202 protein-coding genes, 9 tRNA genes and 4 pseudogenes (2 of these 215 running past the window's edge) are annotated in these 226,242 nt (G+C 72.8%); 77 read left to right on the top strand and 138 right to left on the bottom strand.

Annotated features, from left to right (window positions below):
* The 4 genes in view from ruvX to AC2RP6_RS31085 are tightly spaced (at most 7 nt apart) and all read right to left on the bottom strand, a layout consistent with a single transcriptional unit that may run on beyond the window.
* On the bottom strand, positions 1-33 hold the beginning of the coding sequence (gene ruvX, locus AC2RP6_RS31100; protein WP_030656200.1) for a Holliday junction resolvase RuvX. 438 nt of this gene lie to the left of the window's left edge; 33 of the gene's 471 nt are visible here — the first part of the coding sequence; its start codon is at positions 31-33; its stop codon lies beyond the left edge, outside the window.
* A gap of 2 nt (positions 34-35) precedes the next feature.
* Positions 36-2,705, bottom strand: coding sequence for an alanine--tRNA ligase (gene alaS, locus AC2RP6_RS31095; protein ID WP_486449176.1), 2,670 nt, complete (start codon positions 2,703-2,705; stop codon positions 36-38).
* Positions 2,705-3,049 (bottom strand): DUF6167 family protein, encoded by a 345-nt coding sequence (locus AC2RP6_RS31090; protein ID WP_385914100.1) that lies wholly within the window; start codon positions 3,047-3,049, stop codon positions 2,705-2,707. The genes alaS and AC2RP6_RS31090 overlap by 1 nt, the downstream gene beginning before the upstream one ends.
* Before the next feature lie 7 nt (positions 3,050-3,056).
* Entirely contained in the window at positions 3,057-3,497 is a 441-nt protein-coding gene (locus AC2RP6_RS31085) for a DUF948 domain-containing protein (protein WP_030656194.1), read from the bottom strand.
* 161 nt (positions 3,498-3,658) lie between these two features.
* On the opposite strand from AC2RP6_RS31085, the gene AC2RP6_RS31080 reads away from it, so the two are divergent.
* The gene (locus AC2RP6_RS31080; protein WP_486449175.1) at positions 3,659-5,848 is read left to right on the top strand and encodes an ATP-binding protein; all 2,190 of its coding nucleotides are present in this window, start codon (positions 3,659-3,661) and stop codon (positions 5,846-5,848) included.
* An 87-nt stretch (positions 5,849-5,935) separates the two neighbouring features.
* Here the strand turns inward: AC2RP6_RS31080 and rpsD are convergent, their stop codons facing one another.
* The gene (gene rpsD / locus AC2RP6_RS31075; protein ID WP_030294564.1) at positions 5,936-6,547 is read right to left on the bottom strand and encodes a 30S ribosomal protein S4; all 612 of its coding nucleotides are present in this window, start codon (positions 6,545-6,547) and stop codon (positions 5,936-5,938) included.
* Between the two features lie 55 nt (positions 6,548-6,602).
* On the opposite strand from rpsD, the gene AC2RP6_RS31070 reads away from it, so the two are divergent.
* Positions 6,603-7,514 (top strand): DUF2470 domain-containing protein, encoded by a 912-nt coding sequence (locus AC2RP6_RS31070; RefSeq protein WP_486449174.1) that lies wholly within the window; start codon positions 6,603-6,605, stop codon positions 7,512-7,514.
* A 14-nt stretch (positions 7,515-7,528) separates the two neighbouring features.
* Here the strand turns inward: AC2RP6_RS31070 and AC2RP6_RS31065 are convergent, their stop codons facing one another.
* From AC2RP6_RS31065 to AC2RP6_RS31035, 7 genes are all read right to left on the bottom strand, one after another.
* Positions 7,529-7,849, bottom strand: coding sequence for a hypothetical protein (locus tag AC2RP6_RS31065; protein WP_486449173.1), 321 nt, complete (start codon positions 7,847-7,849; stop codon positions 7,529-7,531).
* Between the two features lie 104 nt (positions 7,850-7,953).
* Positions 7,954-9,081, bottom strand: coding sequence for a DUF6183 family protein (locus tag AC2RP6_RS31060; RefSeq protein ID WP_486449172.1), 1,128 nt, complete (start codon positions 9,079-9,081; stop codon positions 7,954-7,956).
* A 172-nt stretch (positions 9,082-9,253) separates the two neighbouring features.
* Positions 9,254-10,159, bottom strand: a complete 906-nt coding sequence (locus AC2RP6_RS31055) for a DUF2199 domain-containing protein (RefSeq protein WP_486449171.1) — start codon at positions 10,157-10,159, stop codon at positions 9,254-9,256.
* Between the two features lie 43 nt (positions 10,160-10,202).
* Complete coding sequence (locus AC2RP6_RS31050) at positions 10,203-11,561, bottom strand: replication-associated recombination protein A (RefSeq protein WP_486449170.1); 1,359 nt, start codon at positions 11,559-11,561, stop codon at positions 10,203-10,205.
* Between the two features lie 43 nt (positions 11,562-11,604).
* Positions 11,605-12,222, bottom strand: a complete 618-nt coding sequence (locus AC2RP6_RS31045; protein ID WP_486449169.1) for a vitamin K epoxide reductase family protein — start codon at positions 12,220-12,222, stop codon at positions 11,605-11,607.
* Positions 12,223-12,334: 112 nt separating this feature from the next.
* Positions 12,335-13,588, bottom strand: coding sequence for a histidine--tRNA ligase (gene hisS / locus AC2RP6_RS31040; RefSeq protein ID WP_486449168.1), 1,254 nt, complete (start codon positions 13,586-13,588; stop codon positions 12,335-12,337).
* 10 nt (positions 13,589-13,598) lie between these two features.
* On the bottom strand, positions 13,599-14,312 hold the full coding sequence (locus AC2RP6_RS31035; protein ID WP_486449167.1) for an MBL fold metallo-hydrolase: 714 nt from the start codon (positions 14,310-14,312) through the stop codon (positions 13,599-13,601).
* 152 nt (positions 14,313-14,464) lie between these two features.
* Between AC2RP6_RS31035 and AC2RP6_RS31030 the strand changes: the two genes are divergently transcribed.
* Together AC2RP6_RS31030 and AC2RP6_RS31025 are read left to right on the top strand one after the other, a co-directional pair.
* Positions 14,465-15,256 (top strand): peptidylprolyl isomerase, encoded by a 792-nt coding sequence (locus AC2RP6_RS31030; RefSeq protein ID WP_486449166.1) that lies wholly within the window; start codon positions 14,465-14,467, stop codon positions 15,254-15,256.
* 188 nt (positions 15,257-15,444) lie between these two features.
* The gene (locus AC2RP6_RS31025) at positions 15,445-16,674 is read left to right on the top strand and encodes a DUF349 domain-containing protein (protein ID WP_486449165.1); all 1,230 of its coding nucleotides are present in this window, start codon (positions 15,445-15,447) and stop codon (positions 16,672-16,674) included.
* Positions 16,675-16,741: 67 nt separating this feature from the next.
* Here AC2RP6_RS31025 and AC2RP6_RS31020 read toward each other — a convergent pair whose 3' ends face one another.
* The 12 genes from AC2RP6_RS31020 to AC2RP6_RS30965 all read right to left on the bottom strand — a co-directional run bounded on the left by AC2RP6_RS31020 (position 16,742) and on the right by AC2RP6_RS30965 (position 29,121).
* A complete protein-coding gene (locus AC2RP6_RS31020) occupies positions 16,742-19,192 on the bottom strand; it encodes a RelA/SpoT family protein (protein WP_486449164.1) in 2,451 nt (816 codons plus the stop codon).
* 165 nt (positions 19,193-19,357) lie between these two features.
* On the bottom strand, positions 19,358-19,912 hold the full coding sequence (locus AC2RP6_RS31015) for an adenine phosphoribosyltransferase (RefSeq protein ID WP_486449163.1): 555 nt from the start codon (positions 19,910-19,912) through the stop codon (positions 19,358-19,360).
* On the bottom strand, positions 19,909-20,967 hold the full coding sequence (gene secF / locus AC2RP6_RS31010) for a protein translocase subunit SecF (protein WP_486449162.1): 1,059 nt from the start codon (positions 20,965-20,967) through the stop codon (positions 19,909-19,911). Before secF ends, AC2RP6_RS31015 begins: the two co-directional genes overlap by 4 nt.
* Before the next feature lie 3 nt (positions 20,968-20,970).
* Positions 20,971-22,752, bottom strand: coding sequence for a protein translocase subunit SecD (gene secD / locus AC2RP6_RS31005; RefSeq protein WP_486449161.1), 1,782 nt, complete (start codon positions 22,750-22,752; stop codon positions 20,971-20,973).
* Positions 22,753-22,905: 153 nt separating this feature from the next.
* A complete protein-coding gene (gene yajC / locus AC2RP6_RS31000) occupies positions 22,906-23,373 on the bottom strand; it encodes a preprotein translocase subunit YajC (protein ID WP_486449160.1) in 468 nt (155 codons plus the stop codon).
* A gap of 165 nt (positions 23,374-23,538) precedes the next feature.
* Entirely contained in the window at positions 23,539-24,600 is a 1,062-nt protein-coding gene (gene ruvB, locus AC2RP6_RS30995; RefSeq protein ID WP_486449159.1) for a Holliday junction branch migration DNA helicase RuvB, read from the bottom strand.
* A gap of 91 nt (positions 24,601-24,691) precedes the next feature.
* Positions 24,692-25,315 carry a Holliday junction branch migration protein RuvA gene (gene ruvA, locus AC2RP6_RS30990; RefSeq protein WP_486449158.1) on the bottom strand — a complete coding sequence of 208 codons (624 nt, stop codon included), beginning with the start codon at positions 25,313-25,315 and terminating at the stop codon, positions 24,692-24,694.
* The gene (gene ruvC / locus AC2RP6_RS30985; RefSeq protein ID WP_486449157.1) at positions 25,312-25,842 is read right to left on the bottom strand and encodes a crossover junction endodeoxyribonuclease RuvC; all 531 of its coding nucleotides are present in this window, start codon (positions 25,840-25,842) and stop codon (positions 25,312-25,314) included. The genes ruvA and ruvC overlap by 4 nt, the downstream gene beginning before the upstream one ends.
* A gap of 232 nt (positions 25,843-26,074) precedes the next feature.
* Entirely contained in the window at positions 26,075-26,827 is a 753-nt protein-coding gene (locus AC2RP6_RS30980; RefSeq protein WP_030656159.1) for a YebC/PmpR family DNA-binding transcriptional regulator, read from the bottom strand.
* A gap of 56 nt (positions 26,828-26,883) precedes the next feature.
* Complete coding sequence (pdxT, locus tag AC2RP6_RS30975; RefSeq protein ID WP_356813155.1) at positions 26,884-27,477, bottom strand: pyridoxal 5'-phosphate synthase glutaminase subunit PdxT; 594 nt, start codon at positions 27,475-27,477, stop codon at positions 26,884-26,886.
* Between the two features lie 7 nt (positions 27,478-27,484).
* Complete coding sequence (gene pdxS, locus AC2RP6_RS30970; protein WP_030656154.1) at positions 27,485-28,402, bottom strand: pyridoxal 5'-phosphate synthase lyase subunit PdxS; 918 nt, start codon at positions 28,400-28,402, stop codon at positions 27,485-27,487.
* Positions 28,403-28,578: 176 nt separating this feature from the next.
* Positions 28,579-29,121 carry a LemA family protein gene (locus AC2RP6_RS30965; protein ID WP_486449156.1) on the bottom strand — a complete coding sequence of 181 codons (543 nt, stop codon included), beginning with the start codon at positions 29,119-29,121 and terminating at the stop codon, positions 28,579-28,581.
* A gap of 223 nt (positions 29,122-29,344) precedes the next feature.
* Between AC2RP6_RS30965 and AC2RP6_RS30960 the strand changes: the two genes are divergently transcribed.
* Positions 29,345-29,662, top strand: coding sequence for a hypothetical protein (locus AC2RP6_RS30960; RefSeq protein WP_486449155.1), 318 nt, complete (start codon positions 29,345-29,347; stop codon positions 29,660-29,662).
* A gap of 734 nt (positions 29,663-30,396) precedes the next feature.
* On the opposite strand, the gene AC2RP6_RS30955 is transcribed toward AC2RP6_RS30960, so the two are convergent.
* The 3 genes from AC2RP6_RS30955 to pgsA are packed head-to-tail and all read right to left on the bottom strand — an operon-like array spanning position 30,397 to position 33,145.
* Complete coding sequence (locus AC2RP6_RS30955; protein ID WP_486449154.1) at positions 30,397-31,569, bottom strand: glycosyltransferase family 4 protein; 1,173 nt, start codon at positions 31,567-31,569, stop codon at positions 30,397-30,399.
* The gene (locus AC2RP6_RS30950; RefSeq protein ID WP_486449153.1) at positions 31,566-32,480 is read right to left on the bottom strand and encodes a phosphatidylinositol mannoside acyltransferase; all 915 of its coding nucleotides are present in this window, start codon (positions 32,478-32,480) and stop codon (positions 31,566-31,568) included. Before AC2RP6_RS30950 ends, AC2RP6_RS30955 begins: the two co-directional genes overlap by 4 nt.
* Complete coding sequence (gene pgsA / locus AC2RP6_RS30945) at positions 32,480-33,145, bottom strand: phosphatidylinositol phosphate synthase (protein WP_486449152.1); 666 nt, start codon at positions 33,143-33,145, stop codon at positions 32,480-32,482. Before pgsA ends, AC2RP6_RS30950 begins: the two co-directional genes overlap by 1 nt.
* A gap of 301 nt (positions 33,146-33,446) precedes the next feature.
* Between pgsA and AC2RP6_RS30940 the strand changes: the two genes are divergently transcribed.
* The 3 genes from AC2RP6_RS30940 (at position 33,447) to AC2RP6_RS30930 (ending at position 37,964) form a co-directional block, all read left to right on the top strand.
* Complete coding sequence (locus AC2RP6_RS30940) at positions 33,447-35,651, top strand: elongation factor G-like protein EF-G2 (RefSeq protein ID WP_486449151.1); 2,205 nt, start codon at positions 33,447-33,449, stop codon at positions 35,649-35,651.
* A 147-nt stretch (positions 35,652-35,798) separates the two neighbouring features.
* Complete coding sequence (locus AC2RP6_RS30935) at positions 35,799-37,463, top strand: hypothetical protein (RefSeq protein ID WP_486449150.1); 1,665 nt, start codon at positions 35,799-35,801, stop codon at positions 37,461-37,463.
* A gap of 81 nt (positions 37,464-37,544) precedes the next feature.
* Positions 37,545-37,964, top strand: coding sequence for a DnaJ family domain-containing protein (locus tag AC2RP6_RS30930; RefSeq protein WP_486449149.1), 420 nt, complete (start codon positions 37,545-37,547; stop codon positions 37,962-37,964).
* Between the two features lie 18 nt (positions 37,965-37,982).
* Here the strand turns inward: AC2RP6_RS30930 and AC2RP6_RS30925 are convergent, their stop codons facing one another.
* Positions 37,983-38,543, bottom strand: coding sequence for an HIT family protein (locus tag AC2RP6_RS30925; RefSeq protein WP_486449148.1), 561 nt, complete (start codon positions 38,541-38,543; stop codon positions 37,983-37,985).
* Positions 38,544-38,612: 69 nt separating this feature from the next.
* Positions 38,613-40,589, bottom strand: a complete 1,977-nt coding sequence (thrS, locus tag AC2RP6_RS30920; protein WP_486449147.1) for a threonine--tRNA ligase — start codon at positions 40,587-40,589, stop codon at positions 38,613-38,615.
* A gap of 927 nt (positions 40,590-41,516) precedes the next feature.
* On the opposite strand from thrS, the gene AC2RP6_RS30915 reads away from it, so the two are divergent.
* Positions 41,517-42,020 (top strand): GNAT family N-acetyltransferase, encoded by a 504-nt coding sequence (locus AC2RP6_RS30915; RefSeq protein WP_486449146.1) that lies wholly within the window; start codon positions 41,517-41,519, stop codon positions 42,018-42,020.
* Here AC2RP6_RS30915 and AC2RP6_RS30910 read toward each other — a convergent pair.
* Together AC2RP6_RS30910 and AC2RP6_RS30905 are read right to left on the bottom strand one after the other, a co-directional pair.
* Positions 41,962-43,197: a hypothetical protein gene (locus tag AC2RP6_RS30910; RefSeq protein WP_486449145.1), complete on the bottom strand. Its 1,236-nt coding sequence runs from the start codon at positions 43,195-43,197 to the stop codon at positions 41,962-41,964. The two genes, AC2RP6_RS30915 and AC2RP6_RS30910, sit on opposite strands and share 59 nt — an antisense overlap.
* Entirely contained in the window at positions 43,197-43,814 is a 618-nt protein-coding gene (locus AC2RP6_RS30905; RefSeq protein WP_486449144.1) for a DUF4365 domain-containing protein, read from the bottom strand. Before AC2RP6_RS30905 ends, AC2RP6_RS30910 begins: the two co-directional genes overlap by 1 nt.
* A 220-nt stretch (positions 43,815-44,034) precedes the next feature.
* Between AC2RP6_RS30905 and AC2RP6_RS30900 the strand changes: the two genes are divergently transcribed.
* Positions 44,035-44,760, top strand: coding sequence for an exonuclease domain-containing protein (locus AC2RP6_RS30900; RefSeq protein ID WP_486449143.1), 726 nt, complete (start codon positions 44,035-44,037; stop codon positions 44,758-44,760).
* A gap of 62 nt (positions 44,761-44,822) precedes the next feature.
* Here AC2RP6_RS30900 and AC2RP6_RS30895 read toward each other — a convergent pair.
* Positions 44,823-44,894, bottom strand: a tRNA-Val gene (locus tag AC2RP6_RS30895).
* Positions 44,895-45,033: 139 nt separating this feature from the next.
* On the opposite strand from AC2RP6_RS30895, the gene AC2RP6_RS30890 reads away from it, so the two are divergent.
* The gene (locus AC2RP6_RS30890) at positions 45,034-47,385 is read left to right on the top strand and encodes an SCO7613 C-terminal domain-containing membrane protein (RefSeq protein WP_486449142.1); all 2,352 of its coding nucleotides are present in this window, start codon (positions 45,034-45,036) and stop codon (positions 47,383-47,385) included.
* A gap of 79 nt (positions 47,386-47,464) precedes the next feature.
* Here the strand turns inward: AC2RP6_RS30890 and AC2RP6_RS30885 are convergent.
* A tRNA-Val gene (locus AC2RP6_RS30885) sits at positions 47,465-47,536 on the bottom strand.
* Positions 47,537-47,582: 46 nt separating this feature from the next.
* Positions 47,583-48,065, bottom strand: coding sequence for a TIGR02611 family protein (locus tag AC2RP6_RS30880; RefSeq protein WP_486449141.1), 483 nt, complete (start codon positions 48,063-48,065; stop codon positions 47,583-47,585).
* Positions 48,066-48,241: 176 nt separating this feature from the next.
* On the opposite strand from AC2RP6_RS30880, the gene AC2RP6_RS30875 reads away from it, so the two are divergent.
* Positions 48,242-48,655, top strand: coding sequence for an SsgA family sporulation/cell division regulator (locus tag AC2RP6_RS30875; protein WP_030011909.1), 414 nt, complete (start codon positions 48,242-48,244; stop codon positions 48,653-48,655).
* 199 nt (positions 48,656-48,854) lie between these two features.
* A complete protein-coding gene (locus AC2RP6_RS30870) occupies positions 48,855-49,475 on the top strand; it encodes a CGNR zinc finger domain-containing protein (RefSeq protein ID WP_486449140.1) in 621 nt (206 codons plus the stop codon).
* Positions 49,476-49,754: 279 nt separating this feature from the next.
* Here the strand turns inward: AC2RP6_RS30870 and AC2RP6_RS30865 are convergent, their stop codons facing one another.
* Positions 49,755-50,171, bottom strand: coding sequence for a hypothetical protein (locus AC2RP6_RS30865; RefSeq protein ID WP_486449139.1), 417 nt, complete (start codon positions 50,169-50,171; stop codon positions 49,755-49,757).
* Between the two features lie 179 nt (positions 50,172-50,350).
* Between AC2RP6_RS30865 and AC2RP6_RS30860 the strand changes: the two genes are divergently transcribed.
* On the top strand, positions 50,351-50,845 hold the full coding sequence (locus tag AC2RP6_RS30860; RefSeq protein ID WP_486449138.1) for a DsbA family protein: 495 nt from the start codon (positions 50,351-50,353) through the stop codon (positions 50,843-50,845).
* A gap of 176 nt (positions 50,846-51,021) precedes the next feature.
* On the opposite strand, the gene AC2RP6_RS30855 is transcribed toward AC2RP6_RS30860, so the two are convergent.
* The 3 genes from AC2RP6_RS30855 to AC2RP6_RS30845 form a co-directional block, all read right to left on the bottom strand.
* A complete protein-coding gene (locus tag AC2RP6_RS30855; protein ID WP_486449137.1) occupies positions 51,022-51,864 on the bottom strand; it encodes a GNAT family N-acetyltransferase in 843 nt (280 codons plus the stop codon).
* A gap of 118 nt (positions 51,865-51,982) precedes the next feature.
* Complete coding sequence (locus AC2RP6_RS30850) at positions 51,983-52,810, bottom strand: aminotransferase class IV (RefSeq protein WP_486449136.1); 828 nt, start codon at positions 52,808-52,810, stop codon at positions 51,983-51,985.
* Positions 52,807-53,889, bottom strand: a complete 1,083-nt coding sequence (locus tag AC2RP6_RS30845; RefSeq protein ID WP_486449135.1) for a chorismate-binding protein — start codon at positions 53,887-53,889, stop codon at positions 52,807-52,809. The genes AC2RP6_RS30850 and AC2RP6_RS30845 overlap by 4 nt, the downstream gene beginning before the upstream one ends.
* Positions 53,890-54,069: 180 nt before the next feature.
* Between AC2RP6_RS30845 and AC2RP6_RS30840 the strand changes: the two genes are divergently transcribed.
* The 5 genes from AC2RP6_RS30840 to AC2RP6_RS30820 all read left to right on the top strand — a co-directional run bounded on the left by AC2RP6_RS30840 (position 54,070) and on the right by AC2RP6_RS30820 (position 54,534).
* A tRNA-Gly gene (locus AC2RP6_RS30840) sits at positions 54,070-54,142 on the top strand.
* Positions 54,143-54,181: 39 nt separating this feature from the next.
* Positions 54,182-54,255, top strand: a tRNA-Cys gene (locus tag AC2RP6_RS30835).
* Between the two features lies 1 nt (position 54,256).
* Positions 54,257-54,328, top strand: a tRNA-Val gene (locus AC2RP6_RS30830).
* 19 nt (positions 54,329-54,347) lie between these two features.
* Positions 54,348-54,419: transfer RNA gene (locus AC2RP6_RS30825), tRNA-Val, on the top strand.
* A 40-nt stretch (positions 54,420-54,459) separates the two neighbouring features.
* Positions 54,460-54,534: transfer RNA gene (locus AC2RP6_RS30820), tRNA-Val, on the top strand.
* Between the two features lie 212 nt (positions 54,535-54,746).
* Here the strand turns inward: AC2RP6_RS30820 and AC2RP6_RS30815 are convergent.
* On the bottom strand, positions 54,747-54,932 hold the full coding sequence (locus AC2RP6_RS30815) for a hypothetical protein (protein WP_486449134.1): 186 nt from the start codon (positions 54,930-54,932) through the stop codon (positions 54,747-54,749).
* A gap of 550 nt (positions 54,933-55,482) precedes the next feature.
* On the opposite strand from AC2RP6_RS30815, the gene AC2RP6_RS30810 reads away from it, so the two are divergent.
* The gene (locus AC2RP6_RS30810) at positions 55,483-56,682 is read left to right on the top strand and encodes a serine/threonine-protein kinase (RefSeq protein WP_486450516.1); all 1,200 of its coding nucleotides are present in this window, start codon (positions 55,483-55,485) and stop codon (positions 56,680-56,682) included.
* 5 nt (positions 56,683-56,687) lie between these two features.
* Here the strand turns inward: AC2RP6_RS30810 and AC2RP6_RS30805 are convergent, their stop codons facing one another.
* The 8 genes from AC2RP6_RS30805 to AC2RP6_RS30770 all read right to left on the bottom strand — a co-directional run bounded on the left by AC2RP6_RS30805 (position 56,688) and on the right by AC2RP6_RS30770 (position 68,330).
* Complete coding sequence (locus AC2RP6_RS30805; RefSeq protein ID WP_486449133.1) at positions 56,688-57,500, bottom strand: TrmH family RNA methyltransferase; 813 nt, start codon at positions 57,498-57,500, stop codon at positions 56,688-56,690.
* 42 nt (positions 57,501-57,542) lie between these two features.
* A complete protein-coding gene (gene cobA, locus AC2RP6_RS30800) occupies positions 57,543-58,775 on the bottom strand; it encodes a uroporphyrinogen-III C-methyltransferase (RefSeq protein ID WP_486449132.1) in 1,233 nt (410 codons plus the stop codon).
* A gap of 1,004 nt (positions 58,776-59,779) precedes the next feature.
* Positions 59,780-62,998: a nicotinate-nucleotide--dimethylbenzimidazole phosphoribosyltransferase gene (gene cobT / locus AC2RP6_RS30795; protein ID WP_486449131.1), complete on the bottom strand. Its 3,219-nt coding sequence runs from the start codon at positions 62,996-62,998 to the stop codon at positions 59,780-59,782.
* Between the two features lie 274 nt (positions 62,999-63,272).
* Positions 63,273-64,481, bottom strand: a complete 1,209-nt coding sequence (cbiE, locus tag AC2RP6_RS30790) for a precorrin-6y C5,15-methyltransferase (decarboxylating) subunit CbiE (protein ID WP_486449130.1) — start codon at positions 64,479-64,481, stop codon at positions 63,273-63,275.
* 69 nt (positions 64,482-64,550) lie between these two features.
* Entirely contained in the window at positions 64,551-65,303 is a 753-nt protein-coding gene (locus tag AC2RP6_RS30785) for a GNAT family N-acetyltransferase (protein ID WP_486449129.1), read from the bottom strand.
* 256 nt (positions 65,304-65,559) lie between these two features.
* Complete coding sequence (locus tag AC2RP6_RS30780) at positions 65,560-66,423, bottom strand: MetQ/NlpA family ABC transporter substrate-binding protein (RefSeq protein WP_486449128.1); 864 nt, start codon at positions 66,421-66,423, stop codon at positions 65,560-65,562.
* Positions 66,424-66,573: 150 nt separating this feature from the next.
* Positions 66,574-67,242, bottom strand: a complete 669-nt coding sequence (locus AC2RP6_RS30775; RefSeq protein WP_486449127.1) for a methionine ABC transporter permease — start codon at positions 67,240-67,242, stop codon at positions 66,574-66,576.
* Positions 67,239-68,330: a methionine ABC transporter ATP-binding protein gene (locus AC2RP6_RS30770; protein WP_486450515.1), complete on the bottom strand. Its 1,092-nt coding sequence runs from the start codon at positions 68,328-68,330 to the stop codon at positions 67,239-67,241. Before AC2RP6_RS30770 ends, AC2RP6_RS30775 begins: the two co-directional genes overlap by 4 nt.
* 604 nt (positions 68,331-68,934) lie before the next feature.
* On the opposite strand from AC2RP6_RS30770, the gene AC2RP6_RS30765 reads away from it, so the two are divergent.
* Complete coding sequence (locus AC2RP6_RS30765) at positions 68,935-69,303, top strand: hypothetical protein (RefSeq protein ID WP_486449126.1); 369 nt, start codon at positions 68,935-68,937, stop codon at positions 69,301-69,303.
* Positions 69,296-69,715 (top strand): hypothetical protein, encoded by a 420-nt coding sequence (locus AC2RP6_RS30760; RefSeq protein ID WP_486449125.1) that lies wholly within the window; start codon positions 69,296-69,298, stop codon positions 69,713-69,715. The genes AC2RP6_RS30765 and AC2RP6_RS30760 overlap by 8 nt, the downstream gene beginning before the upstream one ends.
* Positions 69,716-69,727: 12 nt before the next feature.
* On the opposite strand, the gene AC2RP6_RS30755 is transcribed toward AC2RP6_RS30760, so the two are convergent.
* From AC2RP6_RS30755 to AC2RP6_RS30745, 3 genes are all read right to left on the bottom strand, one after another.
* Complete coding sequence (locus AC2RP6_RS30755) at positions 69,728-70,234, bottom strand: GNAT family N-acetyltransferase (RefSeq protein WP_486449124.1); 507 nt, start codon at positions 70,232-70,234, stop codon at positions 69,728-69,730.
* 37 nt (positions 70,235-70,271) lie between these two features.
* Positions 70,272-70,820 carry a sigma-70 family RNA polymerase sigma factor gene (locus tag AC2RP6_RS30750; protein WP_486450514.1) on the bottom strand — a complete coding sequence of 183 codons (549 nt, stop codon included), beginning with the start codon at positions 70,818-70,820 and terminating at the stop codon, positions 70,272-70,274.
* 74 nt (positions 70,821-70,894) lie between these two features.
* Positions 70,895-72,094: a glycerophosphodiester phosphodiesterase gene (locus tag AC2RP6_RS30745; RefSeq protein WP_486449123.1), complete on the bottom strand. Its 1,200-nt coding sequence runs from the start codon at positions 72,092-72,094 to the stop codon at positions 70,895-70,897.
* Between the two features lie 314 nt (positions 72,095-72,408).
* Here AC2RP6_RS30745 and AC2RP6_RS30740 point away from each other — a divergent pair, with 314 nt between their 5' ends.
* Positions 72,409-73,038, top strand: coding sequence for a lysophospholipid acyltransferase family protein (locus AC2RP6_RS30740; RefSeq protein ID WP_037696105.1), 630 nt, complete (start codon positions 72,409-72,411; stop codon positions 73,036-73,038).
* A gap of 21 nt (positions 73,039-73,059) precedes the next feature.
* On the opposite strand, the gene AC2RP6_RS30735 is transcribed toward AC2RP6_RS30740, so the two are convergent.
* The 3 genes from AC2RP6_RS30735 to AC2RP6_RS30725 all read right to left on the bottom strand — a co-directional run bounded on the left by AC2RP6_RS30735 (position 73,060) and on the right by AC2RP6_RS30725 (position 76,697).
* Positions 73,060-74,535, bottom strand: coding sequence for a membrane-associated oxidoreductase (locus tag AC2RP6_RS30735; protein WP_486449122.1), 1,476 nt, complete (start codon positions 74,533-74,535; stop codon positions 73,060-73,062).
* Between the two features lie 69 nt (positions 74,536-74,604).
* A complete protein-coding gene (locus AC2RP6_RS30730; protein WP_486449121.1) occupies positions 74,605-76,149 on the bottom strand; it encodes an MFS transporter in 1,545 nt (514 codons plus the stop codon).
* Positions 76,146-76,697, bottom strand: a complete 552-nt coding sequence (locus AC2RP6_RS30725) for a TetR/AcrR family transcriptional regulator (protein ID WP_486449120.1) — start codon at positions 76,695-76,697, stop codon at positions 76,146-76,148. Before AC2RP6_RS30725 ends, AC2RP6_RS30730 begins: the two co-directional genes overlap by 4 nt.
* 89 nt (positions 76,698-76,786) lie before the next feature.
* Between AC2RP6_RS30725 and AC2RP6_RS30720 the strand changes: the two genes are divergently transcribed.
* Both AC2RP6_RS30720 and AC2RP6_RS30715 read left to right on the top strand, forming a co-directional pair.
* A complete protein-coding gene (locus AC2RP6_RS30720) occupies positions 76,787-77,296 on the top strand; it encodes an HAD domain-containing protein (RefSeq protein ID WP_486449119.1) in 510 nt (169 codons plus the stop codon).
* Between the two features lie 68 nt (positions 77,297-77,364).
* Positions 77,365-78,471, top strand: a complete 1,107-nt coding sequence (locus AC2RP6_RS30715) for a hypothetical protein (protein ID WP_486449118.1) — start codon at positions 77,365-77,367, stop codon at positions 78,469-78,471.
* A 247-nt stretch (positions 78,472-78,718) separates the two neighbouring features.
* Here the strand turns inward: AC2RP6_RS30715 and argH are convergent, their stop codons facing one another.
* The gene (gene argH, locus AC2RP6_RS30710) at positions 78,719-80,149 is read right to left on the bottom strand and encodes an argininosuccinate lyase (RefSeq protein ID WP_486449117.1); all 1,431 of its coding nucleotides are present in this window, start codon (positions 80,147-80,149) and stop codon (positions 78,719-78,721) included.
* Between the two features lie 297 nt (positions 80,150-80,446).
* Between argH and AC2RP6_RS30705 the strand changes: the two genes are divergently transcribed.
* From AC2RP6_RS30705 to AC2RP6_RS30695, 3 genes are read left to right on the top strand one after another with little or no spacing between them, the layout of a single operon-like run.
* Complete coding sequence (locus AC2RP6_RS30705) at positions 80,447-81,913, top strand: hypothetical protein (protein WP_486449116.1); 1,467 nt, start codon at positions 80,447-80,449, stop codon at positions 81,911-81,913.
* A 50-nt stretch (positions 81,914-81,963) separates the two neighbouring features.
* Positions 81,964-82,545, top strand: a complete 582-nt coding sequence (locus AC2RP6_RS30700; RefSeq protein ID WP_486449115.1) for a pyridoxamine 5'-phosphate oxidase family protein — start codon at positions 81,964-81,966, stop codon at positions 82,543-82,545.
* Between the two features lie 6 nt (positions 82,546-82,551).
* A complete protein-coding gene (locus AC2RP6_RS30695) occupies positions 82,552-83,250 on the top strand; it encodes a L,D-transpeptidase family protein (RefSeq protein ID WP_486450513.1) in 699 nt (232 codons plus the stop codon).
* On the opposite strand, the gene AC2RP6_RS30690 is transcribed toward AC2RP6_RS30695, so the two are convergent.
* The 8 genes from AC2RP6_RS30690 to AC2RP6_RS30655 form a co-directional block, all read right to left on the bottom strand.
* Complete coding sequence (locus AC2RP6_RS30690; protein WP_486449114.1) at positions 83,244-84,188, bottom strand: hypothetical protein; 945 nt, start codon at positions 84,186-84,188, stop codon at positions 83,244-83,246. The two genes, AC2RP6_RS30695 and AC2RP6_RS30690, sit on opposite strands and share 7 nt — an antisense overlap.
* Positions 84,189-84,287: 99 nt before the next feature.
* Positions 84,288-84,824 carry an arginine repressor gene (locus AC2RP6_RS30685; protein ID WP_030963272.1) on the bottom strand — a complete coding sequence of 179 codons (537 nt, stop codon included), beginning with the start codon at positions 84,822-84,824 and terminating at the stop codon, positions 84,288-84,290.
* A gap of 7 nt (positions 84,825-84,831) precedes the next feature.
* Positions 84,832-86,037, bottom strand: a complete 1,206-nt coding sequence (locus AC2RP6_RS30680; protein ID WP_486449113.1) for an acetylornithine transaminase — start codon at positions 86,035-86,037, stop codon at positions 84,832-84,834.
* Positions 86,034-86,966, bottom strand: a complete 933-nt coding sequence (gene argB / locus AC2RP6_RS30675; RefSeq protein WP_486449112.1) for an acetylglutamate kinase — start codon at positions 86,964-86,966, stop codon at positions 86,034-86,036. The genes AC2RP6_RS30680 and argB overlap by 4 nt, the downstream gene beginning before the upstream one ends.
* A complete protein-coding gene (argJ, locus tag AC2RP6_RS30670) occupies positions 86,963-88,132 on the bottom strand; it encodes a bifunctional glutamate N-acetyltransferase/amino-acid acetyltransferase ArgJ (protein WP_486449111.1) in 1,170 nt (389 codons plus the stop codon). Before argJ ends, argB begins: the two co-directional genes overlap by 4 nt.
* A complete protein-coding gene (argC, locus tag AC2RP6_RS30665) occupies positions 88,129-89,157 on the bottom strand; it encodes an N-acetyl-gamma-glutamyl-phosphate reductase (RefSeq protein ID WP_486449110.1) in 1,029 nt (342 codons plus the stop codon). The genes argJ and argC overlap by 4 nt, the downstream gene beginning before the upstream one ends.
* Positions 89,158-89,445: 288 nt before the next feature.
* Complete coding sequence (locus AC2RP6_RS30660) at positions 89,446-90,021, bottom strand: histidine phosphatase family protein (protein ID WP_486449109.1); 576 nt, start codon at positions 90,019-90,021, stop codon at positions 89,446-89,448.
* 31 nt (positions 90,022-90,052) lie between these two features.
* Positions 90,053-91,570, bottom strand: a complete 1,518-nt coding sequence (locus AC2RP6_RS30655; RefSeq protein WP_486449108.1) for an aminotransferase-like domain-containing protein — start codon at positions 91,568-91,570, stop codon at positions 90,053-90,055.
* Here AC2RP6_RS30655 and AC2RP6_RS30650 point away from each other — a divergent pair.
* Both AC2RP6_RS30650 and AC2RP6_RS30645 read left to right on the top strand, forming a co-directional pair.
* On the top strand, positions 91,569-92,498 hold the full coding sequence (locus AC2RP6_RS30650; protein WP_486449107.1) for a DMT family transporter: 930 nt from the start codon (positions 91,569-91,571) through the stop codon (positions 92,496-92,498). The genes AC2RP6_RS30655 and AC2RP6_RS30650 overlap by 2 nt on opposite strands.
* Before the next feature lie 33 nt (positions 92,499-92,531).
* The gene (locus AC2RP6_RS30645; protein WP_486449106.1) at positions 92,532-92,729 is read left to right on the top strand and encodes a DUF1918 domain-containing protein; all 198 of its coding nucleotides are present in this window, start codon (positions 92,532-92,534) and stop codon (positions 92,727-92,729) included.
* A gap of 1 nt (position 92,730) precedes the next feature.
* On the opposite strand, the gene AC2RP6_RS30640 is transcribed toward AC2RP6_RS30645, so the two are convergent.
* Entirely contained in the window at positions 92,731-93,972 is a 1,242-nt protein-coding gene (locus AC2RP6_RS30640) for a glycoside hydrolase family 10-like protein (protein ID WP_486449105.1), read from the bottom strand.
* 139 nt (positions 93,973-94,111) lie between these two features.
* Between AC2RP6_RS30640 and AC2RP6_RS30635 the strand changes: the two genes are divergently transcribed.
* Complete coding sequence (locus tag AC2RP6_RS30635) at positions 94,112-95,005, top strand: 3-hydroxybutyryl-CoA dehydrogenase (protein ID WP_486449104.1); 894 nt, start codon at positions 94,112-94,114, stop codon at positions 95,003-95,005.
* A 111-nt stretch (positions 95,006-95,116) separates the two neighbouring features.
* Here AC2RP6_RS30635 and AC2RP6_RS30630 read toward each other — a convergent pair whose 3' ends face one another.
* The 9 genes and pseudogenes from AC2RP6_RS30630 to infC form a co-directional block, all read right to left on the bottom strand.
* Positions 95,117-95,650 carry an NUDIX hydrolase gene (locus tag AC2RP6_RS30630; RefSeq protein WP_486449103.1) on the bottom strand — a complete coding sequence of 178 codons (534 nt, stop codon included), beginning with the start codon at positions 95,648-95,650 and terminating at the stop codon, positions 95,117-95,119.
* A gap of 65 nt (positions 95,651-95,715) precedes the next feature.
* Positions 95,716-97,057 (bottom strand): annotated as a pseudogene (locus AC2RP6_RS30625) (NsdA family TPR-like regulatory protein).
* Between the two features lie 598 nt (positions 97,058-97,655).
* Positions 97,656-100,184, bottom strand: coding sequence for a phenylalanine--tRNA ligase subunit beta (gene pheT, locus AC2RP6_RS30620; protein WP_486449102.1), 2,529 nt, complete (start codon positions 100,182-100,184; stop codon positions 97,656-97,658).
* Positions 100,184-101,311 (bottom strand): phenylalanine--tRNA ligase subunit alpha, encoded by a 1,128-nt coding sequence (gene pheS, locus AC2RP6_RS30615; RefSeq protein ID WP_486449101.1) that lies wholly within the window; start codon positions 101,309-101,311, stop codon positions 100,184-100,186. Before pheS ends, pheT begins: the two co-directional genes overlap by 1 nt.
* A 153-nt stretch (positions 101,312-101,464) precedes the next feature.
* Positions 101,465-102,742: a sensor histidine kinase gene (locus AC2RP6_RS30610; protein ID WP_486449100.1), complete on the bottom strand. Its 1,278-nt coding sequence runs from the start codon at positions 102,740-102,742 to the stop codon at positions 101,465-101,467.
* 56 nt (positions 102,743-102,798) lie between these two features.
* A complete protein-coding gene (locus AC2RP6_RS30605) occupies positions 102,799-103,659 on the bottom strand; it encodes a TrmH family RNA methyltransferase (RefSeq protein WP_486450512.1) in 861 nt (286 codons plus the stop codon).
* 135 nt (positions 103,660-103,794) lie between these two features.
* Positions 103,795-104,181 (bottom strand): 50S ribosomal protein L20, encoded by a 387-nt coding sequence (rplT, locus tag AC2RP6_RS30600; protein WP_007263143.1) that lies wholly within the window; start codon positions 104,179-104,181, stop codon positions 103,795-103,797.
* Positions 104,182-104,288: 107 nt separating this feature from the next.
* Positions 104,289-104,483 (bottom strand): 50S ribosomal protein L35, encoded by a 195-nt coding sequence (gene rpmI / locus AC2RP6_RS30595; protein WP_266598480.1) that lies wholly within the window; start codon positions 104,481-104,483, stop codon positions 104,289-104,291.
* Positions 104,484-104,587: 104 nt separating this feature from the next.
* Entirely contained in the window at positions 104,588-105,301 is a 714-nt protein-coding gene (gene infC, locus AC2RP6_RS30590) for a translation initiation factor IF-3 (RefSeq protein ID WP_400960071.1), read from the bottom strand.
* Between the two features lie 326 nt (positions 105,302-105,627).
* Here infC and AC2RP6_RS30585 point away from each other — a divergent pair, with 326 nt between their 5' ends.
* Positions 105,628-106,011: a DUF1844 domain-containing protein gene (locus tag AC2RP6_RS30585; RefSeq protein ID WP_486449099.1), complete on the top strand. Its 384-nt coding sequence runs from the start codon at positions 105,628-105,630 to the stop codon at positions 106,009-106,011.
* Between the two features lie 66 nt (positions 106,012-106,077).
* Here AC2RP6_RS30585 and AC2RP6_RS30580 read toward each other — a convergent pair whose 3' ends face one another.
* Genes AC2RP6_RS30580 through AC2RP6_RS30570 form a run of 3 tightly spaced genes read right to left on the bottom strand, consistent with a single transcriptional unit; the run spans position 106,078 to position 108,938 of the window.
* Positions 106,078-106,818 (bottom strand): SseB family protein, encoded by a 741-nt coding sequence (locus AC2RP6_RS30580; RefSeq protein ID WP_486449098.1) that lies wholly within the window; start codon positions 106,816-106,818, stop codon positions 106,078-106,080.
* 21 nt (positions 106,819-106,839) lie between these two features.
* Positions 106,840-108,057, bottom strand: coding sequence for a type VII secretion-associated serine protease mycosin (mycP, locus tag AC2RP6_RS30575; RefSeq protein WP_486449097.1), 1,218 nt, complete (start codon positions 108,055-108,057; stop codon positions 106,840-106,842).
* Positions 108,054-108,938, bottom strand: coding sequence for a hypothetical protein (locus AC2RP6_RS30570; protein WP_486449096.1), 885 nt, complete (start codon positions 108,936-108,938; stop codon positions 108,054-108,056). The genes mycP and AC2RP6_RS30570 overlap by 4 nt, the downstream gene beginning before the upstream one ends.
* Positions 108,939-109,776: 838 nt before the next feature.
* Here AC2RP6_RS30570 and AC2RP6_RS30565 point away from each other — a divergent pair.
* Positions 109,777-110,979: an amino acid deaminase/aldolase gene (locus tag AC2RP6_RS30565; protein ID WP_486449095.1), complete on the top strand. Its 1,203-nt coding sequence runs from the start codon at positions 109,777-109,779 to the stop codon at positions 110,977-110,979.
* Positions 110,980-111,167: 188 nt separating this feature from the next.
* Here the strand turns inward: AC2RP6_RS30565 and AC2RP6_RS30560 are convergent, their stop codons facing one another.
* Genes AC2RP6_RS30560 through AC2RP6_RS30550 form a run of 3 tightly spaced genes read right to left on the bottom strand, consistent with a single transcriptional unit; the run spans position 111,168 to position 114,735 of the window.
* A complete protein-coding gene (locus AC2RP6_RS30560) occupies positions 111,168-111,959 on the bottom strand; it encodes a 3-oxoacyl-ACP reductase (RefSeq protein WP_486449094.1) in 792 nt (263 codons plus the stop codon).
* Positions 111,960-111,962: 3 nt separating this feature from the next.
* On the bottom strand, positions 111,963-113,327 hold the full coding sequence (locus AC2RP6_RS30555) for an aldehyde dehydrogenase family protein (protein WP_486449093.1): 1,365 nt from the start codon (positions 113,325-113,327) through the stop codon (positions 111,963-111,965).
* A 37-nt stretch (positions 113,328-113,364) separates the two neighbouring features.
* Entirely contained in the window at positions 113,365-114,735 is a 1,371-nt protein-coding gene (locus AC2RP6_RS30550) for a glutamine synthetase family protein (protein WP_486449092.1), read from the bottom strand.
* Between the two features lie 77 nt (positions 114,736-114,812).
* Here AC2RP6_RS30550 and AC2RP6_RS30545 point away from each other — a divergent pair, with 77 nt between their 5' ends.
* From AC2RP6_RS30545 to AC2RP6_RS30530, 4 genes are all read left to right on the top strand, one after another.
* Complete coding sequence (locus AC2RP6_RS30545) at positions 114,813-115,559, top strand: FadR/GntR family transcriptional regulator (protein ID WP_486449091.1); 747 nt, start codon at positions 114,813-114,815, stop codon at positions 115,557-115,559.
* A gap of 217 nt (positions 115,560-115,776) precedes the next feature.
* Positions 115,777-117,171 carry an ethanolamine permease gene (gene eat / locus AC2RP6_RS30540; RefSeq protein ID WP_486450511.1) on the top strand — a complete coding sequence of 465 codons (1,395 nt, stop codon included), beginning with the start codon at positions 115,777-115,779 and terminating at the stop codon, positions 117,169-117,171.
* A gap of 44 nt (positions 117,172-117,215) precedes the next feature.
* Positions 117,216-117,923, top strand: coding sequence for a gamma-glutamyl-gamma-aminobutyrate hydrolase family protein (locus AC2RP6_RS30535; RefSeq protein ID WP_486449090.1), 708 nt, complete (start codon positions 117,216-117,218; stop codon positions 117,921-117,923).
* A 130-nt stretch (positions 117,924-118,053) separates the two neighbouring features.
* Positions 118,054-118,866 (top strand): hypothetical protein, encoded by an 813-nt coding sequence (locus AC2RP6_RS30530; protein WP_486449089.1) that lies wholly within the window; start codon positions 118,054-118,056, stop codon positions 118,864-118,866.
* Between the two features lie 113 nt (positions 118,867-118,979).
* Here AC2RP6_RS30530 and AC2RP6_RS30525 read toward each other — a convergent pair whose 3' ends face one another.
* Complete coding sequence (locus AC2RP6_RS30525; RefSeq protein ID WP_486449088.1) at positions 118,980-119,903, bottom strand: LysR family transcriptional regulator; 924 nt, start codon at positions 119,901-119,903, stop codon at positions 118,980-118,982.
* 70 nt (positions 119,904-119,973) lie between these two features.
* Between AC2RP6_RS30525 and AC2RP6_RS30520 the strand changes: the two genes are divergently transcribed.
* Positions 119,974-121,092, top strand: a complete 1,119-nt coding sequence (locus tag AC2RP6_RS30520; RefSeq protein WP_486449087.1) for a TDT family transporter — start codon at positions 119,974-119,976, stop codon at positions 121,090-121,092.
* A gap of 595 nt (positions 121,093-121,687) precedes the next feature.
* Here AC2RP6_RS30520 and AC2RP6_RS30515 read toward each other — a convergent pair.
* Both AC2RP6_RS30515 and AC2RP6_RS30510 read right to left on the bottom strand, forming a co-directional pair.
* Positions 121,688-122,411 (bottom strand): annotated as a pseudogene (locus tag AC2RP6_RS30515) (helical backbone metal receptor).
* A 4-nt stretch (positions 122,412-122,415) separates the two neighbouring features.
* Positions 122,416-122,964 (bottom strand): helix-turn-helix domain-containing protein, encoded by a 549-nt coding sequence (locus AC2RP6_RS30510; RefSeq protein ID WP_486450510.1) that lies wholly within the window; start codon positions 122,962-122,964, stop codon positions 122,416-122,418.
* Between the two features lie 313 nt (positions 122,965-123,277).
* On the opposite strand from AC2RP6_RS30510, the gene AC2RP6_RS30505 reads away from it, so the two are divergent.
* From AC2RP6_RS30505 to AC2RP6_RS30490, 4 genes are all read left to right on the top strand, one after another.
* Positions 123,278-124,183: a 5'-3' exonuclease gene (locus AC2RP6_RS30505; protein WP_486450509.1), complete on the top strand. Its 906-nt coding sequence runs from the start codon at positions 123,278-123,280 to the stop codon at positions 124,181-124,183.
* Between the two features lie 116 nt (positions 124,184-124,299).
* Positions 124,300-125,070 carry a siderophore-interacting protein gene (locus tag AC2RP6_RS30500; RefSeq protein WP_486450508.1) on the top strand — a complete coding sequence of 257 codons (771 nt, stop codon included), beginning with the start codon at positions 124,300-124,302 and terminating at the stop codon, positions 125,068-125,070.
* A 112-nt stretch (positions 125,071-125,182) separates the two neighbouring features.
* The gene (locus AC2RP6_RS30495; protein WP_486449086.1) at positions 125,183-126,730 is read left to right on the top strand and encodes a serine hydrolase; all 1,548 of its coding nucleotides are present in this window, start codon (positions 125,183-125,185) and stop codon (positions 126,728-126,730) included.
* Positions 126,731-126,749: 19 nt separating this feature from the next.
* Positions 126,750-127,739 carry an RluA family pseudouridine synthase gene (locus tag AC2RP6_RS30490; protein ID WP_486449085.1) on the top strand — a complete coding sequence of 330 codons (990 nt, stop codon included), beginning with the start codon at positions 126,750-126,752 and terminating at the stop codon, positions 127,737-127,739.
* Positions 127,740-127,806: 67 nt separating this feature from the next.
* Here the strand turns inward: AC2RP6_RS30490 and AC2RP6_RS30485 are convergent, their stop codons facing one another.
* The 12 genes from AC2RP6_RS30485 to AC2RP6_RS30430 all read right to left on the bottom strand — a co-directional run bounded on the left by AC2RP6_RS30485 (position 127,807) and on the right by AC2RP6_RS30430 (position 139,970).
* Positions 127,807-130,647: a DEAD/DEAH box helicase gene (locus AC2RP6_RS30485; protein WP_486449084.1), complete on the bottom strand. Its 2,841-nt coding sequence runs from the start codon at positions 130,645-130,647 to the stop codon at positions 127,807-127,809.
* Positions 130,648-130,693: 46 nt separating this feature from the next.
* A complete protein-coding gene (locus tag AC2RP6_RS30480; RefSeq protein WP_486449083.1) occupies positions 130,694-131,581 on the bottom strand; it encodes a diacylglycerol kinase in 888 nt (295 codons plus the stop codon).
* A gap of 16 nt (positions 131,582-131,597) precedes the next feature.
* Positions 131,598-132,563, bottom strand: coding sequence for a twin-arginine translocase subunit TatC (gene tatC / locus AC2RP6_RS30475; protein WP_486449082.1), 966 nt, complete (start codon positions 132,561-132,563; stop codon positions 131,598-131,600).
* A 48-nt stretch (positions 132,564-132,611) separates the two neighbouring features.
* Entirely contained in the window at positions 132,612-132,902 is a 291-nt protein-coding gene (tatA, locus tag AC2RP6_RS30470; RefSeq protein WP_486449081.1) for a Sec-independent protein translocase subunit TatA, read from the bottom strand.
* Between the two features lie 194 nt (positions 132,903-133,096).
* Entirely contained in the window at positions 133,097-133,297 is a 201-nt protein-coding gene (locus AC2RP6_RS30465) for a hypothetical protein (protein ID WP_486449080.1), read from the bottom strand.
* A 26-nt stretch (positions 133,298-133,323) separates the two neighbouring features.
* Complete coding sequence (locus AC2RP6_RS30460) at positions 133,324-133,551, bottom strand: hypothetical protein (RefSeq protein ID WP_486449079.1); 228 nt, start codon at positions 133,549-133,551, stop codon at positions 133,324-133,326.
* Between the two features lie 14 nt (positions 133,552-133,565).
* On the bottom strand, positions 133,566-134,534 hold the full coding sequence (locus AC2RP6_RS30455; RefSeq protein ID WP_486449078.1) for a helix-turn-helix transcriptional regulator: 969 nt from the start codon (positions 134,532-134,534) through the stop codon (positions 133,566-133,568).
* A gap of 118 nt (positions 134,535-134,652) precedes the next feature.
* The gene (locus tag AC2RP6_RS30450) at positions 134,653-135,609 is read right to left on the bottom strand and encodes a helix-turn-helix transcriptional regulator (RefSeq protein WP_486449077.1); all 957 of its coding nucleotides are present in this window, start codon (positions 135,607-135,609) and stop codon (positions 134,653-134,655) included.
* Positions 135,610-135,733: 124 nt separating this feature from the next.
* Complete coding sequence (locus tag AC2RP6_RS30445) at positions 135,734-136,111, bottom strand: FKBP-type peptidyl-prolyl cis-trans isomerase (RefSeq protein WP_030025906.1); 378 nt, start codon at positions 136,109-136,111, stop codon at positions 135,734-135,736.
* A 38-nt stretch (positions 136,112-136,149) separates the two neighbouring features.
* Positions 136,150-137,091 carry an FKBP-type peptidyl-prolyl cis-trans isomerase gene (locus AC2RP6_RS30440; protein WP_486449076.1) on the bottom strand — a complete coding sequence of 314 codons (942 nt, stop codon included), beginning with the start codon at positions 137,089-137,091 and terminating at the stop codon, positions 136,150-136,152.
* 114 nt (positions 137,092-137,205) lie between these two features.
* Positions 137,206-138,567, bottom strand: a complete 1,362-nt coding sequence (gene pafA, locus AC2RP6_RS30435; protein ID WP_073920416.1) for a Pup--protein ligase — start codon at positions 138,565-138,567, stop codon at positions 137,206-137,208.
* A 140-nt stretch (positions 138,568-138,707) separates the two neighbouring features.
* Positions 138,708-139,970 (bottom strand): MFS transporter, encoded by a 1,263-nt coding sequence (locus tag AC2RP6_RS30430; protein WP_486449075.1) that lies wholly within the window; start codon positions 139,968-139,970, stop codon positions 138,708-138,710.
* A 135-nt stretch (positions 139,971-140,105) separates the two neighbouring features.
* Here AC2RP6_RS30430 and AC2RP6_RS30425 point away from each other — a divergent pair, with 135 nt between their 5' ends.
* Positions 140,106-141,104 carry a LacI family DNA-binding transcriptional regulator gene (locus tag AC2RP6_RS30425; RefSeq protein ID WP_486449074.1) on the top strand — a complete coding sequence of 333 codons (999 nt, stop codon included), beginning with the start codon at positions 140,106-140,108 and terminating at the stop codon, positions 141,102-141,104.
* 97 nt (positions 141,105-141,201) lie between these two features.
* Here the strand turns inward: AC2RP6_RS30425 and prcA are convergent, their stop codons facing one another.
* The 6 genes and pseudogenes from prcA to arc form a co-directional block, all read right to left on the bottom strand.
* Positions 141,202-141,966 (bottom strand): proteasome subunit alpha, encoded by a 765-nt coding sequence (prcA, locus tag AC2RP6_RS30420; protein ID WP_326479016.1) that lies wholly within the window; start codon positions 141,964-141,966, stop codon positions 141,202-141,204.
* 43 nt (positions 141,967-142,009) lie between these two features.
* Positions 142,010-142,849 carry a proteasome subunit beta gene (gene prcB / locus AC2RP6_RS30415; RefSeq protein ID WP_486449073.1) on the bottom strand — a complete coding sequence of 280 codons (840 nt, stop codon included), beginning with the start codon at positions 142,847-142,849 and terminating at the stop codon, positions 142,010-142,012.
* Entirely contained in the window at positions 142,801-143,400 is a 600-nt protein-coding gene (locus AC2RP6_RS30410; RefSeq protein ID WP_486449072.1) for an endonuclease VII domain-containing protein, read from the bottom strand. Before AC2RP6_RS30410 ends, prcB begins: the two co-directional genes overlap by 49 nt.
* Positions 143,401-143,446: 46 nt before the next feature.
* On the bottom strand, positions 143,447-143,659 hold the full coding sequence (locus AC2RP6_RS30405; RefSeq protein WP_030233608.1) for a ubiquitin-like protein Pup: 213 nt from the start codon (positions 143,657-143,659) through the stop codon (positions 143,447-143,449).
* A gap of 184 nt (positions 143,660-143,843) precedes the next feature.
* The gene (gene dop / locus AC2RP6_RS30400) at positions 143,844-145,355 is read right to left on the bottom strand and encodes a depupylase/deamidase Dop (RefSeq protein WP_486449071.1); all 1,512 of its coding nucleotides are present in this window, start codon (positions 145,353-145,355) and stop codon (positions 143,844-143,846) included.
* Between the two features lie 262 nt (positions 145,356-145,617).
* Positions 145,618-147,385 (bottom strand): annotated as a pseudogene (gene arc / locus AC2RP6_RS30395) (proteasome ATPase).
* Between the two features lie 264 nt (positions 147,386-147,649).
* On the opposite strand from arc, the gene AC2RP6_RS30390 reads away from it, so the two are divergent.
* Positions 147,650-147,970: a ferredoxin gene (locus AC2RP6_RS30390; RefSeq protein WP_486449070.1), complete on the top strand. Its 321-nt coding sequence runs from the start codon at positions 147,650-147,652 to the stop codon at positions 147,968-147,970.
* Between the two features lie 4 nt (positions 147,971-147,974).
* On the opposite strand, the gene AC2RP6_RS30385 is transcribed toward AC2RP6_RS30390, so the two are convergent.
* The 3 genes from AC2RP6_RS30385 to AC2RP6_RS30375 all read right to left on the bottom strand — a co-directional run bounded on the left by AC2RP6_RS30385 (position 147,975) and on the right by AC2RP6_RS30375 (position 150,828).
* Positions 147,975-148,592: a hypothetical protein gene (locus AC2RP6_RS30385; protein WP_486449069.1), complete on the bottom strand. Its 618-nt coding sequence runs from the start codon at positions 148,590-148,592 to the stop codon at positions 147,975-147,977.
* 187 nt (positions 148,593-148,779) lie between these two features.
* Entirely contained in the window at positions 148,780-149,676 is an 897-nt protein-coding gene (locus AC2RP6_RS30380; protein ID WP_030770348.1) for a tRNA (adenine-N1)-methyltransferase, read from the bottom strand.
* Positions 149,677-149,694: 18 nt separating this feature from the next.
* Complete coding sequence (locus tag AC2RP6_RS30375) at positions 149,695-150,828, bottom strand: site-2 protease family protein (RefSeq protein WP_486450507.1); 1,134 nt, start codon at positions 150,826-150,828, stop codon at positions 149,695-149,697.
* Positions 150,829-151,051: 223 nt separating this feature from the next.
* Here AC2RP6_RS30375 and AC2RP6_RS30370 point away from each other — a divergent pair, with 223 nt between their 5' ends.
* Both AC2RP6_RS30370 and AC2RP6_RS30365 read left to right on the top strand, forming a co-directional pair.
* Complete coding sequence (locus AC2RP6_RS30370; RefSeq protein ID WP_486449068.1) at positions 151,052-151,942, top strand: RecB family exonuclease; 891 nt, start codon at positions 151,052-151,054, stop codon at positions 151,940-151,942.
* A gap of 177 nt (positions 151,943-152,119) precedes the next feature.
* A complete protein-coding gene (locus AC2RP6_RS30365; protein ID WP_366682059.1) occupies positions 152,120-152,791 on the top strand; it encodes a response regulator in 672 nt (223 codons plus the stop codon).
* Between the two features lie 134 nt (positions 152,792-152,925).
* Here the strand turns inward: AC2RP6_RS30365 and AC2RP6_RS30360 are convergent, their stop codons facing one another.
* The 4 genes from AC2RP6_RS30360 to metH form a co-directional block, all read right to left on the bottom strand.
* Positions 152,926-154,509 carry an ABC transporter substrate-binding protein gene (locus AC2RP6_RS30360; RefSeq protein WP_486449067.1) on the bottom strand — a complete coding sequence of 528 codons (1,584 nt, stop codon included), beginning with the start codon at positions 154,507-154,509 and terminating at the stop codon, positions 152,926-152,928.
* Between the two features lie 71 nt (positions 154,510-154,580).
* Positions 154,581-156,185 (bottom strand): ABC transporter substrate-binding protein, encoded by a 1,605-nt coding sequence (locus AC2RP6_RS30355; protein WP_486449066.1) that lies wholly within the window; start codon positions 156,183-156,185, stop codon positions 154,581-154,583.
* A gap of 595 nt (positions 156,186-156,780) precedes the next feature.
* The gene (locus AC2RP6_RS30350) at positions 156,781-157,482 is read right to left on the bottom strand and encodes an HAD family hydrolase (protein WP_486449065.1); all 702 of its coding nucleotides are present in this window, start codon (positions 157,480-157,482) and stop codon (positions 156,781-156,783) included.
* Positions 157,483-157,593: 111 nt separating this feature from the next.
* Positions 157,594-161,103, bottom strand: a complete 3,510-nt coding sequence (gene metH, locus AC2RP6_RS30345; RefSeq protein WP_486449064.1) for a methionine synthase — start codon at positions 161,101-161,103, stop codon at positions 157,594-157,596.
* 274 nt (positions 161,104-161,377) lie between these two features.
* On the opposite strand from metH, the gene AC2RP6_RS30340 reads away from it, so the two are divergent.
* The 5 genes from AC2RP6_RS30340 to AC2RP6_RS30320 all read left to right on the top strand — a co-directional run bounded on the left by AC2RP6_RS30340 (position 161,378) and on the right by AC2RP6_RS30320 (position 167,613).
* A complete protein-coding gene (locus AC2RP6_RS30340; RefSeq protein ID WP_486449063.1) occupies positions 161,378-162,145 on the top strand; it encodes an IclR family transcriptional regulator in 768 nt (255 codons plus the stop codon).
* Positions 162,146-162,459: 314 nt separating this feature from the next.
* Positions 162,460-163,242, top strand: a complete 783-nt coding sequence (locus tag AC2RP6_RS30335) for an MIP/aquaporin family protein (protein ID WP_486449062.1) — start codon at positions 162,460-162,462, stop codon at positions 163,240-163,242.
* Positions 163,243-163,321: 79 nt separating this feature from the next.
* Positions 163,322-164,848 carry a glycerol kinase GlpK gene (glpK, locus tag AC2RP6_RS30330; RefSeq protein ID WP_366682063.1) on the top strand — a complete coding sequence of 509 codons (1,527 nt, stop codon included), beginning with the start codon at positions 163,322-163,324 and terminating at the stop codon, positions 164,846-164,848.
* Positions 164,849-164,889: 41 nt separating this feature from the next.
* Positions 164,890-166,497: a glycerol-3-phosphate dehydrogenase/oxidase gene (locus tag AC2RP6_RS30325; RefSeq protein WP_486449061.1), complete on the top strand. Its 1,608-nt coding sequence runs from the start codon at positions 164,890-164,892 to the stop codon at positions 166,495-166,497.
* Positions 166,498-166,623: 126 nt separating this feature from the next.
* Positions 166,624-167,613 (top strand): PAC2 family protein, encoded by a 990-nt coding sequence (locus AC2RP6_RS30320; RefSeq protein WP_486449060.1) that lies wholly within the window; start codon positions 166,624-166,626, stop codon positions 167,611-167,613.
* Between the two features lie 130 nt (positions 167,614-167,743).
* On the opposite strand, the gene mshC is transcribed toward AC2RP6_RS30320, so the two are convergent.
* The 4 genes from mshC to AC2RP6_RS30300 form a co-directional block, all read right to left on the bottom strand.
* Positions 167,744-168,973, bottom strand: coding sequence for a cysteine--1-D-myo-inosityl 2-amino-2-deoxy-alpha-D-glucopyranoside ligase (gene mshC / locus AC2RP6_RS30315; protein WP_486449059.1), 1,230 nt, complete (start codon positions 168,971-168,973; stop codon positions 167,744-167,746).
* A 110-nt stretch (positions 168,974-169,083) separates the two neighbouring features.
* Complete coding sequence (locus AC2RP6_RS30310; protein ID WP_486449058.1) at positions 169,084-169,932, bottom strand: SCO1664 family protein; 849 nt, start codon at positions 169,930-169,932, stop codon at positions 169,084-169,086.
* Positions 169,896-170,486, bottom strand: coding sequence for a DUF3090 domain-containing protein (locus AC2RP6_RS30305; RefSeq protein ID WP_486449057.1), 591 nt, complete (start codon positions 170,484-170,486; stop codon positions 169,896-169,898). The genes AC2RP6_RS30310 and AC2RP6_RS30305 overlap by 37 nt, the downstream gene beginning before the upstream one ends.
* 77 nt (positions 170,487-170,563) lie before the next feature.
* On the bottom strand, positions 170,564-171,283 hold the full coding sequence (locus AC2RP6_RS30300; protein WP_486449056.1) for a histidine phosphatase family protein: 720 nt from the start codon (positions 171,281-171,283) through the stop codon (positions 170,564-170,566).
* Positions 171,284-171,340: 57 nt separating this feature from the next.
* Here AC2RP6_RS30300 and AC2RP6_RS30295 point away from each other — a divergent pair, with 57 nt between their 5' ends.
* Complete coding sequence (locus tag AC2RP6_RS30295; protein WP_486449055.1) at positions 171,341-172,333, top strand: magnesium and cobalt transport protein CorA; 993 nt, start codon at positions 171,341-171,343, stop codon at positions 172,331-172,333.
* A 48-nt stretch (positions 172,334-172,381) separates the two neighbouring features.
* Here AC2RP6_RS30295 and AC2RP6_RS30290 read toward each other — a convergent pair whose 3' ends face one another.
* Together AC2RP6_RS30290 and AC2RP6_RS30285 are read right to left on the bottom strand one after the other, a co-directional pair.
* Positions 172,382-173,170, bottom strand: a complete 789-nt coding sequence (locus tag AC2RP6_RS30290; protein ID WP_486449054.1) for a ferritin-like domain-containing protein — start codon at positions 173,168-173,170, stop codon at positions 172,382-172,384.
* Between the two features lie 213 nt (positions 173,171-173,383).
* Positions 173,384-174,433, bottom strand: a complete 1,050-nt coding sequence (locus AC2RP6_RS30285; protein WP_486449053.1) for an LLM class F420-dependent oxidoreductase — start codon at positions 174,431-174,433, stop codon at positions 173,384-173,386.
* Between the two features lie 100 nt (positions 174,434-174,533).
* Here AC2RP6_RS30285 and AC2RP6_RS30280 point away from each other — a divergent pair, with 100 nt between their 5' ends.
* Complete coding sequence (locus tag AC2RP6_RS30280) at positions 174,534-175,517, top strand: aldo/keto reductase (protein ID WP_486449052.1); 984 nt, start codon at positions 174,534-174,536, stop codon at positions 175,515-175,517.
* On the top strand, positions 175,514-177,877 hold the full coding sequence (locus tag AC2RP6_RS30275; RefSeq protein WP_486449051.1) for a helix-hairpin-helix domain-containing protein: 2,364 nt from the start codon (positions 175,514-175,516) through the stop codon (positions 177,875-177,877). Before AC2RP6_RS30280 ends, AC2RP6_RS30275 begins: the two co-directional genes overlap by 4 nt.
* 89 nt (positions 177,878-177,966) lie before the next feature.
* Here the strand turns inward: AC2RP6_RS30275 and AC2RP6_RS30270 are convergent, their stop codons facing one another.
* Positions 177,967-178,641 carry a hypothetical protein gene (locus AC2RP6_RS30270; RefSeq protein WP_486449050.1) on the bottom strand — a complete coding sequence of 225 codons (675 nt, stop codon included), beginning with the start codon at positions 178,639-178,641 and terminating at the stop codon, positions 177,967-177,969.
* 47 nt (positions 178,642-178,688) lie between these two features.
* On the opposite strand from AC2RP6_RS30270, the gene AC2RP6_RS30265 reads away from it, so the two are divergent.
* Positions 178,689-178,877 (top strand): DUF5703 family protein, encoded by a 189-nt coding sequence (locus AC2RP6_RS30265; protein ID WP_030770280.1) that lies wholly within the window; start codon positions 178,689-178,691, stop codon positions 178,875-178,877.
* Positions 178,878-178,917: 40 nt separating this feature from the next.
* Here the strand turns inward: AC2RP6_RS30265 and AC2RP6_RS30260 are convergent, their stop codons facing one another.
* From AC2RP6_RS30260 to AC2RP6_RS30250, 3 genes are all read right to left on the bottom strand, one after another.
* Positions 178,918-179,691, bottom strand: coding sequence for a chaplin (locus AC2RP6_RS30260; RefSeq protein ID WP_486449049.1), 774 nt, complete (start codon positions 179,689-179,691; stop codon positions 178,918-178,920).
* Positions 179,692-179,889: 198 nt separating this feature from the next.
* Complete coding sequence (gene chpH, locus AC2RP6_RS30255) at positions 179,890-180,123, bottom strand: chaplin ChpH (protein ID WP_030655871.1); 234 nt, start codon at positions 180,121-180,123, stop codon at positions 179,890-179,892.
* A gap of 131 nt (positions 180,124-180,254) precedes the next feature.
* On the bottom strand, positions 180,255-181,580 hold the full coding sequence (locus tag AC2RP6_RS30250) for a M20/M25/M40 family metallo-hydrolase (protein ID WP_486449048.1): 1,326 nt from the start codon (positions 181,578-181,580) through the stop codon (positions 180,255-180,257).
* A gap of 173 nt (positions 181,581-181,753) precedes the next feature.
* Between AC2RP6_RS30250 and AC2RP6_RS30245 the strand changes: the two genes are divergently transcribed.
* Positions 181,754-181,841: transfer RNA gene (locus AC2RP6_RS30245), tRNA-Leu, on the top strand.
* 143 nt (positions 181,842-181,984) lie between these two features.
* Positions 181,985-182,072: transfer RNA gene (locus tag AC2RP6_RS30240), tRNA-Leu, on the top strand.
* A 124-nt stretch (positions 182,073-182,196) separates the two neighbouring features.
* Here AC2RP6_RS30240 and AC2RP6_RS30235 read toward each other — a convergent pair.
* The 3 genes from AC2RP6_RS30235 to AC2RP6_RS30225 all read right to left on the bottom strand — a co-directional run bounded on the left by AC2RP6_RS30235 (position 182,197) and on the right by AC2RP6_RS30225 (position 186,535).
* A complete protein-coding gene (locus tag AC2RP6_RS30235; RefSeq protein WP_486449047.1) occupies positions 182,197-183,636 on the bottom strand; it encodes an amino acid permease in 1,440 nt (479 codons plus the stop codon).
* 209 nt (positions 183,637-183,845) lie between these two features.
* On the bottom strand, positions 183,846-185,393 hold the full coding sequence (locus AC2RP6_RS30230; RefSeq protein ID WP_486449046.1) for an APC family permease: 1,548 nt from the start codon (positions 185,391-185,393) through the stop codon (positions 183,846-183,848).
* Positions 185,394-185,587: 194 nt separating this feature from the next.
* Positions 185,588-186,535 (bottom strand): hypothetical protein, encoded by a 948-nt coding sequence (locus AC2RP6_RS30225; RefSeq protein ID WP_486449045.1) that lies wholly within the window; start codon positions 186,533-186,535, stop codon positions 185,588-185,590.
* Between the two features lie 520 nt (positions 186,536-187,055).
* Between AC2RP6_RS30225 and AC2RP6_RS30220 the strand changes: the two genes are divergently transcribed.
* On the top strand, positions 187,056-187,481 hold the full coding sequence (locus AC2RP6_RS30220) for an ASCH domain-containing protein (protein ID WP_486449044.1): 426 nt from the start codon (positions 187,056-187,058) through the stop codon (positions 187,479-187,481).
* Positions 187,482-187,578: 97 nt separating this feature from the next.
* Here the strand turns inward: AC2RP6_RS30220 and AC2RP6_RS30215 are convergent, their stop codons facing one another.
* Positions 187,579-189,234 (bottom strand): FAD-binding dehydrogenase, encoded by a 1,656-nt coding sequence (locus tag AC2RP6_RS30215; protein ID WP_486449043.1) that lies wholly within the window; start codon positions 189,232-189,234, stop codon positions 187,579-187,581.
* An 84-nt stretch (positions 189,235-189,318) separates the two neighbouring features.
* Between AC2RP6_RS30215 and AC2RP6_RS30210 the strand changes: the two genes are divergently transcribed.
* The 7 genes and pseudogenes from AC2RP6_RS30210 to AC2RP6_RS30180 all read left to right on the top strand — a co-directional run bounded on the left by AC2RP6_RS30210 (position 189,319) and on the right by AC2RP6_RS30180 (position 194,519).
* Positions 189,319-189,840, top strand: coding sequence for an NUDIX hydrolase (locus AC2RP6_RS30210; RefSeq protein WP_486449042.1), 522 nt, complete (start codon positions 189,319-189,321; stop codon positions 189,838-189,840).
* Between the two features lie 9 nt (positions 189,841-189,849).
* The gene (locus AC2RP6_RS30205; RefSeq protein ID WP_486449041.1) at positions 189,850-190,248 is read left to right on the top strand and encodes a YidH family protein; all 399 of its coding nucleotides are present in this window, start codon (positions 189,850-189,852) and stop codon (positions 190,246-190,248) included.
* 2 nt (positions 190,249-190,250) lie between these two features.
* Positions 190,251-190,562: a DUF202 domain-containing protein gene (locus tag AC2RP6_RS30200; protein WP_486450506.1), complete on the top strand. Its 312-nt coding sequence runs from the start codon at positions 190,251-190,253 to the stop codon at positions 190,560-190,562.
* An 83-nt stretch (positions 190,563-190,645) separates the two neighbouring features.
* Positions 190,646-190,942, top strand: coding sequence for a hypothetical protein (locus tag AC2RP6_RS30195; RefSeq protein WP_486449040.1), 297 nt, complete (start codon positions 190,646-190,648; stop codon positions 190,940-190,942).
* Between the two features lie 217 nt (positions 190,943-191,159).
* Positions 191,160-192,071 (top strand): MBL fold metallo-hydrolase, encoded by a 912-nt coding sequence (locus tag AC2RP6_RS30190; RefSeq protein WP_486449039.1) that lies wholly within the window; start codon positions 191,160-191,162, stop codon positions 192,069-192,071.
* A 138-nt stretch (positions 192,072-192,209) separates the two neighbouring features.
* Positions 192,210-193,276, top strand: a pseudogene (locus AC2RP6_RS30185) (phosphotransferase family protein).
* A 10-nt stretch (positions 193,277-193,286) separates the two neighbouring features.
* Positions 193,287-194,519 (top strand): acyl-CoA dehydrogenase family protein, encoded by a 1,233-nt coding sequence (locus tag AC2RP6_RS30180; protein WP_486449038.1) that lies wholly within the window; start codon positions 193,287-193,289, stop codon positions 194,517-194,519.
* A 169-nt stretch (positions 194,520-194,688) separates the two neighbouring features.
* Here the strand turns inward: AC2RP6_RS30180 and AC2RP6_RS30175 are convergent, their stop codons facing one another.
* The 3 genes from AC2RP6_RS30175 to AC2RP6_RS30165 form a co-directional block, all read right to left on the bottom strand.
* Complete coding sequence (locus AC2RP6_RS30175; protein ID WP_486449037.1) at positions 194,689-195,294, bottom strand: TetR/AcrR family transcriptional regulator; 606 nt, start codon at positions 195,292-195,294, stop codon at positions 194,689-194,691.
* A 67-nt stretch (positions 195,295-195,361) separates the two neighbouring features.
* Positions 195,362-197,104: an AMP-binding protein gene (locus AC2RP6_RS30170; protein ID WP_486449036.1), complete on the bottom strand. Its 1,743-nt coding sequence runs from the start codon at positions 197,102-197,104 to the stop codon at positions 195,362-195,364.
* Positions 197,089-197,853: an SDR family oxidoreductase gene (locus AC2RP6_RS30165; RefSeq protein ID WP_486449035.1), complete on the bottom strand. Its 765-nt coding sequence runs from the start codon at positions 197,851-197,853 to the stop codon at positions 197,089-197,091. The genes AC2RP6_RS30170 and AC2RP6_RS30165 overlap by 16 nt, the downstream gene beginning before the upstream one ends.
* Before the next feature lie 93 nt (positions 197,854-197,946).
* Between AC2RP6_RS30165 and AC2RP6_RS30160 the strand changes: the two genes are divergently transcribed.
* The 5 genes from AC2RP6_RS30160 (at position 197,947) to AC2RP6_RS30140 (ending at position 203,369) form a co-directional block, all read left to right on the top strand.
* Positions 197,947-199,275, top strand: coding sequence for an exo-beta-N-acetylmuramidase NamZ family protein (locus tag AC2RP6_RS30160; RefSeq protein ID WP_486449034.1), 1,329 nt, complete (start codon positions 197,947-197,949; stop codon positions 199,273-199,275).
* 109 nt (positions 199,276-199,384) lie between these two features.
* Positions 199,385-200,347 (top strand): IS481 family transposase, encoded by a 963-nt coding sequence (locus tag AC2RP6_RS30155; protein ID WP_486449033.1) that lies wholly within the window; start codon positions 199,385-199,387, stop codon positions 200,345-200,347.
* A gap of 93 nt (positions 200,348-200,440) precedes the next feature.
* Positions 200,441-201,790, top strand: a complete 1,350-nt coding sequence (locus AC2RP6_RS30150) for a serine-threonine protein kinase (RefSeq protein ID WP_486449032.1) — start codon at positions 200,441-200,443, stop codon at positions 201,788-201,790.
* A 95-nt stretch (positions 201,791-201,885) separates the two neighbouring features.
* Positions 201,886-202,467, top strand: coding sequence for a hypothetical protein (locus AC2RP6_RS30145; RefSeq protein ID WP_486449031.1), 582 nt, complete (start codon positions 201,886-201,888; stop codon positions 202,465-202,467).
* 74 nt (positions 202,468-202,541) lie between these two features.
* Complete coding sequence (locus AC2RP6_RS30140) at positions 202,542-203,369, top strand: 3-keto-5-aminohexanoate cleavage protein (protein WP_486450505.1); 828 nt, start codon at positions 202,542-202,544, stop codon at positions 203,367-203,369.
* Here the strand turns inward: AC2RP6_RS30140 and soxR are convergent.
* Positions 203,350-203,793 carry a redox-sensitive transcriptional activator SoxR gene (gene soxR / locus AC2RP6_RS30135; RefSeq protein ID WP_486449030.1) on the bottom strand — a complete coding sequence of 148 codons (444 nt, stop codon included), beginning with the start codon at positions 203,791-203,793 and terminating at the stop codon, positions 203,350-203,352. The two genes, AC2RP6_RS30140 and soxR, sit on opposite strands and share 20 nt — an antisense overlap.
* Before the next feature lie 108 nt (positions 203,794-203,901).
* Between soxR and AC2RP6_RS30130 the strand changes: the two genes are divergently transcribed.
* Positions 203,902-204,363, top strand: a complete 462-nt coding sequence (locus tag AC2RP6_RS30130) for a MaoC family dehydratase (protein ID WP_030901938.1) — start codon at positions 203,902-203,904, stop codon at positions 204,361-204,363.
* A gap of 6 nt (positions 204,364-204,369) precedes the next feature.
* On the opposite strand, the gene AC2RP6_RS30125 is transcribed toward AC2RP6_RS30130, so the two are convergent.
* From AC2RP6_RS30125 to AC2RP6_RS30115, 3 genes are all read right to left on the bottom strand, one after another.
* Positions 204,370-205,005 (bottom strand): TetR/AcrR family transcriptional regulator, encoded by a 636-nt coding sequence (locus tag AC2RP6_RS30125; RefSeq protein ID WP_486449029.1) that lies wholly within the window; start codon positions 205,003-205,005, stop codon positions 204,370-204,372.
* A gap of 103 nt (positions 205,006-205,108) precedes the next feature.
* Complete coding sequence (locus AC2RP6_RS30120) at positions 205,109-205,396, bottom strand: YiaA/YiaB family inner membrane protein (protein ID WP_486449028.1); 288 nt, start codon at positions 205,394-205,396, stop codon at positions 205,109-205,111.
* Between the two features lie 148 nt (positions 205,397-205,544).
* Positions 205,545-206,696 carry an acyl-CoA dehydrogenase family protein gene (locus tag AC2RP6_RS30115; protein ID WP_486449027.1) on the bottom strand — a complete coding sequence of 384 codons (1,152 nt, stop codon included), beginning with the start codon at positions 206,694-206,696 and terminating at the stop codon, positions 205,545-205,547.
* Between the two features lie 90 nt (positions 206,697-206,786).
* On the opposite strand from AC2RP6_RS30115, the gene AC2RP6_RS30110 reads away from it, so the two are divergent.
* Positions 206,787-207,437 carry a TetR/AcrR family transcriptional regulator gene (locus AC2RP6_RS30110; protein ID WP_486449026.1) on the top strand — a complete coding sequence of 217 codons (651 nt, stop codon included), beginning with the start codon at positions 206,787-206,789 and terminating at the stop codon, positions 207,435-207,437.
* Between the two features lie 40 nt (positions 207,438-207,477).
* Here AC2RP6_RS30110 and AC2RP6_RS30105 read toward each other — a convergent pair whose 3' ends face one another.
* The 8 genes from AC2RP6_RS30105 to AC2RP6_RS30070 all read right to left on the bottom strand — a co-directional run bounded on the left by AC2RP6_RS30105 (position 207,478) and on the right by AC2RP6_RS30070 (position 219,763).
* Positions 207,478-208,560 carry a Zn-dependent alcohol dehydrogenase gene (locus AC2RP6_RS30105; protein ID WP_486449025.1) on the bottom strand — a complete coding sequence of 361 codons (1,083 nt, stop codon included), beginning with the start codon at positions 208,558-208,560 and terminating at the stop codon, positions 207,478-207,480.
* 90 nt (positions 208,561-208,650) lie between these two features.
* On the bottom strand, positions 208,651-210,063 hold the full coding sequence (locus tag AC2RP6_RS30100) for an aldehyde dehydrogenase family protein (protein WP_486449024.1): 1,413 nt from the start codon (positions 210,061-210,063) through the stop codon (positions 208,651-208,653).
* A gap of 97 nt (positions 210,064-210,160) precedes the next feature.
* Positions 210,161-211,666: a CitMHS family transporter gene (locus AC2RP6_RS30095; protein ID WP_486449023.1), complete on the bottom strand. Its 1,506-nt coding sequence runs from the start codon at positions 211,664-211,666 to the stop codon at positions 210,161-210,163.
* A 73-nt stretch (positions 211,667-211,739) separates the two neighbouring features.
* Positions 211,740-213,938 (bottom strand): molybdopterin-dependent oxidoreductase, encoded by a 2,199-nt coding sequence (locus tag AC2RP6_RS30090; protein WP_486449022.1) that lies wholly within the window; start codon positions 213,936-213,938, stop codon positions 211,740-211,742.
* 216 nt (positions 213,939-214,154) lie between these two features.
* Positions 214,155-214,775 carry a TetR/AcrR family transcriptional regulator gene (locus tag AC2RP6_RS30085; protein ID WP_486450504.1) on the bottom strand — a complete coding sequence of 207 codons (621 nt, stop codon included), beginning with the start codon at positions 214,773-214,775 and terminating at the stop codon, positions 214,155-214,157.
* 35 nt (positions 214,776-214,810) lie between these two features.
* Positions 214,811-216,115, bottom strand: coding sequence for a hypothetical protein (locus tag AC2RP6_RS30080; protein WP_486450503.1), 1,305 nt, complete (start codon positions 216,113-216,115; stop codon positions 214,811-214,813).
* A gap of 427 nt (positions 216,116-216,542) precedes the next feature.
* On the bottom strand, positions 216,543-217,409 hold the full coding sequence (locus AC2RP6_RS30075; RefSeq protein WP_486450502.1) for a cupredoxin domain-containing protein: 867 nt from the start codon (positions 217,407-217,409) through the stop codon (positions 216,543-216,545).
* A 68-nt stretch (positions 217,410-217,477) separates the two neighbouring features.
* Positions 217,478-219,763, bottom strand: a complete 2,286-nt coding sequence (locus AC2RP6_RS30070) for a right-handed parallel beta-helix repeat-containing protein (RefSeq protein WP_486449021.1) — start codon at positions 219,761-219,763, stop codon at positions 217,478-217,480.
* Between the two features lie 218 nt (positions 219,764-219,981).
* Between AC2RP6_RS30070 and hmgA the strand changes: the two genes are divergently transcribed.
* Both hmgA and AC2RP6_RS30060 read left to right on the top strand, forming a co-directional pair.
* Complete coding sequence (gene hmgA / locus AC2RP6_RS30065) at positions 219,982-221,325, top strand: homogentisate 1,2-dioxygenase (protein ID WP_486449020.1); 1,344 nt, start codon at positions 219,982-219,984, stop codon at positions 221,323-221,325.
* A 69-nt stretch (positions 221,326-221,394) separates the two neighbouring features.
* A complete protein-coding gene (locus AC2RP6_RS30060; RefSeq protein WP_486449019.1) occupies positions 221,395-222,144 on the top strand; it encodes a GntR family transcriptional regulator in 750 nt (249 codons plus the stop codon).
* A 49-nt stretch (positions 222,145-222,193) separates the two neighbouring features.
* Here AC2RP6_RS30060 and AC2RP6_RS30055 read toward each other — a convergent pair whose 3' ends face one another.
* Positions 222,194-222,355 (bottom strand): hypothetical protein, encoded by a 162-nt coding sequence (locus tag AC2RP6_RS30055; RefSeq protein WP_486449018.1) that lies wholly within the window; start codon positions 222,353-222,355, stop codon positions 222,194-222,196.
* 154 nt (positions 222,356-222,509) lie between these two features.
* On the opposite strand from AC2RP6_RS30055, the gene AC2RP6_RS30050 reads away from it, so the two are divergent.
* Positions 222,510-223,634: a type ISP restriction/modification enzyme gene (locus tag AC2RP6_RS30050; RefSeq protein ID WP_486450501.1), complete on the top strand. Its 1,125-nt coding sequence runs from the start codon at positions 222,510-222,512 to the stop codon at positions 223,632-223,634.
* 166 nt (positions 223,635-223,800) lie between these two features.
* On the opposite strand, the gene AC2RP6_RS30045 is transcribed toward AC2RP6_RS30050, so the two are convergent.
* Entirely contained in the window at positions 223,801-224,151 is a 351-nt protein-coding gene (locus tag AC2RP6_RS30045) for a hypothetical protein (RefSeq protein WP_486449017.1), read from the bottom strand.
* A gap of 197 nt (positions 224,152-224,348) precedes the next feature.
* Here AC2RP6_RS30045 and AC2RP6_RS30040 point away from each other — a divergent pair, with 197 nt between their 5' ends.
* Entirely contained in the window at positions 224,349-225,545 is a 1,197-nt protein-coding gene (locus AC2RP6_RS30040; RefSeq protein WP_486449016.1) for a CaiB/BaiF CoA transferase family protein, read from the top strand.
* 51 nt (positions 225,546-225,596) lie between these two features.
* Here AC2RP6_RS30040 and AC2RP6_RS30035 read toward each other — a convergent pair whose 3' ends face one another.
* On the bottom strand, positions 225,597-225,866 hold the full coding sequence (locus AC2RP6_RS30035) for a hypothetical protein (RefSeq protein ID WP_486449015.1): 270 nt from the start codon (positions 225,864-225,866) through the stop codon (positions 225,597-225,599).
* Positions 225,867-226,156: 290 nt separating this feature from the next.
* Between AC2RP6_RS30035 and AC2RP6_RS30030 the strand changes: the two genes are divergently transcribed.
* Positions 226,157-226,242, top strand: the 5' portion of a protein-coding gene (locus tag AC2RP6_RS30030) for a serine/threonine-protein kinase (protein WP_486449014.1). It continues 1,684 nt past the right edge of the window; 86 of the gene's 1,770 nt are visible here — the first part of the coding sequence; it begins with the start codon at positions 226,157-226,159; its stop codon lies beyond the right edge, outside the window.

Genomic DNA, 226,242 nt, shown 5'->3' with positions numbered 1-226,242 from the left:
GATGGCCAGTCGGCGGCCGCGGCGCAGTGTCATCGTCAGGCCGTCTCGACGACGAGGCGCTCGACGGCGCTGATGGCGTCGGGGACGGCTGCCGGGTTCTGGCCGCCGCCCTGGGCGACGTCCGGCTTGCCGCCACCGCCGCCGCCGAGGGTCTTGGCGGCGGTGCGGACCAGGTCACCGGCCTTGAAGCCGCGCTCGCGGGCGGCCTCGTTGGTGGCGATGACGGTCAGCGGGCGGTCGTTCGCCACGGTGAAGAGGGCCACGACGGCCGGCCGGTCACCGGGGATGCGGCCGCGGACGTCGAGGACCAGCTTGCGCAGGTCGTCGGCGCCGGTGCCGTCCGGGACCTGGCCCACGACGAGGGCCACGCCCTTGATGTCCTGGGCGTTCTGGGCGAGACCGGCGGCGGCCTGGAGGACCTTCTCCGCGCGGAACTTCTCGATCTCCTTCTCGGCGTCCTTCAGCTTACCGAGCATCGAGGCGATCTTCTCCGGCAGCTCCTCCGGGCGGCCCTTGACCAGCTCCTGGAGCTGGGCGACGACCGTGTGCTCCTTGGCGAGGAAGTTGTACGCGTCCACGCCCACCAGGGCCTCGACGCGGCGCACGCCGGAGCCGATGGAGGACTCGCCGAGCAGCTTCACCAGTCCCAGCTGGGCGGTGTTGCCCACGTGGGTGCCGCCGCACAGCTCCTTGGAGAAGTCGCCGATGGTCACGACGCGCACGCGCTCGCCGTACTTCTCGCCGAACTCGGCGATGGCGCCCTGCTTCTTCGCCTCGTCGATGCTCATGATCTCGGCGGTGACGTCGAGCTCGCGCGAGAGCACGTCGTTGATCTTCTGCTCGACGTCGGTGAGGACCGAGCCGGGGACGGCGTTCGGGGAACCGAAGTCGAAGCGGAAGCGGCCGGGGCTGTTCTCGGAGCCGGCCTGGGCGGCCGTGGGGCCGAGGGCGTCGCGCAGCGCCTGGTGGGTCAGGTGCGTGGCCGAGTGGGCGCGGGCGATGGCCCGGCGGCGGTTCACGTCGATGGCGGCGTACGCCGACGCGCCCACCGTCACCTCGCCGACCTGGACGGACCCCTTGTGCACGGAGACGCCCGGTACCGGCTGCTGCACGTCGCGGACGACGATGACCGCGCCCGAGTCGAGCTTGATCCGGCCCTGGTCGGCGAGCTGGCCGCCGCCCTCGGCGTAGAAGGGGGTGCGGTCGAGGACGACCTCGACGTCGTCGCCCTCGGAGGCGGCGGGCGCGGAGACGCCGTTCACCAGCAGGCCGACGATGGTGGACTCGCCCTGGTTGGTGGCGTAGCCGGTGAACTCGGTGGCGCCGGCGCCGTCGGCGATCTCCCGGTAGGCGGACATGTCCGCGTGGCCGGTCTTCTTGGCCTTGGCGTCGGCCTTGGCGCGGTCGCGCTGCTCCTGCATCAGGCGGCGGAAGCCGGGCTCGTCCACGGAGAGGCCCTGCTCGGCGGCCATCTCCAGGGTGAGGTCGATCGGGAAGCCCCAGGTGTCGTGGAGCAGGAACGCCTTGTCGCCGGACAGGACCGTGCCGCCGGCGGCCTTGGTCTCGGTCACGGCGGTGTCGAGGATGTTGGTGCCGCCCTTGACGGCCTTCAGGAAGGCGGCTTCCTCGGCGAGCGCGACGGTCTCGATGCGCTTGCGGTCGGTGACCAGCTCCGGGTACTGCTGACCCATCGTGTTGATCACGACGTCGACGAGGTCCTGGACGACCGGGCCCGTGGCGCCCATGAGGCGCATGTTGCGGATGGCGCGGCGCATGATGCGGCGCAGCACGTAGCCGCGGCCCTCGTTGCCGGGGGTGACGCCGTCGCCGATGAGCATGACGGAGGTGCGGATGTGGTCGGCGACCACGCGCATCGACACGTCGGTGTTCTGGGCGGCCCCGTAGCGCACGCCGGTGAGCTCGGTGGCCTTGTCCATGACCACGCGCAGGGTGTCGGTCTCGTACATGTTCTGCACGCCCTGCAGGATCATCGCGAGGCGTTCCAGGCCGAGGCCGGTGTCGATGTTCTTGGACGGCAGGTCGCCGAGGATCGGGAAGTCCTCCTTGCCGTCACCGGCGCCCCGCTCGTACTGCATGAAGACGAGGTTCCAGATCTCGACGTACCGCTCGTCGTTGACGGCCGGGCCGCCCTCGACGCCGAACTCGGGGCCGCGGTCGTAGTTGATCTCGGAGCAGGGGCCGCAGGGGCCGGGCACGCCCATGGACCAGAAGTTGTCCTTCTTGCCCAGGCGCTGGATGCGCTCGGCGGGGACGCCGATCACGTCGCGCCAGATCGTCTCGGCCTCGTCGTCGTCGAGGTAGACGGTGATCCAGAGCTTCTCCGGCTCCAGGCCGTAGCCGCCGTCCGCCACGGAGCTGGTGAGCAGCTCCCAGGCGTACTTGATGGCGCCTTCCTTGAAGTAGTCGCCGAAGGAGAAGTTGCCGCACATCTGGAAGAACGTGCCGTGGCGGGTGGTCTTGCCGACCTCTTCGATGTCGGGCGTACGGACGCACTTCTGCACGCTGGTGGCGCGCGGGGCCGGCGGCTTGGTCTCACCGAGGAAGTACGGCTTGAACGGCACCATGCCCGCGTTGACCAGCAGCAGAGTCGGGTCGTCCGCGATGAGCGACGCCGAAGGGACAACGGCGTGACCGCGCTCCTCGAAGAAGCTCAGCCAGCGGCGGCGGATTTCAGCCGACTCCATCAGTGGTCCTCATTCCGGTTGTACGAAAGCTTTGGTCGGTGGTCGATCTGGTCGTTCTCGATGGCCCGCAGCCGCCGCGGCCCGGGGAGGGCGGTGACGTTGTCGGGCCGGTCGGGGTCCTGGTGGAGCCCCAGTGCATCGTTCAGCTCGTCCTCGCGCTGTGTCATTCCCGCTTTGACGTCGAGGGCGAAGTCCTTGAGGCGGTGACCCGCCTCGACGGCCTTGTCGGCGGCCTGGGCCGCGAGGCTCTCCGGAGTCAGCTTCTTGAGCTGACGGTTGACCTTGGTGGTGGCCCACACGCCGGCGGCTGCGCCTGCGGTGAACCAGAAGGCTCGGCGGAACATCGGCGTCTCAGTCCTTCTGCTTCCGGCGCCGGGCGGCCGGCACCGTTCGGCCAACGATCACAGTACGGCGGGATGCCCTCGGCGGCACACCGCCCGGGGCGGCGTCCCCCTTGCCCAGCGCCTTGCGGACGCCGTAGCCGAAGGCCGCGACCTTCACGAGCGGTCCCCCGAAGGCGGTGGCCACGGTGGAGGACAGCGCGGAGGCGTTGGAGGTGACCTCCTGGACGTCGCTCGCGATGGCGTCGACCCGGTCGAGCTGGGTGCGCGCGGAGCGGACGGTGCTGGAGGCGTCGGCCAGGAGCGGTACAGCCTGGTCGGTCACTTCGGACACCAGCTTGGTGGTCGCCCTGAGCACCTGGGCCAGCCGCACCAGGGCGACGGCGAGGAAGGAGATCAGGATGGCCCAGAAGACGGCCACGATGATCCCGGCCACCTCTACACCGGACACGTCACACCGCTCTCTGTCTGTACCCGAACCGCCGGCGGCAGCGATTCCTACAAATGGTCCTCCGACCCTATCGCGCCGGGGATACCCGGCCGTACCCGAATTCGGGGTCGGGGCGACACGTCTTGGACGCAGCGCATCCGGACCAGTACGCTCCGTGTCCCATGCGACAGAGACCCCTTCGACATGCCGCCCGGGGCAATCTTCCCTCGGAGCTGAGCGGGTTCATCGGGCGGGGTGCCGAACTCGCCGAGGTGGGGCGGCTCCTGGACACCTCTCGGCTGGTGACCGTGACCGGTGTGGGCGGGGTGGGCACGTCCCGGCTGGTGCTCGCGGCGGCCCGGTCGGCCGCCGAAGGGGCGCAGGAGGCGCACGCGCCGGGGCAGGAACGCTACTGCGACGGCGTCTGGCTGGCCGAACTGGCCGGCGTCCGGGATCCGGCGCTGCTGGAGCTGACGCTCTCGGAGGCGCTCGGGCTGACGGACCACACCACCCGGCCCCCGCGGACCGTGCTGGTTGAACACCTGGCGGGCAGGCGGCTGCTGCTGGTCCTGGACGGCTTCGAGCAGCTGGTGGACGAGACGGCGGGGCTGGTACGCGAGCTGCTGCTGCGCTCCCCCGGCCTGCGGGTGCTCGCGGCGGGCCGGCGCCCGCTGGGCGTGGAGGGCGAGCGGACGTACCCCCTCGCGCCGCCCGCCCCGGAGGAGGCGCTGGCGCTGCTGGTGGCGCGGGCGTCCGCCGCGGACCCCGGGTTCGCGGTGACGGACGCCAACCGGGGCGAGCTGATGGAGGTGTGCGCGCGGCTGGACGGGATCCCGCTGGCGCTGGAGCTGGCGGCGGGCCGGCTGCGGACGCTGTCCCCGGCCCAGGTGCTCGCCCGGCTGGAGGACCCCTTCGGGCTGCTGACGGGCGGTGCGCGTGGCGGCCTGCCCCGGCACCGGGCGCTGCGGACGGCCGTCGGCTGGAGCCACGAGCTGTGCACTCCGGCGGAGCGGCTGCTGTGGGCGCGGCTGTCGGTGTTCGCCGGGCAGTTCGACCTCGATGCCGCCGAGTACGTGTGCGCCGGCCCCGACCTGCCGGTGGAGGGGGTGCTCGACCTGGTGGGCGAGCTGCTCGCCCAGTCGCTGCTGGTCCGGGAGGAGACGGCCGCGGGGGTGCGCTTCCGGATGCTGGAGACCGTACGGCTGTACGGGGCGGGCTGGCTGGAGTCGCTGGGTGACGCGGTGCGGCTGCGGCGGCGGCACCGGGACTGGTACATGGGGCTCGCGACGTGGTGCGAGCTGGACTGGTTCAGTCCGCGCCAGCACGAGGTGGCCGCGCTGGTGGAGGCGGAGCTGCCGAACCTGCGGCTCGCCCTGGAGTGCTGCCTGGAGGAGCCGGACGAGCTGCACCTGGGCCAGTACCTGGCGGGCACTCTGTGGTTCTTCTGGGCGGGCTGCGGGCGCCTGGCGGAGGGCCGGCACTGGCTGGACCGGACCCTGGACCCTCCGGGCGGGACGGGGGTGACGGAGTACGAGAGCTCGCGGCTGAAGGCCCTGTGGGTGCTGGGTTACGTGGCGGCGCTGCAGGGCGACGCGACGGCCTCGATGTGCGCGCTGTACGAGTGCCGCGACGGTGCGGCGCGCAGCGGGAACCGGGTGGCGGCGGCGTACGCGGTGCACCGGCTGGGCTGCCTCGCCCTGGTCTCGGACGACATGGGCCGGGCCCGGGAACTGCTCGGCGAGGCGCTGGAGCAGTACCGGGCGGCCGGGGAGTTGAACAGCAACGTGCTGATGTGCCAGGTGGAGCTGGGGATGGCGCTGGCCTTCCTCGGGGACCTGCCGGGCGCGCTCGCGCTGTGCGGGGAGGTCCGGGAGATCTGCGAGGAGCGCGGGGAGCGCTGGACGAAGGCGTACGCGCTCTACGTGCTGGCGTACGCGGCCCTGGACGGGGGCGCGGCGCAGGAGGCCCGGCGGCTGCTGAGCGAGTGCGTGGAGATCAACCACGCGTTCCACGACCTGGTCGGGCTGGTCCTCGCGCTGGAGCTGCTGGCGCTGGTCACCGTCGCGGAGGGCGATCCGGCCGAGGCCGCGGTGCTGCAGGGCGCGGCGGAGCCGATGTGGGGCGGGGTGGGGCTGCGGCTCTTCGGCTCGGGGTACTTCAACGCGCCGCGGCTGATGTGCCGGGAGCGGGCGGGCGAGCTGCTGGGCCCCGACCGCTACGCGGCGCACGCGGCCGAGGGCCGGGAGCTGGACCGGGAGGCGCTGGTGGTGCGGGCGCTGCGGGGCGCGGCGCGGGTGCCGCGGCCGGCCGAGCGGGGCGCGGTGCCGGGTCCGCGGGTCGCGCGCAGCACGGCGCCGGCGGACCAGCCGTAGCGGGCGGGCCGGAAACGGAAAACCCGCCGCCCCGTGGAGGGGGCGGCGGGTTTCCACCAGCCTGTGAGGGCTACGCCTGCCGGTGGATCAGCGGGCGTAGTACTCGACGACGAGCTGCTCGTCGCAGATGACCGGGATTTCCTTGCGGTTCGGGTCACGGTCCAGGCGGAAGGCCAGGGCCTTCAGGTTGACCTGCAGGTAGCGCGGGGTCTCGCCCTCGCCTGCGTAGCCACCCTCACGGGCGACCTGGAACGGAACCTTCTCGCGGCTGCGCTCGCGCACGGTGATGACGTCGTCCGGGCGGACACGGAACGACGGCTTGTCGACCTTGCCACCGTTGACCTCGATGTGGCCGTGAACGACCATCTGGCGGGCCTGGTAGATGGTGCGGGCGATGCCCGAACGCAGGACCAGGGCGTCGAGGCGACGCTCGAGCTCGACGACCAGCGCCTCGCCCGTCTTGCCCTCGGCCTTCTTGGCGCGGTCGTACGCGCGGGCCATCTGGCGCTCGGAGATGTCGTACTGAGCGCGCAGACGCTGCTTCTCCAGCAGACGGACCTTGTAGTCCGAGTTCTGCTTGCGGCCACGGCCGTGCTCGCCCGGCGGGTAGGGGCGGGCCTCGAAGTACTTGACGGCCTTCGGCGTCAGGGCGATGCCGAGGGCGCGAGACTTCTTGACCTTGGGTCGCTTCTGGTTCACGGGGAACCTACCTCCATGTAAGTTAGGTGAGGCTTACCTTAGCGAGGAGGACGTAATGTCTCGACCACATGGGATCCCCCTGCCCAGTGCGCAACGCAGTTCGGATTCCAACGAAACAGAATCCGCTTGCGCCGACGATAAGCAAGGTCAGCCGCGTCCCAGGGAAGGCGTTCGGCAGCTCACCGGAGCCGAACGCGTACGAACCCTCGTAGAGTCCAACGCCTCAGTATCCCTCACGCTGATCGGTGCTCGTGACAGTCACGGGTCCGAGGAGTTCGGGACGGGGATGCCGGCCGCGCGGACCGTCACCCCGGACGGGGACGTGATTCTCCTTGTCTCAGGGGAATCCACGGCTGCCAGGGCAGCCGCTCACGCCCAGGACGACGACCTCACCGCCGTGATCGAGATCACGGACGTGGCGCCGGTGTCCGTGCCCCATCGTATCCGAGGCCGTGCGTGGCTGGCCGGGTGGCTGACGCCGGTGCGCGGGGACGACCGCGCGGTCTGCGCCGCGCTGCTCGCGGAGCGGCACCCGGTCGGCGAGCTGCTGGGCCTGGGCGAGTCCCTCGACGCCCCCCACACGGGGCGCCCGGCCTGGATGATGCTGCGCCTGGAGGTCGGCGAGATCACCGTGGACGACCTGTGGGGCGCCGAGCACGTGGACCCCGACGACCTGGCCGCGGCGGAGCCCGACCCGGTCTCCCCGCACGAGGCGGAACTGCTCCAACACCTGCACTCCGCCCACGGCGACCGGATCGGCGAGCTGTGCGGACTGCTCGGCGAGCGCGGGGTGCGCGGCATGACCGCCGTCCCGCTCGCCCTGGACCGGGCCGGTCTGCGCGTCCGCTTCACCGGCGGCCCCTCCGGCGGCTCCTTCGACGCCCGCTTCGACTTCCCCGAGCCGGTCGCGGACATCTGCGGCCTGCGCCGGGCCATGCGCACCCTCTTCTCGGCCGCCTCCCACTGAGGACGGGCGGCCGGTCAGCGGGGACAGCCCGCCGGCATCTCCGGGAGCGCGCGCTTCTCCGGCTCGGTCACGGACAGCGCGTACCTCGCCCGACGCCGGTGCAGCGGCGCGCGTACTCGCACCAGTACGGTCTGGATCTGGGAGGCGCGCTGGTAGGTGTACGGGAGCCGCTTGCCGGTGTACGGGTCGAGCAGCACCCCGGCCAGGACGACGCACCGGTTGCGGTCCCCCTCGCGCAGCTCCGTCAGATCCCGGCGCAGGACGTCGTCACCGCCGCACGGGCCAGTCTCCGCCGTGCCGTGCGGGCCGTGCCATCCCCGTAGCGTGCTCCACACGACTGCGTCTCGTGACTGTCCGGTCGGCTCCCATGCCGTCGGCGGACAGCCCCGAGGGACGTCTCCACGGGGGCAAGCTTCACCGAAGCCATTCCGGGGCGTGCTCAGTCGGTGTCCGTCGCGGCCAACACTGCAAGCCGTCGGCGTTCTGGAGACACTGCGGCCAGGCCGATGTCCCAGGCCACGCGCTCGAACCACTTGGTGTCGGCGTCGAAGCCGTACCAGGCACACTCCCGCGCACATGCCTCGACCGTCTCTACAGGGACACCCTCCGCGACCCCGGCGAGGCTGGCCAGGGACTGCCACGCGGCCAGTCGGCCGTAGGCGCCGCGAGCACCCGAGTTGTACGCCCCTCCCGAGGAGGCGGCGGCGAAGAGCACCCGCCATGCCCGGTCCGGCGGACAGGCCACGACCGAGAAGGCGGTCTTCCTCCCCGCGTCCTTCAGGCACTCCAGCCCCAGTGCCAGCAACGCGCTCGGTACTGATTCGGCGTCCGGAGGAGCCGCCAGGTCAAAGACTCGTGCCTCGATCCGGCCGTTGGACTCCTTTGCCCAGTCCGCCACGGCCGCGCTGATGCCCTTGGCAACGGCAGGGGTCGTCGTCTCCTCGACCGGCGGCACGCGCGCTCCGCGTTCAACCGCCACGCGACCGTTCTCCGACGGGCCGTACGGCATCGAGTAGCTGCTGCCCCGGGTGCTGTAACTCGGCAGATCCGGCTGTCCCTCCACGGCCGACAGCGCCAGCGGCAGCCATCCCAGAGGATGGTGCTTCCAGTGCGGGGATGTCGCCCACCCTGCGATCCCCGGCGTCTCCGTGACGGCGACGCCCCTGAGTACGAGCTCATGGACCAGGCAGGCACGCAGTTCCTCGGAGGCGTTGCCGGTGAACGCCTCGGCGAGTTCCTCTGCCGGGTGGCTGGAGGCCAGCAACGATGCCGTGTAGTGGTCCAGCCTCTTGTGCGCGGCTTCCGTCGAGGAGACCAGCCGTAGCGCCTGCCTCACGTTCCCGGGGCCGGGTCCGGCGGCCAGCAGCCGGAGCAGGTGGTCGAAGACGCTTCCGTACTGCCAGATCGGCCTGGGCTCGGAGCCGTACGCCCCGGCGAGCGCGATGCCGAGGTCCGCGACGAAGGCGGCGTCCCCTTGCACCAGGCGACGGTCGGCCACCTTCCAGACGTCGGTGACGCTCTTCAGGCCCGGCAGTTCCGTCACGATCTTCTGTATGCGGTCAGCCACAGCGGAAAGCCTATGTGTCCCACAGTCCGAAAGCGATGGCGTTTTCCCACGTCACTGCGGCTCGATCAACCCCAGCGACGGCTGCGGGGGCGAACGGCCGGAACGGACCCGTGCGCGGAGCCTGGGCTCCCCCGCCACCGCCCCGGCGCGGCCACGCCGGGGGGCGGCCGGGCTAGCGCGCGTTCACCGCGTGGTCGAGCGAGCGCCAGACCCGCTGGGCCCAGGCCAGGTCGGCCGGGTCCTGGTAGGAGCAGTGGAGCCCGGCGGCGATGCCGGGCGCGACGGCCATCCCGTAGAACTCGTGCCGCGGCCGGCCGCTGTCCTGCGGGGTCAGCCAGAAGGCGTACCGCACTCCCCGGCCGAACGGTTCCCGCACGCGCTGGTCGGGCCGGGTGTCGGGGGCGCCGGACAGCAGCGCCGTGAGGAAGTCCGCCGGGGCGCGGCCGGGGACGTCGTCGCGCATCAGGCTCACGGATGCGCTGCGGTGCTCGGCGGTGAAGTGGTCCGCCCCGTCGGCGAAGGAGGCACTGAGTCCGGCGGTGCGCAGGACCGACCAGCGGCCGCCGAGATCGGTGCGCACGTCCACCGGCAGCGGGTACGGGAAGCGGCTGAGGACGTGGTCGCGGTCCCAGGTCCGCGTCAGGACCCGGGAGGCCACCGGGTGGCGCACCTCGACGACGCGGGGCAGCTCCTGCGGATCGGTGACCTTCGCGGTGACCGCGGCGCCGAGCAGGTCGTCGCCCCAGGGCTGGATCCGGTTGGCCACGGTGCCCTCGATGCTCAGGTCCGCGTATCCGGGCTGCTCCCACAGCTCCTGGGCGCGCCGCAGGGTGGCGTCGTCGACCTCCACCCAGGCCCCCAGGAACAGCTCGGTGTCGTGGGTCAGCCGGACGGACAGCAGGCAGCGGATGAAGCAGCCGACCCCGTCCACCCGGAGCAGGGCGCGCACCCCGAGCCGGTGCAACGCCTCCTCGGGCGCCCCGAGGGCGGCGTCGGGCAGGTTGAAGCCGAAGTCGATGCGGCGCTCGTCGGTGAGCGCGTCGCCGCAGCAGGCGCAGGTGCGGAGGTCCTTGGTCACCCGTGCAGCCTAGGGGGTGTCATGGACACCCGGGCGGGGCGCCTCAGTCGCGGTCGGTGCCGCGGAGGCGTTCGCGGACCTTCTCCACCACGTCCGCGTAGCGGGCCTCGGCGCCGTAGCGGGTCGGCTCGTAGTACCGCTTGCCGTGGATCTCGTCCGGGGCGTACTGCTGGGCGGCGATGGCACCCGGCACGTCGTGCGGGTAGACGTACCCGACGGCGTGCCCCAGCTTGGCCGCGCCCTTGTAGTGCCCGTCCCGCAGGTGCGTGGGGACGGAGCCGGCGAGGCCCGCGCGTACGTCGGCCAGCGCCGCGCCGATCGCGGTCGTGGCGGTGTTCGACTTGGGGGCGAGGGCCAGGGCGATGGTGGCGTGCGAGAGGGTCAGCGCCGCCTCCGGGAAGCCGATCATCGCCACGGCCTGGGCCGCGGCCACCGCGATCGGCAGCGCCGTGGGGTCCGCGAGGCCGATGTCCTCGCTCGCGGAGATCATCAGGCGGCGCGCGATGAACCGGGGGTCCTCCCCCGCGTCGATCATCCGCGCCAGGTAGTGCAGCGCGGCGTCCACGTCCGAGCCGCGGATCGACTTGATCAGCGCACTCGCCACGTCGTAGTGCTGGTCGCCGTCCCTGTCGTAGCGGACCGCCGCCCGGTCGACCGCCTCCTCCAGCGTCTGGAGGGTGATCTCCTCCTCGCCCTTGGCGATGGCCGAGCCCGCCCCCGCCTCCAGTGCGGTCAGCGCGCGCCGGGCGTCCCCGCCGGCGATCCGCAGCAGGTGCGCCTCGGCGTCCGGCGGCAGGGTCACCGCCCCGGCCAGCCCCCGCTCCTCCGTGAGCGCGCGCCGCAGCAGCCCGCTCAGGTCCTCGTCGGTCAGTGGTTCCAGCGTGAGCAGCAGCGAGCGCGACAGCAGCGGAGAGATAATCGAGAAGTACGGGTTCTCCGTGGTGGCCGCGATCAGCGTCACCCAGCGGTTCTCGACGGCCGGCAGCAGGGAGTCCTGCTGGGCCTTGCTGAAGCGGTGGATCTCGTCGAGGAAGAGGACGGTCTCCTTGCCGTAGCCCCCGGCGGCGCGGCGCGCGCCCTCGATGACGGCCCGCACCTCCTTGACGCCGGCCGTGATGGCGGAGAGCTCCACGAAGCGCTTCTGCGTGGCCTGGCTGACCACGTAGGCGAGGGTGGTCTTCCCGATGCCGGGCGGTCCCCAGAGGATCACCGACGAGGCACCGGCCGGGCCGCCGGCCCCTTCCCCGACCAGCCGCCGCAGCGGTGACCCGGGCTTCAGCAGGTGCTGCTGGCCGACGACCTCGTCCAGGGTGCGCGGGCGCATCCGGACGGCGAGCGGCGAACTCGCGGGGTCCTTCTCCTGGCGCTCTTCGGCGGCGGCGGTGAACAGGTCTGGTTCCACAGGGGAAGCCTAAGCGAGCCCACCGACAGGCGGCCGCCTGCCGTCAGGAGGTCCAGAAGTCCCACCAGCGGGTCAGGATCAGCATGCCGATGATGCCGATGTGCAGCACCGGCAGCACCCAGGTGAACTCCTCGAAGAAGCTCTTGAGCCAGCCCGGGGCCGGCAGCAGCCCGGCGCGGACGTTGTGCGAGGTGACGTACCAGAACATCAGGATCGTGGCGACCCAGGCGAGGGAGCACCACAGGCAGAGCGCGTTGATGTTGTAGAGCGACTGGTAGGTGAGCCAGGCGCAGAAGACGACGCCGAAGAGCGTGCCGGCGTTGAAGGTGAGCCAGTACCAGGCGCGGAACCGGGCGCCGGCCAGGATGCTCATGCCGACGCAGATCACGATGCCGTAGGCGACCAGGCCGAGCATGGGGTTCGGGAAGCCGAAGACGGCCGCCTGGTCGCTCTTCATGATGTTGCCGCAGGAGACGACCGGGTTGAGGCTGCAGCCCGGTGTGAAGTTCGGGTCCTCCAGCAGCTTGAACTTGTCGATGGTGATCACCCAGGCGGCGAGCAGGCCCGCGGCCCCCGTGATCACCAGCAGCAGGGCCAGAGCCCGGCTCGCCCCGAAGGTCGTCCCCCGGGCGGTCTCCGCGTCCGTATCCCGTGTCGTCATACCGCCCGCTCCACATCTGCCAGGTGATCAAGCCCGGGCCATTGTGCCGTACGAGCCTGTGAACGGACGGGGCCGGGGAAAGATCCCCGGCCCCGTCCGACGTGGTCCCTGCTCAGGCGAGGCGCGCCCGGACCGTGTCGATCAGCTCGCCGACGGGCACGGCCGTCTGGTCGCCGGACTCCATGTCCTTGAGCTGGACGACGCCCTCGGCGAGGTCGCGCTCGCCCGCGACGATCGCGAAGCGGGCACCGCTGCGGTTCGCGTCCTTCATGGCGCCCTTGAGGCCCTTGCCGCCGAACGAGAAGTCGGCCGCGACGCCCGCCCTGCGCAGCTGGGTCACGAGGCCGAACACGGTCGTCTTGGCCTCGCCCAGCGCCACGGCGAACACCGAGGTCGACGCGGGGATGGCGAGCTCGACGCCCTCCTTCTCCAGCGCGAGGACCGTGCGGTCCACACCGAGCGCCCAGCCCACCGAGGGCAGCGCCGGTCCGCCGATCATCTCGGACAGGCCGTCGTAACGGCCGCCTCCGCCGACCGCGATGCCCAGGCCGTCGTGGACGAACTCGAAGGTGGTGCGGGTGTAGTAGTCCAGGCCGCGCACCAGCTTGTCGTCATCCTCGAAGGCGACGCCGGCCGCGGTCACCAGGACCCGGACCTGCTCGTGGTACGCCTTGCACGCGTCGCACAGGTAGTCGCGCAGCACCGGGGCGCCGACGAGCTGCTTCTGGACGTCGGGCCGCTTGTCGTCGAGGACGCGCAGCGGGTTGATCTCGGCCCGGCGCGTGGTCTCCGCGTCGAGGTCGAGGCCGCGCAGGAAGGACTGCAGGGCCTCCCGGTACACCGGGCGACACTCCTTGTCGCCGAGCGAGTTCAGCAGGATCCGGAAGTCGCGCAGGCCGAGCGAGCGGTAGGCCTGGTCGGCGAGGATGATCAGTTCGGCGTCCAGCGCCGGGTCCTCGGCGCCGATCGCCTCGGCGCCGACCTGCGAGAAGTGCCGGTAGCGGCCCGCCTGCGGCTTCTCGTAGCGGTAGTAGGAGCCGGAGTACCAGAGCTTGACCGGCAGGTTGCCCTTCTTGTGCAGGCTCGCCTCCAGGGCGGCGCGCAGCACGGAGGCCGTGCCCTCGGGGCGCAGGGCCAGCTGGTCGCCGCCCTTGGTCTCGAAGGCGTACATCTCCTTGGAGACGATGTCGGTGGACTCGCCGACGCCGCGGGCGAACAGGCCCACGTCCTCGAAGCCGGGGGTCTCGATGTAGCCGTAGCCGGAGTTGCGCAGCGGGGCCGCGATGGCCTCGCGCACCGCCAGGTACTTGACCGAGACCGGCGGGATCAGGTCGTACGTGCCCTTGGGGGCCTTGAAAGTAGCCACGAAGCTTTCGTCACATTCCTCGTCGTGGAGCGGCCGTCGGGTCCGCTGCCAGGCCGGCGGCGACCTCCCGCAGGTACGGGTTGGTCACGCGCTCTCGGCCGATGGTGGTCTGGGGACCGTGGCCGGACAGCACCACGGTCGAGTCGTCGAGCGGCAGGCACACGCGGGCCAGCGAATCGAGCATCTCGGTGTGGGAGCCGCCCGGCAGGTCGGTTCGTCCGATGGAGCCGGCGAAGAGCAGGTCGCCCGAGAAGAAGACCGGCGGGACGTCGGCCAGCTCGGGCATCCGGAAGGTCACCGACCCCTTGGTATGGCCCGGCGCGTGCGCAACGGAGAAGTCCATTCCGGCCAATTTCAGGGCGGCGCCGTCGGCCAGCTCGCGGACGTCGTCGGGCTCCCCCACGGTCAGCTCGCCCATGAGCGGCATCCCGATGGAGCGGCCGAGGGCCTTCTCCGGGTCGCTCATCATGTAGCGGTCCTCGGGGTGGATCCAGGCCGGTACGTCGTGTGCTCCGCACACCGGGACCACCGAGGCCACATGATCGATGTGGCCGTGGGTCAGGACGACCGCGACGGGCTTGAGCCGATGCTTCCTCAGCGTCTCCTCGACACCCTGGGCGGCCTGGTGGCCCGGGTCGATGATGACGCACTCCTCGCCGGCGGCGGGGGCGACCACGTAGCAGTTGGTGCCCCAGGCGCCTGCGGGGAACCCGGCAATCAGCACGTTCGTCCTCAATCGTCGTCGGCGGGAGGTGCAGGTCGGCAATCCTGCTGCTCAGAGCCTACCGGCGCCGCTCATTACACAGCGAACCCATATACGGTACGGCCTATCCCAGCCCGGACAGCAGTATCAGACACGTACAAGGAGACGACCCGGTGGTCACGAGCGATCAGCGGCGGCGACAGCTCGCCAGGGAGAAGTACGAGCGCCAGCAGAAGCGCCGCGCGGAGGCGCGGAAGAAGAGCCGCCAGCGGGCGGCGGTGGTCGGCGCGGTGGTCGCCGTGGTGATCGCGACGCTGGTGGGCCTGATCGTGGGCGGTGTCTTCGACAAGGACAAGAAGGACCAGGCGTCGGACCCGGCGGCGGACCCGTCGGCCTCGGCGTCCGCGCCGGAGCCGAAGCAGTCCCCCTCGCCGGAGATGGCCATCGACCAGAAGGGGAAGTACACCTTCGCGCTGAAGACCAGCGCGGGTGACATCAACTTCGCGATGGACGCGGCGAAGACCCCGCAGACGGTGAACTCGTTCAAGGCGCTGGCCGACAAGGGCTACTTCGACAACACCAAGTGCCACCGGCTGACGGCCGGCGGGATCTTCGTGCTCCAGTGCGGTGACCCCGAGGGCACCGGCCGCGGCGGCCCGGGCTACAACATCCCGGACGAGAACCTCGACTCGCTGGGCAAGGCGAACGAGCAGGGCCAGGTCGTCTACCCGGCCGGCACGGTGGCGATGGCCAACACCGGCCAGCCCGGCTCGGGCGGCAGCCAGTTCTTCCTGGTCTACAAGGACAGCCCGCTGACCCCGACGTACACGCCGTTCGGCAAGATCGACGCGGCGGGCCTGAAGGTCCTGGAGGAGATCGCCAAGGCGGGCACGGTCGACGGCGGCCAGGACGGTGCGCCGAAGAACGATGTCAAGATCGAGAAGGGCACGGTCACCCAGAACTGACGGGGTGACGCGACCACCGGGCCGGCCGGCCCGCCCCCTGCGCCGATATTCCGTCGTGCGGGATGCGGACAGCCGGCCCGGCGGTCGCCTATGTTGGCGTTGTGCAGGGCGGGCGCTGCCCGCCCCAGGAAACTGTGGACGATGCCCAGGGGGTGAACCCCTCGCAGGCATCAGGTGGAGGAGGCGCTGTGAGCAGCGACCCGTGGGGCCGAGTCGACGAGACGGGCACCGTGTACGTGCGTACTTCCGATGGCGAGCAGGTCGTCGGTTCGTGGCAGGCGGGCACCCCTGAGGAGGCCCTGGCCTACTTCGAGCGCAAGTACGAGGGCCTGGTGGTCGAGATCGGCCTCCTCGAAAAGCGGGTGCGGACCACTGATCTGTCCGCCAAGGACGCCCAGACGGCGATCGACCACCTGCGGACGCAGGTCGACGAGCACCACGCCGTGGGCGACCTGGACGCCCTGCGCGTGCGGCTGGACAAGCTGGTCGAGACCGTGGAGTCCCGGCGCGAGGAGCGCAAGGTCGCCAAGGCCAAGCAGGCGGACGAGGCCCGGGCGGCCAAGGACGCGCTGGTCACCGAGGCCGAGCAGCTGGCGCAGAGCGACCAGTGGCGCAGCGCCGGCGAGCGGCTGCGCGCCCTGGTGGACATCTGGAAGGGCCTGCCCCGTCTGGACCGCAAGTCCGACGACGAGCTGTGGCACCGGTTCTCGCACGCCCGTTCCGCCTTCTCCAAGCGCCGCAAGGCGCACTTCGCCTCGCTGGACGCGCAGCGCGAGGACGCCCGCAAGGTCAAGGAGAAGCTGGTCTCGGAGGCCGAGTCGCTGTCGAAGTCGACGGACTGGGGTCCGACGGCCGCCCGCTACCGCGAGCTGATGGCGGACTGGAAGGCGGCGGGCCGGGCGCAGCGCGAGGCCGAGGACGACCTGTGGAACCGCTTCCGCGGTGCGCAGGACGTGTTCTTCGCGGCCCGCAGCGAGGTGTTCGCGGAGCGTGACGCCGAGCAGGTCGAGAACCTGAAGCTCAAGGAGGAGCTGGCCGACGAGGCCGAGAAGCTCGTCCCCGTGACGGACCTGAAGGCGGCCCGTGCGGCGTTCCGCTCCCTCAACGAGCGCTGGGAGGGCATCGGCCACGTGCCGCGCGACGCCCGGCCGAAGGTCGAGGGCCGGATGCACGCGGTGGAGCGCGCCATCCAGGAGGCCGAGGAGGGCGAGTGGCGCCGTACGAACCCGGAGGCGCGGGCCCGCGCGGCCGGTCTGACGGGTCAGCTGCAGGCGGCGGTCGACAAGCTGCGCGAGCAGATCGACGCGGCCCGCGCGGCGGGCAACAACGCCAAGGCCGACAAGCTGTCGCGTGAGCTGGAGGGCCGCCAGGCCCTGCTGGACCAGGCGCTGAAGGGCCTGGAGGAGTTCGGCGGCTGATCGCCGGCCCCGACCACGACGAGGGCTCCGGTACGGACTGTCCGTACCGGGGCCCTCTCGCTGTCGCCTACGGGCGGCGGGCCGAGGTCACGCGGTAGACGTCGTAGACCCCCTCGACGCCCCGGACGGCCTTCAGGACGTGGCCCAGGTGCTTGGGGTCGCCCATCTCGAAGGTGAACCGTGAGGTGGCCACCCGGTCGCGGGAGGTCTGGACGGCCGCCGACAGGATGTTGACGTGCTGGTCGGAGAGGACCCGCGTGACGTCCGACAGCAGCCGGGACCGGTCGAGCGCCTCGACCTGGATGGCGACGAGGAAGACCGAGGACTGGGTGGGCGCCCACTCGACCTCCAGCATCCTTTCGGGCTGCTGCGAGAGGGAGTCGACGTTGACGCAGTCCGCGCGGTGAACCGATACGCCACTGCCGCGCGTGACGAACCCGATGATCGGGTCGCCCGGCACCGGGGTGCAGCAGCGGGCCAGCTTGACCCACACGTCGTCGACGCCCTTGACGACGACGCCCGGGTCGGCGTTGCTGCGCCGCTTGCCGCGGGCCCGCGCGGGCGGGATCGATTCCTCGATGTCCTCGTTGGCGGCCTCCTCGCCGCCGAGGGCCGCGACCAGCTTCTGCACGACGCCCTGCGCGGCAACGTGGCCCTCGCCGATCGCCGCGTACAGGGAGGAGATGTCCGGGTAGCGCATCTCGTGCGCGAGGGTCACGAGCGAGTCGCCGGTCAGGATCCGCTGGATCGGCAGGTTCTGCTTGCGCATGGCCCGCGCGATGGCGTCCTTGCCGTGCTCGATGGCCTCGTCGCGGCGTTCCTTGGAGAACCAGGCGCGGATCTTGTTGCGGGCCCGCGGGGACTTGACGAAGCCCAGCCAGTCGCGGGACGGGCCGGCCCCCTCGGCCTTGGAGGTGAAGACCTCGACCAGGTCTCCGTTGTCGAGGGTGGACTCCAGCGGGACCAGGCGTCCGTTGACGCGGGCCCCTATGGTGCGGTGGCCGACCTCGGTGTGGACGGCGTACGCGAAGTCCACCGGGGTGGCGCCGGCGGGCAGCGCGATGACGTCGCCCTTGGGGGTGAAGACGAAGACCTCGTTGCGGGAGAGGTCGAAGCGCAGCGAGTCGAGGAACTCGCCCGGGTCCTCGGTCTCCTTCTGCCAGTCCAGCAGCTGGCGCAGCCACGCCATGTCGTTGACGGTGTCCTGGCCGGCGCTGCCCTTGGCGGCCTGCGGCACGTCGGTGCGGACCTTGGAGGTGCCCGCGACGGTCTGCTGCTTGTACTTCCAGTGCGCGGCGATGCCGTACTCGGCGCGGCGGTGCATGTCGAAGGTGCGGATCTGCAGCTCGACGGGCTTGCCGCTGGGCCCGATGACCGTCGTGTGGAGCGACTGGTACATGTTGAACTTGGGCATCGCGATGTAGTCCTTGAACCGGCCCGGGACCGGGTTCCACCGTGCGTGCACCGTGCCCAGGGCCGCGTAGCAGTCCCGGACGGTGTCGACGAGGACGCGAATGCCCACCAGGTCGTAGATCTCCGCGAAGTCACGGCCGCGGACGATCATCTTCTGGTAGACGCTGTAGTAGTGCTTGGGGCGGCCCGTCACGGTGGCCTTGATCCGGGCGGCTCTGAGGTCCACCTGGACCTCGTCCGTGACGAGGGCGAGGTACTCGTCGCGCTTGGGCGCGCGCTCGGCGACCAGGCGCACGATCTCGTCGTACATCTTGGGGTAGAGGATCGCGAAGGAGAGGTCCTCCAGCTCCCACTTGATCGTGTTCATGCCCAGCCGGTGCGCCAGCGGGGCGTAGATCTCAAGGGTCTCGCGGGCCTTCTTCTCCTGCTTCTCCCGCTTGAGGTAGCGCATCGTGCGCATGTTGTGCAGCCGGTCGGCGAGCTTGATGACCAGGACGCGGGGGTCCTTGGCCATCGCCACGACCATCTTGCGGACGGTCTCGGCCTGCGCGGCCTCGCCGAATTTCACCCGGTCGAGCTTGGTGACGCCGTCGACGAGCAGCGCCACGGCGTCGCCGAAGTCGCGGCGCAGGTCCTCCAGGCCGTACTCGGTGTCCTCGACCGTGTCGTGCAGCAGGCCGGCCATGAGGGTGGCGGGGTCCATGCCCAGCTCGGCGAGGATGGTCGTGACCGCGAGCGGGTGGGTGATGTACGGGTCGCCGCTCTTGCGCTTCTGGCCGCGGTGCCAGCGCTCGGCCACCTGGTAGGCCTGTTCGAGCTGGCGCAGCGTCGACGTCTCGATCTTCGGGTCGTTGCTGCGGACTATGCGGAGCAGGGGCTCCAGGACCGGGTTGTACGGGTTCGAGCGCTGCACGCCGAGCCGGGCCAGGCGGGCGCGCACCCGGTTGGAGGACGCGGCCGACTTCGCGGGCGTGGGCTTGACCGGCGCCGGCTTGGGGGCCGGCTTCACCGGCGGGGCCGGCGGGGGCGTGGCGGCGGCCGCCGTGGCCTGCTCGGCCTGCGGGTCGGGCTGCGCGGCGGAGATTGGCTGGACCTCGTCTGGCAAGAGCGCTCCTCAGCGGATCCGGTGCCCGTGTCCGGTCCGGATAACCCATCGTAGCGAGGGTTGGGTCACCCCGTTCGCCGAGCCCTTCGCAACGGCCCGGGCACGCGAACGGCGGGCACCCGGGAGATCCCGGATGCCCGCCGTCCCGTCACGGGATGGGTGCGCTCAGACCACGATCAGCGCGTCCAGCGGAGCCCCCGACAGGGCACCGGCCAGCTTGGCCCGGCCCGGCAGGAACGACAGCTCCATCAGGACCGCCACGCCGGCCACCTCGGCCCCGGCCCGCCGGATCAGCGAGAGGGAGGCCTCCGCGGTGCCGCCGGTGGCCAGCACGTCGTCGATGACCATGACGCGGTCACCGGACGTCAGGTCCTCGGCGTGGACCTCGATCTCCGCCGTGCCGTACTCCAGCTCGTACGACTGGGCGAGCGTCGCGCCGGGCAGCTTGCCGGCCTTGCGGACCGGCACGAAGCCGATCCCGGCCTGCACCGCCACCGGGGCCGCGAGGATGAACCCGCGCGCCTCCAGCCCGACGATCTTCGTCGCGCCGTACTGCCCGGCCAGCTCCACCAGCGCGCCGGTCAGCGCGCCGAAGGCGTCGGGGTCCGCCAGCAGCGGGGTGATGTCCTTGAACATCACGCCCGGCTTCGGGTAGTCCGCCACGTCCTTGATGCGGCTCAGCAGGAGGGTCCGTACGTCGTCGGACAGCGCAGCGGTCAACGTCGCCGCCCCGGCTGCTGCCGGCCCTGCGAGACGACCTGCGGCTCGCCGGAGCCCTGGGCGTCGTCCGCGGACTCGCCCTTGGCCGCGGCGGCCGCGCGCTTGGCGAGGACCCGCTTCTTCAGCGCCTTCATCGCCGGCTCGCGCTCCTTGAGGTCCACGACCAGCGGGGTCGCGATGAAGATCGAGGAGTACGCACCGGCCGCGAGGCCGACGAACAGCGACAGCGAGATGTCGTTCAGCATGCCGGCGCCCAGGAAGCCGCCACCGATGAACAGCAGGGCCGCGACCGGGAGGAGCGCCACGACCGTGGTGTTGATCGAACGGACCAGGGTGCCGTTGATGCTGCGGTTGGCGACCTCGCTGAAGGTGTAGCGGGTCTGCTTGGTGATGTCCTTCGAGCCCTCCTTCAGACCGTCGAAGACGACGACGGTGTCGTAGAGGGAGTAACCGAGGATGGTCAGCAGGCCGATGACGGTGCCCGGGGTGACCTCGAAGCCGACGAGCGCGTAGACGCCGACGGTGATGGTGAGGTCGTGGATCAGGGCGATCAGCGCGGCGACGGCCATGCGCCATTCGAAGGCGATGGCGAGGTAGATCACCACGAGGACCATGAAGACGCCGAGACCGGTCCAGGCCTTGTTCGCGATCTGCTCGCCCCAGCTGGGACCGACCAGGTCGGCGTTGATGTCGGCCTCGGTCACCTTGAGGTCGGTGGCGAGTTCCTTCTTCACGTCGGCCGCGGCGTCGGTGTCCAGACCGGAGATCTGGATGCGCATGCCGCCGGTGCCGAGCTCCTGGACGATCGCGTCGTGGCCGGAGGCCTTCTCCGCGGCCTCCGTCACCTTGGCGACGGAGACGGCCGTCTTCGGGGTGGTGAAGACCGCCCCGCCCTTGAACTCGATGCCCATGTTGAGGCCCTGCACGGCCAGGGCCACGATCGCCGTGATGGTGATCAGGATGGAAACGCCGTACCAGAGAAAGCGCTTGCCGACGAAGTCGTAGCCGACCTCACCGCGGTACAGCTTGGCGCCGAGATCTCCCAGCTTCGACATCTCTCACGCCTCCTTTGCTTCGACGGGGGCGGGGGCGCCGGCGGTACGGCGGGAGCTGCGCAGCGGGGGCTTGGCGCCCAGCCGCTTCGGGTCCAGCCCGGACCACGGGTGACCGCTGGAGAAGAACTTCGTGCGCGCCAGCAGCGTCATGATCGGCTTGGTGAAGAGGAACACCACGACCACGTCGAGCAGGGTGGTGAGACCCAGCGTGAAGGCGAAGCCCTGCACCTTGCCGACGGTGACGATGAACAGCACCGCGGCGGCGAGGAACGACACGAAGTCGGAGACCAGGATCGTGCGGCGGGCGCGCGGCCAGGCACGCTCGACCGCGGGACGCAGGGTGCGGCCCTCGCGGATCTCGTCGCGGATGCGTTCGAAGTAGACGATGAACGAGTCCGCGGTGATACCGATGGCGACGATCGCACCGCAGACGGCCGGCAGGTTCAGGGCGAAGCCGATGCCCTTGCCGAGCAGCGCCATGATCGTGTAGGTCAGGATCGCGGAGACCAGGAGACTGACGATGGCGATGAAGGCCAGGCCGCGGTAGTAGACCAGCAGGTAGACGACCACGAGGAGGAGGCCGATCGCACCGGCGATCAGGCCGGCCCGCAGCTGCTCGCCGCCGAGCGCGGCGGTGACGGTGGTGACGCTGTCCTCCTGGAAGGACAGCGGCAGGGCGCCGTACGAGAGCATGTTGCCCAGGTCCTGCGCGGACTGCTGGTTGAAGCCGCCGGAGATCTGGGCGTTGCCGCCGGTGATCGCGGAGCTGACGGACGGGTCGGAGATGACGTCGCCGTCGAGGACGATCGCGAACTGGTTCTGCGGCATCTGCTTGGCCGCAAGCTCGCCGGTGACCTTGGCGAAGGCGTCCGCGCCGTGGTCGTTGAAGTTCATCGTGACGATCCACTGACCCGACTGCGGGTCGATCTCGCCCTTGGCGCTCTTGACGTCCTTGCCCTCGACCGCGGCCGGTCCGAGGATCCACTTGCCCCACTGCTCGCCGCGCTGGCCGCAGGCGAGGGTCGGGTCGGTGGGCTTGACGCCCTTGCCGACGTTCGCGCGCTGGGCCTCGTCGGTGCAGTCGAGCGCGGCGAACTTGGCCTGGAGGTCCGCGGCGGCCGGGTCGGGCGCGGGGGCGCTCGCGGACGGCGACGGAGCCGCCTTGTCGTCTGCCTTCTTCGACTCGCTCGCCGACGGCGTGGGAGTGGGCGCGTTCGGGGCCTTGAGGCCCTCGCTGAGCGCGCGGCCCTGGGAAGTGGCGCTGGACGACGGGGTGGCGGACGGGCTGGTCTTGTTCCCGTCCTGGGCCTTGGGAGCCGGTGAGCCGCTCGCGGAGGGGCTCGGGCTCTGGGTGCCCTCGGGAGCGGCGGGGGCGCCGTCCGCGAACGCGATGACAGGGCGGAAGTAGAGCTGGGCGGTGGTGCCGACCTGCTCGCGCGCCTGCTTCTCGTTCATCCCCTTGGGGATGTTGACGATGATGTGGTCGCGGCCCTGCGTCTGGACCTCGGCCTCGGAGACGCCGAGCCCGTTGACGCGGCGCTCGATGATGCCGACCGCCGTGTTCATGTTGGTCTCGTTGACGGCGTTCTCTTTGCCGGGCTCGCTCTTGGCCTTGAGCGTGATGCTCGTGCCGCCGGCGAGGTCGATGCCCAGCCGGGGAGTCGTCTGCTTCGAGAGGAACATCCCCGCGGTGAGCGCCACCATCGCGATCAGGATGATCGCCAGGGCACGCCCCGGCCTCCCCTGAGCCCCCGTGGGCCGCCGGCCCTTCTTCGGTGCTGCCACCTTGTCGTTTCTCCCTGTCCAACCGCCCCGCGCCGGGTCAGCGCGCGGACGGCCACGAAATGTGTGGTGGGGACCCCTGCCCCCCGCAGAAGTGTCACTGACGGGGACCGCGCCGGCCGCCGGTCAGGCGCCCGCACGGTCCCCGGCCGCGCGCTACTTCGCGCCGGCCTCGCCGTCGGTCCTGCCGTCCTTGGGCTCGTCGTCGCCCGCGGGCTCGTCCTTCTTGCCCAGGTCCAGCTTCGGCGCCTCGTCCTCGCCCTTGCCGAGATCCGTCTTCGGGGCCTCGGTGAGGGAGGACGCGTCGTCGGGGACGGCGGGCGTGTCGGTCGTCACGTCGTCGATGCCGTGGACGATGCGGTTGTACTCCGCGTCCTCCAGGACGGCGCCGATGGCGTTCTTCGCGTAGATCGCGTGGACGCCGGGAGCCACCTCGAGGGTGACCGTGTCGTCGCCGATCTCCTTCACCGTGGCGTACATGCCGCCGATGGTGCGGACGCCCGTGCCGGGCGTCATCTGGTCGCGCATCTGCGCGGCCTGCTGCTGCTTCTTCTTCGCGGAGCGGGTCATCAGGAACATCGCCGCGATGATCGCGATGAACGGGAGGAGTGTCACGAGATTCACGGGACGGAAATCCTTCGCACGACCGCACGCGGACGGCGGCCTTTTCTACGGGGGTGGGCACGCCGACCCGAAGGGTCGGCATCGGCGGAGTCTAGGCGAGTCCGCACCGATGGAACAACGCCCAGCATGGCACCGCAGTTCCGGAGGGGGCGAACCTCCGCGCCGTCAGGCCCCGAACAAGCCCTGTTGCCCCGTTGATCCGCTTGCGCCGTGCTGCGGCGCGACAAGCCCCAGGTGAGCCCATGCGGCGGGGGTCGCGACCCGCCCCCTGGGGGTACGGGCGAGCAGGCCCTCGCGGACCAGGAAGGGTTCCGCGACCTCCTCCACGGTCTCCCGTTCCTCCCCCACCGCGACGGCGAGGGTGGACAGGCCGACGGGGCCGCCGCCGAAGAGCTTGAGGAGGGCCTCCAGAACGGCGCGATCCAGTCGGTCGAGCCCCCGGGCGTCGACCTCGTACACCTGCAGAGCGGTCGCGGCCACCTCGCGGTTGATCACACCGTCCGCCCGGACCTGGGCGTAGTCGCGCACGCGGCGCAGCAGCCGGTTGGCGATGCGCGGGGTGCCGCGGGAGCGGCCGGCGATCTCGGCGGCGCCGTCGGTGTCGATCTCGACGTCGAGGAGGCGGGCGGAGCGGTGGACGACGCGTTCCAGTTCCTCGGGCGCGTAGAACTCCATGTGGCCGGTGAAGCCGAAGCGGTCGCGCAGCGGCGGGGGCAGCAGTCCGGCCCGGGTGGTGGCGCCGACCAGGGTGAAGGGCGGTAGTTCCAGCGGGATCGCGGTGGCCCCGGGCCCCTTGCCGACGATCACGTCGACGCGGAAGTCCTCCATGGCCATGTAGAGCATCTCCTCGGCGGGCCGGGACATGCGGTGGATCTCGTCGAGGAAGAGGACCTCGCCCTCCTGGAGGGAGGAGAGGATGGCGGCGAGGTCACCGGCGTGCTGGATGGCGGGGCCGGAGGTGATCCGGATGGGCGCCCCCATCTCGGCCGCGATGATCATCGAGAGGGTGGTCTTGCCGAGCCCCGGCGCGCCGGAGAGCAGGACGTGGTCCGCGGTGGCCCCGCGCTGCCGGGCCGCCTTCAGGACCAGGTCCAGCTGCTGGCGGACCTTCTCCTGGCCGACGAACTCCCCGAGGTCCTTGGGGCGCAGGGCCGCCTCGACGGCGGTGTCCTCCCCGTCGGCGGCGGCCGCCACGATCCGGTCGTCGCTCTCGTCGTCCCAGTTCACGGTGTTCAGTCTGCCTTCTACGTCGTTGCGGTGGTCGTTCCGGGCCCCGCCGCGGCCTCGCCGGTCCCGGGCGGCGGCCGCGGCTGCGGCGTCAGCGGGCCCGGTTCAGGGACTGCAGGGCCGCCCGCAGCAGCTGCGGGACGGGGGCCGAGCCGCCGGCGGCGATGGCCGCCTCGGCCTGCGGGGTCACCGCGACGACCGCCTCCTCCGCGTCCCTCGACGCGTAGCCGAGGCCGATGAGGGCGGCCGAGAGCTGCTCGGTCCACGGGGCGGGCCCCGGGGCGACCGCGCGCTGGGCCCCCACCACCGGGGCCGGGGCGCCCAGCTTTCCCTTGAGCTCCAGCAGCAGCTTCTGCGCGCCCTTGGGCCCGATGCCGGGCACCGCCGTCAGCGCCTTCGCGTCGCCGGAGGCGAACGCCGTGCGCAGGGCGTCCGGGCTGTGCACGCCGAGCATCGCCTGCGCCACGCGCGGCCCGACGCCGCTCGCGGTCTGGAGGAGCTCGAAGACCTGCCGCTCGTCGTCGTCGGCGAAGCCGTACAGCGTCAGCGAGTCCTCCCGGACGACCAGGGAGGTGGCCAGCCGGGCCTGCTCGCCCAGGCGCAGGCCGGCGATGGTGTTCGGCGTGCACTGCACGGCCATGCCCACTCCCCCGACCTCGATCACGGCGAGGGTGGGGGTGAGCGCGGCGACGGCGCCGCTGACGAAGGCGATCATCGGGTACGGCCTTTCGAGGCGTGCTGGGCCACCGCCTGCTGGAGGCGGTTCTGGGCGGGGGCCCGCCAGATGTGGCAGATGGCGAGGGCGAGGGCGTCGGCGGCGTCCGCCGGCCTCGGCGGTTCGGCGAGCCGCAGCAGCCGGGTGACCATCGCGCCGACCTGGGCCTTGTCGGCCCGGCCGCTGCCGGTGACGGCGGCCTTGACCTCGCTCGGGGTGTGCAGGGCGACCGGTATGCCGCGGCGGGCTGCGCACAGCATGGCGACGGCGCTCGCCTGGGCGGTGCCCATCACGGTGCGGACGTTGTGCTGGCTGAAGACCCGCTCGACGGCGACCATCTCGGGCCGGTGCGTGTCGAGCCATTCCTCGATGCCCCGCTCGACGGCGACGAGCCGGTCGCCCAGCTCGGCGTCCGCGGGCGTCCGTACGACCCCCACTCCGAGCATGGTGAGGGGGCGGCCGGCCACGCCCTCGACGACACCGACACCGCATCGCGTCAGCCCCGGGTCCACGCCCAGTACGCGCACCGCGCCCCCTCCTGCGGCTGTACCGCCGCCGCTCCCGCGGAGGTGGCTGAGCACCGTCGTGGCTGCTCCGTTGACGGGTGCGGTCCGGGTTGCCGGGCGCGCACCTGGTTGACGCCGTCAGGCTATCCGCCCGCACCGACAATGCGACGGCGGGCCGACAGGGTGTGTCCTGTCGGCCCGCCGGTTCCGCTCGGCCCGCGGCAGCGTGAGGCGTCGGCCCCGCGCGGCGGCCTTACGCGTCGACCTTCTCCATGACCTCGTCCGAGACGTCGAAGTTGGCGAAGACGTTCTGGACGTCGTCGCTGTCCTCCAGCGCGTCGATCAGCTTGAAGATCTTGCGGGCGCCCTCTTCGTCGAGTTCGACCTGCATGGTCGGGACGAAGCTGGAGTCCGCCGAGTCGTAGTCGATGCCGGCTTCCTGGAGCGCGGTGCGGACCGCGACCAGGTCGGTGGCCTCGCTGATGATCTCGAAGGTGTCGCCGTTGTCGTTGACCTCTTCGGCACCGGCCTCCAGGACCGCGCCGAGGACGTCGTCCTCGCTCAGCTCGGCCTTGGGCAGGATGATGACGCCCTTGCGGTTGAACAGGTACGAGACCGAGCCCGGGTCGGCCATGGAGCCGCCGTTGCGGGTCATGGCGACGCGGACGTCGGAGGCGGCGCGGTTGCGGTTGTCGGTGAGGCACTCGATGAGCACCGCGACACCGTTGGGGCCGTAGCCCTCGTACATGATCGTCTCGTAGTCGGCGCCGCCGGCCTCGAGGCCGCCGCCGCGCTTGACCGCGGAGTCGATGTTCTTGTTCGGGACCGACTGCTTCTTGGCCTTCTGGACCGCGTCGAAGAGGGTCGGGTTGCCGTCGATGTCGGCACCGCCCATCCGCGCCGCGACCTCGATGTTCTTGATCAGCTTCGCGAAGAGCTTGCCGCGCTTGGCATCGATCACGGCCTTCTTGTGCTTCGTCGTAGCCCATTTAGAGTGGCCGGACATCCGCCTGTCTCCTTCGCGTAACCAACAGTGTTCGCCCCCGATCCTACCGGGAGCCGTCACAGCCCGGCGCGCACCATCTCGACGAAGTACGCGTGGACGCGGTCGTCGCCGGTCAGTTCGGGGTGGAACGAGGTCGCCAGGACGTTGCCCTGGCGCACGGCGACGGTGTGGCCGTCGTAGGTGGCGAGTACTTCGGCGGCGCCGCCGACGGACTCGACCCACGGGGCGCGGATGAAGACGCCCTCGACCGGGCCGCCCTCGATGCCCGTGAAGTCGATCTTCGCCTCGAAGGACTCGTTCTGGCGCCCGAAGGCGTTGCGGCGCACGATCATGTCGATGCCGCCCAGGGTCTCCTGGTCCTCACGGCCGTCCAGGAGCTTGTCCGCCAGCATGATCATGCCGGCGCAGGTGCCGTACACGGGCATGCCCGCGGCCACGCGCTCGCGCAGCGGCTCCAGCATGCCGAAGAGCACCGCGAGCTTCGACATCGTCGTGGACTCGCCGCCGGGGATCACCAGGGCGTCGACCTCGGCCAGCTCCTCGGGGCGCCGGACCGGCCTGGCCACGGCGTCCGCCGCGGCCAGGGCGATCAGGTGCTCCCGTACGTCGCCCTGGAGGGCCAGGACACCGATCACGGGGGTGTTCGTCATGTCGGTACTACCAGCCGCGGTTGGCGTAGCGCTCGGCCTCGGGGAGGGTGTCGCAGTTGATGCCGACCATGGCCTCGCCCAGGTTGCGGGAGGCGTCCGCGATGATCTTCGGGTCGTCGAAGAAGGTGGTGGCCTTCACGATGGCGGCGGCGCGCTTGGCCGGGTCGCCCGACTTGAAGATGCCGGAGCCGACGAAGACGCCCTCGGCGCCGAGCTGGCGCATCAGGGCGGCGTCGGCCGGGGTGGCGACGCCACCGGCGGAGAACAGCACCACGGGGAGCTTGCCGAGCTCGGCGACCTCCTTGACGAGCTCGTACGGGGCGCGCAGCTCCTTGGCGGCGGCGTACAGCTCGTTGTTGTCGAAGCCGCGCAGCTTGGCGATCTCGTTCTTGATCTGGCGCAGGTGGCGGACGGCCTCGACGACGTTGCCGGTGCCGGCCTCGCCCTTGGAGCGGATCATGGCCGCGCCCTCGGCGATGCGGCGCAGGGCCTCGCCCAGGTTGGTGGCGCCACAGACGAAGGGGGTGGTGAAGGCCCACTTGTCGGAGTGGTTGACCTCGTCGGCCGGGGTGAGGACCTCGGACTCGTCGATGTAGTCGACGCCGAGGGACTGCAGGACCTGGGCCTCGACGAAGTGACCGATGCGGGACTTGGCCATCACGGGGATGGACACGGCCTCGATGATCTCTTCGATCATGTTCGGGTCGGACATGCGCGCGACGCCGCCGTCCTTGCGGATGTCGGCCGGGACCCGCTCCAGGGCCATGACGGCCACGGCGCCGGCGTCCTCGGCGATCTTCGCCTGCTCGGCGTTGACCACGTCCATGATCACGCCGCCCTTGAGCTGCTCGGCCATGCCGCGCTTGACGCGCGAGGTGCCGATCGCCGACTCGGCGGACTGGGGGGAGGTGGGAAGCGTGCTCACGGATTGACCTCACTCGAAAGGAAGACGGGTACTGCTCCAGCCGAGGAAACCCCAGGGGACCAGTCCACTACAAGGGCCAATGTGGAGCCAGTGGCTCTTTCATTTGTCCCCCGTGGCCCTAGGCGGTGTCCTGTACGCGGCCAGTGGGTGTCCGGCGGATCGAGGCCGGACACCCCCTAAGTGGGCCGGTCGGCAAGATCCGCCGGGGGCTCGTCGTCCATTTCGAAGGCCAGCGGGAACGGCGCGTGCCCGGCCAGTCTGAACCACCGGACCTTGCGGTGGCGGCGCAGCGCGCGGGCGGCCCGTACGGCGTCGTTGTGGAAGCGCCGGGCCATCGGCACCCGGCGGACGGCGGCCGCGAGCTCCTCCGTGGCCTGCGCCCCACCGGGCGCGGCCTTCAGCGCCTCGACCTGGTCCGCGTCGGCGAACACCGCGCGCAGTGCCTGGCTCAGCTCGCTCTCGGCGACCTCGCGGTGGTCCTCCTCGGCCTGCCGGGCGGCGTGCGCGGCCTCGTACAGCACGAGCGAGGAGGCGGGGTCGAGCGCCCCCGAGGTGGCCACCTCCAGCGCTACGGAGGCCCGCCGGACGAGCTGCGCGTCGAGCGCCGCCCGCGCGGCGTCCATCCGCGAGTGCAGCCGGTCCAGCCGGCCGGCGGTCCAGCTGAGGTAGACGCCGATGACGGCCAGGGCCAGGGCGATCCAGACAAGGGTTTCGATCACGCTGCGCGACCCTACCGCTCCGCGTCCGTCCGGCCCCCATCGGGCCCGTCCGGGCCGGACCGGGGCCGGTAGGGGGGCGTGACCACCGACTACCCGGGGGGACGAAGACACGGCGCCGTATCGAAGACCACCACTGGCCCGCGTCCTGGTCGTACTGGCCGGTCGCCCTCGCGGCGGCCGTCCCGGCGGGTTCCGCTGGAGCGGCCCGGACGGCGGCCCGGTCGTGCCGGACCGGCTGGGCCGGCACTTCGCCGCCCTCGGCCGGCTGTCGCCGACCGCCCTGCACGGGGCGGTCCTGCCGGGCGTGTGGCGGCCCGTTGCGCGCGTCACGGTCGGCGAGCCGGTACCGGCCCTCGGCGCCCCGGTGATGTGCCTCGTCACCCTCCTGGCCATGCTCGACGGCCGACGGCAGCAGGCGCAGAGCCTGCCGGCCCCCGGCAGGGACGACCGGCGGCTGGTCGTCGAGACGGGCTCGGCCGTGTTCGACCCGCCGGGGTCGATGTACGGCCACCTCGGCACCGGGCCGCGCGGGCGCCGCTGAGCCGCGGCGGGTGCGTCAACGGCGACTCGACCGACAACGAGCTCCGCGAGGCCGTCTGGACGGCCCCGACCGGATCGGGCTGACCACCTCGGGCGGTGTCGTCCACGAGGTGAGCGTGGCGCCCGGCGGACGGCCGGACCGTCAGCGCGGGCTGACCGCCACCCGGCCCGCGGGCCCGTGGCGCCCGGCGGACGGCCGGACCGGACCGTCAGCGCGGCCCGACCGCCACCCGGCCCGCGGGGCGGGCCGGGTGGACGGCAGGCGTCGCCGGCAGGCGTCGCCTGCAGCCCGGCCCGCACGGCCGCGGAAGACGCGCGGCCGGTCAGCCGGGGAGGGCGGCGCGACCGCGGAGGGCGGCGCGGCCGCGGAAGCGGCCCGACCGGACCGTCAGCGCGGCCCGACCGCCACCCGGCCGCGGGGGGAGGGCGGGCAGCTGTGCCAACGGCAGGCGTCGCCGGCAGCCCGGCCCGCACGGCCGCGGAAGACGCGCGGCCGGTCAGCCGGGGAGGGCGGCGCGACCGCGGAGGGCGGCGCGGCCGCGGAAGCGGCCCGACCGGACCGTCAGCGCGGCCCGACCGCCACCCGGCCCGCGGGCCCGTGGCGCCCGGCGGACGGCCGGACCGTCAGCGCGGGCTGACCGCCACCCGGCCCGCGGGGCGGGCCGGGTGGACGGCAGGCGTCGCCGGCAGCCCCGGGCCGTGCGGCCGGTCAGCCGCGGAGGGCCGTGCGGGCGGTCAGGAGGCCGTGGTGTCCTTCGAGAAGCCCAGGCGCGCGCGCAGCGGGACGCGCTCGTCGGCGCCGACCGCCGCCGCGCCGTCCGTGACCGTCTCGTAGACCGCGAGGATGTCCGCCCCCACCGTGGACCAGTCGAAGCGCCGCACGTGAGCCGAGCCGCTCGCGCTGAGCCGCGCCCGGCGGTCCGGGTCCCGCAGCAGGGCGATCGCGCCCTCCGCGAGGGCGTCCGCGTTCTCGTTGGCGAAGAGGTCGCCGGCCCCGCCCTGGTCGAGGACCTGGGCGAAGGCGTCCAGGTCGGAGGCCAGCACCGCGGCGCCCGCCGACAGCGCCTCGACCAGGATGATGCCGAAGCTCTCGCCGCCGGTGTTGGGAGCCACGTAGACGTCGACGCTGCGCAGCAGGCGGGCCTTGTCCTCGTCCGAGACCATCCCGAGGAACTCCACCCGCGAGCGGATCTCGGCGGGCAGGGTGGCCACCGCCTCCTCCTCGTCGCCGCGCCCGGCGACCAGCAGGCGTACGTCCGGGCAGGCCTCGACGATCTTCGGGAAGGCTGCCATGAGCACGGGCAGGCCCTTGCGCGGCTCGTCGATGCGGCCGATGAAGCCGAGCGTCTGCTCGCCCCACTCCGCCTTGGGCTCGGCCTTCGCGAAGAAGTCCACGTCCACGCCGTTCGGGATCACGACCGCGTCCCCGCCCAGGTGCTCCACCAGCGTGCGCCGTGCGTACTCGCTCACGGCGATGCGCGCGCTGATCTTCTCCAGGGCCGGCTGCAGGATCGGGTACGCGGCGATCATGGCGCGGGAGCGCGGGTTCGAGGTGTGGAAGGTGGCCACGATCGGCCCCTGCGCGGCCCAGCAGGACAGCAGCCCCAGCGAGGGCGAGGCCGGCTCGTGGATGTGGATCACGTCGAAGGTGCCGTCGTGCAGCCAGCGCCGGACCCGGGCCGCCGAGAGGAAGCCGAAGTTCAGCCGGGCCACGGAGCCGTTGTACGGCACCGGTACGGCCCGCCCCGCGGAGACCACGTAGGGCGGCAGCGGGGTCTCGTCGTCGGCCGGGGCCAGCACGGACACCTGGTGGCCGAGGCCGATCAGGTGCTCGGCGAGGTCCCGGATGTGGAACTGGACGCCGCCCGGCACGTCCCACGAGTACGGGCACACGATGCCGATCTTCACTGGCCGCGCTCCCCCAGGTCTTCCAGGTCGTCCAGCCAGAGCCGCTGCAGCATGTGCCAGTCCTCCGGGTGCTCGGCGATGCCCCACGCGAAGGCGTCCGCCACCGCCTGGGTCATGACGGTGGTCTTCTCGGTCCGGGTCCCGGCCTTGGGGACCTCCACCTCGGGGTGGATCCGGCCGTACATCCTGGGCGCGTCGCCGTAGTACAGGGTGGCCGGGAGCAGCACCGCGCCCGTCTGCTGGGCGAGCAGCGCCGGCCCGGCTGGCATGCGCGCCTTCGCTCCGAAGAAGTCCACCTCGACCCCGGACGCCGACAGGTCCCGGTCGGCCACCAGGCAGACCAGGCCGCCGGAGCGCAGCCGCCGGGCGAGGGTGCCGAAGGCGGCGCCGCCGCTGTGCGGGAGGACCTCCATGCCCAGGCTCTCGCGGTAGGCGACGAAGCGGTCGTAGAGGGTCTCGGGCTTGAGCCGCTCGGCGACCGTGGTGAACGGCACGCCGAGGTGGCCGATGGCCCAGGCGCCGGCGAGGTCCCAGTTGGCGAGGTGCGGCAGGGCGACGACGACCCCGCGCCCGGAGGCGAGGGCCTCGCGCAGGATGGGCTCGTCCTTGAACTCGACGTCGGTGCCGAACCGCTGCGGGTCCATGGTCGGCAGCCGGAAGGATTCCATCCAGTACCGCATGTACGAGCGCATGCCGGCCTTGGACAGCTCGCGCAGCCGCTCCGGGCCGGCGTCGGGCACCACCCGGGCGAGGTTCGACTCCAGCCGGAGCACGCTCTTGCCGCGGCGCTTCCACGCGAAGTCCGCGATGCGCCGCCCGAGGGCGACGGCGGCGGGCTCGGGCAGCTTCTTGACGCCGGCCCAGCCGAGTCCGTACAGCCCGTCGACCAGCTTGTCCTGTGCGGTGCCCATCAGGCGGCCCCGCCTTCGGGAGCGGCGGCCGCGGCGTCGGCCTCGGCGGACTCGCGCCGTACGGTGACCACGCGCTGGATCAGGGTGACGAGCGAGCCGGCGGCGACCACCCACAGGGCGATCGGCAGCAGGACGCCGATCCAGGACGGCACCCCGAAGGTCTGCAGTCCGGACAGGCCGGCCGCGACCAGTGAGATCACCAGGCGCTCGGCGCGTTCGATGAGCCCGTTGACGGCCACGGGCAGACCGATCGACTCGCCGCGCGCCTTGGTGTACGACACCACCTGGCCGCTGGCCAGACAGAAGATCGCGACCGCGCACAGCGCGTTGTCGTTGCCGGTGCCCGCGTACCAGAGGGCGAGGCCGCCGAAGATCGCCGCGTCGGCCACCCGGTCGAGGGTGGAGTCGAGGAAGGCTCCCCACCGGCTGGAGATCCCGGCCTGGCGGGCCATGTTCCCGTCGACGAGGTCGGAGAAGACGAAGAGGGTGATGGTGATGGTGCCCCAGAAGAACTCCCCGCGGGGGAAGAAGACCAGCGCGCCCGCCACCACTCCGGCCGTGCCGATCAGGGTGACCGCGTCCGGGCTCACCCCCCGCCGGAGCAGAAATGCGGCGAATGGCGTGAGAACACGCGTGAAGAATGCACGCGCGTACTTGTTCAGCATGGCCTTCCCGGAGGGTCGCTGGGCCGCACGGCCACCACGGCCACCGGCTGGCCCATCGTAGCCAGCACGCCGCCGCCGGAGCGCCGCGCACCCACCGGTTCTCGCCCGTAAGGCCTTCTTCGTGCCGTGGACCGCCGCCCGCGGGTCAGGGGTACGGCTCCGGTACGGGCCCCGTACGTCCCCGGTACGACGTATGGACGCGATGTGACAGCAGTGCAAAGCTCGTAGAACCGCGCATTCCTCATGCGCGGGGACAAGGAACCCACCCTCCTCACCGTCACCACCGGGAGGCACGAGCACCATGGGAGCCACATCACACCAAGCCGGAGCCGCCGGCAGGGCACTGACGGCCGACCGCCCCTCGTCCCTGCGGAACGTCGTGCTGGTCGGCCACAGCGGATCCGGCAAGACCACGCTGGTCGAAGCCCTCGCCCTGACCGCCGGAGCGGTCAACCGGGCCGGTCGGGTCGAGGACGGCGCCACCGTCTCCGACTACGACGAGATCGAACACCGCCGCCAACGCTCCATCCAGCTCTCCCTCGTCCCCGTCGCATGGGACGGCATCAAGATCAACCTCTTGGACACCCCCGGATACGCCGACTTCGTCGGAGAACTCAGGGCCGGTCTGCGCGCGGCGGACGCGGCCCTTTTCGTCGTCTCGGCCTCGGACGGGATCGACGGCGCCACCCGCATGGTCTGGGACGAGTGCGAGGCCGTCGGCATGCCCCGCGCCATCGTCGTGACCCACCTGGAGGCCGCCCGCTCCGACTACACGCAGATGACCACCGTCTGCGGCGAGATCTTCGGCGCCGACGACCCCGACGCGGTGATCCCCCTCTACCTCCCCCTGCACGGCCCCGCCGGCCCGGACGGCCACGCCCCCGTCACCGGCCTGCTCGGCCTGCTCTCGCAGCGCGTGTACGAGTACGCCTCCGGGGAGCGCGTGGAGCGCGACCCGGACCCGGCCGAGCTGGCGCTCATCACGCAGGCCCGCTCGCGCCTGATCGAGGGGATCATCGCCGAGAGCGAGGACGAGACCCTCATGGACCGCTACCTCGGCGGCGAGGACATCGACCTCAAGACCCTCGTCGACGACCTGGAGCGCGCCGTCGCCCGCGGCACCTTCCACCCCGTCCTGATGGCCGCGCCCGCCGCCGACGGCGCCCGTCAGGGCCTGGGCACCGTGGAACTCCTCGAACTGATCACCGGTGGCTTCCCGACGCCCCTGGAGCGCCCCGCCGTCACGGTCACCCGCCCCGACGGCTCCGCCCGCCCCGACGTCACCTGCGATCCCGCCGGGCCCCTGGTCGCCGAGGTCGTCAAGACCTCCTCCGACCCGTACGTCGGGCGCGTCTCCCTCGTGCGCGTCTTCTCCGGCACCCTGAACCCCGAGGAGACCGTCCACGTCAGCGGGCACGGCGTGGCCGACCGCGGCCAAGAGGGCCGCGCCCTCCACGAAGCGGACGAGCGGACCGGCACCCTCACCGCCCCCTTCGGCAAGCAGCAGCGCGTCCTCGGCCGGTGCATCGCCGGAGACCTGGCCTGCGTGGCCAGACTGAGCCGTGCGGAGACCGGCGACACCCTCTCCGCCAAGGACGACCCGCTCCTCATGGCGCCCTGGACCATGCCCGACCCCCTGCTCCCCCTCGCCGTCGAGGCCCACAGCAAGGCGGACGAGGACAAACTCTCGCAGGGTCTGGCCCGGCTCGTCGCCGAGGACCCCACCATGCGGCTGGAGCAGAACCCGCACACCCACCAGGTCGTCCTGTGGAGCCTCGGCGAGGCCCACCAGGACGTCGCCCTGGAACGGCTGCGCACCCGCTACGGCGTCCAGGTCGATCCCGTCCCGCACAGGGTCAGCCTGCGCGAGACCTTCGGCGCCAAGGCGGCCGGCCGCGGCCGGCACGTCAAACAGTCCGGCGGCCACGGCCAGTTCGCCATCTGCGAGATCGAGGTGGAGCCGCTCCCGCCCGGCAGCGGCATCGAGTTCGTCGACAAGGTCGTCGGCGGCTCCGTGCCCCGCCAGTTCATCCCGTCGGTGGAGAAGGGCGTGCGCAGCCAGGCCGCCCGCGGGGTCGTGGCGGGCTATCCGCTGGTCGACGTACGCATCACCCTCCTCGACGGCAAGGCGCACTCGGTCGACTCCTCGGACGCCGCCTTCCAGACGGCCGGCGCCCTCGCCCTGCGCGAGGCCGCCGCCGAGGCCCGCATCGACCTGCTCGAACCGGTCGCCGAGCTCGACGTCCTGATCCCGGACGAGTACGTAGGGCCCGTCATGAGCGACCTCGCGGGCCGCCGCGGCCGGGTCGTGGGCACCGACCAGGCCGGGACCGGGCGCACCCGGGTACGCGCCGAGATCCCCGAGATCGAGATCGGCCGCTACGCCGTCGAGCTGCGTTCCGTCTCGCACGGCACGGGCCGATTCGCCCGCTCCTACGCCCGGCACGAGCCCATGCCGCCGCAGCTCGCGGAGAAGGTGCGCGAACAGACGGAGAAGCGAACGTAGTTGCCAGGGCACCCGGGAGTGCCGCCCATCCAACCGGCTTGCGGTGGGCGGCATTTCCCTGTCCCATGACCGTGGGGCGATATCCGCCGATAGGCTCGTCGGCGCACCGGAACAGCAGGAACGCACAGCGATGGGGTGGGGGCAGCGGTGGCGGACGACGGATTCGACTTCAGGCCCGGCGCGCAGATTCCTCTGCAGAACGGCGGGGGGCAGACGGCGGCGACCAACGCCCTCGCCTCGGCCGCGTACCGTGACGGCGGCAAGGACAGCAAGCTCGACGCGATACTCGGGGCCAACAGCGAGAACCACCCGGCCACCGTGAAGCCCCCGAAGCTCTCGCTCTTCGAACCCAGCCTCGGCGAGGCCTTCTGCCGCGCGGTCGAGGCGCGCACCCTGGGGGCCGGCCGCAAGCCGCTCATCCAGTCCTTCGGCGCCGACCCGCAGACCGTCGTCGAGCACTGCCTGGCGGCGTCCCGCATCCGCAAGGAGCGCGACCGCAGGCTCCGGCTGATCATGCTGGTCTGCGGTGTGCTGTTCCTGCCCGGGCTGCTGCTGTGGCTGGGGCTCTTCCAGCTCCGCAAGTCCATGTCGTCCAAGGGCGGCAAGCACTCCTGGCTGGGCACCGTGCTCCTGGTGGGCATCGGCGTCGTGGTGGCGATCCTGATGTTCCGGCTGCCGCTCACCGGATTCCTCGGCCTCTACGTCCGCGCCATGATCATCGCGCCGGCGCTGGGCTGGCTGCTCGCCCGCCGCACCTGCGAGTCCACCGCCCGCGACCTGCGCGAGCGCTGGGACGGCCTGCTGTCCGGCGGCGGGGTCGCCGCCAAGATCCCGGAGGCCGTACCGGGCAACCCGGACGAGAAGGCCCGCGAGGACCTGCGCCACCAGCTGGCCAAGCTCACCGCCGAGGACCGCAGCAACCAGGTCTTTTACGCCGGCCCCAAGGGCATCCTCGGCATGGGCACCCGCTGGGGCAACTGGCAGATGGCCGAGGAACTCGCCCCGAAGGACGAGGCCAAGGAGATCCACCCCTTCCGGGCCTGGGACGTCATCCGCGCGATCGACGCCCAGCTGCGCAAGCTGGAGCGCGGCCCGCTGCACACCGGGGGCTTCCCGCCCGCCGCGATCCAGCACTGGATCGTCACCCCGGTCGGCGAGGGCGCCGCCGAGGTGGCCCGCCCCACCGGTGAGAACGTCGACGCCTTCCTCGTCAAGCCGCACGAGGTCACCCGGATCTGCAACGAGCAGCAGTTCAACTCGGGGAACCGGCACTACCTGGGCATCCAGTACCCGCTCTGGGACGGCCAGCTGATCATCAACATGCTGGTCACCGTCACCGTGCTCTACAAGACCCTGCGCGTGGACGTCACCGCGCACGCCCTGGGCCCCGTGCACGGCCTGTTCACCACGAAGTCCAAGACCCCGGTGGTGGAGGTGCCCAAGAGCATCCGCTTCTGGGAGACCGTGGAGAAGCCGCTGCCGCTGGTGGACACCCAGGAGGTCGTACGCCTGGCCGTACGGGCGCCGCTGACCTGGTACCCGCCGGTCCTGGACTTCTTCGGCGGCAAGCTGGTCCTGCCCGAGCCGTTCGGGCTGCGTCACGTCTGGGCGAGCTCGATGTGGCGCCACCGGTTCATGGCGGACGACGCCCTGCGCACGGTGGCCCCGGTCCTCAGGTCGATCCACGCGGCGACCTTCAAGGTCCTGGAGGAGAACGGCGTGGACACCGACCGCTTCACCAACCGCTCGTCGATCATGAGCGGCCTCATCCAGGAGCCGTCACCGCGCAAGGCGGACGTCTACGACGCGTAGCTTGGGTGGAGGGGCCGGGAAGCACCTCCCGAGGAGGCGGCCCGGCGAAACGGCCCGGCGAAACAGCCCGAGGAGGCGATCGTGACCGAGCGCAAACCACCCGGCGTGGACTTCGAGTCCTTCGTGGACCGGCAGATCAGGCAGGCCACGGCCCGCGGCGACTTCGCGGAGCTGCCCGGCTTCGGCAAGCCGCTGGCCTCGCTCGACGCCCCCTACGACGACCTGTGGTGGGTCAAGCAGAAGATGCACCGCGAGGGCCTCGCCGTCCTGCCCCCCGCCCTCGCGCTGCGCAAGGAGGCCGAGGACGCCCTGGAGACGGCCCTCGCGGCACGGACCGAGCAGCGGGCCCGGACGGTCCTCACCGAGATCAACGAGAAGATCCGCGCGGCCCTGCGCATGCCGCCGCCCGGGCCGCCCCTGGGTCTGAGCGAGTACGACGTCGACGAGGTGCTCGGCACCTGGCGGGCGTCACACCCGGACGGCGCGTCTGATCCCGCCTGATCCCGCCCGACCGCCCGATCAGCCGACGGGCCAGGCGTCGGCGAGCATCTGGCGGGTGTCCGCCAGGAGTTGGGGCAGCACCTTGGTGTGCCCGACCACGGGCATGAAGTTCGTGTCGCCGCCCCAGCGGGGCACGATGTGCTGGTGCAGGTGCGCCGCGATGCCGGCGCCGGCCGCCGCCCCCTGGTTCATGCCGATGTTGAAGCCGTGCGCCCCCGAGGCCTTGCGGAGCGCCACCATCGCGCGCTTCGTGAGGTCGGCCAGCTCGGCCGTCTCCGGGGCGTCCAGCTCGGTGTAGTCGGCGACGTGGCGGTAGGGCACGACCATCAGGTGGCCGCCGTTGTACGGGTAGAGGTTGAGCACGGCGTAGACGTGCTGGCCCCGGGCCACCACCAGGCCGTCCTGGTCGGACATCTCCGGAATTCCGCAGAAGGGGCAGCCGTCCCCGGCCTCCGGGCCGGTCGGCTTGTTCTCCCCCTGGATGTAGGCCATCCGGTGGGGCGTCCACAGACGCTGGAACGCGTCCTGCGTGCCCACCCCGATCTGCTGCTCCGGCTCAGTCGTCATGGCATGCAGCATATGACCTTGCCCGCGCGGACGAGGAGGGCCCCCGGAAAGTGATCACTTTCCGGGGGCCCTCGTCACGGATCAGACCTGGACGCGGTCCGCGACGACCTTCGCCAGCTTGGCGAGCGCCTCGTCCTTCGGGATGCCGTTCTCCTGCGAACCGTCGCGGTAGCGGAAGGAGACCGTTCCCGCCGCCATGTCCTCGTCACCGACGATGATCATGAACGGCACCTTGAGCTTCTGGTGGTTGCGGATCTTCTTCTGCATCCGGTCGGAGGAGGCGTCCACCTCGACCCGCAGACCCTGCTTCTTCGCCTCGGCGGCGAACTCCTGCAGGTACTCGACGTGCCCGTCGCCGATCGGGATGCCGACGGCCTGGACCGGGGCCAGCCACGGCGGCATGGCACCCGCGTAGTGCTCCAGCAGCACCGCGAAGAACCGCTCGATCGAACCGAACAGCGCACGGTGGATCATGACCGGGCGCTGACGGGAGCCGTCCGGGGCGGTGTACTCCAGGTTGAAGCGCTCCGGCAGGTTGAAGTCGAGCTGCACCGTCGACATCTGCCAGGTGCGGCCGATGGCGTCGCGCGCCTGCACGGAGATCTTCGGGCCGTAGAAGGCGGCGCCGCCCGGGTCGGGGGTCAGCGGGAGGCCCTGCTTCTCGGCGACCTGCTGGAGGACCGCGGTGGCCTCCTCCCAGACCTCGTCCGAGCCGACGAACTTCTCCGGGTCCTTGGTGGACAGCTCCAGGTAGAAGTCGGTCAGGCCGTAGTCGCGCAGCAGGTTCAGCACGAAGGTGAGGGTGCGGTCGAGCTCGTCGGCCATCTGCTCACGGGTGCAGTAGATGTGCGCGTCGTCCTGGGTGAAGCCGCGGGCCCGGGTCAGGCCGTGGACCACGCCGGACTTCTCGTACCGGTACACGGTGCCGAACTCGAACAGGCGCAGCGGCAGTTCGCGGTAGGAGCGGCCGCGCGCGTCGAAGATCAGGTTGTGCATCGGGCAGTTCATGGGCTTGAGGTAGTAGTCGGTACCACCGTCGAGCTGCATGGGGGGGTACATGCCCTCCGCGTACCAGTCCAGGTGCCCGCTCTTCTCGAAGAGCGCGCCCTTGGTGGCGTGCGGGGAGTAGACGAACTCGTAGCCCTCCTCCTCGTGCCGGCGGCGCGAGTAGTCCTCCATGGTGCGGCGGATGATGCCGCCGCGGGGGTGGAAGACGGCGAGGCCGGAGCCGATCTCGTCCGGGACGGAGAAGAGGTCGAGCTCGTTGCCGAGCTTGCGGTGGTCGCGCTTCTCGGCTTCGGCGAGGAAGTCGAGGTGGGCCTTCAGCTCCTCCTTCGACGGCCACGCGGTGCCGTAGATGCGCTGGAGCATCGGGTTCTTCTCGCTGCCGCGCCAGTAGGCGGCCGCGTTGCGCATGAGCTTGAACGCCGGGATGTTGCGGGTGGTGGGCAGGTGCGGACCGCGGCAGAGGTCCTTCCAGCACAGCTCGCCGGTCTTGGCGTCCAGGTTGTCGTAGATGGTCAGCTCGCCGCCGCCCACCTCGACGTTCGCACCGTCGTCGGTGGACGCGGAGCCCTTGATGCCGATGAGCTCCAGCTTGTACGGCTCGTCAGCGAGCTCCTCGCGGGCCGCCTCGTCGGTGACGACGCGGCGCGCGAAGCGCTGGCCGCGCTTCTGGATCTCCTGCATCTTCTTCTCGACGGCCTTGAGGTCCTCCGGGGTGAAGGGCCGGGCCACGTCGAAGTCGTAGTAGAAGCCGTCGCGGACCGGCGGGCCGATACCGAGCTTGGCCTCGGGGAACAGCTCCTGCACGGCCTGCGCCATGACGTGCGCGGTCGAGTGGCGCAGGATGTCGAGGCCGTCCTGGGAGGAGATCTCCACCGGCTCGACGGTCTCGCCGTCCTGCACCGCGTAGCTGAGGTCCTTGAGCTCGCCCGCTACGCGGGCGGCGATGATGGTGCGCTCGCCGGCGAAGAGCTCCGCCGCCGTAGTGCCCGTGGCCACCACGCGCTCGTCCCGCTCGGAATCGCGTTGGATGATCACACGGACGTCTGACACCGGTCTCTCCTGACTCAGGGGGTGCGCGAGCGAACGCTGCGCGCCTGAATCGTACCGAGCGGAGTGGCTGCGCCGCTAAACGGTTCTCCCGCGCCCCGCCCCGACGGGGCCAGCGGGGCGGGGGCCCGGCGGAACGCGGCCCGGCAGGAGCCGTGGACCGGCCCGCCGAACTCTCCGACGCACAGGGACGGCCCACGAGCCGGGAAACCACCGGGCCGGGCGGGGCGGGGCAGCCGCAGGCGGGCAGGGGGCGGGGTCCCCCCGGGGTCTCTCCTCGGCTCGCGAACCCCGCACCGGACCGGCCCGCCGGACAGCGGTGGGTTCGCTCGACCTGCGGGGAGACCCCGGTGCGCCCCCCGCCCCCGGAAGACCACGGGCCCGTCCGTCCCGGGACGGACCGTGGGGTGGGGACACTGCGGGGTGTCCCCGCAGGTCGAGCGAACCCACCGCCGGGAACGGGCCGGTCCGGTGAAGGGTTCGCGAGCCGAGGAGACACCCCGGAGGGGCACCGCCCCACCCGAAGCCCCCCGGCCGCGCCCCGCGGAGCCCCCGCGGGCACACCGTTCCCGAAGCCCGCACCGCACCCCCGCACCGACGCGAAGCCCGAGCAGGGCAGGCATCACCGGCCGCGAAGCCCGCATCGCCCCTGCATAGCAGCGGCGCCCGCGCAGGGCAGGCATCACCGGCCGCGAAGCCCGCACCGCACCCCCGCATAACCGCCGAACCCCCGCAGGGCAGGCTTCACGGTCCGCGGAGCCCGCGCGCCAGGGGCTCAGGGGCCGCGAAGCCCGCGGCCCGTCGGCCGCACCCCGCGGTGCCCGCGCAGGGCGACCGCCCCGGGCCGGGCGCGCTCGGAAAATTCCGGGCCGGCCGCCGGGGGCACCGGTAGCGTGGGCCGTACCGCTCCGACCCGGAAGGATTACCGTCGTGCTGATACGAGCCCTCGACCTGCGCGACGACGCCACCGCGGCCGCCGTGCACCGGATCGGCCTGGCCGCGTACGCCGTCGAGGCCGAGATCATCGGCTTCGACGGGATCCCCGCCCTGCGCGAGGGCCTCGCCGAGATGCGCGCGCTGCCGCTGCGCTGGGTCGGGGCCGTCTCCGAGGACGGGGAGCCGGCCGGGTTCCTGGCCTGGGAGGAGGCGCCGGACGGCGCCATCGGCATCGACCGGCTCTGCGTCGCCCCCGCCTTCTTCCGCCGCGGCATCGCCTCCCGGCTGCTGCGCCACGCGCTGGCCGAGCTGTTCCCCGGCCGCGCGGTGCACGTCACCACGGGCGCCGCCAACGCGCCCGCCGTCCGCCTGTACGAAGGCCTCGGTTTCACCCGCGGCGCGGACTTCTCCCCCGCCCCGGGACTGACCATGGCCTCCTTCAGTCGTCGGACGGCAGTACGTCCGCCGGATCGAAGGACTCCTCCAGCGACTTCATGAGGCGGTCGCGCTCGACCTCGTCGAGCGGGACGGGGCTCACGTCCGTGGCGCCGGTGAGCCGCCGGAAGCCGCCCCGGCGCTGCAGCCGGCCGCTGATCCGGATCGGCAGGCCGACCAGGTGCGCGTGGCCCGCGACCCGGTACGCCTCCTCGTCGAGCTTGGCGCGTACGTAGGGGACCTCCGCCCCCGCCAGGACCCGCAGCCGCACCGTGCCCCCGCCGCCCGGGCCCGAGCGCCGCATCCGGACCACGGCTCCGGCGACGCGCACCGGCACGGCCGGTTCGTCCCGGGTGTAGCGCGCCGCCGCCTCCCGCAGCACCGGCAGGTCCCCCGGGGAGAACTCCACCGGCTCGGGCCGCGCCGCACAGCCCGCCGGCACCCCCGCCGCCGGCGCCCAGGCCAGCCCGACACGGGCCCCCTCGGAGCCGCGCACCAGCGCGATCAGCGCCTCGGCCAGCTCCCGGCTGACCCCCGCCCCGACGGCGGCGTCGAAGGCCTCCATGCCGCCGGTGGCCCGCTGGTAGTCCGCGGCCTCGCGGGCGGCGTGCAGCGCGTGGTGCAGCCGCGTCACGATGCCCCGCCCGCCGTCCACCGGCAGGTACGCGCTCAGGTGCCGCCCGCCCGGCTGCGGCCCCACCAGGACGGAGTCCAGGGCGCGTTCGGCCTGGGCCCGGTGACGGGCGCCGTAGTACCCGGCCGTGGCCCGCGCCGCGAGCGCACCCGCGAGCAGCAACTGCCGGGCGGCCGAGCGCAGCTGCTCCTGCGCGGTCCAGGCGGCCTCGCCCTCCAGCCCGTACGCCCCGGGCGGGACCTCCCGCTCCCAGCGGATCTCGTCGCTCGGCACGCTCAGCCCGTACAGGACCTCGCGGGCGGACGGCAGCGGGCTGCGCGAGAGCGCGGTCAGTGCCTCGTCCAGCAGGTCGGCGCAGTCGGGGAAGGCCCGGGTCTCGGGGACGAGCACGCTGGTGCCCGCGCACCCGGGCGGTGTCCAGCGCCCGTACCGGCCGGCGGCCCCGCCCCGGCGCAGCCAGCCGTGCCGGTGCAGCAGCGCGCCGAGCACGGCGGGGTCGACGTGCTCGGGGTCGGGCACGGCGGCGTGCGGGAAGCCGGGGTGGTGGCCGGGACGGCCGTGCTCCGGGGGCCGCAGTGGCTCGAGGTTCGACGGGTGCCAGTGCATCAGGGTGTCCCTCCCGACCCGACCCGGGTCATGATCTCGCACAGCGCCCGGTCGTCGAAGATCCGCGCGGTCGGTATCCGTACGGTCGTCCGGCGCCGGCCGGTCACGGGGTGTCCGGCGAGATTGGTCCAGTAGCAGCAGTGCCGCAGGTCGAGCCGGTCGTGTCCGGCGGCGAGCCACTGGTCGCGCTCCCGCGGGACGAGCATCACGACGAGGATCTTGTGGACGGCGACCGGGGTGCGGGCCAGCTTCACCAGGTGCTCGTTGTCGAGGGTGAAGGCGAAGGTGGGGCCGGGCGGCCGGGGCGGTACCTGGTAGGTCGCCTTCAACTGCACCTTGATGGTGACCTCGTCGTCGACGACGTGCTCGGGGGCCCCGTGACTGACGTGCCAGTCCACGCCGTTGTCGGGGAAGGGCTGGGACAGCGAGCAGCCGGCCGCGGCGACGACGGCGTGCAGGTATCCCACTTGGAGGGTTTCCATACAGGCGGTGGTGGCGAGTGTGCCGCGCAGCGGTACGGCCCGCGTCCCGTCCGGTGCGCCTGCACCGGTGGCGGTCGTCCGCGGATCGATCTGCCCCGCCAGCACCCCGCCCGGTTCGGGCTGTGCGAGCGCCATGGCCGGCTCCCCGTGCCTTCCGGGCTCTGCTTCGGTGGTGGGTGGGTGACGACCGGTCATGTGTACGGTCCCCCAAGGATGTTGTCTCCGCACCCGGGTCGCCGCAAACGGCGTACGGAACAAACAGCCCGGGTATCACCGATTCGGGCAGGGGCGGCACGTTCCGAGGCGGCGGCGCCCGGCTGCACCCCAACTGCCGACCGGGGACGAGGAGTTCGCCATGAACCGCTGGTATGAGGGCCCGCTGGCCGCATTCGACACGGAGACCACCGGGGTGGACGTGGAGCAGGACCGGATCGTGTCCGCCGCGCTCATCGTGCAGGAGTGCGCGGGCGGCCGGGTCCGCACGACGCGCTGGCTGGTCAATCCCGGCGTTCCGGTGCCCGCGGGCGCGACGGAAGTGCACGGCCTCACCGACGAGCACCTGCAGCGCCACGGGCGCTGGCCGGCGCCCGTGGTGGAGGAGATAGCGCGGGCGCTCGGGGAGCAGCAGGTGGCGGGGCGGCCGGTGGTGGTGATGAACGCGCCGTTCGACCTGACGCTGCTGGACCGGGAGTTGCGCCGGCACCGGGCGTCGTCGCTGTCGCGGTACCTGGACAACCGGCCGCTGACGGTGCTGGACCCGCGCGTGCTGGACAAGCATCTGGACCGGTACCGCAAGGGTCGTCGGACGCTGACGGACCTGTGCGCGCACTACGGGATCGAGCTGGAGGGCGCGCACGACGCGGCGGCGGACGCGCTGGCCTCGCTGGAGCTGGTGCGGGCGGTGGGCCGCCGGTTCGCCCCGCGGCTGGAGCGGCTGACGCCGGCCGAACTGCACACGCTCCAGGCGGTGTGGCACGCGGCGCAGGCGCGCGGTCTGCAGGCCTGGTTCGCGCGGCAGGGGACGCCGGAGGCGGTGGATCCGCACTGGCCGCTGCGGCCGGACCTGTCGGCTGCCGCGTAGCCGGGCGGGGTGACCGGACATGCGGAAGGCCGGTCCGTCATCGACGGACCGGCCTGACCCGGTGGGCGATACTGGGATCGAACCAGTGACCCCTTCGGTGTGAACGAAGTGCTCTCCCGCTGAGCTAATCGCCCGGGAACGCACTGAACAATACAGAAGCCCCGGGGCTGGTTCAAACCGCTTCCCCGGCCGGTCCCCGCCCGGGGGTACTCAGGTCGTACTTGAGTACCCCCGCCCATGTCCTGACCGGGTGACGGGCGCCACACTCCCCCTATGAACTCCCCTCTGCCGCCGGCCGAAGAGCTGGCGCTCGTCGACCGTGAGCTGGCCCAACTCGATGCCCGGCGCCTGTACTTGCTGGCTCGCCGGGACTGGCTGCTGCGCCTGCTCCAGCCGGCGGGTGCGGTGGCGGTCCCCTGGGGGCCGGCCGCGTCCGCCGCCCCGGTCCCGCCCGGCTGGTCCGCCGGACCGGCGAAGGAGGCCTCCGCCCCGAGCGCGCAGAACGTGCTGCTCACCCTGGGCGCGGTGCTCCTGGCCGTGGCGGCGTTGGCGTTCACTCTGGTCAGCTGGGGGTCCATGGGGATCGCCGGGCGTTCGGCGGTACTGGCCGTGGTGACGGCGGCGGCGCTGGCGGCCCCCGCGCTGCTGCTGCGCCGCGGGCTGCGGTCGACGGCGGAGTCGGTGGCCGCGGTGGGGCTGCTGCTGACGGTCCTGGACGCCTACGCGCTGTACGCGGTCGGCATGCCGGACACCGACGGTACCGGGTACGCGGCCGGGGCGGCAGCGGTGCTCGCGGCGGTGTGGGCCGGGTACGGGTCGGTGCTGCGGGAGCTGCGGATCCCGCTGCCGGCGGCGGTGGTCGCGGCGCAGCTGCCGCTGCCGCTGGCGGCCCTGGCGTGGCAGGCGGGACCGCTGGGCCTCGGCTGGGCGCTGCTGGCCACGGCCGCGCTGGACGCGGCGGCGGCCCTGCGGGTCCGGGCGGTGGCGGTCCCGGCGGCGCTGCTGGGCGTGACGGCGTTGTGCGTCGGGGCGGTCCAGTCCTGGTCGGCGGGTTCGGCGGCGCAGGCCCTGGCTCCGGCGGCGCTGCTGCTGGCGGGTGCGGCCCTGGGCGTGGCGGCCGCCTGGCGGGAGCCGCGGGTGTGGGGTGCCGCGCTGGTGGGCGGCGTGGCGGCGGTGGTGGCGGTGGCCGGGCTGGCCCGGCCGGAGCTGACACCGGGCTGGGCGGTGGTGGCGCACCTGCTGGTGGGGTTGCCGCTGCTGGCGGCGGTACGGGTGTCCGCGCTGCCGGAGGCGGTGCGGCGCGGCGCGGTCTGGGCCGGGACGGTGGTGGGCGCCCTGGGCGCGCTGGCGGCCGGCGCGGCGGTGGCGCCGGTGCCGGTGGCGCGGCTGCGGGTGCTGGAGGAGGTGTGGGCGGCGACGACCCCGGCGGCGGATCCGTACGCTCCGGGGCCGGCGGCGGCGGTGGCGCTGCTGCTGACGGCGGTGGCCGCCCAGTGGCTGTCGCGGGTGACCGCGCGGCCGGAGCCGGCGGTGCTGTCGGTGGTGTCGGCCTGGGCGGCCCTGTTCACGGCGCCGGTGCTGCTGGGGTTCCCGGTGGCGGCGGTGTTCGCGGTGCAGCTCGCCGTGACGGGCGCGGCGGGGGTGGTGGCCCTGCGCTCCGGCGCCCGGGGCGTCCGGATCGCCGCGGCCGGGTGCGCGCTGGCGGGGGCGCTGAACGTGTCTCTGGGCGCGCTGGACGGCCGCGCGGCGACCTTCGCGGTCTGGGGGCTGCTGGGAGCGTGCTGCGCCGCTGGGGCGGCGTACGGGCCCGCCGCGCGGTGGGTGCGGTCGGCGGCGGCGGTGTGCGCGGTCGGTTACGCGACCGGGCTGCTGGTGGCGGCGTGCGCGGTGACGGATCTGGCGGTGGCCCGGTGGGCGCTGCCGGTCCTCGCGGTCCCGGCGGTGGTGGCGGCGCTCGGGCCGCGGCTGGGCGCCGTCCGGTTGCCGGCCGAGATCGCGGCGGCCGTGTCGGGCGTCCTCGCCCTGGCCCTGTCCGCGGGGCGGCCCGCGCCGGCGGCGCTGGTCCTTGCGCTGGCCGGGGTGGTCTGCGCGGGTGCCGCGGTGCGGCCGGAGCGGCGGGTGCTGGGCTGGGCGGCGGGTGCGCTGTTCGTCGCGGCGACGTGGGTGCGGCTGGCGGAGTCCGGGGTGACGGCGCCGGAGGCGTACACGCTGCCGGTGACCGTGCCCGCCCTGGCGGTGGGGTTCCTGCGGCGTCGCCGGGACCCGGGGGCCTCGTCCTGGACGGCGTACGGGCCGGGCCTGGGGGCGACGCTGCTGCCGAGCCTGCCGGCGGCCTGGGCCGACACCGGCTGGGTGCGTCCGCTGGTGCTGGGGGTGGCCGCGCTGGCGGTGACCCTGGCCGGGGCGCGGTGGCGGCTGCAGGCCCCGCTCCTGCTGGGCGGTGCCGCGCTGGCGGCTGTGGGGGTGCACGAGCTGGCCCCGTACGTGGTGCAGGTGGCCGGGGCGCTGCCGCGGTGGGTGCCGCCGGCCCTGGCGGGCGTGCTGCTGCTGGCGGTGGGGGCGACGTACGAGAAGCGGCTGCGTGACGCCCGCAGGCTGCGGACCGCGATCGGGCGCCTCCGGTAGGGCCGGCGCACCCGGGGGCGGGGGCCGGGGAAACGCCGGAGGCCCGGAGACGGTGAAGTCTCCGGGCCTCTGGTCCGGGTGGGCGATACTGGGTTCGAACCAGTGACCCCTTCGGTGTGAACGAAGTGCTCTCCCACTGAGCTAATCGCCCGGACGCACCGCAAACATTACCCCATGTCAGCGGTGCTCCTTGACCATCACTGGTCCTTGAGGTCCCAGGGCAGGACGAGCCCGTACTTCCACAGGTAGAAGCCGATCAGCGCGCCCGCGATGACGAGGCCGGTGGTGGTCAGGATGATGTTGCGGCGGCGCACCTTCGGGTCGAGCGCCTTCTGGGCGGCCTCGGTGACCTTGCGCTTGGTCCAGCGCAGGACGAGGTGGGCCCAGGCGAATTCGGTGGCCCAGATCGCCAGTCCCGCGAAGATCGCGACCCAGCCGGGGCCGGGCAGGACGAGCATCGCGACGCCGGCGGCGATCACCGCGAGTCCGACGACGAAGACCCCGACCTGCCAGCTGAGGTGCAGGGTCCTGCGGGCCTTGATGAAGGCGGGCGCCTTCGAGACGTGCGGCTGTTCCTCCGCGGTCTCCGCACCGGTCCCCCCAGCGGTGTGGGCGGTGGCTTCCGTGGCGGCGTCGCCGGTGGCGGACTCGTTCGTTCCGCGGTCACTCCCCGTATTCATGGGTCGAATCTACCCGAGCGCGAAGCACACGGGAACGACCGTTTGGATCCGCCGTCCGAGGGACCCAGAGGTCCGCAAAACGGTCAGAGGGGTTTACAACGACACCGTAGGTGGCATGTCGATTTCGCCGACGTGCGAATCCCCGAGCGCACACTGAGCGAAAGGCCCTGGCGCTTATGAACACCACGGTCAGCTGCGAGCTGCACCTGCGCCTCGTTGTGTCGAGCGAGTCCTCACTGCCTGTTCCCGCGGGCCTGCGGTATGACACGGCCGACCCCTACGCCGTGCACGCCACCTTCCACACCGGCGCCGAGGAGACGGTCGAATGGGTGTTCGCCCGCGACCTCCTCGCGGAGGGCCTGCACCGGCCCACCGGTACCGGCGACGTCCGCGTCTGGCCCTCCCGCAGTCACGGTCAGGGCGTCGTCTGCATCGCCCTGAGCTCCCCGGAGGGAGAAGCGCTTCTCGAAGCACCCGCCCGAGCCCTGGAGTCGTTCCTCAAGCGGACGGACGCCGCGGTTCCACCCGGGACCGAGCACCGGCACTTCGACCTCGACAAGGAGCTCTCCCACATCCTGGCCGAAAGCTGAGCCAGGCCCACAGCCGCTCGACACCGTCCGACTCGGGGCGACGGTGCGGAGCGGACAACCACATACGCCTGCGCCCGGCGCTGTTCCCGCGGAAGCCACCCGCGAGGACGGCGCCTGTGTGCTGCGCGGGGACCGGCTATTGTCGGGCGGCATCGGCGGCGCGCCCGTCGCCGCAGGCCCGGCCCCCGAGGGAGACACCGTGCAGATCCCACACGACACCCGTCGCGCGCTCGACGTCGTCGTCGCGCTGGTGAACACCGCGGCCGAGACCGACCAGCCCGACGGGCTCTCGGACATCGGCGCGCTGCGCGGCTTCGTCCAGGAGTACTCGATCAGCGACGTCGGCGAGCTCGGGGCCCGCGACCTCGCCGGCGTGCGGACCGTGCGCTCGAAGTTCGCCCAGGTCTTCGCGGCGCCGACCGCGCGCGCCGCGTCCGTGCTGATCAACGAGCTGGTGGCGACCGCGGGCACCACCCCGCAGCTGACCGACCACGACGGCTACGACTGGCACGTGCACTACTTCGCGCCGGGCGCATCGGTGGGCGACCACCTGGCGGCCGACGGCGGCATGGCCCTGGCCTTCATCGTGGTCTCCGGGGAACAGGAGCGGCTGCGCCGCTGCGAGGCCCCCGACTGCCGGCGCGCCTTCGTCGACCTCTCGCGCAACCGCTCCAGGCGCTACTGCGACAGCCGGACCTGCGGGAACCGGCTGCACGTGGCGGCGTACCGGGCCCGCCGCAAGGAGGCCGACGCCGGCCCGTCAGAGCAGGAACAGGTCGTGCACGGCGGCGAGCAGCAGCAGGACGCCGATCACCGCTAGGAAGATCATCAGGGGCGGCTGGGAAAGCGCGAACAGGCAGCCCCGCGGCTCGTCGGCGACAGGGTCGGGTACCGCGACGGGCACGGGCGGGTCACTTTGCGATGTCTCGAACATGTCGGGGCGATGATGGCGCAGCGCCCCACCCCGCACCCCTCAACACGCCAACACTCGCGCGGCAGTTCGCTCGATCTCGTGGACGCACGGCCGTCTCCGCCCGCCGACCCCCCTCGCCGTGCTGCGCACCCCACCGCCGCTCCGCGTCGAGCCGCAGCGGGCGGGTCAGATGCCGTGCTTCTTGAGGATGGCCTCGATGTCGGAGAAGTCGTCGGCGGGGGCCTGGGGCGCGGCCGTGCCCAGGGAGGGCTTGGAGGCGGCCGGGGCGACCGTCGCCGGGGACCGGCCGGCCTTCGTCCCCTTCGCGGGCCTGTCGGCGTCGCCCAGCCGGCGCCGTTCCACGCGCCGGGTGGTGGCGAGGATCAGCCAGGCCAGCCCCAGCAGCCCGAACCCGATCCAGACGGTCGGGTTGAAGACGATGCCGGTCAGCCACTCCACGACACCCGTCAGCACGAGGCCGACCGGCACCAGCGCGTACGCGGCGATCCGCGCGGCGGCCAGGAACCGCCTGCGGTAGGCGGTCACTGCGGCGATGCCCAGGCCCGCCGCGGACACCGCGGAGCAAATGGTCTCGGCAAGCATGCGGTCCTCCGGACTCTCGGCGGCGGGGCGGTCCGTCCCCGTCCGTCCATCGTGCACCCCGCGCCGCCGCCGCGGCCAGGCGCTGGGCCTCCCCCGGCGGGATCTCCGGGGTATCTCGGGGTCCGGGTCCTCCGCAGGTGCCGGTCGGTGGGGCGGGCGGGGGCTGGGAGACTGTTCGCATGACCGATTCCGTGATCCTCGACGTCTGGTGCGAACTGCAGTGCCCCGACTGCCACCGCGCCCTGGACGACGTCCGCGCCCTGCGGGCCCGCTACGGCGACCGGCTGGACATCCGGCTGCGCCACTTCCCCCTGGAGAAGCACAAGCACGCCTTCGCCGCCGCGCAGGCGGCCGAGGAGGCGGCCGAGCAGGGGCAGGGCTGGCCCTACGCCGAGGCGCTGCTGGCCCGCACCGCGGAGCTGGCCGAGAAGGGCGAGCCCGTCCTGCTGGACGTGGCCCGCGGCCTGGGTCTGGACGTCGAGGAGTTCGACACCGCCCTGATCGACGGGCGGCACATCCTGATCGTCGACGCGGACCAGGCCGAGGGCAAGGCGATCGGCGTGACCGGCACCCCGACCTACGTGATCGGCGGCGAGCGCCTCGACGGCGGCAAGAGCCAGGAGGGCCTGCGCGCCCGCATCGAGGAGATCGCCGACCGCCTGCTCGCCGGCTGATCTCCTTCGCCCCTAGGTCCTGTCGTCAAAGTGGCGCCGGTCAGGCCCGCGGTGTCCGGTGCCGTGCATCGCAAGGCGGAGGGGCGCCCGAGTACTGGACGTACTTGGGCGCCCCGACAACGCGGCGAGGTGCGGTGCCGGGCGCCGCGGGCCAGGTGCAACTTTGACGACAGGGCCTAGATCAGCTCCTTGGAGGCGTTCACCGCGATGTCCCGGTACCCGAGCGACTCGTAGAGCCGCCGGGCCGGGGTGTTGCCCTCGACCACGTGCAGGCCCAGCCGGCTGCCTCCGGCGGCCAGGACGGTCCGTTCGGCGAGGAGCATCAGGGCGCGCCCGTGGCCCTGCCCGCGGTGTTCCGGCGCGACCTTGACGTCGTACACGTAGGGGACGGGGCCGAGGCCGGGCAGGTCGCACTCCCCGATCCACACGGTGCCCAGCGTCCGCCCCTGCGGGGTCTCCAGCAGGAGGAAGTCCGTCCCCGGGGTGTCCCGGCCGTCGGGCAGCATCCTGGCGTGTTCGGCGCGGGAGGCGGCCACGCCCTGCTCGTCGGTCATGCCGGGGGCGACCAGCCGGCGGCCGTACTCCACGATGCCCGGCTCGATCCACGCGTCGAACTCGGCCCGGGTCATCGGCCGCCCGACGCTGCCCGCCGGGAGACCCGGCGGCTGCGCCGGCAGGTCCTTGACCATGATCCGGCCGGTCTCCCGGTAGCCCAGGGCGGCGGCCATCCGCAGCGCCGGTCCGGCGTCGGCGGGCACCGACACGGCGATCCCGGTGCAGCGCCAGGAGCGCAGCACCTCCTCGGCGGCGAGGGCGGCGACCGTGCCGCGTCCCCGTCGGCGGTCGCCCTCGTCGATCCACAGCCCGCGGATCACGCCGACCGAGGGCTGGGCGGCGGACCGGGTGGCCAGTTCGAGCGTGCCGACCCGGCGGCTGTTGACCCGGACCTCGTAGGCCCGCCGCCGGGTGCCGTCACTGTTGCGCTGGAGCGGCTGCGCGGGCCGCAGGGTGGTGGTCATCACTTGGAGTTCTACCTGCCGCGCGGCTCCACGTCACCGGTGTTCACGGACCCGGTGCTCCCGGACCCGGTGTTCCCGGACCCGGTTTCGACGGGCCGGGTCTCGACGGGCCCGGTGTTCACGGGTCGAGGTCCGCGCCGGCCTTCGCCTCGAAGATCCGCATGACCTCCGCCGTGACGGGTCCGGGACCGGTTCCGGTTCCGAGTTCTCGGCCGTCGAGTCGGACGACCGCCTGGGCGTCGCGCAGCGAGGAGGTCACGATGACCTCCTCGGCCTCGGCGAGCACTTCGAAGGGCAGGTCGGTCTCCTTGGCGCCCGCCCATTCGAGGACGAGGGCCCGCGTGATGCCCGCCAGGCAACCGGTGTCCAGGGGCGGGGTGTGCAGTTCTCCGTCCAGTACGACGAACACGTTGGAGCCGGTGCCCTCGCAGAGCCGCCCGACGGTGTTGGCCAGCAGCGCCTCGGAGGCCCCGGCCCGGTGGGCGGCCGCCAGCGCGACCACGTTCTCCGCGTACGAGGTGGTCTTCAGGCCCGCCACGGCGGACCGCTCGTTGCGCACCCAGGGCACCGTCACGACGGACGTGGTGTCCGGACGGCGGGGGGACGCGGCGACGGCGACGATCAGGGTGGTGGCGGCGTCGCCCCGGTCGGATCCGAGCGGGGCCGCACCGCCGGTGTAGGTGAGGCGGAGCCGCCCGTGCTCGACCGGTTCGGCCTCCAGGACGGCGGCGCAGGCGCGGCGCACCTCGTCGAGGTCGGGGTCGGGGAGGCCGAGGCCCCGGGCCGAACGGGTCAGCCGTTCCAGGTGGCGGGTGAGCGCGAAGGGGCGGCCGCGAACGGCCTTGAGCGTCTCGAAGACGCCGTCCCCCACGGTGAGCCCGTGGTCGAGGACCGACACCGTCGCGCTGTCGACGTCCCTCAGGGCTCCGTCGAGCCAGATTCTCATGGTGCTGTCCTTCCGGTGGTGCCGTGCGCCCCCTGGGTCGCGCTGGTCTCCCGGCCCGCCGCGACCCGCAGCAGGCGGGCCGCCTTGAGCTCGGTCTCCGCCCACTCGCGGTCGGGGTCGGAACCCCAGGTGATGCCCGCCCCGGTGCCGAAGAGCAGCCGGGGGCCGCCGGGGGCCTCCCGGTCGATCCAGAAGGTACGGATGCCGACGGCGAGTTCGCCGGTGCCGCGGTCGGCGTCGACCCAGCCGACGCCCCCGCAGTAGGGGCCTCGCGGGGCGGTCTCCAGGGCCTCGATGATCCGCAGGGCGGAGGACTTGGGCGCGCCCGTGACGGATCCGGGCGGGAAGGTCGCGTCGAGGAGCTCGGGCCAGCCGGCGCCGTCGGCGAGTTCGCCGCTCACGGTGGAGACGAGGTGGACGAGGCCCGGGTGCTCCTCGACGGCGCACAGTTCGGGGACGGACACGGATCCCGTGGCGCAGACCCGGCCGAGGTCGTTGCGCACGAGGTCCACGATCATCACGTTCTCGGCGTGGTCCTTGGGGAGGAGGTCGTCGACGGTGCGGCCGGTGCCCTTGATGGGTCCGGACTCGACCCGGCGGCCGTCGCGGCGCAGGAACAGCTCGGGGGAGGCGGTGGCGATCTCGACGCCGTGCGCGGCGAGGCGAATCGTTCCTGCAAAAGGTGCGGGGTTGCCGCGGGCGAGGTGCGCGGTGAGGGCGTCGACGTCGGCGCGTTCCGGGTCCGGCAGCGGCGCGGACATCACCCTGCAGAGGTTGGCCTGGTAGACCTCGCCGGCCGCGATGTGCTCGCGGATCCGGCGTACTCCGGCGACGTACGCGGCGCGGTCCAGGGAGGAGGTCCAACGGTCGGCGGACGGCCCGCTCCAGGCCCCGGGGACGGGCGCGGGTACGGGGTCGGGTCGCACGTCCCCGAAACGCGCGCAGACGAGGCGCCCTTCGAAGTCGGCGGCCACCGCCCAGAAGCCGGTGGAGTCGAGGGCTGCGGGGTCACTGGTGACATCCCGCAGGTCGGTCGCGAGGAGGCCGCCGAAGCGGGCCATGGGGGGCAGGTCGTGCACGGCTGCGAGTCTATGACCGGCGACGCGGCGGCGCCGGTGCGGTGACGGCCGGGTGACCTGTGGTGATCGAGCGGCAGCACGCTGCGGAAACGCGTTTTTGAGCTGGCCCGGGAATCCGCTAGAGTTCAACACGTCGCCAGGGAGCGAAGGGGGAAAACCCCGGAGCGAACAAGGTGACCTGCGGACGTAGCTCAGTTGGTAGAGCACCACCTTGCCAAGGTGGATGTCGCGAGTTCGAGTCTCGTCGTCCGCTCGAAGTGGGGGATCTTCCCGAGAACCCCTGCAGCTCCATGGTGGAGTGGCCGAGAGGCGAGGCAACGGCCTGCAAAGCCGTCTACACGGGTTCAAATCCCGTCTCCACCTCCAAGGACGATTAGCTCAGCGGGAGAGCGCTTCCCTGACACGGAAGAGGTCACTGGTTCAATCCCAGTATCGTCCACTGGTCCGCAAGGATCCCCGCGCGATTAGCTCAGCGGGAGAGCGCTTCCCTGACACGGAAGAGGTCACTGGTTCAATCCCAGTATCGCGCACGCAGTACACGCACCACCTGCGGTTTCAGACCGCGGTCCCGCGCGATTAGCTCAGCGGGAGAGCGCTTCCCTGACACGGAAGAGGTCACTGGTTCAATCCCAGTATCGCGCACCACCGGAGAGCCCCGGCCGTTTCGACGGCCGGGGCTCTCGCGTTCCGCCACCCGGGTGTCCAGCAGTGCGGGGCGTCAAAAAGGGTGCTGCCCGTCCGACTCCCCAGTCGTACGGGCAGCACCCTTCACCTGCCGTCCGTCGCGCCCCCGTCCCCACGGGGTACGACAGGCCGATGTCCCGGCCCGGGCCGCTCTCCCGGGCCCGGGGCGCCGCTCAGCGCCCCGGCATCATGCCCACGGACGACGCCTGTGCCGCCAGCTGATCGAATCCTCCGAAGAGGAAGAGCAGCAGGACGGCCAGGGGGAGCACCATGGCCGCGGCCACCAGTGGGTGGCGGGTGCCGGACTCATGGCTGTTGAACGCGAATGCCTTGCGTCCCTGCCGTGCGATGTCCGCCATGGCCCTCTCCCTGTCGTCTGGCAGCGGCGGGCTCTTGACCTCGGGGGACGAGTGCATCACCCGCCGCTTGACTTCAACACTAGGCGGGCGGGGAGCCGCCGGCCTCATGCCCTCGTACCCATTTCCGGGCCTCCAGGAGGATGACGGGCACCACGCCGTGTACTCCCCTGGGTGGAGAGCGTCCCCCTCGCGTCGGGGTCTTCCCCGAGGGGATGACCGGAGGGTAGTGACTTCCCTCACTTCCGTCACTCCCCGCTCATGCGTGTCCACCGACGGGCCATCGGCAAGATCGACTCGGGGCGCGGCGGCTCCGGCGCGCGCGCCGGTGTCGTGCGGCGTGGTGCGGGGCGCCAATCCCCTTGCCCGAAGGGCCGTTTGAGCCGACCGGCCGCCACGACCCGAGCGGGGCGGGAGATCCCTGAGGCTCCCTCAAGTGTGCTGTGCCGCACTGACGATCGAATCTCCCGACGAGGGCGCGGCCTCTGAGCACGCATGCCGGATGGTCCGTAAGCTGTGCCACGTCAACAGGACGACCGTCAGCGGGGTGGACATGGCGATGATGCGGCTCCGGCGCGAGGACCCGCGTGTCGTCGGCTCGTTCAGACTGCACCGGCGGCTCGGGGCCGGCGGCATGGGCGTGGTCTACCTGGGCTCGGACCGGCGCGGACAGCGGGTCGCCCTCAAGGTCATCCGGCCGGACCTCGCCGAGGACCAGGAGTTCCGCTCGCGGTTCGCCCGCGAGGTGTCCGCGGCCCGGCGGATCCGGGGCGGGTGCACGGCGCGCCTGGTCGCCGCGGACCTGGAGGCCGAGCGGCCGTGGTTCGCCACCCAGTACGTGCCCGGGCCCTCGCTGCACGACAAGGTGGCCGAGGAGGGCCCCCTGACGGCCGCGCAGATCGCCGCCGTCGGCGCCGCCCTCTCGGAGGGGCTGGTCGCCGTCCACGAGGCGGGCGTCGTCCACCGGGACCTGAAGCCCTCGAACATCCTGCTGTCCCCCAAGGGCCCGCGGATCATCGACTTCGGCATCGCGTGGGCGACCGGGGCGAGCACCCTCACCCACGTGGGCACGGCCGTGGGCTCCCCCGGCTTCCTCGCACCCGAGCAGGTACGGGGCGCCGCCGTCACCCCCGCCACCGACGTCTTCGCGCTCGGCGCCACCCTCGCCTACGCGGCGACCGCGGACTCCCCCTTCGGACACGGCAGTTCCGAGGTCATGCTGTACCGCGTGGTGCACGAGGAACCGCACCTGCAGGGCGTCCCGGACGCGCTGGCCCCCCTCGTACGGGCCTGCCTGGCCAAGGACCCCGAGGAGCGGCCCAGCACGCTCCAGCTGTCGATGCGGCTCAAGGAGATCGCGGCCCGCGAGGCGCAGGGGCTGTCGGACGGCCGACCGCCGGCGCAGCGGGCCCGGACGGAGCGGCCGACGGGCCGGCTGCCCGAGGGGGCCCTGGACCACGCGGAGCGGCGTACGGAGCGCCGTACGGGCGGCAGCGCGCCCCGGCCGGCGCAGGGCGGCGCGCCCGGCGGCCCGCACTCGCGGCCCTCGTCGTCGCGCAACCCGCGCAACCCCGGCGGCCCGTCCTCCCGGCCGACCGCGGGGCGCACGGGCGGCCGGCCGGCTCCCCGGACGACCGGCACGGGACGGCGCCCCTCACGCCCGGACCCGAAGCTGATGCGGCAGCGCCTGATCGTGTTCATCGTGGTCACGCTGATCGTGGCGCTGGGGATCGCGGCCGCCCAGAAGCTGTAGCCCCCCTACGGGCGGCCCTGGGCCACCGCGTAGAAGGCGACCGCCGCGGCGGCGCCCACGTTCAGCGAGTCCACACCGTGGGCCATGGGGATGCGCACCCACTCGTCGGAGGCGACGAGCGCCTGCGTGGAGAGGCCGTCGCCCTCGGCGCCGAGCATGAGGGCGACCCGCTCCAGGGACTGCGGGGCGGCCACCTCGATCGGCGTCGCCTTCTCGTGCGGGGTCAGCGCGAGCAGCTTGAAACCGGCCTCGCGCACCCGGTCCAGGCTCTTGGGCCAGGCCTCGAGGCGGGCGTAGGGCACGGAGAACACGGCCCCCATGGAGACCTTCACCGAGCGCCGGTAGAGCGGGTCCGCGCAGTCGGGCGACAGCAGCACCGCGTCCATGCCGAGGGCGGCGGCGCTGCGGAAGATGGCCCCGATGTTGGTGTGGTCGTTGACGGCCTCCATGACGACCACGCGGCGGGTCGTGGCGAGGAGCTCCTCGGCCGTGGGCAGCGGCTTGCGCTGCATGGAGGCGAGGGCTCCGCGGTGCACGTGGTAGCCGGTGACGCGTTCGGCGAGGTCGGGGCTGACGGCGTAGACCGGCGCCGGGAGCTCGTCGATGACGTCGCGCATGACGTCGACCCACTTGGCGGAGAGCAGCATCGACCGCATCTCGTAACCGGCGTCCTTGGCCCGTCTGATGACCTTCTCGCCCTCGGCGATGAAGAGGCCTTCCGCGGGCTCGCGCCTGCGCCGGAGTTCGACGTCGGTCAGGCCCGTGTAGTCGCGCAGGCGCGGGTCGTCGGGGTCGGTGATGGTGATGAGATCAGCCACAGGGTGATACTGCCTTGTCCTGGGTGCGGTGCCAACGGCCTGTCAGGCGCTGGTGGGGCGAAGGTCGGTTCCGACGCGGACGACCTCGCCGATGACGATGACCGCGGGCGGCCGGACCTCCTCGGCGCGGACCCGCTCGCCGACCGTGGCGAGGGTGGCGTCCACCCGGCGCTGGGCCGCGGTGGTGCCCTCCTGGACGACCGCGACCGGGGTGTCGGCGGAGCGGCCGTGCCGCACGAGCGCCTCCGCGATCAGGCCGATCTTGTCGACGCCCATGAGGACCACCAGGGTGCCGGTGAGCCTGGCCAGCGAGGCCCAGTCCACCAGGGAGCGCGGGTCGTCGGGGCCGACGTGTCCGCTGACCACGGTGAACTCGTGGGCCACGCCGCGGTGGGTGACGGGGATGCCGACGGCCGCGGGCACCGAGATGGAGCTGGAGATTCCGGGCACGACGGTGCAGGGGATGCCGTGCTCGGCGAGGGCCTGGAGCTCCTCCATGCCGCGGCCGAAGACGTACGGGTCGCCGCCCTTGAGCCGGACCACGGCCTTGCCGGCCTTGGCGTGCTCGATCAGGGCGTTGTTGATGGCCTCCTGGGCCATGAACCGGCCGTACGGGATCTTCGCGGCGTCGATGACCTCGACGTGCGGGGGGAGTTCGTCCAGCAGGTCGCGGGGTCCGAGCCGGTCGGCGATGACCACGTCGGCCTCGGCGAGGAGGCGGCGGCCGCGCACGGTGATCAGGTCGGGGTCGCCGGGCCCGCCGCCGACGAGGGCGACGCCGGGGGTGGACTTGTGGCGGTGGCCGGGGGCGGCGAGGCTGCCGTCGCGCAGGCCCTCCACGACGGCGTCGCGCACGGCGGCGGAACGGCGCGGGTCGTTGCCCGTCAGCACGGCGACGGTGACGCCCTCGATGCGGCCCGTGGCCGGGGTCCAGGCGGTGGCGGCGGAGGCGTCGTCGGCGCGGACGCACCAGACGCGCTCGCGCTCGGCCTCGGCGGAGGCCTGCGCGTTCACCTCGCGGTGCTGCGTGGCGATGAGGGCGTACCAGGCACCGGCGAGGTCGCCGTCCTGGTAGCGGCGGCGCTCCCAGCGGATCTCGCCGGTCTCGGCCATGGCGTCCACGGAGGGGGTGGCGGAGGGCGAGACGAGCAGGACGTCGGCGCCGGCCGCGATGAGCGCCGGGAGGCGGCGCTGGGCGACCTGGCCACCGCCGATGACGACGACGCGGCGGCCGGCGAGGCGGAGTCCTACGGGGTAGGCGGGGGTGTCGGCCATGGCGGTGCGGCTCCTGATGCGGCAGTCGTTCTGTCGTGCCGCTGCGGCTCTGGAGCGGCGGGAATGCTGACGTGCGGTGATGCGGTGCGGGTCCACCATACGGCGCGGGCCGTCCCGCGGTACGGACGGGGCCGCGTCCTGCCCCGGGGCTCCGCCCCGCACCCCGCGCACCGTCGTCCCGGACCCGTGCGCGCCCGGGCCGTTCCGCGGCGCCTGGCTGCCGGTGCCACCGACCTTGGAGTGGCTCACGGGGCCGCGAGCCGGGATCGGGTGCTCAGGGCGCTCCGGTGCGCGGCCAGTCCGGGGCCCGGCGGCCGGGCCTCCGACGCCCGGGGCGGGCTGCCGGCGCCGGGCTGCCGGTGCCACCGGGGCCGCTCACGCGCCCCGGGCCCGGTTCCGGTGGCCAATACGCCGTCGGACGGCGCCCCAGCCCCACGGTGGCTCCCAGGGCCGCGAGGCGAGACCAGGCCCCGGCGCCCGGGGCGGGCTGCCGGACGCGGGGGCTGCGGGGGGGGTGGGGCGGGGCCCCTCCGGCAGGTCTCCTCGGCTCGCGAACCCCGAGCCCGGACCGGCCCGCCGGGCGGCGGTGGGTTCGCTCGGCCTGCGGGGACCTCCCGGAGTGCCCCCACCCCACGGCACTCCCGCGCGGTCCGCAGGGCAGGTACTGCCGCGCGAACCCCGGCCCGCCGGGACCCCGGCAGACACCGGCGCTGCCAGGCCCTGCGGCGGGTCAGCCGCACCTTCGGGCGGCGGTGGGTTCGCCCGGGCTGGAGGGGCCCCAGCCCTCGGCATCCCCGCGCGAACCCCGGCCCGCCGGGACCCCGGCAGACACCGGCGCTGCCAGGCCCTGCGGCGGTGGGTTCGTTCGGGCTGCGGGGGTCTTGCGGAGGGGGCCCACCTCAGGGCGCCCAGCGCGGCCCGAGCCGGTGCCTCCTGCGGGGCTGGGGGACGTGCGCCCGCGCCGGGTCAGCCGGAGCGGCGGGCGCACGGCACCCCGTTCGGGGCTACTTCTCCGTGACGCCCGCCGAGTCGAACGTGGCGACCTCGTGCATCGCGCGGGCCGCGCTCTGGACCAGCGGGAGGGCCAGGAGGGCGCCGGTGCCCTCGCCGAGGCGGAGGTCCAGGTCGACCAGGGGGCGCAGGCCCAGCTTGTTCAGGGCCGCCACGTGCCCCGGCTCCGCGCTGCGGTGGCCCGCGATGCACGCGGAGAGGGCCTCGGGCGCGATGGCACGGGCCACCAGCGCCGCCGCTCCGGCGCTGACGCCGTCCAGGATCACCGGCGTACGCAGGGACGCGCCGCCCAGCAGGAGGCCGACGATGGCGGCGTGCTCCAGGCCGCCGATGGCCGCGAGGACGCCGATGGGGTCCGCCGGATCGGGCTGGTGGAGCTCCAGGGCCCGGCGTACGACCTCGACCTTGCGGGCGTGCGTCTCGTCGTTGATGCCGGTGCCGCGACCGGTGACCTCCGACGGGTCGACGCCCGTGAAGACCGAGATCAGGGCCGCGGACACCGTGGTGTTCGCGATGCCCATCTCGCCCGTGAGGAGCGCCTTGTTGCCCGCCGCGACCAGGTCTCGGGCCGTTTCGATGCCGACCTCGATGGCCGCGACCGCTTCCTCGCGGGTCATGGCCGGGCCGGTGGACAGGTCGGCCGTGCCCGGGCGGACCTTGCGGGGCAGCAGGCCCGGGGTGGCCGGCAGGTCGCCCGCGACGCCGACGTCGATGACGCAGACCTCGGCGCCCACCTGGTTGGCGAAGGCGTTGCAGACCGCTCCGCCGCCCAGGAAGTTGGCGACCATCTGCGTGGTGACCTCCTGGGGCCACGGGGTGACTCCCTGGGCGTGCACGCCGTGGTCGCCCGCGAAGATCGCGACGGCGGCCGGTTCCGGGATCGGCGGCGGGCAGACCCGGGACAGGCCGGCCAGCTGCGCGGAGATGATCTCCAGCATGCCCAGTGCGCCCGCCGGCTTGGTCATGCGCTTCTGCCGCTCCCAGGCCTCGCCGAGCGCCTTCGCGTCGAGCGGGCGGATGCTGGCGACCGTCTCGGAGAGGAGGTCGTGCGGCTCCTCGCCGGGCAGCGCGCGACGGCCGTAGGTCTCCTCGTGGACCACCCAGGAGAGCGGGCGCCGCTGCGACCAGCCGGCCTGGGCCAGCTCGGGCTCCTCGGGGAACTCGTCGACGTAGCCGACGCACAGGTACGCGACGACCTCCAGGTGCTCCGGCAGGCCGAGCTCGCGGACCATCTCGCGCTCGTCGAAGAAGCTCACCCAGCCGACGCCGAGGCCTTCGGCGCGCGCGGCGAGCCAGAGGTTCTCGACGGCGAGGGCCGAGGAGTACGGGGCCATCTGCGGCTGGGTGTGCCGGCCGAGGGTGTGGCGGCCGCCGCGGGTGGGGTCGGCGGTCACGACGATGTTCACCGGGGTGTCGAGGATGGCCTCGATCTTGAGTTCCTTGAACTGCTTCGCCCGGCCCTTGGGCAGCGACTTCGCGTAGGCCTCGCGCTGGCGCTGGGCGAGCTCGTGCATCGTCCGGCGGGTCTCGGCGGAGCGGATGACGACGAAGTCCCAGGGCTGGGAGTGACCGACGCTGGGCGCGGTGTGGGCCGCCTCCAGGACGCGGAGCAGCACCTCGTGCGGGATCGGGTCGGTGCGGAAGCCCTTGCGGATGTCGCGGCGCTCGCGCATCACCCGCAGGACCGCCTCGCGCTCGGCGTCGGCGTAACCGGGGGCCGGCTCGCCGGGGGCGAGCTCGGCCTCGACGACCGCCTCGGGCCCGGCCTCGGGCACGACGACGGCCTCGGCCTCGGTCTCGGGCTCGGGCAGGGCCACGGCTTCGGCCGTGGCGGCCTCGACCGGCTCGGCGGCCTCTGCCGGGGCGACCGGCTCGGGCTCCGCCGGGACGGCGACCGGTTCGGCCGGGACGGGCGCGGCCCCGGTCGCCACCGGCTCCGCGGGGGCGGCCGCCACGGGCTCCGCCGGGACGGGCCCGGGCTGCACCGGCTCGGGCGTGACGGCCTCGGCCGGCTGCTCCTCGGGGGCGGCCACGGGCTCCGCCGGGGCGTGCTCCGGCAGCACCGGCTCGGGCGCCACGGGCTGGACCGGCTCGACGGCGACGGCCTCGGCCTGCTCGGCGGGCTCGACCTGGTGCGCGGGCGCGACCGGGGCGACCTCCACGGGTACGACGGCCGGCGCCTCGGCGGCGACGGGCTCGGGGGTCTCCGTCACGGGAAGGGCCTCGGCCGGTACGGCGTCGGGCTCCGCGGGGGCGTGAGCCACCGTTTCTGCGGGCTCCGGCGCGGGCTCCGGCTCCACCGCGGTCGGGACCGGCTCGGGGACCTGGACGGACTCCGCGGCCTGGGCCTCGGCGGGCGCGGACTCGGGCGCGGACTCGGGCTCGGGCTCGGGCTGCGCCACCGGCTCGGGGGCCTGGGAGGCGGGCTCGGCCGCCGGGGCCTCCGACGCGGGGACGGGGTCGGGCGTCCACGGCGTACCGGCCTGCGGCGGGACCTCGGCGAGCTGCGGGGCGGCCTGGTCCTGGCCGGCCTCGGCACGCGGGACGTCGAGGTACTCGGGCCCGATGGTCGGGGGGCCGGCCTGGTGGAGCGGGGTCGTGGGCGCCGCGGGGGCGAGCGGGGCGGCCGGCGGGGGCGTGACGGGCGCCGCGGCCGGGCCGCGGTCCGCGAGGGAGCGTACGACTCCACCGGTGGCGTCGGGCACGGGCGGGCCCATGTGCAGCGGGCGGCGGACGGGGGCCGCCGGGGCGGCGGCGGGGGCCGCGGGCGGCGGGACGAGGCCGCCGAGGTCGAGCGCGCCGGAGTCCCGGCCGCCCGTCTCGTGGGCGCCCGCGCTGTAGGAGCCCTCGGGGAAGGCGGGCTGGGGGAACTCGGCGTACGCGGCGGGCTCGGGGTACCCCGCCGGGGCGCCCGCGTAAGCGGTCCCGGCGCCGTAGGAGGCGTCGGCGTACATCTGCTGCTCGGCGTGCTGGGGCTCCACGGGGTACGCCGGGGCCTGCGGGACGACCTGGGGGTCGCTCCAGGAGCCCTGGGCGCTCGGCATCAGCAGGAGTTCCTCGTCCTCCGGCTCGGCCGGATCGTCCATGAGGTCCTGGAAGGCGTAGCCGGGCATCGGCGCCGGAACCTGGACCGGGGCGGGGATGCCCTGCTGATCCACCATGCCCGTGCTGTCCGGGAGACCCTCGCCCGGGACCTGGCCGGTGTCAGTCATGCTTACCCCTCGCCCATCGTGTTGCCTCTTCGATCACCCGGTCGCCCACGAGGCCTCCGAGCGGAGTTGCCGTGCGGTGTCGCGGGTGCGACGAGTCCGTCTCACGTGCGCCTGCGCGACAACCAGTAAGCATTGTCGCGCCCGTTGGCGATCGTGGCGGCCATAACCACCACGGTCCTCTGTGGACTGCGCCACGTCGCGCGTCCAGGCCGTGTCGCGATGCCCGAAAGGTCCGCGCAGTACGACGATCGGCCAGCCTACCCCGGGCCTCGTCTCAGCGGGTCACAGGGCGCTGAGCTGCCAGGAGGAACACCACGGAACGGTCCTGTTCCGCCCAGGTACGGGGGTCCAGGCCGATGGCCTGGAGGAGGGCGCACTCGACGTCGTAACCGTGTTCGGTGAGTACGCGCCCGATGGCCTCCGCCTCGTCGCGGGTGGACGCGTGGCTGACGATCCGTTCGGGGCGCCGGTCGGCGACGGCCGCGACGACCTCGGGACCGCCGCCGCCGACGCGGACGACGTCCGGCTCGGGCAGGCTCTCCAGGACGTGCGGTGCGCGCCCGGCGACGAACTGCAGTTGCACACCTCGGCTGCGGGCGGCGGCGGTTACGCGTTCGCGGGCACCGGGGTCGGCGTCCACGGCGATGACGGCCGCGCCGAGGGCGGCCGCGTCCACGGCCACGGCGCCGGATCCGGTGCCGATGTCCCAGACCAGGTCGCCGGTACGCGGGCCGAGCCGGGCGAGTTGGGCCGCGTGCAGCAGGGGCGACTCCCCCTCGCCCTCCCCCGCGCCCGGCTGCGGGCGGGCCCAGCCGCGGTCGGCGGAGTGGGCGGGGCTCTGGCCGAGCAGCCAGCCGGGTTCGGCGGACTGGGCCTGGCCCGCGCCGCCGATCACGATCACGACGTTCGGGTCGCGCCAGCTGTGGTCGGCGGCCTTGTCGGAGGTGAGGACGCTCACCTGCTCGCGGTCCGTGCCGAGTTCCTCGCAGACCACGAAGGTGCGGTGGACCCCGTCGAGGAGCAGGGCGAGTTCGGCGGGCCCGGCGCCGGGCGAGGTGAGGACGGCGACCTTGGGGTGGGCGCGGCAGACGTTGACGGCGCGCCGCAGGGTGCGGGGGTGGGCGACCACCACGTGGGCGTCGTCCCAGGGCATGCCGGCGCGGGCGAAGGCGGCCGCCACGGAGGAGACGGCGGGGACGACCTCGACCTCCAGACCGTGTTCCGGGGCGCGCAGGGTGCGTACGACGCCGAAGAAGCCGGGGTCGCCGTCGGCGAAGACCACGGCGGTGCCGCGGTGGCCGGCGATGCGGCGGGCGGCCAGGCCCAGGCTGCCGAGGCGGATGCGTTCGGCGGTGGGCGGGACTTCGGGGAGCGCGAGGTGGTGGGCGGCTCCGGCCACGAGGGTGGCGGCGGAGAGCGCGGACCGGGCGGCCGAGGTCAGGGGGGAACCGTCCCAGCCGATCACCGTGACCCGGTCGGCCATCGTCGTCTGTCTCCTGATGTGGGGGGTGGGCGGGAGGGGCGGGCACGGTGAGACTACCCGGTCATCGGTTCATTTCCGGTCGGCGCCGACGCGGTGGCCGTGCGCGTCGGACCGCTGTCCGGGGACCGTGTCGCCCGGGTGTGCTGCCTGGCCGCCGCGGGTGTCGTGGTCGCCGCGGGTGTCGTGGCTCTCGTAGCTCTCGTAGCCGTCGTACCCGTCGTACCCGTCGTAGTCGTCGCCCTCGTCGAGGTCCTCGGGCAGGAGGCTCCACACGATGAGGTCGGTGCGGCTGTCGGCCCAGCCGCCGTCGGCGGTCTGCGTGCGCACGGTCCAGGCGTTGCGCAGGACGCCTTCGCTGATGCAGCCGATCTTCTGGGCGACCTGCTGGGAGGCGGTGTTGTCGGCGGCGGTGCGCAGTTCGAGGCGCTCGAAGGCCTGCTCGCGGAAGAGCCATCGGGCGACGGCGAGGACGGACTCGCTGGCGTAGCCCTCGCCGCGGGCCCAGGGGGCGGTGACGTAGCCGACCTCTGTGGCGCGGGTGCGCCAGTTGGTGTTGCGGAGGTGGACGGTGCCGACGAGGCGCTGGGTGAGGAACTCGGTGACGGCGAAGACGATGCCGCGGCCCTCGGCGCGTTCGGTGTGGGAGTCGCGGGTGGCCCAGGCGTGCGCGTCGGCCCGGGTGTAGGGGTGGGGCACCGAGGTCCAGGCGGTGATGTTCTCGTCGTTCATCATCTCGACGAGCGCGGTGACGTCCTCCTCCTCGAACGGGCGCAGCACCAGCCGGTCCGTGCTGATGGTGACGTCCGGGAAGGTGGTAGTCATGCGCAGCTCCATGCCTGAGAACGTGGTGCGACCGTGGTGCGAGGCGACCGTGGGCGGGGCCGGGGGTGCGGGCCCTGGTCCACGGGTCGTAAGCCACAGCATGCAGCATCGAACGGGGGATGTGCAGGGCCGGGTTGCCCGGGAGCGGGCAGGACTCGGCCGCGGGTGCGGGCAGGACTCGGCCCCGCGCGCCGACAGGGGCGTGCGGGGCCGAGATGCATGACCGGCCGGGCCCGACGGTGCCGGGCGGCGGGGGTCAGGAGGCGGGGGTGCCGAAGGCCGGGACGACCGAGCCCTGGTACTTCTCCTCGATGAACTTCTTGACGTCGTCGGAGTTCAGGAGCTTGGCGAGCTTCTGGATCCGCGGGTCGTTCTGGTTGCCGTCCTTGACCGCGAGGAAGTTGGCGTAGGGGTTGCCCTCGGCCTTCTCCAGGACGAGCGCGTCCTTGGCGGGCGACAGGTCGGCCTCGATGGCGTAGTTGCCGTTGATCACCGCGGCGTCCACGTCGCCCAGGGCGCGCGGGACGGTGGCGGCCTCCAGCTCCTTGAACTCCAGGCCCTTCTTGTCGGTGATGTCGGACAGCTTGGCGCTGGTGCCGACGCCCTCCTTGAGGGTGATCAGGTTGTTCGCGGCGAGCAGCTGGAGCGCGCGACCCTCGTTGGTGGTGTCGTTGGGGACGGCGACGGTCTGGCCGGCCTTGATGTCGGAGAGGGCCTTGACCTTCTTCGAGTAGAGGCCGAGGGGCTCCAGGTGCACGTTCACGACCGGGACGACGTGGGTGTTGTTCTTCTTGTTGAAGTCGTCGAGGTACGGCTTGTGCTGGAAGTAGTTGCCGTCGACCTGGCCCTGCTCGGTGGCGGTGTTGGGCAGGACGTAGTCCGTGAACTCCTTGACCTCCAGCTTGAGGCCCTCCTTGGCCGCGAGCTTGTCCTTGACGAAGTTCAGGATGTCGGCGTGGGGGCTCGGGGAGGCCGCTATGACGAGCGGCTTGCTCTCGTCGGCCTTGCCGCCGTCCGTCTTGGCGGAGGACGGGTCGGAGGAGCTGCCGCATGCGGTGAGGCCGAGGGTCAGCGCGGTGGCGGTGGCGGCGAGGGCGGTGAGCTTGATGTTCTTACGCACGAAGAGTGCCTTTCTTGCGGAACAAGTACGGAGGACTTGCTGGTGGTGGCCCAAGCACGACAAGTGCGGGCTCTGTGGGGACATCAGTGGGGCCGCGGCCCGTGGTGGCCGGCGGGCCGTGGTAGCGGTGGGGCTGGTCCGTCGGTGCGGTCAGGCCGTCCGGCCGCGGCGGGCCAGGAGGCGTACGACGCCGTCGCCGATCAGCTGGACCACGGTGACGAGGACGATGAGGACCACGACGGTGGCGACCATGAAGCCGGTCTCGAAGCGCTGGAAGCCGTACGTGATGGCCTTGGAGCCCAGGCCCTCGCCGCCGACGGCGCCCGCCATGGCGGAGTAGCCGACGAGGGTGATGACGGTGGTGGTGACGCCCGCGACCAGCGAGGGCAGGGCCTGCGGGAGCAGGACCTTGCCGACCAGGGTCGGGATGCCGCCGCCCATGGACTCGACGGCCTCGATCAGGCCGTGGTCCACTTCGCGGACGGCCGTCTCGACGAGCCGGGCGAAGAAGGGGATGGCGCCGATGGCCAGCGGGACGATCATGGCGGTGGGGCCGATGAAGGTGCCGACGACCGCGGTGGTGACCGGGATCAGGAAGATCAGCAGGATGATGAACGGCAGGGAGCGGCCCATGTTCACGATCACGCCGAGGATCTTGTTGAGCGGCTGGTTCTGCAGCAGGCCGCCCTTGTCGGTGAGGACGAGCAGGATGCCGATGGGCAGTCCGCCGAGGACGGTCACCAGGGTGGACCACAGCACCATGTAGAGGGTGTCGTAGGTGCCCTGGGTGAGCAGGGGCTGCATCTCGGACCAGGTCACTTGGCACCATCCTTGGCCAGCTCGGTCAGGTCGGTCAGTTCGGCCAGCTCGCCGTCGATCCCGTCGGCCCCGTCGGCCCCGTCGGCCTCGTCGACGACGTCGACCTGGAGGCCCTGCTCGCGCAGGAAGCCCACGGGCACGACGTTGTCCTCGTAGCGGCCGGGCAGTTCGATGCGCATGCGGCCGATGAGGCGGCCGGCGACGGTGTCCATCGCGGCGCCGAGGATCGAGATGTCGATGTTGTACGTGCGCGAGAGCTGCGAGATGACCGGCTGGGCGGCGGCCTCGCCGTGGAAGGTGACGTCGACGACCGTGCGGTCGGGGCCGGAGGCGGCGCCGGTGACCGGGAACAGTTCGCCGGCGAGCTCGGAACCGGGGGTGGCGAGCAGTTCGGCGACGGTCCCGGACTCGACGATCCGGCCCTTCTTCATCAGGGCGGCCGAGTCGCAGACGGTCTTGACGACGTCCATCTCGTGCGTGATGAGCAGCACGGTGAGGCCGAGCTGTTCGTTGAGGTCGCGCAGCAGCTTCAGGATGGAGCGGGTGGTCTCGGGGTCGAGGGCGCTGGTGGCCTCGTCGGAGAGCAGCACCTTGGGGTCGCCGGCCAGGGCGCGGGCGATGCCGACGCGCTGCTTCTGACCGCCGGAGAGCTGGGTGGGGTAGGCCTTGGCCTTGTCGGCGAGGCCGACCAGGTCGAGGAGTTCCAGGGCCTTGCGGGAGCGCTCGCGGCCGGAGACGCCGAGGATCTCCAGGGGCAGCTCGATGTTGGCCTGGACGGTGCGCGAGGACAGCAGGTTGAAGTGCTGGAAGACCATGCCGATACGGCTGCGGGCCTCGCGCAGTTCCTTGCCGGCGCGGCGGCCGCGGCCGGCCAGCGCGGTCAGGTCGACCCCGTCGACGTGCACGGTGCCGGTGGTGGGGCGCTCCAGCAGGTTCACGCAGCGGATCAGGGAGGACTTGCCGGCGCCGCTCTGGCCGATGACTCCGTAGACCTCGCCCTCACGGACGTGGAGGTCGACGCCGTCCAGGGCGGTGACCTCGCGGCCACGGGACTGGTAGACCTTCGTGAGGCCCGATGTGGTGATCACAGGATTTCCGTCGCTGTCGAGTGCGCGGCGCAGCGGGGTGCCGGGCACGGGGCAAACATCTGGGACGCGATACGGGACGAACCGTCAGAAAACGATGGCTTCGACGCGTGCGCGGGGCATGAGTGGGCCGGGCTGTCCATCAGGGATGGCGTACGGGCGCGGCCGGTCTCGCTTCGGGGCGCGAGGCTCAGGAAGGGGCCCTCAGAAGGCGCACATTCGACACATACAGCGAGCACCGGGCGTCATCGTCGCCTCGGTCGCAAGGGTGCGGCTGCTCGTCGTGGTCATGGGCACCAGTAAAGCAGACGTATCCCGTCACCGATCAAAGCTGTCCGCATAGCGGACGAGATTCGGCCGCATACCGGACAACACCGGCCAGCCGGGGCCGTCCGTCCCACTCCGCCGTCCTCCACCCTGACCTGCGCGGACACGCTCCCCCGGGCGGTCGGCGGCAGGGCGTCGCAGGGGGCGCGGGCGGGGCCCCGCGAGGCGCCCCTGTGGTCAAGACCACGATCGCGCCGAGGGTGGCCGCCGCCCGAGCCGGGGCCGCGGTACGGGAAGGGGCGCGCGCATCGGGTCTTTCGGCCCGTAATACCCTCGCTGCATGCTCGACGCCCTGACGGTCGCCATCGGCGTGGCCGCACTCGCCCTCGCCGCCTGGTGCGGATACGCCGCGCTGCGGGACCAGCCGACCAAGGACTGGCACTTCATCGGCATGGCCGTCGTGACCGTGCTGGTCCTGGCGCAGCTGGTGATCGGCCTGGTGCAGCTGGCCAGGGGCGAGAAGCCCGACGAGGGCACCGTGATCTTCGTGGCCTACCTGCTCGGCGCGTTCGCCGCGGTACCGGCCGCCGGGCTGCTCTCGCTGACCGAGCGGACCAAGTGGGGGTCGGTGACGGTGGCCGCGGGCGCGGTCGTCCTCGCCGTCCTCGAAGTACGGCTCTACGACATCTGGGGAACCACCGGTGCCTGACGCTGAGACGACGACCGCCACTCCCGCCGGGCGCAAGCGGCTGGTCTCCGGGCCGGGACTGCTGCTGGTGTGGCTCTACGGGGTGATGGTGGTGGGCGCGGTCTCGCGGTCGGCCTACCAGATCTCCACCGAGTTCGACCGGGCGCCGCTGGCCTACTCGCTGTCCGCGGTGGCGGCACTGGCCTACGCGTTCATCACGTACTCGCTGGTGCGCGGCGGCGAGGCGGCGCGCAGGGCGGCGCTGGTGTGCTGCGCCGCGGAGCTGGCGGGCGTGCTGGCCGTGGGCACGTGGACCCTGGTGCGCCCGGAGGCGTTCCCGGACACGACCGTCTGGTCGCAGTTCGGGATGGGCTACCTGTTCATCCCGGTGATCCTGCCGATCACCGGGATGCTCTGGCTGCGCAGGCGCTGAACCGGCCGCGGCTCAGGCGCTGACCGCGAAGTCGGTGGGGTCCTTGGCTTCCTTCTCCAGGATCACCAGCTGCACGCCGTCGGACGCGGTGCGTCCGCCGACCTTGACGTAGCCGGCCTTGCGGTAGAGCCGCAGGTTCGACTCGCTCTTGTGGCCGGTGTGCAGGCGGAAGCGGGTGGTGGTGCCGGGGCTCGCGAGGGCCTCCTCCACGGCGCGCAGCAGGCGGGCGCCCAGCCCGTGGCCCTGCAGGCGGGGGTGGACGCAGAGCTTGGCGATCTTGGCGGTGCCCTCTTCGTCCACGCTGCCGCGCACGGTTCCGACGATCTCGTCTCCGAGCCGGGCCACCAGGACGGTGTCCGTCGCGAGTTCTCCCTTGAGGGAGTCCAGGGATTGGGTGAGCGGCTGGATGAGGTAGTTGCCGTACAGCTCGGCCTCGCGCTGGAACGCCAGGTACTGCAGTTTGAAGATCTGCTCGACGTCCTCGGCAGCCGCCGCCGAAATGGTCACGCTCATGCCCATGTGCGCATGCCTCCAGCTCACCTGGTAGCCCGTTGGTCTACCGCTCCCTTCCCCGAAGGCCAGGAGCCGCAACCTCTGCCGCGAGCATTCTGCGCAGACATCCCAGGCAACGGGAACGCACGGGCCCTAAACTTCCTTGTGAGATACCCAACTCTCCTGCGATTTCACGGTATGTGAGGTCTCTGGGCGAAAGAAGTGCCTTCATCAGCTCGGGGCAGCGCCCGGGCAACCGGGCGACGGCCGATCGGAGGGCCCGGTTCTCCTCGCCGTGCAGCAGGGCGTCTTCGGGCTCCGGTCCGGGACCGTCGGCGGCGCCCGCCCGCGGGCGGTGGTCGTACGGGACCTCGCGCCGCGTACGGCGGCGGGCGAGCCGGGCCTCGGCCCGCACCGCACGGCGCAGCCAGCGGGCCGGCTCGGCCGGGTCCGCGGGATCGGGAGCGCGCCGGCCGCTCTCCAGCAGCCTGACCCAGACGGCTTGTTCGAGGTCGGCCGCGTCCACTCCGGCGGCCGGGGCCTCCGCCGCCGCCTCCGCGGAGAGCAGCGGGGCCAGTTCGTTGACGAGGTCGGGGTCCTTCAGCAGGTCCATGCCGAGCGGGACGAGTGGGTCGTGCCCGGTGGTTTCCCCGCCGGGCACGGCCCACTCGTTCGAGAAACGGGGGCTCAGCCGTTGACGGGGCGTCGGCCCGGTCGGAAGGCCTCGGCGGCGAGCAGTCCGGTGTCCGGGTTGTCGGTGAAGATCCCGTCGATGCCCTGTTCGAAGTAGGTACGGAAGGCGCCGAGGGCGTCCCCGTAGGCGGCCGGATCGGTGCCCCTGCGGTACTCGGCGGGCAGGAAGCTGTTCTCGTTGCGCGCGGTATAGGGGTGCAGCAGCAGTCCGCGGGCGTGGGCGTCCTTCACCAGGGTGGTCGGAGCGCCGAGCCGGCCGGCCGCGTCGCGCGGGAGGATCAGGTCCATGGTGGGGCCGATGCCCTGGGCGAAGCCGGCGATCCACCGGAGTCCCTCGGGCTTGACCAGATCGGCGACCGTACGTGGGTCCCCCGCCTGTTCGAAGTCCCACGGGCGGGTGTTCGCGGCGGAGAGCAGGACCACGCGGGGCGCGGAGACCAGCCGGGAGAGCCGCTGGATGCTGGAGGGTTCGAAGGACTGGAGGAAGACGGCGGCGTCGCGGCCGTCGCGCCGGTACCGGCGCAGCAGCCGGGCGAGGGGTTCCTCCAGGCCGAGGCCCAGACCGCGGAAGTAGGTGGGGTGCTTGGTCTCGACGTGCAGCCAGATGCGCTCGGCGCGCCGCCGGCCCTCGCGGTCGGCCCAGCGGAGCACCTCCTCGAAGGTGGGGACCGCCCACTGGCCGTCGTAGAGCGTGTTGCGCTGGCGGACGGCGGGGATACGTTCCTTCGCGCGCAGGGTCTTCAGCTCGGCGAGGGTGAAGTCCTCGGTGAACCATCCGGTGACCGGTACCCCGTCGACGGTTTTGGTGGTGCGCCGCGAGGCGAACTCCGGGTGGTCGGCGACGTCGGTGGTCCCGCCGATCTCGTTCTCGTGGCGGCACACCAGATGGCCGTCCCGGGTGGGGACCAGGTCCTGCTCGATGACGTCCGCCCCCAGGTCGAGGGCGAGCTGGTAGGACCCGAGCGTGTGCTCCGGCCGGTAGCCGCTGGCGCCGCGGTGGCCGATGACCGTGGGGTACGGGAGGTCCCGGAAGCCGTCGCCGCGCCCGCGTCCGCCGCCGTCCGCGGAGGCGGGGCCGGACGCGGAGGCGGAGGCGGCGGAGGCCGGTCCCGCCGCGAGTCCGGTGATCCCGGCCCCGGCCGCCACCGCGGCCGCCCCCAGGACCGTGCGCCGCGCTGCCCCACCCTGCGTCATGAGCCACTCCTCGTCGTGAAGGCCCCGGACGACCCTGGCGGCCCCGGGGCGTGAAGGTCGTGATCGGCGTGCCGATGGTAGGCAAACGGGGGTGTCCGCAGGGGGTGCCTCGTGGGCACAACCGGGGAACTTGGCGAAAACGCGCGTCAACAATACGTATCCGACACGTGAACCCGATGTGCGCTCCGAGCTGACCCGCGAGTATCGTCCTCACCTGCGCTACTGCCGAGTGGTGGGTGCGCGAGCCGCTTTTCGATGCCGGAGGGCCCACGTTGTTCCGTACGAAGCTCATCAAAGCCACTGTCGGACCGGTCATGCGCACGATGTTCCGCACCCGCGTGGAGGGCGTCGAGAACATCCCCGGCTCCGGACCGGTGATTCTGGCGGGCAACCACCTCACCTTCATCGACTCCATGATCCTTCCGCTGGTGTGCGACCGCACGGTCCACTTCATCGGCAAGGACGAGTACGTGACCGGCAAGGGCCTCAAGGGCCGGCTCATGGCGTGGTTCTTCACCGGCTCCGGCATGATCCCCGTCGACCGTGACGGTGCGAACGGCGGCGTCGCGGCGCTGATGACCGGCCGCAGGATCCTCGAAGAGGGCAAGATCTTCGGCATCTACCCGGAGGGCACCCGCTCCCCCGACGGCCGCCTGTACCGCGGTCGCACCGGTATCGCCCGCCTCACCCTGATGACCGGCGCCCCCGTGGTGCCGTTCGCGATGATCGGCACCGACAAGCTCCAGCCCGGCGGCGCCGGCATGCCGCGACCGGGCCGGGTCACGGTCCGCTTCGGCGAGCCGATGGAGTTCTCCCGCTACGAGGGCATGGACCGCGACCGGTACGTGCTGCGGGCCGTCACGGACTCGGTGATGGCCGAGGTCATGCGGCTCTCGGGCCAGGAGTACGTCGACATGTACGCGACCAAGGCGAAGGCCGCCTGACCGGCTGCCGGCCCCCCGTCGTCACTGCCGTCTCAGTGACCGGCTGACGCCCGCCGCCGTGGTGGTGGCGAGGATCCAGCCGGTCACGATCAGCAGGTACGACAGCCACTGGTGCCAGCCGCTCGGCGCGAAGGCCTGTTCCTGGCCGAATCCGATGATCGGCAGCATCAGGTCGATGGTGTAGAAGACCGCGTTGAAGTCCGGCGCCTCGCCCTGCTTGAGCGGACGCGGCTCCTCCAGCGCGAACGCGACGGCACCGGTGAGCAGCAGCGCCGCCAGCCAGCCCGCCGCGCGCAGCGGCCGGAAGCCGTAACCGACCGTGCCGTCCTGGAGGAGTCCCCACAGGCGTGCGTGCCGGGGCAGGGTGCGGCGGTGCCGGCGCAGCTTGGCGAGTTGCACGGTCCGGGCGGCCGCCTCGTCGCCGGCGGTGCGGTAGGCCGCGGCCAGCTGCTCGTAGGCGTACGGGAGGTAGCCCGACTCCTCGCGCTCCAGCGCGGGCAGCCGTTCCTCGGCGGGCAGGTGCGGGGCCAGGGTGCGGTAGGTCAGACCGTCGATACGGATCCGGTCGGGCCAGGTCCCGGGCGGCACGTGCAGCATGTCGAAATGCGAGCGACGCAGGTTGACCACGCCCTGGACCCGGTCGCATCCGCGCAGCCACAACTCGCCGACGGCGCAGCTGGAGGCGCGCAGGGCCGTCCCTCCGGGGGCGACGAAGACCGCACGGGTGAGGTTGAGCTGGCCAGGTATCCGGGCTCCGCTGAGATTGACCGTGCCGTGGGCCTCCATCCTGTGGGCCCGCAGATCGGTGCCGACGGCCAGCGTCTCCGCATGGAGGGCGATACCGCCGGGGGCGAGCAGACGGGCGTTGTCCAGGCTGACCTGTCCGCCGACGACGGCGCCGTTGAGGCGCAGCTGGCCGTGGACGGTGAGGTCGTTGGCGATGATGTCGGTGCCGATTTCGACGTGGTTGAGCTGTAGCGGCGGTTCGTCCGCCTCCTCGCCCGTCGCGGGGCCGACCACCGCGCCCTGGAGGAAGAGGCCGCCGGATATCTTGGCGCCCTGGAGCCGGACGGGACCGCTGATCCGGCAGCAGGAGAGCCGCAGCACGACGTCGACGCGCAGCGTCGCCGCGGTGAGGCCGGGCAGGGTGGAGTAGCCGAGCACGAGGGCCTTCAGCTGGGCCCCGTACAGCAGCGGTTTGCGTTCGAACCAGCAGTCGCGCATCCGGATCGGGTGGTCGATGACCGCGTAGCGCAGGTCGAGCTTCCCGATGATCCGCGCGCCCTTGATCTTGAGCCCGGCGACCCGCCCCTCCGCCGCGGGGGCGGCGCCCAGCAGGAGGGCCCGCAGGACCTCCGCCCGCAGGGTACGTTCCGGTCCCCAGCCGGCGCCCTCCACGGAGCTGTCGTCGGGGTGCTCCCGGAAATCGACGCCGTCGCCGCGCGGGAAGGCTTCCCAGACGCGGCGCTCGGCCGGGGTCAGATCGTTGATCTCCATCGCCGGGATGGTGTCCCGGTGTTCCACGGACTGTCAACCGTGTCCGGGACACCGCCCCTTGGCGGTGGGTCAGTGCTCGACGCCGTCCTGCAGGCGCTGGCCCCGGAGCAGGAACCAGGCGGCCGCGGCGGTGGCCAGCAGTACGGCCGCGCCGACGCCGGAGGCGAGGCGCAGGCCGTCGACGAAGGCCTCCTGGGCGGCGCCGACCATGTGGGCGGCGGTGTCCGGGTCCAGGGTCTTGGCGGCCTCGACGGCTCCACCGAGGGATTCGTGCGCGGCGTCGGCCACCGGGCCTGTGACGGAGTCCGGGGCGGTGAAGCCCTGGTAGACGCCGGTGACGATGGAGCCGAGCAGGGCGATGCCGAGGGCGGCGCCGAGTTCGTACGCCGTCTCGGAGACGGCGGAGGCCGACCCGGCCTGCTCCTTCGGGACGCTGGAGAGGATCACGTCCGCGGTGACGGTGAAGGAGAAGCCGGCGCCGAGGCCGACGACGAGCAGGGCCGCGCCGAGCAGCGGGTAGCCACTCTCCTTGTGGATCACGGTCAGGACGGCGAGGGCCAGGCCTATGGCGGCCAGGCCGCCGGTCACGACGGAGCGCACCGAGTAGCGGCGGGCGTACCGGCCGGCGACCAGGCCGGTGGCCACCGCGCCGATGGCGGCGGGCAGCTCGGCCAGGCCCGCCTCCAGCGGGCCGCGGCCCTGGACGAGCTGGAGGAACTGGGAGAGGAAGAAGACCAGTCCGGAGAGTCCGAAGACGGTGAGCAGGTCGGCGAGGACCGCGCCGGAGAAGCCGCGGTGCCGGAAGAGCCGCATGTCGAGCAGCGGGGACGGCAGGGTGAACTGGCGGCGGACGAAGGCGTACAGCGCGCCGGCGCCGAGGATGGCGGCGAGCGCGACCTCCCAGGTCAGGCCGTGCGTGGCGGCTTCCTTGACGGCGTAGACCACGCCGATCACGCCGACGAGGGAAAGGGCGACGCTGACGAGGTCCCAGGGGCCCGCGACGGGGTTCTTGGACTCGGGGAGCAGCTTGATCCCGACGAGGACCAGGGCGATCATCACGGGGAGGTTGATGAGGAAGACCGAGCCCCACCAGAAGTGCTGGAGCAGGGCTCCGCCGACGACGGGGCCGACGGCCGCGCCGGCCGAGGCGGTGGCGCCCCAGATGCCGATGGCGAGGCTGCGTTCCCGGGGGTCGGTGAAGATGTTGCGGATCAGCGCGAGGGTGGACGGCATCAGGGTGGCGCCGGCCACGCCGAGCAGGGCGCGGGCGACGATCATCATCTCGGGGCTGGTGGCGTAGGCGTTCAGGACCGAGACGGCGCCGAAGGCGGTGGCTCCGACGAGGAGCAGCTTCTTGCGGCCGATGCGGTCGCCGAGCGAGCCCATGGAGACCAGGAGTCCGGCGATGACGAAGGAGTAGATGTCGCCGATCCAGAGCAGCTGGGTGCCGGACGGCTTGAGGTCTTCGCTGAGGGAGGGTGTGGCGAGGCCGAGGACCGTGGCGTCGACCGCGACCAGCAGCACGGCCAGGACGAGCACGGAGAGCGCGAGCCAGCGGCCGCGGCTCTTCTCCTCCACCCCCGTCTGACGTATCAGCTGTTCGGTACGGCTCATTTCTCCACACTCCGTCGGACGCCACCGAGCAGCAGCTCGATGATCATGTACTGGAAGTCCTTGGCGGCGACCCGGCCGTCCATGACGGCCCAGGCGCAGCTGCCGATGAGGCCGTAGAGGGCCTCGGTGAGCCAGGCGGGGCTCAGGTCGATCCGGATGTCGCCCTCCTCCTGGCCCCGCCGGAAGAGGGCGGTGACGCGGGCGTCGAGCCGGGCCCAGCCCTCGTTGACCTCGTCGCCCTCGAAGAGCTGGTTCTCGGTGACGAGGAAGGCGAGCAGTTCGGCGTTGGGCTCGGCCTCGGCGACGAGGCGCCGCAGTGCTTGCACGGCGGTGCCCTCGTCGAGACGGGCGTTGTCGAACGCCACCTCGAACTCCCGGATGCCGAGGTCTTCGAGGGCGCGTACGAGTGCGTCGCGCCCGGCGAAGTGCCGGTGGAGGGTCGCGCGCCCGATGCCGGCGGCGCGGGCGACCTCGTCCATCGTGGCGGTCGATTTGCGGGAGAGCAGGGCGGCCGCGTCGCGGAGCACCTGGTCACGATCCATGGCCATGAGACAAGCATACACCGATTGAGACATTCACGTCTCATTCCCGCGAAAAATGGGCTGCTGCCGGGCGGCCGGAAGGGAATCCTGCGCGCATGAAGCCTCTGCTGCTGATCGACGTCGACGGACCGCTGAACCCCTACGCCGCCAAGGCCCAGCGCCGCCCCGAGGGCTACTCCACGCACCGGATGCGGCCGACGGGCTGGACGCAGGAGGAGAGCGCGAAGCCGCTGCGGGTCTGGCTGAACCACGGCCACGGGGCGGAGCTGCTCGCGCTCGCGGAGGTGTACGAGCTGGTCTGGGCGACCACCTGGAAGGACGAGGCGAACGACTGGATAGGCCCGCACCTGGGCCTGCCCCGGCTGCCCTGGATCGACTGGCCGGTGATGCACGGCCGGGCGCCGCGCGGCACCTTCTGGAAGACCCAGTACGTCCTGGAGTACGCGGGCGAGCGCCCCTTCGCCTGGATCGACGACGACATCACCCCGCTGGACCGCGAGTACGTCGACCAGCGCCACCCCGCGCACACCCTGCTGCTGCGTATCGACGAGCAGATCGGCCTGGTGCGCGGGGACTTCGACGCACTGGCGGCCTGGGCGGCGTGATCCGGGGGCGCGAACGGCCGCCGCGCGCGGGGGTTTTGATCATGATCGCGCCCGGACTTAGCATGCCCATGCCCCTCGGACCGTACCGACGAAAGTTCCCCATGCGCCTCCAGCGGATCATCACCGCGACCGTCACCCTCGGCTGTCTCGTCCCCCTCGCCGCGTGCGAGGAGGGCGGCCGGTCGGCCGCACCCGCCGCGCCGTCGTCCACGGCCACGTCCGCGGCCGCCGACACGGGCCCGCTCGCCGAGGCGCAGCAGTACCTGCGGCGGTTCGGCAACTGCGACGACCTGAGCGACCGGCCCGACGACCCCCGGATCCCCGCTGGCGATTTCCCCAGGGCCGGACAGTGGTCGGTGAAGGAGCTGGGCGTGTGCAGCGACAAGGTCCGGCAGGGCGAGATCGTCATCGCCGTGCCCGGGGACATGAAGCAGTTCCAGGAGGGATACAAGAAGTACGTCCTGGCCAGGATGGACGCCGGTGACGGCGCGTACGGGCTGGAGAGCCGGGTCCTGATCGGCAAGGGCTTCGTCGCGTTCCCGACGAGCACCGCGACGGCGCTCGCGCTGGTCCGCTCCGACCTGCGGGTCCTGACGTGCAACCCGGGCGCTCCCGTCCCCCGGGGCTACAAGCGGGAGCAGCCCCTGGTCGAGCACTGCAACCTGAGCGACTTCGTCGGATCCGAGGACGGATCCGGCAGCCCGAACCTGGAGACCCCGCAGGATCCGGCCGGCGGGGCCGACACGCCGGGCCAGCCGAAGACGGGCAGCCTGGGTCTCCCCCGCGCCGGCAGCATCACCGAGCTGCGGAAGCTCGTCGGCAACAGCCTCGACTGCGAGAAGCACTTCTCGACCGACCCCGCCGCCGTCGCGGTCGAGTCGATCGACTACGCGCCCGTGGTGACGGGCAGTGCGCCGGAGTGGGGCGTGACGGGCCGAGCCCTGTGCGGGCAGCCCGCCGGGGCGCAGCGCGCCCGCGATCTGAGCTGGCTCGACACCGTCATGGACATGAAGCTGCTCCAGACCAGGGCGAAGGCCGCCCAGTTGGCCGACTACAAGGACGACGGCAAGCTCAAGCAGACCGCGAGCGGCTGCTCGTCGGCGAGAACATCGCCGTCGAGACCAACAGTCCGTCGTCCCGGCACGGCCTCTACCAGCTGCAGTTCCTCTCCCTGAACTGCGTTCCCGGCTTCTCCGCCCCGGCGGGGTACCGCCTGGAGAAGGCCCAGGTCGACGGCTGCGTCCTGACCAACTACGAGCCGGACCACCCGCTCGGCTGAGCCGTGGGCACACGCGCCGGAGGGGCGGCCGGAGCGGGTGCTCCGGCCGCCCCTCCGGGCATTCCGCCGCGTGCGGACGTACAGGGCCCGGACCTGTCCGGTCGGGCGTGCGGGCCGCAGGGCGGCGGCGGCAGTGGGGGCGTCTACTGCTTGTGGACGGCCCAGGCGTGCTGGATGACCAGGTCGGCCTTCAGCTCGGTGAGCTGGACCGCGACCGCCGACGGAGCGGTGCCGCCGCGGCCGTTGCGGGAGGCGAGCGCACCCTTGACGTTGAGGACGGTGCGGACCTCCGGCGTCAGGTGCTCGGAGATCTTCGCGAACTGTTCGTCCGTGAGCTGGTCCAGCTCGATGCCGAGCGCCTCGCACTCCTTGACGCACTCGCCGGCCACCTCGTGCGCCACCCGGAACGGCACGCCCCGCTTGACCAGCCACTCCGCGATGTCGGTGGCGAGCGAGAAGCCCGCCGGAGCCAGCTCCTCCATCCGCTCCCGGTTGACGGTGAGCGTGGCCATCATGCCGGTGAGGGCCGGCAGCAGGACTTCGAGGGTGTCGCAGGAGTCGAAGACGGGCTCCTTGTCCTCCTGCAGGTCCCGGTTGTAGGCCAGGGGCAGCGCCTTGAGGGTCGCCAGCAGGCCCGTCAGGTTGCCGATGAGCCGCCCGGACTTGCCGCGCGCCAGCTCCGCGATGTCCGGGTTCTTCTTCTGCGGCATGATCGACGAACCGGTCGAGAAGGCGTCGTGCAGCGTCACGAAGGAGAACTCCTTCGTGTTCCAGATGATGATCTCCTCCGCGATCCGGGACAGGTTGATCCCGATCATCGCGGTGACGAAGGCGAACTCGGCGACGAAGTCCCGGGAGGCCGTGCCGTCGATGGAGTTGCCGGCCGAGCCCCGCTCGAAGCCCAGCTCCGCGGCGACCGCCTCCGGGTCCAGGCCCAGCGAGGAACCGGCCAGCGCGCCGGAGCCGTACGGCGAGACGGCGGTCCGGGTGTCCCACTGACGCAGCCGCTCCGCGTCCCGCGACAGGGCCTGTACGTGGGCCAGTACGTGGTGGGCGAAGAGCACCGGCTGGGCGTGCTGGAGGTGGGTGCGGCCCGGCATCGCCACGTCGGCGTGGCTCTCCGCGAGGCCGACCAGCGCGTCCTGGAGGTCGGCGATCAGGCCGCCGATGGTCCGGGCGTGGTCGCGCAGGTACATCCGGAAGAGCGTGGCCACCTGGTCGTTGCGGGACCGGCCGGCCCGCAGTTTGCCGCCGAGGTCGGCGCCGAGGCGCTCCAGCAGGCCCCGCTCCAGCGCGGTGTGCACGTCCTCGTCGGCGACGGTGCCAGTGAAGGAGCCGTCGGCGACATCGGCTTCCAGCCGGTCCAGACCGGCGATCATGCGTTCGAGTTCGTCGGCCGTGAGCAGGCCCGCCGTGTGCAGCACGCGGGCGTGGGCGCGCGAACCGGCGATGTCGTAGGGGGCGAGGCGCCAGTCGAAGTGGACCGACGCCGACAGCTTCGCGAGCGCCTCGGCGGGACCGTCGGCGAACCGGCCGCCCCAGAGCCGGACGTCGCCAGCGTTGTTGCTGCTCACAGCTACTGCTCCTCAAGACTGCATGTGTGGATGGAGAACGGCCTCCCCGCCGCGGAGGTAACGGGGAGGCCGTCTTCGTGCCGGCCGGGCGGGCCCGGTGGTCCGGGCCGGGTCCTCGGCGATCCACGTGCGTTCATGCTGCGCACGTTCAACGACAGGCATAACTATGCACTGCTCCGTATGTTTCGTCAATCGGTGGCCGCTGCGGGGGTCTGACCAGGGCGGATATTCACAGCCGGGGACCATGACCGCCGCCTACGATCGGGGCTCGGAACGCCGCGGGGAGGGTGAGGACGGATGAGGCAGAGGGGGACCGGCCCGGGGGCCGGCACCGGTGCCGCCACGGGGCGCGCCCTGGCGGAGGAGCTGCTGGACGGGTGCGCGACCGCCGTGCCCGCGCCCGGAGCCGGGCCGGACGTCTGGCTCGCCTTCGCCGAGCAGGTCCGTGCCGGGGCCCACGGCGGGCGGCGGCTCCCGGTCCCGGCTCCCCCGGCGCTCCGGCTGTGCCACCCGCGGGGCTGGGTGCGGGAGGCGGCCCTCGCCGAGCCGGACGCCCCCGCGGAGCTGGTCGCCCTCCTCACCACCGACGCGGCGGCGCCCGTACGGGAGCGGGCCCGCGCCCGGCTGGAGCGTGCCCTCGCCGCCCGCCCTGAGGCCACCCTGCGGACGCTGACCCCGCTCGCGCTGCGGCTGGGGCGGCGCTCCCGAGGCGGATGGATCATGGAACGGTTCGAGGAGGCGCTGCGCCGGCAGGCCGCGGCCGCCCCGCCCTGGTGGCACCTGCCCGGGCCGTCCGCGGCGCCGGGCGGTGGGACGGCCGCCGTACTCGCCGACCTGCTGGACTGTCCCGACCGGCAGGCCCGGCAGTTCGCCGTCCGGCTGGCCCTCACGGGGCCCGGGCGGGCCGACGCCCTGGAGTGCGCCCGCCGGGCCGCCGCCGAGTCCGACCCGGCGGCGGCCGGGCTGTGGACCGATGCCGCCCTGGCCGCCGCCGACGACGCGGCGATCGGGGCGGTGGTCGACGTGCTGACCGGCGCGCGGACGCCCGCCGTGCGCGCCGCCGGGGTCACCGCGCTGCGCCGGGCGGGCCGGACCGCCGAGGGCGTATCCCACCTCGCCGACGCTTCCGGCTTCGTCCGGTCCTGCGCCCGCTGGCTGGTCGGCCGGGACGGTGGCGACGCCCACGCGCACTACCGCTGGCTGGTCCGCGATCCCGCCGGGCCGTCCCCGCACGCGGTGGCCGGACTCGCCGAGTGCGGCCGCGGCGAGGACACCGGCCTGCTGCGGGAGCTCGTGGCGCACCCCGCCGGCCCGGTGCGGGCCGCCGCCCTGGCCGGGCTGCGGCGCCGTGACGCCGCCGTGGAGGACGCCGTCCTGCTCGCGCTGCTGGACGACCCGACGCCGGCCGTGGCCCGCGAGGCGAGCCTGGGCCTGCTGCCCGTCGCCGGCCGCCTGGACCCCTCGTACCTCGCCGAACGGCTGGACCTCCGCGGCCCGCTGCACATCCGGCGTGCCGCCTTCCGCCTGCTGCGCGCCCGGGGCGGGATCGACGCGCTGCGGGCCGCCGTCGCACTGGTCGACGACTGGCACCCGAGGACCCGGGAGACGGCGCGGGCCGTGGTGCGCGCCTGCCCGTGGCATCCGGCGCAGTTCGCCGGGGAGGCGGACCGGGCGGAGCTGGTGACCCTGCTGAAGCGTTCCGCCAAGCTCTTCGGCGACTACGAACTGGGGCTGAGACGGACCCGGTTGGGACTCAGGGCGTGAAATCCTCCGACCCCCGGCGCGTTGCGCGCATACGGTCCGATAATCGGCTCATGGGAAAGCTCTACGAACGCATAGACGGCCGGCTGCGCACGTTCATCGAGGAGCAGCCTGTCTTCTTCACCGCGACCGCGCCCCTCTCGGGTGACGGCCACGTCAACCTGTCCCCCAAGGGCCGCGCCGGCACGCTCGTCGTCATCGACGAACAGCGGCTGGCCTACCTGGACTTCGGCGGCAGCGGCGCCGAGACCATCGCCCACGTCCGCGAGAACGGCCGGATCACCCTCATGTGGTGCGCCTTCAACGGCCCTCCGAACATCGTGCGCATCCACGGGGAGGGTGAGGCCGTCTTCCGCGACGACCCGCGTTGGCCCGAGCTGATCGCCCTGTTCGGCGCGGCCGACGGGCCCGGGGCGCGGGCGATCATCCTGGTGCGGGCCCGCCGGATCGCCGACGTGTGCGGGTACGCCGTCCCCCTCATGGACTACCGGGGCGAGCGCACCCTCCATGCGGACCACCTCGCGCGCAAGACGGACGAGGAGTTCGCCGAGTACTGCGAGAAGAAGGACCACATCGCGTCGAGCCTCGACGGCCTGCCTGCGCTGCCCCTGCCCCTTCCCGCACGTACCGTCTGACATGTGCTGCGTACCGCTCTCGTCACCGGCTCACTGATCGTCACCGCGCTGCTCCCGCACGGCGCCGCGCCCGCACCGGGGCCCCTGCCCGCCCGCCTCGCCGACACCGGCGGCGGCAGTCAGCTGATCACCGCCGTCGCACCCGCGCCCGGATCCACGACCGGCCGGGTGACCTGGTGGGACCGGTGGGCGGGGCGCTGGTACGAGGCCGGGAGCGCGCCCGCCCGCTTCGGGGCCAACGGCCTCACCGAGGGCGCGACCCGTACCCAGGGCACGAGCACCACGCCGACCGGCCTGTACGCGTTGCCGTACGCCTTCGGGATCCGGCGGGCACCGGCCGGGACGGCGTACGTCTACCGGCGGGTCACCGCGGACTCCTGGTGGTGCCAGGACAACGCGTCGTCCGCCTACAACCGCTGGGTGGAGCCGCTCCCCGCGGACTGCGCGCCGGGGGAGGCCGAGCACCTGGTCACCTACCGGGAGCAGTACGCCCACGCGATGCTGATCGCCTTCAACTACGACCGGCCGGTGCGCGGCCGGGGCGCCGGGATCTTCCTGCACGTCAACGGCAAGGGCGCGACGGCGGGTTGCGTGTCGGTGCCGGAGCGGGACATGCGGGAGATCCTGCGCTGGGCGGACCCGGAGCGGCGCCCGCACATCGCGATCGGCACGCAGGACGGACCGCTCGCCGTCACCCGCTACTGAGCGGGCGGCGCCCCGGGACCGCCGCCGCGCCGGTCCTCGTGCTCGTCCTCATGCTCGTGCTCGTGCTCGTCGGCGGCCCGGTACTCGTAGGCGTCCTCCCACCAGACCTTGTCGTCCAGCCAGTCGTCGTCCTCGTCGTCCCCGTCATCGGCCGCCTCCTGCACCACGGTGTCCGCCCCCCGCCACGTGTCGCGGTCGGCGGCGCTCCGCAGCACCAGTGCGCGCCGGTCCTCGTCCAGCGCCGCCAGGGCCGGGTGCGGCTCGGCCCGGACGAGGTCGCCCAACGGGTCGCCCGGCTCGGTCCGCCCGCGGACCTCCCGGCCGGCCTTCCCGGCCAGCACCAGCGCCGCCAGGCCGAGGCCCGCCACGACCGCCCAGGCCCATTCCCGCGGGCCCTGCGGGCGACCGGTCACCAGCAGCGCGCCCGCCAGGATCCAGAACAGCACCACCAGCGGGACGGCCAGGCACCCGCAGCAGGCCAGCAGCTGGTTCCCGGCCCCGTCGGGCATCCGCGGGAGTTCGGGCAGCGCGGAGTCGCGTTCCCTGCGGTAGGCGCTGCGCCGCTCCAGGTACTCGTCGTCGCTCCGGGCGACCCAGCCGAGCGACACGGGCTCGGGGTCGTGCCGGCGTACGGCCTCCAGCAGGGCGGCGGGCAACGGGTGGGCGGGGGTCCGGGCGGGGTCGCGGCCCCGCCCGGTCAGGAACGCGGCGCCCTCGCCGTCGATCCTGAGGTGGCCGCCGAGGACGAGCTCGGCGGCTGCCGCCTCGGTCTCCTCGTTCCGCAACAGGGCCGCGTGGTAGGGCTCCAGGGAGACGGCGGCGACGAGGCGGAGCGTCCGGCTGCGGGTCCGGGCACGGCGCCACCACAGCAGGACGACGGGGCCGTAGACGGCTGCCGTCACGGCGGACACCAGGGTGGCGAGGGCGAATTGGCGCACGCCCCGAGGCTATGTCGGCGGGCCACGGCCCGGCAGCGGGATTTCCGGCGCCCGGACCCCGCCCGGCCCGGCCCGTCCCGCCCGTCCGGCCCCTCCCGCTCAGCCCTCCTTCTGCGCCAGCCGCAGGAGGTGGTCGGCGAGGGCCTGGCCGCCCGACGGGTCCCGGCTGATCAGCATCAGGGTGTCGTCGCCGGCGATCGTGCCGAGGATCTCGCGGAGTTCGGCCTGGTCGATGGCCGAGGCGAGGAACTGTGCCGCGCCCGGCGGGGTGCGCAGGACCACGAGGTTCGCGGAGGCCTCCGCGGAGATCAGCAGCTCCCCGGAGAGGCGCCGCATGCGCTCCTCCTTCGCGGACTCGCCGAGCGGGGCCTGCGGGGTGCGGAAGCCGCCCTCGCTGGGCACCGCGTAGATCAGCTCGCCGCCGGTGTTGCGGATCTTCACCGCGCCCAGTTCGTCGAGGTCGCGGGAGAGCGTCGCCTGGGTGACGCTCAGCCCGTCGTCGGCGAGCAGCTTGGCCAGCTGGCTCTGGGAGCGCACCGGCTGCCGGTTGAGGATGTCCACGATCCGGCGGTGACGCGCGGTGCGGGTCTGCGGGACGGCCTGCCCGCCGTGCTCGTTGTCCTGCGCCTGGCTCATCGTCGTCTCATTCTCCGGATCCGTCCCCGTGGGCTGCGTCGAGGATGCCGGGCAGGGCCCGGACGAACGCGTCCGCCTCGGCCTCGGTGAGTACGTACGGGGGCATGAGCCGTACGACGTCGGGGGCGGGCGCGTTGACCAGGAAGCCGGCGTCCTGGGCCGCTTGCTGCACCTTCGGTGCGAGCGGCTCGGTCAGCACGATACCCAGGAGCAGGCCGGCGCCCCTGACGTGGGACACCAGGGGGTGCCCCGAGGCTTCGATCCCCGAGCGCAGCCGCTCGCCCCGTGCCTTGACCCGGTCGAGCAGGTCGTCGGCGGCGATGGTGTCGATGACGGCGAGACCTGCGGCGCAGGCGACCGGGTTCCCGCCGAAGGTGGTGCCGTGCTGGCCGGGCCGGAGCAGGTCGGCGGTGGGCCCGAAGGCGACGACCGCGCCGATCGGGAGGCCGCCGCCGAGCCCCTTGGCGAGGGTGACGATGTCCGGCTCGACGCCTTCGTGGGCCTGGTGCTCGAACCACTGGCCGCAGCGGCCGATGCCGGTCTGGACCTCGTCGAGGACGAGGAGGGTGCCCGTGGCCCGGGTGATCTCGCGGGCGGCCGTGAGGTATCCGGCGGGGGGCACGACCACGCCGTTCTCCCCCTGGATCGGCTCGATGACGACGAGGGCGGTCTCCTCGGTGACGGCGGCCCGCAGGGCCTCGACGTCGCCGTACGGGACGTGGGTGACGTCGCCCGGCAGCGGCAGGAAGGGCTCCTGCTTCTTCGGCTGGCCGGTGAGCGCGAGGGCGCCCATGGTCCGGCCGTGGAAGCCGCCGTCGGTGGCGACCATGTGCGTGCGCCCGGTCAGCCGGCCGATCTTGAAGGCGGCCTCGATGCTCTCGGCGCCGGAGTTGCAGAAGAAGACCTTCCCGGGGCGGCCGAAGAGTTGGAGCAGCCGCTCGCCGAGCGCGACGACCGGCTCGGAGGCGAAGAGGTTGGAGACGTGGCCGAGGGTGGAGATCTGCTCGGTCACGGCCGTCACGATCGCCGGGTGGGCGTGGCCGAGGGCGTTGACGGCGATGCCGCCGACGAAGTCGGTGTACTGCCTGCCGTCGGCGTCCCAGACCTGGGCGCCCCGGCCGCGGACGAGGGCGACGGCGGGCGTGCCGTAGTTGTCGGTCAGCGCGCCCTGCCAGCGCGCGCCGTACTCCTGGTTGCCGGTGCCCTGCGTCATGCTGCTCCCCCTGGCTGTCGGTCGGGCACGACCATCGTGCCGATGCCGGAGTCCGTGAAGATCTCCAGCAGGATCGAGTGCGGGACCCGCCCGTCGAGGACGCGGGCGGTGCCGACGCCGCTGCGCACGGCGTGCAGGCATCCCTCCATCTTGGGCACCATGCCGCTGGACAGGTCGGGCAGCAGCTTCTCCAGCTCGCCGACGGTGAGGCGGCTGATGACCTCGTCGCTGTGCGGCCAGTCGGCGTACAGGCCCTCGACGTCGGTGAGGACCATCAGGGTCTCGGCGCCGAGGGAGGCCGCGAGCGCGGCGGCCGCCGTGTCGGCGTTGACGTTGTAGACGTGGTGGTCGTCGGCGCTGCGGGCGATGGAGGAGATGACCGGGATCCGGCCGTCGGCCAGCAGCGCCTCGATGGCTCCGGTGTCCACGGCGGTGATCTCCCCGACCCGGCCGATGTCGACGACCTCGCCGTCGATCTCGGGGCTGTGCTTGGTCGCGGTGATGGTGCGGGCGTCCTCGCCGGTCATGCCGACGGCGAGCGGGCCGTGCTGGTTGAGGAGCCCGACGAGTTCGCGCTGGACCTGGCCCGCCAGGACCATCCGTACGACGTCCATGGCCTCGGGGGTCGTCACGCGCAGGCCGGCCTTGAACTCGCTGACCAGGCCCTGCTTGTCGAGCTGGGCGTTGATCTGCGGGCCGCCGCCGTGCACGACGACCGGCTTGAGGCCGGCCTGGTGCAGGAAGACGACGTCCTGGGCGAAGGCGGCCTTGAGGTCTTCGTCGATCATGGCGTTGCCGCCGAACTTGATGACGACGACCTTGCCGTTGTGGCGGCGCAGCCAGGGCAGGGCCTCGATGAGGATCTGCGCCTTGGGCAGGGCGGTGTGCTTGCGGGCGGTGCCGGGCAGGCCGGCCTTCTCGTCGCTCATGAGGAGTACGCGCTGTTCTCGTGGACGTAGTCGGCGGTCAGGTCGTTGGCCCAGATGACGGCGGACTCGCCGCCGGTGGAGAGGTCCGCGGTGATGCGGACCTCGCGGTCCTTCATCGAGACCAGGTCGCGGTCCTCGCCGACGGAGCCGTTCTTGCAGACCCACACGCCGTTGATGGCGACGTTCAGCCGGTCCGGGTCGAAGGCGGCCCCGGTGGTGCCGATCGCGGACAGCACGCGGCCCCAGTTGGGGTCCTCGCCGTGGATGGCGCACTTGAGCAGGTTGTTGCGGGCGATGGAGCGGCCGACCTCGACCGCGTCGTCCTCGCTGGCCGCTCCGATGACCTCGATGCGGATGTCCTTGCTGGCGCCCTCGGCGTCGCCGATCAGCTGGCGGGCCAGGTCGTCGCAGACCGTGCGGACGGCCTCGGCGAAGTCCGCCGGGGCGGGGGTACGGCCGGACGCCCCGGAGGCGAGCAGCAGGACGGTGTCGTTGGTGGACATGCAGCCGTCGGAGTCGACCCGGTCGAAGGTGGTCCGGGTGGCGGAGCGCAGTGCCGCGTCGAGGGCGGGGCCGTCCACGTCGGCGTCGGTGGTGAGGACGACGAGCATGGTGGCCAGGCCCGGGGCGAGCATGCCGGCGCCCTTGGCCATGCCGCCGACGGTCCAGCCGTCCTGGGTGACGGTGGCCGTCTTGTGCACGGTGTCGGTGGTCTTGATGGCGACGGCGGCGGCCTCGCCGCCGTCCTCGGAGAGGGCCGCGGCGGCGGTCTCGATGCCGGGGAGCAGCTTGTCCATGGGGAGCAGGACGCCGATCAGGCCGGTGGAGGCGACCGCGACCTCGCCGGCGTTGTGCTCGCCGAGGCCGTGCGCGGTGAGGGTGGCGGCGACCTTCTCGGCGGTGGCGTGGGTGTCCTGGAAGCCCTTGGGGCCGGTGCAGGCGTTGGCCCCGCCGGAGTTGAGGACCACGGCGCTGACGGTGCCGCCGCGCAGGACCTGTTCGGACCAGTGGACGGGCGCGGCCTTGACGCGGTTGGAGGTGAAGACGCCCGCGGCGGCGAGGCGCGGCCCGTGGTTGACCACGAGGGCCAGGTCCGGGTTGCCGTTGGCCTTGATCCCGGCGGCGATGCCGGCCGCCGTGAACCCCTGTGCAGCCGTAACCGTCACGGCGCGACTCCAATCGTCGAGAGCCCGAGCTGCTCCGGCAGCCCGAGGGCGATGTTCATGCTCTGCACCGCGCCGCCGGCGGTGCCCTTGGTGAGGTTGTCGATGGCGCTGACGGCGATGATCCGCCCGGCGGACTCGTCGTGGGCGACCTGGACGTGGACGGCGTTGGAGCCGTGGACGGACTTGGTGGACGGCATCCGGCCCTCGGGCAGCAGGTGCACGAAGGGTTCGTCGGCGTAGGCCTTCTCGTACGCGGCGCGCAGCGACTCCGCGGTGGTGCCGGGCCGGGCCTTGGCCGAGCAGGTGGCGAGGATGCCGCGGGCCATGGGCACGAGGGTCGGCGTGAAGGAGACGCTGACGCGTTCGCCCGCGAGCGGGCTGAGGTTCTGCACCATCTCGGGCGTGTGCCGGTGGCCGCCGCCCACGCCGTACGGGGTCACGGAGCCCATGACCTCGGCGCCGAGCAGGTGCGGCTTGAGGGCCTTGCCCGCGCCGGAGGTGCCGGTGGCGGCCACGATCACGGCCTCGGGCTCGGCGAGCTGGGCCTGGTAGGCCGGGTAGAGCGCGAGGGAGACGGCGGTGGGGAAGCAGCCGGGGACGGCGATCCGCTTGGCGCCTTCCAGTCCGGCGCGGCCGCCGGGGAGTTCGGGGAGCCCGTAGGGCCAGGTCCCGGCGTGCGGGGCGCCGTAGAACGCGTCCCAGTCGGCGGAGTCCTTGAGGCGGTGGTCGGCGCCCATGTCGACGACCAGGACGTCGTCGCCGAGCTGTGCGGCCACGGCGGCGGACTGGCCGTGCGGGAGGGCGAGGAAGACGACGTCGTGGCCGGCGAGCACCTCGGGCGTGGTCGCCTCCAGGGTGCGGCCCGCGAGCGGCACGAGGTGCGGCTGGAGGGAGCCGAGGAGCTGTCCGGCGTTGGAGTTGGCGGTGAGTGCGCCGATCTCCACCTCGGGGTGCGAGAGCAGCAGGCGCAGGACTTCTCCGCCCGCGTATCCGCTCGCTCCGGCCACCGCTGCACGTACCACCATCGGACCCTCCTCCTTGATGGCATGACTATACGTACGTCCGCACGTTTATGCAATGTTGTGGATCTCGGCGCGGAGGGCCCGGCCGGAGGAACGGGCGCGACGCGCCCCCTCGGACTGATGTCTAGCAGGAAAGGCGGCGGTCCGGCGGCGATTGGGCCGCTCGCGCGGGCAGCGGGTCCCGGAGTTGGACCGCACTGGACCGTCCGGTGCCGCAGCGGCGGTCCCGTCGACGAGACGGCCGCGGGCGCGCGGCCCCGGCCGGGCACCGCGCGGGACCTCGCGCGGTGTTCAGGCGGGGGCCTGGAGGCAGAGGTGCCACTGACCGGACCAACCCGTCAGGGTCATCGTCGACAGCGGCCGCACGTCCACGTTCCAGTAGGTCAACGGGGGCGCCTTCAGCGCGTACACCAGGGCGGCGCGGACCACGGACGGTTCCGCCACCGCGACGATCGCGCCGCCGTCGTCGGCGGGCCGGGTGTCGAGCCAGCCGCCGATGCGGGAGATGAAGGCGAGCAGCGACTCCCCGCCGTGGGGGGCGGCCCGCGGGTCGCTCAGCCACTGGTCGACGGCCGCGGGCTCCTGGGCGGTCACTTCGGCCAGGGTCAGCCCCCGCCAGCGGCCCATGTCGCACTCGCGCAGCGCCGGCTGGGCCAGGGGCGCGTACCCGAGGGCCTCTCCCGTGGCCCGGCTGCGCGGGGTCGGCGAACAGTAGCGCAACTCGGCCGCGCCCAGGGGCACCAGGTCCCGCGCGGCGGACTCGACGGCGCGCCAGCCGGCTCCGTCCAGCGGGCGGTCGTCGTCGAAGCGCTCGGCGAGCAGCGAGGAACTACGGGCTGCTGCGACAAGCGAAACCCGAACATGCATGCGGCGATGGTGGGCCGCGCACGGCGGCGGGTCAAGCGTCCGGAGCGGGCGGCTCCTGCCGCGGGCCCCCGCCCGGCGGTCGGCCCGGCCCCGCGGCGCCCGGCACCGCGCCCCGGTCCGGCGCGGTCGGCAGGACGCTCCCCAGCCGCTGGACGGCCTCCACCAGCTCGGCCGGGCCGGAGACGCCGGCGAAGCTGAGCCGTACGTACGGGGCGGGCGGTTCGGCGCAGAAGTAGGGGCGTCCGGGGGCCACCGCGACTCCGGCGCGCAGGGCCGCCGCCGCGAACGCCGCGTCGTCGCAGCCCCCGGCCATCCGCGCCCACAACTGGTATCCGCCCGACGGCAGATGGGGCAGGGTCAGCCCGGGCAACTCCCGCCGCAGCGCGCCCGCGAGCACGTCCCGGCGGTGGCGCAGCTCGGCGGCCACGGTCCGCAGGTGGCGCGGCCAGGCGGGGGCGCCGACCAGCTCCAGGGCGGCTTCCTGGAGCGGCCGGGGCACGAAGAAGCTGTCCACGACCTGGATGGCCCGCAGCCGGTCGACGACCGGGCCCCGGGCCGCCAGGGCGCCGACCCGCAGGCTGGGCGAGGTGGCCTTGGTCAGGGAGCGGACGTGCACGACCACCCCGTCGTGGTCCTCGGCGGCCAGCGCCGCGGGCAGCGGGCCGCAGTCGTCGTGGCCCAGGGCGCGGGCGTAGTCGTCCTCGACCACGAAGGCGCCGGCCGCCCGCGCGATGCGCAGCACCTCGGCCCGCCGCGCGGGCGCGAGGATCGCGCCGGTGGGGTTCTGGAACAGCGGCTGGCACACGAACACCCGCGCCCCGGTCGCCTCGAAGGCCGCGGCCAGCAGTTCCGGCCGGACCCCTTCGGCGTCCACGGGGACGGGCACCGGCCGGCATCCCGAGGCGCGGGCGATGGCCAGCAGTCCGGGATAGGTCGGCGACTCCACCAGGATCGGCGCCCCGGGCGGGGCCAGCGCCCGCAGGGCGGTGGTCAGCGCACTCTGCCCGCCCGCGGTGACCAGTACGTCGGCGGCCCCGACGGCTCCGCCGATCTCGCGGGCGAACCAGTCGCGGAGCTCGGGCAGCCCTTCCATGGGCGGCCGGTCCCAGGCCCCGGGGCGCCGCCCGGCCCGGGCGAGCGCCGCGGCCATGGCACGCTCGGGCTGGACGGAGGCGTGCAGGTAGCCGCTGTTGAGGCCGATCACCGACGGCGGCGGCGCGGCCAGGCAGGCCAGCACCCCGGACGCGTCCACCGAGCGCGGCACGACCTCCCCGGGGGTCTCCGCGCTGAGGGCGACCTCCTGCCAGGAGGTGTCCCCGGCCGCCGGGAGCGGCGTGCGCGGCGCGGCGCGGAAGACCCCGGCGCCGGGCCGGGTGACCACGAGGCCCTCGGCGGCCAGCTGCGCGAGCGCACGGGAGACGGTGACGGGGCTGACCCGGTAGCGCTCGACCAGAGCCCTGCTCGATGGGAGCTTTCCACCCACGGAGTAGCGGTCCAGCTCGGACTTCAAGGAAGCGGCCAGCTCCGTCACACTGCTACGCTCATACATGACAGCACAGAATAGCGCTACTCTCCCGACCACGATAGCGGTGAGGCATCCGCTGCTGCGCGGCACAGCCCTCGCCTCGCTCGGCGTCGTCGCCTTCTCGCTGACCTTCCCCGCCACCGCCTGGGGGCTGGAGAGCTTCGGCCCCTGGTCGCTGGTGGCCCTGCGCAGCGTCCTGGCGGCCGCGATCGCGGGTGTCTTCCTGCTGGCGCTCCGGGTGCGGCCGCCGGCCCGCGAGCACCGGGCGGGCCTGGCCGTCGTCGCCGGCGGGGTCGTCATCGGCTTCCCGCTGCTGACGACCCTGGCGCTGCAGACCTCCACCACCTCGCACGCCGCCGTCGTGGTCGGACTCCTGCCGCTGACCACGGCCGCGCTGTCCGCGCTGCGCACCGGCGCCCGGCCACCGCGGGCCTTCTGGGCCGCGGCGGTGGCCGGAGCCGTGGTGGTGCTCGGCTTCACCCTCGCGCAGAGCGGCGGCTCCCTCTCGGCCGGCGACGCCTACCTGTTCGCCGCCCTGCTGGTGTGCGCCGCCGGGTACACCGAGGGCGGGCGGCTCGCCCGCACGCTGCCGGGCTGGCAGGTGATCGGCTGGGCGCTGGTGCTGTGCCTGCCGCTCAGCATGGCCGGCTCCGTGCTCGGGCTCGCGTACGAGCCGGTGCACCTCACCGGCCACGGGCTGGCCGGACTCGTCTGGGCGGCGGCCGGCTCCACCTTCCTCGGGCTGTACGTCTGGTACCGGGGCATGGCGGAGATCGGAGCGCCCCGGGCCAGCCAGCTCCAGCTCGCCCAGCCGCTGCTGACCCTGGTCTGGTCCGTGGCGCTCCTCGGGGAGCGGCTCGCCCCCGCCGCACCCGCCGCCGCCTGCGCGGTTCTCGTCTGCATCGCGGTGACCCAACGGGTCAAACAGCCCCGGAACGACCTAAACTGCTAGCACCGGATCGGAGCGCCACCGAGGAGGTCAGACATGCGAGCGACCGAGGGCGACCAGCTGGTGCAGCACGGCAGGACCGTCGGACAACCCGACAAGGTGGGCGAGATCACCCAGGTGCTCGGCGAGAACGGGACGCCCCCGTACCGGGTCCGCTTCCAGGACGGACACGAAGCGCTGATGGCTCCCGGGCCCGACTGCGTGGTCCGCCACCCCGCGGAGCCCAGGCACTGATTCACCGCGGCGGCACGGCCGAACCGTAGTGGTCGGCCACCACACGCGCCATCGCGCCGTTGGGGTCCGCGGCCACCTGCTTCGCCGAGAAGTAGACGTGACCGCGGACCTCGGGGTATCCGCGGGCGAACCGCACGTGCCGGGACAGCTCCGCCGGGTCCCGCCAGGCCGCCGTCGGGCTGTCGGCCTCGCAGCGGTACAGCGCCTCCCCCACGTACAGGGCCACCCCGGTGCCCGCGACGGTCCGGGCCCACCACGGGACGAGCGCCGCGTAGTCGGCCGTCGGGTGCCCGATGTGCCAGTAGGCCTGCGGCACGACGTAGTCGATCCAGCCCTGCCGGACCCACGTGCGGGTGTCCGCGTACAGGTTGTCGTACGCGGAGAGCCCCCGGGTCGGCGAGCCGGCCGGGTCCCGGTCGGAGTTGCGCCAGATCCCGAAGGGGCTGATGCCGAACCGGACCGCGGGCCGCAGCGCGCGCAGCCGCTCGGACATCTCGCGGACCAGCGTGTCGGTGTTGTTGCGGCGCCAGGCCGCCCGGGAGGTGAAGCCGCCGCCGTACTCCTCGAAGGCCGCGTCGTCGTCGAAGTACTCGCCGTCCACCGGATAGGGGTAGAAGTAGTCGTCCCAGTGGACCGCGTCCAGCGGGTAGCGGGTGACCGCGTCGAGCATGGCGTCCTGCACGAACCGCCGCACCTCGGGCACACCGGGGTTGTAGTAGAGCTTCCCGCCGTACTCGACCGTCCAGCCGTCCTGGCGGGCCGGGTGCTCGGGCACCAGCCGGTCGAAGTCGGTGTGGTTGGCCACCCGGTACGGGTTGAACCAGGCGTGCAGCTCCAGACCGCGGGCGTGCGCCTCGGCGACGGCCGTCCCCAGGGGGTCCCAGCCCGGGTCGACCCCCTGCTCCCCCGTCAGCCACTGCGACCAGGGCTCGAACGGGGAGGGCCACAGCGCGTCGGCGGCGGGCCGGACCTGCAGCACCACGGCGTTCAGCCGGCGGCGCACGGCGGTGTCGAGGAGGGCGAGCAGCTCCTTGCGCTGGGTCGCGGCGGACAGACCGCTGCGCGAGGGCCAGTCGACGTTGGAGACCGTGGCGACCCACATCCCCCGGAACTCGGGGGTCCCGGCACCCCTCCCCGGGAGGGGGCCGGAGCCCCTCGGTCCGGCGAAGGCCGGTCCCCCCGTGGCCGCGGCGATCACCGCCGCCGCTCCCGCCAGCAGTGCCCGTCGACCGATGTGCGCCATGTGACGACTCCGTTTCGCTGAGTGACGATGCGAGGTGCCCGCCCAGCATGCCCGCCCCGGCCCGCCGCGCCGCGCAAGGTCGGGAGTAACGTCGGGGGGCGTGGCGGGCGCCGGAATCGTACGGGGGACCCGCCGACGGATGAGCTGCGAAAGGCACGAAGTGACTGACCTCCCTTCCGACATCACACGGGTCGGCGTAGTGGGCTGTGGCCAGATGGGCGCGGGTATCGCGGAGGTGTGCGCCCGGAGCGGCCTTGAGGTCAAGGTCGCCGAAACCACCGGCGAAGCCCTGGAGATCGGCCGTACCCGGCTGCACAACTCCCTGACCAAGGCCGCCGAACGCGGCAAGATCACCGAAGAGGAGCGGGACGCCACCCTGGCCCGCCTCACCTTCACCACCGACCTCGGCGAGTTCGCCGACCGCGACCTCGTCATCGAGGCCGTCGTCGAGAACGAGCAGGTCAAGACCGAGATCTTCCAGGTCCTCGACCAGGTGATCACCCGCCCGGACGCGATCCTCGCCTCCAACACCTCCTCGATCCCGCTGGTCAAGCTGGCCGTCGCGACCTCGCGGCCCGACCAGGTCATCGGCATCCACTTCTTCAACCCCGCCCCCGTGCAGAAGCTCGTCGAGCTGATCCCGGCGCTGACCACGGGCGAGGAGACGGTCAAGCGGGCCGAGGCCCTGGTGCGGGACGTGCTCGGCAAGCACGCCGTCCGCGCCCAGGACCGTTCCGGCTTCGTCGTCAACGCGCTCCTGGTCCCCTACCTGCTGTCCGCGATCCGGATGTTCGAGTCGGGCATCGCGAGCCGCGAGGACATCGACAACGGCATGGAGCTCGGCTGCGCCCACCCGATGGGTCCGCTGAAGCTGTCCGACCTGATCGGCCTGGACACCATCGCGTCGATCGCCGACTCGATGTACTCGGAGTACAAGGAGCCGCTGTACGCCGCTCCCCCGCTGCTCCAGCGCATGGTCGACGCGGGCCGCCTGGGCCGCAAGACGGGTGCGGGCTTCTACCCGTACGGCTGACCGGCTCGGCGGGGGCCGTGCGGGTGCCCGGGGCGGCCGGTGGATGCCGGTCGGATGCCGGTCGGATGCCGGTTCGATACCGGTCGGATGCCGGGCAGCCGGCGACCGACCCTACCGGCCGACCCGCAGGTGGTGCAGCAGGAGCAGCCCGGCCGCCATGTTGGCGGCCGGGATCTCCCCGTCCGCGATCATGTCGGGCACCAGCTTGAGGGGGACCCACTCCCTGCGCGAGGACTCGAAGTCGTCCTCGGGGTGGCCGGTGTAGGTGGCCCCGTCCGCCCAGTAGAGGTGGTGGCGGGCGTCGGTCAGGCCGTTGGACGGCTCGACGGTCATCAGGTGGTGGAGCGGGCCGGGCCGCCAGCCCGACTCCTCCTCCATCTCGCGGGCCGCCGCGGCGGCGATGTCCTCGCCGTCCTCGACCACCCCGGCGGGCAGTTCCCAGCCCCAGCTGTCGGTGATGAAACGGTGCCGCCAGAGCAGCAGCACCTCGTTGGCCTCGTTGACGGCCGTGGCCACGGCCACCGGGCGCAGCCGGATCACGAAGTGGTCCAGGTGCCGGCCGTCGGGAAGTTCCACATCGGCGAGATTCACGTCGAACCAGCGGTTCTTGTACACAGTCTGCTCACTCAGGTTCGTCCACTGCACGGCTGTGCCACCTTCCGTTCGAGTAGGTGGCAACATCGCAGCAGCTGCCCCGGCGCAGCGGAACGTCACAACGGCACGCACAACGCCCCGTCGATGAGCCGCACGGTCTCCCGCGCGTCCGAGCAACCACTGGTCAGCAGCTGTTCGCGGACCGCCCGCAGCCGGTCGCGCAGCCGCAGCGACTCCATCCCCCGGGCCCGCTCCGCCATCTCGGCGGCGCCCGCCGCGGCCCGGTCGGCCTCTCCCTGGCGGAGCTGGATCTCACAGAGCATCGCCAGCCGGTGCACCCGCCCCCGGTCGTGCGCCGGGGTGCCGACGGCGGCGGCCGCCTGGACCCGCGCCGCCTCCAGGTCCCCCAGACTGAGCAGCGCCTCGGCGACCTGGACGTTGACGAGCCCGGGCTGGACGTAGCCGGTCTCGTCCGGTTCGCTGCCCGGCCGGATCCGGGCGGCGGCGGTCTCGGCACCGCGGATGCACGCCAGCGCGGCCTGCGTGTCGCCGAGTTGGGCGTACGCCTTGGCCTGCATCGCGTGCAGGTCGGCGGCGAGCGCAGGGGTGGTGTGCCAGGCCGGCGGCCCGCAGCGCGGCCTCGGCGAAGGCGACCGCCTGGCGGTACTCCCTCAGGTGCAGGGACTGGTTGACGATCAGGGCGATCACGTACGCCCCGAGACCCCGGTCCCCGCTCGCCTTGGCCAGCCGCAGCGCCTGGTGGAAGTAGCGCTGCGCCAGCCCGTGCGCGTCGGAGTCGTACGCGCAGATCCCCGCCACCGCCACCAGGGACCCGCTGGCCCGGTGCAGCCGACGGCCGAGGTCGTCGGGGTAACTCCCGCGCAGCATCGGCGCGGTCTCGCTGCCGAGGAAGCGGACGATCCGGTCGCGGGTGGCCATGCCGCCGGCCCGGCGGTACATCAGCTCGTAGTGGGCGCGGGCGGCCTTGAGGATCTCCACGTGCTCGGGGCCGATCCGGTTCGGGCCGTCGCGCGAGACGTCGGCGTCCTCGGGCGGGTTCTCCCATTCCCAGACCGGGATGACCGCCGGGGTCCCGGTGACCGCCTCGGCGGTGAGCAGTTGGGGCCGCGCCTGGCCGTCGGACCGCCACAGCGCGGCGGCCCGGTCCACGAACCCGCTGAGCGGTGAGGCGTGCAGGGACACCGGATGGTCCGGCACGCCCAGGCCGATGTCGTCCAGACCGACGGTCCGCCGCAGCCGGCCCCCGAGCACCTCGCAGATCAGGTCGGGGACCTGGCCGCGCGGGCGCTGCCCCTTCAACCACCGGGTCACGGCGGTGTGTTCGTAGCGCAGGGCCAGCCCGCGGGTACGCCCCGCCTGGTTCACGTGGGCGGCGAGCCCGGCATGGGACATGCCCGCCTCGGCGAGGAGGGCGTCGAGCAGGACATTGGGCTGCATGGGCCGCTCCCGGAGCTCGTCGGTATCAGGCTAGTGGGTGCGCGGTTCACACGGGGTGTGAAGTGAGTACGCGCATAAATGCGATCCGCACTCTGCCGCACAGACCGCCGGAGGCGCTTCACTGGAATCCCTCGCCAAGAGGAGCCCGGGTCGTCGGCTCCCCCTCGTACAGTGCGACGACCCGTCACCGCGCCGCCCGTCCTGCTGTCTGCCCGACACTCCATGGCAGGCGGGCGGCGCCTTCCGGTTCCGCCGGCGCCCGGTTGGTCGCCGGGCCCCGGCAGCGGACCGGACCGGACGCGCGCCGGGCCCATCCACCGGGCCCGGCGCGCGTGGGTCCATGACCGGTCGTCGCGGAGCGCCGGCAGGGCGACGACCTCCGGCGGGCCGCCGACCAGTGTGCCGCATCACCACCGGGTGCCCGCCGCGACCGGCCGCGCGGGCCGCGGCGGTGCCTCCGCCGCCGCGAGGACGATGCGTCGACCGGACGGCGGACACCGATACGGACGGCGGACCTTCTCACCCGAATGAGTGAGGGGCGTGTCCGGTACCGGACACGCCCCTCACCAGGCCTCGAACGGGTCCGAGGACCCCGCGGCTACGCGCCCCGGAGCACCGCCCCGGTCCGCTCGCCGGCGAGCGCCACCGCCGCGTCCCGCGCGGCCGTGGACTCCTCGGCGGTCAGCGTGCGGTCGCTCGCGCGGAAGCGCAGCGCGTACGCCAGGGACTTCTTGCCTTCACCGACCTGCTCACCGGTGAACACGTCGAACAGGCGCAGCGATTCGAGCAGTTCGCCCGCGCCCTTGCGCAGCGCGGCCTCCACCGAGGCCGCCGGTACGGACGCGTCGACGATCAGCGCGACGTCCTGGGTCGCCACCGGGAAGGAGGAGATCCGGGGCGCCTCGACGGGCTCTCCGCCGGCCGCCGCGAGGCGGTCCAGGTCGAGCTCCATCGCGCTGGTACGGGCCGGCAGGCCCATCGCCTTGACCACCCGCGGGTGCAGCTCACCGGCGTGGCCGATGACCTGCTCCACACCGTCGACGGTGACGACCAGCTCGGCGCAGCGGCCCGGGTGCCAGGGGCCGTACTGGCCCTGGCGGACGACGAGCTCCGCCCCGGCCTCGACGGCCAGCGCGCGGGCGGCCTGGACGGCGTCGGCCCAGTCGGCCGGGCGGCCCTTGCCCCACCATCCGGCCTGCTCGCGGGCACCGGCCAGCACGACCGCGGCGTACCGCGGCTGCACGGGCAGCGCCGCGTCCAGGGTCGCGACCTCCTCGTCGGTGGGACGCCGGTCGACGGGCAGCCGTACGGCGACACCCGGCCGGGCGGCGCCCCGGAAGACCGAACCGGTCTCGAAGAGCGCGAGGTCGTGACTGCCGCGGCTGTCGTTGCGGCGCAGCGCGCCGAGCAGACCCGGCAGCAGCGTGGTGCGCAGCGCCGGCTCCTCGTCGGAGAGCGGGTTGACCAGCTTGACCACCTGGCGGGCGGCGTCGTGCGCCGGCAACTGCAGCTGGTCGAAGACGCCCTCGCCGAGGAACGGGTAGCTGAGCGCCTCGACGTATCCGGCGCCGGCCAGCGCGCGGCCGACCCGGCGGTGCAGCTGCTGCCGGGCGGTCAGACCGCGGCCGGAGGGCACCTGCGGCAGGGTCGACGGCAGGTTGCCGTAGCCCTCCAGGCGGATGACCTCTTCGGCGAGGTCGTTGGGCGCGGCGAGGTCGGGCCGCCACGAGGGGAGCGTGACGACCAGCTCGTCCTGGCCGTAGACGTCGCAGCCGATCTCCTGGAGGCGGCGCACGACGGTCTCGCGACCGTAGTCCGTGCCGGCGACCCGGTCCGGGTGGTCGGCGGCCATCGCGATGGTGCGCGGCGCGCCCGGGGCGATGACCTCGGTGACCCCGGCCTCGGCGGTGCCGCCGGCGAGGAGCACGAGCAGGTCGACGGTCCGCTGCGCGGCCGCGGCGGCGGCCAGCGGGTCGACGCCCCGCTCGAAGCGCTTGGACGCCTCGGAGGAGAGCTTCATGCGGCGGGCGGTGCGCGAGATCGACACGGAGTCGAAGTGCGCGGCCTCGATGACCACGTCGGTGGTCCCGGTGACGGCGCCGGTCTCCGGGTCGGTGACGGAGTCGGCGATCTCGGTGTTGGCGCCGCCCATGACACCGGCGAGACCGATCGGCCCGCTGTTGTCGGTGATCACCAGGTCCTCGGCGTCGAGCGTGCGCTTGACGCCGTCGAGGGTGGTGAACTTCTCGCCCTGCTCGGCGCGGCGGACGCCGATGGTGCCGTCGATCCGCGAGCGGTCGTAGGCGTGCAGCGGCTGGCCCAGTTCGAGCATCACGTAGTTGGTGATGTCGACGGCGAGCGAGATCGGCCGCATGCCGGCCTTCTGGAGGCGGCGCTGGAGCCAGATCGGGGAGCGGGCCTCGGGGTCGAGACCGGTCACGGTGCGGGCGGTGAAGCGGTCGCAGCCGGCCGGGTCGTCGATCTTGACCGGGTAGCCGTACGAGTTCGGCCCGGGCACGTCGAGCAGCGCCGGGTCGCGCAGCGGCAGGCCGTAGGCGGTGGCCACCTCGCGGGCGATGCCGCGCAGCGACATGCAGTAGCCGCGGTCCGGGGTGACGTCGATGTGCAGCACCTCGTCGACGAGCTGGAGCAGCTCGATCGCGTCGGTGCCGGTCTCGTGCTCCGGCGGCAGCACGATGATGCCGTGCGTGCCGTCGTCGCCCATGCCGAGCTCCTCGCCGGAGCAGATCATGCCGTGCGAGGTCTTGCCGTACGTCTTGCGCGCGGCGATCGAGAAGTCGCCGGGCAGGACGGCGCCGGGCAGGACCACGACGACCTTGTCGCCGACGGCGAAGTTCCGGGCGCCGCAGACGATCTCCTGCGGCTCGCCGGTGCCGTTGGCGCTGCCGACGTCGACCGTGCAGAACCGGATCGGCTTGCGGAAGCCCTCGAGCTCCTCGATGGTCAGCACCTGGCCGACGACGAGGGGGCCCTTGAGGCCGGCGCCGAGCTGCTCGACCGTCTCGACCTCGAGGCCGGCGTCGACGAGCTTGGCCGCGACGTCGCGACCGGTCTCACCCGCGGGGAGGTCGACGTACTCCCGCAGCCACGAAAGCGGGACCCGCATCAGATCTCCATCCCGAAGGGCCGGGTGAAACGAACGTCACCCTCGACCATGTCTCGCATGTCTTCAACGTTGTGACGGAACATCAGCATCCGTTCGATGCCGAAGCCGAAGGCGAACCCGCTGTACTTCTCCGGGTTCACGCCGCAGGCGGTCAGCACCTTGGGGTTGACCATGCCGCAGCCGCCGAGTTCGATCCAGCCCTCGCTGGAGCAGGTACGGCACGGGCGGTCGGGGTTGCCCACCGACTCGCCGCGGCACACGTAGCACTGCATGTCCATCTCGGCGGACGGCTCGGTGAACGGGAAGAAGTGCGGGCGCAGCCGGGTGGTGGTCTCCTCGCCGAACAGCTCCTTGACCATGTGGTCGATGGTGCCGCGCAGGTCCGCCATGGTCAGGCCCTCGTCCACGGCGAGCAGCTCGACCTGGTGGAAGACCGGGGTGTGCGTCGCGTCGAGCTCGTCGGTGCGGTACACCCGGCCCGGGCAGACGATGTAGACGGGGGGCTTGCGCTCCAGCAGCGAGCGCGCCTGCACCGGGGAGGTGTGGGTGCGCAGCACGACACCGGACTCGTCGCCCTCGGTACCCTCGGGCCCCTGGACGAAGAAGGTGTCCTGCATCTGGCGCGCCGGGTGGTCGGGCGTGAAGTTGAGGGCGTCGAAGTTGAACCACTCCGCCTCGACCTCGGGCCCTTCGGCGACCTCGTACCCCATGGCGACGAAGATGTCCGCGACGCGGTCCATCAGCGTGGTCAGGGGGTGCCGGGCGCCGGAGGGGACGCGGTCGTACGGCAGCGTGACGTCCACCGCCTCCTCGACCAGCACCCGCTCGTCGCGCTCGGCCTCGAGCTCGACGGTGCGGGCCCCGAAGGCCTTGTTCACGGCGCCGCGGGCCTGGCCCACGCGCTTGCCCGCCTCGGCCTTGGCCTGCGGGGGCAGGGCGCCGATCTCGCGGTTGGCGAGCGCCAGGGGCGAGCGGTCGCCCATGTGCGCGGTCTTCGCCTCACGCAGCGCGTCGAGGTCGCCGGCGGACGCGAAGGCGGCGAGCGCCTCGTCCCGCATGCGCTCGATCTCTTCCGGTTTCAGTGCCTCGACCTCGACAGGGTCGTACGACTTGTTCGGTGCCGACATCTCTTCCCGTACTTCCGATGGCTGGCTGGTTGGGTCCCCCGCGCGACGCGCAGGACGCGCTCGGCACAAGGACACAAAGGTGCCAAAGGACGAGTCTAAAGGTCGCCGGGGGTGAAGGAGCCCGTGGGCCGCCCGGTGGGACCTTCCGCAGGACTACTGCGTGAGGTAGGCCGGGGCGCTCACGGGCAGGATAAATCGGAACTCGGCGCCGCCGGCGGGGCCGCGGCCGACCGTGATGGTGCCGCCGTGCGCCTCCACGATGCCCTTGACGATGTACAGGCCCAGGCCGGTGCCGCCGCGCTTGCTCCCCCGCCAGAAGCGGGTGAAGACGCGGGCCATCGACTCCTCGGGGATTCCGGGGCCTTCGTCGGACACGGTGACGGCGGTTCCCTTCTCGTGCGGCGATACCCCGATGGTGACCGTTCCCTCGCCGTGGCGCACCGCATTTTCGAGGAGGTTGCCGAGGATCTGGTCGATCTTGTCGGGGTCGGCCCACAGGTCGGGGAGCGGGCGGCTGATGCTGACGAGGAACCGCTCGGGGGCCTGGCCGTTCGCGGTGAGCGCCTGGACGTGCCGGCCGACCGCGGTGGCGATGTCGACGGGCTGGCGGCGCACCTCCAGGCGGCCGGAGTCGATGCGCGAGATGTCGAGGAGCTCGGCGATCAGGCGGGTGACGCGGTTGGCGTCGGCGTCGACGGTCTCCAGCATCAGGCGCTTCTGGTCGTCGGTGAACCGCTCCCACTTGGCCAGCAGCGTGGCGGTGAAGCCCTTGACGGAGGTCAGCGGTGAGCGCAGCTCGTGGGCGACGGTGGCGATCAGCTCGGCGTGGCTGCGTTCGGTGCGGCGGCGGGCCTCGGTGCCGCGCAGGGTGACGACGAGGCGGCGCAGCGGGCCGGTGGGGTGGGTGCGGATGTAGCTCGCGGAGACGAGCACCTCACGGCCGCCCGGGAGCAGCAGGTTCCGCTCGGGCTGGCCGCGGCGGGTGGCGAGGCCCCCGTACGGGTCGGTCAGCGCCCACCAGCGGCGGCCTTCCAGGTCCTCCAGCGGCAGGGCCCGCTCGATGGGGGCGCCGAGCGCCTGCTCGGGCGCGAGGGCGGTGATGCGTGCGGCGGCCGCGTTGAAGCAGACGACCCGCCCGGTGTCGTCGGCGACGACGAGTCCGTCGGGCAGGTAGTCGGGGTCCACGGCGAAGCCGGGCCCGGAGACGGTGCCGAGGCCCGGCCCGGGGGCCGGGGCGGCCGTCCGGCCGGTGCGGACCGGTCGGGCGGCGGGTGCGGCGCCGCGCGCGCGGGCCGAGTCCACGGCCTGCGGCGGTACGCCGCACAGCCCGTCGGCGGCCGCGGCCGGGGGCTCGGGGACGTCCCGGAACCGCTCCGCTGCCGCGGCCGCGGCCCCAGGTGCGCCGTTCGTGCCGACGGTCATGTCCGTCATGTCCCCGTACCCCACATCTCCGAGTAGCGCCGTGGGCCCCCCGGGCCGCCACACTACTAGCTGGGGGTCACGGAGCGGCACCCTCCGGACGCCCGCTGTGCTCGTGCGGACGCGTAGAGACACACGGCGGCGGCCGTCGCCAGGTTCAGGCTCTCCGCCTTCCCGTGGATCGGGACCCGTACCACGGCGTCCGCGAGGGCCCGGGTCTCCTCCGGCAGGCCCCAGGCCTCGTTGCCGAAGACCCAGGCGGAGGGCCCGCGCATCGTGCCCGCGTCGAGTTCGGCGTCGAGGTCGTCCTCGCCGGCGCCGTCGGCCGCGAGGATCCGTACGCCGGCCGCGCGCAGCCCCTCGACGGCCTGCTCCACCGGGACGCCGACGGCGACCGGGAGGTGGAAGAGGGAGCCCACGGAGGCACGCACGGACTTGGGGTTGTAGAGGTCCACGGAGGCGTCCGTCAGCACGACCGCGTCGGCCCCGGCGGCGTCCGCGCAGCGCAGCACCGTACCGGCGTTGCCGGGGTCGCGGACGTGCGCGAGGACCGCGACGAGCCTGGGCTGCGCCTTGAGGATCTCCTCGAACGGCGAGTCGAGGAAGTGGCACACCCCGACCAGGCCCTGCGGGGTGACCGTCTGGGAGACCTCGGCGAGCACCTCGTCGGAGGCGTAGTGCACGCGTGCCCCCGCGTCCAGGGCCGCACCGATGATGTCGGAGTAGCGCTCGGCGGCCTCGACGGTGGCGAACAGCTCGATCAGGGTCGGCTCTCCCGTGGGCCCGCGGTGCTCGACGGCCTCACGGACGGCCTGGGGGCCCTCGGCGATGAACCGGCGCTCCTTGGTGCGGAAGTTGCGCCGCGCCAGTCGCCTGGCGGCGGCCACCCGCGGGGATCGGGGGGAGATCAGCTCGGCGGGGTGACCCAGGTCAGCCATGGTCTCTGCGGTTCTCTCTCGGGGTGCGGGCGCCCGGGGCGCGACGGTGCGGGGAAAGCACTCGGACCCGCAGGCGCATCGCCTGCGGGTCCGAGGGTGCCGACCGCTCATGCGGCCGGCCAGGCCTTACGCGGCGGCCTTGGGGGCGTTGACGTCGGCCGGGAGGGCCTTCTGCGCGACCTCGACGAGCGCGGCGAACGCGTTGGCGTCGTTGACGGCCAGCTCCGCGAGGATCTTGCGGTCCACCTCGATGTTGGCGGCCTTCAGACCCTGGATGAGGCGGTTGTACGTCATGCCGTTCTGGCGGGCAGCGGCGTTGATGCGCTGGATCCACAGCTGACGGAAGTCGCCCTTGCGCTTCTTGCGGTCGTTGAAGTTGTAGACCAGCGAGTGGGTGACCTGCTCCTTGGCCTTGCGGTACAGGCGCGAACGCTGACCGCGGTAGCCGGAGGCCGCCTCGAGGATCGCCCGGCGCTTCTTGTGGGCGTTTACTGCCCGCTTGACGCGTGCCACTTTTTAACTCCTTGTAGCGGGGCCGTGGGTGTCTTCACACGACCCGGAAATTCGATGGGGTCCCGGTCTCGACATGCTTCCGCTCCCGGCAGGGGGAGCGGAGGACGTCAGATGCCGAGAAGCTTCTTGATCTTCGCGGCGTCGCCGGGAGCCATCTCCGCGGTGCCGGTGAGGCGGCGGGTGACACGGGACGACTTGTGCTCGAGCAGGTGGCGCTTGCCGGCGCGCTCGCGGAGCACCTTGCCGGAGCCGGTGACCTTGAAGCGCTTCTTGGTACCGCTGTGCGTCTTGTTCTTCGGCATGGCGCCGTTATCTCCTCGTCGGTGGCGCTCCCTCGCCGGTCCGGTGCGGACCGGCTGGTGGGAGCGTCATGGTGTGTAGGTGATTCGAGACAGGTGCCTCGGAATCAGGCCTCGGCGTTCGCCTCACCGGCGTCGGCCTCGGTGACCTCGGCATCCGTGGCGTCCGTCGCCTCGACCGGGGCGGCCTCCTCGGAAGGAGTCGCCTCGTCGGCAGCGGCGGTGCCCTGGCGCTCGGCCTTGCGGGCGGCCTGCGCCTCGCGGGCTTCGGCCATCGCCTCGGTCTTCTTCTTGTGCGGACCGAGGACCATGATCATGTTTCGGCCGTCCTGCTTCGGGTTCGACTCGATGAACCCGAGGTCCTCGACGTCCGAAGCGAGACGCTGCAGCAGTCGGTAGCCGAGTTCCGGCCGGGACTGCTCGCGACCACGGAACATGATCGTGATCTTGACCTTGTCGCCCTGCTTGAGGAACCGAACGACGTGACCCTTCTTGGTGTCATAGTCGTGCGGGTCGATCTTCGGCCGGAGCTTCATTTCCTTGATGACCGTGTGCGCCTGGTTCTTGCGCGCCTCACGGGCCTTCATGGCCGACTCGTACTTGAACTTGCCGTAGTCCATGAGCTTGCAGACCGGCGGGCGTGCGGACGCCGCTACCTCGACCAGGTCGAGGTCGTACTCCTGCGCGAGCTCAAGCGCCTTGGCAAGCGGCACGATGCCGACCTGCTCGCCGCTGGGACCGACGAGTCGTACCTCGGGAACGCGAATCCGGTCGTTGATGCGGGGCTCGGTGCTGATGGATCCTCCTCGGTAGCACCACACGACTGCCTGGCAGACAGCCGCTGACGTGTATTTCCGTCAGACCGACCGCGGCGGGAGAATGAAAAAAGCCCCGCCGGGCACAGGCAGGGGCTCCAAAACAACCGGAGCACCGCCGCATGCGAAGACGCGGGGCGCAGACTCGGGCGGCTTTCCATCGTCCGTACGGAACGATGGATGCCGCCTGACCGGTGACCCGCCGCCCCGGAAGGCGGTCAGGTGGGAGAACGGAGCCTCCACTTGTGGGCCGGACACCACAGCATCCGGCCGGTCGATGTACATACTAGCACCCGCGTTGCAAGCCCGCCGCACGGCATATCGTGGTCCGCATGACTGACGCGACACCCTCCACCTCCACCGAAACCGCTGCCGAAGGCAACCCCGACTACGACGCCATGACCCGCGACATCGCGGACGTGCCCGCAGTCGAGGTGATCACCACGGTGGCCGTGCACCTGCTGAGCGCCGCGGCGGTCAACCTGGGCCTGGACAAGCCGGACTCCGAGCACAAGGACCTCGACGAGGCCCGCAAGCTGATCACCGCCCTCGCCGGCCTGGTCACCGCGAGCGCCACCGAGATCAGCTCCTTCCACGCCGCCCCGCTGCGCGACGGCCTGAAGTCCCTCCAGCTCGCCTTCCGCGAGGCCTCCATCGTCCCGGACGAGCCGGGCCAGGGCCCGGGCGAGAAGTTCACCGGTCCCGTCTTCGGCTGAGCCGGCGGCGGAAGACGACGCAGGAGGGGCGGCCCGTGGTGTCACGGGCCGCCCCTCCTGCGTCGTTCAGCGGGTGAAGAGCGGCTCGCCGGGCGGGGCCGGGGCGTCCGGCGGCAGCAGCGCCAGGTTCAGCCCGCGCACCAGGCGGGCCCGCAGGGCGGTGTCCGCGGCCAGCGCCTCGGCGACGCGGCGGGCCGCCGCGGGGGCCTGGGCGTCGGCGGCGAGCACGATCGCGAGGATGCCGTCGGCGTCCGCGCCGCCGGGGCCGAGGTGGGCGCGGAGCACGGCGGGCTCGGCGGCCACGGCTCCCCGTACCGCCTCCCGGACGGCGGGGTCGGCCAGCGGGTCGGCGTCGGTGCGGCCCTCGGCGAGCGCCAGCAGCGCGGGGCCGGTCAGCTGGTAGGCGACCGGACCGGCCAGGTCCAGCACCACCGTGTCGGCCTTCTCGTGCGCGGCGGCGGCGAGGGCCTGGTGCAGCGGTACGGCCACCGGCCGGGCGGCCGGGTCCCACAGCGCGAGCGAGGCGGTCGAGGTGAAGGCCGGCAGTGCCCGGCGGTCACCCGCGCGCAGGGTCGGGACGGCCATGTCGCTGGTCTTCTCCCGCTTGAGGCCGGTCTCGGGATCGGTCTCGACCTCACCGAGCACGGCGACCACCGGGACCAGCAGCCGGGCGCCCCTGAGCGCCGCCAGCACCCGCGGCTCCTGCGTGCGGTCCTCGGCCCAGGCGGCCAGCGCCGCGGCCAGCTCGGGATCGGCGGATCCGTCGTCGTCGGAGAAGCCCGGGTCGGGAATGTTCTTGTTCGCCATGTTCGCCACAGTTACCCGACCCTACTGTGCCGGGTGCGTGTCGTGGCCCCGGGGACCCCGCCGCGGGCGCCGGGCCAGTACGGCGGCCAGCACGAGCAGCACCGCACCCGCGACCGCGGCGGCCGGGGCCCCGAGCCGGGCGCCCCGCTCGGCCGGGCGGACCGGCTCGGGGCCCGGTCCGAAGTACCGGCTCGTCGCCGCGGCCGGCGCGGGCACCGCGGCCTCCGCCTGCATCGCCCCGGCGACCTGGAGGGCGGCGGCGGGGTCGACCGTTCCGTGGCCGCGGGCGTCGTCGCGGCCGCCGGCCGGGGAGTCGGCGGCGGTGTCCTCCAGCAGCTTCTTGACCTGGGCCGGGGACAGGTCGGGGTGCGCGGCCTTGACGAGGGCCGCCGCGCCGGAGACGAAGGCCGCGGCGGCGCTGGTGCCCCAGCCCTCGTAGTAGGAGCGGTCGGGGTCGGCGATGACGACGTCGACGCCGGGCGCGCTGACGGTCGCGTACCAGTTGCTCGTGGAGAACTTGGCCTTGCGGCCACGGCGGTCGACCGCCGTCACGGCGATGACCCCCGGGTAGGCGGCCGGGTAGGAGACGCGGTCGCCGGACTCGCCGCCGTTGCCCGCGGAGGCGACGACGACCACGCCCTTGGAGAGGGCGTACTGGACGGCCTCGTCCTCGCCCGCCTCGTGGTGGGCGGAGTCGCTGTCGTCTCCGAGGGACAGGTTGATCACGTCGGCGCCGTGGTCGGTGGCCCAGCGGATCCCCTCGGCCAGGGCGCCGCCCTTGCTCTCGCGGGCCTTGGCCCGGCCCGGGTCGCCCTCTTCGAGGATCACCCGCACGGGCAGGATCCGGGCCTGCGGGGCGATGCCGAGGACGCCCTGCGCGCGGCTGGGGCCGTGGCCGTGCCCGGCGATGATGCTCGCCATGGCCGTGCCGTGGCGGGCCCAGGCGCGGTCGCCGGGTCCGGCGCCCATGCCGATGAGGTCGGTGCCGGCGAGGACCTGGCCGGACAGGTCGGGGTGGGACTCGTCGACGCCGGTGTCCAGGACGGCGACGGTCACGCCGTCACCGCGGGTGGTGCCCCACGCCTCCTCGGCGCGCAGGGCCAGGAGTCCCCACTGGCGGTCCCGGGCGGCGTCGGCGGCGGCCGGGGTGACGGTGGCGGTGGCGAGCAGCGCGGCGGCGCCGAGGACGGCCGCGCCGCGGAGGGCGCGGGTGGGGGCGGTGGTGCGCGCGGGGGTCATCGTGCGGCCTTCGGGGCGGGCGTGGCGGGTGCGGGGCCGGTGGCCGGGGGTGCGGTGCCGGCGGCCGGGGGTGCGGTGCCGGCGGCCGGGGGTGCGGTGCCGGCGGCCGGGGGTGCGGCGAGGGCGGCGAGGCCGGCCCCGAGGCGGTCGGCGAGCCCCTTCGCCTCGTGGCCGAGGCCCGCCCGGGCGGCGGAGCCCGTGGCGTCCTTCTTCACGAGGTCCCCGGCGGGGCGGGGGGCGTCCTGCGGTCGGCCGTCGGCGAAGGCGGAGACGGCGTAGACGACGACGGGGGCCTCGGTCCGTACGGAAGTGGCCCAGGCGGCGCGCTGGTTGTCGGCGAAGCCGTAGGCGGGCGGGGCGGTGAGCCGGCCGTCGAGCGCGCGCAGGGCGGGTTCGTCGGCGGGGGTGAAGACCATGCCGACGGCGATGAGGGAGCTGCGGGTGGCGTCGGTATAGGTGGCGCGGAGCACGCGGGTGCAGCCGGTGGGGGCCAGCAGGGCCTGCCAGTCGGCCGCCAGGGCGGCCGGGCAGTCGGCGTCGGGGGCGAGCGCGATGCGGGTCCAGGTGCGGTCGGCGCCGCCGGGGCCGGCCGAGGGGCCGGTGAGGACGGGCGGGAGCAGGCTGTCCACGGGGGCTTCGCGCCACAGCGAGCCGGCCTTGCGGTAGGCGGCGTCCGCGGGCAGGGGGCGGTTCGCGGCGCGGTGTTCGGCCCAGGTGGTGACGGCGGCTCCGCCGACGAGGCCGCCGCCGAGGACGAGGCAGAGCGTGGCCGCCGCGACGCGGGCGGGGTGGCGGCGGGGCGGGGCCTGTGCGGGCCGGGGCGGCGGGGACCAGGGGTCGGGCTCGCCCGGGATCGTGGTCCGCGGTGTCGTCGTGGTCATCCGGCGGCTCCGCCCCCCGTTCCGTACGGCTGCCTGCCCGTACTCTACGGGGTCCCCGCGGGGCGCCCGCCGGGACCGCGGCCGGCGGAGGCGCCGGGGCGCGGGGCGGCGCTGGCGGGGCCCGGGTGCCCGGGCCGGACCGGGCGGCCCGGGGCGCCGGGCCAGGCCTGCTGGCCGCCGGGGCGGGGCGCCGGGCCAGGCACCGGAGCGGAGCGGTCCGCCGGACGGGTGTACGAGGCCGGTGCCGGCGCCGGGGGGAGCCGGGGCGCCGGGCCGGGGCCCAGAGCCGGTGGCGGGGTGAGCGGCGCCGGGGTGAACCGGGCCGGGGCCCAGAGCCGGTGGCGGGGTGAGCCGGGCCGGGGCGCCGGGCCGGGATCCCAGGGCGGGCGCCGGGGTGAACCGGGCCGGGGTGCCGGGGCGGCGCATACGGGCCGGTGGCGGGGCCGGGGCGGAGTGTCGTCCGGGACTGCATGATTTATGGCGCCCGAAGCGGACCTGCCCGTACGGGCCCCTACCGCGCCACAAATCACGTTCTACGTCCCGGCCAACACCCCGCCCCACCCCCACCCCCGTCCGGCACATCCACCCCACCGCCAACACCCCCCCGCACCCAGGTTCGCTGGCCCCATTCACCCTCGTCTCCCCGTCGGCCCCCCTCACCCCCGTCGGCTCCCCTCAGCCCCGCCGGCGTTTGAGGCGCGGGGTCCGGGGCGGAGCCCCGGGGGGGGAGCCGCGCCCGGTCACGCCGCTTCAGCCCCGCCGGCGATTGCGGGGCGGAGTTGCGGGGATTGAGGTCGGGGCCTACCCACCGGTACAGACCTCTGGCAAGCTGCCGCCCATGAACTCCGCCGCCACCGACCGCGCCCGGTACGACCGGGCGACCGCGCACCTGGACGCGCCGCTGGCCATCGTGGATCTGGAGGCCTTCGACTCCAACGCCGACGACCTCGTGCGCCGGGCCGCCGGCAAGCCGGTCCGGGTCGCCAGCAAGTCGGTGCGGTGCCGCGCCCTGCTCGAACGGGTGCTGGCCCGGCCCGGGTTCGCCGGGATCATGTCGTACACGCTCGCCGAGTCGCTCTGGCTGGCCCGCTCCGGGTTCGAGGACGTGCTCCTCGCCTATCCGTCCGCCGACCGGGCCGGTTTCGGCGAGCTGGCCCACGACGCCAAGCTGGCCGCCGCCGTGACGGTGATGGTGGACGACCCGGCGCAGCTGGAGCTGATCGACGGCGCCCGCGACGGCGGCGCCGAGGAGATCCGGGTCTGCCTGGAGCTGGACACCTCCCTGCGGATGCTGGGCGGCCGGGTCCGGGTGGGCGCCCGCCGCTCGCCGCTGCGCGAGCCCGCTGAGCTGGCCGCGCTGGCCCGTGCTGTCGCCGGCCGGCCCGGGTTCCGGGTCGTGGGGCTCATGGCGTACGAGGGGCACGTCGCCGGGGTCGGGGACGCGCTGGCGGGGCGCCCGTTGCGGTCCCGGGCGATCCGGCTGATGCAGGGGGCGGCGCGCCGGGAGCTCGCGGCGCGGCGGGCCGAGGTGGTGGCGGCGGTACGGGCCGTCGTACCGGACCTGGAGTTCGTCAACGGCGGCGGCACGGGCAGTGTGCAGCAGACCGCGGCCGAGGACGCGGTGACGGAGATCGCCGCCGGGTCGGGGCTGTACGTGCCGCGGCTCTTCGACAACTACACCTCGTTCAGCGGGCGTCCCGCGGCGCTGTTCGCGCAGCCGGTGGTGCGCAGGCCCGGCGTGGGGGTGGTGACGGTGCTCGGCGGGGGGTATCCGGCCTCGGGGGCGGCCGGCCCGGACCGGCTGCCGGTTCCGTACCTTCCGCAGGGGCTGCGCTACGACCCGCAGGAGGGCGCGGGGGAGGTGCAGACGCCGCTGCTGGGGAGCCCGGCCGACGACCTGCTGATCGGCGACCGCGTCTGGTTCCGCCACGCAAAGGCGGGCGAGCTGTGCGAACGGTTCGACACCCTCCACCTCGTGGAGGGCGACCGGGTCGTGGACGGCGTGCCGACCTACCGCGGCGAGGGGCGCACCTTCCTCTAGGCACCTCCTGGAGGGCCTCCGGCCGGGGCGTCGGCCGGTTTCCCGTCGCCCGCGGGCATGCCGTTGCTCATGGGTCCCCCTCACCCGTGCACCGGACCCGCCGCGTCGCGTGCGGCTTTCGGTCCGGCGCACCGGTCGGCCGGGCGCCGTGCGACGCCCGGCCGACCGGTGCGGGGAGGCCGTGGTGGCTACAGCGGGGTGACGTACGCGCCCGAGATGCCGCCGTCGACGAGGAAGTCGGTGGCGTTGACGAAGGACGAGTCGTCGCTCGCGAGGAAGGCGACGGCGGCGGCGATCTCGGTGGGTTCGGCGAACCGGCCCAGCGGGATGTGCACGAGGCGGCGGGCGGCGCGCTCGGGGTCCTTGGCGAACAGTTCCTGGAGCAGCGGGGTGTTGACGGGCCCGGGGCACAGGGCGTTGACGCGGATGCCCTCGCGGGCGAACTGCACGCCGAGCTCGCGGGACATGGCGAGGACGCCGCCCTTGGAGGCGGTGTAGGAGATCTGGGAAGTGGCGGCGCCCATGATGGCGACGAAGGAGGCGGTGTTGATGATCGAGCCGCGTCCCTGGCGCTGCATGTAGGGCAGCGCGGCCTTGCAGCAGAGGTAGACGGAGGTGAGGTTGACGTCCTGGACGCGGCGCCAGGCGTCCAGCTCGGTGGTGAGGATGGAGTCGTCGTCAGGGGGCGAGATGCCGGCGTTGTTGAAGGCGATGTCGACGGAGCCGTAGGTGTCGAAGGCGGTCTTGAAGAGGGCGTCGACGTCTTCCTTGTCGGTGACGTCGACCTTGACGAAGAGGCCTCCGACCTCCTCGGCGGCGGCCTTGCCGGCCGTCTCGTCGATGTCCGCGCAGACGACACGGGCGCCTTCGGAGGCCAGTCGGCGGGCGGTGGCCAGGCCGATGCCGCTGCCGGCTCCCGTGATGACGGCGGTGCGGCCGACGAGGCGGCGGCAGATGATCTCGGTGGGCTCTACGGACATGGGTCAGGCCTCCGTGCTGATGAAGACGTTCTTGGTCTCGGTGAAAGCGGTGAGGGCGTCGGGTCCGAGCTCGCGGCCGAGTCCGGACTGCTTGTAGCCGCCGAAGGGCGTCCAGTAGCGGACGCTGCTGTGGGAGTTGACGGACAGGTTGCCGGCGGCGACGGCGCGCGAGACGCGCAGCGCGCGCCCGATGTCGCGCGTCCAGAGGGAGCCGGAGAGGCCGTATTCGGTGGCGTTGGCCAGGCGTACGGCGTCCTCCTCGTCCTCGAAGGGCAGGACGACGGCGACGGGGCCGAAGACCTCCTCGGCGGCGACGGGCGCGGTGGGGGCGACGTCGGTGACGAGGGTCGGCGGGTACCAGAAGCCGGGGCCGTCGGGGGCGGTGCCGCGGATCGCGGTGAGGTCGTCGGTGACGTAGGACCGTACGCGGTCCAGCTGGATCCGTGAGATCAGCGGGCCCACCTGCGTCTTCTCGTCGAGGGGGTCTCCCACGGCGACGGCCGCGATGCCGGGGGCGACGAGGTCGAGGAAGCGGTCGTAGGCGGAGCGCTGGACGAGGATGCGGGTGCGGGCGCAGCAGTCCTGGCCGGTGTTGTCGAGGAAGGCCATGGGGGCGGCTGCCGCGGCGGCCTCCAGGTCCGCGTCGGCGAAGACGATGTTGGGGCTCTTGCCGCCGAGTTCGAGGGTGACGCGCTTCACCCGGTCCGCGCACTTGGCCATGATCTGCTTGCCGACCCGCGTGGAGCCGGTGAAGACGATCTTCGCGACGCCGGGGTGTTCGACGAGCGCGTCGCCCGCGACGTCGCCGTGGCCGGGGAGCACCTGGAAGAGGTGTTCGGGGATCCCGGCTTCGAGGGCGAGTTCGGCGAGGCGGAGCGCGGTCAGCGGGGTGGTCTCGGCGGGCTTGAGGATGACGGCGTTGCCGGCGGCGAGCGCGGGGGCCAGTCCCCAGGCGGCGATCGGCATGGGGAAGTTCCAGGGGGCGATCACGCCGATGACGCCCAGGGGTTCGAGGAACGTGACGTCGATGCCGCCGGCGACGGGGATCTGGCGGCCGGAGAGCCGTTCCACTCCCCCGGCGGCGAAGTCGAGGAGGTCGCGTACGTTGCCCGCTTCCCAGCGGGCGTTGCCGATGGTGTGGCCGGCTTCGCGGACCTCCAGGCGGGCCAGTTCCTCGATGTGCCCGTCGACGACGGTGGCGAAGCGGCGCAGCAGGCGGGCCCGGTCGGCGGGGGCGGCCGCCGCCCAGGCGCGCTGGGCCGCGGCCGCCCGGGCGACGGCGGCGTCGACGTCGTCCCGTGTGGCGGCCGGGACGACGGCGACGAGTTCCTCGGTGGCCGGATTGAGCACTTCCAGCGCATCGGACACGTGGTGCCTCACAGTTTCGGTTCGGTGGCGTGGATGACTACAGGCGTTCGAAGGAGCGGCGCAGCTCCCAGTCGGTGACCGCGGAGTCGTAGGCGTCGAGTTCCACGCGGGCCATGTTGCGGTAGTGGGCGACGACCTCGGGGCCGAAGGCGGCCTTGGCGATCTCGCTGTTCTCCCAGAGTTCGGCGGCCTCGCGGAGGGTGGCGGGGACGTGGGCGTAGTCGCCGGTGTAGGCGTTGCCGGTGCAGATCTGCGGCAGCTCCAGGCGGTTCTCGATGCCGTGGAGCCCGGCGGCGACCAGGCCGGCGACGGCGAGGTAGGGGTTGACGTCCCCGCCGGGGAGGCGGTTCTCGAAGCGCATGGAGCGGCCGTGTCCGACGACGCGCAGGGCGCAGGTGCGGTTGTCGAGGCCCCAGGCGACGGCGGTCGGGGCGAAGGATCCCGGCCGGAAACGCTTGTACGAGTTGATGTTCGGGGCGTAGAGAAGGGAGAAGTCGCGCAGCGCGGCGAGCTGGCCGGCCAGGAAGTGGCGCATCACGGGGGACATGCCGTGTTCGTCCTGGCCCTCTCCGGCCATCGCGTTGCGTCCGTCGGCGTCGGTGAGCGAGAGGTGGATGTGACAGGAGTTGCCCTCGCGCTCGTCGTACTTGGCCATGAAGGTGAGCGAGACGCCTTCCTGGGCGGCGATCTCCTTGGCGCCGGTCTTGTAGACGGAGTGCTGGTCGCAGGTGGTGAGCGCCTCGTCGTAGCGGAAGGCGATCTCGTGCTGGCCGAGGTTGCACTCGCCCTTGGCCGATTCGACGGTGAGGCCCGCGGTCTGCATCTCGTTGCGGATCCGGCGCAGCAGGGGTTCGATGCGGCCGGTCCCGAGGACCGAGTAGTCGATGTTGTACTGGTTGGCGGGGGTCAGGCCGCGGTAGTTGGCGTTCCAGGCCTGTTCGTAGGTGTCCTGGAAGACCATGAACTCCAGCTCGGTGCCGACCATCGCGGTGTATCCGTGCTCGGCGAGGCGGTCCAGCTGGCGGCGCAGGATCTGGCGGGGCGCGGCCACGACGGGCGCGGCGTCGTGCCAGGCGAGATCGGCGAGGAGGAAGGCGCTGCCGGGGTTCCAGGGGATGCGGCGCAGGGTGGCGGGGTCGGGGTGCATGGCGAAGTCGCCGTAGCCCCGCTCCCACGACGACATCTCGTAGCCGTCGACGGTGTTCATGTCGGTGTCGACGGCGAGGAGGTAATTGCAGCCCTCGGTGCCGTGCGCGAGGACTTCGTCCAGGAAGAACTGTGCGGCGAACCGCTTGCCCTGGAGCCGTCCCTGCATGTCGGGGAAGGCCAGGACGACTGTGTCGATCTCACCGCTGGCGACGAGGGCGCGGAGCTCCTCGGGCGCGAGCGGCGGCGTGCGGTCTACCACGGGATTCTCTCCTTCGGTGAGCCGAGGAGGCCTAAGGTATTGAATAGAACCATTGCTTGGGAAGGGGAGGAGCCGAGATGACCGATACGGCGAGCGAAGGCGACGCCGCCCGGCGCCTGAACCCCGTGCTGCGCCAGGTGCGGGCGGGCAACGGGTTCGAGGAGGCGCTGGAGCAGATCCTCCAGGTGGTCCGGCTGGGGCTGGTGCCGGGCGGCGAACGGCTTCCGCCCGAGCGCGAACTGGCGGAGCGGATGGGGATCAGCCGCGTCACCCTGCGCGAGGTCCTGAAGGTACTGCAGGACCAGGGCCTGGTGGAGGCGCGGCGCGGCCGGTACGGCGGCACGTTCGTACTGCCCCGCCCCGACACCCCGGCCGGCGGCACCGAGGAGGAGCTGCGCAGACGGGTGGCGGGCGTGGACCTGGAGGACGTCCTGCGCTTCCGCGAGGTCCTGGAGGTGGGCGCGGCCGGGCTGTGCGCCGCGCAGGGGCTGACCGAGGAGGGCGCCGAACGCCTGCTCGCCGCGCTGGGGGCCACGCACGACGCACCGCTCACCGACTACCGCCGCCAGGACACCCTCTTCCACCTGACCCTGTGCGAACTGGCCGGGTCCGCCACCCTGACGGCCCAGTACGCCGCCGTCCGGGCCACCGTCAACGACCTGCTGGACTGCATCCCGCTGCTGGTGCGCAACCTGGAGCACTCGCAGCAGCAGCACAGCACGCTGGTCGAGGCGGTGCTGGAACGGGACGCGGCCGGGGCGCGGGAGGTGATGCGCGAGCACTGCTGCGGCACGGCGGCGCTGCTGCGCGGGTTCCTCGCCTGAGCCGGCCGTGACCGGGGGGCAGGGGGTGGCCGAGAGGTTTTCGTAACGTCTGTTTTACGCAGGGGTCTTGCGCGCTCCGCTCCACTGCGGCAAAGGTACGCCCCACAACCATTGCCCTGAGGCAGGAGCGCACGATGGCCGACGACATCGAGGCACGGCTGACAGCCGTGCCCGCACCCCCCACGTCACCGCCGGCGGCGACGGCCCGGACGACTACCTGGAGCGCCGCACGCTGCGCCGCGGCAGCGCCGGCTGGCTGCTCCTGACCGGCCTCGGCGTGGCCTACGTCGTCTCCGGCGACTTCTCCGGCTGGAACGTCGGCCTCGACAAGGGCGGTTTCGGCGGTCTCGCCATCGCCACCGTCCTCATGGGCGCCATGTACGCCTGCCTGGTGTTCTCCCTCGCGGAGCTGTCCACCATCCTGCCGACCGCGGGCGGCGGCTACGGCTTCGCCCGCCGGGCGCTGGGCCCCTGGGGCGGCTTCCTCACCGGCACCGCCATCCTCATCGAGTACATCCTGGCCCCGGCGGCGATCGTCATCTTCATCGGCGACTACGTGGAGTCGCTCGGGCTCTTCGGCCTCACCTCCAGCTGGCCCGTCTACCTCGGCTGCTTCGTGGTCTTCATCGGCGTGCACCTGTGGGGCGTCGGCGAGGCACTGCGCTTCAGCCTCGTGGTGACCGCCGTCGCCGTCGCCGCGCTGCTGGTCTTCGCGGTGGGCGCCTTCATCGAGTTCAGCGCCGACGGCCTCGACGACATCCCCGTCGACGCGAGCGCCTTCGGCTCGAACTCCTGGCTGCCGCTGGGCGTGCTCGGCATCTGGGCCGCGTTCCCCTTCGGCATGTGGTTCTTCCTCGGGGTGGAGGGCGTACCGCTGGCGGCCGAGGAGGCGAAGGACCCGGTCCGCTCCATGCCCAAGGCCCTGTCGATCTCCATGGGCATCCTCGCCCTGCTGGCCCTGATCACCTTCTTCGCCGCGACCGGCGCGCAGGGCGCCGACGCCGTCAAGACGGCCGGCAACCCCCTCGTCGTCGCCCTGGAGGGGGACGGCGGCCCGACCGCGCTGAGCCGCTTCGTGAACTACGCGGGCCTGGCGGGCCTCGTGGCCTCCTTCTTCTCCCTGATCTACGCGGGCTCCCGCCAGCTCTTCGCCCTCTCCCGCGCCGGCTACCTGCCCCGCTTCCTCTCCCTCACCTCGAAGCGCAAGGCCCCGTACCTGGGCCTGATCATCCCCGGCGCGATCGGTTTCGCCCTGGCCGCGGCCACCGGCAACGGCGCCCGCATGCTCAACATCGCCGTCTTCGGCGCCACCATCTCCTACGCCCTCATGGCGCTCTCGCACATCGTGCTGCGCCGCCGCGAACCCCGGCTGGAGCGCCCCTACCGCACCCCCGGCGGGATCCTGACCTCCTCGGTGGCCTTCGTCCTCGCCCTTTCGGCCCTGGTCGCCACCTTCCTGGTGGACAAGGACGCGGCGTTCATCGCGCTGGCCGTGTACGCCGTCGCCCTGGCCTACTTCGCGCTCTACAGCCGCCGCCACCTCGTGGCGTCGGCCCCCGAGGAGGAGTTCGCGGCCCTCGCGGAAGCCGAGGCGGAACTGGCCCGCGACTGAAACCCTGTCACCGTCCGCCCCGCTCCGCTCCGGAGGTATCGAACGTGCCCAGGCCGCTCATCGGCATCACCACCTACGTCGAGGAATCCACCCGCTACGGCGTGTGGGACCTGCCGACGTCCCTCGTCCCGACCGGGTACCACCAACTCGTCCAGGCGGCGGGCGGCGCGGCCGTGCTGTTGCCCCCGGACGAGCCCGGATCGGCGGCGGAGGTGCTGAGCCGGGTGGACGGCCTGGTCGTCGCGGGCGGCCCCGACGTGGACCCGGTCCGCTACGGAGCCGCACGCGACCCCCGTACGGGAGCCCCCGCGACCGTACGCGACCAGTGGGAGCTGGCCCTGATCGGGGCCGCGCTGGAGGCCGACGTGCCCGTGCTCGGCATCTGCCGCGGGATGCAGGCCCTGAACGTGGCCCTGGGCGGCACCCTGATCCAGCACATCGACGGCCACGTCGACACCCCGGGCGTCATGGGGTGGCACCCGGTCCGCCCGGTGCCCGGCACCCGGTACGCCGACCTCGTCCCGGAGGAGGCGCAGGTCCCCACCTACCACCACCAGGCGGTCGACCGCCTGGGCCGGGGCCTGGTCGCCTCGGCGCACGCGCTCGACGGCACGGTGGAGGCGATCGAGCTGCCCGACCCCGCGCGCTGGGTGCTGGGCGTGCAGTGGCACCCCGAACGGGACCGGGACACCCGGGTGATGGCGTCCCTGATCCAGGCCGCCGCCGTCCGCGGCGTGGTGCCGGTGGCCTGACCGACCGCCGGCCGCGGGACGTACGGCGACTTCCCCAGCGCCGCAGGGTCCCGCGGCCGGCCCCGCCCTCCCGCCCGCCCGCCGCCCCGCACGAATGGCCCTTCCGCCGCCGGGCGCGCACGCTGGATGGGTGAGCACCGACGCGCACCGCACGGCGAAAGGTCCGGTGGCCGGGTTCCTGGACAACCCGGTCGTGGGCATGGCGCCGTGGATCATCTTCTCCCTGCTGGTCGGTCCCGGACGGTTCGAACTGGCCGTGGGACTGGCCCTCGCCGCCGCGGTCGCCCTGATCGCGCTCGGCCACCTGATGAACCGCGGCAGCTCCTGGAAGCTGCTGGAGCTGGCCGACGTGGTCTTCTTCGGGGCGATGGCCATCATCGGGGCCCTCGTCAACGACGGGACCCTGCGCTGGCTGGAGACGTACGCCGGCGAGGTGGCCAACATCGCCCTGGCGGTGATCGCCTTCGGCTCGATGGCCGTGCGAATGCCGTTCACACTGCAGTACGCCCGCGAAGAGGTCGACCCGTCCCTGTGGCACACCCGTGGCTTCCTGCGCACCAACTACATGATCACGGGGGCGTGGGGCATCGCCTTCCTGATCGCGGCGGCCGCCGGGGCGTACGGAGACCTCGTCCTGCACAACCCGAGCAACATCTGGACCGGCTGGATCATCCAGATCCTGGCGATCGTCGCCGCGGTGAAGTTCACCGTCTGGTACCCGGACGTGGCCCGCGCCCGGGCGGTCCGCGAAGCCGCCGGCCTGCCGCCCGAGCCCACGCAGTGGGCGGGCTTCCTGGTGCCGCTCGCGGGCCTGCTCGTACCGATCGGCATCGCCGTACTGATCTTCGACAACATGTGGTGGCTGGGAGTCGGCCTGATCGTCGTGGGCTCGCTCCTGACGAAGACCCTCCAGGCCCGCTCCCACGCCCCCGCGCAGGGCTGAGCCGCCGCCCGAGGAGACCGTTCCCGCGACCACCGGCGCCCGCGACAGCCACTACGAGCGGACGGGCGGGCACGCCTCCCGGTCCTCACGGTCCGGCCCCGGGCACGGCCCACTCACGGGGTGCCCCGGGTCAGGGACAGCAGGTCCCGGGCCGGCCCGGCAGGGCGGGCGCCCGCCGGCCAGACCGCCCGCAGGGCCCGGCCGAGTCCGGCGCCCGACACCGGCACCTCCACCAGCCGGCGCGCCGCCAGTTCGTCCACCACCGCCAGCTCCGACAGCACGCACGGACCGGCGCCGCCCAGGGCGGCCGCCTTCACCGCCGTCGTCGACGCCAGCTCCAGCAGCGGTGCGGCCAGCCCGCCGTGCCCGGCCAGGGCGGCGTCCAGGACCTGCCGGGTGCCCGATCCCCGCTCGCGCAGGATCAGCGGGGTCGCGGCCAGCTCCGCCGCCTCCACGCCCCGCGTGCGCCGCGCCCACGGATGGAGCGGCGCCACCGCCACGACCAGGCGGTCCTGCGCGATCACCGCCGAGTCCAGGCCCTCCGGGACCGTCAGCCCCTCCACGAAGCCGAGGTCGGCCTCGTGCGTGAGCACCCGCTGCACGACCACCGCGGAATTGCCCGCGTGCAGCGACACCGCCGTGTCCGGCCGCTGCCCGCGCAGCGCGATCAGCCAGCCCGGCAGCAGGTACTCGGCGATGGTCATACTGGCCGCCACCCGCAGCCGCGAGTCCCGCCGCCCGCGCAGCGCCTGCGCACCCGCGTCGAAGGCCTCCGCCGCCTCCACCACCCGCCGGGCCCAGTCGGTCACCAGCGCGCCCTCGGCCGTCAACGTCGAGCCCCGGGGGGAACGGTCCACCAGCGCCACCCCCAGCCGCGCCTCCATCGCGCGGATCCGGCTGCTCGCCGCGGGCTGGGTGATGCCCAGGCGCCGGGCCGCACCGCTGAGGCTCCCGACGCGGGCGACCGCGAGCAACAGCTCCAACGCCCCCAGGTCCGGTACCCGGTGCGCCAGCGGAACCCACGTCTCATCACCCATAACATCAGTTTATGGCCTTATAGAAAGGTGGTCCCTGCCGTTCGTCCCGCCCCGGCATGACGCTGGACCCATGGCCACCACCCTCGTGCGACCCCGCACCCTCCCCGAACCCGCGCCCACCGCCCACAAGGCACCGGCGCTGCGACACCTCGGCCCGAACTGGTACGCCTCCGTCATGGGCACCGCGATCGTCGCCAACGCCGGCGCGACCCTCCCGTACCAGCTCCCCGGCCAGCGCGTGGCCTGCCAGCTCGTCTGGGCGCTGTCCGCCGCCGCCCTCGCCGTCCTGCTCGCAGCCCGCGCCGTGCACTGGCTGCACCACCGCGACCAGGCCCGCGCCCACCTCCTCGACCCCGCCGTCGCGCCCTTCTACGGATGCCTCTCGATGGCGCTGCTCGCCGTCGGCGGCGGCACCCTCATCGTCGGCAAGGACCTCATCGGGACCGACGCCGCCGTCGCTGTGGACGCCGTGCTCTTCACCGCGGGCACCGCGATCGGCCTGGTCGCGGCCGTGGCCGTGCCGTACCTGATGGTGGTGCGCCACCAGGTCCAGCCGAAGCAGGCCACCCCCGTCTGGCTGCTGCCCCTCGTCGCGCCGATGGTCTCCGCGGCCCTGGGCCCGCTGCTGATACCCCACCTGTCCCCCGGCCAGCCCCGCGAGGCCATGCTGCTCGCCTGCTACGCCATGTTCGGCATCAGCCTGCTCGCCACCCTGCTGATGCTGCCCCTGATCTTCGGCCGGCTGATCGTCGGCGGCCCGCTCCCGCTGGCCCTCACCCCGACCCTGTTCCTGGTCCTGGGACCCCTCGGCCAGTCCACCACCGCCGTGAACCAGCTCGCCGACATGGCCCCGCAGGCGATCGGCGCTCCCTACGCCGGTGCGCTCGGCGCCTTCGCAGTCGTCTACGGGGTCCCCGTGATGGGCTTCGCCCTGCTGTGGCTGGCGCTCGCCGTCTGCATGCTGGTCCGGGCGGCCCGGGCGGGGATGGGCTTCTCGATGACCTGGTGGGCGCTGACCTTCCCCGTCGGCACCTGCGTCACCGGCGCCGCCGGGCTGGCCCGCCACACCGGCCTCACCGCCCTCGGCTGGCTCGCCGCGGCCCTTTTCCTGGCCCTTCTCACCGCATGGCTCCTGGCCGCCGCCCACACCACCCGCGGCCTCCTGCGCGGCCACCTCCTACCCCGCTGAGCCCCTCCGCTCCCGCGGCGGGTGGCGGACCCGGCGCCGGCCCCGGGCCGGTGGTTTCCGGGGCTCCGCCCCGGACCCCGCGCCTCAAACGCCGGCGAGGCTGGATGGTGCGGGCCGGTGCGCGGGGCCGCCGAGGGGTGTCTCCTCGGCTCGGCGCGCGCGAGCCTTCTCGGCCGCGGGCCGGGGGTTGCGCGCTCGTCCTGCGGGGACACCCCTCACCGTCCCCGCTCCCCCCGCGACGGGGTGGGGACACGGCGGAGTGTCCCCGCAGGACGAGCGCGCACCACCGGGCACAACCGCGAAGTACGGTTCCGCGCGAGCCGAGGAGACACTCCGCCGGGGCACCGCCCCACACCCAACCGACCCCGCCCGACCGCACCGCGGCCAAAGCCACCCCGCCCCACACCAACGAAGCCACCGCCCCGCACATCCAGCCCCGCCGGCGATTGAGGCGCGGGGTCTGGGGCAGAGCCCCAGCAGCCACCGGCCCGCAGGCCGACCCCGAGCACCGCCACCCGCCGCGGGAGCGGAAGGGCGGAGCCCCGGAAGCCACCGGCCCGCAGGCCGCCCCGGATCCGCCACTCGCCCCGTCGGGTCAGGTCGCCGCCCGGAGCGCCTCGGAGAGGACGGCCGGGGCCTCCGCCAGCGAGGGTCCGTACCAGGTCAGGTGCCGCCCGCTGACGAGCGCCGCCGGCAGGCCGGGAAACGCCTCCGGCCCGTCGCCCGCCGCGAAGGCGTACGGTTCGTCCGGCAGCACCACCAGATCGCAGCCCGCCCCGGCCAGCTCCTCGACCGGGATCCGCGGATACCGCTCCGCGTGCCCGGCGTAGACGTTCCGTACCCCGAGCCGCCCCAGCAGGTCACCCGCGAAGGTGTCCCGGCCCAGCACCATCCACGGCCGCCGCCACACCGGCACGAAGGCGGAGCGCTCGCGCGCCTGCTCCACGCCGGCCCACGCCGCCTCCGCGTCCGCCAGCCACGCCGGCCTCGCCAGTCCCAGCGCCCCCACCAGGACCCGGTCCAGTTCCCGCAGCGCCTGCGGCAGGTCCCGGACCTCCGTGACGAGCACCTCCACCCCCACCGCGCGCAGCGCGTCCAGGTCCGGTGCCCGGTTCTCCTCCTCGTTGGCGATCACCAGGTCGGGGCGGAGCTTCCGCGATCCTGCGCACGTCGGGGTTCTTCGTGCCCCCGATCCGTTCCGCCGCCCCGAGGTCGCCGGGGTGCGTGCACCAGTCGGTCACCCCGACCAGCAGCCCCGGCGCGCTCACGGCCACCGCCTCGGTCAGCGACGGCACCAGCGACACCACCCGCCGCGGCATGCCGTCAGTGCCCCGGGGACGGCGGCTCGGACGTCGCGTGGATGTGATCGCCGACGGCGACCACCAGGATCCGGGTGTCCTCGGTGACGGCCCGCCAGCGGTGGCGCACGCCTCCGGACAGGAACAGCGCGTCGCCGCTCTCCAAGCGGTAGGCCCGCCCCTCGGCCTCCACCTGGCAGGCCCCTTCGACCACGTACATCAGCTCGTCGTTGCGGTGCTGGTACTCGCGCCCGGCGTCCTGGTCCCCGGTGAACTCCAGTGCGTGCAGCTGGTGGTGGCCGCGCACGAGGGGCCGTACGCCCGGCACCGGGGTCAGCCCGGACTCGTCGCCGGCCCGTACGAGGTCCACCGTGCGCGCGGTGTCGGAGGCGGCCAGCAGTTCGACGGCGGTGGTCTCCAGGGCGTCCGCGACGCGTTCCAGGGACCGGATGCTGGGCCGGGCCCGCTCGTTCTCTATCTGGCTCAGGAAGGGCACGGACAGGCCGCTTCGCGCCGACACGGCGGCCAGCGTCAGGTGGAGCGCGCGGCGCCGCTTGCGCACGGCCACACCCACCCGCAGGGGCTCCTTGCCGTCCTTGTCCTTGCTCTTGTCGTCCACGTCGTTCAGCTTGCCGTTCAGGCCGTCCGTGCCGTCCCTGTCGTTCATTTCGGGGCTGCCCTCCCCCTGTCCGTCGCACATCGGTGTGCTGTAAGCACCTTACGCAGCAACCGCCTCCGGTTTCGCCCGCACCGACCTTCCCGTACCCGTCCGCTCACCGTCAGTGGCGCTCCGGGGGCGTTCGGGCGCGCGCCGGGGCGCCCCGGTGACCGCGACCGCCCCCGCAGCCGGTTGCGGCATCATCGTCTGCGTGACGACACGACGCCTGATGCTCCTGGACACCGCCTCCCTCTACTTCCGCGCCTATTTCGGCGTGCCGGACTCCGTCAAGGCTCCGGACGGCACCCCCGTCAACGCCGTGCGCGGGCTCCTCGACTTCATCGGCCGGCTCGTCCAGGACCACCGGCCGGACGATCTGGTGGCCTGCATGGACGCCGACTGGCGGCCGCAGTGGCGGGTGGAGCTGATCCCCTCGTACAAGGCCCACCGGGTCGCGGTGGAGACCGAGTCGGGTCCTGACGTGGAGGAGACCCCGGACACGCTCGCCCCGCAGGTGCCGATCATCGAGGCCGCCCTGGACGCCTTCGGCATCGCCCGCGTCGGCGTCGCCGGCTACGAGGCGGACGACGTGATCGGGACGCTCACCGCCCGTGCGACGGGTCCGGTGGACATCGTCACCGGCGACCGGGACCTGTACCAGCTCGTGGACGACGCCCGGCAGCGGCGGGTGCTGTACCCCCTCAAGGGTGTGGGCACCCTCCAGGTGACGGACGAGGCGTGGCTGCGGGAGAAGTACGGCGTGGACGGCCCCGGCTACGCGGACCTCGCCCTGCTGCGCGGCGACCCGAGCGACGGCCTGCCGGGGGTGCCCGGTATCGGCGAGAAGACGGCGGCGAAGCTGCTCGACGCGTACGGCGACCTGGCCGGGATCATCGCGGCGATCGACGACCCGAAGTCGGGGCTGACGCCCGCCCAGCGCAAGCGGCTGGACGAGTCGCGCCCGTATCTGGCGGTGGCCCCCAAGGTGGTCAAGGTGGCCTCCGACGTGCCGCTTCCGCAGTTCGACGCGGCCCTTCCGAAGGCTCCGGCGCAGCCCGAGATGGTCGACGCACTAGCCCATCGGTGGGGATTGGGGGGCGCAGTGTCCCGTCTGAGCAGCACCCTGCACTCCTGAGGTGCTAACTTAGGTAAGGCTAAGTTTCATGGGAGTCAGGGGATACCGTGGCAGAAGGACGCGGCCGCACTGTCGGCACCGCCGTTGTCGTACGCACCGAGCGGCTCTCGCCGCACATGGTGCGGCTCGTGCTGGGTGGTGAGGGCCTGGCGGACTTCGGCGCGGGCGAATACACCGACCATTACGTAAAACTCCTCTTCGCTCCCAAGGGTGTTGCTTACCCGGCGCCGTGGGACCTCGAACGCATCCGCGGCGACTTTCCCCGCGCGCAGTGGCCGCGCCAGCGCGCCTACACCGTGCGCAACTGGGACGCGCTGCGCCGGGAGCTGACCCTGGACTTCGTCGTCCACGGTGACGAGGGCCTGGCCGGCCCGTGGGCGGCCCGGGTCCAGCCGGGCGAGCTGGTGCACTTCCTCGGCCCGGGCGGCGCCTACGCTCCGGACCCGGCGGCGGGCTGGCACCTCCTGGTGGGCGACGAGAGCGCCCTGCCGGCGATCGCCGCGGCGATGGAGCGGATGCCGGCGGGCGCGCTGGTCCACGCGCTCATCGAGATCGACGGCCCGGCCGACGAGCTGAAGATCACCACGCCGGACGGCGTCGCACCGGTCTGGCTCCACCGCGGCGACCGCCCGGTCGGCGAGGCCCTGGTGGAGGCGGTCCAGGCCCTGGAGTTCCCCTCGACGGACGTCCACGCCTTCGTCCACGGCGAGGCGGGCTTCGTCAAGGACCTCCGCCGCCACCTGCGCCTGGAGCGCGGCATCGCCCGCGAACGCCTGTCGATCTCCGGCTACTGGCGCCAGGGCGAGACGGACGAGGGCTGGCGCGCGATCAAGCGCGACTGGAACGCGACGGTGGAGGCCGAACAGGAGCACAGGGCAGCGGCCTGACCCCACCCCGCGTCGAATCCGGCCCGCGCCGGAGGGCGCGCGGGGTGCGGGACTCCGGAGCCCGCTCCCCGCGCGACGCGCGCGGGGAGGCGAGCGGCGGGACAATGGCCTCATGCGTACGCTCCGCGCCCTGGGAGCGGCAGGGGCCGCCGCCCTCCTCACCGCCTCGGCGGCGACGGTGGCCACGGCGGCTCCGAGCCCGCCCCCCGCTCCCCGCCCCCAGCTCACCGACGCAGCCGTCGACAAGGCGATCGCCGGCCTCGACGCCTCCGTCACGGACAAGATGCGCCGCACCGGCGTCCCCGGGGTGGCGGTGGCCGTCGTCCGCGACGACAAGGTGGTCTACCTCAAGGGCTTCGGCGTGCGCCGCACCGGCGAGAGCGCCAAGGTCGACCCGGACACCGTCTTCCAGCTGGCCTCCGTCTCCAAGCCCGTCACCTCCAGCGTCATCGCCGGCGCTCTGGCCGATCCCGGTGACTGGGACGAGCCGCTCGCCGGCTCCCTCCCCGGGTTCGCCCTCAAGGACCCCTGGGTCAGCTCGCACGTCACCCCCGCCGACCTGATCTCGCACCGCAGCGGCCTGCCCGACCACGCCGGGGACCTCCTGGAGGACCTCGGCTACGACCAGCGCTACATCCTCGACCACCTGCGCGAGGAGCCGCTGAGCCCGTTCCGCGCGAGCTACGCGTACACCAACTTCGGGTTCACCGCCGCCGCCGAGGCCGTCGCCCGCGACCACGGCGTGAGCTGGCAGCAGCTCAGCGCGGACACCCTCTTCAAGCCCGCCGGGATGACCCGTACCAGCACCGAGTTCGACGCCTACGCCAAGGCCCCGGACCGGGCGTGGGGCCACGTGCGCAACCCGGACGGCACCTGGAGCCCCCGCTACGTCCGTGACGCCGACGCCCAGACCCCGGCCGGCGGGACCAGTTCCACCGTGCGCGACATGTCCCGCTGGCTGCGGCTTCAGCTGAACGGCGGCACCCTCGACGGGAAGCGGATCATCGCCGCCGACGCCCTCGACCGCACCCGCGTGCCGGAGATCGTCTCGCAGGCCGTGACCGGCCGCGGCACGCCGCAGTTCTACGGGCTGGGCTGGAACGTCTCCTACGACGGCGCGGGCCGACTGCGCCTGAGCCACTCCGGCGGGTTCGCCCTGGGCGCCAACACCAACGTCACGATGCTCCCGCTGGAGCGCCTCGGCATCGTCGTCCTGACCAACGGGGCCCCGGTGGGCCTGGCCGACGCGGTCGCCCTGGACTTCTTCGACACCGCCGAGTACGGGAAGCCGACCGCCGACTGGATGGCGCTGGCGGGCGCGAGCTACGAGCAGACGTTCAATGCGGGCCGGTCCGACACCGACTACTCGCGCCCGCCGGCCGGTGCGAAGCCGGCCCGCGACAGCGCCGCGTACACCGGGACCTACGACAACCCGTACTACGGCAGGGCCACCGTCACCGCCGGCGAGGACGGCGCGCTCACCCTCGCCCTCGGCCCGAAGCCGCTGCGCTTCCCGCTGGCCCACTACGACGGCGACACCTTCAGCTTCGAGACCACCGGCGAGAACGCCATCGGCCGCACCGGCGTGTTCTTCGGCGACGGCACCTTCCGCGTCGAGTACCTCGACGAGAACCACCTGGGCACGTTCACCCGGCAGTAGCCGCATAGCCTGTCCCCCGATGAGACGCAGAGCCCCGGCACCCCCCTCGCCCCTCCCCCAGCGGGCCGGCATCGACCCGGTCCGGCTGCGGCTGCCCGCCGACCCGGACGGGACCTGGCCCGACCTCGGCAGCTACCTCGCCGCCCGCTACGCCGGCACCCGCGGCGCGGAGTCCATCGCGCGCCTGCTGGCCGCGGGCCGGGTCCTCGGCCCCGGCGGGCGGGTGCTGCACGCGCGGGACCCGTACGAGCCGGGCGCCCACCTGTGGTTCCACCGCGACACGGACCCGGAGCCGCGGGTGCCGTTCGCGCTGCGCGTGGTCCACCGCGACGCGCACCTGCTGGTCGTGGACAAGCCGCACTTCCTGGCGACCACTCCGCGCGGCAGCCACATCACCGAGACCGCCCTGGCCCGGCTGCGCGAGGAGCTGGGCCTGCCGGGGCTCAGCCCGGCGCACCGCCTGGACCGGCTCACCGCCGGCCTGGTGATGTTCAGCGTCCGGCCCGAGGACCGCGGCGCCTACCAGCTCCTCTTCCAGCGCCGCGAGGTGCACAAGGAGTACGAGGCCCTCGCCGCCCGCGACCCGGAGCTGTCCTTCCCGCGCACCGTCCGCAGCCGGATCGAGAAGGTCCGCGGGGTGATCGCCGCGACCGAGGTCCCCGGCCCGCCCAATGCCGAGAGCCTGATCGAACTCGTCGACGTGCGCGGCGGCCTGGGCCGCTACCGGCTGACCCCGCACACCGGCCGCACCCACCAGCTGCGGGTGCACATGAACGGGCTGGGCCTGCCCATCCTGGGCGATCCGGTGTATCCGGAGGTCACCGACCCGGCGCCGGACGACTACCGGCGGCCGCTGCAACTCCTGGCCCGGGTCCTGGCGTTCACCGATCCGGTCACCGGCGCGGCCCACCGCTTCGAGAGCACCCGCACCCTCCAGGCCTGGCGCGACCGCCCCGGCTGGGAAGCCGGCCCCCGGGCGGACGGCACCCCGCCCGCCCCCGGCGGCTGAAACGACCCGGCCGCCGCACGGAGGGGTTCCTCCCGCGGCGGCCGGCCATACCGTCCCGCAGGCCGCTCTAGCTGACGGAGCTGTAGGCCACCACGCCGCGGAGCAGTGCGTCCACGGCCTTGCGGGCGTTCTTCGCCACCGTGCTGCCGCTGTCGCCGGTGGCCGAGGGGGCCGCCGCCGCGATCTGCCCGAGTACGTCGATGACCTGCTTGCACCAGCGCACGAAGTCACCGGCCGGCATCTCCGCCTCGCGCAGCACCTCGTCCAGGCTCTTGTCGGAGGCCCACTGGTAGGCCGCCCACGCGAAGCCGAGGTCCGGCTCGCGCTGGCCGACGCCCTCCGCCTGGTTGATGCGGTGCTCCTCCTCCAGCGCGTCGAGCCGGCCCCAGATGCGGACCATCTCGCCGAGCGCGACCTTCGCCGCGCCGCCCGGTACCTTCGGCGCGACCGCGTCGTCGGACTGCCGGGCCTCGAAGACCAACGCCGAGACGCAGGCGGCCAGTTCGGCCGGGCTCAGGCCCTCCCAGATCCGTTCGCGCAGGCATTCGGACGCCAGCAGGTCGAGCTCGCCGTACAGCCGGGCGAGCCGCTTGCCGTGCACGGTGACCTCGTCCTCGCGCAGGTAGTCCAGCTCGGTCAGCAGGGCGTGGATCCGGTCGAAGGTGCGGGCGATCGTGTTCGTCCGGCCCTCGATCCGCCGCTCCAGCTGCTGGGTGTCCCTCCGGAGCCGGTGGTAGCGCTCCGCCCAGCGGGCGTGGTCCTCGCGCTCGTCGCAGCCGTGGCAGGGGTGCGCCCGCAGTTCGGTGCGCAGCCGGGCGATCTCGCGGTCGTCCGCGGCCGCGGCCCGGCCGCGGGAGCGCCGCTCCGGCGTGATGTGCCCGGCCTTGCTCCGCAGCTGGGAGGCCAGGTCCCGACGGGACTGCGGCGAGCGGGCGTTGAAGGACTTGGGGATCCGCATCCGGTCCAGCGCCTCGACCGGGACCGGGAAGTCGATCGCGGCGAGCCGCTTGACCTGCCGCTCGGCGGTGAGCACCAGCGGCCGCGGGCCCTCCGCGTACTCGTACCCGCGGTGCCCGTGGACGCGTCCGGCCGGCACGCCCGGGTCGAGGACCAGTGCGAGCCCGGCGAACTTGCCCGTCGGCACGTGGATGATGTCACCCGGCTTGAGCTTCTCCAGCGAGTCGGCCGCCTGCACCCGCCGCTGGGCTGCGCCGTGCTTGGCCAGCTCCGTCTCGCGGTCCTTGAGGTCGCGGCGCAGCTGCGCGTACTCCTCGAAGTTGCCCAGGTGGCAGGTCATGCCCTCCCGGTAGCCCTCCAGGCCCTCCTCGTTGCGCTGCACCTGCCGGGAGATCCCGACGACCGAACGGTCGGCCTGGAACTGCGCGAAGGAGGTCTCCAGCAGCTCGCGCGAGCGGTGCCGCCCGAACTGGCTGACCAGGTTGACGGCCATGTTGTACGAGGGCTTGAAGCTGGAGCGCAGCGGATAAGTACGGGTGCCGGCGAGTCCGGCGAGGCCGGCGGGGTCCATGCCGCGCTGCCAGAGCACGACCGCGTGGCCCTCGACGTCGATGCCGCGGCGTCCGGCCCGGCCGGTGAGCTGGGTGTACTCGCCGGGCGTGATGTCGGCGTGCTGCTCGCCGTTCCACTTGACGAGCTTCTCCAGGATGACCGTGCGGGCGGGCATGTTGATGCCCAGCGCCAGGGTCTCCGTGGCGAAGACGGCCTTGACCAGTCCGCGGACGAACAGCTCCTCCACGACCTCCTTGAAGGTCGGGAGCATGCCCGCGTGGTGCGCGGCGATGCCCCGCTCCAGGCCTTCGAGCCACTCGTAGTAGCCCAGGACGTGCAGGTCCTCGGTGGGGATGGAGGCGGTGCGCGCCTCGACCAGTTCCCGGACCTTCAGCCGCGCGGCCTCGTCGTTGAGGCGCAGGCCCGCGAACAGGCACTGCTGGACGGCGGCCTCGCAGCCGGCCCGGCTGAAGATGAAGTTGATGGCGGGCAGCAGCCCGTCGTTGTCGAGGCGGGCGATGACCTCGGGGCGCGACGGGGTCCAGATCCGGCTGCGGGAGCGCCGTTCACGCTCGCGGTCGGCCTCGCGGACCATCTTGCCGCGCCGCCGGTCCTTCGGGCTGTAGGTGCGGCTGTTCTCCTCGCGGGCCATGCGCAGCAGGTCGGGGTTGACCTCCCGGCGCGCGGAGCCGCGGCCGCCGTGGTCGGACTCCTCCTCGAAGAGGTCGTAGATCCGGCGGCCGGCCATGACGTGCTGCCAGAGCGGTACGGGCCGCTCCTCGGAGACGATGACCTCGGTGTCGCCGCGCACGGTGTCCAGCCAGTCGCCGAACTCCTCGGCGTTGGAGACGGTGGCGGAGAGGGAGACCAGGGTCACCGACTCGGGGAGGTGGATGATCACTTCCTCCCAGACGGCTCCGCGGAACCGGTCGGAGAGGTAGTGGACCTCGTCCATGACGACGTATCCGAGGCCGAGCAGGGACCGGGAGCCCGCGTAGAGCATGTTGCGGAGCACCTCGGTGGTCATCACGACCACGGGCGCCTCGGAGTTGACGCTGTTGTCCCCCGTCAGCAGGCCCACCTTGTCGGCGCCGTAGCGCTTGACGAGGTCGGCGTACTTCTGGTTCGAGAGCGCCTTGATCGGCGTCGTGTAGAAGCACTTGCGGCCTTGGGCGAGGGCCAGGTGCACGGCGAACTCGCCGACGATGGTCTTGCCCGAGCCGGTCGGTGCGGCGACGAGGACGCCCTTGCCGGCCTCCAGCGCCTTGCATGCCTCCACCTGGTACGGATCCAGGTCGAAGTCGTACATCTCGCGGAAGGGGGCCAGGGCGGTGGCCTCTTCGGCGGCGCGGATCCGGGCAGCGGCGTACCGCTCGGCGGGTGAGAGTTCTTCGGTCATCTTGCTGTCGAGCCTACCCGTCGGCTCTGACAACAGTCTCGATCATTTATGTGAGGAGCCGGAGCGCCCCGGGTACGCACTCGGCGGTCACCGGGAGGGGGCCGAGCGGCTCTCCGTCGGCGTAGGCGGTCAGGCCGGGCGCCTCCAGGGTGATCTTCCGGGCACGGTGGACGCTCACCTTCGGGTGGGAGACGTGGCTGCCCCGGTAGACCTGCGGGAACACCTTCAGCAGGGTGCCGCGGCTGCAGTCGCCGACGACGGTGACGTCGAAGAGGCCGTCGTCGGGGACGGCGTCCGGGCAGATGCGCATGCCGCCGCCGTAGGAGGAGCCGTTGCCGACGGCCACGAGCGTCGCCTCGGTCTCGATCACCGGGCCGTCGTCGAGGGTGATGCGGTAGGGGAACGGCCGGAAGGCGGCCAGCTCCGCGACCATCGCCAGGTCGTACTTGAAGCGGCCCGCCGGCAGTCGCATCCGGTTGCCCCGGTCGTTGACCTTGGAGTCGAAGCCGGAGCACAGCACGGTCCCGTACCAGGTGCCGCCCGCCCGCCCGAGGTCGATCTCCCGGATCCGGCCTTCCTTGAGGGCCTCGGCGGCCATGCGTCCCGCGCGTGCCGGCTCCCGTACGGGCAGGCCCGCGGCCCGCGCGAAGTCGTTGCCCGTGCCGGCGGCGACCACGCCGAGCGGCACGGGGGTGCCCGCGAGCGCCTGGAGCGCCAGGGAGACGATGCCGTCGCCGCCGACCGCGACGACGGCGCCGGCGCCCTCGCGGACGGCGGCCGTCAGCCGGGCCAGCGCGTCGGGTGCGTCGGTGCCCACCAGGGTCCGTACGGAGAATCCGGCGTCCCGCAGTGCGGCGGCGGCCGGCTGCGCGGCGTGCGCGCCCCGGCCGCGTCCCGCGGTGGGATTGACGAAAAGGGTGACCTCGTAGCTCACCCCCGGAATGTACCTGTCAGGTGGCGTCGTCGTACCCGTTGATCCGCTGCCGTCCGCCGTCGGCCTGGCCGGGCAGGGCCGCCGGGGCGGGCGTCGCTTCCATCTGCCCGATCGGTGCCGGCGTGAGGTCGAGCTCCGAGGCCTCGTCGTCGCTGAGGCCCGCGTCGGGGTCGTTGCGCCGGCGGCGGCGGTCGTTGAGGAGGCAGAGGCCGACGGCCGCGAAGTAGAGGGCCACGATGGGCAGGGCCAGCGCGAGCATGGTCGGCGGGTCGCCGGTGGGCGTGGCGAAGGCGGCGAAGACGGTGATGCCGAGGACCATGCCCCGCCACCAGCCGGCGAGGCGCTTGCCGGTGAGCACGCCGGTGAAGTTCAGCAGGATCAGCAGCAGCGGCAGCTCGAAGGCCAGGCCGAAGACGATCACCATGCGGGTGACCAGGTCGAGGTAGTCGTCGACCGGCAGCAGGTTGCGCGCGTGGTCGGGGGTGAACTCGAGCATGATCGTCGCGGTCTGCGGGAGGATCTTGTACGCGAGCACGGCGCCGGCCATGAACAGCGGCGCGCCGACCGCGACGAAGCTGCGCGCGTACTTCTTCTCGTGGCTGTGCAGCCCGGGCGCGGCGAACGCCCACAGCTGGTAGAGCCACACCGGGGCGGAGAGCACCACGCCGGCCATCAGCGAGACCTTCAGGGCGATCGAGAACGCCGAGATCAGGCCGTTCACGGTCATGTCGGCGCAGGGGCGCCCGTTGCGCTGGGTCACCACGCCGTCGGTGCAGCCGACGGAGTCCAGCATCGGCTTCAGCAGGAAGTTGATGATGTCCCGGTAGAAGAAGGCCGCGACGATCGTGATGACGAGGATCGCCAGGACCGACTTCAGCAGGCGGTTACGCAGTTCGCGCAGGTGCTCGACGAGAGGCATGCGCCCTTCGGCGTCCTTTGCCTGTCGTTCTTGTTTTCCCTGCTTGCGGGCAGACTTGAGCAACCCACGTCCCTTGTCTCGTTGCAGCTGACTGGCGTGAAGGGGCGTCCGTCAGCCCTGAGCGGTGCGGTTCGGCTCGCTGACCGGTCGGGAGCTGGTGACGTCACCGGGCGCCGCCTGGATGGTGCGGGGGGCGGCCGGCGCCTGCGCGGACTGGTCGGCCGGGGCGGCGGCCGCGTCGTCGGCTTCGCCGTCCTTCTTCATGGCCTTGGCCTCGCTCTTGAGGATGCGGGCCGACTTGCCGAGGGACCGGGCCATGTCGGGGAGCTTCTTGGCGCCGAAGAGCAGGATGATGACTCCGAGAATGACGAAGATTTCCCAACCCCTGAGGTTGCCGAACATAGGTATCTTCCTTTTCTCCGAGGTTCACAGCACACCGGCACGGGCGCCTGGGACTGTCTCTACCGAGGATCGTAACCCCAGGGGGTTAACGCCCGGCAATCCCCCGGCGTACCCCGTCTTGCGTCCTGGCCGGTTGTCAATCCCCCGGTCACATGTCCGTCGCGTGCGCAGGGGCCGCGCGTCAGGACCGTGTGTCAGGGCCGCGCGTCGCGGCCCGCCCGGGCGAGTCCCGCCGCCTCCCGTTCGAGATCGCCCGAGGCGGCGGTGATCCGGCGGCTGGCCAGCGCGACCTCGGCGGACAGCCGGCGCACCTCCGCGTACACGCGTACGGCCAGCACGGCGAGCACGGCCACTCCGAGGAAACCCAGGGCAATTGCGAACATCGGCCACAGCATGGGCCGAGCCTAGGCCACCGGACGCCTCAGACGCTGCGCAGGGTGCTCACGCCGCCCCCGGTCAGCAGCTCCACGATGCGGTCACCGGCGGGTTTGCGGACGGCGGCCCCGCATGCGGGACAGGTGAAGGAGTAGAAGGTGGCCCTGCGGCTGCCGCCGATGGCCAGTCGCAGGGCGCCCGCGTCCAGCTCGAACCGGGCGCGGCACTCGGGACAGGAGGCCTTGAAGGCGACGGGCCCGGACGTCGGCGTCATCGACCGCGCTCCCCTCAGACCTGTTCCCCGTACCCCGCGAGGGCCTCCCGGGCGGCGCTGCGCGCGCTGTCCGCCAGCTCGGCGGGGGCCGTGATCCGCCCCTCGCGGCCCAGCCGCAGCGCGAGGCGCCGCAGCGAGCCCGGGTCCGGGGTGCGCAGCGTGATCCGCAGGCCGCCGTCGGGAAGCTCCTCGGCGCTGTCGTGCGGGTAGTACTCGGCGACCCAGCGGCCGCCCGGTCCGACCTCGACCACGACCTCGGGGTCCTCGGCGGCCGGCTGGACGAGGCCCACCGACAGGTCGCGCGGTTCGATGGCGGGCGGCTCGGCCCGCTCGTCCAGCAGCCGGATCTCGGCGACGCGGTCGAGCCGGAAGGTGCGCCGGGCCTCGGAGAGGTGGCACCAACCCTCCATGTAGGTGTGCCCCACCGCGAAGAGCCGGATCGGGTCGACCTCACGCTCGGTGAGCTCGTCACGGGCGGGCGAGTAGTAGCGCAGCCAGAGCCGGCGGCGCTCCGCGATGGCCCGGTCGACGTCCGCGAAGACCCCGCCCTCGGACTCGAAGGTCACCGACAGCCGGGAGCTGGCCCCGGCCGCCTCGCCCGCGGCCGCCTCCAGCTTCGCGGTCGCCCGCAGCAGGGCGTCCCGGTCGCTCTCGCGCAGCCCCGGCAGGGTCGCCACCGCGCGCGCGGCGACCAGCAGCGCGGTCGCCTCGTCGGCGGCGAGCCGCAGCGGCTCGGCGGTGGACTCGCCCGAGGCGTCGGGGTTGCGCCACCAGATGCGCTCCCCGTCGGTGTCGATGTCGAGCAGGTCGCCGCCCCGGAAGCTGGTCCCGCACATGGGCAGCACGTCGAGGTCCGAGATCAGCTCGTCCTCGGTGATGCCGAAGGCACGCGCGACGTCGGCGACGTGCGCACCCGGGCGCTCGCGCAGGTACGTCACCAGGGACAGCATCCGGCGGGTCTGGTCGATGGCGTTGGCAGCCATGCTGGTACGTCTCCCCCTCAGGGCACGTCTGTGGATGTCGCGGTCGCGGTTGGAAGAATGCGAAGAAAGGGTGCGGCGGTGGACGGTGCCGCTCCGGCGGCGGTCGCCGGCAGGCCCGTCAGGCCCCGGCGACGGCCCGCAGCCGGTCCACCACGTCCGCCCGGAGGTCCGAGGGCCCGACCACGACGACGTCGGGTCCGAACTCCACGAGCCAGGCGTCGAGGCCGTGCCCGTAGGGGATCTCCAGCTCGTCCCAGCCGTCCGTGCCCTCGTGCACGGCCGTGGCCTTGGCCCGCAGCGGGTAGCCCGCCCCGGCCCGCAGCCGGATCAGCGCGGAGCGGTCCGCGCTCTCCCCGGCCCAGCCGGCCACGGTCTCCCGCACGGTCACCACGTCCGGCACCTCGGCGGTGTACTTGGCCGCGCGCGAGCGGACCTTCCCGGTGATCCGGGAGAGCCGGAACACGCGTTCCGCCCCGCGGTCACGGTCGTAGCCGGCCAGGTACCAGTGACCGCGCCAGCACTCCAGCGCCCAGGGCTCCACCTGACGGGTCTCGGGCCGGGCGGCGGTCGACTTGCGGTAGTCGAAGACCACCGGCCGGCGGTCGCGGCAGGCCAGCATCAGCGGTTCGAAGGCCGCCTCGTGGACGGGGATGCGCGGCTCGATGGCGCTGTGCTGGCCCTCGTACGGGTTGCCCGCCTCCGGCATGCCGCCCGCCCGGAGCTTCTGCAGGGCGCCGCTGGCGGCCCCCGCGAGCCGGGCCTGCTGCCACACCTTGGCCGCCAGCCCCAGGGCGGCGGCCTCCTCGGCGTCCAGGGAGACCGGGGGCAGCCGGTTGCTGTCGCGGCGGGCCAGATAGCCCGTCTCCCCCTCCAGGTTCTCCACGGTCTCGATCACCAGACCGAGTTCCCGCAGATCGTCCTTGTCCCGCTCGAACATCCGGTTGAAGGACTCGTCGTTGCCGGCTTCCATGTAGGCCTCGATGGAACCGCGCAACTCGCGCTTGCTCAGCGGCCGGCGGGTCCCCAGCAGACACAGCGCCAGATTCATCAGCCGCTCGGCCTTGGCAATCGCCATCGACGCCCATCCCCCGTTCTTCACACACACTCGTGACCGTTGACCGTACCGCCCCGGCGGTCCCGGACAAAAGCGAGGGCCCCCGCCTCACGGCGGGGGCCCTCGCGCTCACGGCTGCCCCGGATCAGGCGGCCATCAGGTCGCACACGAAGATCAGGGTCTCGCCCGGGGCGATCGCACCGCCCGCGCCGCGGTCGCCGTAGGCGAGGTGCGCGGGGATCGTCAGCTTGCGGCGCCCGCCGACCTTCATGCCCTGGACGCCCTGGTCCCAGCCGCTGATGACCTGGCCGACACCGAGCTTGAACTGGAGCGCCGAACCGCGGTTCCAGGAGGCGTCGAACTCCTCGCCGGTGGAGAAGGCCACACCCACGTAGTGGACGGAGACCACGGAACCGGCCTTGGCCTCGGCACCGTCACCCAGCCAGATGTCCTCGATCACGAGGTCCTTGGGGGCCTCGCCCTCGGGGAAGTCGATCTCGGGCTTTTCGAGCTTGTCGCTCACGGAACTGCTCCTCAAACTATGGGACAACCGGGACAGTCTTACATCACCGCGAGGATGTCGAGGCTGAAGACCAGCGTCGAGTTCGCCGGGATGGTCCCCTGCTCCTTGTCGCCGAAGCCCATGTCCGGCGGGATCACCAGGAGGATGCGGCTGCCGACCTTCTTGCCGACGATGCCCTCCTTGAGACCCTTCACCTGCAGCTGCTCCAGCGGCCAGGTCACCGACTGGCCGGAGGTGTAGGTGCTCTCGAACGTCTTGTCGTCCTTCCACGTCTTGCCGTGGAACTTGACGACGACGCTGTTCTTGTCCGTCACCGCGGGGCCGTCGCCCTCCAGGACGTAGTTCGACACCAGCTTCGCCGGCGGGGTGACGTCCTTCGGGACGGCCACGGAGACTTCCTTGCCGTCCGTGTTCGTACCGACCTTCGGCAGGTCCTTGTTGTCCTGGGCGACTTCCTTGCCCGTGGCCGAGACCGGGACGGTGGCGCCCTTGACGATGTCCACGACGAACACCAGCGTGGCGTTCCCCTTGATCTTCGGCGGCGAGCCCTGCGCGCCGTAACCGAGGTCCGGCGGGATCACCAGCTCGACGCGGCTGCCGACCTTCTGGCCCTCCAGGCCCTGGTCCCAGCCCTTGATGACGGCGCCCGCGCCGATGGTCACGTCGAACGGCTGACCCTTGCCGAAGCTCTGGTCGAAGGGCTCGTCGCCGTCCCACACCTGGCCGTAGTAGTTGACCTGGGCGATGTCGCCCTTCTTCAGCACCTGCCCGGTGCCCTCCTTGACGGTCACCACCTTCAGCTCCTTGGGCGGCTCGCCCTTCCCCTTCGACAGGGTGGGCGTCTCCCCGAACTCGGCGCCCTTCGTGATCGCGGGCGCCCCGTTCTTCATCTGGGCGGAGTCGGAGCCGCTGTCGTCGCCGCACGCCGCTGTCGACAGCAGCAGAAGGGGTACGACAATCAGGCCGGCAAGTCGGCGCACGTGTTCCTCAGATCTCAGACGGCAAGACGGTCGCCCGCCACTCTAAGCCGTGCGCAGGGCCCCGTACGAGAGACGTACGGGGCCCTGGCGAGATGGGGGACGTCACACCGGCCGCTACATACCGGCGATCAGCTTCTCCACCCGGTCGTCGACCGACCGGAACGGGTCCTTGCACAGCACCGTCCGCTGCGCCTGGTCATTGAGCTTCAGGTGCACCCAGTCGACCGTGAAGTCCCGCCGCTGCTCCTGCGCACGGCGGATGAAGTCGCCGCGCAGCCGCGCCCTCGTGGTCTGCGGGGGCACCGACTTGCCCTCGAAGATCTTGAGGTCGTTGCAGATCCGCGCCGCCTGCCCCTTGCGCTCCAGCAGGTAGTACAGGCCGCGCCGGCGGTGGATGTCGTGGTAGGCGAGGTCTATCTGGGCCACCCGCGGATTCGACATGGTCATGTTGTGCTTGGCCCGGTACCGCTCGATCAGCTGGTACTTCATCACCCAGTCGATCTCGGTGCCGATCCGGTCCAGGTCCTCGGCCTCGATCGCGTCCAGCGTGCGACCCCACAGCTCCAGCACCTGGTCGACCACGCCGGTGCGGATGCCCCGGCGCTCGGCGAAGTCCACCGCCTTGTCGTAGTACTCCCGCTGGATCTCCAGCGCGGAGGCCTCCCGGCCGGACGCCAGGCGCACCTTGCGCTGGCCGGTGATGTCGTGGCTCACCTCGCGGATCGCCCGGATCGGGTTCTCCAGGGTCAGGTCCCGCATGACGGTCCCCGCCTCGATCATGCGCAGCACCAGGTCGGTCGCCCCGACCTTCAGCAGCATGGTCGTCTCGGACATGTTCGAGTCGCCCACGATCACGTGGAGGCGGCGGTAGCGCTCGGCGTCCGCGTGCGGCTCGTCGCGCGTGTTGATGATCGGCCGGGAACGCGTCGTCGCGGAGCTGACGCCCTCCCAGATGTGCTCGGCCCGCTGGCTCACGCAGTAGACCGCACCCCGGGGGGTCTGCAGCACCTTGCCCGCGCCGCAGATCAGCTGCCGCGTGACGAGGAACGGAATGAGAATGTCCGCCAGGCGGGAGAATTCCCCGTGCCGGGCCACCAGGTAGTTCTCGTGGCAGCCGTACGAGTTGCCCGCCGAGTCGGTGTTGTTCTTGAAGAGATAGACGTCGCCCGCGATTCCCTCCTCGTGCAGGCGGCGTTCGGCGTCGACGAGCAGTCCTTCGAGAATGCGCTCGCCTGCCTTGTCGTGCGTGACCAGCTCGGTCACGTTGTCGCATTCGGGAGTTGCATATTCCGGATGCGAACCCACGTCGAGGTACAGACGGGCGCCGTTCCGCAGGAAGACATTGCTGCTGCGGCCCCATGACACGACACGGCGGAAGAGGTAGCGCGCCACTTCGTCAGGAGACAGTCGGCGCTGTCCCCTGAACGTGCACGTGACGCCGTACTCGTTCTCCAGCCCGAAAATGCGGCGGTCCATGACTGAACATTACGCCTTCTGCACTCTTCTGAAACCGGCTTCGCGGCCGCCGTTTCGATCAGTTCCCCCGAGCAGGCCGCCGAACGGCGGGCGGGAACCCCGCGAACGGCACGGGCGCGCCGCACCGGCGCGCCCGCCCGTCACTGCGCCGACCGGGCCCGCGCAGCCACCTCGCCCGAGCCGTCGGACAGTCCCGGGGCGGAGCCCGCCACCTCTCGGCTGCGACCCGCAGTTGACAACGCCCCCTGAGTCACCATCAGCACCAGCAGGGCCAGGCCGCCCGCGGCGCACGCCACGCCGAAGCCCCACGCCGCGCTGCCCAGCTCGACCGCGGGCCCGGCCGCCGCCGTGCCGATCGCCGCGCCGACGCCGAAGAAGGTGACCAGCCACGAGAACGCCTCGGTCACCGTGCCCGTCGGCGCGTGCCGGTCCACCACGATGAACGCGCACGCCAGGGCCGGCGCCAGGAAGACGCCCGACACCGCCGCCAGGACCGTCATCGCCACCGGCCCCGGGGTCAGCAGCAACGGCAGGTAGCAGAGCGCCAGCAGCGCCACCAGCAGCCGCAGCCGCCGCTCGGGCGCGCCCGACCACTGCCGCGACCCGTAGAAGACGCCGCCGATCAGCGCACCGAGGCCCAGCGCCGCCATCAGCCAGCCGTACACCGCCTGGCCCCCGTGGCCGTCCGCGTACGCCACACCGGCCACCGTGATCGAACCGAGCGCCATCCCCACGAAGAAGAACGAGCCCAGCAGCGCCAGCAGCCCCGTCGAGCGCAGCGCGCCCAGCCAGTGCGCCTCACGCGGCTCCGAGCGCCACGTCCGCGACGGCTCGCTGACCACGACCGACAGCGCGCCCAGCACCCCGATCGCGTTCAGCGCCAGCAGCGCCCCGGCCGGGGACCACACCGCCACGAACAGCGTCACCAGCAGCGGACCCACGGTGAACATGACCTCCTGGGCCACCGCGTCCATGGCGTACGCCGCGTGCACCTTCTCCTCCCGGCCCCCCAGCACGCCCGGCCACAGGGCCCGCAGCCCGCCCTCCAGCGGCGGCGTGAAGAGCCCGCCGACCACCACGGCGGCGTACGCCGCGACCACCGACCCGGTGCCCGCCAGCGCCAGCCACACCATGCCCAGCGCGGACAGCAGCGCGGCGGGCAGCTGCACCCGCGGCTGCCCGAAGAGGTCGACGGCCCGGCCGAGCAGGGGCTGGCCCACCGCGTTCGCCAGCCCGTACACGGCGGCCAGCGCTCCGGCCAGGCTGTAGCTGCCGCCCTCGGCCCGCGTGAACAGCACGATCGCGATCGGCGCGGTGGCGTTCGGCAACCTGCCGATCAGCGTGCCCACCAGCAACCTCGCGGCGTGCCGGGTACCCAGCAGCTCCGCGTATCCCGCGGCCATGACTGCCCCCTTCTGCCCGGCCCGAGCCGGGGTAATACGTATAACTTGATGCGTCATACGTACCATGGCCACAGTCCACGGGTCCACCCCACGGACCGTGAACCCGCCTCCGACCTCGCACCGCAGGAGCCCCGTGTGACGAGACCCACCAGCCGGGACGTGGCCACCGCCGCCGGAGTCTCCCAGGCCACCGTCTCCCTCGTCCTCGGCGACAAATGGCCCGGCCGCGTCTCCGAACGCACCGCCGCCCTCGTCCGCGAGACCGCCACCCGGCTCGGCTACCGCCCCAACCTCGCCGCCCGCAACCTCCGCCTCGGCTCCACCCGCACCGCCCTCCTGGTCGTCCCCGCCCTCACCAACGAGTTCTTCGCCCGCGTGTACACCGGCGCCGCCCGCGTCGCCGCCGAGCACGGCTTCGGCGTCGTCCTCTACCCCTCCCCGGACGGCACCGGCCCCGCCCGCGACCCCTTCGCCTCCGCCCGCGCCGCCCTGGACGGCGTCATCGCCTCCTCCATGGCCGCACACGCCCTCGCCGCCATCGGCGGCGACACCCTGCCCCTCGTCATGCTCGACAGCGACCCCCGCGCCGGAGCCGCCGCCGCCCACGTCAACCTCGCCATGGCCGACGGCATGCGCCAGATCACCGAACACCTCCTCGCCCTCGGCCACCGGCGCTTCCTCCACCTCGCATCCGACGTCGACTCCTGGACCTTCGACACCCGCGCCGAAGCCCTCACCGCCCTCCTGGGCCCCGGCACCGAGCTGCGCACCGTACGGGCCCCCCTCACCGTCGACGGCGCCCGCACGGCCATGGAGAGCGCCCTGGCGCCCCCCCACGGCCGGCCGACGGCCATCGTGTGCGACGACGACATCCTCGCCGCCGGCGCCTGCAAGGCCGCCCGCCGCCTCGGCCTGCGGGTCCCCGAGGACCTCTCCGTCACCGGCTTCGACGACCTCGCCCTGGCCACCGCCGTCGAACCCGAGCTCACCACCGTCCACCTCCCCGCCGAACGCGTCGGCGAGGAGGGAATGACCGCCCTCCTCGCCGTCCTCGAAGGCACCCCCTGGACCGCCACCGACATCCCCGTCACCCTCGTCGTCCGCGACTCCACCGGCCCCGCCCCGGCACCCTGAACCCGGGCGGCCCGGTCGCCCCTTTCCGGGGCGGACACGACGAAGCCCCGGCCGCCCCCGAAAGGGGCGACCGGGGCCGCGCAACCGGTTCCCGGCCCTACTCGGCGTCGTCCTCCGGCGCCTCGTCGTTCGACACCGCGTCCGCCTGCGCCGCGGCCGGAACGTCCGCCTCCAGCAGCCTCGCCAGCTGCCGGCCGCGGATCCGCTTGAACTTGCGCTGCTGCGACCGGGTCCGGTCCAGCACCGCCACCTCCAGCCGCTCGGCCGGAATCGCCTTGTCGGCGCCGTTGGCCTGGCTGGACAGCGCCGCCACCGCCAGCTTGAGCGCCTCCGACAGCGTCATGCCGTCCTGGTGGCGCTGGTCCAGGTAGGTGCTGATCTGCTCGGCGTTGCCGCCGACCGCGACCGAGCCGTGCTCGTCCACGATCGAACCGTCATGCGGCAGCCGGTAGATCTGGTCACCGGCGGCCGTCGCACCGACCTCCGCCACCACCAGCTCCACCTCGTACGGCTTCTCACCGGCCGAGGAGAAGATGGTGCCGAGGGTCTGCGCGTACACGTTGGCCAGCCCACGCGCCGTCACATCGTCGCGGTCGTAGGTGTATCCGCGCAGATCCGCGTAGCGCACACCGCCGATCCGCAGGTTCTCGTACTCGTTGTACTTGCCGGCGGCCGCGAAGCCGATCCGGTCGTAGATCTCGCTGAACTTGTGCAGGGCACGGGACGGGTTCTCGCCGACGAACACGATGCCGTCGGCGTACTGCAGCACGACAAGGCTGCGACCGCGGGCGATGCCCTTCCGGGCGTATTCCGCCCGGTCGGCCATGGCCTGCTGGGGTGACACATAGAACGGAGTCGACACCGGCTTTCCGTCCCTTTCTTCTGGGCGACGAGGTGACGGGCGGTCAGAGCAGGGCGGCGCGCGGGCCGTCGGGCTGCTCGAGACGACGATCGGTGACCGAACGGGCGAGCGCCTGCGACTCGTCCTCGCTCAGCCGGCGGAAGCCCTCGTCGGTGATGACGGTGACGATCGGGTAGATGTGGCGGTACAGGTCCGGCCCGCCGGTCGCCGAGTCGTCGTCGGCGGCGTCGTACAGCGCCTGCACCACCAGCGTGGTGGCCTGCTCCTCGGTCAGGTCCGGGCGGTAGAGCTTCTTCATGGAGCCCCGCGCGAAGATCGAACCGGAACCGGTCGCCGCGTAGCCGTGCTCCTCGGAGCGGCCGCCGGTGACGTCGTAGGAGAAGATGCGGCCCTTCTCCTTGCCCTCGTCGTACCCGGCGAAGAGCGGCACCACGGCCAGGCCCTGCATGGCCATGCCGAGGTTGCTCCGGATCATGGTGGAGAGCCGGTTGGCCTTGCCCTCCAGGGAGAGGCTCGCGCCCTCGACCTTCTCGAAGTGCTCCAGCTCCAGCTGGAACAGCTTGACCATCTCCACGGCGAGGCCGGCGGTACCGGCGATGCCGACGGCGGAGTACTCGTCCGCCGGGAACACCTTCTCGATGTCCCGCTGGGCGATCATGTTCCCCATGGTCGCGCGCCGGTCACCGGCGAGCACGACCCCGCCGGGGAAGGTGACGGCCACGATGGTCGTGCCGTGCGGCGCCTCGACTACGCCCTCCGGCAGCTTGCGGTTCCCGGGCAGCATCTCGGGCGAGTGCGCGCCCAGGAAGTCCATGAAGGACGAAGACCCCGGCGTCAGGAAGGCTGCCGGTAGACGCCCTGTGCTACGAGTGTTGGGTTCCACAGGTTTCCTTCCACGTAAGCGGCTGCACGCCGTATGACGTCCGGCCGATCCTTGAACTGCCCCAGGGCTGCGTTGCAGCTGAAGCACAGTACGCCTCGGACCTTACCCGTCTGATGATCGTGATCCACATGCTCTGCCGGAGCTTCTTGGCAGATCACGCAGACCCCACTTTGAGCGGCGATCATCTCGTCGCGCTGTTCCTCGGTCATGCCGTAAGCGCGCTTGAGATGACCCGCCCTGCCGCGCGCCGCCTTGCACGGCTTGCAACAAGTGGCGAGCCCGTCAGGTGCGGTTGCGTTCCTGTGCCACTCGCTGTGGGGCTTGACCTCCCCGCAGGAACGGCACTGCTTCCAGCCCGGCGGTACGTCCGCCCGGACCCATACCGTCTTGCCCTTGGCAGCCTGTCGGCGCCGGTAGTGCTCTGCCCCATAGGTGGCGACGCATGAGCGGCACCGGGCTTGCAGGCCATCCCTGGTGGAGCGGTTCGCGGCGAACGCACTGAGCTGCTGCTGCTGGCCGCATCCACGACACAGCTTCGATTCGGTCGACATGACCCCAGCCCACCAGGGCCACCTTCACTTCGAAGGCAGAATGGCCTTACTCGCCACCCTTTTGAACGAAGCTTCGAACAAAATCCTCAGCGTTCTCTTCGAGCACATCATCGATTTCGTCGAGTACGGAGTCGACGTCGTCGGAGAGCTTTTCCTGGCGCTCCTTGAGGTCGGTCGATTCCTCGACCGCGGCCTCCTCGACCTCCTCGGTCGAGCGCGTCGCCTTCTGCTGTCCGCCGCCGGTGTCCTTGGTCGCCATGTCTACCTCACCCCGCTCGGTTCGCACGCTCATGTCGAGAGACCCCGGGATTCGGGATCTCTCAAGATCAGACCCTACGTCGGACCCTATAGGGAGGGTCCGACATTCGTCCCCGGACTTTCACAACGTCCGGTTCTCCTCATGATTCCCGGACCGATCGCATTTCAGGCCCGCCGAGGCCCGCTCACTGCCCCGAAAGCACCCGGACCAGGTCCTCCGCCGTGCGGCAGCGGTCCAGGAGTTCCTTGACGTGGTTGCGGGTCCCCCGCAGGGGTTCCAGCGTCGGGACCCGCTGGAGCGAGTCCCGGCCGGGGAGATCGAAGATCACCGAGTCCCAGGAGGCCGCCGCCACGTCGTCCGCGTACTGCTCCAGGCAGCGCCCGCGGAAGTACGCCCGCGTGTCCTCCGGGGGCTTGCTCTGGGCCCGCTCGACCGCGGCCTCCTCCACCAGCCGCTTCATCTTCCCGCGGGCCACCAGGCGGTTGTACAGGCCCTTCTCGGGCCGTACGTCCGAGTACTGCAGGTCCACCAGGTGCAGGCGCGCCGCGTCCCAGTCCAGCTTGTCCCGGCGCCGGTAGCCTTCGAGGATCTCCCGCTTGGCGATCCAGTCCAGCTCCCCCGACAGGCTCATCGGGTCGCTCTCCAGCCGGCCCAGCACGTCCTCCCAGCGGGACAGCACGTCCTTGGTCTGCTCGTCGGCGTCGGTCCCGAAACGTTCGTCCACGTACTTCCGGGCCAGCTCGAAGTACTCCATCTGCAGCTGCACCGCGGTGAGTGTCCGGCCGCTGCGCAGCGTGATGAGGTGGCCCAGGTCGGGGTCGTGGGAGACCTGGTGCAGGGTGCGTACGGGCTGGTCGACGGCCAGGTCGACGCTGATGAACTGGTCCTCGATCATGGACAGCACCAGGGCCGTCGTGCCGAGTTTGAGGTAGGTGGAGATCTCGGAGAGGTTGGCGTCCCCGATGATCACGTGGAGCCGGCGGTACTTCTCGGCGTCGGAGTGCGGCTCGTCGCGCGTGTTGATGATGGGCCGCTTCAGGGTCGTCTCCAGGCCGACCTCGACCTCGAAGTAGTCCGCGCGCTGGCTGATCTGGAAGCCGTGCTCGCGGCCGTCCTGGCCGATGCCCACGCGTCCCGCTCCGGTCACGACCTGTCGCGAGACGAAGAAGGGGGTCAGGTGGCGCACGATCTCCGAGAAGGGGGTTTCCCGCTTCATCAGGTAGTTCTCGTGCGTGCCGTAGGAGGCGCCCTTGTTGTCGGTGTTGTTCTTGTAGAGGTGGATGGGCTGGGCCCCGGGCAGCTGGGCGGCGCGTACGGCGGCCTCGGCCATGATCCGTTCGCCGGCCTTGTCCCAGAGCACGGCGTCCAGCGGGTTGGTGATCTCCGGGGAGCTGTACTCGGGGTGCGCGTGGTCGACGTAGAGCCGTGCGCCGTTCGTCAGGATGACGTTGGCGAGGCCGATGTCCTCGTCGGTCAGCTGGCTGCTGTCGGCGGCCTCGCGGGCGAGGTCGAAGCCGCGGGCGTCCCGCAGCGGGTTCTCCTCCTCGAAGTCCCAGCGGGCGCGTCGCGCCCGGTGCATCGCCGCCGCGTAGGCGTTGACGATCTGGGACGAGGTGAGCATGGCATTGGCGTTCGGGTGACCGGGGACGGAGATCCCGTACTCCGTCTCGATCCCCATTACTCGCCGTACGGTCATGCGGCCCTCCTTGCCCGGCGGCGCCCCTCTCCGGGGGCGGCGCTCAAGTACCGCTGGTGCTCCGGTGCGTGTGACTGTGCGGTGCCCGTCCCCGCACTGCGCGACCGGCGGTACGGAAGAGCCTAGAACCACTGCGCGCTCGTGGGGAGATCATTTCCGTCATTGAATCTGCCCTGTCACCGGCTGGAATACGGCCGGTCAATAGGTCGGGTAAAGCAGTCGGCTGCGGATGCCCGGGGAGGGCATCCGCAGCCGCTCCGGTTCAGAGGTACTGACCGGTGTTCGCCACCGTGTCGATGGAGCGTCCGGTGTCCGCGCCTTGCTTTCCGGTGACGAGCGTACGGATGAATACGATCCGCTCGCCCTTCTTGCCGGAGATTCGGGCCCAGTCGTCCGGGTTGGTGGTGTTGGGAAGGTCCTCGTTCTCCTTGAACTCGTCCACGCACGCCTGGAGGAGGTGGGAGACCCGGAGGCCCTTCTGGTTGTGTTCGAGGAAGGCCTTGATGGCCATCTTCTTGGCACGGTCGACGATGTTCTGGATCATCGCGCCCGAGTTGAAGTCCTTGAAGTAGAGGACTTCCTTGTCGCCGTTGGCGTACGTGACCTCGAGGAAGCGGTTCTCCTCGCTTTCGGCGTACATCTGCTCGACGACGGTCTGGATCATGCTGTGGACGGTGCCGGCCGTGGAGCCCTGGTGTTCGGACAGGTCGTCCGTGTGCAGGGGCAGCGAGGCCTTGAGGTACTTCGCGAAGATGTCCTTCGCGGCCTCGGCGTCCGGACGCTCAATCTTGATCTTCACGTCGAGGCGGCCGGGGCGCAGGATGGCCGGGTCGATCATGTCCTCGCGGTTGGAGGCGCCGATGACGATGACGTTCTCCAGGCCCTCCACGCCGTCGATCTCGGCGAGGAGCTGCGGGACGATGGTGTTCTCGACGTCGGAGCTGACTCCGGATCCGCGGGTGCGGAAGAGGGATTCCATCTCGTCGAAGAAGACGATGACGGGGGTGCCCTCGCTGGCCTTCTCGCGGGCCCGCTGGAAGACCAGGCGGATGTGCCGCTCGGTCTCGCCGACGTACTTGTTGAGGAGCTCGGGGCCCTTGATGTTCAGGAAGTACGACTTGCCCTGGGCCTGTCCGGTCACTTCGGCGACCTTCTTGGCAAGGGAGTTGGCGACGGCCTTGGCGATGAGCGTCTTGCCGCAGCCGGGCGGGCCGTAGAGCAGGATGCCCTTCGGGGGCCGCAGTTCGTGTTCCTTGAACAGGTCGGGGTAGAGGTAGGGGGAGCTCGACCGCGTCGCGGATCAGCTCGATCTGGTCGCCCAGGCCGCCGATCTTGTCGTAGTCGATGTCCGGGACCTCTTCGAGGACGAGGTCCTCGACCTCGCTCTTGGGGACGACCTCGTAGACGTAGCCGGAGCGGGGTTCGAGCAGGAGGGCGTCGCCGGGACGGATGGTGATGTCCAGGAGCGGCTCGGCGAGCCTCACCACCCGTTCCTCGTCGGTGTGCCCGACGACCAGGGCGCGCTCGCCGTCCTCGAGGATCTCCTTGAGGGTGACGATGTCCCCGGCCCGCTCGAATTCCATGGCCTCGACCACGTTGAGGGCCTCGTTGAGCATGACCTCCTGGCCGCGCCGGAGGTCTTCCGGGTCGACGCTGGGGCTGACGTTCACGCGGAGCTTTCGGCCTCCGGTGAAGATGTCGACGGTGCCGTCCTCGTTCGCCTGGAGGAAGACACCGAAGCCTGCCGGCGGCTGTGCGAGCCGGTCGACTTCTTCCTTGAGGGCCACGATCTGGTCCCGGGCCTCACGGAGGGTATTCGCCAGTCGTTCGTTCTGTGCGGAGACGCCGGCCAGATTTGTCTGGAGCTCGACGATCCGCTCTTCGAGAATCCTCGTGTGTCGCGGAGAGTCGGCGAGCTTACGTCGCAGGACGGCGATTTCCTGCTCGAGATAGGCAACCTGGCCGGCGGGGTCCTCGGACCCTCGCGCGGGCCGGATGCCGCGGTTGATGTCGTCGTCGTGGGCTGCCACGGTCCTCACCTCCTCCAAGGGGAGCTGGACGCTTCCTGACCCTACCTGGGCTGGTGGTGATTGAAACCCCTAGATCACAAAGACGATAGAGGTGTGTCCGATCTTCACCCTTGCGTACTCCCTCACGCCAAGGAAATACCCACCCATCAAACTCGGGAAGCAGCCGGTTGTAAGGTCGAAGTGTTCAACACCCGTCAGGGCCCGTGCGACTTGCTGCGGCTTGTGACCGGGATGGATCACTCACCGCAGGGAACGGCAGGAGATATGACCGTGCAGCAGGAGGCTCCGACGGGCGGCACCGGTGGGGCCGGCGAGCCGCTTGAGGTCTGGATCGACCAGGACCTCTGCACCGGGGACGGCATCTGTGCGCAGTACGCGCCGGAGGTGTTCGAGCTGGACATCGACGGTCTGGCGTACGTGAAGAGCGCGGACGACGAGCTTCTGCAGGAGGTGGGGGCGACCACTCCGGTGCCGCTGCCGCTGCTCCAGGACGTGGTGGACTCGGCGAAGGAATGTCCGGGCGACTGCATCCACGTGAGGCGCGTTTCGGACGGCGTGGAGGTCTTCGGTCCGGACGCGGAGTGACGTTTCAAACACTCCTGGCGGCCGAGTCCGTCAGCTCCTGGCGGAATTTTCCGTCGCTCCAGCGCCACTTGGCGAGCTGCTTCTTGTCGGGGCAGCAGCGGGGGACCTCGGGGCCGGAGTAGCCGAGCAGGCTCGCGGTGACCGTGCGGTCGCGCACGGTGAGTTCCGTCGCGGTCTGGCGCTGCGGGGTGTCCAGGAGGGTGGCGACGACGCGGGGGCGTGAGCCTTCGGCGGGCGTCTGGGTGAGGACGTAGAGGGCGTGCGGCGGTGTTCCGGAGCCTGCGTCGCAGCGGACGGCCGCCACGGTCTCGGGGCGGCCGTCGCCGTCGAGGTCGCCCTGGGCGGTGGCGGTGACGGTCCGGGGTGCGCCCTTGCAGTCGAGGGGGTAGGTGGCGGCCGCGGCGTCGGGGGCGGTGGCCCCGGGGCCTTTCGACGCGGGTTCCTCGGCGGCGGTGGCGGTGGTGCCGGCGGCGTCGGCGGGGGTGCCGGTGGCCGGCTGTACGAGTCCCGCCGCCGCGATGACGCCGGCCAGGGCGGTGGCCGTGGCGAGCCAGTGGAGGGGCCTGGTCCGGGTGTGGGCCGGGGTGTCCTGGGGTGCCTGCGTGGCGGGGGTGTGCAGCACGCGGGGTGTCTCCTGTGCGAAGGGTGACGGGGAGCCAGCATCGTGCCACACCTCACACGGGGGTGGAACGGCAGGGTCCGGAGTCGGTGCGCGGACAACGAAAAGGCGCTGCGGCGCAGTTCCCCCGGGTCGGGGGGAACTGCGCCGCAGCGCCTTCGTGTTGGGTCGGCGGGCGGTCCTGGGCGGGTTACGCGGAACGGTCGCTGCCGGGGCCGTCGTAGTCCTCGCCGTAGGCTCCCTTGGCGGGGCGGCGGCGGCGCATGGGGGGCTCGACGCCGTCGGCGAGGCGGCGGGCGGTGACGAGGAAGCCGGTGTGGCCGATCATGCGGTGGTCCGGGCGGACGGCGAGGCCCTCGACGTGCCAGTTGCGGATCATCGACTCCCACGGCTGCGGCTCGGCGAAGCAGCCGATTTCGCGGATGGACTCGACGGTCTTGGACAGCTGGGTGGTGGTGGCCACGTAGCAGCAGAGGATGCCGCCGGGGACGAGGGCCTTGGAGACGGCGTCCAGGCATTCCCAGGGGGCGAGCATGTCGAGGATGACGCGGTCGACGTCGGTGTCGGACAGGTTGTCCTGGAGGTCGCCGACGGTGAGCTGCCAGGCCGGGTGGGGGCCGCCGAAGTAGCGTTCCACGTTGGCGGTGGCGATCTCGGCGAAGTCCGCTCGGCGCTCGTAGCTGTGGAGCATGCCCTGGTCGCCGATGGCGCGCAGCAGGAAGCTGCTGAGGGAGCCGGAGCCCACGCCCGCTTCCACGACGCGGGCGCCGGGGAAGATGTCGGCGAAGGCCAGGATCTGGCCCGCGTCCTTGGGGTAGACCACGGCGGCGCCGCGGGGCATGGACAGGACGTAGTCGGGGAGCAGGGGGCGCAGCGCGAGGTACGCGACGTTCCCCGTGGTACGGACAACACTGCCTTCGGGAGCACCGATCAGCTCGTCGTGGGGGAAGGAACCCTTGTGGGTGTGGAAATTCTTCCCGGCTTCGAGCGTGAACGTGTAGTGGCGGCCCTTGGGGTCGGTGAGCTGAACCTGGTCCCCGACCTTGAAGGGCCCGCGTCGGCGGGCGGCACCGGTCGGTTCGGACATGTGACCAGTGTATTGGCTTCAGGAGTGGGGCCGTGCCATGGCCTTCACGAAGGCTTTTTCGACGTCGAGGGTGGACAGGACGCCGTAGATGGAGCCGCCGGGGTCGAGGACGAGGTATTCGGTGGCGGGGGTGGCGCGGAGGTGGTCGAGGAGTTCTTCGCCGGTGAGGTCCGAGGAAACCTTCATGCCGTCGGTGAGGTCCTGGGCGAGGGTGCTGACGGCGACCCAGGGGCGGCGGTGTTCGGGGACGGAGGCGATGGCGCTCTCGCGGACGATGGCGGTGGGGTCTCCGTGGCCGTCGACGACCACGAGGGCGCGGGCTCCGGCTTCGTTGGCGCGGCGGAGGGCCTCGGAGAGGGGGGTGGTGTTCTCGACGGGGATGGCGCGGCGGGTGAGGCTGCGGGCGCGCAGTTCGGGGAGGTGTTCGCGCAGGCGGGCCATGCGCAGGCTGTTGCCGGCGCCGGTCCAGATGATGGCGGCCAGGATGGCGGCGAGGAGGGCGTCCATGACGGTGTCCATGCCGCCGATCTCCTCGGTGCGGTTGCCGAGGAGGCCGGTGTGGGTGAGGAGGGGAAGTCCGAGGAGGACGGCGACGGCGAGGGCGCGGCCGACCCAGGCGGCGGCGACGGTTCCTGCCATGGGTTTGCCGGTGATGCCCCAGATGACGGCGCGGAGCATGCGGCCGCCGTCGAGGGGGAGGCCGGGGAGCAGGTTGAAGGCCGCGACGAGCAGGTTGGAGATCATGAGGCCGGCGAGGAGGACGCCGGGGACGCTGGCGGGGTCGACGGCGTTCATGCCGAGGTAGAAGGCTGCGGCGAGGAGGAGGGAGAGGAGGGGGCCGACGAAGGCGAGGACGAATTCGCGGCCGGGGGTCTCGGACTCCTTCTCGATCTCCGAGACGCCGCCGAAGAACTGGAGCTGGATGCGGCGGACGGGGAGTTTGAAGCGGAGGGCGGCGACGGTGTGGGCGAGCTCGTGGACGAGCACGGAGGCGTAGAAGGCCACGGCGAAGAAGAGGGAGACGAGGTAGCGCACGGGTCCGAGGTCGGGCAGGACCCGGTCGAGCTGGTCTCCGAAGACCCAGGTGATGAGGGCGGCGACGAGGAACCAGCTGGGTGAGACGTAGACGGGCACGCCGAAGGGGCGGCCCATGAGGAGTCCGCCGCCCGGTCCGGAGCGCCGCTTTCGGCGCTCGTCGGTCTGGTCGGTGTCTGCCACGTCTGTCCTTCGTTCGGTGCCGGGGGTTCGCGTGTGGTTCTCGTGGTGTGCGGCGCGGTGTGTGCAGCGCTCGGTGATGCTCCGATCATGCAGTGCGAGGGGGCCCGGCGTCGATGGTATGCGCGTGCTGTCGGTCGCGGGTCGTAGGGTTTTGTCCATGACGACGAGCCCCGGTGCCGTGCCCGGCGCGGCCGAAGCCGCCAGCCCCAGCGCTGTGGCGCCCTCTTCGCTCTCTCCTTCCCGGGCGAGCGATTTCATGCAGTGTCCGTTGCTGTACCGGTTCCGGGTGATCGACCGGCTGCCGGAGAAGCCGAGTGCCGCGGCGACGCGGGGGACGCTGGTGCACGCGGTGCTGGAGCGGCTCTTCGATCATCCCGCGCAGGAGCGGACGGCGCCGCGGGCGAGGGAGCTGGTCCCCGGGCAGTGGGACCGGTTGCTGGGGTCTCGGCCGGAGCTGGCGGAGCTGTTCCCGGAGGGGGACGGGGGGGTGGGGCTGGCGCGGTGGCTGACGGAGGCGGAGGCGCTGGTCGAGCGCTGGTTCACGTTGGAGGACCCGACGCGGCTGGAGCCGGTGGAGCGGGAGTTCTTCGTGGAGACGGAGCTGGAGTCGGGGCTGCGGCTGCGCGGGATCATCGACCGGGTGGACGTGGCGCCGACGGGTGAGGTGCGGATCGTCGACTACAAGACGGGGAAGGCGCCGCGTCCGGAGTACGCGGAGGGCGCGCTGTTCCAGATGAAGTTCTACGCGCTGGTGGTGTGGCGGCTCAAGCAGGTGGTGCCGAGGCGGCTGCAGCTGGTGTATCTGGGCAGTGGGGACGTGCTGACGTACGACCCGGTGGTGTCGGACCTGGAGCGGGTGGAGCGCAAGCTGCTCGCGCTGTGGGAGGCGATCGGTGAGGCGACGCGGACGGGTGAGTGGCGGCCGCGGCCGACGAAGCTGTGCGGCTGGTGCGATCACCAGGCGTCGTGTCCGGAGTTCGGGGGTACTCCCCCGGTGTACCCCCTTCCGGTGGTGCCGCGGCCCGGGGGTGCTTCGGCGGGCAGCTAGGAACGGGGGGCGCGGCGCGGGGTCCGGGCGCGGGTGCCGGGGCCGGGTGCCGGGGCCGGGTGCGGGTGCCGGGCGCAGGTGCCGGGGCCGGGTGCGGGGGCGGGATTCCTTGATCGTCGGGTCAGGGCAGAATGGGCGTGTCCGCCGCGTCCGTCCGACGAATACGAGGTATCGCCCGTGGCCATCCGCGTTCTTCTGGTCGACGACCAGCCACTGTTGCGCACCGGCTTCCGGATGATCCTGGAGGCGGAGGAGGAGCTGGCGGTGGTCGGTGAGGCCGGGGACGGCCTGCAGGCGCTGGACCAGGTGCGGGCGCTGCAGCCGGACGTGGTGCTGATGGACATCCGGATGCCGCGGATGGACGGGGTCGAGGCGACGCGGCAGATCACCGGGCCGGGCCGGGACGGTCCGGCGAAGGTGCTGGTGCTGACCACGTTCGACCTGGACGAGTACGTGGTGGAGGCGCTGCGGGCGGGGGCGAGCGGGTTCCTGCTGAAGGACGCGCCGGCCAACGAGCTGGTGCAGGCGATCCGGGTGGTGGCGGCGGGTGAGGCGATGCTGGCCCCGAGCATCACGCGGCGGCTGCTGGACAAGTACGCGGGGCACCTGCCGTCGGGTGAGGACCGGGTCCCGGACACGCTGGGGACGCTGACCGAGCGCGAGGTCGAGGTGCTGAAGCTGGTGGCGCGGGGGCTGTCGAACGCGGAGATCGCGGCGGACCTGTTCGTGAGTGAGACGACGGTCAAGACCCACGTGGGGCACGTCCTGACGAAGCTGGGGCTGCGCGACCGGGTGCAGGCGGCGGTGTACGCGTACGAGAGCGGTCTGGTCCGGCCGGGCGCGCAGTAGCCCGTACCCGTGGGGCCGGGCGCCGCCGGAGGCGGTTCCGGGGACGGGTCGAGGGGCCGCGCGCGCGGCGCGACGTCGCCAGGACGTCGCGCGGCTGCGTGCGGCCCCTCGGTGTGTCCGGGGCGCGGTCCGGGTCAGCCCTTGCTGATCTCCCAGAAGCGGAAGACCGTCGAGGCGTCCAGGGACCACTGCAGGCCGTTGACGTTCTGGCGGGTGACGGCGTACTGCTTGCCCTGCCAGAGCGGGAGGAGCGGGAGCTCGTCGGCGACGATGTCCTGGAGGCGGTTGTAGTCGGTGTTGGCCGCGGTGCGGTCGGACTTCGCGGAGGTCGACGGGATGATCGTCCCGGTGATCTCCTTGTTGTCGTAGTTGTTGTTCAGGACGTTGCCCGGGCCGAAGAACGGCTGGGTGAAGTTGTCGGCGTCCGGGTAGTCGGGGACCCAGCCCTTGACGTAGATGCCGTACTTGCCGGCCTGGATGTCCTTGTCGTACTGCTCGTACTCGACGGACTTGACGTCGGCTTCGAAGAGGCCGCTGTCGTTGAGCTGCTTGGCGATGACCTCGAACTGCTGGTCGGTGGAGGGGCCGTAGCGCGAGGGGGTCGAGTAGAGGGTGACCTTGACCTTGCCGGTGATGTTGGCGGCCTTGAGGACGGCCTTGGCCTTCTCGGGCTGCGGGGTGCCGCCGTAGCGGTCGAAGAACGGCGTGGTGTGGCCGGCGATGCCGGTGGGGACGATGGAGTACAGGGCGGTGGCGGTGCCGGCGTACACGTCCTTGACGAGGGCTTCGCGGTCCACGAGGTAGGCGATGGCCTTGCGGACGGGGAGCTTGCCGACGACCGGGTCGTTCATGTTGAAGACCATGTGTTCGACTTCGGCGCCGGTGCCCTGGACGACGTCGACCTTCTCGTCGCCGGTCTTGCTGGAGGCGAGGGCGGCGATGTCCTTGGCGGCGAGGCCGCGGAAGGCGAAGTCGACGTCTCCGCTTTCGAGGACGGTCTTGAGGCCGGCCTGGTCCCCGTTGAAGAACTTCAGGGTGACGCCGGTGTTCTTCGCCTTGGCCTTGCCCGTGTAGGACTCGTTGACGGAGAAGGTGGCGCTCTTCTCGCTGAAGGAGTCGAGCTTGTAGACGCCGGAGCCGACGGCCTTGTTGTCGGTGCGGAGCTTGTCGGCCGGGTACTCGCGGTGGTCGACGATGGAGCCCGCACCCGAGGCGATCTTGCTCGGGAAGGTGGCGTCGGAGGTCTTCAGGCGGAAGACGACGGTCTGGTCGTCGGGGGCGTCGATGCCGGCGATCGAGGCGAGCATGACGGCGGGGCCGTTCTCGTCATTGATCTTCAGCGTGCGCTCGAAGGAGTACTTGACGTCCTTCGAGGTGAGCTCGTTGCCGTTGCTGAACTTCAGGTCCTTCTTCAGCGTGCACTTGAAGAGCTTGCTGTCGCCGCCCTCGAAGCCGCAGGTCTGGGCGGCGTCGGGCTCGGGGGTGGTGCCGCCCTTGGGGAAGCTCAGCAGCGACTGGAAGACGTTGTTGAAGAGCAGCCAGGAGCCCGGGTCGTAACCGGACGCCGGGTCGGTGGACTTCACCTTGTCGGATATGCCCATGACCACGCCCTTGCCGCTGCCGGCATTGGAGCCATCGGTCGAACCGCAACCGCTGAGCAGCGCGGCGGCGGTGGCCGCGCCGAGCGGGGCCGCCAGCCACTGGTTACGTCGATTCACGCGAACGTCCTTCACAGTCGAACTGTTTCGTTGCTCCGGCCCGCGACACCCGCTGCCGGTCTCTGCCTTGCTCAGCCGCTTACGCCGCGGCCGAGCTCCCACAACTGGAGGTCGGAGATGGCGTTGACCGACCACTCCACTCCGGTGATCCCGTCGCGTGCGGCGACGTACTGCTTGCCCTGCCACAGGGGCAGGACGGGTACGTCCTCGGCGACGATGTCCTGCATCTCCGTGACCGCGGGGGCGGCGACGTTGCGGTCGACCGCGCGCCGGGACTCGGGGAGGAGCCTGGTGCGCACCGTGCTGTTGGCGTACGGCGTGCCCAGGAAGTTGTCCTGCTCCAGGAACGGGGCGAGGAAGTTGTCGGCGTCCGGGTAGTCGGGGAACCAGCCGAGCCCGTAGGCGGCGTGGTCGCCCTTCTTCTGCGCGGGGCGGAACTGCGACCACTCGCTGCCCTGGACGGTGATGTCGAAGAGCTGGGTGGAGTTGAGCTGGGCCTTGAGGGCCTCGAACTCGGCGGCCGTCCCGTCGCCGTAGTGGTCGCTGGTGTAGTGCAGCGTCAGCTTGACCGGCGTCTTGATCCCGGCGTCCTTCAGCAGGGCGGCGGCCTTCGGCGTGTTGGCGTCGCCGTACTTGTTGTAGAAGGAGTTGACGTGGCCGGTGACGCTGGTGGGGACCAGCGAGTAGAGCGGCTGGGCGGACTTGCCGTAGACCTTGGAGATCAGCGCGTTGCGGTCGACGGCCGCGGCGAGGGCCTGGCGGACGGCCTTGTCCTTGACGACGGGCGCGTCGGTGTTGAAGCCGAGGTAGCGGATCTCCAGGCCGGGCATCGGGACGAGCTTGACGCCCTTGGGCGGGTTGGCGCTCAGCTCGTTGGTCTGGGCCGGCGACAGGGTGCGGGAGACCACGTGGATCTTGCCGTCGGTGAGGGCCTTGCCCATGGCCGCGGAGTCGGGGAAGGTGCGCAGCTCGACCTTGTCGTTCTGCAGCTTGAGGTCGCCCTTGTAGTGCGGGTTCTTGCTGAAGACGGCGCGGACGAGGTGGTTGTCCTTGACCTCGGCCTTCATGGTGTAGGGCCCGGAGCCGTCGACTTCGAAGCCCTCGCGGAGCTTCTTGGCGTCGTAGTCCTTCTCGCTGACGATGCCGGCGGCGGGGGTGGAGAGCTTGAAGGGGAAGGTCGCGTCCGGGGTCTTCAGGTGGAAGACGACGGTGTCCTCGCCCTTGACCTCGACGTTGTCGAGGGTGGAGAGGAGCGAGGAGGGGCCGTTCTCGTCCTTGATCGCGAGGACCCGGTCGATGGAGAACTTGACGTCCTTGGCGGTGAGCGGGTCACCGCTGGCGAACTTCAGGCCCGGGCGCAGGGTGCAGCGGTAGCTCTCGTTGCCCGAGTCGGTGAAGCGGCAGGCGGAGGCCGCTTCGGGGACGGGCTGGCCGCCGCCGCGGGGGGTGTGCATCAGCGTCTGGACGGTCTGGCGCAGGATGTTCCAGGCGCCGGCGTCGTAGGCGTAGGCGGGGTCGAACGGGGCGGGAGCGAAGTCGGCGGCCTCGAACCGGTCGGTGGTCCCGACGACGATCGCCGCGGATCCTGCTCCTCCGCCGCTCGCGGTGCCGCATGCGGCCAGCGCGGGGGTGAGCAGTCCGGCCGCGGCCGTCAGCACCATGGTCTTGCGGTTCATGCTGGAAGTACTCCCTGTAACCGGCACTTGCTCAAAGCGGTGTGGAGGGCACTTCGCGGCGGTCGCCCGTTCGGGGCGGAACGATCGGGCCGGTGGTGTGACGATCGGTCCACGCGGTTCCGGCACAGGGGTGTGTGTCCGGGACGGCTGGGTGCGGCGCAGTGCCCGGCTCGACACTAGTGGTCCGGGGCGGGATGGCTGGAACTGGCCGGACTTGGGGCGTAATCGCACCGTGATCGTAGCGAACTGCCTGTTCACAGGCAGGGCTCCGCAGATTCGGTCAGGAGCTGATCAATGTGGACACATGGGTAGCCGCGAGGGCGTCCGGACAGGCCCGTCGGGGGTGTGACGCGTGACCAAGGTCACCCTGCGCAACGGCCCCGGAGGGGATGGAATTTCAGCCTCCGAGGCTGTCGACGGAAGATCCTTCCGTCGAGGCGCCGCTCAACAGGGTTCCGTTCGGTACGGAGCGTGTTCAGGGAGTTCCGGTGCGTGGCAATGCATACCGATGTAGGGCAGTGCATGCCGATGTGTCCCCTCGGATGGGCACCGGTCCCGGCGGAGCCGAGGGCTCCGTCCCGGCGGAGCCGAGGGCTCAGTTCATCGGGACGATGAGGGAGCGCAGGAACTCCAGGTCGACGTCCTCCAGCGAGCGGACGACGGTGCGGCCGGGAGCCGGTTCGATCACACCCACCGAGGGGACGGCCACGACCCGGCAGCCCGCGGCCTCGGCGGCCGCCACGCCGGTGCTGGTGTCCTCGATGACGGCGCACCGCGAGGGGTGGGCGCCGAGCGTCCGCGCCGCGAGCAGGTACGGGTCGGGGTGCGGCTTGGTACGGGCGACCTCGTCGCCGGCCACCGTCAGGGTGAAGCGGTCGCGGCCGAGGGTGAGCAGCACCCGGTCGATGACCCGGCGGTGGGAGGCGGAGACGAGGGCGGTGGGCACGTTGTGCCGGGCCAGCTCGGCCAGCAGCCGCTCCGCGCCCGGCATCAGGGGGACGCGGTCGGCGATGCGGGCCTCGAAGCGCTCGTTGAGCAGGACGCTCAGCTCGGCGATGCCGATGGCGGCACCGGTCGCCTCGATCAGGAAGCCCGCGCTGCGGGTCATGGGGCCGCCGACGACCACGTCGCGCCAGGCGTCCTCCAGGCGGTGGCCGAGCTCGCCGAAGACCTCCGCCTCGATCTCCCACCAGAAGCCCTCGGTGTCCACCAGGGTGCCGTCCATGTCGAGAAGCACCGCCTGCAGGGCCGAGCCGTCGGCCGTGCGGGTGACGGGGGCGGGAACGGTGCTCGTCATGCGCGTACCTCTCGGAGGGGACGAGAAGGCCGGTCACCTCTTCCCACGGGGCATCCCCCGGGGAACAGGCGACCGGCCTGTATGGGACCGACAAGTGTACGTCGGCGGAGCTCAGCGTGCGTTGAAATACTTCGCTTCGGGGTGGTGGATCACGATCGCGTCCGTCGACTGCTCCGGGTGGAGCTGGAACTCCTCCGAGAGGTGGACGCCGATCCGCTCCGGCTGCAGGAGGTCGGCGATCTTCGCGCGGTCCTCCAGGTCGGGGCAGGCGCCGTAGCCTAGGGAGAAGCGGGCGCCGCGGTACTTGAGGTCGAACATGTCCTCGACCTTGGCCGGGTCCTCACCGCCGAATCCGAGCTCGGCGCGGACGCGGGCGTGCCAGTACTCGGCCATGGCCTCGGCCAGCTGCACGGAGAGGCCGTGCAGCTCCAGGTACTCCCGGTAGGAGTCGGACTCGAAGAGCTTGGCCGTGGCCTCGCCGATCTTCGAGCCGACGGTGACCACCTGGAGGCCGACGACGTCGGTCTCGCCGGACTCCTCGGGGCGGAAGAAGTCCGCGAGGCACAGCCGGCGGCCGCGGCGCTGGCGCGGGAAGGTGAAGCGGGTCCGCTCGTTGCCGTCGTCGTCGAGGATGATCAGGTCGTCGCCCTTGGAGACGCAGGGGAAGTAGCCGTAGACGACGGCCGCCTCCAGCAGGTTCTCGGTGTGCAGCTTCTCCAGCAGGCCGCGCAGGCGCGGGCGGCCCTCGCTCTCGACGAGCTCCTCGTACGTGGCTCCGCCCGCGCGGGCCTGCTTGAGGCCCCACTGGCCCTTGAAGAGGGCTCCCTCGTCCAGCCAGGAGGCGTAGTCCTTGAGCGGGATGCCCTTGACCACGCGGGTGCCCCAGAAGGGCGGGGTGGGCACCGGGTTGTCGACGGACACGTCCGAGCGGCCGCCCGGCTCCTCGGGCTCCTCCACCTGGAGGGGGGTGTCCCGCTTGGCGACGCGGCGCTGCTTGAGCTCGGGCAGGGTCGCGCCGGGCACGCCGCGCTTGACGGCGATGAGGGCGTCCATCAGGCGCAGGCCCTCGAAGGCGTCGCGGGCGTAGCGGACCTCGCCCTCGTAGATCTCGTGGAGGTCCTGTTCGACGTAGGCGCGGGTGAGGGCGGCGCCGCCGAGGATCACCGGGTAGTCGGCGGCCAGCTTGCGCTGGTTCAGCTCCTCCAGGTTCTCCTTCATGATCACGGTCGACTTCACGAGCAGGCCGGACATGCCGATGACGTCGGCCTTGTGCTCCTGGGCGGCTTCGAGGATCGCGGAGACGGGCTGCTTGATGCCGATGTTGACGACGTTGTAGCCGTTGTTGGTGAGGATGATGTCGACGAGGTTCTTGCCGATGTCGTGGACGTCGCCGCGGACGGTGGCGAGGACGATGGTGCCCTTGCCCTCGTCGTCCGTCTTCTCCATGTGGGGTTCGAGGTAGGCCACCGCGGACTTCATCACCTCGGCGGACTGCAGGACGAAGGGGAGCTGCATCTGGCCGGAGCCGAAGAGCTCGCCGACGACCTTCATGCCCTCCAGGAGGGTGTCGTTGACGATGTCGAGGGCCGGGCGGGTCCGGAGGGCCTCGTCGAGGTCGGTCTCCAGGCCGTTCTTCTCGCCGTCGATGATGCGGCGCCGCAGGCGCTCCTCCAGGGGCAGGGCGAGGAGTTCCTCGGCGCGGCCGGCCTTGAGGGACTTGGTGTTGACGCCCTCGAAGAGGGCCATCAGCTTCTGCAGCGGGTCGTAGTCGCCCTCGCGCCGGTCGTAGATCAGGTCGAGGGCGGTGGTGACCTGCTCCTCGTCGAAGCGGGCGATCGGCAGGATCTTGGAGGCGTGGACGATGGCGGAGTCCAGGCCGGCCTTGACGCACTCGTCGAGGAAGACCGAGTTCAGCAGGACGCGGGCGGCCGGGTTGAGGCCGAAGGAGATGTTGGACAGGCCGAGGGTGGTCTGCACGTCCGGGTGGAGCCGCTTGAGCTCGCGGATCGCCTCGATCGTGGCGATGCCGTCCTTGCGGGACTCCTCCTGGCCGGTGCAGATGGTGAAGGTCAGGGTGTCGATGAGGATGTCCGACTCGCGGATCCCCCAGTTGGCCGTGAGGTCCTCGATGAGGCGTTCGGCGATGGCGACCTTGTGCTCGACGGTGCGGGCCTGGCCCTCCTCGTCGATGGTGAGCGCGATGAGCGCGGCGCCGTGCTCCTGGGCCAGCCGGGTGACCTTGGCGAAGCGGGAGTCGGGGCCGTCGCCGTCCTCGTAGTTCACGGAGTTGATGACCGCGCGGCCGCCGAGCTTCTCCAGGCCCGCCCGGATGACGGGGACCTCGGTGGAGTCCAGGACGATCGGCAGGGTGGACGCGGTGGCGAAGCGGCCGGCCAGTTCCTCCATGTCGGCGACGCCGTCGCGGCCGACGTAGTCGACGCAGAGGTCGAGCATGTGCGCGCCCTCGCGGATCTGGTCGCGGGCCATCTCGACGCAGTCGTCCCAGCGGGCCTCCAGCATGGCCTCGCGGAACTTCTTGGAGCCGTTGGCGTTGGTGCGCTCGCCGATCGCCATGTACGAGGTGTCCTGGCGGAAGGGCACGGTCTGGTAGAGCGAGGCGGCGCCGGGCTCGGGCTGCGGGTCGCGCGGGACGACGGCCGTGCCGCGGACGCGCTCGACGACCTGGCGCAGGTGCTCGGGGGTGGTGCCGCAGCAGCCGCCGACCAGGGAGAGGCCGTACTCGCGGACGAAGGTCTCCTGGGCGTCGGCCAGCTCGGGGGCGGTCAGCGGGTAGTGCGCGCCCTGCTTGGTCAGGACGGGCAGGCCGGCGTTGGGCATGCAGGAGAGCGGGATGCGGGCGTTGCGCGCGAGGTAGCGCAGGTGCTCGCTCATCTCGGCCGGGCCGGTGGCGCAGTTCAGGCCGATCATGTCGATGCCGAGGGGCTCCAGGGCGGTCAGGGCCGCGCCGATCTCGGAGCCGAGCAGCATGGTGCCGGTGGTCTCGACGGTGACGGAGCAGATGAGCGGGACGGTGACGCCGAGCGCCTCCATGGCGCGGCGGGCGCCGATGATGGAGGACTTGGTCTGCAGGAGGTCCTGGGTGGTCTCGACGAGCAGCGCGTCGGCGCCGCCGGAGATCAGGCCCTCGGCGTTGGTCTGGTAGGCGTCGCGGATCTGCGCGTAGGTGATGTGGCCGAGGGTGGGCAGCTTGGTGCCCGGACCCATGGAGCCGAGGACCCAGCGCTGCTGTCCGGTGGAGGCGGTGAACTCGTCGGCGACCTCGCGGGCGATGCGCGCGCCGGCCTCGGAGAGTTCGAAGTTGCGTTCGGCGATGTCGTACTCGGCGAGGGCCGCGTAGTTCGTGCCGAAGGTGTTGGTCTCGACGCAGTCCACGCCCACCGAGAAGTACGCCTCGTGGACGGAGCGCACGATGTCGGGGCGGGTGATGTTGAGGACCTCGTTGCAGCCTTCGAGCTGCTGGAAGTCCTCCATGGTGGGGTCCTGCGCCTGGAGCATCGTTCCCATGGCTCCGTCGGCGACGACCACGCGGGTCGCGAGCGCCTCCCGGAGGGCATCGGCCCGGTTCTGGGTGTCGGCGGGCGGGTTCGGCAACGAGGCCATGGAGTGCTCCCTGGGATGCGACGGCTGTCGGCTTTGCACCCCCGCTGTGTCAAGGGTGCACGCGGCCAGCGTAACCGCGAGGCACCCGCCCCGGTGTGGGTGTCCCACGTGGCGGACTGCATTCTGTGGCGGGGGCTTGCCGCAGGTGTCCCGGTGGCGGTACGGCGAACAGATCTCCTACGGTGCGCGAGGTCGGCATCGACCGATACTGTTCAGCATTGTCGAACCACATCAAGATGGTCGTAGATACCGAAGGTCAGCAGGAGGCTGCGCGATGGCACGGAACATCCAGTCGCTCGAACGAGCCGCTGCGATGCTGCGACTCCTGGCGGGCGGCGAACGCCGGCTGGGGCTCTCGGACGTGGCGTCCTCGCTGGGCCTGGCCAAGGGCACGGCCCACGGCATCCTGCGCACCCTGCAGGCCGAGGGCTTCGTCGAGCAGGACCCGGCGTCGGGCCGCTACCAGCTGGGCGCCGAGCTGCTGCGCCTGGGCAACAGCTACCTGGACGTGCACGAGCTGCGCGCCCGCGCCCTGGTGTGGACGGACGACCTGGCCCGGGCGAGCGGCGAGAGCGTGTACGTGGGCGTGCTGCACCAGAGCGGGGTGCTGATCATGCACCACGTCTTCCGGCCCGACGACAGCCGCCAGGTACTGGAGGTCGGGGCCATGCAGCCGCTGCACTCCACCGCGCTGGGCAAGGTGCTGTCCGCGTACGACCCGGTCGCGCACGCCCAGGCGATGGAGGTCGAGCGGGACCCGTTCACCCCCCGCACGGTCACGGACGCGACCGGCTTCGAGGAGATCCTCGGGCTGACCCGGGCGCGCGGCTGGGCCGCGGACGTCGAGGAGACGTGGGAGGGCATCGCCTCCGTGGCGGCGCCGATCCACGACCGGCGCCGCATGCCGGTGGGCGCGGTGGCGGTCGCGGGCGCCGTGGAGCGGGTGTGCGGCGACTCCGGCGAGCCCCGGGCGGCCCTCGTGGCCTCGGTGCGGGACTGTGCGCGCGCGGTTTCACGCGATCTCGGCGCAGGCCGGTTCTGACCTCCCTTTAACAGGCTCCGGCCGTCACCTGGCCCCCTTCTGCCCATTTTTCGCCATATCTCGACCTTGAGATGGCCGGATTTGGCTGATCGCACGTGCTGGTAACGATCCGACACATTGGCCTGGCCGACCCTTGACGCATTCTTCACCTGGGCGGAAAACTGCCGTTCACCGGTCGACATTGTCGAACACCTACCGGCAATACGCGCTAGGATGCGACAAGGCCAAGGACCGGTGCAGCACTCACCGAGTGCGCGGAACCACCGGAGGGACCCGGGTTCCGCCCACCCCTGGACGTACGTAAGGAGTCGCGGGTGTCCAGCTCCGACATCTTCATCGGCGAGACCATCGGTACCGCCCTGCTCACTCTGCTCGGCGGTGGCGTCTGCGCCGCAGTGACGCTCAAGAGCTCCAAGGCCCGCAACGCGGGCTGGCTCGCGATCACCTTCGGCTGGGGCTTCGCCGTCCTGATCGCGGCCTACGTCTCCGCGCCGCTCTCCGGAGCGCACCTCAACCCGGCGGTCACCGTCGGCCTCGCCGTCAAGACCGGCGAGTGGGGCGACACCCCCGTCTACTTCGCCGGCCAGCTGCTGGGCGCCATGCTCGGCGCGGTGGTGATGTGGGTGACCTACTACGGCCAGTTCCGCGCACACCTCTCCGACCCCGAGCACATCCGCGACGCCAAGCTCGGTCCGGAGGACCCGCACCCGCACGACGTGGCCGGCCCCGTGCTCGGCGTCTTCTCCACGGGCCCCGAGATCCGCAACGTCGTGCAGAACCTCGCGACCGAGATCATCGGCACCGCCGTGCTCGTCCTGGCGATCCTGACCCAGGGCCTGCAGGACGGCGGCAAGGGCCTCGGTGTCATCGGTGTCCTGATCACGTCCTTCGTGGTCGTCGGCATCGGCCTCTCCCTGGGCGGCCCGACCGGTTACGCCATCAACCCGGTCCGCGACCTCGGCCCCCGAATAGTCCACGCCCTGCTGCCGCTCCCCAACAAGGGCGGCTCCGACTGGGGATACTCCTGGATCCCGGTGGCCGGCCCGCTCGTCGGTGCCGTGCTCGCCGGCGGTCTTTACAACATCGCGTTCGCCTGATCAGCATCTGCCGCGCTCGTAAGATCCGCACCGCACTCCTGATTCCGCCTACTCACCAGACCTGCCAGGAGCAGCCATCATGACCAGCAGCACCGGCCCCTTCATCGCCGCGATCGACCAGGGCACCACCTCCTCCCGCTGCATCGTCTTCGACCGCGACGGCCGCATCGTCGCCGTCGACCAGAAGGAGCACGAGCAGATCTTCCCGAAGCCGGGCTGGGTCGAGCACGACGCCACCGAGATCTGGACCAACGTCCAGGAGGTCGTCGCCGGCGCCATCGCCAAGGCCGAGATCACCGCCGCCGACGTCAAGGCGATCGGCATCACCAACCAGCGCGAGACCACCCTGCTGTGGGACCGCCACACCGGCGAGCCCGTCCACAACGCGCTCGTCTGGCAGGACACCCGCACCGACGCCCTGTGCAAGGAGCTCGGCCGCAACGTCGGCCAGGACCGCTTCCGCCGCGAGACCGGCCTGCCGCTGGCGAGCTACTTCGCGGGCCCGAAGGTGCGCTGGCTGCTCGACAACGTCGAGGGCCTGCGCGAGCGCGCCGAGGCCGGCGACATCCTCTTCGGCACCATGGACTCCTGGGTCATCTGGAACCTCACGGGCGGCGCCCAGGGCGGTGCGCACGTCACCGACGTCACCAACGCCTCGCGCACCATGCTCATGAACCTGCACACCCTCGCCTGGGACGAGAAGATCGCGGAGTCGATGGGCGTCCCGCTCAACGTGCTCCCCGAGATCAAGTCCTCCGCCGAGGTCTACGGCCACGTCAAGGACGGCGTCCTCGCCGGTGTCCCGGTCGCCTCGGCGCTCGGCGACCAGCAGGCCGCCCTCTTCGGCCAGACCTGTTTCGCCGAGGGCGAGGCGAAGTCCACGTACGGCACCGGAACGTTCATGCTCATGAACACCGGCGACAAGATCATCAACTCCTACAGCGGCCTGCTGACCACGGTCGGCTACCAGATCGGCGACCAGAAGCCGGTCTACGCCCTGGAGGGCTCCATCGCCGTCACCGGCTCGCTCGTCCAGTGGATGCGCGACCAGATGGGCCTGATCAAGTCCGCGGCCGAGATCGAGACCCTGGCCCTCTCCGTCGAGGACAACGGCGGCGCCTACTTCGTCCCGGCCTTCTCCGGCCTGTTCGCCCCGTACTGGCGCTCCGACGCCCGCGGTGTGATCGCCGGCCTCACCCGGTACGTCACCAAGGCGCACATCGCCCGTGCCGTCCTGGAGGCCACCGCCTGGCAGACCCGCGAGATCACCGACGCCATGACCAAGGACTCCGGCGTCGAGCTCGCCGCCCTCAAGGTCGACGGCGGCATGACCTCCAACAACCTGCTGATGCAGACGCTCTCGGACTTCCTGGACGCCCCCGTGGTGCGCCCCATGGTCGCCGAGACCACCTGCCTCGGCGCCGCCTACGCCGCCGGCCTGGCCGTCGGCTTCTGGCCCGACACCGACGCCCTGCGCGCCAACTGGCGCCGCGCGGCGGAATGGACCCCGCGGATGCCCGCCGAGCAGCGGGACCGCGAGTACAAGAGCTGGCTCAAGGCCGTGGAGCGTTCCATGGGCTGGGTCGACGACGAAGACGCCAGCTGATCCGCACCAGCTGAGTCAATCGACGAGGAGCTGAAAGAGATATGAGCACCCTGCAGAGCGTCCCCGCCCTGGGTACGCACCCGACCGCCGGCGCGAACGCGAGCCGTGCCGAGACCCGCGAGCAGCTGGCCAAGGCCACGTACGACCTGCTGGTCATCGGTGGTGGAATCCTGGGCACCTCGGTGGCCTGGCACGCCGCGCAGTCGGGCCTGCGGGTTGCCATGGTGGACGCCGGCGACTTCGCCGGCGCCACCTCCTCGGCCTCCTCCAAGCTCGTCCACGGTGGCCTGCGCTACCTGCAGACCGGCGCGGTCAAGCTGGTCGCGGAGAACCACCACGAGCGGCGGGTGCTGGCCAAGGACGTGGCCCCGCACCTGGTCAACCCGCTCACCTTCTACCTGCCGGTCTACAAGGGCGGTCCGGTGGGTGCGGCCAAGCTGGGCGCGGGCGTCTTCGCCTACTCCGCCCTCTCGGCCTTCGGCGACGGCATGGGCAAGGTCATATCGCCCGCCCGTGCCGTCGCCGACAACCCCGGTCTGAAGACCGACAACCTCAAGGCCGTCGCGGTCTACTACGACCACCAGATGAACGACTCCCGCGTCGCCGTCATGACGGTCCGCGCGGCCGTCGAGTCGGGTGCGGTCGTCCTCAACCACGCCGAGGTCACCGGGCTGCGCAAGACTCAGGGCCGGGTCACCGGCGCCGAGCTCAAGGACCGCCTGGACGGCACCGAGTTCGGGATCGACGCCCGCGTCGTGCTCAACGCCACCGGCCCGTGGGTGGACCACCTGCGGCGCATGGAAGACAAGCACTCGATGCCGTCGATCCGCCTCTCCAAGGGCGCGCACATCGTCATGAAGCGCAAGTCGCCGTGGAAGGCCGCCATGGCCACCCCGATCGACAAGTACCGCATCACCTTCGCCCTCCCCTGGGAGGACCAGCTGCTGCTCGGCACCACCGACGAGGTGTACGAGGGCGACCCGGCGGACGTGCGCGCCACCGAGTCCGACATCCAGCAGATCCTGGACGAGGCGGCCTTCTCGGTGAAGGACGCCGACCTCGACCGCTCGCTGATGACGTACGCCTTCGCCGGCCTGCGCGTGCTGCCCGGCGGCCCGGGCGGCGTGGAGAAGGCCAAGCGCGAGACGGTCGTCTCCGAGGGCGCGGGCGGCATGCTGTCGGTCGCCGGCGGCAAGTGGACGACGTACCGCCACATCGGCCGCGTCGTCATGGACAAGCTGGCCAAGCTCCCCGGCAGCCCGCTGACCGAGGACATGGAGCCGGTGAAGTCCCTCGTGCGCCGGATCGCGCTGCCGGGCGTCGCCAACCCGAACGCGGTCGCCCACCGGCTGCTGGTGGACCGCGAGCCCGGCACGCGGATGGACCCGCTGACCGCGCGCCACCTGGCCTCGCACTACGGCTCCCTGGCCTTCGACATCGCACGCATCGCGAACGAGGACCCGGCGCTGGCCGAGCGCATCCACCCGGACGGTCCGGAGATCTGGGCGCAGGTCGCCTACGCCCGTGACCACGAGTGGGCCGAGACGGTCGACGACGTGCTGCGCCGCCGTACGACGGTGACGATCCGCGGCCTGGACGACGACGCCGTGAAGGCCCGTGTCGAGGAGATGCTGGCCCGCAAGGCATAGCTCTCCCGCAGGTGGGGAAGAGGGGCGGTTCCGAGGGGAACCGCCCCTCTGTCGTGGGCTGTGGCCGGTGTCCCCTCAAGGCTTAGGCTGGCCCACGTACGCAAGGAACTTCGGAAGGAGACCTGGGTGATCGAGCTTGAGGGCGTGCCCGAGCTGATCGACCCGGTCATGGTGGCCGCGTTCGAGGGCTGGAACGACGCGGGTGACGCGGCCTCCGGTGCGGTCGCACACCTGGACCGGGAGTGGAAGGGCGAGGTCTTCGCGGCGCTGGACGCCGAGGACTACTACGACTTCCAGGTCAACCGGCCCACGGTGTGGCTGGACAACGGGGTGCGCAAGATCACGTGGCCGACGACCCGGCTCTCGGTGGTCCGCGTGGGCGGCGCCAAGCCGCGCGACCTGGTGCTGGTGCGCGGGATCGAACCGTCCATGCGCTGGCGGTCGTTCTGCAACGAGATCCTCGGCTTCGCGCACGAGCTGGGCGTGGAGATGGTGGTCATCCTGGGGGCGCTCCTCGGGGACACGCCGCACACCCGGCCGGTGCCGGTGAGCGGGGTCACCTCGGACGCGGACCTGGCCCGGACGATGGACCTGGAGGAGACCAAGTACGAGGGCCCCACGGGCATCGTGGGCATCCTCCAGGAGGCCTGTACGCACGCGGGCGTGCCGGCGGTGTCGCTGTGGGCGGCGGTGCCGCACTACGTGTCGCAGCCGCCGAACCCGAAGGCGACGCTGGCCCTGCTGAACCGGCTGGAGGACCTGATCGACATCAGGATCCCGCTGGGCGAGCTGCCGGAGGACGCGCGGGCGTGGCAGCTGGGCGTGGACCAACTGGCCGCCGAGGACAGCGAGGTGGCGGAGTACGTCCAGACGCTGGAGGAGGCGCGCGACACCGCCGACCTGCCCGAGGCCTCGGGCGACGCGATCGCGCGCGAGTTCGAGCGGTACCTGCGGCGGCGTGACCCGGCGGCGGGCCCGGCGGCGGAGGCGGGCGACGGCTCGTACCTGCGGGACACGAGCGGGGGTCTCCGGCCGCCGAAGCCGCAGCCGCCGGTGTCCCCGCCGCAGCCGGAGGCTCCGCCGGAGGAGCCGGGCGAGGACACCCCGGAGGCGTAGCCGGGCGGGGCCGGGCGGGGCCGGGCGGGGCCGGGCGGGGCCGGGCGGGGCCGGGCGGGCCGGACCTCCCGGCGTCCGGACACGGCGATGCCCCCGGTCCCTGTCGGGGCCGGGGGCATCGCGACGGGTGCTACAGGGCCACGCCCAGGAGGGCGTCGACCGTGCGGGAGATCAGGCCGGGGGCCGACTCGTCGTCGCCGTCGGTGGCGTTCTGCCGTTCCACCCAGCGGTCCACGGCCGCGAGCGCCGCGGGGGCGTCCAGGTCGTTCGCCAGGGCCTCGCGGACCTCTTCGAGGACCCCGTCCGCCGCGATGCCGTCCGGCCGGGAGACCGCCGCGCGCCACCGCTCCAGCCGGGCCACGGCCTCGTCGAGGACCGCGTCCGTCCACTCCCAGTCGGCGCGGTAGTGGTGCGAGAGCAGGGCCAGGCGGATCGCCGCCGGGTCCACGCCGGCGCGCCGCAGCGCCGAGACGAAGACGAGGTTGCCCTTCGACTTCGACATCTTCTCGCCGTGCAGGGCGACCATGCCGGCGTGGACGTAGGCCTTGGCCATCGGGAACTCGCCGGTCAGCGCCTGCGCGTGCGACGCGCCCATCTCGTGGTGCGGGAAGGCGAGGTCGGAGCCGCCGCCCTGGATGTCGAAGCCCATGCCCAGGTGGTCCAGGGCGATCGCGACGCACTCGATGTGCCAGCCCGGCCGGCCGCGGCCCAGCGAGCCGCCGTCCCAGCTCGGCTCGCCCGGACGCGCCGCCATCCACAGCATCGGGTCCAGCGGGTTCTTCTTCCCCGGGCGCTCGGGGTCGCCGCCCCGCTCCGCCGAGAGCAGGCGCATCGCCTCGGCGTCGAGGTGGGAGACCCCGCCGAAGTGCGGGTCGGACTCCACCGAGAAGTAGATGTCGCCGTCGAGCTCGTAGGCGGCGCCCGCGTCCCGCAGCCGCTCGACCAGCGGCACGATGCCGGGTATGGCCTCGACGGCTCCGATGTAGTGCTGCGGGGGCAGCATCCGCAGGGCGGTCATGTCCTCACGGAAGAGCGCGGTCTCGCGCTCGGCCAGCTCGGTCCAGTCGTGGCCGTCGCGCAGCGCCCGCTCCAGGAGCGGATCGTCGACGTCCGTGACGTTCTGGACGTAGTGGACCTGCCGCTTGGTGTCGAGCCACACGCGCTGCACGAGGTCGAACGCGTTGTAGGTCGCCGCGTGACCGATGTGGGTCGCGTCGTACGGGGTGATGCCGCAGACGTAGATGCGGGCGACGGGACCGGGGGCGAGGGTGATCGTCCCCTGGGTCGCGGTGTCGTGGATCTGGAGGTCGCGGCCCTTGCCGGGAAGGGCGGGGACCTCAGAAGCGGGCCAGGCATGCATGTGTCGAGCCTAACCGGACGGATGTTCCGGAAACGAACTGGACCTGCACTGTTGTCTTGATCGGCGCTCTTGCGGTCCGGCCGGTTCTGTGCCTGCGCCCGGTGGCCGGATCAGACCGGTGGCCAGGGGATCGACGGCCACTGCCCGGACGGCAGCGGATGCGTTCCGGTACGCAGCATGTGCGCCACCCGCTCCCGTACGGCGGCCAGCTCGGCCGTCGTGATCAGTTCGGCCAGCCGGGTGGCGAGGGGGGCGCCCTCGGCCAGCTGCGCGGCCAGCGAGCCGAGCGCCTGCCGGGCCTCGTCCGTCAGCGGCTCCCCCGCCCAGCCCCACAGCAGGGTGCGCAGCTTGTCCTCGGTGTGGAAGGTCACGCCGTGGTCGATGCCGTAGATCCGCCCGTCGGGCGCCGGCAGCAGGTGCCCGCCCTTGCGGTCGCCGTTGTTGATCACGGCGTCGAGGACGGAGAGCCGGCGCAGCGTGGGGTCGTCGGCGTGGACGAGCAGGGCGGTGCGGCCCTCCTCGACCTGCGCGAGCGCCACGGGCTTCCAGCCCGCACCGGCCTCCTCGCCGTCGACGAGCGCGAGGAGCCCGTCCTCGGGGGAGTCCTCCCGCGGCTGCCGGGCCTCGATCCACTGCTGGACCATGCCCTCGCCGTAGGGGCCGTCGCGCAGCACGGTGGCGGGCACCAGGCCCCATCCGGTGGCCTCGGAGACCAGGTAGGCGGCCACCTCCCGCTGGGCGAGGCTGCCGTCGGGGAAGTCCCACAGCGGCCGCTCCCCCTTGACCGGCTTGTAGACGCAGTCGGTGCTCGCGCCGTCGTGGGTGACGGTGCACAGCAGGACCGCGTTGGACGCCTCGCGGATCCGGCCCACGACGGTCAGCTCGCCCTCGGCGAGCAGTTCCTCCATGTCCCCCTGGCCCGTCACGCCTGGCGCCGGTAGCCGTTCTGGCGCGGGCACACGTGCCCCTCCGGGTCCAGCGGCAGACTGCACAGCGGACACGGCGGGCGGCCTGCGTTGACCACGTCCAGGGCGCGCTTGGCGAAGGCGCGGGCCTGGGCGCCGGTGAGGCGGACCCGCAGCATCGGCGGGCCGTTCTCCTCGTCCTGGAGCAGCCGCTCCTCCGCCTCGGCGAGGTCCTCGTCGGACTCGGCGTCCAGCTCCACCAGGGCCTGCGCCTCGACGATCATCCGCTGTTCCTCGCCGTCCCAGGCCAGGGCCATGGTGCCGACGCGGAACTCCTCCTCGACGGGGACGTCCAGCGGGGCGGTGTCGGCCGCCTCCGTGGGGGCCACGGCCGGGACCGGGGCGTTTCCGCCGGTCCGCCGTACGACCTCGTCCAGCAGCTCGTCCATCCGCTCGGCGAGTGCGGCGACCTGGGTCTTCTCCAGGGAGACGCTGGTGACGCGGGGGCCGGCGGAGGCCTGCAGGAAGAACGTACGGCGTCCCGGCAAGCCGACCGTGCCGGCCACGAAGCGGTCCGGCGGGTCGTAGAGGAACACCTGACGGGGCACGTCCAGTCTCCAAGTCTCGGCGGCGGGGGCGGATCTGCGCCCTTGTGCGGGCCCGTCCACCCTACTGCGCCGTGCGATCACGCCGCGCCCGCGCCGCCCCCCACGACCGCGTTGCCGGAGTCCTCGCTGTCCTTGTCGGAGGCGACGGGCCCGGGCGCCGCCGGGCGCCGTACGAGGGAGCCGAAGTCGCCCGTGTCGCCCAGCCGGAACACGAACGGCCGGGTCTCGGTGTAGCGGATCGCCGTCACCGAGCAGGGGTCGACGTGGATGCGCTGGAAGAGGTCCAGGTGCATGCCGAGGGCGTCGGCGACAAGGGACTTGATGATGTCGCCGTGCGAGCACATCAGGAAGACGGCGTCGCTGCCGTCCCGCTCCTCGATGCGGGCGTTCCAGTCCCGTACGGCGTCCACGGCGCGCGCCTGCATGGCCCGCATGGACTCGCCGCCGGGAAAGGCGGCCGCCGACGGGTGCTGTTGGACGATCTTCATCAGCGGTTCTTCGGACAGTTCGGAGAGTTTGCGTCCGGACCAGTCGCCGTAGTGGCACTCGCCGATCCGCTCGTCCGTGTGGAGTTCCAGCTCGGGCCGGGCGGCCAGCAGGGGTGCGAGGGTCTCCCGGCAGCGTTGCAGGGGGCTGGTGACGGCGGCGGCGAGCGGCACGCCCGTGAGCCGTCCGGGGAGCGCCGCCGCCTGCTCGGCGCCGCGCTCGTCGAGGGCCACGCCGGGGGTCCATCCGGCGAGCAGCCCTGCGGTGTTGGCGGTGGACCGCCCGTGTCGTACGAGGATCAGCGTGGCCATGGGGGCCAGCGTAGGCGGTGTGCGAGGGGGGTGCGGGCGCCTCGGCGGCGGGGGACAATGTTCGGCGTGATTGTCGACTGCGCGATTTACCGGGACGGTCGCCGCGCCAAGGGTCCGGAGGACTTCTCGGACGCCCTGGAGGAGGCCCGGGCGAGCGGGGACGCCTTCCTGTGGATCGGCACGTACGAGCCCACGGAGGCGGAGTTCGATCACGTCCGCCGGGAGTTCGGCCTGCACCCGTTGGCGGTGGAGGACGCCCTCAACGCCCACCAGCGCCCCAAGCTGGAGGTGTACGACGACTCGCTGTTCGTCGTGCTGAAGCCGGTGGTCTACGACGAGGCCACGGACACGGTGTCCGCGGGTGAGCTGATGCTGTTCATCGGCGACTCCTTCGTGGTCACCGTCCGGCACGGCGAAGGGGCCCCGCTGGCGGCCGTGCGCCACCGGCTGGAGCAGGAGCCGGACGTGCTGCGCCACGGCCCGACGGCGGTGCTGTACGCGGTGGCCGACGCCGTCGTGGACCACTACATCGAGGTGGCGGCCGAACTGCAGTCGGACCTGGAGGAGCTGGAGGCGGAGGTCTTCGCCCCGAACGCCTCGGACACCAAGAACACCGCGGCCCGGATCTACGGTTTCAAGCGGCAGGTGCTGGAGTTCCGGCGGGCGACGAGCCCCCTGCTGGCGCCGATGGACCGGCTCGCCTTCGGGCAGGTGCCCTTCGTCCACGAGCACGCCCAGCCCTTCTTCCGTGACGTCGCCGACCACCTGACCAAGGCGAGCGAGTACATCGAGGGCCTGGACCGGCTGCTGTCGGACGCGCTGGCCGCGCACCTCGCGCAGACGGGTCTGCGGCAGAACGACGACGTGCGGAAGATCTCGGCCTGGGCGGCGATCGCGGCGGTGCCGACGATGGTCGCGGGGATCTACGGGATGAACTTCGACCACATGCCCGAACTCCACCGGTGGTGGGGCTATCCGGGTGTGCTCGTGCTGATGGCCGGCGCCTGCCTGGGCCTGCACCGGCTGTTCAAGCGCCGCGGCTGGCTCTGACCGGCCGGCCGCCCGCGGGGCGGGCAGGGCGGGCGGGGCGGGCGGGGCCTAGGCGAAACCGGGGGCGGTGACCGGTGCGCCGCCGAGGGCGTTGCGCCGCTCGGGCATCCGCAGGTCGACCATCCGGTGCCAGCCGCTGAACCGCTCGTACGCGTACATCGCGCGGATGCCGGCGGCCAGCACGGCGGCCTTCGGCGCGGGCCAGTGCAGCAGCCGCCCCATGTGGTCCATCACGGCGAGGCTCACGTCGCGGTAGACGGCGATCTCGGCGAGGGCGCTCTCACGCAGGACCCGCTGGATCGTCCGCCCGTAACCGGCGCGGGCCAGCCGCAGCAGCTCCTCGTGGCAGTAGGAGAGGTGGTTGTCCTCGTCGTTGCTGATCATGTGGATGGCCTTGCCCACCACGGGGTGGTCGCCGAAGTACTTGACCAGCATGTCCATCTGGTCGGCGGCGCGCTGTTCGGTGACCCGGCTGTGGGCGAGGTAGACGACGATGTCCTCCTCGCTCAGCGCCTCCTGGCGGCGGAGCTTGTCGTGGGCGAGTCCGATGCCGCGGCGCTCCAGCAGCATCGTGTAGTCGGTCTCGGGCGGTACGGGGACGGCCTCCAGGCCGCGTTTGCGGAGCAGGGCGTGGAAGATCCGGCCGTGCTTGTCCTCGTCGGCGCCGTGCCGGGTGATCTTGGGCGCGAGGTCGCGCATGCCGTCCGGGACCAGGGCCGCGATACGGGCGTTCTCCCAGCCGCCCTGGGCTTCCCCGCTGGCGGCGATGGAGCAGAACAGCTGGAAGGAGTCGTCGTTGTCGACGATCTCCTGGAACAGGCTGCGGGCAGAGAGCATGCAACGAGTCAAACGCCGCTCCCGGGGGCGGGCAACCGCGGCGTGTCACTACTCGTCCGAATGAACGAACCTCCGTGCCGGGCGCGACGCGTAACCCCTTCGCCCTCCGGCGCGTTGTGGGGTGTGTCGGCCGTGGCGGGGAAGACCCCCCGAGCCCCCACCACGGCCGCAGAGCATGCGGGCGGCGTCCGGCACCCCCGGCGCCGCCCCCGGTCAGGCGAGGCCCGCGCGTTCCATGGCCTCCGTGCCGGCACGCAGGGCGGCGATCCGCTCGTCCAGGGTGAAGCCGGCCGGGGCCAGCGTGAGGGTGGTGACCCCGGCCTCCGCGTAGGCCCGCATCCCGTCGGCGATCCGCTCGACCGGGCCGAGCAGCGTCGTCGAGTCGATCAGCGAGTGCGGGACGGCCTCGGCCGCGCCGTTCTTGTCGCCGGCCAGGTACTTGTCCTGGATCTCGGCTGCTTCCTTCTCGTAGCCCATGCGCTGGGCCAGCTGGTTGTAGAAGTTCTGCTTGCGGCTGCCCATGCCGCCCACGTACAGGGCGGTGTAGGGGCGGAACATGTCGGCGAGGGCCGTCACGTCGTCACCGAGGGCCAGCGGCACGGTCGGGCAGACGTCGAAGCCGTCCATCGTCAGCCCGGCCTTCTCGCGGCCCGCCCGGATGTGGGTGAGGGCCGTGGCCTCCAGGTGCTCGGCGGCCGGGAAGATCAGCAGGGCCCCGTCGGCGATCTCGCCGGTCTGCTCCAGGTTCCTGGGCCCGATGGCGGCGATGTAGAGCGGGATGTGCTCGCGCTCGGGGTGCACGGTCAGCTTGATCGGCTTGCCCGGGCCGCCGGGGAGCGGAAGGGTCCAGTGCTCGCCCTCGTAGCTGAGCCGCTCGCGGGACATGGCCTTGCGGACGATCTCCACGTATTCGCGGGTACGGGCGAGCGGCTTGTCGAACTTGACGCCGTACCAGCCCTCGGAGACCTGGGGGCCGGAGACGCCCAGGCCGAGCCGGAAGCGGCCCTTGGTGAGCGAGTCGAGGGTGGCCGCGGTCATCGCCGTCATGGCGGGCTGGCGGGCGGGGATCTGGAGGATCGCCGAGCCGACGTCGATGCGCTCGGTCTGGGCGGCGACCCAGGCGAGGACGGTCGGGGCGTCCGAACCGTAGGCCTCCGCGGCCCAGCAGACGTCGTAGCCGAGGCGGTCGGCCTCCTGGGCGACGGCGAGGTTGTCGGCGTCCATGCCCGCCCCCCAGTAACCGAGATTGATGCCGAGCCGCATGTGTCGTCCCCTTACCGCTGTACCGATCAGTAACGTTGGTGTGCGGGGACTGTAGCGCGCCCGGGTGCTCCACGTCAGCGCCCCAGTAGTCTCAGCGCTCATGGAGCAGAGGCATCTCGGCCGCACCGGACTGCGCGTCTCCCGGATCGGCCTCGGCACCCTCACCTGGGGCCATGACACGGGCGAGGAAGCCGCCGCCGAACAGGTGAAGACGTTCTGGGAGGCGGGCGGCACCCTCGTCGACACCGCCGACGTGTACGGCGGCGGTGAGGCGGAGTACCTCCTCGGGCGGCTGGTGGGCGGGCTCGTCCCGCGCCGGGACCTGGTGATCGCGACGAAGGCGGGCAGCGTCCCGGACCCGGAGCGGCGTTTCGACGGCTCGCGCGGGCATCTGCTCGCGGCCCTGGACGACTCGCTGGACCGGCTGGGCACCGACTACGTCGACCTGTGGCAGGTCCACGCCTTCGACCCGGCGACGCCGGTGGAGGAGACCCTGCAGGCCCTCGACCTCGCGGTGAGCAGCGGCCGGGCCCGGTACGCCGGGGTGGCGGGCTTCTGCGGCTGGCAGCTGGCGAAGGCGGCGACCTGGCAGCTCGCGGCCCCCGGGGTGCGGACCCGGATCGCCTCGACGCAGATGGAGTACTCGCTGCTCCAGCGCGGGGTGGAACGGGAGGTGCTGCCCGCCGCTCTGGACCTGGGGGTGGGCCTGCTGCCGTCGTCCCCGCTGGGGCGCGGGGTGCTGACGGGCAAGTACCGGGACGGCACCCCGGCGGACTCGCGGGGCGCCTCGGAGTCCCTGGCCGCGCTGGTGGAGCCGTACCTCGACGAGGCGGCGGGCCGGATCGTGGACGCGGTGGTGACCGCGGCCCAGGGCCTGGCCGTGACGCCGCTCCAGGTGGCGCTGGCGTGGATCCGGGACCGGCCGGGGGTGGTCGCGCCGATCGTCGGCGCGCGGACGTCGGCGCAGCTCGCGGCGGCGTTGTCGGTGGAGGCCCTTAGTCTTCCGGAGGAGATCTGCCGCGCGCTGGACGACGTCTCGGCGCCGGAGCACCGCTATCCCGATCAGGACTGGAGCACGCTGTGAGTACGGACCGTCAGGCCGAAGCCGCCACCGCTGCCGCGGAGGCCTCGAACGGGCCCGACGCCGAGCCGGCCGCACCGCACCCCGAGACCGGTGGAACACCACGGACCGACCCGCCCGCCCCGGACCCGGCCTCCGCCGACGACGGGGCCACGGATCCGGAGCACCCGGCCGAGGGCGGCGCCCCGGGGACGGAACCCGCCGGGGAGGTGCCCGGCGGCGGCGAGGACGCGGACGGGGAAGCCGCCGGGGACGCTCCGGCGGCGGACGCGGGTCCGGGGGCGGAGCCCCGCGGGGACGGGCACGAGGGTGCGGGGGACCCCGTGGACGCTGCGGCCGGGGACACGGCGGCGGAGCCCGCCGGGGACGTGGCTCCGGACGCCACGGCCGAGCCCGCCGCAGGCGGTGGGCTGAGCGAGGCCCAGGCCGAACTGGCCGCGCAGAAGGTCGAGCGCGAGCGGATCGCCCGGCGCAAGGCCGAACGCGAGGGCCCCGTCGAGGCCGGCGCGAAGCTCAGCGGCAGGGCCGCCGACCTGCTGGCCGCCGTACGGGCCGTGGAGAGCGGCGCGAAGCCCTCCGCCGCCTACTTCGACGACGCCCCGGCCGCGCCCCGCAAGGCGGCGCCCGCTCCCCCGCAGCCGCGCCCGGCACCGGCACCCGCCCCGGCGCAAGCGCCCGCCGCACCCTCCGCCGACTCCGTCGACGCCGTACGGGCCGTCCTGGCCCGCGGTGGCGCACCCGAGTCACTGGCCGGCCCCGTCGCGGCGGCCCTCGGCGACGGCGCCGCGCAGGAGCTCGCCGAGAACCCGTGGCGGCTCCTGGCGGTCCCCGCCGTGCGCCCGACGCAGGCGGACGGCTTCGCCCGCGCCCTGCTGGGCCCCGGCGCCGGTCCCGGGGACGAGCGCCGCACGGCCGTCCTGGTGGGCTGGCTGCTGGCCCAGGCCGCCCTGAAGGGCCACACCGCGCTGGAGGCCCCGGTCCTGGAGAAGGCCCTGGCCCAGTACGGCGTACCGGATCCGGCCGGGGCACTGGAACTGTCCATCGCGGAGGCCTCGGTCCTGGTCTTCCACGAGCCCCTCGGTCCGCCGGTGGAGGAGGGCGAGGAGCAGCCCGTACGGATCCTGGTGGGTCTGGAGGGCGCCGCGATGGCCGAGGAGAGCCTGGCGGACGGCCTGGCCCGGCTGACCGGCACCTTCGACGGCCCGGCCGACTGGGAGCGGGCCGCCGCGGCCGCCCCCGACCGGTCCTCCGCCGAGCTGATCCGCGCGGTGTCCGGCCACGGGCTGGTCACTCATACGGGTGGTGAGGCCGCCCGGGCCGAACCGCTCGCGCTGGCCGCGGCAGCCCGTGAACTGGGCCTGCGCGTCTGCGTGGCCGCGCACGCCCCCGGCGTTCCGGACGCGGTGACGGTGGCGGAGCTGCTGTCCGGTCGGGAGGGGCCCGGCCGGGACGCGGACGGGCAGTTCGCGCTGGACCTGCTGGTGGTGCTGGACGCCCCGCAGCTGGACGTGGAGAGCGCGGCCGCGCTGGTCGAGGGCGTGGCGGACGGGGCCCGGCTGGTCCTGTCCGGAGACCCCGCCGTGCTGGGCTCCGCGGGCGCGGGCCGGGTGTTCGCCGATGTGCTGGCGGCACGCACCTGCCCCCAGCTGGTCTCCCGCACCCCGGACCCGGGTCCGCTCGGAGAGCTCGTCTCCGGTGTGGGGATCGGCGAGCTGAACCAGGTCGACGCCCCCGGCAAGGAGGTCGTCATCGTCCCCGTGCAGGACGCCGGGGAGGCCGTGCACCGCGCGGTGCAGCTGGTGGCCGAGTCGGTGCCGCGGGCCTTCGGGATCCCGGCGGACGACGTTCAGGTGATCACCCCGGGGCACGCCGGTTCCGCCGGCACGCGCGCGCTGAACGCCGCGCTCAAGGAGCGGCTGAACCCCGGTCCGGGCCGGTTCGGCGGCTTCGACCCCGGCGACCGGGTCGTCCACGTGCCGTCTCCGGGGCGGGCCCTGCCCGCCCGTGTGATGTCGGCCGACGCGCAGGGGCTGCACCTGGACCGCGCGGGCGCGCGGATCGTCGTACCGAAGGACCTCGTGGAGTCGCAGGTGCGGCACGGCTGGGCGGTGACCGCGCACCAGGCGGTCGGGGCGCGCTGGCCGGCGGTCGTGGTCGTCCTGCCGGGTGACGCGGCGCAGGCCCTGTCGCGGGACTGGGTCTACACGGCGTTCGGGCGGGCCGAGCGGCACCTGTCGGTGGTGCACGGCGTCGACCAGGCGCTGCCGCGCGCGGTCGCCGAGGTACTGCCGAAGCCGCGGACGACGCGGCTGGCGGGGCTGCTGAAGGCGCTCGCGGCGGCGGGCGGGCAGCCGGAGCAGTAGACGGCCTCGGCCTCCCGCTCCGAGGGGCGGGAGGCCGCGGCCGCGGCAGGGGTCGGGTCGGGCGGGGGTCGGGTCGGGCGGGGGTCGGGTCAGGCGGGGGTCAGGCCCGGCCGGGCGGTCCGGCCCTTGTCCTCGTCCTCGTCCTCCGCATCGTCGAAGCCGTCGGCCTCCTCGTCGAAGACGGAGCTGACGTCGAAGCGGTGCAGCACGTCCTGCGGGTCGATGTGCCCGAAGGGCGAGCCGAGCCACTCCCCCGGCTCCGCCACGTCCTCCGCGGCGGCGATCCAGAGCGTGGCGTCTCCCTCCTCCAGGCCGAAGTCCTTGCAACGGGAGGCGATCTCGTCGGGTTCGTACTCCCCGAAGAGGACGCCGAGCGCGTCGGCGGTACCTCCGTCGTGGACGAAGTCGGCGTCCCGGTCGTGTGCGGCGACCAGTTCGGCCTGGGCGACCAGCCGCGCCGGTTCGACGACGGCGTAGTCGCGGCGGATGAGCACGCTGAAGGCGGCCGGTTCGGCGGGGCCTGTGTACGGGACGCCGTCCTCGGGCGTCGGGATCTCGAAGGGAGTGACCTCGTCGTAGCGGTCGTAGAGCAGTTCGTCGTACTCCTCGGCGGCGGCGGCGAGTTCGTTGAAGGCGGCGTAGACGTCCGGATCCTCGTCCCCGATCCTGCGCTCGACCGCGGCGAGGTGGCGGTCGAGCGCGGCCTTGACCGCTTCGGCGGCGGCGCGGACCTCGGCAACAGTGGGCAGAGCGGCATCAGACATGGAGCAGACGCTATCCGTAGCAGGGCTCTGCCCGCACAATAGATGCGATGCCGGAATACGAATTCATCGACGTGTACGTGCCCCGCGGGGTCCCTCGCAAGGAGGCGACCCGCCTGCTGACCGACCATGCCGAGTACGGGAACTGGGAGATCGACCGGCTGAGCCTGCACCGGGACGGCAGCCGCCGCGTGCGGCTGCGCCGCCGGATCATCCGCCAGGTCCGCGCGACCTGGTGAACGCGGGCCCCGGGGGCGGGGCCCGCGTCGTGAGCGACCGTCAGGCGGCGTTCCTGGAACGCCGGTAGAGCACGGTGCCGGCCAGCAGCAGGCCGCCCGCGATCGGGAGGCCCGCGGTCAGGACGTCACCGGCACCGGTGGCGGCGAGCCCGGGGTTCGCCCCGGCCCCCGTCCCCGTCCCCGTCCCCGGACCGGGGTGCGTGACGGGGGTGCCCGTACCGGTCCCCGTACCCGGGTTGCCCGGGTTTCCGGGGGTGCCCGGGTTTCCGGGGGTGCCCGGGTTACCGGGGGTGCCCGGGTTACCGGGGGTGCCCGGGTTTCCGGGGGTGCCGGGGGTGCCTGGGTTCCCCGGGTTACCGGGGTTCCCCGGGTTCCCCGGGTTACCGGGGTTGCCGGGGTTCCCCGGGTTGCCGGGGTTGCCCGGGTTGCCGGGGTTGCCCGGGTTGCCGGGGTTCCCAGGGTTGCCGGGGTTCCCAGGGTTGCCCGGGTGGTCGTCGCACGGCTCGTCGTCGTCACCGGGGTGACCCGGGTTGCCGGGGTGACCCGGGTTGCCGGGGTGACCCGGGTTGCCGGGGTGACCGGGATGGCCCGGGTGGCCGTGGCCCGAGGTGTTGGCGCAGTTGTTGCCGAAGGCAGGGTTCAGCAAGGCGATGACGTCCACGGTGTTGCCGCAGGCGTTCACCGGCGCGTCCACGGGCGCCTGCACGGTGTTCCCGGACAGCAGTCCGGGAGAGTTCTTCGCATGCCCCGCCGCGCCGGAGTCCGCGTGTGCGTAGCCCCCGCCCAGTGCGAGGACACCCCCCGCGGCAGCCATGGTGATCAGGGTCTTCCTGGTGACCTGTGCCGGTCGTCGCATCTGTGATCGTCCCCTGGTGTGTACGCGTCGGCCGGCGCTCGGAGACCGGCCTCCCAGGCTCCCCCGCCTGGTTCGCAGAAAGGTGTTTCCGGGCCGGAAAAGCCCGGTGGCCCCGGAGCGCTGGAATGCGCTCCGGGGCCGAAGACTTCAGATGCGTCAGGCGTTGACGCAGGTGTTGCCGAAGGCCGGGTTCAGCAGGCCGATGACGTTCACGGTGTTGCCGCAGACGTTGACCGGGATGTGGACCGGGACCTGGACGACGTTGCCGGACAGGACGCCGGGGGAGCCGATGGCCGCACCCTGGGCACCCGCGTCGGCGACGGCCAGACCGGCACCCGCGAGAACCAGACCACCGGTGGCAGCCGCAGCGGCGACAACCTTCTTGAGCATTGTTCCTCCTAGTAGGCAAAGTGCGGTCCCAGCCGCGGACCGCACCACCTGTAACGAGGAGGGATCACCAGGGCTACGAGCGTATGAGTGCATTCACTCTTCTCAGTGGAATGCGCACACCTTCTCGAATCTCAGGCGTTGTCGATGAATCGGTCGAGCACCCGCGCCCCGAACTTGAGTCCCTCCACCGGCACCCGCTCGTCCACGCCGTGGAACATCCCGGCGAAGTCCAGCTCCGGCGGCAGCTGCAGCGGCGCGAAGCCGAAGCAGCGGATGCCGAGGTCGTCGAAGGACTTCGCGTCCGTGCCACCGGAGAGCATGTACGGGACCGCCCGCGCGATCGGGTCCTCCGCCTGCAGGGCGCCCTGCATCGCCTCGACCAGCCGGCCGTCGAAGTCCGTCTCCAGCGCCTTGTCGGCGTGCACGTCCTCGCGCTTCACGCGGGGGCCGAGGATGCGGTCCAGGTCCGCGAAGAACTCGTCCTCGTAGCCCGGCAGGAAACGGCCGTCTACATGGGCCGTCGCCTGGCCCGGGATGACGTTGACCTTGTAGCCGGCGCCGAGCATCGTCGGGGCGGCGGAGTTGCGCAGGGTCGCGCCGACCATCTTGGCGATGCCGCCGAGCTTGGCGAGCGTGGCGTCCATGTCCTCCGGGTCCAGCGGGGTGCCGAGCGCGTCCGAGAGCTCGTCCAGGAAGGACCGTACGGTCTTGGTCACCCGCACCGGCCACTGGTGGCGGCCGAGCCGGCCCACGGCCTCGCACAGCTCCGTGATGGCGTTGTCGTTGTTGGTCATGGAGCCGTGGCCCGCGGTGCCCTCCACCGTCAGCCGCATCCAGTGCATGCCCTTCTGGGCGGTCTCCACGAGGTAGAGGCGGAGGTTCTCGTTCACCGTGAAGGAGAAGCCGCCGACCTCGCCGATCGCCTCGGTGACGCCCTCGAACAGCTCCGGGTGCTTGTCGACGAGGTGCCGGGCCCCGTAGATGCCACCCGCCTCCTCGTCGGCGAGGAAGGCCAGCACGATGTCCCGCGGGGGCTTGCGGCCGCTGCGCATCCGGTCGCGGACGACGGCCAGCGTCATCGCGTCCATGTCCTTCATGTCGACGGCGCCGCGGCCCCAGAGGCAGCCGTCGGCGATCTCGCCCGCGAACGGGTCGTACGTCCAGTCGGCGGCGTTGGCCGGAACCACGTCGGTGTGCCCGTGGATCAGCAGCGCGGGCCGCGAGGGGTCCTCACCCTCGATCCGGGCCACCGTCGAGGCGCGGCCCTTGTGCGATTCGAAGATCTGCGGCTCCAGCCCGACCTCGGCGAGCTTCTCGGCGACCCATTCCGCCGCCTTGCGCTCCCCGGGGCCCGAGTGGTCCCCGTAGTTGCTGGTGTCGATCCGGATGAGGTCCCGGCAGAGGTCGACGACCTCGTCCTCGCCGGAGACGGTCCTGCCCGCGCTCGACTCGCTCACGCTGCTTCCTCCCACTGGATGCACTCAGTACCGAACATTCCCATCCTCGCGCCCCCGGCCGCTCTCCCCAAGGGCGATCCCCGGCCGTCGGGGGGTGTGATCGAGGACCCCCCGCCGTTTGGTAATGTTTTCCCTGTCGCAACGGCCCGCGAGGGACGCACGGCACACACCCGGTCCGGGTGGCGGAATGGCAGACGCGCTAGCTTGAGGTGCTAGTGCCCTTTATCGGGCGTGGGGGTTCAAGTCCCCCCTCGGACACCAACGGAAGGACCCCGCTTCGGCGGGGTCCTTCTTCGTTCCCGGACCCGGCACCGGGCCCCGCCGGGGGCGCGGCGGCGGCCCCGGAATGTTTGGTAGTGTTTCGCTCGTCGCAAGGGCCGCGAGGCACGTACGACACACACCCCGTCCGGGTGGCGGAATGGCAGACGCGCTAGCTTGAGGTGCTAGTGCCCTTTATCGGGCGTGGGGGTTCAAGTCCCCCCTCGGACACCACGGCAAAGGCCGGTCAGGAATCCCCTGACCGGCCTTTCGCACACCCCCGCCCCCACGGGCCCCGCGACGCACAGGACCCCCGCACCGGAATGGCACGGGGGGTCCTGTCGCGGGGCGTTCGGGGTCAGTCGCGGGGGGTTGAGAGGGCCGCTACTCGGGTGCGGACCAGGAACCAGCCGCCGACCAGGGCTGCGGCGATGGCCGGGAGGAGCATGACCGTGGTGCGGCCGACGCCGCCGTCGCTCCACATCAGGACCAGGACGGTGACCAGGAAGAGCAGCGTCACGATCTGGGTGTAGGGGGCCCAGGGCAGGCGGTAGGACGGGCGGGAGACCAGGCCGTTCTTCGCGCGGTGCCAGAAGAAGAGCGAGCACAGCATGACCATGCCCCAGGTGCCGAGGATGCCGATGGAGGCGAGGTTGAGGACGATCTCGAAGGCCTCGCCGGGCATCCAGTAGTTCAGGCCGACGCCTGCGACGCCGAAGGCCGCGGTGAACAGGACGCCGCCGTAGGGGACCTTGCCCTTGTTCATGACTCCGGTGAACTTGGGGGCGGAGCCGGACAGGGCCATCGAGCGCAGGATGCGGCCGGTGGAGTAGAGGCCGGAGTTCAGCGAGGAGAGGGCGGCGGTGAGGACGACCAGGTTCATGATGCCCGCGGTGCCGGGGATGCCCAGCTTGTCGAAGACGGTCACGAACGGGGACTGGTCGGCGGAGTAGGCGGTGTACGGGAGCAGCAGGGCGAGCAGGACCACCGAGCCGACGTAGAAGACGCCGACGCGCCACATGATGGAGTTGATCGCCTTCGGCATGATCTTCTCGGGGTTCTCGGTCTCGCCCGCGGCGACGCCGCACAGCTCGACGGAGGCGTACGCGAAGACGACGCCCTGGACCACCATGAGCATCGGGATCACGCCGGAGGGGAAGAGACCGCCGTTGCCGGTGATCGTCGACAGGCCCGGGGTGTGGCCGTCGATGGGGTGGCTGGTCGCCACCAGGTAGATGGCGACCACCATGAAGATCACCAGGGCGCTGACCTTGACGATGGAGAACCAGAACTCCATCTCGCCGAAGTACTTCACCGAGATCAGGTTCGCGGTGAGGACGATGGCGAGGGCGATGAAGGCGAGGACCCACTGGGGGACGTCGGTGAAGGCCGACCAGTAGTGGGCGAACACGGCAGCGGCGGTGATGTCCGCCACGGTGGTCGTGGACCAGTTCAGGAAGTACAGCCAGCCGGCCGTATAGGCGCCCTTCTCCCCCATGAACTCGCGGGCGTAGGAGACGAAGGCACCGGAGGAGGGGCGGTAGAGGACGAGCTCGCCGAGGGCGCGGACCACGAAGAAGGCGAAGACGCCGCACACCGCGTAGGCGATCGCGAGGGAGGGGCCGGCGCCCGCGAGGCGGCCGCCCGCTCCGAGGAACAGGCCGGTGCCTATCGCTCCGCCGATCGCGATCATGTTGATGTGGCGGGACTTCAGGTCCTTGCTGTAGCCCTCGTCACCGGCGTCGACATGGCGGGAGGACGCCGGGGCGGGTGCCTCGGTCAAGGTGCGGTCACTCATGTATGACTTCGCCTTCGTGGGTGGGACAGGCAGCCCCGGACGGCGTCGCAGGGGAGCTGGGTGGTGTCCCCTGTGGCGCGTTCCGGGTGTTTTGATCGCCCCAGGAGACCACGAGGCTCCGCCAGCCGCCAAAATCGCCCCTGTACGCCGAAGCCCCCGACGACCTTGGAAACGGTCGCCGGGGGCGTGGTAGAGCCTGGAAAGCCAGGTCATTCCCCGGGTGTGGCCTCCGCCACCTGATCGAGACGGAAGGCCTCGTTGCCGAGCCCGATCCGGGCGTGCACCTCGGGGCGGTTGCGGCGCAGGAGCGCCCCGTACAGCAGCCCGCCCACGACGGCGGCGCCGATGATGCCCGGCAGGACCCAGCTGAGGGCGGAGCCCTTCTCGGCGCCGACGAGGACGCCGAAGTCCTTGACGGTGTAGACGGCGATGGCGAGCAGGGCGAGGCCGGCGGCGCCGGCCGCGACGAGCCGCCACACCTGCGCGCCGGCGGTGCCGCGGCGGACGAAGAAGGCGATCACGGCGAAGGAGGCGGCGGCCATGAGGAGCGTCACACCGAGGGCGCCGACGCTGCCCATCCACGTGAACAGGTGCAGGACGGGCGCGGTGGGGTCGCCGGCCGGGAGGTCGTCGGTGACGGCGAAGGCGATGACGACGACGGCCGCGATGCCGGTCTGGAGCAGCGAGCCGGTGGCGGGGGCGCCGGTGCCGGCGTTGGTGCGGCCGAAGGCGGCGGGGAGCAGGCCCTCGCGGCCCATGGCGAAGGCGTAGCGGGCGACGACGTTGTGGAAGCTGAGCATGGCGGCGAACATGCCGGTCACGAAGAGGACGTGCAGGACGTCGGTGAAGGTGGTGCCGAGGCGGGCCTCGGTGAGCTGGAAGAGCAGGCCCGGGCCCGCTTCCCCGGCCGCCCTGACCACGTCGCCGGGGCCGGTGGCGACGGTGAGGGCCCAGGCGCTGAAGGCGAAGAACAGGGCGACGAAGCCGACCGCGAGGAACATCACGCGGGAGACGACGATGTGCGGCCTGCTGGTCTCCTCGGCGTACACCGGGGACTGCTCGAAGCCGACGAAGGCGGCGATGCAGAAGCACAGGGCGGTGCCGAGGCCGGCGCCGCCGAGGGTCTCGGGGTTGAAGGCGTGGAGCGAGAGGCCTTCGGGGCCGGGCTTGGCGAGGGCGGCGGCGTCGAAGACGACGACCAGGGCGCACTCGATCAGCAGGAGCACGCCGAGGACCTTGGCGTTGAGGTCGATCTTGAGCCAGCCGAGGGCGCCGGTGACGGCGACCGCGAGGAGGGCGGGGATCCACCAGGCGATCTCGGTGTCCAGGTAGGTGGCGAAGAGGCCGGAGATCTCGAAGCCGAGGATGCCGTAGACGCCGACCTGCATGGCGCTGTACGCGACCAGGGCGACGAGCGAGGCGGCCGCGCCGGCGGTGGGGCCGAGCCCGCGGGCGATGTACGCGTAGAAGGCGCCGGCGTTGTGGACGTGACGGCTCATCTCGGCGTAGCCGACGCTGAACAGTGCGAGGACGAGGCCCAGGATGACGAAGAGCAGGGGCTGGCCGACGACCCCCATCAGGCCGAAGGTCGTGGGCATGACACCCGCGACCACCATGAGGGGGGCGCTCGCGGCGAGTACGGAGAGCAGCAGGCCGGCGGTGCCGAGGCGGTCGGCGCGCAGGGCGCGGTCCTGGCCCTTGTAGGTGCGTATTTCGGCCGGTTCCTGGAGCGTCGTGGTGGATCTGCCCGTCGGCATGGCGGCGTCCTTTCGGGGGCGCGGTTCTCTCGGGGGCGGAGCGGGGTGGTGCCGTGGGGGTGGGGCGCGGTGCGGGTGGGGCGGCCGTGCAGGTGGCGCGCGGTGTAGCCGTGCGGGTGGTGCGCGGTGCGGTTGTGCAGGTGGTGCGCGGTGCGGTTGTGCAGGTGGTGCGCGGTGCGGGTGGGGGCGGTGGGTCAGGCGGTGCCCAGCGCGACGCTGCGTGCGGCCAGGAAGGCCTTCTGCGGGTCCCGGTCGGGATAGGACCAGGGGGCGCGGGTGGCGTGGCTGCCGATGCGGAGGAAGAGCGCGGCGGCCTCGGCGGGGCGGCCCTCGCAGAGTTTGGCGTGGGCGAGGAAGTTGAGGTCGACCCGGTTGCGGGGGTGGTCGTCGCGCTCCCACTCCAGCCACCAGTCGAAGGCGGAGCGCAGCACCTGGCGGGCGCGGCGGCCCGCCCAGTGCGCGGCGGCCGCCTCGGGGGTGTGGCCGTGGGTGGCGGCGAGCACGCGGTAGCGCTCGGCGTGCGCGACGACGGGGAGCACGGCCAGCGGCGAGTCGGCCGGGGACTCCTCGGCGGCCCACGCCGCGAAGTCGTAGACCTCGTGGAGCGGGTCCTGGCCGGGGGCGAGGGTGCGCTCGGCCAGCTTCGCCACCATCAGGTGGTGGGCGTGGTGGTGCTCGCGGTGGCGGGCCCGGACCTGGTCGAAGTGGCGGCTGAACTCCTCCTCGGTGCCGAAGGCGCGGGACAGCAGGAGCAGTCCGAGCCATGGGGTCGGGTCGTCGGGGAACAGTGCGGCGGCCCGGCGGCAGGCCTCCTCGGCGGCGGCCGGCGTGCTCTTGCGGCGCAGGGCGGTGAAGACGGCGGCGCAGGCGAGGAGGGTGGCGGCGTCGGCGCTGTCCGGTTCGGCGAGCAGCCATTCGCGGGCCCAGGCGGTGGCCGCCGGGGTCTGGGCGAGGACGACGACGCGATGGCCCCGGCGGTCCCAGTCGTCGCCGGTGCCGACGAGGAGGGAACGGACCCGGGCCCAGCGCCCCTGGGAGAACTGGGCTCGCACGTCGATGAGTTCGGCGTCGCAGAGGGCCGGGTCGAAGAGCTGGGCCTCCCGCTTGCGGGCGCGGCCGAGGGGCGGCGGAGGCGGGGACATCCGCGGGGTTTCCCTCCAGGACGCGGGCGGACGGGGAATGGGATGCGGCGATCGGGAATCGCCGCTCGTTCGGGGGCGGAGCGGGGGCGGAGCAGGCGTGGAGCGGGGGCGGAGCAGGCGTCGAGCGGGGGCGGAGCAGGCGTCGAGCGGGGGCGGAGCAGGCGGATCGGGGCCGGGTCAGCTGCGGCCGCCCGCGCGCGAGGCGCACGCGCGGGGCTCGGCCGCGAGGCCGCGGGATCGTACCGGTTGAGCGGTGCCGGGACTCCGGTGGGACTGCGGCGGGGCCGCGGCGGAGCTCCGAGGGGAGTGCGGGGTACTGCGAGGGAACGCCGGGCGCTCGGGCGGATTCGAACAGAACTCCGGTGAGCACTCCGGTGATCACGCACAGCAAAGCGGTAGGCCCGGCTCCGAGTCAAGGTCCAGTCCACTGCGTGGCGGGTTTCAACTGCTGTGGTGACCGTGGCAGTTGGCGGGGCGATATTCGTTCAGGGCGGCCGGGGGTGCGCCGTAGGGTGGCCGTATGACGGCATATGACGATCTTCCCCCGTACCTGCTGGGCTTTCCCGGCCCGCTGCGCGACCAGCTGGTCGCGGCCGTGCTGAGCGGGGCGAAGACCAGCACCACCGGCCTGCTCGCGGAGTACGAGGCCGAACGGGAACCGCTGCCGGAGCCCGGCGCCCGGTCCCTGCTGGTCGACTCCGAAGAGCGCGGGGTGGCGGTGGTCGAGGTGACGGCCGTGGAGGTGCTGCGGCTCGCCGACGTCGGGCTGGGGCACGCCCTCGACGAGGGCGAGGGGTACGCGTCGGTGGCCGAATGGCGTACGGCACACGAGGAGTTCTGGCACAGCGAACCGGTGCGCAGGGTGATCGGCGACCCGGGGTTCGCGGTCGACGACGACACCCTCGTCATCGCCGAGCGCTTCCGCGTCACCGAACGCCTGACCTGAGCGCCGGCCCACGTCCCCGCCGGAGCGCGAGGGCGAGGGCCGGGGGCACCGGTCGGGTCAGGCGGTCAGGCGGTCAGGCGGTCAGGCGGTCAGGCGGTCAGGCGGTGGCCCGGGCGGCGGCGCGGCCCGCTGCTCGGCCCGAGAAGATGCACCCGCCGAGGAAGGTGCCCTCCAGGGCCCGGTAGCCGTGGACCCCGCCCCCGCCGAATCCGGCCGCCTCGCCCGCGGCGTAGACGCCCGGCAGCGGTTCGCCCGTACCGGTCAGGACGCGGGAGGAGAGGTCGGTCTCCAGGCCGCCGAGGGACTTGCGGGTCAGGATGGAGAGCCGTACGGCGATCAGCGGGCCGGCGCCGGGGTCGAGGATCCGGTGCGGGGCGGCGGTGCGGATCAGCTTGTCGCCGAGGTACCTGCGGGCACCGTGGAGGGCGGTCACCTGGAGGTCCTTGGTGAAGGGGTTGGCGATCTCCCGGTCGCGGGCCACGATCTCGCGCCGGACGGCGGCCTCGTCGAGCAGGTCCTCCTTGGTGACGGCGTTCATGCCGCGCACGAGGGCGGAGAGGTCGCGCTCGACGACGAAGTCGGCGCCGCGGTCCATGAAGGCCCTGACCGGGCCGGGTACGGCCTGGCGGGCCCGGGTGATGACGTCGCGCACCGACTTGCCGGTGAGGTCCGGGTTCTGCTCGGAGCCGGAGAGGGCGAACTCCTTGCCGATGATGCGCTGGTTGAGCACGAACCAGGTGTGGTCGTGACCGGTCTTCATGATGTGGTCGAGCGTGCCGAGGGTGTCGAAGCCGGGGAAGAGCGGTACGGGCAGCCGCCGGCCCGTGGCGTCCAGCCAGAGCGGGGACGGGCCGGGAAGGATGCGGATGCCGTGCTCGGCCCAGATCGGGTCCCAGTTCTGGATGCCCTCGGTGTAGTGCCACATCCGGTCCTTGTTGATGTGGCTGGCGCCCGCCGCCTCCGCGATGCCCAGCATCAGGCCGTCGACGTGGGCGGGGACCCCGGAGAGCATCCGCTGCGGCGGGGTGCCGAGCCGGGCGGGCCACTGCGCGCGCACGAGGTCGTGGTTGCCGCCGATGCCGCCGCTGGTGACGATGACGGCCTGGGCCCGCAGGGAGAAGGACCCGGTGGCCTCGCGGCCGCTGGCGGTGCCGCGTACGGCGTCGGAGGGCTCCAGGACCTCGCCGGTCACGGTGTCCACGGCGCCGGCGGTGGCGGACAGCCCGGTCACCCGGTGGCGGAAGGCCAGGCGGACCAGGCCGCGGGCCACGCCTTCCCGGACCCGCCGTTCGAAGGGCGCCACCAGGCCGGGGCCGGTGCCCCACGTGATGTGGAAGCGGGGGACGGAGTTGCCGTGGCCGCCCGCGTCGTAGCCGCCGCGCTCCGCCCAGCCGACGACGGGGAAGAAGCGGACGCCCTGCCGGTGCAGCCAGGGCCGCTTCTCGCCGGCCGCGAAGTCGACGTAGGCCTCGGCCCAGCGGCGCGGCCAGGCGTCCTCCGCGCGGTCGAAGCCGGCGGTGCCCAGCCAGTCCTGGAGGGCGAGGGCGTGGTTGTCCTTGATCCGCATCCGGCGCTGCTCGGGCGAGTCCACGAAGAACAGGCCGCCGAAGGACCAGTGCGCCTGGCCTCCGATGGACTGCTCGGGCTCCTGGTCGAGCAGGATGACCTTGCGGCCCGCGTCGACGAGCTCGGCGGTGGCCACGAGGCCCGCGAGCCCGGCTCCGATCACGATCACGTCTGCGTCGTACGTCATGCGGATACCCGTCCTCCGTCGATGGTGGGGCAGATCCTTTGCTACGGAGCGGTAACCAGTCAACAGCGGTGGTTGGATGAACCTGTGAGTGCCGCTGATGAAGTACTGGACGTCGTGGACCGGGAGGACCGGGTCACCGGGCGGGCCCCGCGGGGGGAGGTCTACGCCCGCGGGCTGATCCACCGCTGTGTGTTCGTGCTGGCCAGGGACGCGCAGGAGCGGATCTTCGTGCACCGGCGGACCGCTTCGAAGCTCGTCTTCCCCTCGCACTACGACATGTTCGTGGGCGGGGTGCTGGGCGCCGGCGAGAGCTACGCGCGGGCCGCGCTGCGCGAGGCCGAGGAGGAGCTGGGGGTACGGGGGCTGCCGCAGCCCGAGCCGCTGCTGAAGTTCCTGTACGAGGGCCCGGGCGGGGCCTGGTGGTCGTACGTGCACGAGGTGCGGTGCGAGCTGCCCGTGGCCCCGCAGGTCTCGGAGGTGGACTGGCACGCCTTCCTCACGGCGGAGGAGCTGGAGCGGCGGCTCGGGGACGGGCAGTGGCCGTGGGTGCCGGACGGGCTGGAGGCCTACCGGCGGCTGCGCGCGCATCGCAGGTCCCACCAGTAGATTGATCAGGTGATCGACTTCGGCAAGGACGTACGCCTGTGGTTCGCGCCGTCGCGGCTGCGGGACGAGGGCGACACTCCCGACTACCGCTTCTCCCTGGCCAACGAGCGGACCTTCCTCGCCTGGATCCGGACCGCGCTGGCCCTGGTCGGCGGCGGTTTCGCCGTCGACCAGTTCCTGCCGGACCTGCGGTGGGGGGTCCGGGTCGGGATGGCCTTCGCGCTGCTCGCGGTCGGCGCCGCCTGCGCCCTGCGCGCGGTGAACCACTGGGTGCGCTGCGAGCGGGCGATGCGCCGGCACGAGGACCTGCCGCTGTCGCGGTTCCCGGTGGTGCTGAGCCTCGGCGTGGGGCTGGTCGCGGTGGCGATGGTGGTGGTCGTGCTGCTGGGCTGGACGTCGGGCCGGTGAGCGTGCCGGGCACGGACCGCGACGCCGGGCTGCAGCCCGAGCGGACCCGGCTCGCGTGGCGGCGTACGACGCTGGCGTCCTCGGTGGTGGCGGTGCTGGCGCTGCGGCAGGTGCTGCGCGGGTCCGGCTCGTCGACGGAGGTGGCCGGGGCTGCGGTGATCGTGCTGGTCTGGCTGGTGTTCCTGTGGGTGGCGCACCGCCGGATCCGGGCGCTGGCGACGGGCCGGCCGCGGGGGCTGGCGCCCCGGTCGGCGCTGGCCGTGGTGGTGTGCACGGTGGCGCTGGCGGTGTTCGCGATGGCGGTCATCCTCTGAGCTGCCTGCGGGATCATCCCACTTACCCTCAGCAATCAGGACACAACGGGCGATAGTCGACCATTCCCACTAGTCTCGGCGCCATGACGACCCTCCACCACGAACACCCCACGCACGAGCACGCCCACGGCGCGGACTGCGGTCACCGGGCGGTCCCGCACGGGGACCACGTCGACTACGCGCACGACGGCCACCTGCACCGGGAGCACTCGGGGCACTGGGACGAGTGCGAGCCGGCCGAGCACACGGCCCACGAGGGCCACGCCCACGCGCACGGCGCGGACTGCGGGCACGAGCAGGTCCGGCACGGTGACCACGTCGACTACCTGCACGACGGCCACCGGCACGCCGAGCACGACGGGCACTACGACGACCACTGAGCGGCACCGCGACTGAGGGGCGCCACCGCCGAGCGGCACCGCCACTGAGCGGCACCACCGCCGAGCAGCACCGCCACCGGGCGGCACCATCCCCGAGCAGCGCCACCCCCGACGGTCCCGACCAGGGCTTGCCGGGAGCGACGGCCCGCTCTCCCCGGGCGCGGCGACGGCTGACAGGATGCTGAGCACCTGTCAGAGCGACCCGGGGAGAGCCCAGATGCCCGTCGACGACCCGTACCTGGTCCAGCCCGCGCCGGGGGTGTACGCCTACGTCCAGCCGGACGGCGGCTGGTGCCTGAACAACGCCGGCTTCGTGAGCCACGGCGGCCGGACCCTGCTCGTCGACACCGCCGCCACCGAGCGGCGGGCCCTGGCCCTGCGCGATGCGGTCGCGGCGGCCGGGGTGCCGCTCCCCCGGACCGTGGTGAACACCCACCACCACGGCGACCACACCTACGGCAACTCCGTCTTCGCCCCCGAGGCACTGGTCCTCGCGCACGAGAACGCCCGCGCCGAGCAGCTCGCCGCCGGACACCAGCTGGAGATGATCTGGCCCGCGACCGACTTCGGGGCGATAGAGATCACCGCGCCCGACGTCACCTACGTCGACCGGGCCACCGTGCACGTGGGCGGGACGGAGGCGCGGGTCCTCCACCCGGGGGTCGCGCACACCACCGGGGACTCGGTCGTGTGGCTGCCCGCGCAGCGGGTGGTCTTCACCGGGGACCTGGTCTTCGCCGGGGGCACGCCGTTCCTGGCGATGGGGTCGCTCGCCGGTTCCCTGCGGGCGCTGGGGCTGCTGCGGTCGCTGGACGCGGAGACCGTCGTACCGGGCCACGGACCGCTGACCGACCCCTCGGCCTACGACTCCACCGAGCGCTACCTGCGGTACGTGGCCGAACTCGCCCGGGAGGGGCACGCCAAGGGGCTGACCCCGCTGGAGGTGGCCCGGCAGGCCGATCTCGGCGAGTTCGCGGCGTGGCGGGAGAGTGAGCGGCTCGTGGCGAACGTGCACCGGGCGTACGCCGAGCTGGCGGGTGAGCCGGAAGGCGCACCGCTGGACGTCCTGGCGGTCCTGCGCGACATGACGGTGATGAACGGCGGTACGCCGATCCTCTGCCACGCGTGAGGCCGACGGGCCGGAGGTGTTCTTTCGGCCCGCCCCCTGGACGGCATACCGACTGGTCGGCATGATGATGTGCGGTGGCGCTCCCGCGCGCCGCCCGTTCTTGCCCCGTCATCAACTCTCCGCACGGAGGTGCGCCCCATGACCTCAGCCCCGGCCGATCCCCGAGGCCTGGACCTGGAGCGGCTGCGCGGTCATCTCGACCGGGTCCGGCCGGGACTCGTGACCGGTGCGCTGCGCGGCCGGCTGATCGAGGGCGGCCGGTCGAACCTCACGTACGAGATCACCGACGGGACCGCCCGCTGGGTGGTGCGACGGCCGCCGCTGGGCCACGTACTGGCCACCGCGCACGACATGCGGCGCGAGCACCGGGTGATCGCGGCCCTGCACGGGACGGCCGTGCCGGTGCCCGAGCCGGTGCTGCTGTGCGAGGACGAGGCCGTGCTGGGGGCGCCGTTCTACGTCATGGAGTACGTGGACGGCGTGCCGTACCGCACGGCCGGCGAGCTGGCAGCGATCGGCCCGGAGCGCACCCGGCGTGCGGTGCTCGGGCTGGTGGACACCCTGGTCGAGCTGCACGCGGTGGACCCGGAGGCGGTGGGCCTGGGCGACTTCGGCCGGCCGGAGGGCTTCCTCGACCGTCAGCTGCGGCGCTGGGGCAAGCAGCTCGCGGCGTCCCGGGGGCGGAGCTCGCGGGGATCGACGAGCTGCACGCGGCCCTGGGCCGCACCCTGCCCGTCTCCCCCGCCCCCACCGTGGTGCACGGCGACTACCGGCTCGACAACGTGCTGATCGGTGCTTCCCCCTCCGGCACCGACACGATCCGCGCGGTGCTGGACTGGGAGATGTCCACGCTCGGGGATCCGCTGACCGACCTCGGGCTGCTGGTGATGTACAGCTCCGACCTGGGACTGACCGGGTCGCCGGTCAGCACGACGAGCGGGGCCCCGGGCCATCCGGCGCCCGCCGAGCTGATCGAGCGGTACGCCGCCCGCTCCGGCCGGGACACCGGAGGGATCGCCTGGTACACGGCGTTCGCGTGGTTCAAGCTCGCGGTGATCCTCGAAGGCATCCACTACCGCTACACGCTCGGGCAGACCGTCGGTGCGGGCTTCGACCGGATCGGCGAGCTGGTTCCGGTCTTCATCGAGCACGGACTGACCACCCTCCAGGGCCTCCATCCCATCGACAACGGCCAGGAAGGCTGAGGCACACAGCATGGACTTCGCATTCGACGCCCGGACCGAGGAACTCCGCGAACAGCTGCTCGCGTTCATGGAGGAGTACGTCTACCCGGCGGAGCCCGTCGCCGCCGAGCAGCGCGCACGGCTGGCCTCGCCCTGGGACACCCCGGCCGTCTTCGGTGAACTGAAGGCCGAGGCGCGCCGTCAGGGCCTGTGGAACCTCTTCTTCGTGGACCAGCACGGCCTGCCGGACGGCGAGTTCGGCGCGGGGCTGACCAACCTCCAGTACGCGCCGCTCGCCGAGATCACCGGCCGCAGCCCGCACCTGGCGCCCATGGCGACGAACTGCGCGGCCCCGGACACCGGGAACATGGAGCTGCTGGCGCAGTTCGGGAGCGAGGAGCAGAAGAAGCAGTGGCTGCTGCCTCTGCTGAACGGCGAGATCCGCTCCGCGTTCGCGATGACGGAGCCCGAGGTGGCGTCCTCGGACGCGACGAACATCGAGACCCGCATCGAGCGGGTGGGCGACGAGTACGTGATCACGGGCCGCAAGTGGTTCATCTCCGGCGCGATGAACCCGGACTGCGCGGTCTTCATCGTGATGGGCAAGACCGACCCGGAGGGCCCCGATCCGCGCCGTCAGCAGTCGATGGTCCTGGTCCCGCGGGACACCCCGGGCGTCGAGGTCCGCCGGGCGATGACGGTGTACGGGTACGAGGACCACGACCACGGCGGCCACGCCGAAGTGGTGTTCGACGGGGCGCGGGTCCCGGCGGCGAACCTGATCGGCGAGGAGGGCGGCGGCTTCGCCATCGCCCAGGCCCGGCTCGGCCCGGGCCGCATCCACCACTGCATGCGGCTGATCGGCATGGCGGAGCGCGCCATCGAGCTGATGTGCCGGAGGGCGGTGGAGCGTACGGCCTTCGGCAAGCCGCTGGCCGCGCAGGGCGTCGTGCAGAACTGGATCGCCGACGCCCGGGTGACGGTGGAGCAGCTGCGGCTGCTGGTGCTGAAGACGGCCTGGCTGATGGACACGGTCGGCAACCGCGGCGCGCACACCGAGATCCAGGCCATCAAGATCGCGACCCCGCGGGCGGTGGTGGGGATCCTCGACGACGCGGTGCAGCTGTACGGCGCGGGCGGGGTGAGCCAGGACTACCCGCTGGCCGAGCTGTGGGCGGCGGCGCGGACCCTGCGGCTGGCCGACGGGCCGGACGAGGTGCACCAGCGCTCCCTGGCCCGGCGCGAGCTGAAGCGTTACATGTAGCCGGGTCCGTGAAGGGGTCGTTGCGGGACCGGCCACCGCCGCGGTGACCTCGTCCGGCACCTCGCGGGAGCGGATCAGCTCACCGATCATCCGGCCGGTCCGCTCCCGCTCCCCGGCCGGTTCGGCAGGGCCCGGCCCGGCATCCCAACCGCCGGCGCGGCCCGCGGGGTCAGGGCCGCAGCGCCCGCAGCAGCAGGTCGGCGAGGTGGTCGGCGACCTGCTGCGGCGTGAGCGGGCCGTCGGCCCGGTACCAGGTGGACAGGTGGTGCACGGACCCGAAGTGGTAGTCCACCACGAGGTCGGCGGGGGTGGCGGTGGAGAAGACGCCGGCCTTCTGCCCCTCCTCGATCAGGGCCCGGAAGCGCTCGTGGTAGCGCCGGCGTTCCGCCCGTACCTGCTTGAACTTCTCCGGGCTGAGCTGGTGCATCGACCGGAAGAAGATCATGGCGTCGTCGAGGTTCTCGATGGTGGTGACGACGACGTCGGCGGCCGCCGCCCGCAGCCGTTCCTCGACGGGGGCGTCGGAGGCGGCCACGGCGTCGAGGCGTTGCTGCTGCAGGCGCAGCATCCGCGCGTAGACCTCGTGCAGCAGGTCGTCCTTGGAGCCGAAGTAGTGGTAGAGCGCGCCCTTGGTGACCCCGGCCGCCTCGACGATCTCCTGGACGGACGTGCGGTCGTAGCCGCGCTCGGCGAACAGCCGGGTGGCGACGGCCAGCAGCCGCTGCGGTACCGGGGCGTCGTGCGTGCCTGCGGGTTCCGTGGTCCTGGCCGCCATGGTGCTGACCTTCCTCTTCTCGTTCTGCCTGGTCGCTGCGACCAGCTGTACGACCGTCCGACTGTTTTCAGCCGCGGTCGCGCAGTTCCCGTCGCAGGATCTTGCCACTGGTCGTCTTCGGAAGGACAGGCAGGATCTCGACCTGGCGCGGGTATTTGTACGCGGCGATGCGCTCGGCGCAGTACGCGGACAGCTCCTCGGGCCCGGCGGAGGTACCGGGGCGCAGGCTCACGTACGCCTTGACGCTCTCCCCGCGGTACGGGTCCGGGACCCCGACGACGGCGGCCTCGCGGACGGCGGGGTGGGTGTAGAGCACGTCCTCGACCTCGCGCGGCCAGACCTTGAACCCGGAGGCGTTGATCATGTCCTTCTTGCGGTCGACGACGTAGAGCCAGCCGTCGGGGTCCATGAAGCCGACGTCGCCGGTGCGCAGTTCGCCGTCCGGGAAGGCCTCGGCGGTCTCGGCGGGCAGCCCCCAGTATCCGGGCACGACCTGGGGGCCGCGGACGGCGATCTCGCCGGTCTCGCCGAGGGGGAGCTCGGCCCCCTCCTCGTCGAGGATGCGTACGACCGTGTCGGCGCCGGGCAGGCCCACGGAGAGGGTGCCGGAGGCGGGGTCGACGGGCGCTTCGAGGTGCACGGGCACGGTGGCGCAGGGGGCGGTGCACTCGGTGAGGCCGTAGCCGTTGCGCAGGTAGAAGCCGAGGGTCGCGCGCAGGCGTTCGACGAGCGCGGGCGGGAGCGGGGCGCCGCCGGAGGAGATCACCTGGAACGAGGCGAAGTGCTCGGGGGTGACGGCGGGGTGGGCGGCGAGGGCCATGAAGGCCGTGGCCGGGCCGACGGTGTAGGCGGGGCGGTGTTCCAGGAAGGCGTCGAGGACGGCGCCGGCGTCGAAGCGGTGGGCGAGGACGAGGGTGCCGGCGTTGACGAAGCAGGCGGCGAGCTCGCAGACCATGCCGGTGATGTGGAAGAGGGGGGCGAGGGCGAAGTAGCCGGCGCCCTCGGGCACGGGGTGCGAGGTGACCTGCCGGACGGCGTTGTAGGTGAGCGCGCCGTGCGGGTTCATCGCGCCCTTGGGGGTGCCGCTGGTGCCGGAGGTGTAGCTGATGAGGGCGGTGTCGGCGGCGGCGAGGTCCGGGCCGTCCGGGGCGCGGTGGCCCCGGCGGGCCACGGTCGCGAGGTCGGCGGTACGCGGACCGGGCGGCCCGGACGGACCGGCGGCGGTGTCGCCCGCGGGCCCGCCCTGCTGGCGCGGTATGGAGGGCGGGGCCGGCGCGGGGGCGTGGGACGGCGGTCCGAAGAGCCGCGGGTCGTCACGGGTCTGGAAGTCCCGGTCGGAGGCGGTCAGGACGCTCCGCACGGCACTGCCCCGTACGGCCTCGCGCAGGTACGCCGACCACGCGGGGTCGTCGCAGACGAGCGCGGCGGCCCCGGAGTCGCGCAGGACGTGACCGACCTCGCCCGCCTTGTACATGGGGTTGAGGGGGACGACGACGGCCCCGGCCTTCCAGGCGCCGAGGACGGCCAGCACGAAGTGCGGGGTGTTCTGGAGCATGACCGCGACCCGGTCGCCGCGGCGGACGCCGTGCGCCGCGAGGTGGCCGGCGACGGAGTCCGAGAGCGCGTCGGCCTCGGCGTAGCCGATCCGGCCGTCGAAGTAGGCGAGCGCGGTGCGTTCGGGGGCGCGGGCGACGGCCGCGCGGAAGGCGTGCAGGACGGTGGGCGGCGGCGCGACGGGCGCGCGCTGGGCCGGGGAGAGCAGGCCGAGCCAGGGCCGGTCGGCGTAGGTGGGGGTCACCGGGTCTCCCATGTCCGCTGCAGGTGGTTCATGCCGCTCAGCCAGCGGTCCGGGTCGGTGGCGCGGACGGCGTAGTAGTCGGCGACCTCGGGGTGCGGGAGGATCAAGAAGCGGCCCTTCTCCATGCCGTCGAACAGCGCGTCCGCGACCGCTTCCGGCTCGATCGCGGTCGGTGCGAGGACGAGTTCTCCCGCCGAGCCCGCGGCGGTCAGCATGTCGGTGCGCACCCCTTGCGGGCAGATGGCGTGGACCTGGACACCGCGGTGCCGGTAGGTCAGCGAGAGCCATTCCGCGAAGGCGAGCGCACCGTGCTTGGTGACACTGTACGGGGCCGCTCCGATCATGGTCAGCAGACCGGCGGCCGAGACAGTGGACACGAAGCGGCCGCTCCCCCGCTCCAGCCAGTCGGGCAGCAGCAGCCGGGCGGCGCGGACATGGGCCATGACGTTGACGTCCCAGGCCGCTTCCCATACGGCCTCCTCGGCGCCGGCGTCGCCGCCGGAGGCGAGTCCGGCGTTGGCGCAGTAGACGTCGACCGTTCCGCCGAGGGCCTCGCGGGCCTCGGCCACGATCCGGGAGGCGTCGCCCGGGAGCGGGATCGCCCGCGCGCCGATCTCGTCCGCCACGGCGGCGGCCCGGGCGGGGTCGAGGTCGTTGACGACGACCGTGGCGCCCTCGGCCGCGAAGCGGTGGGCGAGCGCGGCGCCGATGCCGCCGCCCGCACCGGTGACGACGACTCGCTGGTCCTGGTACGCGCTCACGGGATCACACCTCTCGTACGGTGATTGCGGATCCGGGCAGACTAACCAGTCGGTATGTCGGGGCGAAAGGGGCGCGGTGCTTAGCGTGTCCGGATGACGTTGTCGCGACGCGGGGTGCTGGGGCTGGCGGGGGTCGTCGGATCGGCGGGCGCGGTGGGCGCCCTGGGCGCGGCGGGTAGCGCCGGGGCTGCGGCGGCCGTCGGCTCCGCGGGAGCTGCCGCTGTCGTCGGATCCGCAGGTGCGGCGGGGGCCGGCGGGCCGCGGCCGGCCGGCCGGGTGCGCACCGGCTTCGAGCGGCTCGCGGCGGACGGGTACGCCGTCCTGGCCGGCCAGAAGGTGGGGGTGGTCACCAACCCGACCGGGATCACCTCCGACGCCCGCCATCTCGTGGACGTCCTGCACGCGGACGAACGGGTCGACCTCGTCGCGGTGTTCGGTCCCGAGCACGGCTTCCGCGGGACGGCCCAGGCCGGGGACTCCGAGGGGGCCTCGCGGGACCCGGCGACCGGGCTGCCCGTGTACGACACGTACGACAAGAGCGGGCAGCGGCTCGCCGACGTGTTCACGGCGGCCGGGATCGACACGGTCGTCTTCGACATCCAGGACGTCGGAGCGCGCTTCTACACCTACATCTGGACGCTCTACGACTGCATGCGCGCGGCCGCCCTCGCCGGCAAGGCGGTGGTGGTCCTGGACCGGCCGAACCCGGTGGGCGGCCGGCGGGCCGCGGGGCCGGTGCTGGAGCGGCCGTACGCGAGCTTCGTCGGCCGGGAACCGATCGCGCTGGCGCACGGGATGACGGCGGCCGAGCTGGCCCGGCTCTTCAACGGCGAGTTCCTGGGAGCAGCGCCGGTCCGGCTGACCACGGTGGCGATGTCCGGGTGGCGGCGCGGGTCGTTCTTCGGGGAGACCGGGCTCCCGTGGGTGCCGCCGAGCCCGAACATGCCCACGCCCGACACGGCCCTGGCGTACGCCGGCACCTGCCTGTTCGAGGGGACGAACCTCTCCGAGGGGCGCGGGACGACGACCCCCTTCGAGGTGCTGGGGGCGGAGGGGATCGACCGGCGCTGGGCGGAGGCGGCGAACGGGCTGGGACTGCCCGGGGTGTGGTTCCGGGAGGCGTACTTCACGCCGACCTTCTCCAAGCACGTGGGGAGGGCGTGCGGAGGGGTCCGGCTGATCGTGCACGACCGGGAGGCCTTCGACCCGGTACGCGCCGGCATCGGGCTGCTGGTCACCGCCCGCCGGGCGTGGAGCGGCTTCGGCTGGCGCGCGGACCACTGGATCGACAGGCTGACGGGCTCGGACCGGGTGCGCACGCTCGTGGACGCGGGCGCCGGGGTGGAGGAGGTCGCGGGCGACTGGGCGGCGGGGCTGGCGCGCTTCGAGGCGGTGCGCGCGCAGTACCTGCTGTACGCCTAGGTGTGTTGTCCCGGGACGTTGGTGACACGCGTGCTGGGTTCTTGAAATGGGTGAGGGCCTCCGGGTTCGGTGTGGATTGCGACATCTGCACCGGAGACAGGAGGCCCTCGTGGTCCACCGTAATGCCCCGCTGACCGAGACCGGACGTCTTCGCCTGGCCCGCTGTGTCGTGGACGACGGCTGGCCCCTGCGGCGGGCCGCGGAACGCTTCCAGGTCAGCCACACCACCGCGGCCCGCTGGGCCGGCCGCTACCGGCAGCTCGGCATCGCCGGAATGAGTGACCGCTCCAGCCGCCCCCACCACCAGCCACGAAGGACCTCTGCCGAGATCGAGACGGAAGTGCTCCGCCTCCGCCGGGAACACCGCATCGGCCCGCTGCGGCTGGCCGTCCGATGCCGCATCGCGGCCTCGACCGCCCACCGCATCCTCACCCGGCACGGCCAGCCGCCCCTTGCCGCCCTGGACCGGGCCACCGGCGAACCCGTCCGCCGCTACGAACGCGCCCGACCCGGCGAACTGGTCCACATCGACGTCAAGAAACTCGGACGGATCCCCGACGGCGGGGGCCACAAGGTCCTGGGCCGGGCCGCCGGCAGCCCGAACAAGGACCGCCGCAACGGCGCCGGATACGCCTACCTCCACACCGCGCTCGACGACCACAGCCGGATCGCCTACACCGAGGACCTGCCCGACGAGACCGCCCCGACCTGCGCCGGCTTCCTGGCCCGGGCCACCGCGCACTTCGCGTCCCTGGGCATCCGCGTCGAGCGGGTCCTGACCGACAACGCCTGGGCCTACAGCCGGAACACCTGGCGCCAGACCTGCCGTGACCTGGGCATCCAGCCCCGCTGGACCAGGCCCTGGCGGCCACAGACCAACGGCAAGGTCGAACGCTTCCACCGCACCCTGCTCGAGGAATGGGCCTACCAGCGGCCCTACACCTCAGACCGTGAGCGGATGGAAGCCTTCACCGACTGGCTGCACTGGTACAACTACCACCGACCCCACACCGGGATCGCAGGCCAAACACCAGCCAGCCGCGTCACCAACCTGCCCGGACAACACACCTAGGTCCTGTCGTCAAGGTGGCGCCGGGGGGCTGGCCGGGCGGGCGCGGCAGCAGGATGCTGACCGGACCGGAGGCACGGCGTGAAGGGGGACGTCATGGCGGACGTCGTTGGCGGGTTCGGCTTCGGGGCGGGAGCCGCGACGGTGAAGGGGACCGGGGCGGGAAACGGGAGCGGGATCGGGGTGGCGCCGTACGCGGAGCTGACCTTCGACTCCGAGGGGGACGTGGACCGCGCCTCACAGGGAGCGGTGGCCCAGATGGAGGCCACGGACCTGCTCGTCTTCGCGCACGGCTGGAACAGCGACCGGTCCACGGCGGTCCGGCTCTACGACCGGTTCTTCGCGCCCTTCCCCACGCTGGTGGGGCCGGGGGTGCGGCTGGGGTACGTGGGTGTGGTGTGGCCCTCGATGCGGTTCTCCGACGAGCCGATACCCGACTTCGAGGCGCCCGGCGCCCTGCCGGAAGCGGGCCACGGCTGCTCGCTCGACCCCCTGACCCGGGAGGCTCTCGGGGCGTTCTGGCCGGGGCGGCGCGCGGAGCTGGACCGGCTGGCGGAACTGCTGGCGGAGCAGCCGGAGTCGGCGGCCGCCTTCATCGAGTTCGGCGCCCTCGTACGGGAGCTGGCCGGGGTGGACGCGGTGCACGCGCTCGCCGCGCCGGCGGTGCCCGCGATCTTCACGGAGGACGTGCTGGAGGTCTGCCGGGCCCTCTCCCTCGCCCTGGCGAGGGCCGGGGCGGCGGCCGCCGGCACCGGAGGACCCGGGCTCACGGTCGGCGGGGGCCTGCGGGGACTGTGGGGCGGCGCCAAGGAACTGCTCCGACAAGCCGCGTACTACAAGATGAAGAAGCGGGCGGGTGTGGTCGGCGAGCGGGGACTGGGCCCGGTGCTGGCGGAGCTGGCGGCGGGCCGTCCTGCGCTGCGCTTCCACCTGATCGGGCACAGCTTCGGGGCGCGGGTGGTGTCCTTCTCGCTGCGCGCGGTCCCGGACGGCGCCCGGTACGTGCGGTCCGTGACCCTGCTCCAGGGGGCCTTCTCGCACTACGCCTTCGCCGACCGGCTGCCGCACGACAAGGGGCGCGGCGGAGCCCTGCGCGGCCTCCACCGGAAGGTGGACGGGCCGCTGGTGGCCTGCCACTCCCCGCACGACTCGGCCCTCAAGGTCTTCTACCCGCTGGCTTCCCGCATGGCGGGTGATTCGGCCGGTCTGCTCGGCTTCGACGAACGGTGGGGCGCGATCGGGCACGACGGGGTCCGGGCGGTGCCGGGAGCGCCGCGACTGAGCCTGGACGACGCCCTGCGCGACGGGGTGCCCGCGGCCGGTTGCGTCAGCGTGGACGCGGGCTCCGTGGTGCGGCGCGGCGGCGCTCCCTCGGGGGCGCACAGCGACATCTGCCACGAGGAACTCGCCCGCGTGGTGGTGGCCGCGGGGCGCATGGGGCGCTGACTTCCGGCCATGTGCCACCGGCACGCCTCGTCCGCCCCCGCATGCGCCCGCACCCGACCGGGCATGTTGGGCACATCGGCGGAGGTGATGGTGTGATGGCGGGATTCCGGAGTCTGGCCCATCAGGTGCGCGACGCGCGCAATGACCGGGCGCTGCGGCGCCACTCGCTGCGCCGCTGCCTGGAACGGTTCGCGCCCTACGGGCACCGGGCCACGTGGTGGCACCTGTGCGACCGGCACGGGATCGCCCCCGAGGACCGGGGGGCCGACCCGCTGCGGCTGGTGGCGGCGCTGGAGGAGCTGGAGGACGCGCGGACGGTCTGGCTGGACTACGAGCGCCAGTTCGCGGAACGGCGCCGCAGGGAGAAGCACCACGGGCTGCGTCGCCCGGAGTGGGCGTGGGGCGGCAGCGGGGACGCGGTGGTGCGCTGCGCCGACCCGGGGGTGCGGCCGGAGGGGGCGCTGGGCGAGGTGCTGCGGCGGCTGGTCCGGGCGCTGGAGTCGGAGCCGGGTACGGGCTGCCCGGTCTGCGGGGACCCGGAGCTGCGCTGGCCGGAGGTGGCTCCGGTGGGCCCGTGGGCGGGGGCGCTCGCGTGGGACGGGCCGGTGTGCGCGGGCTGCGGGATCGTGGTGCCGAGACCGGCCCTGGCGGACTTCCCCGCGGCGGGCGCGGCGTGAGCCGCGCGGGCCGTTCGGCGTTGGTGGTGTCGCTGAACGGCTCGCGCAGTGCCGCGGACGGGCCTGCCGTGCCGATGTCCCCGGAGGACCTCGCGCAGGCGGCGGTCCGGGCGGTCGCCGCCGGGGCGGACGAGGTACTGGTGCACCCGCGGACCCCGTGCGGGCGGGAGAGCCTCTCGCCCCGGGTGGTCGGGCCGGCACTGGAGGTGCTGCGGGGCGCGGGGGTGGGCGTACCGCTGGCGGTGCCGGCGAGCATCGGCGCGGAGCCGGATCCGGTGGAGCGGCGGGCCCGGGTGCGGGCCTGGACGGTGCTGCCGGAACGGGCGGTGGTGCACTTCGCGGAGCCGGGGGCGGCCGAACTGGCGCGGGACCTGCTGGAGCGCGGGGTCGCGGTGGACGCGCTGGTGCCGCTCGACAGCCCGGCCGGGCCGAGGGCGCTGGAGCGGCTGCGGGTCTGGCTGGTACGGGGTCCGGGCGGGCCGGGGCACGCCCTGGACGGCGGCGCGGACGGCGGGGGGCGGGTCCGGGTGGTGGCGGAGGTCGCGGCGGTGCCGCCCGAGGCGCGCGGAACCGGGCCCCGGGGAGCACTGCAGTCCGGGCGGCGCGGGTCCGGTCCCGGGGAGGCGCTGCCCGCCGGTCTGCGCGGGCTGCCGCCCGGGGCGGTGCTGCTGTTCGGGCGGGACGGGGCCTCCTGGCCGGCGCTCCGCCTGGCCGGCCGGTGCGGCACGGCCGCGCGGACCGGCGTGGGGGACGTACTGCACCTGCCGGACGGGCGGCCGGCGCGCTCGAACGCCGAACTGGTCACGGCGGCGCGGGAGCTGGGGGAACTGCGGGACGGGCCGCCGCACGAACTGAGGGGCTGGACCGGCCCCTCGGAGAGCCTCAGAGACGGGAACCGGTGAGGCGTTCGCCGAAGACGTCGTCCGGGTTGGACAGCGCGCAGGTCTCCATCGAGAGGCAGCCGCAGCCGATGCAGTCCGTGAGGTGGTCGCGCAGCCGGGCGAGCCGGCCGATCCGTTCGTCGAGTTCGGTGCGCCAGGCCTCGGACAGCCGGGCCCAGTCCTCCCGGTTGGGGGTGCGCTCCTCGGGGAGCTGGGCCAGCGCCTCACGGATGCTGGCGAGGGGGATGCCCACGCGCTGGGCCGCGCGGACGAAGGCCACGCGCCGCAGCGCGTCACGGGTGTAGCGGCGCTGGTTGCCGGCCGTACGGCGGCTGCTGATCAGGCCCTTGGCCTCGTAGAAGTGGAGCGCGGAGACCGCCGCGCCGCTACGGGCGGACAGTTGGCCGACGGTGAGCTCGTGGACTTTCTCGGGAATCTGCGGCACCCGGCCGAGGGTAGTCGGAGGTCCGTTGACATCCACATGCGGTCCCAGCATGCTGAGCAAGCGCTTATTCGCCCGTCAGTCAGTGGTCCGCGAGAGACAGGAACAGGCATGGCAGAGCCGAGGGTCTTCACGTCCGCCGAGGAACTGCACGCCGGTATCGGCGAACCGCTCGGTCCGAGCGGGTGGCTGGAGGTGGACCAGAAGCGGATCGACCTCTTCGCGGACGCCACCGGCGACCACCAGTGGATCCACGTGGACCCGGAGCGCGCGGCGACCGGACCCTTCGGCTCCACCATCGCGCACGGCTACCTGACGCTGTCACTGCTGCCCAGCCTGGTGCCGCAGGTCATGCGGGTGGAGGGCATGCGCATGGGCCTCAACTACGGGACGAACAAGGTCCGTTTCCCGGCGACGGTGCCGGTCGGTTCGCGGCTGCGCGCCACCGCGGTGATCACGGAGGTCGCGGAGGCGGGCGGTGGCGTACAGGTCACGGCCACGGTGACGGTGGAACGCGAGGGCGGCGAGAAGCCGGTGTGCGTGGCGGAGTCGGTGTCCCGCTACTACTTCTGAGGGCCGCTACGCCGTCGGGCGCGGCCGCGCGCCCACCATGCGGAGCACGAGGTCGGCGTAGAGCGCGCCGACCTCGTCGGGCGTGCGCCGTCCGGCGGCGCTGAACCAGCGGGCGACGTCGATGCACAGCGACAGGACCGCGAGGGTCGTGCCCGGCACGTCGGGGACGTCGAACTCCCCGGCCGCCACACCGTCGGCGAGGATGCGGCGCACGGCGGCGTCGCTCTGCCGGCGCAGCGTCACGATCTCGGAGCGGTGCTCGGGGGCGAGGGCGTCCAGCTCGTACTGGACCACGCGCGCGGTGGTGTGGTGCGCGGCGTGCCACCGCACGAAGGACCGTACGGCGGCGTCGAGGCGGTCGGCGGCGCTGCCGGCGCCGTCGGCGGCGGTGGTGAGGATGTCGAGGGCCTTGTCGTGCCCGATCCGGCTGATCCGGTGGAGCAGCTCTTCCTTGGTCTTGTAGTGGATGTAGAGCGCGGCCGGGCTCATGCCGGCGCGGCCCGCGATGTCGCGGGTGGTGGTGGCGTGGTAGCCGCGCTCGGCGAAGGCGTCGACGGCGGCGACGAGCAGCCGCCGTGCGGCGTCCGGGGTGACCTCGGACCACGGCCGGTAGCCGTCGACCGTGTCCTCCGCGCTGTCCATCGCTCACTCACCTCTTCACCGTTTCACCGTTCGGGAAGGAACACCCTACAGGGCGGGTGAGCAAGCGCTTAGCGTTCTCGGGCCGCGGGGTCCGGTCGTGGGGCTACTTCGGCGCGAACGGGTCGTACTCGGCCATGATCTTCTCCATTCTGGCCTGATCCACCCGGCTGACGATCTGCGTGACCTCCTGGCGGTCGCGGATCACCTTGGCGAGGGTGAAGGCGGAGGTGGTGAGGTAGAGGACCCCGATGCCGAGGAAGGCGCGGACCCAGCCGTCTGCCTCCAGGCGGTAGATCCCCACGGCTACGGCGGTGAGGGCGATGGCGAAGGAGGCGACGGCCTGTCCGTAGTACGCCCCCGTGCTCTGCTGCTTGACCGGTGTCTCGTTCATGCGTCGAGCATCGGGCCGCGGCGGGGGCGGGCACATCCGCACGCGTACTCATACGGGTACTCAGCCGGTGGGCCGCCCGGGGGTGCGGGCCGGGGCGGGGGGTGCGGGCCGGGGCGGGGGGCCGAGGCCGGGGCGGGGGCGGGGGCGGCTAGAAGGCGGAGACCCCGGTGAGGGCGCGGCCGATGAGGAGCTTCTGGATCTGACTGGTGCCCTCGTACAGGGTCGCCACGCGGGCGTCGCGCAGCAGCTTCCCGGTCGGGTACTCGTCGATGTACCCGTAACCACCGTGGACTTGCAGGGCGTTGCCCGCGGCGCGCACGGCGGCCTCGGAGGCGAAGAGCTTGGCGGTGGAGGACTCGGTGGCGAAGGGCCGGCCGCGGTCGATGAGGTCCGCGACGCGCCAGGTCAGCAGCCGGGCCGCGTCCACGTCGACCGCGATGTCGGCGATCAGCTCCTGGACCAGCTGGTGGTGGGCGATCGGCCGGCCGAACTGCTCGCGCTGGGCGGCGTAGGAGACGGCGGCGTCCAGGGCGGCCTGGGCGATGCCGACGCAGCCGGCGGCAACCGACATGCGGCCCTTGGCGAGGGCGGACATGGCCACCGAGAAGCCCTTGCCCTCCGGACCGAGCATCGCGGAGACGGGCACGCGCACGCCGTCGAGGACGAGTTCGGCGGTGGCCTGGCCGCGCAGGCCGAGCTTGCCGTGGACCTCGCGGCGCGTCAGGCCGGCGGCGTCGGCGGGGACCAGGAAGGCGGATATCCCGCGGTGGCCCGGCTCCTCGCCGGTGCGGGCGAAGAGCAGTACGACGTCGGCCCAGGTGCCGTTGCTGATGAACATCTTGGTGCCGTGGAGGACGTATGCGTCCCCGTCGCGCACGGCCCGGGTGGTGAGGTTCGCGGCGTCGGAGCCGGTGCCGGGTTCGGTCAGCCCGAAGCAGCCGAGCGCGTCGCCGGAGCACAGGCGGGGCAGCCAGGCGCGCTTCTGCTCCTCGGTCCCCCAGGCGGCGATGGTCTTGGCGACCAGGCCGAGGGAGACGGAGACGATCCCGCGCACGGCGGAGTCGGCGCGGCCGAGTTCCTCGGTGACCAGGACGTAGGCGAGGTGGTCGCCGCCGGAGCCCCCGTACTCCTCGGGCACGGTGAGACCGAGGAAGCCGAGCGCGCCCAGCTTCTTCACGATGGCCCGGTCGACCCTCTCGGCCCGGTCCCACTCGGCGGCGTACGGGACGATCTCGCGCTCGGCGAACGCGCGGGCGAGCCGTCGTACGGCGCTCTGCTCCTCGCTCGGCTCCAGATTCACCGGGACCTCCTCCGGGGGCGGTGGCGGGGGGCCGGCGCCGATTTAACTAGCACCGGTAGTTTTTCGCGGGCAGGCCCTACTATGTGGCGCATGGCCAGACCGCGCAAGCCCCTTCTCAGCCGGGACCGGATCGTCGAGGCGGCCGGGGTGCTGGTCGACGCGGAGGGGCTGGAAGCGGTGTCGACCCGGCGGCTGGCGGCCGCGCTCGGTGTCAGCGGACCCTCGCTCTACAACCACTTCCGCACCAAGGACGAGATCCTGGACGCGGTGGCGGACGCGGTGAGTTCACGAGTCGACTTGTCGATGTTCGACGGCGCGCAGGACTGGCGGGCCGCCCTGCACGCGTGGGCGCACTCCTACCGGGACGCCCTCGCGGACCATCCCAACATCGTGCCGGTACTGGCCCGCGGGCCGGGACGCCGCCCGGCCGGGCTCCGGCTGGCGGACGCGGTGTTCGGCGCGATGACGCAGGCGGGGTGGCCGGCGGCGCAGGCGACCCGGATCGGCGCGCTCATGCGGTACTTCATCCTGGGCTCGGCGGTGGGGTCCTTCGCCCGGGGTTTCGTGGACGACCGCGCGGCCTACGACCCGGCCGACTACCCGCACCTGGGCCAGGCCCACCTGCTGGCGGAGCGCCAGCACGAGGTGGACGAGGGCGCCTTCGAGACGGGCCTGGAGGCACTCCTGGACGGCTTGGCCCTGCAGTACGAGGCGCTGCGGCGCGGGGAGCGGCCCGCCTGATCCGTCGGGCACCCCCAGGGGGTGATCCGCCGGGCACCGCCTAACCGAAGACGACGAGGGAACGGCCGCCCTTGCCCGCCAGCATGGCGTCGAACGCGGCCGGAATGTCGTCGAGGGTGATGCGGTCGGTGACGAGGGCGCCCAGGTCGAGGCGGCCCGTGCGGACGTGCTCGGCGATCACCGGCAGGTCGCGGGCGGGGTCGCTGTTGCCGTAGACGCAGCCGGTGAGGGTGCGGGCGAAGTGGAAGATCTCCAGGGCGTGGAAGGTGACCTGCTGTTCCTTGCCGCCGATGCCGACGACCGTGGTGCGGCCGCCGCGGCGGGTCGAGTCCCAGGCGCCGCGGATGGTGTCGGCGCGGCCGACGCACTCGACGGCGACGTCCGCGCCGTGCCCGCCGGTCAGCGCGCGGACCTGCTTGGCGGTGGTGTCCGAGGGGAGCACGAACTCCGTGGCCCCGGCCGCGCGGGCCAGTTCCTCCTTGGCCGGTGAGACGTCGACGGCGATGACCGGGCCCGCCTGGGCGATCCGGGCGGCCTGGAGCGCGGCCAGGCCGACCCCGCCGACGCCGAAGACGGCCACCGACTCGCCCGGGCGGACCTGGGCGCTGTGGTGGACGGCCCCGTAGCCGGTGAGGACGGCGCAGCCGAGCAGGGCGGCCTCGGCGAGCGGGATCCCGGCGGGTGCGGGCAGCACGCAGTCGGCCGCGACGACGGTCTCCTCGGCGAACGCGGCCACGTTCAGACCGGGGTGCAGTGCCGTGCCCCGCGCGTCGTGCGCGTATACGTTCCCGACCCCGGCGAGCGCCGTCGCGCAGAGCCAGACCTCACCCATGGTGCAGTGGTGGCACGTCCCGCAGGACGGGGCCCAGTTGAGCACCACGCCGTCCCCGGGCGCGACGTGGCTGACGCCTTCCCCGACGGCGAGGACCGTGCCCGCGCCCTCGTGGCCGAGGACGGCGGGGACGGGAACCCGCATGGTTCCGTTGGTGAGGGAGAGGTCGGAGTGACAGACGCCGGCCGCGGCCAGCCTGACGCGGACCTGCCCCGGGCCGGGATCGGGCAGCACGATCTCCCTGATCTCCAGCGGTGCTCCGACGGCGGGCAGGATGGCGGCACGGACCATGGGCGTCGTCTCGACTTTCCGGTGCGGGGGCGGGCCGGCTCGGCGGGCCGGCGGGTTAGGCCGGTTCTGCGGCTCGGGCGGTTCTGCGGTTCAGAACTGCAGGGACTTGGTCTGGAGGTACTCCGCCAGGCCGTGGGGGCCCAGCTCGCGGCCGACACCCGACTGCTTGTGGCCGCCGAAGGGCGCGAGGATGTTGTAGCGGCCGCCGTTGATGTCCACCTGGCCGGTGTCCATGCGGCGTGCGAAGGCCGCGGCCGTCTCCTCGTCCGCGGCCCAGACGGCGCCGCCGAGGCCGTAGACGGTGCCGTTGGCGATGCGCAGGGCCTCCTCCTCGTCCTCGTAGGCGAGGATCGACAGCACCGGGCCGAAGATCTCCTCCTGGGCGATGGTCATGTCGGAGGTTACGTCGGCGAACACGGTCGGGGCGACGAAGTACCCGTGCTCGTGCGGCGCGTCCGGGCCTCCGGCGACCAGGCGCGCGCCCTCCTCCACGCCCTTCGCGATGAAGCCGCGGACGCGCTCGTGCTGCTTGGCGTTGACGACGGGGCCGACGCGGGTGCCCGGCGTACGCGGGTCGCCGGTGGGGTGGTCGGCGACGGCGGCGACCGCGAGCCGGACGGCCTCGTCGTACTGGTCCCGGTGGACGAGCATCCGGGTGAGTGCGTTGCAGCTCTGGCCGGTGTTGTTCATGACGTGGCCGACGCCCGCGGCGACGGCCTTGGGGAGGTCGGCGCCGGGCAGGATGACGTTCGCCGACTTGCCGCCCAGTTCGAGGGCGACGCGCTTGACGGCTGCGCCGGCCGTGGCACCGACCTGCTTGCCGACGGCGGTCGAACCGGTGAAGGAGACGAAGTCGACTCCCTCGTGGGCGGCCAGGGCCTGTCCCGCGACCGGGCCGGTGCCGGTCACCAGGTTGAAGACTCCGGCCGGGATCCCTGCCTCGTGCACGGCTTCGGCGAAGAGCTGCGCGGTCAGCGGGGTGTCCTCCGCCGGCTTGAGGACGAGGGTGCAGCCGGCGGCGAGAGCGGGTGCCACCTTGGCAACGACTTGGTACAGCGGGTAGTTCCAGGGCGTGATGGCTCCGACGACACCGACCGGCTCCATGAGGACGGTGGAGTTCCCGATGCGCTCCTCGAAGGCGTACGAGGCGGCCAGCTCCACGTACGAGGAGACCACGGCGACCGACGAGCCGACGTGGACGGCCTTGGCGAAGCCGAGCGGGGCGCCGAGTTCGGCGGTGACGGTCTCCGTCAGCTCGCCCTTGCGGGCCTGCAGGGCGTCGCGGAGCGCTCCGATCAGCCCGGCCCGTTCGGCGGGCGGCGTGGCGGCCCAGCCGGGCAGGGCCGCGCGGGCCGCGCGTACGGCCGCGTCCACGTCCTCTTCCGTACCGGCAGGAACCTGGGCGATGACCTGGCCGTCGGCGGGATTGACGACATCGATCCGGCCGGTTCCGACGGCGGGGCGCCAGGCGCCGTCGATGTACATCCCGTCCTGGGCCTTCATGGCATTCCTCCCGAGTGCGCGCGAACGCGTGGATCCGACCTCCCCGCCACCCTACAAACTAGCGGCGGTAGTTTTCTTCGGCCAGGGGCCGCGGGCGTCAGATGATGCCGAAAACCATCCCTGCCGCGAGGACGACGAGGGAGGTGAGGGCCGCCCACTTCACGGTGAAGCGGGTGTGGTCGCCGAACTCGACCCTGGCCATGCCCACGAGTACGTACACGGCCGGAACCAGTGGGCTCGACATGTGCAGCGCCTGGCCGACGAGGGAGGCGCGGGCGATCTCGAGCGGGGAGACGCCGTGGGCGGCGCCGGCCTCGGCGAGGACGGGCAGGACGCCGAAGTAGAAGCCGTCGTTGGACATGAAGTAGGTGAGCGGCAGGCTGAGCACACCGGTGACCAGTGCCATGTGCGGGCCCATGCCCTCGGGGATGGCGCCGACCAGCCAGTCGGCCATGTGCTTGACCATGCCGGTGCCGGTGAGGACCCCGGTGAAGACGGCCGCGGCGAAGACCATGCCGGCGACGTTCAGGACGTTGTCGGCGTGGGCGGCGATCCGGGCCTTCTGGTCGGGCATGTGCGGGAAGTTGACCGTGAGGGCGAGGGCGGCGCCGAGCAGGAACAGCACCGGGATCGGCAGCAACTCCGTGATCATCGCGGCGAGGAGGGCGACGGTGAGACCGGCGTTGAACCAATAGAGGCGCGGGCGCAGGGTGGGCCGCCGGGGGTCGAGCCCCTGGAACCCCTCCCCCGCACCGTCGGCGCCCTCGGACCCGGCACCCGGGCCGGGGGCGGGGGCGGCAGCCGCGGCGGGGGCGGGCGCCGGCCCGGTGGACGCGGCCGAGACCACGGTGGACGCGGCGGAGGCGGTGGATGCGGCGGCTGCGTCGTCGGCGCCTCCGGCGGTGACCCCGACCAGGTCCTCCCCGACGGCCTCGGCGTCCTCGGCGGTCTCGGCGGTCTCGGCGGGCTTCCGGCCCGGGAGCACCAGCACCCCGACGCGGCGGCGTTCCCGCAGGCCGAGGAAGTACGCCAGCGCGAACACGAAGAGCAGGCCCATCGCGAGGGCCGGGATCATCGGGACGAAGATGTCGGCGGCGTCGAGCTTGAGGGCGGTCGCGGCGCGGGCGGTGGGGCCGCCCCAGGGCAGGGTGTTCATCACGCCGTTGGCGGTGGCCGCGACACCCGTCATGACGACGAGACTGAGGCCGAGCCGCTTGTAGAGCGGGTACATGGCCGAGACCGTGATCATGAAGGTGGTCGATCCGTCGCCGTCGAGAGAGACGATCGCGGCGAGGACCGCCGTGCCGACCACGACGCGCACCGGGTCGGCCTTGCAGAAGCGCAGGATGCCCCGGACGATCGGGTCGAAGAGGCCGACGTCGATCATCAGGCCGAAGTAGACGATGGCGAACATCAGCATGGCGGCGGTCGGTGCGAGCTTGCCGACGCCTTCGATGACGTAGTCGCCGAGGTGGGCGCCCTTTCCTGCGAAGACGCAGAACAGTGCGGGGATGAGGACGAGCGCCGCGATGGGCGACATTTTCTTCATCATGATCAGGACCAGGAAGGTCGCGATCATGGCGAAGCCGAGGAAGGTCAGCATGGGGGGAAGGTAGGTGCCGCCTCCAGGCCCCAACAAGACGTCGACGCGTGAGCAATACGAGCAAAACCCCAGCTCAGGGCAGGGGTGTCAGCTCGACGGGGAAGGCGTTGAGCACGGCCGTGCCGGAGAGCCGGTCCATGCGGGTGCCGTCGAGGAGCTGGTTGACATTGGCTCCGGGCGCGGCGGAGGCCACGCCGAGGCGGGCTCCGGCGCGGTCGTGGCCCCAGCCGTGCGGGAGGCTCACCACCCCGGTGCGGACGGCGTCGGTGACCTCGACGGGGACTTCCAGGCTGCCTCCGTCGGCGGCGATCCTGGCCCGTCCCCCGTCGGTGAGACCGAGCCGGGCCGCGTCCTGCGGGTGGACGTGGAGGGTGCAGCGGTTGGAACCTCCGGTGAGGGCCGGGACGTTGTGCAACCAGCTGTTGTTGGACCGCAGGTGGCGGCGGCCCACGAGCACCAGGGCGGCGGGGCGTTCGGCGAGCGTCGCGCGCAGCGCGGGGAGTTCGGCCGCTATCGGGTCCGGGAGCAGCTCGATCCTGCCACTGCGCGTCTTGAGCACCTCGGGGAGCCGGGGCCGCAGCGGGCCCAGGTCGATGCCGTGTGGTGCCTTCAGCAGGTCGTCGAGGCCGAGGTCGTACGGTCCGAGGCGCAGCATCAGGTCCAGTCGTCGCTCCGGGCCGGTGCGACCCGTCAGCCGGCGGGCCTGTACGGAGGGGTCGGCGCCGTACAGCGGCGCGTGGGCATCGGTGACGGCCCGGGCGAGGGTGTCGCCGATGACGCGCTCGTCGACGGCCTCCGGCGGGGCTCCGTGCAGCCCCGACAGGGCGAGGATGAGACGCGCGTGGATCTCGCACTCGTCCATTCGCCCCTCCTCCAGGGGGACGGCGGGCGGCGAGTAGCGGACCTGGTTGCGTACGGCGAAGGCGTTGAAGGCGAAGTCGAAGTGCGCGCTCTGCGCGGGCGGCGGTGGGGGCAGCACGACGTGGGCGTGGCGGGAGGTCTCGTTCAGGTACGGGTCGACCGAGACCATGAAGTCGAGGCCGGCCAGCGCCCGGTCGAGACGGTCGCCGTCGGGTGCCGAGAGGACGGGGTTGGCGGCGATGGCGATGAGGGTGCGGATCCGCCCCTCCCCCGGCGTCTCGATCTCCTCGGCCAGTGCCGCGATGGGCAGTTCGCTCTTGGCTTCGGGGTGGCCGCTGACCCGGCTGTGCCAGCGGCCGACCGTGAAGCCCTTGCCGGGGCCGGCCGGCCGGGGTGCGCGGTCGGTGGCGGAGAGCGGGAAGAGGGCTCCGCCAGGCCGGTCGAGGTTGCCGGTGAGGATGTTGAGCACGTCGACGAGCCAGCTGGCGAGCGTGCCGTGTTCGACGGTGCAGCTGCCGATCCGCCCGTAGACGGCGGCGGTGGGTGCGGCGGCGAGGTCGCGGGCGAGGCGGCGGATCTCATGGGCCGTGAGGTCGCAGGCGGGTGCGACGGTCTCAGGAGTGAAACTCCCGAGGGCGGCGCCGAGTTCCCCGAGTCCTTCGACGTGTTCCTCCAGCCTGCCCGGGGCGGTGAGCCGTTCCGCGATCAGGGTGTGCGCGAGGGCGGCGAGCAGGAGCACGTCGCTGCCGGGCCGCGGCGCGAGGTGCCGGTCGGCGAGGGCGGCCGTGCGGGTGCGGCGCGGGTCGACGACGACGAGGGTGCCGCCGCGGGCGCGCAGGGCCTTGAGCCGCCCGGGGAAGTCGGGGGCCGTGCAGAGGGAGCCGTTGGACTCGACCGGGTTGGCGCCCAGGAGCAGCAGGAAGTCCGTCCGGTCGAGATCGGGGACCGGGATGGCCAGGGGGTCGCCGAAGAGGAACCCGCTGGAGACGTGCTTGGGCATCTGGTCGAGCGTGCTGGCGGTGAAGAGGTTGCGGGTGCCGAGGGCCTTGAGGAGGAGCGGCGGGTAGAGCGCGCCGGCCATGGTGTGCACGTTCGGGTTGCCGAGGACCACGCCGACGGACTCGGGCCCGTACTCCCCGACCAGGTCGGGCACGGCGGCGGCGATGGCGTCGTAGGCCTCCTCCCAGGTGGCCTCCCGCAGCCTGCCGTCACGGCGGACGAGGGGGGTGCGCAGGCGGTCGGGGTCGGCGTCGATCTGCCCGAAGGCGGCGCCCTTGGGGCAGATGAAGCCGCGGCTGAAGACGTCGTCGCGGTCGCCGCGGGCGCCCGTGACGGTGGAGCCCTCGATGGTGAGGGTGAGGCCGCAGGTGGCTTCGCAGAGGGGGCAGATGCGCAGGGCGGTGCGGGGCATGGGCCCTCCAGGGCGGCGGCAGGCGGCACGGGCATGCGGGGAGCCCCGAGCATACCGACCGGTAGGCACGGTGGCGAGGGAGTGCGCGACGACGGCACGGACGGAGGGCGGCTCCCCCCGCGCGGAGGCGGAGGCGGAGGCAGGGCGGCGCCCGGGACGAGTACGGGCTACGGGCTACGGGCTACGGGCTACGGGCTACGGGCTACGGGCTACGGCTCAGTCCAGTACGCGGGCCAGGTAGGCCCGCATCATCGCGCGGGTCTCGGCGACGATGCCGGGGTCACCGGCCGGGTCGGTCCGGAAGGCCAGTTGGATCAGCGCGTCGGTGGCCTCGACCGCGACGAGGACCGCGCGCTCCAGCGTGGCGTCGGGGGTGAGGCCGAGGTGCGCGGAGAGCAGTTCGGTCAGGCGGGCGGCGACCTGGTGGTTCGGATCGCCCTCCGGGTCGTCGGCCGGTGGGGCGGGCACGCCGAAGTCGACGAGCGCGAAGCCGGGCACGCCGCGCTTCATCGCCAGGTACTCGTCCAGGACGGCGTCCACCACCGGGCGCCAGTCGGTGGCGGGCAACCCGGCGAGGCGGTCAGCGATGCCGTCGGCGTAGCGGTCCAGGTTGCGGTGCGCGAGGGCGATGGCCATGGCCCGCTTGTTGCCGAAGAAGCGGTAGACGGAGCCGATCGGCACACCGGCGCGCTGGGCGACGGCGCGGGTGCTCAGGTTCTCGTACCCGGTCTCGTCGAGCAGTTCGGCGCAGGCGTCGAGGATCCGGGCGAGCCGGTCGGCACTGCGCTGCTGGATCGGCGTACGGCGCAGGGAGTGGGCGGGAGGCACGGGGTCCATCATGCCGCTCGTCGCTTCCGGGTCGGGCGGGGGCCTCAGTTCAGCAGCAGACTGAGGCCGCCGATCGTGTACGTGATCATCAGCGCGAGCAGCGGCAGCTGCCCGGCCACGGCTCTGGCGGGCGGGAAGAGGCGGACGGAACGGTCGTGGGCGGCGACCACGCCGAGGACGTGACCGGTGACGACGGCGATGACCTGGAGGGCGGCGAGTCGGCCGGGGCCCAGGGGTGGAGCGGGTTCGGGGGCGTTGTCAGTGCCGAGTGCCATGCTTACTGTGCGTGGTCCTTCGACTACCAGGAGGGAGAAGTAGTGGGCGATGAGATAGCCGAGGGCGATGGGGACGAGTGAGTGCGCGAAGGCGGTCAGCGGGCCGGGGTGCGGGCCGCTGACCAGGCGGGTGGCCGCGGCGCACAGGCAGTAGAGGGTGGCGACGAGGGCGACGGAGCCGAGCAGTCCGAGTGTGGCCGCGGGTGTGCGGCCGAGGGGGGAGGTCTGAAGGGTATTGATCCAGGAGGGGTTGTCGGAGAAGCCGTCGTAGGCGGTGGATCCGAGGAGGACGCAGACGGTGGCGACGAGTCCGGGCCGCTCGGGCGTCGCGTCGAGTCCGTGGAAGGGGTTGCGCAGGACGAGCCGGCCGTCGCTGCGGCGGCCGAGGGGGGAGAGACGGGCGAAGAGTGCGGAGTACGCCTCGAAGGCGTCTCCGCCGGCGAACCAGCTCTCGCCGTAGCGGGCGGCGAGCAGCAGGTGAGCGGTGGCGTAGGTGGTGATCGCGATCAGGAGGGGGGTGGTGGACGCGGGATCGGGAGAGACGAGTTCGAGCCAGGTGAAGGCGAGCAGTCCGGCGGCGGCGGGCCACAGTCCCAGCCGGGCGGGGAGGGGGTGGTGGCCGGTGGCCGGGCGGCGCAGGGCCCGGGACAGCAGGCGGTGCAGGGTGCGCAGTGGGTTGAGCAGGCGCCATACGGGGCCGAGGAGGAGGGAGGCGGGCACGAGTCCGACCCAGAGGAGGACGTAGACGGCGCCGGGAGCGGGGTTGTGGGCGGGGTCGTCGGGACCGAGGAGGAGGTGGAGCAGGACGAAGAGCGCGGCGGCGAGCCCCAGCCCGCGCAGGGTGGTTCGGGTGGCCGGCGCGTCGGCCACCCGCTGGAGGGCGGCGGGCAGGACGAGGCCCGACTGCTCTCCGCGGAAGCGGGAGGTGGACCAGAGCAGGCCGAGCGCGAGGAAGGAGACGAACAGCGCCGCGAAGGCTCCGGCGAACGCGTAGAAGGGAGAGATCGGCAGATCGTGCTGGGAGCCGATTCCGTGCGCGAGTGCGGTGAACGGTTCGGCCGGGTGAAGGACCACGCCCTGGCCGTTGCCGCCGCCGCCCGCGACGGGGAGGCCCCCCGGGCCGGGCGGGACCGCGCTCACCACCGTGCCGCCGTGCTGCGCGGGCCGCCTCCGTCGGATCGGCGACCGGACGACCCGGGCGTTGGCCCGCCCGGGGATGGCCGGCCGGCGCCGCCTGCGGCGTGCGCGGACGCCGGTACGGTCCGTTGTCCGGGTCCCGGCCTGGGCCCGAACACGGACCTCGGCCCGCACACGGACCTGGGCCGGAGTGCGGACCTGGGCCGGAAGCTGAGGCCGGGTTTGCCCCATCGGCGGCCCCACCGGCCGGGCCCGGTCGTGGGGTGCGGGGCGGAATCGGCGGTACGGGACGGCGACACGGACGGTACCCGCGACTGCGCGGGGGCCGTCATGTGACGGGGCCCGTTGCGGGGGTCGGGAGCGGTCATCGGACGAGGAGTTGGGTCAGGACGAGGTCGGACTCGTGGGTCTCGACCTCGAAGAGGCCCGTGCGGTCCGCCGTCAGGACCAGGGTGGCCTCCTGGTCTGCGGGCAGGGCGAGTTCCTTGTCGTAGCCGTGGACGTGCAGGGTGTCCGCGCGGTCGCTGGTGACGCGCAGGGCGACGCGTTCGCCGCGCCGCAGCTCGGTGCGGGCCGGGGCGGGGCTGACCTTGCCGTCCCGGACGGTGATCGTGACCGTGCGGTCCGCCTGTTCCTGTCCCGGCGTCGGCGCCGGCGTCGGCGTCGGTGACTGGGCGGGCCGGGGGTCGCCGTGGCCGTGGCCCCCGGACTGGCCCGGCGCGGGAGCGGTGAGCTGTGCCGCGCCCTCGACGGCCTTGCCCGCCACGGCCCAGGCGGTGTGGTCGTCCGCGTAGAGGCGGACGGTCAGGGTGTGCGCGCCCTCGGGGACCTGGGCCGCGGGCAGGTGGAACCAGGGGCCGTACAGGCGGGCGATCTTGCGTCCGTCGAGTTCCAGATGGGCGTGGCCGGCGCCGGGGAGGGCGGCGCCGCCGGTGCTGTCGGGGGTGAAGCGGAAGTTCTTCACGCTCAGTTGGAGGTTCCAGCCGTCCTCGGAGTCCGGGCGGAGGGCCGGCTGCACTTCCGGTGCGCCCTCGGCCGGCACCTCGCGGAGCCGGTGGCCGGCGGCGTCGGTCGCGGGGAGGAGGGTGCCGACGCTGCCGGAGGCCTGCTCGTGGCTGGTGCCGGGCTTGTGGTGGGTGGTGGCCCGCCCACCGCAGCCCGTTGCCGCGCCGCCTGCGAGGAGCAGGGCGAGAGCGAGCAGAGCCACCCTGCGGGCGGTCCGGCGGGGCACCGCCGCGCAGGGCGAGCGGCGCGGCGCACCTCCGGCCTCGCACCCGACCCGGTCGCCGAGCCTGGCGGTCACGCCGTGCCTCCGGCGGCCTTGGGCACCCGCGTCCCGTCGGCGGCTTCGGTCACCTGGGCGCTGGCCGACGTCGCACCGGGGTCGGCCGGCTCGGTGGCTGCTGCTGCCCGGGGCGCGTGCGGGGTCGCACCGGGGTCGGCCGGCTCGGTCGCCGCTTCCGCCCGGGGCGCGTTCGGGGTCGCAGCGGGCTCGGTGGATGCGGGCGGCTCGGGCGCGTGCGGGGTAGCAGCCGGGGCGGGGGGCGGAGGTGGGCCGTCGGCTTCGGGCGTGGTGGTCGGGCGGGCCGAGGCCACGACCGCCCACAGGATCCAGACCACGGCCACCAGGGCCCGCACCCAGGCGGGGCTCACCGGGGTCCACGGGATCATCAGGACCGCCTTGTCGAAGGCGTCCAGCAGGGTCAGGCCGGCCAGCAACAGGGTCAGACGGGCCAGCCAGGGGCGGGTGGGGCGCAGGGCCAGGCCCGCTCCGGTCCACCACAGGCCGAGCAGCAGGAGCGCGAGCGCCGGGACGAAGGTCGCGGTCAGGGTCATGGTGGAGCCGGCCACGTCCAGGGCCAGGCCCGCCAGCCCGGCCAGTGCGGCGGCCGTGCCCAGGCGGGAGCCCCGCAGGCGGCGCCACCACAGGACCCCGCCGACGAGGAGCAGCACGGCGGCGACGGCCAGGGCGAGCTGGGTCTCGACGCGCTCCAGGCCGCGCGCGCCGTACCAGTCGCAGCCGGCCGGGAGTTTGCGCGCCTGCACGTTGTAGTCCGCGCAGACGAGCAACTGGACCAGCTTGACGGGTTCGCCGACCAGGCGGGCCGACGCCCCCGAGACCGCGCCCCGCTGCTCGCCGCACCGCGGGACCGTGCCCGGGGTGGAGCCGTCGGGGCCGTCCTGCCAGCAGTTGCCGCGGCCCTGCCCGTCCCACCAGACGTCCATGCCGTTGGGGCGGGAGGCGCCGGACTTGTCCTTGCCGAGCACGTTGCCGGCGTACCGGTTGTGGTGGGAGGTGTCGGTCTGCTTCGACCAGGCCTCCTCGCCCCGGATGAAGGCGGGGACGGCGCTGAGGAAGAAGCCGGCGCGCCGGTGACCGTAGACCCAGTTGTCCTCGTAGAGGTTCCAGTTGCCGCCGGCGGTGATGATGCCGGTGCCGGGCGGCATGGAGATCTGGGGGCACACGACGCCGCGCTCGTAGCCGCGCTCGATCGGGGGCTTGGCGCAGGTGCCGTCGGCGACGTGGCGGTAGTAGTCCTGGTTGTTGTCGTGGATCAGGTTCCGCTGGAACTTCGCGTGGTTCTGCGGGAGTCCGGGGTGTCCGGGGAAGGCGCTGTCCATCGAGGCGCCGCCCATGTTGTGGTCGAACTCGTTGTCGTGCACCCACACCGAGTCACCCGCGGTGCCGGAGTAGCCGACCATGTTGTGGTGGCTGCGGCAGCCGGTGATCTCGATGGAGTAGCGGGGGACGTCGTAGCCGCGGCCGTCGTTGATGTTGGACGCGCTGCCGGGGTAGATGCCGGAGTCGCCGTTGCCGTAGGACTCGCAGTTCTTGTAGAGGCCGTGGTCGCTGGCGAAGGTCAGGAAGCCGTACTCGTCGTTCCAGCGGGTCAGCACGTCGTCGATGACGAAGCCGTCGGCGGCGAGGACGTACAGCGAGTTGAAGGTGGTGCGCTGGGCGGTGAAGTTGCGGAAGTAGACGCCGTCGGACTTGTCGGCGCGGATGGCGTTGAGCTTCTGGTACTTGGCGTCGATCACCACGTCGAGCCGTGATGCTCCGGTGCCCTCGATCTGCAGGTTCTTCTTGCCGAGGATCGCGACGAGGTTCTGGTTGTGCCGGCACTGGGCCTGCTGTTCGTACGACAGGATCTGGTAGCCGAGCGCGGAGTCGGGCGCCTTGAGCGCGGCGCACTCCCCCGTCGGCCGGGGCAGCGAGGGCTCCTCCTCGTAGAGGCCGGGGAGGATCGCGATGTTCATCCCGGGCCGGTCGACGGCGTCGACTGCTTCCTGGAGGTGGCGGTAGCCGCTCTTCTCGCACCGCTCGTACAGGGCGAGGTTGCGGGCCCTGAGGTCCTCGGGGAAGGCGGATATCCGGCGTTCGAAGGCGGGCCGGTCCGTCTTGCAGACGATCAGGTCGGGGTCGGCCTTGCGGTACTCCGGGACGGATCCGGAGCCGTCCGGGAAGGTGACCGGGCGCTCTTCGTGGGCGCGCGCGTCGGGCGCGGCGGCGAAGAGGGACAGGAGGGCGAGGAGGGCGGCGAGGAGCGCCGCCGGCACGGCAGGGAACCTGCGGGTCCACGACATGCGCGTGAGAGTAGAGCAATGTTCATCTTTTGGGATCCCCCCGGGAGCGAATCCGCTTCCCCGCCCGGCCGCCCCGCAGGCCTTCCTCCCGGATCCTGCCGGTTCCTCCCCCACGCCCCTCGCCCTCGCCGGTGAAGGGCCGAAGCGTGCCGTTGACGCGCGGGCCGCGGAATCCTACTGTCAGCCATAGGATTCCTTCGACGGAGCGGGAGCAGCACATGAGCGAGCAGGCCGACAGCGCGCGGGCCGGAGGCGAGCAGGCCCGGAAGACGGCCGAGGCACTGGAGTACCTCACCGGCTTCGGCAACGAGCACAGCTCCGAGGCCGTCCCCGGCGCACTGCCGCTCGGCCGCAACTCCCCCCAGCGCGCCCCCCTCGGCCTCTACGCCGAGCAGCTCAGCGGCAGCGCCTTCACCGAGCCCCGCAACCACAACCGCCGCTCCTGGCTCTACCGGATCCGCCCCTCGGCCGCCCACCCGCCGTTCACCCGGATCGACAACGGGGCCCTGCGCACCGCGCCCTTCACCGACGCGCCCGCGGACCCGAACCGGCTGCGCTGGAACCCGCTGCCCGACCCGGCCCCCGGCACCGACTTCCTGGCCGGCCTGTGGACCCTCGGCGGCAACGGCGACGCGACCCAGCGCACCGGTATGGCCGTCCACCTCTACGCCGCCAACGCCGACATGACCGACCGGGTGTTCAGCGACTCCGACGGCGAGCTGCTGATCGTCCCCGAGCGCGGCGGCCTGCTCCTGCGCACCGAGCTGGGCCTGCTCAGCGCCCGTCCGGGCGAGGTGGCTCTCGTCCCGCGCGGCGTCCGCTTCCGCGTCGAGCTGCTGGACGCCGACGCCCGCGGCTACGTCTGCGAGAACTACGGCCAGCCCTTCGTCCTGCCCGACCTCGGCCCGATCGGCGCCAACGGCCTCGCCGCGGCACGGGACTTCCGGGCCCCGGTGGCCGCGTACGAGGACGTCGAGCGCCCCACCGAGGTGATCAACAAGTTCTGCGGGAACCTCTGGTCGGCCACCTACGGCCACTCGCCGCTCGACGTGGTCGCCTGGTACGGCACGCACGTCCCGTACGTCTACGACCTGCGCCGTTTCAACGTCCTGGGCACGATCAGCTACGACCACCCGGACCCGTCGATCTTCACCGTCCTGACCTCGCCCTCGGACACCCCGGGCCTGGCAGGCGTGGACTTCGTGGTCTTCGCGCCGCGCTGGCTGGTCGGCGAGGACACCTTCCGCCCGCCCTACTTCCACCGCAACGTCATGAGCGAGTACATGGGCCTCATCGAGGGCGCCTACGACGCCAAGGCCGAGGGCTTCGTCCCCGGCGGCGGCTCGCTCCACAACATGATGTCCGCGCACGGCCCCGACCACGAGACCTTCGACCGGGCGAGCGCGGCCGACCTGAAGCCGCAGAAGATCGACGACGGCCTGGCCTTCATGTTCGAGACCCGCTGGCCGATCACCGCCACCGCGCAGGCGGCCGGCGCGGACCACCTCCAGCGCGGTTACGACGACGTGTGGCAGGGTCTGCAGCGCCACTTCCGCGCCTGACCCGTACTGCGTACCCTGCATGCGCCGCACGCGCACGTCAGCACCGTCCAGCCGTTCGGAGATCCACCCGTGACCGCCTTCGCCCCCGACTCGCTGGTACTGAACCGGAAGCTGCCGCTCTGGTATCAGGTCTCGCAGTCACTGCGCGCCTCGATATTGGGGCGGACGCCGGACTCCTCGCTGCGCCTGCCCACCGAGGAGCAGCTCGCCGAGCACTACGGGGTGAGCGTGCTGACCATGCGGCAGGCGCTCAAGGAGCTGGAGGGGGAGGGCCTGATCAGCCGGCACCGGCGGCGCGGCACCTTCATCGAGCCGGGCGCGCTGCGCAGCACACCGGTCCGGCTGCTGGGCTCGGTCGACGCGATCGTGGCCCAGCAGTCGGGCGACAGCACGACGGTCCTCGGCCACGGGCGCACCCCCGTGGCCGGGGAGCTGCTGGAGCACTTCCCCGGCACGCCCGAGGTGGTCACGTACAGGCGTCTGCGGCGCGACCGGGAGAGCGGCGAGCCGACCAACTGGGCGGAGAACGCGGTCCTGCCGGAGTTCGCCGGGGCCGTCGACCTCGCCGACCTGGAACGCTGGCCGATGACGAAGGTGCTGCGGGACGTCGTGGGGGTGCGCATCAGCCGGATCACGGACACCGTGGAGGCCCGGCTCGCCGACCCGGAGACGGCCGAACTGCTCCAGGTGCCGCTGCTGAGCCCGATCCTGCACTACACGGGCGTGACCTACGACGAGGACGGCCGGGTGGTCGACGTGGCGCGGATCCGGTACCGGGGCGACCGGTTCTCCTTCACGGTGACGGTCGACGCGCACTGAGCGGCGCCCCCGTCCCCGCGGACGGGGGCGCCACCCCGCTGCGCCCGGTTCACTTCTTCTCGTCGTCGGCGGTGCGCTCTCCCTCCGCCTGGGACGGCGTCGTCCGCAGGGTCTGGGGGTGGAGCTGCTTGCGCTGGGTCTCGTCCATGTCCTCGTCGAGGCGTTCACCCTCGGCCTGGGACGGAGTCGAGTATTCGTCGTACTGGCTCATGACCGTCTCCTCGGTCGATACCGTACGTATCCATACCTATGCAGCGTAGCCCCTCGGCCTGGACGCGGCCCGGGCACCGGAGCCCGTCGCTACCATCGGCGGCGTGAGCGCTGACACACCGCAGCCGGGACCGGACCCGCTGCTGGACGATCTGATGCCCTGGGCCGTGGGCGGCCTGCGCCTCGGCCGGGACTGGGTGGCCTCCCCCGATCCGGCGGCCCTGCGCACCCGATGGTCCGTCCTGGCGGGCGCCGAGGGGGCCGAGCGGGACCGGCTGTTCCGCCCGAGCCGCAGCCGTACGCCCACCGCGTCGGCGGCCGCGCTGCCCGGGCAGCGCTCGGCGGGCACGGCCCGGTTCGCCGACGCTCCCGGCCCCTGCCCCGATCCCGTACGGGTGCTGCTCGGACCCTTCGACGAGCAGTGGCTCCTGCCCGACCAGCGGCTGATCGACACCGCCCGCCCGGAGCTGTGGCGGGTCCTCGACGAGCACCAGCTGTTCCTCGTCGAGTCCGCCGAGCTGCTGGCCACCGCGCACCTCCCGGCCGGCCGCCTCGGCCGGATCCGCCCCCTGCACCGGCGCCCGGGCGGAGCCGAGCCGAACCTCGCCCCCGGCCTGCTGCCGCTGCTGGGCGAGCGCCACGGCGGCTGGGTGACGCCGGAGGACGTGCTGTGCTGGATCCTGGCGGCCGGCCGGCCCGGTCCGCGCGGGTACGAGGTCCCGCTCGCCGCCGATTCCGGGCGGTGGCGGGCCGGACTGGAGCTGGGGCACCGGCTGCTCACCGTCCGGCTGCGCGGGGCGCGCGGCGGGGAGGCGCCGCGGCTGCCCGGCGGGCGCCGTCCGTACGTCCGCTCGGCGGTCGGGGGGTGGCCGGGCGGGCTCGCGTACGACGCGGAGACCGAGACCCTGACGCTCGGGAGCGGGACGGTCTCCCCGGTGCCGGCCGGGGCGTGGGAGTACGAGGTGCAGGGCGTGCGCGTGCTGGAGAGCTGGTTCGCCGCGCGCGGCGCGCACCGCGGCCCGGAGGCGGCGGGGCTCGCCGCGCTGGGCCCCGCCGCATGGCCGCAGAGCTGGACCTCGGAGCTTCTCGCACTGGTGACCACGCTGGCCCTGCTGGCGGAACTGGCCCCGGAGCGTGCGGCGTTCGAGCCCGGCCCCAGCCTGCCGGCCGCGGAGCTGCGGGCGGCCGGGGTGCTGCCGCCGCCGGCATGGAGCCGGCGGCCGGCCTCGGTGCTGGACCACCAGGAGGAGGGACCGGGCGGCCAGTTCGCCCTCCTCTGACCGAGCGGGCGCGGCGACCGGAGGGGCACGGGGGCACGGGCGATCCAGCACTCCCGCGGCCCGGCGGGGGCGGCGCCGCGCAGAGCGGCCGCCGCGGGCCGGCCGTGATCCGCCGGAGCGGACTTCCTGCTCGGGTGGCATCCGGCGGCGCGGGTGGCCGCGCGGGCTACCCGCCCCAGGCACCCAGGGGGCGGATCACCGAGCGGTCGAAGACGGCGGCCATGTCCAGACCGGCGCCGGGGACCGGGCCGGCGCCCGAGACGGCCGCGGCCAGCCGCGGGTACTCCCCCGACGCCGGCCGGGAGCCGAGCCAGGCTGCCCGTACGGGCCTGCCCGGCTGGCTGCGCACGGTCGCCGAGTGGAACCCGATCAGCTCCGTCGCCGCCGTGGTGCGCGAAGTGTGCGGGAACACCGAGGCGCACGCCGCCGCGGACGCCGCCTGGCCCGTCGCCCATCCGGTGGCCGGGGCGCTGCTGTGGTCGGCGCTGCTGCTCGTGGTGTGCGTACCGGCGGCCACGCGCAGGTTCGGGCGCGGCGGCGTCGGACGCGGCGCCCGGACGCGCGGCGCCCGGACGCGGGGCGGTCGGACGCGGGGGGGGCCGCCCTGCGTGACCCGGGCCCGGTGGTACCGGCCGCCGGGACCACGGGCGATCATCGGCGCACGTCGCCCACCGCGTAGTGACAGACCCCCGTCCGACCCGGTAGGCAGGGCCCATGACCACCGAACCGCTGCCCCTGGACGGCATCACCGTCGTCGCCGTCGAACAGGCCGTCTCGGCCCCCTTCGCCACCCGACAGCTCGCCGACCTCGGCGCCCGGGTGATCAAGGTCGAGCGTCCCGACGGCGGCGACTTCGCCCGCGCCTACGACACCGCCGCCCACGGTCTGGCCTCGCACTTCGTCTGGGCCAACCGGGGCAAGGAGTCCATCGCGCTCGACCTGAAGGACCCGCGCGGCCGTGAGGTGCTGCACGCCCTGCTGGCGGGCGCGGACGTCTTCGTGCAGAACCTCGCCCAGGGGGCCGCCGCCCGCCTCGGGCTGGACGCGGCCGCGCTGTGCGCCCGCTACCCGCGGCTGGTCGCCGTGGACGTGTCCGGCTACGGCGCGCAGGGCCCGTACGCCCACAAGCGGGCCTACGACATGCTCGTGCAGTGCGAGGCGGGGCTGGTGTCGGTGACCGGCACACCCGATCAGCCGGTGAAGGCGGGCATCCCGGCCGCCGACATCGCCGCGGCCATGTACGTGTTCTCCGGGGTGTTGGCCGCGCTGCTGCGCCGCGGTGTCACCGGGCGCGGGGGCCCGGTGGAAGTGTCCATGCTGGACGCGCTGGCCGAGTGGATGGGGCATCCGCTGCACCACACGATGCACGGCGGCGAGCAGCCCGTGCGCACCGGCCTGGCGCACGCGGTGATCGCCCCGTACGACGCCTACGCGACGGCGGACGGGGACCGGGTGCTGCTGTCGGTGCAGAACGACCGCGAGTGGCGGCGGCTGGCGCAACAGGTGCTGGAACGGCCCGAGTTGGCCGAGGATCCGGCGTACGCGACGAACACGGCGCGCACCGGGAACCGGGAGAGGACCGACGCGGTCGTGGCGGAGGCACTGGGCGGGCTGGACGCCGACGAGGCGATCGGACGCCTGGAGGCCGCGGGCATCGCCTGTGCGCGGCTGAACTCGGTGGCCCAACTGGCCGGGCACCCGCAACTCGCGGCCCGGGACCGGTGGCGGGAGGTGGGATCGCCGGTCGGTCCACTGCGGGCCCTGCTGCCGCCGATCGGGCTGCCGGGCGGCGCGGCACCGCACATGGGTGCGGTGCCCGCGCTGGGTGAGCACACCGAAGACCTCTTGCGCGCCCTGGGGATGGCGGGCGCACGGATCTCGGAACTGCGCCGGGACGGTGTGATCGCGTAGGGCCGGGTGACCGGAGGCCGGGAAGGCCGACGGCCGCGGGTGCGGGGTCAGTTACGAGCGGCGGCTGCCGAAGAGCGTGCGACGCAGACGGCGCAGCGGCGCGAAGAGCGAGACGCGCGCGCTCCGGCTCCGCAGGCGGTGCGTGTGGTCGCGGGAGGTGAGCTCGCGCATCAGCAGCGTCGCCTCCGCGGCCTCCCGGTGCGGGACGGCGGGTCCGCCCAGCACGGCGAGGTGGCGGTCGAGGCGCGAACTGGTCGCGTTGCTGCCGCACGTGATGGCAGGCACGCGGGGCGGCCTGCTGCGCATTGCTATCTGTTCCATGATCTCTCCCCACCCGTACGAGGGCACCCGGCCCGGGCAGGTTAACCCTATCGCCCCCGCGTCGCGCGCGGGTATCCCGGTGGTGTGAATTACCCCTGTGGCGACGGGGAGTTGACGGTTACTCAGCGGAGTCGACGATTACTCTCCGCACAGGAGCGGGCGGGAAAATCACGCTCCGGAAGAGCGCTGCGCGAGTCTCGTCACGACAGGGGCCGCGTGACGCACACTGCGCTAACTTGGAGTGACGGGTCGATGACACATGGGCGCACGGAAGCATTCGGGGGGCTCGCGTGAGTGAGGAAGCCAACTCCGATCATGTCGTCTCGGGCCGCTACCGGCTGCTGGAGGAGATCGGCCGCGGCGGGATGGGCGTGGT

Source organism: Streptomyces sp. WAC03905, from assembly GCF_057371075.1.
Note: the sequence above shows the minus strand (reverse complement) of the source record. Positions and strands in the feature narration are given on the sequence as shown.

Coding starts and splice junctions, on each gene's coding strand:
- alaS (WP_486449176.1), bottom strand. CDS start 2,705: ATGGAGTCGGCTGAAATCCGCCGCCGCTGGCTGAGCTTCTTCGAGGAG.
- AC2RP6_RS31090 (WP_385914100.1), bottom strand. CDS start 3,049: ATGTTCCGCCGAGCCTTCTGGTTCACCGCAGGCGCAGCCGCCGGCGTG.
- AC2RP6_RS31080 (WP_486449175.1), top strand. CDS start 3,659: ATGCGACAGAGACCCCTTCGACATGCCGCCCGGGGCAATCTTCCCTCG.
- AC2RP6_RS31070 (WP_486449174.1), top strand. CDS start 6,603: ATGTCTCGACCACATGGGATCCCCCTGCCCAGTGCGCAACGCAGTTCG.
- AC2RP6_RS31045 (WP_486449169.1), bottom strand. CDS start 12,222: ATGACGACACGGGATACGGACGCGGAGACCGCCCGGGGGACGACCTTC.
- secF (WP_486449162.1), bottom strand. CDS start 20,967: ATGTCGAAGCTGGGAGATCTCGGCGCCAAGCTGTACCGCGGTGAGGTC.
- ruvA (WP_486449158.1), bottom strand. CDS start 25,315: ATGATCGCCTTCGTCAGCGGCGCCGTCGCCGCGCTCACCCCCACCCTC.
- AC2RP6_RS30980 (WP_030656159.1), bottom strand. CDS start 26,827: ATGTCCGGCCACTCTAAATGGGCTACGACGAAGCACAAGAAGGCCGTG.
- pdxT (WP_356813155.1), bottom strand. CDS start 27,477: ATGACGAACACCCCCGTGATCGGTGTCCTGGCCCTCCAGGGCGACGTA.
- AC2RP6_RS30950 (WP_486449153.1), bottom strand. CDS start 32,480: ATGGGCACCGCACAGGACAAGCTGGTCGACGGGCTGTACGGACTCGGC.
- pgsA (WP_486449152.1), bottom strand. CDS start 33,145: ATGCTGAACAAGTACGCGCGTGCATTCTTCACGCGTGTTCTCACGCCA.
- AC2RP6_RS30940 (WP_486449151.1), top strand. CDS start 33,447: ATGGGAGCCACATCACACCAAGCCGGAGCCGCCGGCAGGGCACTGACG.
- AC2RP6_RS30925 (WP_486449148.1), bottom strand. CDS start 38,543: ATGCTGCATGCCATGACGACTGAGCCGGAGCAGCAGATCGGGGTGGGC.
- AC2RP6_RS30910 (WP_486449145.1), bottom strand. CDS start 43,197: ATGCACTGGCACCCGTCGAACCTCGAGCCACTGCGGCCCCCGGAGCAC.
- AC2RP6_RS30905 (WP_486449144.1), bottom strand. CDS start 43,814: ATGGCGCTCGCACAGCCCGAACCGGGCGGGGTGCTGGCGGGGCAGATC.
- AC2RP6_RS30900 (WP_486449143.1), top strand. CDS start 44,035: ATGAACCGCTGGTATGAGGGCCCGCTGGCCGCATTCGACACGGAGACC.
- AC2RP6_RS30890 (WP_486449142.1), top strand. CDS start 45,034: ATGAACTCCCCTCTGCCGCCGGCCGAAGAGCTGGCGCTCGTCGACCGT.
- AC2RP6_RS30880 (WP_486449141.1), bottom strand. CDS start 48,065: ATGAATACGGGGAGTGACCGCGGAACGAACGAGTCCGCCACCGGCGAC.
- AC2RP6_RS30875 (WP_030011909.1), top strand. CDS start 48,242: ATGAACACCACGGTCAGCTGCGAGCTGCACCTGCGCCTCGTTGTGTCG.
- AC2RP6_RS30865 (WP_486449139.1), bottom strand. CDS start 50,171: ATGCTTGCCGAGACCATTTGCTCCGCGGTGTCCGCGGCGGGCCTGGGC.
- AC2RP6_RS30860 (WP_486449138.1), top strand. CDS start 50,351: ATGACCGATTCCGTGATCCTCGACGTCTGGTGCGAACTGCAGTGCCCC.
- AC2RP6_RS30855 (WP_486449137.1), bottom strand. CDS start 51,864: ATGACCACCACCCTGCGGCCCGCGCAGCCGCTCCAGCGCAACAGTGAC.
- AC2RP6_RS30850 (WP_486449136.1), bottom strand. CDS start 52,810: ATGAGAATCTGGCTCGACGGAGCCCTGAGGGACGTCGACAGCGCGACG.
- AC2RP6_RS30815 (WP_486449134.1), bottom strand. CDS start 54,932: ATGGCGGACATCGCACGGCAGGGACGCAAGGCATTCGCGTTCAACAGC.
- AC2RP6_RS30810 (WP_486450516.1), top strand. CDS start 55,483: ATGGCGATGATGCGGCTCCGGCGCGAGGACCCGCGTGTCGTCGGCTCG.
- cobA (WP_486449132.1), bottom strand. CDS start 58,775: ATGGCCGACACCCCCGCCTACCCCGTAGGACTCCGCCTCGCCGGCCGC.
- cobT (WP_486449131.1), bottom strand. CDS start 62,998: ATGACTGACACCGGCCAGGTCCCGGGCGAGGGTCTCCCGGACAGCACG.
- cbiE (WP_486449130.1), bottom strand. CDS start 64,481: ATGGCCGACCGGGTCACGGTGATCGGCTGGGACGGTTCCCCCCTGACC.
- AC2RP6_RS30785 (WP_486449129.1), bottom strand. CDS start 65,303: ATGACTACCACCTTCCCGGACGTCACCATCAGCACGGACCGGCTGGTG.
- AC2RP6_RS30765 (WP_486449126.1), top strand. CDS start 68,935: ATGCTCGACGCCCTGACGGTCGCCATCGGCGTGGCCGCACTCGCCCTC.
- AC2RP6_RS30755 (WP_486449124.1), bottom strand. CDS start 70,234: ATGGGCATGAGCGTGACCATTTCGGCGGCGGCTGCCGAGGACGTCGAG.
- AC2RP6_RS30750 (WP_486450514.1), bottom strand. CDS start 70,820: ATGGACCTGCTGAAGGACCCCGACCTCGTCAACGAACTGGCCCCGCTG.
- AC2RP6_RS30745 (WP_486449123.1), bottom strand. CDS start 72,094: ATGACGCAGGGTGGGGCAGCGCGGCGCACGGTCCTGGGGGCGGCCGCG.
- AC2RP6_RS30740 (WP_037696105.1), top strand. CDS start 72,409: ATGCGCACGATGTTCCGCACCCGCGTGGAGGGCGTCGAGAACATCCCC.
- AC2RP6_RS30735 (WP_486449122.1), bottom strand. CDS start 74,535: ATGGAGATCAACGATCTGACCCCGGCCGAGCGCCGCGTCTGGGAAGCC.
- AC2RP6_RS30730 (WP_486449121.1), bottom strand. CDS start 76,149: ATGAGCCGTACCGAACAGCTGATACGTCAGACGGGGGTGGAGGAGAAG.
- AC2RP6_RS30725 (WP_486449120.1), bottom strand. CDS start 76,697: ATGGCCATGGATCGTGACCAGGTGCTCCGCGACGCGGCCGCCCTGCTC.
- AC2RP6_RS30720 (WP_486449119.1), top strand. CDS start 76,787: ATGAAGCCTCTGCTGCTGATCGACGTCGACGGACCGCTGAACCCCTAC.
- AC2RP6_RS30715 (WP_486449118.1), top strand. CDS start 77,365: ATGCCCCTCGGACCGTACCGACGAAAGTTCCCCATGCGCCTCCAGCGG.
- AC2RP6_RS30705 (WP_486449116.1), top strand. CDS start 80,447: ATGAGGCAGAGGGGGACCGGCCCGGGGGCCGGCACCGGTGCCGCCACG.
- AC2RP6_RS30700 (WP_486449115.1), top strand. CDS start 81,964: ATGGGAAAGCTCTACGAACGCATAGACGGCCGGCTGCGCACGTTCATC.
- AC2RP6_RS30685 (WP_030963272.1), bottom strand. CDS start 84,824: ATGAGCCAGGCGCAGGACAACGAGCACGGCGGGCAGGCCGTCCCGCAG.
- AC2RP6_RS30680 (WP_486449113.1), bottom strand. CDS start 86,037: ATGACGCAGGGCACCGGCAACCAGGAGTACGGCGCGCGCTGGCAGGGC.
- argB (WP_486449112.1), bottom strand. CDS start 86,966: ATGAGCGACGAGAAGGCCGGCCTGCCCGGCACCGCCCGCAAGCACACC.
- argC (WP_486449110.1), bottom strand. CDS start 89,157: ATGGTGGTACGTGCAGCGGTGGCCGGAGCGAGCGGATACGCGGGCGGA.
- AC2RP6_RS30660 (WP_486449109.1), bottom strand. CDS start 90,021: ATGCATGTTCGGGTTTCGCTTGTCGCAGCAGCCCGTAGTTCCTCGCTG.
- AC2RP6_RS30650 (WP_486449107.1), top strand. CDS start 91,569: ATGACAGCACAGAATAGCGCTACTCTCCCGACCACGATAGCGGTGAGG.
- AC2RP6_RS30655 (WP_486449108.1), bottom strand. CDS start 91,570: ATGTATGAGCGTAGCAGTGTGACGGAGCTGGCCGCTTCCTTGAAGTCC.
- AC2RP6_RS30645 (WP_486449106.1), top strand. CDS start 92,532: ATGCGAGCGACCGAGGGCGACCAGCTGGTGCAGCACGGCAGGACCGTC.
- AC2RP6_RS30640 (WP_486449105.1), bottom strand. CDS start 93,972: ATGGCGCACATCGGTCGACGGGCACTGCTGGCGGGAGCGGCGGCGGTG.
- AC2RP6_RS30635 (WP_486449104.1), top strand. CDS start 94,112: ATGAGCTGCGAAAGGCACGAAGTGACTGACCTCCCTTCCGACATCACA.
- pheT (WP_486449102.1), bottom strand. CDS start 100,184: ATGCGGGTCCCGCTTTCGTGGCTGCGGGAGTACGTCGACCTCCCCGCG.
- pheS (WP_486449101.1), bottom strand. CDS start 101,311: ATGTCGGCACCGAACAAGTCGTACGACCCTGTCGAGGTCGAGGCACTG.
- AC2RP6_RS30610 (WP_486449100.1), bottom strand. CDS start 102,742: ATGACGGACATGACCGTCGGCACGAACGGCGCACCTGGGGCCGCGGCC.
- rpmI (WP_266598480.1), bottom strand. CDS start 104,483: ATGCCGAAGAACAAGACGCACAGCGGTACCAAGAAGCGCTTCAAGGTC.
- AC2RP6_RS30585 (WP_486449099.1), top strand. CDS start 105,628: ATGACTGACGCGACACCCTCCACCTCCACCGAAACCGCTGCCGAAGGC.
- AC2RP6_RS30580 (WP_486449098.1), bottom strand. CDS start 106,818: ATGGCGAACAAGAACATTCCCGACCCGGGCTTCTCCGACGACGACGGA.
- mycP (WP_486449097.1), bottom strand. CDS start 108,057: ATGACCCCCGCGCGCACCACCGCCCCCACCCGCGCCCTCCGCGGCGCG.
- AC2RP6_RS30570 (WP_486449096.1), bottom strand. CDS start 108,938: ATGACCACGACGACACCGCGGACCACGATCCCGGGCGAGCCCGACCCC.
- AC2RP6_RS30565 (WP_486449095.1), top strand. CDS start 109,777: ATGAACTCCGCCGCCACCGACCGCGCCCGGTACGACCGGGCGACCGCG.
- AC2RP6_RS30560 (WP_486449094.1), bottom strand. CDS start 111,959: ATGTCCGTAGAGCCCACCGAGATCATCTGCCGCCGCCTCGTCGGCCGC.
- AC2RP6_RS30545 (WP_486449091.1), top strand. CDS start 114,813: ATGACCGATACGGCGAGCGAAGGCGACGCCGCCCGGCGCCTGAACCCC.
- AC2RP6_RS30525 (WP_486449088.1), bottom strand. CDS start 119,903: ATGGGTGATGAGACGTGGGTTCCGCTGGCGCACCGGGTACCGGACCTG.
- AC2RP6_RS30520 (WP_486449087.1), top strand. CDS start 119,974: ATGGCCACCACCCTCGTGCGACCCCGCACCCTCCCCGAACCCGCGCCC.
- AC2RP6_RS30505 (WP_486450509.1), top strand. CDS start 123,278: ATGCTCCTGGACACCGCCTCCCTCTACTTCCGCGCCTATTTCGGCGTG.
- AC2RP6_RS30500 (WP_486450508.1), top strand. CDS start 124,300: ATGGTGCGGCTCGTGCTGGGTGGTGAGGGCCTGGCGGACTTCGGCGCG.
- AC2RP6_RS30495 (WP_486449086.1), top strand. CDS start 125,183: ATGCGTACGCTCCGCGCCCTGGGAGCGGCAGGGGCCGCCGCCCTCCTC.
- AC2RP6_RS30490 (WP_486449085.1), top strand. CDS start 126,750: ATGAGACGCAGAGCCCCGGCACCCCCCTCGCCCCTCCCCCAGCGGGCC.
- AC2RP6_RS30485 (WP_486449084.1), bottom strand. CDS start 130,647: ATGACCGAAGAACTCTCACCCGCCGAGCGGTACGCCGCTGCCCGGATC.
- tatA (WP_486449081.1), bottom strand. CDS start 132,902: ATGTTCGGCAACCTCAGGGGTTGGGAAATCTTCGTCATTCTCGGAGTC.
- AC2RP6_RS30465 (WP_486449080.1), bottom strand. CDS start 133,297: ATGCTGTGGCCGATGTTCGCAATTGCCCTGGGTTTCCTCGGAGTGGCC.
- AC2RP6_RS30460 (WP_486449079.1), bottom strand. CDS start 133,551: ATGACGCCGACGTCCGGGCCCGTCGCCTTCAAGGCCTCCTGTCCCGAG.
- AC2RP6_RS30455 (WP_486449078.1), bottom strand. CDS start 134,534: ATGGCTGCCAACGCCATCGACCAGACCCGCCGGATGCTGTCCCTGGTG.
- AC2RP6_RS30450 (WP_486449077.1), bottom strand. CDS start 135,609: ATGGCGATTGCCAAGGCCGAGCGGCTGATGAATCTGGCGCTGTGTCTG.
- pafA (WP_073920416.1), bottom strand. CDS start 138,567: ATGGACCGCCGCATTTTCGGGCTGGAGAACGAGTACGGCGTCACGTGC.
- AC2RP6_RS30430 (WP_486449075.1), bottom strand. CDS start 139,970: ATGGCCGCGGGATACGCGGAGCTGCTGGGTACCCGGCACGCCGCGAGG.
- AC2RP6_RS30410 (WP_486449072.1), bottom strand. CDS start 143,400: ATGTCGACCGAATCGAAGCTGTGTCGTGGATGCGGCCAGCAGCAGCAG.
- AC2RP6_RS30405 (WP_030233608.1), bottom strand. CDS start 143,659: ATGGCGACCAAGGACACCGGCGGCGGACAGCAGAAGGCGACGCGCTCG.
- dop (WP_486449071.1), bottom strand. CDS start 145,355: ATGACCGTACGGCGAGTAATGGGGATCGAGACGGAGTACGGGATCTCC.
- AC2RP6_RS30390 (WP_486449070.1), top strand. CDS start 147,650: ATGACCGTGCAGCAGGAGGCTCCGACGGGCGGCACCGGTGGGGCCGGC.
- AC2RP6_RS30380 (WP_030770348.1), bottom strand. CDS start 149,676: ATGTCCGAACCGACCGGTGCCGCCCGCCGACGCGGGCCCTTCAAGGTC.
- AC2RP6_RS30375 (WP_486450507.1), bottom strand. CDS start 150,828: ATGGGCCGCCCCTTCGGCGTGCCCGTCTACGTCTCACCCAGCTGGTTC.
- AC2RP6_RS30370 (WP_486449068.1), top strand. CDS start 151,052: ATGACGACGAGCCCCGGTGCCGTGCCCGGCGCGGCCGAAGCCGCCAGC.
- AC2RP6_RS30355 (WP_486449066.1), bottom strand. CDS start 156,185: ATGAACCGCAAGACCATGGTGCTGACGGCCGCGGCCGGACTGCTCACC.
- AC2RP6_RS30350 (WP_486449065.1), bottom strand. CDS start 157,482: ATGACGAGCACCGTTCCCGCCCCCGTCACCCGCACGGCCGACGGCTCG.
- metH (WP_486449064.1), bottom strand. CDS start 161,103: ATGGCCTCGTTGCCGAACCCGCCCGCCGACACCCAGAACCGGGCCGAT.
- AC2RP6_RS30340 (WP_486449063.1), top strand. CDS start 161,378: ATGGCACGGAACATCCAGTCGCTCGAACGAGCCGCTGCGATGCTGCGA.
- glpK (WP_366682063.1), top strand. CDS start 163,322: ATGACCAGCAGCACCGGCCCCTTCATCGCCGCGATCGACCAGGGCACC.
- AC2RP6_RS30325 (WP_486449061.1), top strand. CDS start 164,890: ATGAGCACCCTGCAGAGCGTCCCCGCCCTGGGTACGCACCCGACCGCC.
- mshC (WP_486449059.1), bottom strand. CDS start 168,973: ATGCATGCCTGGCCCGCTTCTGAGGTCCCCGCCCTTCCCGGCAAGGGC.
- AC2RP6_RS30300 (WP_486449056.1), bottom strand. CDS start 171,283: ATGGCCACGCTGATCCTCGTACGACACGGGCGGTCCACCGCCAACACC.
- AC2RP6_RS30295 (WP_486449055.1), top strand. CDS start 171,341: ATGTTCGGCGTGATTGTCGACTGCGCGATTTACCGGGACGGTCGCCGC.
- AC2RP6_RS30290 (WP_486449054.1), bottom strand. CDS start 173,170: ATGCTCTCTGCCCGCAGCCTGTTCCAGGAGATCGTCGACAACGACGAC.
- AC2RP6_RS30285 (WP_486449053.1), bottom strand. CDS start 174,433: ATGCGGCTCGGCATCAATCTCGGTTACTGGGGGGCGGGCATGGACGCC.
- AC2RP6_RS30280 (WP_486449052.1), top strand. CDS start 174,534: ATGGAGCAGAGGCATCTCGGCCGCACCGGACTGCGCGTCTCCCGGATC.
- AC2RP6_RS30270 (WP_486449050.1), bottom strand. CDS start 178,641: ATGTCTGATGCCGCTCTGCCCACTGTTGCCGAGGTCCGCGCCGCCGCC.
- AC2RP6_RS30265 (WP_030770280.1), top strand. CDS start 178,689: ATGCCGGAATACGAATTCATCGACGTGTACGTGCCCCGCGGGGTCCCT.
- AC2RP6_RS30260 (WP_486449049.1), bottom strand. CDS start 179,691: ATGGCTGCCGCGGGGGGTGTCCTCGCACTGGGCGGGGGCTACGCACAC.
- chpH (WP_030655871.1), bottom strand. CDS start 180,123: ATGCTCAAGAAGGTTGTCGCCGCTGCGGCTGCCACCGGTGGTCTGGTT.
- AC2RP6_RS30235 (WP_486449047.1), bottom strand. CDS start 183,636: ATGAGTGACCGCACCTTGACCGAGGCACCCGCCCCGGCGTCCTCCCGC.
- AC2RP6_RS30230 (WP_486449046.1), bottom strand. CDS start 185,393: ATGCCGACGGGCAGATCCACCACGACGCTCCAGGAACCGGCCGAAATA.
- AC2RP6_RS30225 (WP_486449045.1), bottom strand. CDS start 186,535: ATGTCCCCGCCTCCGCCGCCCCTCGGCCGCGCCCGCAAGCGGGAGGCC.
- AC2RP6_RS30220 (WP_486449044.1), top strand. CDS start 187,056: ATGACGGCATATGACGATCTTCCCCCGTACCTGCTGGGCTTTCCCGGC.
- AC2RP6_RS30215 (WP_486449043.1), bottom strand. CDS start 189,234: ATGACGTACGACGCAGACGTGATCGTGATCGGAGCCGGGCTCGCGGGC.
- AC2RP6_RS30195 (WP_486449040.1), top strand. CDS start 190,646: ATGACGACCCTCCACCACGAACACCCCACGCACGAGCACGCCCACGGC.
- AC2RP6_RS30190 (WP_486449039.1), top strand. CDS start 191,160: ATGCCCGTCGACGACCCGTACCTGGTCCAGCCCGCGCCGGGGGTGTAC.
- AC2RP6_RS30180 (WP_486449038.1), top strand. CDS start 193,287: ATGGACTTCGCATTCGACGCCCGGACCGAGGAACTCCGCGAACAGCTG.
- AC2RP6_RS30175 (WP_486449037.1), bottom strand. CDS start 195,294: ATGGCGGCCAGGACCACGGAACCCGCAGGCACGCACGACGCCCCGGTA.
- AC2RP6_RS30170 (WP_486449036.1), bottom strand. CDS start 197,104: ATGGGAGACCCGGTGACCCCCACCTACGCCGACCGGCCCTGGCTCGGC.
- AC2RP6_RS30160 (WP_486449034.1), top strand. CDS start 197,947: ATGACGTTGTCGCGACGCGGGGTGCTGGGGCTGGCGGGGGTCGTCGGA.
- AC2RP6_RS30150 (WP_486449032.1), top strand. CDS start 200,441: ATGGCGGACGTCGTTGGCGGGTTCGGCTTCGGGGCGGGAGCCGCGACG.
- AC2RP6_RS30145 (WP_486449031.1), top strand. CDS start 201,886: ATGGCGGGATTCCGGAGTCTGGCCCATCAGGTGCGCGACGCGCGCAAT.
- AC2RP6_RS30140 (WP_486450505.1), top strand. CDS start 202,542: ATGTCCCCGGAGGACCTCGCGCAGGCGGCGGTCCGGGCGGTCGCCGCC.
- AC2RP6_RS30130 (WP_030901938.1), top strand. CDS start 203,902: ATGGCAGAGCCGAGGGTCTTCACGTCCGCCGAGGAACTGCACGCCGGT.
- AC2RP6_RS30125 (WP_486449029.1), bottom strand. CDS start 205,005: ATGGACAGCGCGGAGGACACGGTCGACGGCTACCGGCCGTGGTCCGAG.
- AC2RP6_RS30120 (WP_486449028.1), bottom strand. CDS start 205,396: ATGAACGAGACACCGGTCAAGCAGCAGAGCACGGGGGCGTACTACGGA.
- AC2RP6_RS30110 (WP_486449026.1), top strand. CDS start 206,787: ATGGCCAGACCGCGCAAGCCCCTTCTCAGCCGGGACCGGATCGTCGAG.
- AC2RP6_RS30105 (WP_486449025.1), bottom strand. CDS start 208,560: ATGGTCCGTGCCGCCATCCTGCCCGCCGTCGGAGCACCGCTGGAGATC.
- AC2RP6_RS30100 (WP_486449024.1), bottom strand. CDS start 210,063: ATGAAGGCCCAGGACGGGATGTACATCGACGGCGCCTGGCGCCCCGCC.
- AC2RP6_RS30095 (WP_486449023.1), bottom strand. CDS start 211,666: ATGCTGACCTTCCTCGGCTTCGCCATGATCGCGACCTTCCTGGTCCTG.
- AC2RP6_RS30090 (WP_486449022.1), bottom strand. CDS start 213,938: ATGCCCCGCACCGCCCTGCGCATCTGCCCCCTCTGCGAAGCCACCTGC.
- AC2RP6_RS30085 (WP_486450504.1), bottom strand. CDS start 214,775: ATGGACCCCGTGCCTCCCGCCCACTCCCTGCGCCGTACGCCGATCCAG.
- AC2RP6_RS30070 (WP_486449021.1), bottom strand. CDS start 219,763: ATGTCGTGGACCCGCAGGTTCCCTGCCGTGCCGGCGGCGCTCCTCGCC.
- hmgA (WP_486449020.1), top strand. CDS start 219,982: ATGAGCGAGCAGGCCGACAGCGCGCGGGCCGGAGGCGAGCAGGCCCGG.
- AC2RP6_RS30055 (WP_486449018.1), bottom strand. CDS start 222,355: ATGAGCCAGTACGACGAATACTCGACTCCGTCCCAGGCCGAGGGTGAA.
- AC2RP6_RS30050 (WP_486450501.1), top strand. CDS start 222,510: ATGCCCTGGGCCGTGGGCGGCCTGCGCCTCGGCCGGGACTGGGTGGCC.
- AC2RP6_RS30040 (WP_486449016.1), top strand. CDS start 224,349: ATGACCACCGAACCGCTGCCCCTGGACGGCATCACCGTCGTCGCCGTC.
- AC2RP6_RS30035 (WP_486449015.1), bottom strand. CDS start 225,866: ATGGAACAGATAGCAATGCGCAGCAGGCCGCCCCGCGTGCCTGCCATC.